The following is a 230,686-nucleotide window of genomic DNA, read 5'->3' on the forward strand; positions in this document are numbered from 1 at the left end:
AAAGAAAATACAACTTTTGTTGCCATTGACTGGAGCGGCAGCCGGGGCCAACGCCACCGGTCTATCGCGGTGGCCCGGTGTAGAGCAGGCACTACCGCACCAAATATTGTTTTGCCTGTGGAGAAGAGGGGCTGGTCCCGACGTGCCATTCTGGACTGGATTCTGGCGCTTGAAAAAGCAGGGGAAGAAGTTCTGATCGGTTTTGATTTTTCTTTCAGCCTGCCGTTTCTGGATTATGGGGCATATTTGCCCGGTCTGCGACAGGGGCCGGAGGATGTTGCGGCTTTGTGGCGATTTGTGGAGGAAATCTGCGCCGATGCCCTGGACTATTATGCCGGAAACATGGCAGCTCATCCTGTGCTGTGCACTTATTTTCATCGACCGGGACATCGAGGGGACCGGTATGAGCGGCGCCTGAGGCAGACGGAAATTGCGACCCTGGCTCAGGGAGCAGGCCGGGCGGAAAGCGTATTTCATCTGATCGGCCCCAGCCAGGTGGGGCTTGGCAGCTTTGCGGGCATGAGAATGTTACGCGCGCTAAAACGGCGTTGCCCGGAAATCGCTATTTGGCCATGGGACAAAAGACGTCGGCATGGGGTGACGCTGGTGGAAATCTACACCCGGGCCTTTTTAGCGCTGGCCGGGAGGGGGTCTCGTAAAATCCGGAACTGGAACGATCTGGATCAGGCCCTGGCCCGGCTGGGCAGTGGGCCGGTTTCGGAAAAGGTTCGGGCGATTGTGGCGAATGATCATCTGAGTGACGCCATCCTCAGCGCTGCGGGGTTGCGCCATATTGCTGAAAGCGTGGCCTATTGGAAGCCGCAAAGTGCTTCGCCCCGGGGCCTGAAATATGAAGGCTGGACCTTTGGGATCAGGTGACTTTTTACGCCTTATTCGTTTGCATAGGGGGTGGATTTATGGCATTTCCTAGACCTTATTCGGGTTAAGGCCTGGCAGCAGAAGAACGGGAGAACTGGTGATGAAAACGATCCTGGCGGCCGCAGCAGGCGGGGCGATCGGGGCAGCGGGCCGGTTTCTGGTCGGAAAGCTGATGTTGTCCCTGATGGGGCCTGGTTTTCCCTGGGGCACGTTGACGGTCAACATTCTGGGCTCATTTATCATGGGTGTGATTGTTCATATGCTGGCCGTCCGCTATCAATTACCGCATGTCTGGCAGGTATTTCTGGTCACCGGAATCATGGGCGGTTTCACAACCTTTTCAGCTTTTTCCCTGGAACTGGGCGGCATGGTGCAGCAGAATGAAATGAGTCTGGCCGGCCTGTACGGCCTGGGATCGGTTTTTCTGGGGGTCGCGTCGTTATATGCCGGCCTTCACGTAGGTAAGTTAGTGACAGTTTAGGAGCAGTTATGGTGGGTGTCAGCCATCAGAAAGTCCGGTCGCAGGAGAGCGACTGGCGGCTGGATAAATGGTTCAAACACTATTATCCGGGACTCAGCCATGGACGGCTGTGCAAATTGTTACGTACCGGCCAGATCCGTCTGGACGGTAAACGGGCCAAGGTCAGTACCCGTCTTGCAGCCGGGCAGGAGGTACGGATTCCGCCATTGGATGATGCGCGTAGCCCGTCGCCGACGCATCGGGCCAAAGTGTCCCGCACACCCGTCTTTTCTGAACAGGACAGGCGCATGATGCAGGAGATGGTCATTTATCAGGATGACAGCGTGATTGTGCTCAACAAACCGCCGGGGCTGGCGGTACAGGGCGGCAGCAAGACCACCCGGCATGTGGACGGCTATCTTGACCTGCTCAAGGGCAACAAGCCGGAACGGCCCCGGCTGGTGCATCGTCTGGACAAGGACACCAGCGGGGTTCTGGTGGTGGCGCGCACGGCTGTGGCGGCCAAAAAGCTGACCGAAGCCTTTCGGGCGCGGGAGACCAAAAAGATCTATTGGGCCCTGGTGGTGGGGCGACCGGATATGGCTGAAGGAACCATCAAGGCGCCACTGGACAAGGAACCCGGTTCCGGCGGCGAACGCATGCAGGTGTCGGAAAACGGCAAACGGGCCATTACTGACTTCTATGTGATGGATTATGCCCTGGACAAGGCGAGCTGGATTGCCTTCAAGCCGGTGACGGGGCGTACCCACCAGATCCGCGTCCATGCCACGCTGCTGGGCACGCCGATTGTGGGTGACGGTAAATATGGTGGCAAGGAAGCTTTCCTCGACGGGGCGGTAAGCCGGAAATTGCATCTTCACGCCCGCCATCTGGATATCCGGCATCCGGACGGGGGCACGCTGTCGGTTACTGCGGAACTGCCGCGTCATATGCGCGAAAGCTGGGACATGTTCGGGTTTGATGCCGATGACATGTCTGATCCTTTCGCCGAAGAAGTGTAGAGTGAATTGTATCCCTCTGTCGGTGTTTCAGTTCTGAATCTGGAAAAACAAATGAAGCTTGTGGTTTTCGATTGCGACGGCACCCTTGTGGACGGCCAGCACATGATCCTTGAAAGCATGCGCCATGCCTGCGCGACCTGTGAGGTCATCTATCCCGGTGATGAACCGGTGCGGCGTATTGTGGGGTTGTCTCTTTTGCAAGCCATTGAGGGCATTTTTCCCGATCTGGACCGGGACCGTCACCTTGCCATTCGGGAAGCCTTTGTCACATGTTTTCAACATCTGCGCCAGGAAGGGCGCACCCAGGAGCCGCTATATGAGGGGGTGGTTGAGATTCTTGACCACCTCCTGGTTGAGGGCTATCTTTTAGGTATTGCAACGGGGAAATCCCAGAGGGGGCTTAAAAAGACGTTGAGCAATCACGGGCTGGAGAAATATTTCCTGACCTTGAACACCGCCGATGACGGCCCCGGAAAACCGCATCCTTCCATGTTGCTGAATGCCATGCGGGAAACAGGGATGGACCCTGGAAATACGGTCATGGTGGGGGATACCACCTATGACATGGAAATGGCCCGGGCTGCCCGGGTCAGGGGGATTGGTGTAAGCTGGGGGTATCACGAGGACCGGGAACTGGTGAGCGCCGGAGCCAGTCATGTCATCCATCGCATGGGGGAGCTGCCGGACCTTCTGCTGTGAAGGCGACAAGAGTGTCTCTCAAGCATAATCAGAGGACAGGAGCATTTGTATGAAACGTTTTTATAAAACCGTCACCATCGCAGAAGAAGACGGGGGTTTTGTTGTAAAGCTGGATGATCACCGGCTCAAGACTCCGGAAAAGAAACCACTTATTATTCCCACCCGCGCCATGGCTGAGGTGGTCAAGGAAGAATGGGACAGTCAGGAAGATAGTATTGACCCGGCCCGCATGCCGATGACCAAGCTGCTGAATACCATGCTGGATCGGGTGGAAGCCCGGCGCGATGAAATTATCGAGGATCTGGTCAGATTCGGGGGCAATGACCAGCTTTGTTATCGGGCCAACTCTCCGGAAGACCTGGTGCATCGACAGGAAACTGTTTGGACCCCTTTGTTGAACTGGGTCAAGGACCATTATGACATTCATCTGAAAGTGACCAGCGGTGTCCTGCATATGGCCCAGGAACCTGACGAGTTGCTAAAAATTCGCAAAATACTTGAAGGCATGGACAGTTATGAACTCACGGCCTTGCATAATATTACAACGCTGACCGGATCTCTGACCATCGGACTTGGCCTACATGCTGGGAAGATTGACATGGAAGAGGCCTGGAAGGCCGGCCAATTGGATGAAACCTATCAGGCGGAAAAATGGGGCAAGGACGAGGAAGCAGAACAGCGTCGCCGGCAGATAAAAGCCGAACTGGGGGATGCGGTGCGTTTCCTGTCCCTGATGCGCTAGAGTGAATTGTGATGAGTGTGATGAGATAGCCTGAGTTCTGTTTCTCAGGCTATCTCCGGCGTGCCAGCGGCTTCGCGGCGTTTGGTGAAATACAGAACGGCGTAGCCGCACAGCGCGGAAAGCACGGACCCTATAATCACACCGATTCTGAGCTCGCTGCTGAAGTCCGGCCCCGTTTCAAAGGCCAGGGAGCCGATAAATAAGCTCATGGTAAACCCGATGCCGGTCAGCAGGCTGATGCCGTAAATCTGCGACCAGCTGCTGCCTTCCGGCAGGTGGGCCATGCCAAATTTCACGGCCAGCCAGGAGAAGCCCATAACCCCGATTTGCTTGCCCAGGAACAACCCAGCGGCAATGCCCAGGGACACCGGATGTAAAAGAGCCTCCAGGGTTAGGTCGGCAAGTGGCACGCCCGCATTGGCAAAGGCAAAAAACGGCAGGATCATATAGGCGACCCAGGGGTGCAGGTAATGTTCCAATGCCACAAGGGGGGAGTTGCCTTCTTCATTTTTGGCCCTGAGCGGAATGGCAAGGGCCACAACCACCCCGGCAAGCGTGGCGTGAATGCCAGATTTGAGCACAAAAATCCATAAAAGCACCCCCACCAGAATATAGGCGCCGGTATGGGTGACCCGCAGCCGGTTCAGGACCACTAGAACCGCGATGGTGCCGGCGGCCAGCCAGAGCGACAGCGCGGACAGGTTTGCGGTATAAAACAGGGCGATAATGAGAATGGCGCCAAGATCATCAATAATCGCCAGCGCGGTCAGGAAAACCTTTAATGACGTCGGAATACGCGGGCCCAGCAGGCTGAGAATCCCCAGTGCAAAAGCGATATCTGTGGCTGCTGGAATGGCCCAGCCATTCAGCCCCGGCGCAAAGTCTCGGTTGATCCCGTAATAAATGAGGGCAGGAATGATCATGCCGCCCAATGCCGCCATGGCCGGCAGACTGATCTGGTTCAGGCTGGACAGGTTACCTTCGATGACTTCGCGTTTGATTTCCAGCCCCACCAGCATAAAAAATATGGCCATAAGGCCGTCATTGATCCACAGCAGAAGAGGTTTGGACAGGCCGAATTCACCAATGCTGATGGAAATGGGCAGCCGTAGCAGACCTTCGTAATAGACCGTCAGCGGTGTGTTGTCGATGATGATGGCCAGTGTTGCGGCAATGATCAGAATAATTCCCGCTGACGCTTCCAGTCTGAGAAAGCGCCGGGTCCAGTCCATAACAGTCAAATGTAAAGTCACCTTTGTCCCCTATAATTGTTATGCAACAAATAGGCAGCCCCCCATCTTTTTCAAGTTTGAACACCGAAAATTCGTTTATGATTTTCTGCATGCTACAGATCGCTTCAGCTATGCCGGGCCGGATCATCATATCCCGGACGGGCCTCCGCGGCAGATTAACATTGACCTCTCGCCAGGGATAGGGTCTGATACCTTGTTTTGGGAGGCGCAATAATTAATGGGTCCTGGCCTAAATATGACGGGCCCTGGAAAAAAATGCTTGAAAAAGCCCGTGAGTTTCCATAATCAATGTTACTCATGAGTAGAAAAACAGGGTTTGGGTCACCCCGTCGGAGACAAGTGAGGACGTTATGCAGGAAATCTTGGATGAACTGGAACGTAAACGCGCTGCTGCTAGAGCAGGGGGCGGTGAACGCCGGGTTGCGGCACAACATGCCAAAGGCAAGCTGACGGCGCGGGAGCGCATTGAGCTGTTGCTGGATCCGGAAAGTTTTGAAGAATACGACATGTTTATGGAGCATCGCTGTATTGATTTCGGTATGGATCAGCAGCGCATAGCCGGTGATGGTGTGGTTGTGGGCTCCGGAACCATCAACGGGCGTCTGGTTTACGTGTTCAGTCAGGATTTCACGGTCTTTGGCGGCTCCCTGTCGGAAACCCACGCCGAAAAAATCTGTAAGATCATGGATATGGCCATGACCAATGGGGCGCCGGTGATTGGCCTCAATGATTCCGGGGGGGCGCGTATTCAGGAAGGGGTCGCGGCGCTAGCGGGCTATGCGGATGTGTTCCAGAAAAATATCATGGCATCTGGGGTGGTGCCGCAGATTTCCCTGATCATGGGACCGTGTGCGGGCGGCGCAGTATATTCCCCGGCCATGACCGACTTTATTTTTATGGTCAAGGACAGTTCCTATATGTTTGTGACGGGCCCGGATGTGGTGAAAACCGTAACCAATGAGGTGGTGACCCAGGAAGAACTGGGCGGGGCGATCACACATACCAGCAAATCCAGCGTTGCCGATCTTGCGCTGGAAAATGATCTGGAAGCCCTGATGCAGACGCGGCGCTTTTTTGACTTTCTGCCGCTGAATGCGAAGGAAAAGCCGCCGGTTCGGCCCAGCTATGATGATCCCGAACGCATTGAAATGTCGCTGGATACGCTGGTGCCCAATAATCCCAATAAACCTTATGACATGCATGAATTGATCAAAAAGGTTGTCGATGAAGGCGACTTTTTTGAAATTCAACCGTCTTTTGCCAAGAATATCCTGATCGGCTTTGGCCGCATGGAAGGACAGACCGTAGGCATTGTTGCCAATCAGCCGATGGTGCTGGCCGGATGTCTGGATATTGATGCCTCGCGTAAGGCGGCGCGGTTTGTGCGCTTCTGCGACTGCTTCAATATCCCCATCATCACCTTTGTGGATGTGCCGGGCTTCCTGCCGGGCACCAAACAGGAATATAACGGCATTATCAAACATGGGGCGAAGCTCTTGTTTGCCTATGGTGAGGCGACTGTCCCCAAGATCACGGTGATCACTCGCAAGGCTTATGGCGGGGCCTATGACGTGATGGCCTCCAAACATTTACGCGGGGATCTGAACTATGCCTGGCCGACTGCGGAAATTGCGGTGATGGGCGCCAAGGGGGCGGTGGAGATCATTTTCCGGGCAGATATGGATGATCCGCAAAAGATCGAACGCAAGACCAAGGAATATACAGACAAGTTTGCCAATCCTTTTGTGGCGGCCGGTCGCGGGTATATTGATGACGTGATTATGCCGCACGCCACAAGACGGCGCATCACCCGGGGGTTGAGGATGCTCAGAAACAAGGAACTGAGCAATCCCTGGAAAAAACATGACAATATACCCTTGTAAGGCGCGGGGAGGATATGAGCGATATGTTTAAGAAGATTTTGATTGCCAACCGTGGTGAAATTGCCTGCCGGGTTATCAAAACCGCCCGTCGGATGGGCATTCAGACCGTTGCTGTCTATTCCGACGCCGATATGGATGCCCTGCATGTACTGATGGCCGATGAAAAGGTGCATATTGGGGCGGCGCCGGCGGCGGAAAGTTATCTGCTGGCGGACCGCATTGTAGAGGCCGCCAAACAGACCGGGGCGGAAGCCATCCATCCCGGTTACGGCTTTCTGTCTGAAAATGCCGAATTCTGCACCCGCCTGAAAGAGGAAGGCATTGTCTTCATCGGTCCCGATGTGAAGGCCATTGCCGCCATGGGCGACAAGATCGAATCCAAAAAACTGGCGGCTGAAGCCGGGGTTAATACGGTGCCCGGATATATGGGCGTGATCAAGGATGCCGACGAGGCGGTGAAGATTGCCCAGGATATCGGCTATCCGGTGATGATCAAGGCGTCTGCCGGCGGTGGCGGCAAGGGTATGCGGGTGGCCTATAACGACACGGAAGCCCGGGAAGGGTTTATTTCCGCTACCAATGAAGCAAAATCCAGCTTTGCCGATGACCGGGTATTCCTGGAAAAGTTTATCGAGGAACCACGGCATATTGAGATTCAGGTCCTGGGCGATGCTTATGGCAATGTGATTTACTTGGGTGAGCGAGAATGTTCCATTCAGCGCCGTCACCAGAAAGTGATCGAGGAGGCCCCAAGCCCCTTCCTGGATGAAGACACCCGGCGCGCCATGGGAGAACAGGCCGTGGCGTTGGCCAAGGCGGTGGACTATCGCTCCGCGGGCACCGTGGAATTCATTGTGGATAAGGACCGCAATTTCTATTTCCTGGAAATGAACACCCGTTTGCAGGTGGAGCATCCGGTGACGGAAATGATTACCGGCATTGACCTGGTGGAACAGATGATCCGGGTGGCGGCGGGAGAAGAGCTTGGTCTGGCGCAGGAAGACGTACACTTGAATGGTTGGGCCTTGGAAAGTCGGGTTTATGCCGAAGACCCCTTGCGCGGTTTTCTGCCGTCCACGGGGCGCGTTACCCATTATCAACCGCCCGAGGAAAACGATAATGTACGTGTGGATACCGGGATTTATGAAGGTTCCGAAATCAGCATGTTCTATGATCCCATGATCGCCAAGCTGATTACCTATGGTGCAACCCGGGAGGAAGCCATTCAGCATATGCGTGGCGCGCTGGATCGGTATTATATTCGCGGGGTCGGTCATAACATTGCCTTCTTGAGTGACGTGATGAACGCTAAACGGTTTCAGGAAGGACGGCTCAGCACCAATTACATCGCCGAAGAATATCCGGACGGCTTCCAGGGCGGCACGCTGAGCGATAAGGCGCGCCTGAATATGGTGGCGGTGGCAATGGTGGTTCATGCTTTTGAATTTGACCGGCAACGGCAGATCTCAGGACGCATTAAGGATCAGTCCCCGGCCTTTTCCGATGAATGGGTGGTCTCTGTTGGGAAACATGACCATTCAGTCAGGTTTCAGGCGACCCAGGACGGCTGTATGGTGTATATCGGGGATGAGAATTTTGTGGTGATCACCGATTGGCATCCTGGAAAGTCGGTGTTTGTAGGCAATGTGAACGGCCGGGATATCAGCGTCGAGGTGGACCGGCTCAACACTGGCTATCGTCTGACCCATGACGGGGCCAGTGAGGTGGTCACCGTCTTTACGCCACGCGAGGCGGAACTGGCGGCGCTGATGCCGGAAAAACTGCCGCCGGATCTGTCGAAATATCTGCTGTGTCCCATGCCCGGGCTGGTGGTCAGTATTGAGGTGAAGGAAGGTCAAGAGGTCAAGGCTGGTCAGCCCCTGGCCGTGGTCGAAGCCATGAAAATGGAAAACATTCTGCGCGCCGAACGGGATGGTGTGGTGACGAAAGTGGCGGCTAAACCGGGCGACAGCCTGGCAGTGGACGAGGTGATCCTTGAATTTGCATAAAAGAGTGATTTTTCAGTAATCTGTTTTCGAACAAAGGCCGCATCTTGGATGCGGCCATTGGTTTTTAGGTATGATCCGAATGGCCAGAAGCTGCCGGATCATCGAAACTGGCTGATGATCAGAAGCTGAATGTGGCCTCGACCCCTATGGTTCTTTTGTCAGCGGGATGAATGAAAGAACCGCCGAATTCGGGGGCTGGAATGGCCTCTTCTAGATATTCTTCTTCGGTCAGATTGTCGGCAAAGACTGCGATGGACCAGTTATCTGTTTCTATCCCGGCACGCACATTCAGGAGATTGTAGCTGTCACGGCGGGTTAATGAATAGTCGGCCGGGACGCCAAAGCCGGTGGGGCGTTCCTGATCCTGAACGGTGTGGAACCAGGTTGGTCCAACCAGTCGCCAGTCCGCCCGGGCGACGAAATTATAACCGTCGGCAACGGGATGATCAAACTGCATACCGAGATTAAGCGTGTATTCGGCCGTATAGGGGGATTTGTTGCCCAGCGTGTCAGGGCGGACTGAATTTTTCTTGATCTCACTGTCGGTATAGTTGAACCCGCCATACAGCAGAAGTTCATCGACGATCCGGGCGTTGATCCCGAGTTCAAACCCGGTAATCTGCACTTCGTCGATGTTGGAAACGACACGCAAGAGGCCGAACGGTCCCACATAAAACTCGAAAAACTGCATGTCGTCCACTTCTGTGTAATACCCGGCTCCTTCAATATTCACGCGGCCGTTCCAGGCTTTGGCCTTGAAGCCCAGTTCAAAGGCGCTGGATTTTTCCTTTTTAAAGGTGTCCTCAACGCTTACGGCGGGGAAGGGGGCCCCAATTCCAGGAAGACTGTTGATAAAGGCGTCAATGGTGGCCTTGCTGCCTTGGTTATTAAACCCGCCGCTTTTGAACCCAATGCCCCAGCTGGCGAATAGGGTAACGTCATCAGAAGCATCCCATGTCAGGCTGATTTTGGGCTGGAGCTGTTCGAAAGTGCGGCTTTGATCGGTGATCCCGCCCGGATTCAGGGCAGGGTCCAGGCCCGGATTGAGTGGAGCGCCCCCGTCAAATGGGAACCCGTCAAAGTCAATGAATTGTGTGACTGCATCCGTCGGGACCAAATTCTTGACCTGTCGTTCCTCGCGGTCATAACGCAGGGCGAGAGAGGCTTCGATTTTTTCTGTGACATCATAGGCCAGTTGGCCAAAGACCGCATAGACCTGGCTGTCGAAGCGGTCATGCACCAGCTGCTCGGTCGGACTTGAGCTGTCAGGGCCGTTAAAGGGCCTACCGATGATCGGCTCCCCGGTGTCGATGCCTGTGGCCACCGCCACTTCCCGGTTCAGATCTAGAAAATAGGCGCCGGCGATCCAGCGCAGGTCCTGATCGGAGGGGGACGTCAGCCTGAGTTCAAGGCTAATATCATCCTGATTGCGCAACTGATACTGATAGCCGTCACAGGTGGTGGGGGTATAGGGACCGAAAACCGATCCGCCCGGGCCTACAACAAACAGTGAATCCGGCACAGTGCCCAGAACCTGTGGTGGCGGCAGTACGACGCCAGCGGCATTCAGGGCTGCGGTGGAAGCCCGGCAATTGGGTTCAGCATTGAAAAACCCAAAAGCGCCGCTGGTGCCATCGGCAATCAGGTCCTGGTCTATATCGCTGTACAGAAACCAGGCTGTCAGGGTGGCCCAGTTCATTTCGTGGTCAACTTTCACAGACAGTTCGAAGGCGTCCTGCTCGTTGATCGGCTCCACATTTCCCTGGAACACAAATTCATGATCATTGACGTCTTCAAACCATTCCGGAGAAAAGCCTGTGAAGGCCGGAAAGGCGAAGGCGGCGTTAAAGGTAATGGCCGAGGCTTCTACTTCTCCATAGCGGATTTTGGTATCAACAGTCGTGTTGTCCCCATTGTCCCAGACCAGCCGAGCAGTAATGTTGTAGTTTTCAAAGTCGTCAGTGTTTTTTCTGTTGACGAAAGTGTTTTTGTAAAATCCGTCCGTGGTTCTGAAATCGCCATGCAGGACAAACCCCAGCTTGTCTTCCAGCACCGGCCCACTCAGCGTGCCGGAGGCGTAATAACTGTTATTATTGGCGGCAGTGGCTTTGAAATTTCCAGCCAGTTCATCCCCAGGTTGACGTGTCGTCACTATGATCGCCCCGGCTGCGGCGTTGCGGCCATACAGGGCCCCTTGCGGGCCTTTCAGGATTTCGATCTGTTGCAGGTTGGCAAACTCCCGGTTCAGAGCGGCAGGGTTGGTCATTAAAATGCCATCCACAATAAAAGCAAAACTGTTTTCCGCATCCCGGGCGCCGTTAATGCCGCGGATGTTGACCTGGGTGTCGCCAACTTCCGCTGCGTCCACCAGCGTTACCCCGGGGGTGAGGCCAATAAAATCCTCCGCACGCTGGATACTGGCGCTTTGAATCACGTCTGAGGTGAGGGCGGTGATGCTGGCCGGGACATCCTGAAGACTTTCAGCACGTTGGCGGGCGGTGACAATGATTTCCTCGAGTACCAGTTTCGTCTCGTTTTCTTCGGCATATGTCACATGTGTTGACGTTGTCAACGCGGAAAGAAAAATCAGGCTATTGGTGGCAAGCAGCCTTTTGTTTCGTTTCATGGTGTTTTGTTCCTGGGCTCCCATGTGATCCTCCTCATTCCGATGCTTTGTGTATTATGTGTGGTTGGGATGATTTGATTGAATCACATAATATCATAATGATATATTTTTATAAAAACGATAAATGGAGAAAATTAGCTCCTCCTGAACTGTCTGAACTTGTTTTCAGGTCAAGTTCGGCTTAGGTTTTAAGTATGTTGGACGAAGGATACAAAGCGGTAAGGATGGTTATTCATGGCCGGGTACAGGGCGTGTGGTACCGTGCCTGGACTGTGGAACATGCCACGGCGCTGGGCCTGGATGGCTGGGTGCGGAACCGGGCTGACGGTACGGTAGAGGCACTTTTGGTAGGGCGTGAAGACAAGGTGGAGGAGATGATCCGCCGGTGTCATCTGGGGCCGGAACGGGCTGTGGTGGAAAAAATTGAACAATTTCCCGCCCGGGGAATCACGCCCAAGGGGTTTGTACAAAAACCCACCGTGGATGTGGATCAGCGGCGGTCCTGATCCCCCCAGGGTTTCTTTTGGGGACTGGATCAGGCGGGATAATGCGGGGACTCAGAAAATTTCGTTCCAGCTCCGGCGTAGGGCGGCGTCCACATCGTGCATGGTGACCGGCAGGCCAAGATCCACCAGGGACGTCACGCCATGTTCCGAAATCCCGCACGGCACGATGCCGCTGAAATGGTCCAGGTCGGGATCCACATTGAGCGAAATCCCGTGGAAGGTAATCCAGCGGCGCACGCGAACCCCGATGGCAGCGATTTTGTCTTCGCGCCCCTGGCCCCGATCCACCCAGACGCCCACCCGGCCCGGGCGGCGTTCCCCAGTTACATTGAATTCGGCCAGTGTGTTGATCACCCATTGTTCCAGATCATAGACGAATTTCCGCACGTCCCGGCCGCGTTTCCTAAGGTCCAGCATGACATAGGCAACCCGCTGTCCCGGGCCATGGTAGGTATACTGGCCACCGCGTCCAGCCGCGTAGACCGGAAACCGGTCCGGGTCGACCAGGTCGATCGGGTCGGCCGAGGTGCCCGCCGTATAAAGCGGCGGATGCTGCAGCAACCAGACCAGTTCCCGGGCTGTCCCGTCATGAATGTCCTGAACCCGCTGTTCCATGCGCTGAAGCGCCTCTTCATAGGGCACCAAATCGTCTGTAATGTCCCATTCAATATTGGAAGGATTGGCAATATTGGAGGGGCTGTCGGTCATTGATGATATTGGATTTGCCATTAATCAAAAAATAACTATGCTGTTCCATGATAACGTTCTCTTTAATCCTATATCCGGTCTTGAGGATAAAGTGAAGGGATAAGACAGGTCATGTCACAGGCCATCGAAGATGTCGAAATTGAACTGACCGTTGTGCTGGGGCAGACAATGATGCCCATTCGCCAGTTGTTGAAACTGGGGCGTGGCGCCGTGATTGATCTCGACGGGGATCAGGACCAGCCGGTGAAGATCTATGCCAATGGCGAATTGATTGCCAAGGGGGAGATCGTCGTGTCCGGGGACAATATCGCCATCAGCATTACCCGCAGCGTCAAAACTTATCAGATGTAAGCCGTCCTTGGCCGGCATTTCAGGGTGCTTTTCGGAGCCTAATAATAACATAAAAATAATGTTAATAAATTAAAAATACATAAAAACTTGAAATGTTCTTGTTAATCTCTTACATATGGCGTGTAGTATTGCGAATATGGTGGGCCTCGGGGGGAGCTGCCAAAAAAGTAACCGGAAAAGCAACCGGAAACACAGACGAGCAGATAGAGCAGAAAAGGACGATCCAATGGATGCCGCCGTCATCGAAAATGTTGAGCTGAAGAATAACGGGAATGCTGATTGGGAGAGCGATCGGGGGGAACGGGAAATTGATCGCCTGACCCGTTTATATGGCGACATGACGGAGGGGGATGACCTGCTTGATGCCATGATCAACAGGGAATTCAAGGACCGTATTGCCCTGGTGTCTTCTTTTGGCGCCGAATCTGTCATTCTGCTGGACATGGTGGCCCGGGTGAATCCTGCGACCCCTATTATTTTTCTGGATACCCGCAAGCTGTTTGGCGAAACCCTGCGCTATCGGGATCAGTTGACGGAAATTCTGGGGCTGACCAATGTGATTACGGTCAAGCCGGATGAGAAGGAAGTGGAGGCCGAAGACAAAAACGGCCTGCTCTGGACGCGCAATACGGATGCCTGCTGTAATTTGCGCAAGGTCCGGCCACTGGCGCGCGCCATGAATGGCTATGAGGCCTGGATCACGGGACGCAAGCGGTTTCAGGCTGCGACCCGGGCCAATATCCCGCTCATCGAACAGGATGGCCGCAAATTCAAGATCAATCCCCTGGCGTTCTGGACTGCGGAACAGGTAGATGCCCGAATCAAGGAACTGGGCCTGCCGGAGCACCCGCTGGTCTCGCAAGGATTCCCGTCCATTGGCTGCATGCCCTGCACCAGCCGGGTGGAACCGGGGCAGGACCGTCGCGCCGGCCGTTGGGCCGGGCAGGACAAAACCGAATGCGGCATTCATATCGGGGCCAATATCTGAGTCCCAATATTTGAGTCCTGAGGTTCGAGGTTCGCGCAGGGAGCCGGGGAGCCGGAAAGGATGTCCTTCTTTGGGGGGCGGCAATTTTTTCACTTTCCTGTTGCTTCTTTGTGTGCGGTTTGCTAATCCACTTCCACCAAGCCATTGCGATGCGGCCGTGGCGGAATTGGTAGACGCGCAGCGTTGAGGTCGCTGTGGGGTAACACCCGTGGAAGTTCGAGTCTTCTCGGCCGCACCAACACCTTTTTCCAAACATTCCCAAAACTTCCTAAGCTGCAAAAAAGCGCAGTTTTTTGCGATTGATGCTCTTCCATTTCTCCTTCATTTTCGATCTTATCCGAAAAAGATGCGCAAGGAGATAGGTGCGAAAATGGTTTCAGTGAGAAAACATGGAAAGAAGTGGTAAGCAGATGTAAGGCCCAAAGGTACTCGAAAAACCAAGTTGTTTAAAACCAGCCAAGTTGTTTAAAACCAGAATGGAAGCTCAGCGCTGGGCCCTGGAACAGGGTCAGGTCTGGTTCAGGAGCCAGGGGTTTGGCGCAGGCCATACTGGCGGTACGGCCCAGCCAAACCCCGCCGGAACTGGACCAGATCGGCCCGGCCCTTCGGGTTGGCGGCTTGGGGCCGCTCACCTTGTCAGACGCCTGGCCCGATGCCCCGCATCGCCCGGCGCCGTCTTCCGCGTGAGGCGAGCCACAATCCGCCAACAGAATTGAGCCAACCTATTCACAATTCACTCTAGTCCAAATGTGCTATTTACAGTTGTGATGAACTGTTTCACTTTGAAGGGGGATTGAGCATTGAGAAGATTACAGCGGGGGCGTTCATCATATGACAGACGGGGAAGCTACGGAAGTAGCGAAACCGGGTACTGACACTGCGGCAGTTTCCGACAGTTTACATCACACTACGGCGCAACGGAAAAAGACAGGAACAACAAAATCGGGACAGGCCGGTCAGGAACGAGACGATGGCGCGGGGCGGGCAGGTGCGCCTGCCGCCCTGGATACTGGGCTGTCCTGCCTGGTCACGTTGCTCAAATTTCTCGGTAAGGCGGCTTCGGGGGAGCAGATCCGGCATCAAAGCGGCAAAGGCGCGGCGCCGTTCGAGACGGCGGATATCCTTAGGGCCTGCAAAAGGATGGAGGTCAAGGCGCGGGCGGTGCGGGCCGACTGGACAAAACTTCTGAAACTGCCGCTGCCGGCGATCGGGCGCGACCGGGACGGGCGCTATTTCATCATTGGCAAGATTGCCCCGGTGGATGCGGGACAGGACGTATCGGCGGACAAGGTCCTGGTGCAGTCGCCACTTGCCCGCCAACCGCAAGTCCTGTCCCGGGCGGAGTTTGAACGGCTATGGTCGGGCGAGGTGATCCTGATGACCACCCGGGCCATGTTGGCGGGGGCGGCGCGCAGGTTCGACGTGACCTGGTTCATTCCGGCCTTGGTCAAATATCGCAAAATCCTATATGAGGTGCTGCTGGCGTCCTTTTTCCTGCAGCTTTTTGCGCTGGTGACGCCGATGTTTTTCCAGGTGGTGATTGATAAGGTGCTGGTGCATAAGGGCCTGACCACCCTGGAAGTGATGGTGGTGGCGCTTCTGGTGGTGTCCGGTTTTGAGGTGCTGGTGGGGGGCTTGCGCACCTATGTGTTTTCCCACACTACCAACCGGGTGGATGTGGAGCTTGGCGCCAAGCTGTTCCGGCATCTTCTGGCGCTTCCCTTGAGTTATTTTGAAAGCCGCCGGGTGGGGGACAGCGTGGCCCGGGTGCGGGAACTGGACACCATCCGGGAGTTTCTCACTTCCTCTTCCGTGACCCTGGTGATTGATCTGCTGTTCACTTTTGTGTTCCTGGCGGTGATGTACCTCTACAGCCCCGCGCTGCTGCTGATTGTGCTGATCTCCCTGCCGCTTTATGTGCTGGTCTCGGCGGTGATCACGCCGCTGTTGCGCAAAAGGTTGGAAGAAAAGTTCCAGCGCGGGGCCAGGAACCAGGCTTTCCTGGTGGAAAGCGTGACCGGAGTGCAGACCCTGAAGGCTATGGGCGTCGAGCCGCAGATGCAACGCAAGTGGGAGGAAAATCTCGCGGGTTATGTGCATAGCGGTTTCAAGGCGGCGATGCTGGGCAATATCGGGTCGCAATCGGTGCAGTTTATCAACAAGGTGACCACGGTGCTGATCCTGTTTGTGGGCGCCCGGCTGGTGATCGGGGGGGAGATCACGGTGGGCCAGCTGGTGGCCTTTAATATACTGGCGGGACGGGTGAGCGGGCCGGTGCTCAGGCTCGCCCAGTTATGGCAGGATTTTCAGCAGGCGCGCATCAGCCTCGAGCGCCTTGGCGACATTCTCAACAGCCCGGCGGAACCCAGCTACAACCCCAACCGCACCACCCTGCCACGGGTCGAGGGCCGGGTGGAGTTTGACGGAGTCACCTTCCGGTATCGCCCTGACGGCCCGGAAGTGCTCCGGCGCGTCTCGCTCACCATTCCGGCGGGACAGGTGATCGGCATTGTGGGGCCCTCGGGCTCGGGCAAAAGCACACTGACCAAACTGATCCAGCGGCTCTATGTGCCGGAAAGCGGCCGGGTGCTGGTGGACGGGGTGGACTTGGCGATGGTGGATCCGGCCTGGCTCAGGCGCCAGGTGGGGGTGGTGCTGCAGGAAAACCAGTTGTTTAACCGCACGGTAAGGGAGAATATCGCGCTCGCCGATCCGACGCTCGCCATGGAGCAGGTGATTGCAGCGGCCAAAATGGCCGGGGCCCATGACTTTATCCTGGAGCTTCCCGAAGGCTATGACACGGTCATTGACGAGCAGGGCGCCAACCTCTCGGGCGGCCAGCGCCAGCGCATCGCCATTGCCCGGGCCTTGATCACCGATCCGCGCATTCTGATCCTAGACGAAGCGACCAGCGCGCTGGACGCGGAAAGCGAGGAGATCATCCAGAATAATCTCAAACTCATGGCCCGGGGCCGCACGGTGATCATCATTGCCCACAGGCTTAGCGCCATTAAGCAGGCGCACCGCATCATCACTGTGGAGCGGGGCGAGATCACCGAAGACGGCACTCATGCAACCCTGATGCAGCAGGACGGACGCTACGCCCAGTTATACCGCAAACAGATGGCCGCCGTGAGCCTGGACGAGAAAGTGGGGGGAGCGCGCGAGCGCGGGGGGAGCTCAAATAGGAGCGTTAACGACGGTAGTTCCCCCCTTGATGATAAAGACAGGGGGTCCGGCCATGTTTGATAACACCCGCCGTCATCTGGCGGTCTGGAAGGAAGCCTGGCGACAGCAAAAGGCGCGCGAGCGGAAGAGCTTCAGGGTGGCGGAGGCGGATTTTCTGCCGGCGGCGCTGGAGATCCTGGAGCGGCCGGCCTCGCCGGCGGGGCGCATCATTATGATCAGCCTGATGGTTTTTTTCAGTCTGGCGCTGTTCTGGGCGATTTTTGGCCGGGTGGATGTGGTGGCCACGGCCCATGGCAAGATTGTCCCCCGGGGCAATATCAAGGTGATCCAGCCGGCGGAACTCGGTGTGGTTAAGGCGATCCATGTGGAAAATGGGCAGTGGGTTGAGGCCGGCGTACCGCTGATCGAGCTGGATAGCACCATCAGCCGCGCCGACGAGGAACGGGCCCGGCGGGAATTGCAGGTGGCCCGGGTCGCCAAGGCCCGCGCCGAGGCGTTGTTGAGGGGCCTCCGCCCCCAGGGCCCACCCGGAGCGTCCTGCACAAATGGTGGCCGGAGAGACGCATCCGGTGCGTGCGACAGGCGGCCGGGGGGCGGAAGATCAAGAGAGCCCCCAGGCCCACCCGGAGCGTCCTGCACAAATGGTGGCCGGAGAGACGCATCCGGTGCGTGCGACAGGCGGCCGGGGGGCGGAAGATCAAGAGAGCCCCCAGGCCCACCCGGAGCGTCCTGCACAAATGGTGGCCGAAGAGACGCATCCTGTGCGTGCGACAGGCGGCCGGGGGGCGGCCGATTCAAAGAATCCCGCCGACAAAACCTCAAGCTTCATTTTACCCCCAACCTTCATTTTGCCCGACGGGGTCAGCGCCGACATTGTGGCCACCCAGCAGCGGCTGATCGAGAGCCGGCTGGCGGAATATCATGCGGCGCTGCAGGCGGCGTGGGAACAGAAGCAGGAACGCCTGGCGGAAGCCCGGGTGGTGCGTCAGGAGATCGACAAACTCACCGAAACCATCCCGCTGCTGGAAGAACAGGTCGAGGCGCGGGCGGATTTGGTGGACAAGGGGCTGTCGCCGCGGTTTCAGTTCCTGGAATATCAGGAACGGCTGGTGAGCCAGAAAAAGGATCTGCAGATCCAGCGGGACCAGTTGAGCCGGGTTCAGGCGTCGATCCGGGCGGTGGAGCAACAGATGGATCAGATCCGCGAAGAGTTTCGCAAGACCGTGCTCATGGAACTGGCGGAGGCCGAGGACAAGGAGGCCGCGCTCCGTCAGGAACTGACCAAAAACCGTAAACGCCGGGAATTGCAGGTGCTGCGGGCGCCAGTGGACGGCCGGGTGCAGCAGCTTGCCGTCCATACCATTGGCGGGGTGGTTAATGCGGGCGATGCGCTGATGGTGGTGGTGCCGGATGGCAGCGCGCTGATGGTCGAGGCCCATGTACTGAACAAGGATATCGGCTTTGTGCGGGAGGGCCAGGCGGTCGAGGTCAAACTGGAAGCCTTTCCATTTACCAAATATGGCGTGATTCCCGGCCGGCTTGATCATCTGGCGCAGGATGCGGTGAATGATGAAAATCTGGGCCTAGTCTATCCGGCGCGGATCAGTATTGAAAGATCCACGATCCATGTGAATGGAAAGGAGGTGCCGCTTGGCCCCGGCATGGCGCTCACTGCCGAGATTAAGACCGGCCAGCGCCGCCTGATCGAATTCCTGCTCTCGCCGCTGCTCAGATATAAAGACGAAAGCCTCAGGGAACGGTAGAAAAATCGGGGAGGGAATATGTCACATTACTTGAAAATTTTGAAAAAATCTATTCAGGGTTGTATTCAAGGGGGAAACAAGGTTAATATTTAGTGAATGAGTCATTCATTTCCCATTCATGAAAATGGCCCCAGAGGGGGAGGGAAGTGGTCAAGACGATTGGGGGAACCAAAAACATTGGGGAATTTTCCGGTTTTATATCACGATACTGTGGCGCCGGCCCGGGTGGCGGGCCGTTTTTCCCTAGGCAGCTACAGGCCCTGAATTTACGATGCGAGTTTGATCATGACAGACAAAAAAAGAACCGAAACCCCCGCCGCAGCCGGGACGTCTGCACAGGCGGGACAAATCCCCGATTCTCTTCGACCTGGCGCCGAGACCGAGGCGACGCGGAAAATCAAGGCCTTGCGGGAAAATCACCAGGCCGCGCTAGCGCAGGCCCAAGAGACGGCCCAAAAGGCGGTGCAGCAGGCGGCGGCCGGCAAGATGACCGTCTCCCACATGCTGGGAGAGATTGTGTGGCTGCTGAGCCAGAGCCCGGCCCACAAGCATTTTGCGCTCAGTGACCTGGAATGGATGGTGATGCCGCCGCTTCTTCTGCAGCAATACCGGATTTTTAGAGCCAGCCCCTCTGCGGTGGCCGGGCAGCCGACAATGTCTCCTGCCGGACAGGGAGAGACAGCGCAAGCGACAGGTGGGAATGGGGCAACATCAAATATGACGGGTCAGCCGCTGGGCGTGGCGCTCTGGGCCTACCTCTCCCCCGAGACGGAAGAGAAACTAAAATTCGGCGGTCATCGCCTGCGCCCCGATGAATGGGCCGTGGGCTTGAGAATAGAGGGGGGAGGCCGCGAGGCCGGGGGGAGCTCAAGTAGTCCAACGGACGGTAGCTCCCCCCTTGATGATCAAGAGGGGGGAGGCCGCGAGCACCCTGATCATTCTGGGGAGGGGAGCTCAAGTAGCGAGGTTGGCGCTCAAGCAGCCGGAGGCGGTAACGCATCAAAAGAGAGCGGTAGTTCCCCCCTTCATATTACAAAACAAGAAGGCGGATCGCTGTGGCTGGTGGATCTGATCTGCCCGTTCCACACCCCGGACAACAAGCTCGCCGACAACATGCTCGCCGACCTGATCCAGGGCCCCTTTAAGGGCAAAAAGTTCAAGTTCCACCATACCGATCCCCAAACGGGCGCGCGCAAGGTTGTGGAGCTGGGCGGATGAGAAAAACTGTTTTATGGATTATGACTGTTGTGAGCGTTGGGTTACTGGCGGCCTGTGAGGAGGGGGACGGCAAAAATGGTGCGCCCTCTCAGAAAGTGGAAGAAATCGCCGATTCGTCGGGGTCTGCTAAGACGGAATATCAAATCGTCGATGAAACTTCCGTCGCACAGGGCGAGTTGTGGACGAATATAGATACCGGAGGACGTCCCCATAAAGAAATTATACGAATTCCAGTCGAAGTTCCACTTTATGATGCGTCTTTCGTGGTTTATTCGCAGGCTTTTGCGGCCCGTTATGGATATCCCCAAAGCCATGTGGTCGAGATGCCCGCCAAATTGCATCTGATGGAGTTCAAAATGATGACCGAGGGATTGGCGACCAGCTGTCTTCTTAACTTTCTGATTGATAAAGGGACGGGGCATTTTCTGGAAGGCCGGAAATCCTTTCACCGGTTTTTTGAGCTGGGGAGCCGGTCCGACCATGGCCGGCCGATACGCCTGCCCCGGCGCGTGGAAGGTTTTTGGGAATCGCAGGAAGACGTAGATTTCCGCATGAGTCACGGCAAATATGGCCCTGATGGCGAGGCCTATCTTGTGACGCAAACCATCTTCATCGCCGGTCAGGATCATACCCCGTCAAAATTCCGCGGGGGCAGTTATCTGACAGCCGTTTTGCAGGATTACCACGGATTCATATTTAAGGACCTTGACTATTTCTCGGTAAGTGTTGGCTGTCATCCACTACCATTAAATAATATAAAACAACCGACCTCTATGCTTTGGGTCAAGAAAAAAGGGGCCCCGGATTACGGGCGGCGCCTGGATGTCAAGGCCGAGAATTTCATCAAGGTGCCAATTCCGGATGAGATCCGGAACAAGATCATCAAATATGTTTCGGGAATAGGGTCGTTATACCCGCAGTGGGAAAAAGCCACCAAAGACTATTTTCACAAAAACCAGTAAGCCAGGTTTCTAAACAATGGGGGAACTTTCATGCCGACGACACCGCTGACCACATCGGAAATTCGCGCCTATCAGGGGGACTTTGCGATTCTGGCATATCAGGACGATCCCGTCCCGCCGCCGGGATTCAGGGTGGTGGCCACCTCCCTTGATATGAACAATCAGGCGGTGAACGATACCGGATATTTCGGGGTTGTTTTCGAGCATCTAGAGACCGGGACGCTCTTCATTTCCCATCGGGGCACGGAATGGACAGAAAGTGGTGACCTGGCCAATGACTGGAGCATCATGCGTGGCAAAGCCTTAAGCCAGTTTGGGGCCGTGGATCAATTTGAAAGCTGGCTGAGGCATCCAAATAACAAGATCAATGTGGAAATTAAAGATACTTATTCCTCCGGTCATTCTCTTGGCAAGGTTTTAAGCGATTATGCCTTGGTCAAACATGGCGCCTTGTCGTCGCAAGGCATATCGGGTCCTGGGTCCAGAGAAGTTTTGGAAGATGCGGGTCTGACGATCACGGCGGATCATGAAAGCAGAATTTTCAATTTTTATGAAAATGACGATCCCATCGCCAATTTCGGCCCCCAGATCGGCACCGTGGAAACCTGGGAAAATGGGGAGGAAATACATACGGAGCTCTCGAATTCTGCCATCTTAATGACGGCAACAAATTCTGCAGAGTATTCGGCTGCTGCACACATAGTAATGCTTCAATTTATTTTAAAGGCTCATAGTTCAGGAGAAAATGTGGCAACCTTTAAAAGGGGGCTTACTTCTGAAGTTGATCCTGTCACCGGGGAACAAACCATCGTCATAACCAACAAAAATGAAGCTGATGAAGTCATTTCTTACGAAACGTATACCCTCCCCAACATTGACGAGACCGGTCAGTATGTCAGCCCCATTGAATATTCAACCTTCAGTCGCGATGAAAACGGCGTTCCTCAAATTAACGGCATTTCGCTGGTTCCGGGGGCGGCCCCCGGGTCATTTGAAAATCTTGAATGGCGGATGACGGTCAATCCGCTTGCGACCAACCTTGATGAACTGATGAATGGCTATGAGGTCAAGGGGTATGAATATGACCAGAATGGAAGAATTGTCGTCGATGAGGTCACGGGACAACCGAAAGAGATAATATATGCCAGTTCGACCGACCTGATGTCGGCGGAGCTTCGGGCGGAGGTTCTGAAGGATCTTACACAAGCGGTCTTGTCCGGATATAAACACGGATGGACGACGCTGCCGGACGACATTAAAAACAATCCCAATTTTTCTGAAGCGATAGAAGGCGCGCCGGATTCCTTCCATGTGGTTCAATTTGACGATGGGACGGTTGGCATTCGCATGTCAGATACGGCTTCCGGAGCAAAGCGGCGGATGCAGATTGGTATAGACAGCGGCGGCAACCAGTTTATCACAGTGACGACAACCCAGGGGGGGCGCCGATGTAAAAAGAACCACATATGCCAACGGGGACAAAACCACGCGGGTCTTTTTCAAGAATACAGACCTTGACGCGGGGCAGATCGGTTCGATCTTTGGCTCGACCATCGGGCGGCAATTGTCGGATGATGCGCTGGGGTCCATCGCGCTTGGCACCATCTTGGGGGCGGCGGGGCAGAATCTGTTCGAGACGGTGACCCTGGCGGCCCTGGGGGGTGAGGATCTGGGCAAGGCCATTGAGGTGGCGCTGGAGGATTTCGGCAGCAATCTCGAGGGCGCGGCCAAGGGCGCGATCTCGTCTTTCCTGGTGGGGGAACTGCTCAGCCAGATCGGCCTGGAGGGCATTGCCGGGGAGGTGTTGCAGACCACGGCGGGCAGTACCTTGAGCACCATTGCGGGCAACATGCTGGACTCGACAAAAGCCTGGGACGCGGGCCTCAGCGGCGCCAACTTCGCCAATATTCTGGGCGGGTTCGTGGGTGCGAAGCTGGCGTCCGAGGTGGTGAATTTCGACACGATCGGCGGCCAGATCGGGGCGTCGGTGGGCGGCGCCGCCGGGGCCTATGCGGCGGGCAAGCTGCTGGGCGACACGCTGGGCAATTTCCTGGCGCCGGGGCTGGGGGCCTTTGTGGGCTTTATTGTCGGCGGGGTTGTGGGGTCGCTGTTTGGCGGCACGCCGCGCTCGGGGGCGGATGTGATCTTTGATCCCGCGACCGGCGAATTTGACGTAAATAACGTCTGGGCGAAGAAGGGTGGCTCCAAAGAGGCGGCGGAAGGGCTCGCCGCGGCGGCGGCGGAGGCGCTCAACGGCGTGCTCGGGCTGATCGGCGGCGCGGTCGCGAATGAGGGCCGCGTCTCCGGCGGCACCTACGGCCTGCGCAAGTCGGACTATACCTATCGCGTCGACGGCGGCGCCTTTGGTCCCGGCGATCCGGGCAAGCGGACCATCGCCCGCACCTTCGACGGCGATGAAGAGGACGCGGCGGCGCAGCTCATCGAGCACGGGGTGCTGAACGCCCTTGACGATCTGCGGATCGCCGGGGGCGACGTGTATCTGAAACGCGCGCTCTATAACTCGCTCGACAGCCTGCTTGCGGGCGATGACGTGCCCGCCGGCCTCGAAGGCGAGGCGCTGGGCGCGCTCTACGGCAACCTCGCCACCGCGGGCGACTATAAGACTTATGTGGAGAACGCGGCGGCCATCAATGCGATCATGGCGGCGGAGCCGGACAGCGCCTTTGCGGCGGGCTGGATCGTGACGTTGCAGCGGGTGTCGGAACTGGGGCTCAATAAACGGCATGCGGCCGACTGGCTCGGCGGCTGGGACGCCTGGGCGACAACCCACGGGGTGGAAAGCTACGGGCAACTGGATCTCGGGATCGCGCTCAACGGGGCGGGGCAGGCGGAACGGCTCTTGAGCGGCCTGGACGAAAACGGCATAGGGTTCCGCATCCTGGACACGGTGACGCAGGGCGGCCGGGACGTGATTGCGGGCACGGCCGGGGCGGATACGATCACCATTACCGGCGACATGCTGGCGGGCGATGCAAGCCTGAGCGTGAACGGCGTTGCGCAAGACGGCACGGACATGCGCATCGACACGGCGGCGACGGTGCATGGCGGCGCCGGGAATGACGTGATCATCGGCGGCGATCTCGGCAATGAGCTGTTCGGCGACGGCGGCGATGACCTGCTGCGCGGCGGCCTGAAGGACGACTGGCTGTTCGGCGGCGCGGGGGCGGACAGGCTCTATGCCGAAGGCGGCGACGGCAATTATCTTGACGGCGGCGCGGGCAATGACGAGCTTTACGGCGCGTTGGGCTCCGATTGGCTCGACGGCGGCGCGGGCGTGGATGTGCTCGACGGCAATGCGGGGGATGATATTCTCACCGGAGGGGCCGGCGATGGGGATCAGTTGCGCGGCGGGTCCGGCGACGACAGCTACATCCTGCGGCTGGGGGACGGCAAGGATGTGGTGAATGATGAGGCGACGGCCGCGCCGGCGCCGACCCGGTCTGTGAAAAACATCATTGAGGACCGCACCACGGGCCTTCTGGCCCAGAACTGGGCGGGGATTGACCGGCTGGTCGATGTGCAGGCCCCGGCGGTGGAGACGGGCAAGATTTCCGGCGGGCACGATACCCTGATCCTGGGGCAGGGGATTACGGTCGGAGACCTTTCGATCACAAGGTCGGGGACCGAGGCGGCGCCGGGCGATGACCTGATTGTCAAGCTGCGCATTGCCGGGGTGGACACCGGGGACCAGGTGACCTTAACCAACTGGTTCAATGATTACAACCGGATCGAGAAACTGCAATTTGCCGACGGCCAGACCATTGATATCGGCAATTTCGCCACCTTTACCATGGGCACGGACGGCGACGATTATATCATCGGCACTGCCGGCAGAAACTTTGCCCATGGCGGCAGCGGCAATGATGTGTTGCAGCTCCTTTGGGGCGATGATGTGGGCATCGGCGGCATGGGGAATGACATGGTCGCCGGGGATCAGGGGCAGGATATCGTCGTTGGCGGGGACCAGGATGACAATGTCACTGGTGGGTCCGGCAACGATATCGTCTCGGGCGGCCGTGATGATGACCAGCTTTATGGCGGCGCTGGTGCGGATATCCTGGCCGGGGACGAAGGCAACGATATGGTCATTGGAGGGAGCGGCGATGATGTGTTCCGCTTTGGCCGCGGTGATGGCCGGGATGTTCTCTTTGACCAATGGAGCGCCGAATTTGAAAATATTCTGACCAGTGATGGCTATCAGAATGGCTATTACCGGGATCCGGAGACTCTTGAGATCAAGGACGCGGCCGGGAATGTGGTGCTGGGTCCGGGACAATGGGCGATGAACATCGTGTATGACCGGGAAAACGGCATTCTCAAGAAGCATGTTGATGATTATCTGACCGATACCACGGATGCCGGCACTGATACGCTGGAGTTTGATGTCGGCATTGACATCAATGACCTTCAGATGGTGCGCGATGGCGACGACCTCATCCTGGGCATCGAAGGTTATGGCCAGGACCCGGAGACCTTTGCGGAGATTGCCGATCAGATCACGCTTAAGGAATGGAACCGGGACTGGGGGGCGGACGGCAAGCCCATCGAAACCTTCTCTTTCTTTAATACGGGACAACTGGATGCCACCGATATTGATGTCTGGGGCGGGGGCGGCACCGACGGCAATGATACGCTGATTGGCGGCTTGGACAAGGACTGGCTCACGGGCAATGGCGGCGATGACACGATTGATGGCCTGACCGGCGACGATATCCTCAACGGCAATGCCGGTCAGGATATTCTGATTGGCGGGGGCGGCGATGACGTGCTGCTTGGCGGGGCCGGCAACGATATTTTGCGCGGCGATCAGGGCAAGGATGTCCTTGTCGGGGGGGACGGCACAGACATCATATCTTACGAAGGCGCTCTCTCTGCGGTCAATGTGAGCCTTGACGGGTTTGTGGCGTCATCCGGCGACGCCGCGAATGATACATTTTACGGGATCGAGGGCGTTCGCGGTACGGATTATAATGATACGCTCGGCGGCGACCAGGATGCCAATATCCTTCAGGGGGGCAAGGGGGATGACATCCTGTACGGCCAGCTTGGCGATGACATCTATTTGTTCAACCGGGGGGACGGTTCTGACATCATTCATGAACAATCGCATGTTAAAGAAACGGTGGTGGATGTGGGGGGGAATCTTCAGACCCCCTATGAAGCGGACTGGCAGTTCCTCGGCATCGAAGACTTTTATTTCGGCAGCGATCCGCTTTTCAGCTACCGGCTGGTGATTACCGACGGCAGGACCAGAGAAACGGTTTACAGCCAGATCCTCACCTCGTCCAGTTACCAGACCGTCCCGGACCATCTTCCGGCGTCTGGCTGGATTAATGGTTATAGCCGCAGCAGTAACGGCCAGGAAGTGGTGCATACGGCCACCGGCACGCTGGATGGCGGCCAGGATGCGCTGGAATTTGGCGAAGGGATCAGCCTCAGCGACCTGGAGTTTTCGCAAAACGGCTTTGATCTGCAGATTTCTCTTAAGGGCACGACGGACAGCGTCACGATTCAGAAATTTGCGGCGAGTTATGCCCGCATCGAATCCCTGGAGCTGGCCGACGGACTGGCCGTCAATCTGGGCGGACTTGTCCTTGATGGCGTCGGCGCGGCGGGAGACGACTTTCTCGCGGGAACCGCCGGCGCGGACAGCCTGTCTGGTGGGGCCGGCCATGACGTGCTGTCCGGCGGGGATGGGGATGACACCCTGACGGCTGGCCTGGGTGATGATGTTCTGGAAGGCGGGGCCGGCGCGGACAGCCTTGATGGCGGCGCGGGCATGGATATGGTGCGCTATAATGGCTCCGTCTCCGGCGTCACGGTCGATCTGTCTTCGGCTATGGCCGCTTCGGGGGGCGACGCGGCCGGGGATACGTTCAGCGGGATTGAAAATGTCATGGGGTCTGCGTTCAATGACACTCTTTCCGGAGATGCCGCAGACAACCAGATCTTTGGGCGGGCGGGAAATGATACGTTGCGTGGTGCTGCCGGCGCCGATGTGCTGAAAGGCGATGAAGGCGACGATATCCTGTATGGGGAGGTCGGCGAAGATAATCTGTTTGGCGGTGCGGGCGGTGATACGCTCGAGGGCGGCACGGAGAAAGACAGTCTGTTTGGCGGAGAAGGCCATGATACGTTAAGGGGCGATGCTGGAGACGACAGCCTTTATGGAGAGGCCGGAAATGACACTCTTGAGGGGGGCGAAGGCAATGATGTCCTGTACGGCGGCAGGGGCGTTGATATGCTGCAGGGTGGCTTGGGCGACGATTCCTATCTCTTTGGCCGGAATGACGGTCAGAATACGATTATTGACGCATCGGGTGCCAATGAAATCGCCTTTGCGGCCAATGACGTCTCCTATGACCAGCTGTGGTTCAGCAGAAGCGGCGATGACCTGATTATCGAGGTTATTGATGGCGATACCAGGGTGACGCTGCGGAATTATTATGCCGCCGGTACGGCCTTGCGCAGAATTGTGACATCGTCCCATTCCCTGAGCGGCGATCAGATGGATGACCTGGTGGCGGCCATGGCCGGCACTGCGGTTGGCGCAGTATCGGACGCCATAACGGAAGCTCGCGCCGAGGTTTGGCAGGACAATCTGTTTTATCGTGACAGATACGTGATTAAGGGAGGGGCAACCCTTACCGCTGATGGCCGGCAAGGGGATTATATTTTTTATGCCGGGAACTCTTACACCAACACGATCACCGGGGCTGAGGGCAACGACACAATCTATCTGGGGTCAGGTACTTTTTACACTATGTATGGCGAGGCCGGGGATGATACTTTCCGGGTTACTGAGGGCAAAAACGGCCGCATAAATAAATATTATGGCGGCGAAGGGTTCGACAGAATCCTCGGAGATGGCTCCGACAATGAGATACGTATAAAAGTTATTGACGGCATTGAAGAGATTGACGGTGGGGCAGGCTCAAATAGCTTAAAGCTTTATACCGGAAGTTCCAGTAACACATTGGATCTGCGGGGGCTCACTCTGAAAAATATCCATAAAATTGTGGGAACCACTTACACGGATACTATTTACGGAACTGCCGGGGACGAAGTCATTGAAGGAGGGGAGTACGGTGATTTCCTTTACGGTGAAGGCGGCAATGATATCTTTGTTGTCAATGGTGATTCCGGCTATGATAAAATATATGGCGGTTCAGGATATGATACGGTTTTGGGCGGTGATGGTGACGATGTTTTTAGATTGCTGGACATGGATAGTATCGAGCAGATTGACGGGGGACTTGGATATAATGTCATTAAAACCGGGGGGTATAATAGTTATGAAACTGTCGATCTTCGAGGGGTAGATGTAACGAATATTCAAAGGCTGGAGGGGGACAGCTTTTATGATACCTTTTATGGCTCTGCCAATGGTGACATCATTGATGGTAAAGGGAGAGATGATAATCTTTATGGCGAGGGCGGTGACGATATTCTAATTGGCGGTGCCGGAAAAGATAAATTATATGGAGGTGAGGGCAACGATACGGTGGATATGTCCTCCGAAGATGCAACCTATACCGCAGATGTTGATTTGTCTTTGGGCCAAATTATCTGGTCCGACGGAACCAAGGATACATTGAACAGCATTGAAAATATCATTGGCAGTGTAAATGGCGATGCAATTACCGGGGATGCGGGGGACAATATTCTGGATGGCCATGCGGGTGATGACGAGATCTGGGGCGGCGCCGGAGATGATACGCTGATCGGCGGGAATGGCCAGGATATTTTCCATGGCGGGGACGGGGTTGATACTCTTGATTACAGCGCCTTTTCTCTTGGATTGAATATTGACCTGGCCGCCGGCATGGCAGTGAGTTCTGTCGTCTCGGAAACTTTTGATGGTATTGAAAATATTATTGGGGGCTCTACTGACGACAATCTGAAAGGAAACGAAGGAAATAACGTCCTTCATGGTGGGCAGGGCGATGATATTCTGGACGGGCGCAACGGCAATGACACGGCGGTCTTCACGGGGAACAAAGAGGATTATGTTATAGAGACGGATGCGGCGACAGGGCATGTCGTCGTGACCGATAATAATCTTGCAGACGGGGATGACGGCCAAGATCTTCTGAAAAATATCCAGATGATCCAATTTGCGGATCAAACGGTTGACCTTTCCGGTCAGAATCAAGCGCCAGTTTTGAATGTCCCTTTGGCGGATCGCGTGGCGACGGAAGACAGTCCGTTCAGTTTTGTGGTGCCGGAGAATGCATTTCAGGATGCCGACGGGAATATTCTGACCTATAGCGCGACTTTTGCCGACGGATCAGCCATTCCTCTTGAATATTGGCTGCAATTTGATCCCTTGGCGCGAACCTTTACCGGAACGCCGGTGAACAGTGATGTGGGGTCTGTTTCCGTCAAAGTCACGGTGAGCGATGGTCAATATTCTACGGAAGATATTTTTGATGTTACGGTCGCCAATGTCAATGATGCGCCCCATGCATTGACTTTCTCCGGAACAATTGACGAAAACTCTGTGGCGGGCGCTGTAGTCGGGACGGCCATTGTTGGGGATGTGGATGTTAGCGACAGTCATACATATAGCCTTATCGATCCAAGTGGTTTCTTTGAAATTGATGACGCCACGGGAGCGGTGCGGGTAAAACCGGGAGCGGCGCTTGACTTTGAGGCCAGCAACCAACATGCCATCAGTATTATCGTAACGGATGCTGCGGGGGCTTCGCTTGAGCGGGGGTTTGCCATTAATGTGACAAATGTGAATGAAACCCCCACCGATATTCAGTTTACCGGATCGTTGGAGGTTAATGAAAATACCGCCGGCCATATCCTGGGATCTCTTGAGGTGATTGACCCTGACAGTCATCTGGAGCCTTTTGGACAGCACGCCTTAAAGGTCTTTGAAGTTATTGGCGGAATGCAGCAGGCAACTGAATCCACCCGCTTTGAGATTTCCGGGGGCCAGTTGAAGCTGAAAGACGGCGTTGCGCTAAATTATGAAAGCGGTGAAACGTCCATTGTGCTGGCGGTCGAAGCGACGGATGAAAATGGCGCGGGAGGCGCTGTCACAAAAGAATTTACCGTGACGGTCCGTGATCAGGACGACTATCTCTATGGGACAGACAATGATGATCCAGGCCTGAGCGGGGAACAGGGCACGGATTATATTTATGGTTTGGCGGGGAATGACACTCTGCTGGGCCATGACGGCAATGATTTCCTGTATGGGGAAGCCGGGATTGACACGCTTTATGGTGGCGGCGGTCTGGATCGCCTGGAGGGGGGCACAGGAAGTGACACGCTTTATGGGGGCGCTGATGCCGACAATCTGTTTGGCGGGTTCGATAATGATGCTCTCTATGGTGAAGAAGGTAACGACACGCTGCAAGGCGATGAGGGGCAGGATATGCTCTATGGCGGGGCGGGTGACGATACGCTCTATGGCGGGGCGGACAATGATACCCTTCATGGCGGTGAGGGTATTAACCAGTTGAACGGCAATGAGGGAGATGATCTCTTTGTTGCGGGTGTGGGCGCGGATGCCTTTGACGGGGGCACCGGCCTGGATACGGTGGATTATTCGGCTTCTGCGGCAATTAATGTGGATATGCTGACCAATGTTTCAAGCGGCGGGCATGCGGCAGGAGATACTTTTACAGCTATTGAGACAGTTATCGGTACAGCCGAACAGGATGTTATCAAAGGCGACAATGCCGCAAATATCCTCTACGGCGGTGCCATGGCGGATCAGCTCTATGGCAATGGTGGCGATGATACCCTCTATGGGGACGACGGGAATGACACCATCTACGGCGGTGCTGGCATTGACACCATCTACGGTGGCGCTGGGGACGATGTCCTCTATGGGGAAGGCGACAGCGATACCCTCTTTGGCGGCGCTGGACAAGACCATCTTTATGGCGGGAACTCCAGTGATACCCTCTATGGGGGCGATGATAACGATATCCTGGAAGCCGGAGATGCTGGCGACCATCTGTATGGCGAAGGGGGTGACGATTTGCTCATGGGCGGTGACGGGAATGATACCTATCACTTTACCCGCACCTCGGGCAGTGACACCATTGACAACTATGATGCAGATCTCGGGTTTGACCAGATCGGCTTTTCGGCGGATATCGGAAAGGAAAACCTCTGGTTCGAAAAAGAGGGTCGTGATGTCATCATCAAGGTATTGGGGACCTCATCTCAAATAAGGGTGTTGAACTGGTATGATGCCGGCGGAAACCCGCATCAGGACTTTGTCATCAACCTAATTGTGGCCGCAGAAGACTTGTCCTATCCCATCGATGTGGACAGCATGATTTCCCTCATGAGGACCTATATGGACGACAATCCGGGATTTGATCCGGCAAGCGCGAACCCTGAAATTCCGGCCTCAATCCAGTCCTCCATCTACGGGCTGTGGGCCGGCAATACGGCACCCTTGGTGACCAATCTTGATCCTTTGGTAACTGTGGATGAGGATTCCGGTCAGGTGACAGTGACTTTCAACGTCTCTGATGCTGAATCGGCTGCGAGCGCACTGACTTTGGAAAATATCACCTCCAGTAACGATGCTCTTATCGAAGACGGAAGTCTCTCTTATACCAATACAAATGGTTTGATTGAACTCAAGTTTACACCGCTGGCGGATGCAAATGGCGAGGCGGATATTCGATTTGAGGTATCGGATTCCGGTCTTATCACGCCCAAAACCTTCCATGTCGTGGTGACCGCAGTTGCCGATACACCGGATCTGACGGTTACGGATGTATCTGGAAATGAGGGCACAGCGATTGCTCTAGATATTGCAGCGCAACTGACCGACCCTGATGAAACCCTGGAAATTGATGTTGCGGGTGTGCCCGATACGGCCACACTCAATCAGGGGATAAATCTGGGAGGCGGCGTATGGCGTTTGACCAAAACACAACTATCCGGCCTGACCATTACACCGGCGGCTGATGGGTCCGGCACTGATATTACCTTGACCGTGACGGCAAGGTCGGTGGAAGACAATGGGGATACGGCGGAAAATCCGAAACAGGTTTTGGTCGAGGTGAACGGTGCTCCAACTATTGGAGATCACACCCTCAATATCGATGAAAATAACCCTGTCCCGACTACTGTAGGTACTGTGGCCGGATATGATCCGGATCCTTCAGGGGGCGCGCATGGTCAGAAACGTTATTATTTTGCCGGTGGACTGACGACAACGGCGGATGGCTTGTTTACCATTGATAGCGCGACCGGCGTGGTCGAGACGGCCGGTCAGATAGATTATGAGGCCCTGGCCGGGCAGGCCCATCAATATCAATATGATATCGAGATCCGGGACAAGGCGGGAATTGACCAGGTTGATGGAGATTATCTCAGTGATACGGCAAGTTTGACCATCACGGTGAATAACGTCAATGAAGCGCCCGTGTTGAATGTGTCTTATGATCCCGAAATGACGGCGATCAATGAAGATGTCATCTCCCCCACCGGAACGTCGATTGCAACACTGGTGGCCAATGGCTCCATCACTGATCCTGATGGGGCGGAGGTGGAAGCGATCGCTTTGACCGGCCTTAATTCAACGAATGGCGTCTGGGAATATCGCATCGGGGCGGGGAACTGGCAGGCCGTGGGCAGTGTTTCGGTCAGCAATGCGCTGCTTCTTGATGCCGGAGATAGTCTGCGGTTTAAACCGAATGCCCATTATCACGGCGTGCTCTCTGACGCGGCGAGTTTCAAGGCGTGGGACAAATCCTTTGGGACGGCAGGAAGCCGCATTAACGCCTCAGCCGGGGGTGGCGCTTCTGCTTTCTCTGAAGCTGTCGAACAGGCGGCCTTGACGGTTCATGCGGTTAATGACGCGCCGGTTCTGGATAGTAATCCAGTATCTCTGATGAACAGCATTACAGAAGATATCGGGACCGGTGACGGAGGCACAACCATTGCTCAATTGGTGGCGAATGGCGCCATTACAGATGTGGACGGCAATGCCGTCGAAGCGATTGCCCTAACTTACACCGATAACAGCAATGGCTATTGGCAATATAAAGTTGGCGCCGGGAGCTGGACGAATGTGGGTTCTGTCTCTACAACCCATGCCTTGCTGTTGGGGCCGGCGGACAGACTGAGATTCCGGCCCAAGGCCAATTATCATGGCTCCACGGGGAACACCATCAACTACAGGGCCTGGGATCAATCTTCGGGTTCGGCGGGGACCTTTGTCGATGCCTCTGGGGCGGGGGGATCTTCAGCCTTTTCAACGGTGGTTGAAGATGCCAAAATCACGGTGACGCCGGTGAATGATGCGCCCAATACGCCAACACATAGTTATCTCGCGGGAAGTTTCTTGGAGAATACGGCGACGCATGTGGCGACCCTGACGCGCGTCGATGTGGATGGAAACGCCCCCACCCTCGAAATCACCTCGGGCAGCGCCTATTTTGAAATCAGAAATGGCAATCAGCTCTGGTCTCTGGATACGGTAAATTATGAAGCGATCCAGAATATCAATGTATCTGTGCGGGCCAGGGATACGGACAACGGCTATGCTCACGTCACCTCAGGAACCTGGTCCCATAACTTTACGGTGACGGATCAGAATGAAGGATTTATCCTGGTTGTGCCTTCCGTCACTTCCATAAGTGAGCTTTCTGACTTTAATGCGCCGACCGTGGCCACTGTCTCGACAATAGAAGATCCGGATGGTGGCGCATATGGCACCCACGTCTATTCCTTTGTCGGGGGAAGCAATGGAGAAAGTCCCGATGGAAAATTCATTATAAATCCGACAAACGGTCAAATTAAGGTCAATGTGGCGTCAGGGGGATTGGATTATGAAGCCCAAACGGGTGGTTATTGGGATGCTTCGAAGCATCACTTTACTTATACCGTTCAAGCTCAGGACAATAATGGTGCTGGAAATGTTCGAACCGGGGATATTGTCATTCCCTTATTACCAGTGAATGAACCACCGACAATTAATAATGTGTATACCGGAAATGGTTATGCCAATGCTGGGGAAACAGCTACTTTTGGGTATTTTGATGTATATGACCCGGAAGGCAGCGTCAATGTTAGCGTAACGAAAGTTTCGGAAAATTTTTCAAAATTATTTGGAAACCTTTCGCCAACATTTTGGACCGTAAAGTCATCAACGTCAGATCCAACAATATCGCGCTTTACAATAATGGGCTATGTGGCGCGTACTAAAGTTGATCAGCGCGGCAGTGGTTCCATCACATTCCGGCCATATGATGGCCAGTACTATGGGGTTGATGTTCCTGTCACCAATATCAATTACCATTTTAATGGGGTTTGGGATAATGGTGTTCCCGTACCCGTTGCTCTGGACCTTGATGGAGATGGGATCGAATTGATCAGTGTGTATGAGTCCAATGTCAGCATGAATGTGGATGAGGATGCCGCTTTGGAGCGGATCGGCTGGATCGGGGCGGATGATGCCTGGCTGGCGCTGGACAAGGACGGCAGCGGGACCATTGATCATTTCAATGAAATCTCTTTTGTGGCAGATACTTTTGGAGCCAATACCGATCTTGAAGGCTTGGCCGTTTACGATACTAATCTGAATGGCCTACTGGATGAACAGGATGCGCGTTACGATGAGTTCCAACTCTGGCAGGATTCCAACAGCAATGGCCTTGCCGAGGAGGGGGAACTTGTCACGCTTCAACAGGCAGGTATTCGGGCCATAGAGCTTGAACCAACTCCTACGAGGGATACGGCCTCAGGAGCAACCGATAATGTGATCACCGGCACGTCCCGTTACCTTACCGCTGACGGTTCTTTCGGCATTGTCGGGGATGTTGGCGTTGGTTATATCGACGATGATGATCAGGAAGGTAATCTGGCGGATGACGGGGAAGAGGGAAATGACGTTCTGACGCCGGTCGTCTTTGATCTGAAAGGGGATGGCCTGACTCTTTATAACCATTGGCAAAGCGCTGTCTATTTTGATGTGGATCATGACGGAGATCGGGAGAAGACCGGCTGGGTCGGTTCTGATGATGCGATGCTGGCTCTTGATCGCAATCATAATGGCGTTATTGACAATGGTTCGGAAATTTCCTTCTCGGACGATCTGCCGGGTGCCATGACCGACCTTGAGGGCCTTGCCGCCTATGACAGCAATAGTGACGGCATTTTAAACGCCCTGGATGTACAATATTCGGATTTTCTTGTCTGGCAGGATGAAAATCAGAACGGTATATCCGAGCAAAATGAATTGAAGACCCTGCTGGAAATGGATATTGCGTCCATTAATCTAGAACCCTCCACGACCGGCAGCTCTCTTCGGGACTCTGTCGGCAACGTTGTGTTCAATTCCTCCGAATATAGCCGCGCCAATGGCTCGACCGCGACGATAGGGGATGTAGGGCTCCGCTATAATGATGATGATTATATCGAGGGCGTGGCCCCCGTAACTCAGAATATTCATCCGAGGGAGCCGGTGAAAAGGTTCTTCGTTGTTGATTGTCAACATATGAGATCAGAAGTTGAGTTTTTTGAGCGTGAGCTTAGAAATGCCAGAAAAGATTTTTGGCAATCTGGTCTGAACAGAAAAGCAGGATTGGCCAGCGAAACCTTCAGAACGTTCCGGTCAAATGTATCTGCCCTGCAAAAGCAGGAGAATGACGGTCTCCTGTCGTTTCAGGAACTCTTTCGTGACAGATATTTTGGGCGTGGATATTCATCGTTCGACAAACGTCGGTTGGTATCGCAATTTCCCCTGAACCAGTTGGAAGGGGATGATCTGAAACAGGTTAAGGCACAGAAGTCCGCTTCAAAATCGGTGAATGATTTTGTTGAGAGCGGCATGAACGTGCATAGCCTGGTTCAGGCGATGAATAGTTTTGATATTCCTGGCGCGGCTGAGATGAACCGGAATATATGGGAAAATATGGATCGGGAGGGCCCGCGAATATTGGCTTTCTCAAGTCATTAGGAGCTCAAAAAGAGGAGAGGGGAGGCGCAGTGCTTCTCAGGCTGTTACGGCTGAAGCACTGTGTTTCTTGATGAATTAAACGGTGACTTTGGGGGGGCGAGCCGCTATCATGCAGGTACTGATTCTGTAGTGCCGGGCCTCCGCAACCACTTTTGTAGACTCCACGGAAAAGTCGCTCTCTTTGAGCGGCTTTTCCGTTTGTGCGGAAAGGCTTATGACCTGAGACCGAATTTTCTACCAGTTAGGCATAGAGTCCTTTGTTAAAGTTTTGATCGTTTTCGGTTTGGTTTGCAACCCGATATGATCGAAAAGCCTGCAACTTCCTCGCCTTCACCCTCCTCGCCGCATCAATGATATGGATGCGATGAATGTCAATTCAGCCTAGGGGATGAAAACTGTTCCTTCTTTCATGACAAAAACGACGTTTCCCAAGGCGTTTATGTTTTCCAGTGGATTGCCGTCTACCGCGATCAAGTCGGCTATTTTTCCAATTTCAAGGGTGCCCAGCCTGTCTTCCAGGCCAATCAGGGCCGCAGCATGAACGGTAGCGGTTTTAAGGGCTTCCATTTCGCTCATGCCAATTTTCACATACCATTGCAATTCGCGGGCATTTTGGCCATGTAGCGTAACACCTGCGTCACTACCGGCTGCGATTTTGACCCCTTGTTGGAATGCTTCATAGGTTCTGACAGGATGATTACGCATGAAGTCTTCCATTACGTGTTTCATCTCTTTTGTGGCGGTCTGATAATCTCTTTGAATATTGTCTTGCACGGACAGAGTGGGCACCAGAAACGCTTTTTGTTTTTTGAATAGTTTGTGAGATGTGGCGTCGTTATATGAGCCATGTTCAATGGATTTTACGCCGGCGCGCAGTGCGGCATTAATACCATCAGTACCATGGGCGTGGGCGGTGACCGGAATATTTCGGGTGCGCGCGGTTTCTACGATGGCGTAGAATTCGTCTTCTAAAAACAGTGGTGATGCATCCTGTCGGCCACAGGGCTGGCTCCCGCTGCATGTGGCATAAATCTTGATAACATCAGCTCCCATTTCGATCTGGGAACGTACCGCCTTGCGGCAGCTTTCCACATTGTAACAGGCTCCGGGATATGTTTCGTCGGTTGTAACAAACAGGGTATGTCCGGCGGCTAGTATTCTCGGCCCGGGGAAATCCCCACGATTAATGGCATCGCGTAGGGCAAAGATGGCATAGCCATGCGATCCAACATTACGCACAGTGGTAAAGCCGGCTTGAAGCGTTTTTTGGGCATTTTTCAGCCCTTCAAGAAGCTGATAGGCGTCGGCGCCAGCCTTGCCAGATCCGGGGCGCTCTAGATCGGTCATGGTGAGATGAACATGCATATCCATCAGACCCGGCAGGACGAATTTATCTCTCAGATCGATCAGCCGGGCCGACTTGTGTCCCAGCTCTTCGGGAGAGACAAAACCGTTTCGAATGTCCTTTATCATGGCGTTTTTGATGAGGAGAGTTTGTTTTTCCAGCGGGTCCTGACCGGGCACGGCCAGCAGACGGCCGACATGAATAACCTGATAGGCATTTTCAACAGTACCGGTTTCCGACGCCAAGCTCACCTGGGGGCCTGAAATACATAAATTCGATAGGACGAGAGGAAGAAGGAGCAGGGTTTTCTGGATTTTCGTTTTCATTTTCACCTCCTGTCAATTCCGATTTCCGGCGATATCCCCATGAAAAGGGGGTGTTTTTCTGACCGGCAGGACTTTAAGTTCTTCAAGCAATACCTGCACAGCCTTGTTCAGTTGCATATCCCGCCCCCGATAAAGTTTCGCTGGATCATTGATGATCTGAATATCTGCCGGAACACCGTTATTGTTATCGGCCCAATGGCCATCAATGCTATATACCCGTTGTGGAGGGACGGAAATGGCACCACCATTGATAAAAGGCAGAGGCAGGTTGGGACCGATCAGTCCGCCCCAGGTTCGACCACCAATCAATGGCCCAATTCCTGCTGCTCTGAAAAGATAAGGAAAACCATCACCGCCGGAATAACTCCAGCCGTTAATCAGGAGCGCCTTGGGGCCGGTATGGCCAATGGTTGGTAACGGATAATCACGAGCATTGCGATAACTGAAATAATTAAGAGCCGGCCGGTTCAGAAGTTCCACCAAGCGGTCTCCAAGGGCGCCCCCCATATTAAACCGTTCGTCTATTATCAGCCCGGGCAGGTGATGCTGAGCCCTGAACTGGCGCATCAGATCGTTTTGTCCATTCAGAGAGGTATCGGGGACATATATGTATCCCAATCTGCCCTGGCTGGCCTCCGTTACTTTTCGGCGGTTTTCTGCCACCCACTCCAACTCGCGCAACTTTTGTTCCGAAACCAGCGTTCGTACATAGACTTCACGACTGTTGCGAAAATCGGGTGTGGAACTTATCGTAAGCTTGACCACTTTTTCGACGTGGCCTTCCAAGGCCGCCCATGGGGTGCTTTTGGAGTCCAGTACGAGATCGTTAATGGCCAGGAGATAATCTCCAGCAGCGATTGCAAGTGATGGATCAGCCAAGGGCGAGCGCGGTGCGCCGACGTAGGTTTCTCCTGGATAGATTTTTGTGATCTGGTATCTGTTATTTTGCCATTGAAAGTCTATCCCCAAAAGCCCGACAGAAGTATTTTTCCGATTGCGACGCGGATCTTTGGCCGTGGCCCAGATATGCCCCCCGGAAAGCTCCCCGGCCAATTCCCGCAACAATACCGTCATGTCTTCCTCACTGGTCACGAATTGCAGAAGTTTTTTATATTTTTTGGCTACTGCATTGAGTTCCAGACCATGCAAACCGGGATCGTAGAAAAAATCCCGCATATAACGCAACGCTTCTTTCAGCATCTGAGCATGTTCAGCAGAGCGGTTGACCCGCATGAGCAAACCGGAAGTATCCAAAGCGGTCGGTTCGGCGTTGGCTGTGGCTTTAACCAGGCTGTAGCGGCCGTTCTGTCGAAGAACTATGACATCCGCATAGGGCAGGATAAAAACCTGTTCGGTGTTTTCGGCGATCTGAATGCCCTGGAGTGGGTTTTCCAGATTGAGATATTTGAGGTTCGGCTTTTTTGTTTCTCCCGGCAGGTTCGGCGCAATTTCACGGTAGACAATTTTATCGCTAACCACGGACAGGTTGTCATAAATGCCCGGCCCTGGCATTAAGGTCACAAGCCGACGTTCCATGCCATCCAGATCAATGGAAACTTTTTTACGTGGTTGAGGTGTTATCCAGTAAATGGTGGTGGGAGTGGGGATGTCCCGGGTGAGCGGAATCACTGAAATCACCGTGGAATGGGCATAGGTCCAAGTTGGGTCGATATCGCCAAAAACTGGCGAGAATTGCCTGTGGGACAACATATAAAGGTAATTACCGTCAGGACCGAAAATGGGATTGAAGTCATTATAGGTCCCGGAAGTGACCTGTGTTAGTTTGTTGTTTTGAGTATCATACAGGAAAATTGCCTGATTGAGATTGACCAGGTGCCTGGAGAAGGCCAGCCAGCGGCTGTCCGGGGACCAAGACACAACAACCTCCTGCAATTCATGATGGCCTCGCCACTCTCCCTTGTCGATGATGCGGTGTTGGCCATTGTGGGTGTCCACAATATGCAGGACTTGTTCATTATCGATAAAGACGATGTGACGCCCGTCAGGAGACCATTGTGGCTTGTAGCGATACCCTTTGGAGAACCGGGTCAAAGCCTGTGTCTTGTGGGAGTTCAGGTCGCGTATATAGAGTTGATATTCCCCGGTCTCGTCTGAAAAATAAGCCAGTTTTTTGTGGTCCGGGGACGGAACGGGATATCGTTCTGCAATGCCGGGGCTACGGGTCAGATTCACGGTGACGCCTTCTGGCTGTGTCATTCGGAAAATTTCGCCACGGGCTTCAAAATAGATATTGCGCGCCTGCTGATCGGCAGAAATGTGCACGATGTTTTTTTCAACGGAAATCTGTTGGACAGCCAATTGCTTCTGGGTAATTACCAGGTCAACCTGAATCTGGATGAGGTTTCCGGTTTTCAGTTCAAAAAGATATAAATGCCCGCCATTTTGGAAAATGATATGCTTCGGTCCGAGGGAGGGGTGTCTGACATCATATTCCGTAAAATGGGTAAGTTGTTTTTCCTGTTGATTGTTTAGATCAAGAACCCAGATATTGCTGCGTCGTTCCGATCCCTGTTCCGACAGGTAATAAACCAGAGAGCCGCGCCTCATGGGCTGGGACTGTGAACCGGGGAAATGGGTCAGCCGTTTGGACTCGCCAGTTGTTGTGTCCAGAAACCATAGGTTGGGTGCCCGGCCTCCTTGGTATTTTTTCCAGGATTCTTCCTGAAAATCTTTTTTGGCGGTGTAGATCAGTTGTGTTTTATCAGCGGAGAGGCTGACGCTTTCACCATAGGCCACCGGAAGCTGTTCCGGCAACCCGCCATCCCGGGAAACAAGAAAGAGTTTGTTATAGCGAGGCCGTTCACTATACATGGTTGAAGCAAAAAGAAGTGCCGTACCATCTTCTGTCCAATCGAGCAGTTTATCCGGTGCCGGGTGATGGGTAATTCGCCGGGGAATGCCGCCTTCCTGTGGAATGATATAAAGGTCCCGGTTATTGTTATATGTGGCGCTATAGGCGATTTCTGTCCCATCGGGAGAAAATTTTCCGCGTTTTTCCTCACCACCGTCGGCGGTCAACCGTACAGCCCGGCCCCCTTTGATCGAAACCAGCCATAAATCGCTGTCATAAGTAAACAGGATTTTATCCCGGGAGACATCCGGATATCGCATCATACGCGCGTCTATGGCTCCCCATGTCAGGCCCGGTATGGCGCAAACCAGGATAACCGCACAAAACCGCATGAACATTGTCATTTCCGGAATCTCCCCTTCAAATTTAACTATTGGTCGTGTTTGCGAATACTAGAGTGAATTGCGAATAGGTTGGTTCAATTCACTCTAGAGGCTTCCTGTGATCTGGAGGAAATGATAATTCCTCATTATGGCATTAATTATTTTTACATGCGCCTCTAAAAAGCCAATGGTTACAGGGCCTAACCTGCATATTAGTTTTTCTTATCTCAATATGAGAAACAATCAGTTGTTTCTTTCCTTTGTGCGGATTTTTAATGATGCGCACAGGCAACGGGTTCTTCGTCTGGGATAAGGGATTGAGGAAATGTTGCGGCCTGAGTGAAGAAGAACAAGATCCGTTTAGGGAGAAACATTGTGAAAAAGTTACTTTTATGTGCAACGGCGGCCATGGCGGTGCTTCCCTATCATGTCTCTGCTACAGAAACAGAAGAAGACAGTGCCAAACAGGAGAGTATCAAGTTTGATGAGATCGTGGTGACGGCTCAGAGACGGGCCCAGTCCTATCTTGATGTGCCTGCCAGTGTGAGTGTGATCGATAGCACCACTCTCCAGCAGAACAATGTGAACGGGGCGGCCGATTATTTAACGTTGACGCCGAATGTTTCCTTTCGGGAAGGGGGGCGCGGCGGCTCCAGAAATATTCAAATCGCCATCCGCGGCATCAGTGATCTGAGGTCGGGGGAGCGGGTTTCCGCCAATACGGCCTTTGGTATTTACTGGGATGAGTTCAGTGTGGCAACGGCCGCCAGTGGGACGGCCAATCCGCCGATTTATGATGTTGAGGCGGTAGAGGTGCTGCGGGGTCCCCAAGGTACTTATTTCGGTCGTAACGCTGAAGGCGGAGCGCTGAATATTCGTACTAAAAAACCGACCGAAGAGTTTTATGGTCAGATTGACCTAGGGGTCGGTAGTAACAACACCTATGAAACAAGTGGCGTACTGAACCTCCCTGTTACCGGTGGCATGTATCTTAGAACTGTGGTCAATCATGAAAGAAGCGACGGTCCGGTCAAGAATGTTCATCCCACCGGCGGTAATGGTGGTTATGAGCTGATTAGCACCCGTTCCACTTTGCGTGTAATGCCAACAGAAAACACCACTATTGACGCGCAGGTCGCCTATACTCGTGAAGAACAGGATTATCAACCGATGGTGCCAACCTGTGTAAACCCGACATTTGGTTTCGATCCTTCCGACCCGGCGGTGCTCGGGGGTATTGGCTGTCACCCGGATCATGATGGGAATATGCCGGAAGGTTTTGAAAATGCCCCTGTGAACCGGGACAAGATTTATGTCAATACACCGGCTTTTGCCGATAATGTCACCAAACTTTATCTTTTGAATGCAACTCATCAATGGGATGGGGTGGCGGCGACTAGCGTTACGGGCTATCTTGATACGGAAATGGATCAGTTGATGGATCTGGACCATTCCGGTGTCGACAGCGTGGACCGGAAATATGATTATACGACCAGTTCCTTCAGCCAGGAGTTCCGGCTGGCCTCCACCGGAGATAATGTTGTGGACTGGACAGTGGGGGGGTTGTATTACAAGGACAAGCTTAAGGCGCATAACGAGATTCTCATCAAGGGATTTCTTGGTCCTTGGCTCAGGGGGGATAAAGCCAACGAAAATACCATTAATATCGAACGGGAAGGTTGGGCCGTGTTCGCAGATGCTGCCTGGCATGTGACAGATGACCTGACAGTAACTCTGGGCGGTAGATATTCTGATGATAAGGATGATCAATGGTGGGAGGATGTTTTTGCCGCCTGTGGTCGCCGCGCTCCGGGAGACCCGCTGGCGGAAGGGTGCCAGTTATCTCCGGAACAGGCTTCTGGAGCGCTGCCTATTTTCACTGACGACAATGGTAATCAGGCGATTACAGGTGGAAGAAGTCCGCAGACACAGGGAACAAGTGCGGGTAATTCCAGCGATGATTTCTCCTTCCGGGCAGCAGTGAACTATCATCTGAATGATAATGTAACAGCGTATGCTGTGGTTTCTCAGGGATATAAAGCGGCTACGGCTCGCGTTAATCCGGACTCCGGCGGCAATAACACTACCTTTGCCAACAAGGAAAAGCTGACCAATTATGAAGTCGGTTTTAAAGGGACGCTCTTTGACAATTCTGTGCGTTTTGAACTGGCAGCCTTCCTTATGAAATGGCGTGACATGCAGATCGACATCCGTGAAAGTCTGTGTGAATTGCCCAATGGATCATTGGTACCCAATGACGGCAGTGTTCCCGCTGAAGACTGCAAAATCGTTCCCCGGGATAGCATCGCCAATGCTCCCAAAGCCGAGGCCAAAGGACTTGAGCTTTCTGTGCAGTCCTATCTTACCGATAATTTTCTGATTGGCGGTACGTTGGGGCTTCTGGATGCCAAATATGTGGAATTCGAACCGGTTGGTATTGCCTTGTCCAGTGACGATCTATCCGGGCAGCGGCTACCGGGCGCACCGGACTATACCGCCACCTTTATGGCGCAGTATAATTACCATGCTTTTCAGGGTGACGGATATATCCGCGGGGAATGGTATTTCCGTGGCGGACAGGCTTCAAATCTGACCGAACTGCAAACCGGATTCCCGGCGGATTTCGAAGGATACAATGTCTTGAACCTGCGTACGGGTCTGGACTGGCAAAATGTCAGCCTGTCTCTTAATGTGGAAAACGTTCTGAAAAATAGCTATCACACCGCTACGGATGGATTTAGTTATGGCGGTACGTTGATTGATGTTCATCCCCGCACGGTTTTCCTGCGTCTGACATTAATATCCGAATAACTCTTCACTTCTCAATAAACGACTTCAGAATGGAAACTTGGTCCTGCATCGGTATTTCGGTGCAGGGCTCTTTTTTTGCAAATATTAGAGTGAATTTGCTCAATGGTTTCAAAAGACCTTGTATACACGAAAGACAGGCTTAACAGTGAACGACACTGCCGATCCTGTTTGACGAGGCAGAAGGGGGTGGAGGCGGCCTGAAAGCGACGGAGGTGTTTGGGATAATGCGTTCTAGAAAGTTAATGCAGCAGGGCCGTCACCGTCACGCCAATAAAATTGGCAATCACATATCCAAATATGCCGCACATGATCCCGGGGGTAATCAGTGTGGTCCAGCCGCGGGAAATGGCAATGGCAGCGGTGGGGACCGGGCCGACAAGAGCTGCACCCGACCCGGTCAGGGCCTCGGCCAGATCCACCCGGAACAGTTTAGCCAAGATCAGGACAACCATAAAATGGATGACGATGATCAGCACGGAATAAACAAAAAGATGGACGGCAGAGTCCAAAAAGGCGGTGACGTTTGTGCCTAATCCAATGGCGGCAAAAAACACATACATGATCAGCATCCCCATTTCAAACTCCCCCTCAAGTTTGCTCATGGTTCGGGGGGCGATATTGGCCACCAGAATAGCAAGAGCGGTCACGAACAGAATCCTGAAATTGCCAAGTTCCAATATATCTGCCAGGGTGTAGGAAAGGGCACAGATCACAAAACTCAAGGCCAGGGCGCCACTGATATGGGTTAGATGCATCTGTGTATTTTCTTTGGTCCGGGGGTTTTTCTGTTCGGTTTTTTGAGCCTCTTCCATGATCTGGGATGGCAACAGACGGCGGACCAGTGCAATGGACGGCAGCGTGACCAGTGTCATCAGGGCCATCACGCTGACAATGCTATTGGCGCCGATGGCAACGCTGAACTCTGCTGGTGTCATGTTCACGGCTTTGGAAACTGCCACAAAGTTGATGGTGCCACCAATAAACCCGCCGGTATAGACCCCGGCAACCTTCGGGCCGATCTCCCCTAGATCAAGAAGAAAGAACCCAATGATCGCCCCGGCGATGGTGCCCAGCGCGGCGAAGGAAAAGGTGATCATGATTCGGCCGCTTTCCTTGAAAATCTTGCGTAAATCCGCCTTGAACAGCAATAGGGGAATGCCCAGTGATACCAAATATTCGCCCACGAAGTCCGTGACCGGCGAGCGGAAGGGGGTAACCTGAAAATTGGATAACAGAATGCCCCCGATAATCACCCATAGCGCGCCCGAAGTGGCTTTTCCGATCTTGTTGGTATCGGCCCAGAAACCGAACCAGGCAAGACAGAACAGAATGGCCGAAAGAAGAAGAACATTGTCTTGGGCAATCAGGGGCATATGCAGAATTTCCTTGTTAGTTCCTGGGGTTGTTCTTGGGATATTTGTGGCGCGGGGCCATTGTGCTGTCAAACCACCAGCCAAGACCGGAGACCTCGCGAATAATTTGCTGACGGACCTCGCTGTTTGCAGTGCTCACCCGGGTCATAATTTCTTGGGCCTGTGTCCCGACGGGGTAAAACAGGGGCGGGTTGGACCGTTCACAGACGGTAGCGATTTCTTCGGCCAGACGGGTTGGCGACAGGCCAGAGGCAGATGGGCGCAGGGTGTGATAAAGGGGCGCATATGGTGTCGGGCTGTTCGGGATCTCATCCATATGTTTGCGGTTCAGGTTGGTGACTACGGACCCGGGGATCACTACCGTCACGAAAATGCCGAATGGGGCGACTTCATAGGCGAGACTTTCACTGGCACGGTTGAGTGCGGCCTTGCTCGCCGCATAGGCCCCATCCAAGGGCAGGCCAATTTCGGCCGACAGCGAGGATATCATGAGAATGCGCCCCTTTTCCTGCCGTCGCATCAGGGGCAGGATTTTGCGGCATAGGGTCATGGGGCCATGAAAATTGATGGCAAAGATCTTGCGCCAGTGTTCCTGTGTATACACCTCTATGGGGCCCGGAATGTTGATGCCGGCATTATTGATTAGATGGGACAGTTCATGCCCTTCGTTGCCAATAAGACTGACGCATTGGTCAATATCGCTGAGCTGTGTCACATCAAGGGGCAGGGGGCTAATTTGCGCATGATCCAGCTCAGGGGGGATGTTTTGCGGATTTTTTAGTCCAGCATACACCCTGTAGCCTCTGTTGGCGAGGGTTAAGGCTGTGCTCAGGCCGATTCCGCTTCCCGCGCCGGTTATCAGAACTGCCGTCATATCAGTAAGTTACCTGCTCGTTCTCTAAAACTTTCAAAATTATAAGCTAAGTTATTGAAACAACAGCATTGATAATTCTAATGCGGTGATGAGAATCTATCATTTGTTGGGGGCTGCCGCTTCAGATATCCAGAAATAAGTTGAGTGAAAGGTAGGATATCTGGATGAAGGATTTTGATGTTGTTATCGCAGGGGGCGGCGTAAATGGTCTGGCCTGCGCCAGCCTGCTGACCAAATATAATCTTTCGGTTTGTGTGCTTGAAAGAAACCCTTGGGTCGGAGGCGGGGCGGTGACTCGCGAAGTGACATTGCCGGGATTTAAACATGATATGTTTGGCTCGTCCCATGTATGGATTCATTGTAATCCCGATTTTCAGGAAATCAAAAGCGAACTGGAACAATATGGTCTGAAATATATCTGGTCCGAGGATCAGATTACCGGCCATCCCGACAAATCCGGCGGACCAGGTATTGTCATCTATAAAAGCATCGACAAGACCGTCGAAAGCATTGCTCAATATTCTGAAAAAGACGCTGTCCGCTACCGGGAAATTTACGATGATTTCGAACTGGTGCGTGACGGCTTCCTTAAAGCCTTTTTTTCACCGCCTTCACCGCCCAGCTACATGGCGCAGGCGATGGAAACCAGTAAAGAAGGCTTGAAACGCCTGCGGGAATTTTCCTTAAGCGCCCGGGCCTGGGTAGATCAGAACTTCGAGAATGAGTTTGTTAAAGGGGTTATGCTGAACTGGGCTATGGCGCCGCAGATCCTGCCCGAACAGGAAGGGGCGGGACAATCCTGTTACATTATGATTCCCGCAATCCACATGTTCGGACAGTCCATTCCCAAAGGCGGCAGCATGATGCTGCCCATTGCCATGCAGAATTATATCAATGACCATGGCGGACAGGTGTTGACTGAAGCGGCAATCAGGGAATTTATTGTCGAAAATGGAGAGGCCAGGGGATGTATCCTGGAGGACGGTAGGGAAATCCGTGCCCGCAAGGCGGTGGTCAGCGCCCTGGAACCGAAACAAACATTTCGCAAATTTGTAAGACCTAGGGTCCTGGACGATGATTTTCTGCAAATGGTGGATCGCTATTCCTTCGGCAAGATAACCATTTGCCGGGTGCACCTGGCACTGACCGAGGCACCCCGCTTCACCAATGGCGAACTGATGAGCAGTTGCCCGTTCCACCGGATTGTGGATTCCGAACCGCAACTGATCAGGCAGTATGCGGAAATTGCGCAGGGTATTCCACCCTCTGACCCGTTCCTGTGGAGCGCCTGTTGGACCCTGATGGACCCCAGCCGTGCGCCAGAAGGGAAACATACGCTGATTTTTGACACTTTTGTCTCCAACTGGCTGGCCGACGGGCGAACCTGGGAAGAGATCAAGCAAGATTATGCCCATAATGTATTGCTGAAAAAACTCCAGCAATATGCGCCGAATATCAATGAACAGACGATTTTGGGAGAATATATCGAAACGCGCGAAAGCCTTGAAGCAGCGAACCCCTGTTTTGTGGACGGAATCACCACTGGCGGGGAGCGGATCCAGGCGCAGCTCGGCTACTTCCGGCCATTTCCCGGATATGCCCATTACCGCTCCCCTATACGCAATCTGTATATGACGGGCCCGCATTGCCACCCGGGCGGGGCCATTTCTGCCATGGGAACCATTACCGCCAATGTAATGCTGGAAGATATGGGGCTGAAACAAAACGATTATTAGGGTCCGCCGTAATTGCGGAGCCGTGGCGGCGCGTCTCCTCCCGTACCCCATAGGGTAACCTTGTATGCGCCGCCATCTCTTTTTTTGACAGTCAGATGAGGATAAAATGACCAGTAAAAAAATCGAAAAATATACCGCGCTTGTGATCCAGCCCCAGGTCACCATTTCTGACGATGACTCGGCTGTGAAGAAAAATCTGGATCGGGTTTGCAAGATGATTGATTTCAGTGTGGGGTATCACTGGGAACTGCCAGCCCGGCTGGTGGTATTGCCGGAATATTTTCTTCAGGGGGTGACCACGCCGGGCAAGGGCGAAGACGGTCTGAATGAGTTCATGAAAAAGGCGGTGACATTTGACGGGCCTGAAATCGCCCGTCTTTGCGACAAAGCCAAAGAATATAATATCTTTATCTCTGGTGGTGGTGTGATCGAGCGGCTACCGGAATTCCCGGACCGCTGGTTTAATACCGCTTTCATCATCGGGCCTACTGGTGAGGTAATCTTGAAATATCACAAATGGCATATCAATGTCTCGCTTGGCCTCGGCACAAGTCCCCATGACATGCTGGACGAATACACGGCGGCCTTCGGCGGCGACATCAAAAACCTGTTCCCGGTGGTCGATACCGAGATCGGCAAGTTGGGGACCATGACCTGCCATGATGGCTGCACGCCGGAAGTTTCCCGCGCATTGGGGTATAATGGGGTGGAGGTGATCTGCCATCCAGGCGCCATCCAGGAAGTGGAAGGGGTGAACGAACCCTGGGATTTCTGGGTTTTTACCCGCCGGACAAGGGCCCATGACAATATGTGTTATCTCTTGGGTTCCAACTGGGGCACGGTGGATCATGAATATTATCCGCGCGCCTTTTGCCCCGGCCACAGCTTCATCATTGACTATACCGGCATGGTGCTGCGTCGGGCCGATTATCCGGAAGAACAGGTCATCAGTTGTCCCATTGACATCGAAGCCTTGCGTGAACACCGCTCGCGCTGCAACCACAATACCTGGGTGGATCTCAGGACCGAAGGTTTCCGGCAAATCTATGAAAAACCGATTTACCCGCCGAACCAGTTCCCCTCCGGCCGTCCGCCGCGCAATCTGGCGGATAAGATGAAACCCTTGCGGGAAGTGTATCTGGATATTTACGGCCGTGGTCAGTTTACCCCGCCGGCAGGCATGACGGTGGAGGATATGGCGGACTTGCATGAAAAGCGCATCCGTGCCGCACAGAAAATCGGCCTGCTCAGAGAAGATTAAGTAGAGGACTGATCATGAAGGTTGTCAGCAAACTTGCCAACATGACCCTGACGGTGGGTCGGATGTATCGGGATGGTAACCGGCTGGTCATCACCAACGAAGGGGGCGAGGGCATTCCCACAAAGGTTTATGTCCACCCCAAAGATGTGACAGGTGCACTCAAAGCCCTGTTTTCCAGTCTGTCGGCCTTGGGGTTTGTGATCCTGTTCCCTTATTTTTATTTCAGGGCAGGAGATGAGAAGGATGAACAGGTCACGCCCAAATCCATGAATAATCCTTGGGTATGATGATGCGGACGCTGGCGGAAAAACTGGAGACATTCGGGGTCATTCCTGTCGTCACAATCGAGGAGACCGCCTTGGGCGTTCCTCTCGCACAGGCCCTGACAGATGGTGGCCTGCCGGTGGTGGAAGTGACCTTTCGGACCGCTATGGCCGCTGACGCCATCCGGGAGATTAAAATGGCCTTTCCGGATATGCTGATCGGGGCGGGAACTATTCTGCAACCCGGCCAAGTGGATCAGGCGATAGCGGTGGGAGCCGATTTCCTTGTGGCGCCAGGATGTAATCCGGCCGTCATCAGACATGCTCTGGCCCAGAAGGCATCTTTGATCCCCGGCTGCGTCACGCCGAGCGACATTGAAACCGCTCGTCGGGAAGGACTTCGTCTGGTGAAGTTCTTTCCCGCCGAGGCCTGTCGGGCACGGGATGTGATCCCGGCGCTGAACGGTCCCTATCCGGACATGCGTTATATGCCCACGGGGGGGATCCGCCTTAAAAGTTTGGAAGATTATTTGACAATCCCTAATGTGATGGTCTGCGGTGGCAGTTGGATTGCCCCTGGTGCGTTAATGGCAAACGGGGACTGGGAAACCATTTCTATGAATGCCCGACAGGCTGTTGAGCAGGTTAATCTGATCCGGGAAGAAACGATAAAATGAGTTTTACAACAAAATTTCCGCTTTCTCCCGTTGTCATTGGTTTCGGAGAGATCATGCTTCGGCTAAAATCCCCGGCCTATGAACGTCTGTTTCAATCACCGCTTCTGGAAACCAGCTTCGGCGGATCGGAATTTAATGTGCTGGCGTCGCTGGCGCGTTTTGGTATTCCAGCAGAGTTCGTGACCGCCTTGCCGGATCATGATATCGGCCGGGCCTGTCTTGCCGAAATGCGGGCACACAATGTGGGCACCGACGCTGTCCGGTTCAGGGCCGGTCGTATGGGGCAATATTTTCTGGAGGCCGGCGCAAATCACCGACCGACCAATATCCTTTATGACCGACAGGGGGCGGCTTTTGCCGGATTGGACAAAAGAGATATGGACTGGAAAGCCGTTTTACAGGGCAAACACTGGCTCCATTTGTCGGGTATTACCCCGGCTCTTGGGGAAGGGTTGGCGGAAATGTCCCTGGAGGCCGTGCAGGTGGCGCGAGACTTGGGGCTTACGGTTTCCTTTGATGTGAATTATCGGCAAAAACTCTGGCGGGATAATAGCCTTGATGCGCCGGATATTTTAAGTCGGATCGTCCGTCATGTGGACGTGTTATTTGCCAGCGAAGAAGATTGTCGACTGAATTTGGGGATTGAAGGAGATGGCAATACTTCTGATCTTCAGGGACGAAATTACAGCCTGTCGGAGAAAATGTTTGCCGCTTATCCCAACCTTCAGGTCATGAGCACCACATTCCGCGAAAGTCTTTCTGCCGACCATAACAATCTGAGCGCGGGGCTGCGGGATCGTACGGGATATTTTGTCAGTCGATCTTACGAAATGCGCCGCATCATTGATCGTATTGGCGGGGGAGATGCCTTTGCCGCTGGGCTGATTTATGCGCTGATCAGGAATGAAGGCGGTCAGCGCGCACTGGATTTCGCGACAGCGGCGGCCTGTCTGAAACACAGCATTTACGGTGATGTGAATCGTGTCAGCGTTGCAGATGTCGAGGCCCTGCTCCAGGGAAGTTCCGGAGGGCAGGTCAGCCGTTGAGGCCGACCTGCCAGTGAAGCCTACCAGTTCCACATGGTGCCGTCCTGAAGACGGTTGATCGGCAGATAGGCACGCTGATAGGGATATTTCGCGGCCAGCTTTTCGTCGATATCGACCCCAAGGCCCGGTTTGTTGCCCGGATGCAGATACCCGTCCTTGAAGCTGTACTCATGGGGAAATACGGCGTCGGTTTCGGGGGTGTGGCGCATATATTCCTGAATGCCGAAATTGGGCACCCACAGGTTGAAGTTCAGTGCCGCGCCCATACAGACCGGTGACAGGTCCGTTGCCCCGTGACAGCCGGTACGCACATGGTGCAACGCGGCGAACCCCGCAATTTGACGTAGATGGGTGATGCCACCGGCATGCACGACGGTGGCACGGATATAGTCGATCAACTGTTCTTCGATCAGGGTCTTGCAGTTCCAGATGCTGTTGAAAATCTCGCCGATGGCAAGTGGAGTGACCGTATGCTCACGTACCCGGCGCAAGCCTTCCTGGTTGTCCGCCGCTACGCAGTCCTCCATCCAGAACAGCCGATAAGGTTCCAGCAACTTGCCAAGGCGTGCGGCCTCGATAGGAGTCAGGCGGTGGTGCACATCATGCAGAAGATGCGGTTCGTCGCCGTAAGTTTCGCGCAAGCGTTCAAACAGCTTTGGCGCATGAGTGAGATATTTTTCCGTGGACCACACATTTTCGCTCGGCAGGGCACCGTTAGCGGGCTCGTAAAACATCTTGTCGCCGGACACGCCGTAGGTGGAGGGCAGGCCGGGAATGCCAGTCTGGGCGCGAATGGCCTTATACCCCATGTCGATATATTTACCGACTTCCTCGACGGTCTCTTCAAGGGTCTCGCCATTGGCGTGACCATAGACCATCACCCCGTCGCGGCTGGCGCCGCCGAGCAGCTGATAGACCGGCATGCCCGCGGCCTTGCCCTTGATGTCCCACAGTGCCATGTCTACTGCCGAAATGGCGGTCATGGTGACCGGTCCCCGTCGCCAATAGCAGCCCCGATAGAGATATTGCCAGATATCTTCAATCCGGTCCGCCTGCATGCCGATAAGACAGGGAATGACATGTTCCTCAAGATAGGCGACAACGGCTTTCTCCCGCCCGTTCAGGGTAGCGTCGCCAATACCGTAAAGATCCTCGTCCGTGTAAATTTTCAAAGTGACGAAATTTCTGCCAGGGCAGGTCACTATGACCTTGGCGTCGGTAATTTTCATGATGTCCTGTTCCAGTTGTCTGTTGAGTTAATTAAAGGAAAAATATGGCCTTTGCCTCTTGCGGGCAAACGAGTCTTTGTCATACTCTGGATTAGTTTTGTTTATGCGTTGTTAGCGACAGGATCAGGATTATGGGCAGAAGACTACCACCGTTAAATTCCTTGCGGGTTTTTGAAGCGGCGGGGCGGCATTTGAGTTTCACTCAGGCCGGTGAGGAATTGCATGTGACCCAAGCGGCAGTCAGTCATCAGATCAGGGTGCTGGAAGAATGGCTTGGCGTGCTGCTGTTTCAGCGCCTGAAGAACGGCTTGAAGCTGACCGAAGAAGGCAAGGCCTATCTGGAGCCTCTGACAGAGGTTTTTGATAAAATGGCGGAGGCCACCGATCAGTTGATCAATCGGGAAGAGGTCAAGACCCTGAACATCTCGACTCTGAGTTCCTTTGCCTCAATCTGGCTGGTGCCGCGGCTTAAATCGTTCCGGGATCAATATCCGGACCTGGATGTACGTGTTGTGACCATTGACCAGGAAGAGGATCTGTTGAGCCAGGGCACCGTGGATGTGGATATTCGCTATGGCGACGGGAGATGGCAACATGTGCACGCCCGGAAGTTTCTGACAGAGAATATTTACCCGGTCTGTAGTCCTGCCCTTCTAGAAGGGAGTAATCCCTTGAAGAAGTTGGAAGACCTGAAACATCACACGCTCTTGCATGATGTGGGGGTGATGGGCTGGAAGGAATGGCTGGAAGAGGCGGGGGTGGAGGGTATCGATCCCAGCCGAGGGCCTGGTTTTACCCATTCTCATCTGGTTATCCAAGCCGCCATTAATGGTGAAGGGGTAGCACTCGGACGCGGGGCGCTGGTCGCTGATGCTCTGGCACGAGGGGATCTTGTTGCGCCTTTCGGGGTAAAGATCCCCTGTAGCTACAGTTATTATGTCGTCAGCAATAAAAATGCCTCGGATCAGCCGAAAATCCGGGCTTTTGCCCACTGGTTGTTGAATGAAGCTGAAAAATTCATTTCCATGAAAGGCCGCATGGGATCCTGAACCTTTCCTGCGCGGGGTGCCTTACAGAGCGGCAATGACAGATTTCAGTTCCGTATAATGTTCTAGGCCTTCAAGACCGGCCTCCCGGCCCCAACCGGATTGTTTAGTGCCGCCGAACGGCATGGCCATGTCTGGGATGCCATGACAATTGATCCAGAAAATACCCGCCTGAATTTCAGCGGCGATTTTGTGAGCCTTGCTTATATCCCGGGTCCAGACGCTGCCCGCCAGGCCATAGTCGGAGCTGTTGGCCAGAGCAATCACTTTCGCCATATCATCCACCTTCATCACCGAGAGCACCGGACCGAAAATTTCCTCTTTCATGACCCGCATGCCCGGGCGCACCCCGGTCAGGATGGTTGGCTGCATGAAATATCCCTTTCTGTTGAGTTTTTTGCCGCCGGTCACAAGACTGGCGCCTTCCTGTAGGGCGCTGTCCACATAATTCCGTACGCTGTTCAGCTGCTGATCAGAGATCAATGGTCCCATTTCCGTAGCTGGATCCAGGCCGGGACCGATCACAAGATTTTCGGCATAATTGATCAGACCGCCAAGAAGGTCATCGTAAATACCGGCTTCTACAAATACCCTAGATCCTGCGACGCAGACCTGTCCAGAATTGGAAAATATACCTTGGGCAACACCGGAAATGGTTTTTTCCAGATCGGCATCGTTATAAACGATGACCGGTGACTTGCCGCCCAGTTCAAGGGTCAGCTTCTTCAGATTTCCTGTTGCGGCTTGCACGAGTTTTTTGCCGGTCGCTGTCGATCCGGTGAATGAAACCTTGTTCACCTGCGGATGCTGAACCAGCGCAGCTCCCACGGCGGCGCCGTTTCCTGGCAAAATATTGACTACGCCGTCCGGAAGGCCTGCCTCGATCAGGAGTTCTCCCAGATAGAGGGTGCTCAGGCAGGTCACTTCGGCAGGTTTGATAATCACGGAACAGCCAGCTGCCAACGCCGGGGCGATTTTCCAGGCCGCCATAACAAGAGGGCCATTCCACGGAGTAATCAGGCCCACCACGCCCACAGGCTCACGCCTTGTATAGGCGTGAAAATCGCCGGGGATGGAAATGTCCGTGGTACGCCCGCCTAACTTTGTGCACCAGCCGGCATAATACCGAAAGCTTTCGGCCGCGGCGGGAATCTCGCCTTGCCGGGCGGCTGTCAAGGGTTTCCCGCCGTCCAACGTTTCCAAGAAAGCGAGTGTGTCTGCATGCTGTTCGATAAGATCGCCGACCCGCCACAGAATACGGGCTTTTTCCGCCGGGGTCTTGGCCCGCCAGCGTTTATCGGTGAAACTATGGCGGGCCGCAGTCACGGCCGCTTCCACTTGATCGCCCCCCGCTGCATAGACAGTACCAATGCGCTCTGCTGTCGCCGGATCAATACAGTCTATCAGCGCGGCATTTTCCGGACTATGCCAGACACCGTTGATCAGCATGGGCCGGGGGCTCGCAAGATAGTTTTTGACGGAAGTCGGGAGGGCAGAGGGATTGGGCACGGTGTTATACTCCTGTCATAAAGTCCTGTAATGCATCCAGCACGGCCCGGTTTTCATGGTCCAGTCCAATAGTAATTCTGAGGCAGTTTTCAGGCCCCCCGGCGCCCACCGGTCGGGGGATTATGCCTCTGGATAATAAGAATTTCCAGGCGGCTCCGGCGTTATGGCTGTCCGTTTCCGGGAACCGCATCAGGATGAAGTTGGCGACGCTGGGTACTACTTCGAGACCCATTTCGGTCAGCCGCTCGCTCATCAGGGCGAGCCATTTGTTATTGGCTTGCCGCACCTTGTTTTCATGATCCCGGTCTAGGACGGCCGCGCAGGCGGCCGCCATCGCTGGCGCATTGGTGTTAAAGGGGGTGCGGATGCGCTGCATCATGCCGATGATCTCGGCGCTGGCATAGGCCCAGCCGATCCGTAGCGCGGACAAGCCATAAAGTTTGGAGAATGTGCGGGTCATCACTACATTGTCCGTCGTTTCGGCCAGCGTTTGACCCGGATCATAATCTTCTTTTTCCACATAATCCGCATAGGCGCTGTCCACCAGCAGTATGATATCACCGGGCAGGTTGTCATGCAGCCGTTGTAACTCGCTCGCCGGCAGATACCGGCCCGCCGGATTATTGGGGGTAGCAATGGCCACCAGGCGCGTTTTATCGGAAACTTTGGCCAAAATCTGATCTACGTTCGGAACCAGTTCCGGTTCAGGCGCAGTAATAACTTCCGCGCCTTGGGCCAAGGCATGAATGCGGCACATGGCAAAGGCATATTCGCTGAGAATTACTTCGTCCCCGCGGGCGACATAGGCCCGGATCAACATCTGGATCAACTCATCCGAACCGTTCCCGCAGATGACCTTGTCCGCATCCAGATCAAAACGTTCCGCCAACGCCTCCCGCAATGCAGTTTGGGACCCGTCGGGATAACGATATAGTGTGTTTGCTGCCTCCATATATGCTTTGATGGCGGCGGGGCTGGGGCCCAAGGGGGATTCGTTGGAGGACAGCTTGATCGGATTCTGAATACCGTCCAGCTGGCTTTGTCCCTGGACATAAGGGGAAATTTTTAAAAGGCCCGGATTGGGAGAAGGTTTTGTCATGGAATACCTTTTCTTCTTTGTTGATATTAGCCACGCACCGGGGGCGTGAGAATAAATTCCCAAGGCGTCGCCATATCCTCTTCAACGTGCACCTCGATCAAGGTCGGACCGTTATGGTCAAGCCCCTTGCGGATAAACTCCCGTAGCCCTTCCGGCGAATTGGTGCGATAGGCGGCGGCGCCGAAGCTTTCGGCGAATTTGACAAAGTCCGGATTATGCAAGTCCGAGGCGATCAGCCGACCGCCGAACCATTCTTTCTGCTGGCGTTGCACATTACCGAATTTATTGTTGTTAAAGACAATGGTGACCAGCCCGATATTATATTGCACCGCTGTTGCCATTTCGTTGGCGGTGAACAGAAAACCACCGTCGCCGGCCACGGAAATCACCGGCTTGTCCGGGTGGGCGATTTTGACCCCGAGCGCTGTGGCATAACCATAGCCAAGTGTGCCCTGATAGCCGCAGGTAATTAGCTGCCGGGGCTTGTATACAGGAAAACCGTACCAAGAGGTGAAACCGACCTGGGTAATCTCGTCGCAGAAAATGCCGTCTTCGGGCAGTTCCTGGCGAATGACCTCCAGATAGGACATTTGCGGCTGGACCTTTTGGATCCGTCTCCAATAGTCCCGCTTCAGGGCGTCAAGCTCGTCCTTGCGGCTGGAGCGGTTAATATTTTCCTTTTCCAGCATGGGGATCAGCGCCCTGAGCGCCCTGCGGGCGTCGGCAACAATGCCTACTTCGGGCACATTGATGCGGTCGATCTCCACAGGGTCGATATCAATGCGGATGATTTTCAGGTTCTCATCTACGCCCCAGAATTGCTGCTGCAACTGAAGGCGGGTGCCGATCCCCACCACAACGTCCGCCTCGGCCCAGAGCCGATGCCCGGTGGGATAATTGACGCCGAGATAATGATCGTCGCTGATGATGCCTCGACCGCTGCGGAAGGAAGAAACCGGCGCCTGCAGCATTTCGGCCAGTTCCTGAACCTCGGGGGCGGCATGGGTTGCTCCGCCACCAACGATGATCAGGGGGCTCTTGGCGCTGCCGAGCAATTTTGCAGCAGCCTTGATCTGTTCGGGATCCGGTTCCGTTGGGGTATCGACAAACGCGTTCAGAAGTTTCACATCGCTTTGTAATCCCATAATATCCATAGGCATTTCGAGGGAAACAGGCCGGGGGCGTCCGGATTTCAGCGCCCTGAACGCTTCGTTCACAATGGCCGGAGCTTGTGAGGGATGGTTGATGCGCTCAGCGTATTTGGTCAGGGATTTCATGGTCGCCAGCTGATCCGGAAGCTCATGAAGCTCTCCATATCCCTTGCCGATGGAGCGGGAGGGAATCTGCCCGGTGAGGCACAGAACCGGCGTATTGGTGGCGTAGGCGGAACACAGCGCGGCGGTGGAATTGAGCACACCGGGGCCGGGCACTACCGTATAGACGCCGACCTTTCCGGTGGAGCGGGCATAACCGTACGCCATATAGGCCGCGCCCTGTTCATGGCGACTACAGATTGTTCTAACTTTATCGGAAGACTGATACATGGCGTCAAAAAAATGATCCAGCTGCCCTCCGGGCAGGCCAAAAATCGTATCCACCCCGTTTTGAATCATGGACTGCAGGATTGCGTCCGCACCGGACAAATGTGTCATTGACTTCTTTACTCCTGAGTTTTTGCTTACTCCTGAGTGTTAAAGAAAGAGGGGAACATCGCCAAATGATCCTTTTTCATTGCAGCATAAGGAAAAATAATCCTCATCGCCTTACGCTGGCACGAAAGGACAAAGGCCTTCGAAAAATATCAGGCTTCCTGATGGGGCTCATAGGGGGGATTGGGGTCGTGTGCAGGGAGAAGCCGCACGATCATATGTAACAAAATGATCAGGATACTGGCGGGCATAACGGAAACAATGGCAACATTCGGTATTTCTAGAGCTTCGCTGGCTCGTTGGCTTTGCAGGATCAGAAATTGAGGCATGGCCAGCAAAACGGGAATCCAGAAGAGGAAAACTGCCCCGGCTTCAAACCAGAGGGCTGACTTTCTCAGCCAGGGCCTAACAAGTTTATTCGCACTGAAAAGGGCCGGATCCGCGCGGCCCTTAAAGGCGACGGTCGCTCCCGTAAAACCGGCCCAGATCATGGCATAACGGGCCAGTTCCTCAGTCCAGGCGGGAGGTTCATTAAAAATATAGCGGGCCATGACCTGAAACAGGATACAGACCAGCATCACCACAATTCCTGTTGAGGCAATGGTTTTGCAGATTCGGTTCAGGGCTTCGGACAAGAGGGAGAGATAGAGGAAAAGCCGTGTCATGATGATGTCTCTGCAGTTTCAGCGACCCATTTGTTATACAGGGCGGTTTTTGCCGGTATTTCCCATCTGTTGGGCGGTATCTTTGCACAGGCATCTATCCATTCGGCGCGTTCGTCATCCGTCAAGGAAATCCATTGAATGCCAGACTGCTCCAGACGTTCACGGTCGCGTTTGATGACTTTTCGAGTCCAGAGGCGGTTGGCTTTGCGCCCTGCGGTGGCGGCCTTCTCGAAAGCGCTGTACTCTGTCCTGGTCAGGCGGGTCAACCATTTGGTGGAGGCCAGCAAGAGCCGGAAGGCTGGCCCCATTCTCAGATCCGTGAAATAATCAAGAACCGCCCCATGTCCAAACATGGGGGCGATATTCGGCGGGTTGAGATAGGCGTCGACCATACCTGTCTGAAGGGCTTGCGCCACCTCTTCCCAAGCGACCTGCACACCGCGCACATTCCAGGCGCGCAACAGGTCCATGTCGGCGGCGCTCAAAACCCGCAAACGCAGTTTTCTGAGATCCTCAAGACGACGCACAGCTTTTCCCCGGGTGAAAAGCCCCACCATTGAACCGGTATAGATAAAATCTATGATCTTCAGGCCATAAGGAGCGAGTTCTGCGGAAATAATGTCCAGATAAGGTGTCTGGGTCAGAAGCCGGTCCATATGCTCATAGGTTTTAATGAGGAAAGGGCGGGCACCGGCATATGTCATGGGCGACCAGCGACCAATGGAATCACCGCTGGTGACTGTCATTTCCATCAGGCCAAGCTGTGTCTGGTAGAGCCGTTCCATTTCGCCGCCAAGGCTGCTATTGGGGTACATGCGCACTCCAAAGCCCTGGCTTTCAAGTACCTCTGCGCAGGCATGAAGCCAAACATAGACACCGTTATTGTCAAGGTTGGCGGGGCTTGAAAAGCCGAATTTCACATCTTCGTCCAGCGAGACGGCCTTTCCGCCCACTGTTCCGGCAAGCGAGGCTGCCGGGACAGATACCGCATATTTCAAAAAAGTGCGCCGTTTCATAGCAGCCCCAATTTTCGAGGAAGATAGAGGGACAGTTCCGGCACCAGGGCAATCAGGGTTAGGATAACCAGTTCTGCTACGACAAAGGGCAACACACGCTTACACAGGGACCAGTAGCCTTGTCCGGTAATGGTGGAGACCATCATGACGGCGCCGCCAAGGGGAGGCGTAATAAGGCCAATGGCCAGGTTAAGGCAAATGAGCACCCCTAGCATAACAGGGTGAAATCCCTGGGCCACAGCGACAGGGACCAGCAGGGGAGCCACAACCGTCAGGGCCAGCATAAAGTCAAACCCCATGCCCAGGATGAGAAAGGTCAGGGTGATGAGGAGGAGGTAACCTGTTCCCTCCAGATGAGCGGAGCTTACCAGTTCAGCGATCATCACCGGGACCTGGTGTAGAGCAATAAGGTAGCTCAGCACAGAAGCGGCGGCCATGATCGTGAAGATGGAGCCCGTCAAAAGGGCGGTTTTTTCAATCCCCCTTTTCATGGAGGCAAATGTCATTTCCTTGAAGGCAAACCCTAGGAGTGCACCGGCAAGGCAGGCAAGGGCGCCGGCTTCTATCGGAGTCATGATTCCAAAGACAATCCCCCCTAAGATAACCACGGGCAAGAGGAGTGCGGGCAGGGCGCGCTTCATGGTGGGCCACAAAGGGGGAATATCCTCTTGCGTACCGCCGGGGTGGTTTTCCCGTCTGGCCATAATATAGTTTGTTGCAAAAAGCGCGAGCGCCAGCAAAAACCCCGGTATGATGCCGGCCGCAAACAGGGCCGCCACATCCGTGGACATAATAGCTCCGTATAAAATCAGGATAATTGAGGGCGGTATGATCGGACCAATCACAGAAGAGGCTGCGGTAATGGCGCCGGCATATTCGCGATCATAACCGCGTTTTTCCATCTGTGGAACAAAAGTGTTGGAGAGGGCGGCAACATCCGCCACGGCTGATCCACTGATGCCGGCAAAGAAGAAAGATGTCATGATGTTGACATGCCCAAGTCCGCCGCGCAGGCGGCCAAGTAGCAGCAGCGAAAAATCAATCAGCGAGCGGGTAATACCTGCCCGGTTCATAAATTCTCCGGCCAGGATGAAAAGGGGCATGGCCATAAAGGTAAAGACATCGACCTGTGAGAAAATACGTTGCGGAACGGTTAGAAGGAAGCGGGTACTGTCGGACAGATAATAGCTGATGATCGCGCCGGCACCTATGGCATAAGCAAGCGCGACACCGGATCCGGCCAGCAATATGATGATGGCAATGGTGACAACCGCTTGCATGAAATGTTCTTCCTTCCTTCCGGGTGATATTTGTACCAAACTCAGGACACTTCATGCCCGGCAGCAGCCCGATAATCTTATCTTATCATTAGTGAAAATAATTTCAAATAGGAAAACTCTACATTTATTTTTTGCTGGAGGTGAACTGCCTAGAGTGAATTGTGAATAGGGTGACTCAATTCACTCTAATGCGGCATAGGCCTGCGATTTGTTTAGGGCAAAACGAACCTCAGGGACGGTCTTGAGGCAGGGGAAATGCTCCTTAGGCAGGAGGTCATTGAGGAAGGCTGTCGCCAGTTCAGTTTGGCAGGCGGTATATCCGCTCAGGGTTGAATGTCCGTAATTTCTGATGCGGACGATACTGCTGTTGGGCATATGGCGGGCGATCTGGGTGGCGTAAATGTCCGGTGTCATGGGGTCATAATATCCGCTCAGTAACAGGGTCGGTATGTTGCGGCTCACCGGTACGGGGGCAGGGCGCTTTCCATAAGGCAAGTTTGGGGCGCTGCAAACGGCCGTCATGAAACTTGTAATGGCAAAATTCTCAAGGCTGTTTTGCAGGTCACTTGCCGAAGGCGGCAAGGGCAGCGGATTGCGGTGGGTATATTGGTCCTTACAGACAACGGCAAAGAAAGTGCCGGCGGCGCTCTGGTCGTGTTGTGCAGGGGCGGGAAATACGGTGTTCATCAAAAGGGTTATCAACTCATAGTCCCCTTGCAGGGTGTCGTGAACAAGCAAGGGAACAAGCGGTAGCGTCCTCGCGTTATAGAGCATCCAATGCACGAGGTTCAGAAAATCATGCCAGTTAACCACCATTTCGAGGGGGCCGTTTGTGCCCTTAAGGCAGAGGATAAGGGGGGACGCTTTCAATTTGGATATCAGTTTTTTTAGATCGGTGGCGAGAGACGGGAAAACAGCGTGGCAAGCGGGTTGGGCCCTGCATGCATTAACCAGGCGCGTGAGTCCGAGGGTGAAGTTGCGCGTGGCTTCGGACATGAACAGATCGCTTTCCATGGAAACTGGCGAATCCAGAACCATGCTCCGGATAGCGTTGTCCTCCAGACGCGCGGCTTCCTGGGCGATATATGTGCCGTAGGAAACAGCCAGCAGGTTCCATTGGTCAATATCCAACGCGCGTCGCAAGTCCCGCAAGTCATGGGCATTTTGTATGGCGCTGTAGCCCCGCAGATCACGTCCGGCGTTTTGCAGGCTTCTTAGACAATGCTGTGCCCGCCGGGCGATCTCTGCATCCCGTTCGTCAAGGCTGTGGTCGGCGAGATAAATCCTGCGCCGCGCCTGCTCAAGAGCAGGGCAAATCAGAGCAGGTTCGCTCATGAATCCCCCGCGCTGGGTAAAGAGGATGATGTCGCGCTCCTGCCCAAAGGGGTGGCTGGCGAACAGGGCGAAATAGTGGGGGCTGCTGATGGCGGAGGCGCCGGGCCCGCCAGTAAGAAAAACAACAGGGTCTGATTTTGGCTGTGCTGCCGTAGTTTTTATGATGGCGACAGGTAATTTCAGTTCTGCGGAAGCTGGGTTGTCCCTGTTTTCTGGAACGCGAATATAACCGCAGACCAGCCTGCTGTTCGGCACCTCTTGTGCGGCGGGAAAAGGGCAGGGACTGATTTCCTGAAACCGTGCCTCTGCATTCACTACTGTGGTCAGCCCAAAACAGCATGCGCAAAGAACTGTCAGATCTCTTGGTGTCGAGAGGCTGTTTAAGAACCCCTTTTTCCATCCAGGCCAGACTTTATATACGTTTTTTTCAAATATAATATTTTTACAATTTTGGAGAATCGGTCGAAAATTTTTCATGATCATCTGATACTCCTTTCCGATTTTTTGATATTCTGCATTTCTCAATTCTCGTTTTCCGGATCGTTGGGGGGGTTATAATTGTAGGTTTTAAAAGGAAAAATAAGCAGTCTTGTTTCAATAAAACGCTTGGTAAGAATTGTAGGATACTTTAAGTCTTGCACAAAGTTTCAATTTATGAAAATATTTTCATTATTGAAACTTTTGAGTCTGACTAGATCAACATACAACCAGAAAACAGACGTTTGGCCAGAAAACAGACGTCTGGCTAGAAAATATAGGTATGGCTAGAAAACATAGGTATGGGAGGAATATATGACATCAGAGAGAGGCGGGATTTTCTTGGTCGGGGGGGCGTGGGTTGTGCTTGGGGTTTTGCTGGCCCCGGCAAGCTATGCGCAAAACACGGTGGCGCAGGAGACCGGGGATGAAGGCGACGTGTTTGAGGAAATTACGGTTACCGCGTCGCGGCGGGCCATCGGTCTGCAAGACACGGCCCTGTCGGTAACAGCTATTAAGCCTGAGGAATTGAGCATTAGCGGTCTGAACAAGCTCAGGGATGTTATTGAATTTTCGCCGGGGGTTCATTATGCGGGCGGAAGTGCGCCTGTCGGCAACACGATTACCATGCGGGGGGTGGCCCAGGCGGGGCGGGCGTCAACCGTCGGGCTGTATATTGATGATGTGCCCCTGGGATCCAGCAACTCTTTTGCGGCGGGGCCCACCCTGCATTTTGATGCCGTTTCCGGCGATATAGAGCGGGTCGAGCTGATCAAGGGGCCGCAAGGCACACTTTATGGAAGTTCCTCCATGGGCGGTGTTGTTCGCTATATCACTAAAGATCTTTCCCGGAGTGATTTTGAAGGGGATGTGAAGGCGGATCTCTCCTCAACCAAGGAAGGCGGGTTTAACCAGCTGGTCAGTGGTCGTATCAGCAGTCCTCTGGTCAGGGACAGGCTGGGCATTAGTGTAGCCGGGTATTATGAACATTTTGACGGATTTATTGACCGCATAGAGGAGTCGCCGACAGGGGCGGCAGAAGATGTCGACAGTTTTGACCGCTGGGGGGTTTACGCCAAGATGGCGGTAAACCCGACGGAAAACCTGTCTGCAAATTTCCTTTTTGTCCATACGGACGTGGAATCCTCCGGCGGGAACACAGTGGTGCTTGAAGGCCCGCCCTTTGTTCCTGCCCACGGCCCCTTTTCTACCGATGAGGGCGAGAATGACCTGAATGACGAATTCACCCTGTATGCTGGTACGTTGAATTATGACTTTGAATGGGGGACATTTATTTCCTCAACCAGCTATCAGGACCGCCTCAACTCAAATTCCGCGGATCTTGTAGCCACATTTGGTTCTCTTATTGAGTTGCTGTCAGGACAGCCCCCTGGCTCTGTCACATCGGCTCCTTTTACCGGCCTCATCAAGACGGAAAGGTTTGTTCAGGAAGTTAGGCTGACTTCAAAAGAAAACCAGTCCCTTGAATGGTCGATTGGAGGCATATATTCCGATGAAAACAGCAGCAATATTCAACGACTTGAAGGATTTCCCGGCGGCTTTTTGGCCCTTGATGTTGATCTTGGCAGTGGGGTCGAAGAGCTGGCCCTTTTTGGTAACCTGACCTATTATCTTGCCCAGAATTTTGATGTAACAGCTGGTGCGCGGATTGCCTGGATTGATTCTGCGGTGGCCCTGACAGACGGCCCCGGTCTTATTGTGGCTGACCTGCCCGAAACCACAAGCAGCGATACGGTGGACACCTACAGCTTTACCGCCCGTTACCGTCCGACCCCTGACCTGTCGCTTTATATGCGCATTGCCAGCGGTTATCGTCCGGAAAACGCCAACCTGCCGCTTCTGGATGCAATGGGGAACAATGCGGCCCCCGCGATCATAGCCACAGACACGCTCTGGAGTTATGAACTGGGAGCGAAGGGCTCTCTGGCGGATAACAAGGTCAATTATGATCTTGCGCTGTGGTATATCGACTGGACCAATTTGCAGGTTGTGACCTTTGTGAACGGGGCGTCCACGGGGGGCAACGCCAATAGTGACGTTACGGCTTATGGCTTCGAGGCAAGTCTCACGACACGACTCAGTGACGGGTTTCGCCTGATATCCACCCTGTCCTTTTCACACAGCACGCTGGATGATGACGAGACAGCAGGCTTTGGCGCTCTGGCCGGGGAGAACCTGCATCTGTTGCCCAAGTGGTCCGGCTCTGTCCGCGGAATATACGATTTCCCCATTACCCACAATTTGGATGGTTTCGTAAATGCCGGCATCAAATATGTTGGCTCGAAAGATACAGGGTATGAAGGGGGCATCGGGGCGGATGGCAGCATCATAACACCGCTTATTGCCAATTTTACCTTAGACGACTATGTGGCCGTCAATCTGAGCGTCGGTATCCGCTTTGATAACATCGCGGCGTCTGTTTATGCCCGTAACCTCTTCAACGAATATGCTTTTACTGGCGGTAGCGCCCGACCGCTTGTCGGCTTTACGCGAGCTACGGCAAATGTGTTGCAGCCGCGCACAGTTGGTGTTGTACTGAAGGTTGATTTCTAGAGTAAATTGTGACCGGTTTTAAGGGGGAGGGAGTATAACGCCTGTGGTATGAATTTGCTGCAGGCGTTTTCATGAACATTAGTAAGGCAAGGGGAAGGGTGATGTCTGTGGGGAAGTTTCTGGCCATTATCAGTATCTGTTTATGGGCGGTGTGGTCTGAAGGGGTGACAGACCCCCTAAATGTGCCGGAAGACCAGATTGAAAGCTGGGCGGATACCACCTTTGAAGGGCTTGTTTCAGCAGGGCGCATATCCGGCGCGGTTGTCAGTGTGGTAAAGGACGGGCGGATTCTTCTTGAAAAAGGTTATGGACTGGGGGATGTGGTGGCGGGCACGGCAGCCGATCCATATCTCACACGGGCGCGGATTGGCTCCACCACCAAAACCTTTACCGCCACAATTATTGCGCAGCTCACGGCCGAGGGCAAAATTGCCTCCCTTCACGACCCGGCAAATACATATCTTGCGCGCTATAAACTGCCTGAGAACAGGGGCGTGCCGATCACCTTGAAACATTTGCTGACCCATACTGCGGGCTTTGAAGACAAATTCTTCTTTATCAGCAGCGACAGGCCAGTGTCCGTGCCGGTGGAGGCAGAGCTTTATGACCAACTGAGGCCGGCTTTTGTGCGGCCTGCGGGGGAAAAGGTGGTGTATTCCAATTTCGGTGTGGCCACACTGGGCCTTGTGATAGAAGATATCATGGGCCTGTCCATTAACAAGGCAATGCAGGCGCGTATTTTCGGTCCTCTTGGCATGGCCTCAACCGACCTTGTCGTCACCATAGACGAACCCGAGGGGGTGGCGGTTCCGGGGCGGATTTCAGCGCAAGGAATCACAGGCCGGACCCCGTTTGCGGCGATCAATCCGGCAGTGGCCCAAACAGGAGCCATAGTTTCGACAGCCCATGACATGGCGCTGTATATGATGGCCCATATGGAAGGCTGGCCCGGATATGGTCGTGACCTTCAGGACCGGCTTTTTACGCGTCTTGCGGGCAACCACCCGGATATCGGGGGAGTGGGTATGGTTTTTTTTGTAGATGAATGGGCCGGTCGTAAAACGGTTTCCCATGGGGGGAACTGGGCCGGGTTTCATACATGGATGACCATGGTGCCGGAAGAACGTCTCGGTTTTTATGTGACCCTTTTCAGTGATGCTGTCCCCACAGGGGTTGTTGAGCGGTTCTTGTCGGCTGTTGCGCCTTCACAAGGTGTGCCGCCATCTCCCGCCATGCTTTCCGCCTCTTCCCTGCATACCGCTTTTTTACAGCATTTCCTAGGGGATAAACGCCCTATGCTTTCCGTCGTTGAGGAGCCGTTGAAGAACTACGAAGGAATATACCGATCGGATCGACGCCCGTTTCATTCGGTTGAAGCGCTTTCGGCTGTCGTCTATTTTGGCGCAGATATTCTGCGGGTAACCTCCAAGGAAGACGGCCTTTATATCAGAGGCAACGGGCCGTTCAAACCCGTTGGTGCGGGCCGCTTCATGATGGATGCGCCGGGGCGGCCGATGATGACGTTCGCCAGAAATGAAAGGACAGGCGAACTTACCCTCAATCATGACCTGGGCATCTATACCTTCACAAAAATACCTCCTTATGCCCATTCAAAATGGCACGCTGTGGCCTTGCACCTGGTGTTGCCACTAGCGGCTCTGGGGATGTTGTGTCCTTTGGTTTTTAGGCGACAGAACGCTGCCTGGCCGTCATTTTCGATGGGCGTCTCGGCGTTTGTCATGGTATTGGCCGCGACGGTGGGGCTTGACGAGGGGCAGAGTTTGATGACGGGCTATTACGCAGGATATACGGGCCGTCTGGCTGTTTTTGTTACGGCTTTTCACGGGCTTCTTATCTCAACCATTGGGGCTGCTTTTTTCGTCTTGAAAGCGAAAAGTCGGGCATCACGCCTTGCGATTGGCGTTTTAACTGCAGTGGGGGCTGTAAGTGTTGTTTTGCTTCTGCCGTATAATGTGTTGGGCTGGCGGATTATCTAGAGTGAATTGAGCCAACCTTTGCACAATTCATTCTAAATAATCTCAGATATGATTATATCAGTTTCAATGTGGATTCCGGCAGGTTCGCCATACGTTCATGAATAGAAGGAATTGGCGGCAGGGGGGCGCTGGGCACCGGTTCATACCAGAACGTCGTCACGGACCAGTCATCTTCGCGTTCATAGAGTTCAGCCTTATAATCCTCAATTTCCCGAGCACTGCCCGTGGGGTTGTGGCCAATTTGCTGAATGGTCGCCCTAAAGGCTGTTTCCCAGGTGATGGGGTCCAGCAGATGCCAGCGATACATGGACACAAGCCCCGTATCGGATACGCTGTTTTTTTCGCGCCAGTTCGCGCCATGATAACGAAAGGCATTTTGTTGAATGCCCCAGGAAAGTCCCACATAATCTTCTGCACCCGTGCCGACAATGGTTGGGAAATCAGTATCCCCGTCGATATACGCCTTAAACTCACCTTCCCCCCACCATAATTTGTCAAGGGGCCGGACACCAAAAACGGCTCCGATATACCGCCCTGGTCCGCTGCGGCGGTTCAGAATTTCCAGGTCGTGGGTTTTTTGGGTCGGGTTTTCACGCCTGAAGGAGACATGCAGCCGGCCTGTCCTTGTGCTGATTTTATCTCCCAGAGTATAATCAATCTGGAAAAAAAGTGGCATCCTCGTTTCGGATTCGTTGACAATTTCTACCCGAGCCCGTGTCAGGAACGGCATGGGCAGCCAGATATTCATGCCGTTTTTTTCGCCTACGGAATGGACGGCGGTTTCAAACGGCGGGGTTTGCCCGTGGGCGAAACCGAAAAAGTCACCTATCGGCGCCTCAATCGAAGGGTGCTTTTGGCCGTCCCAGTAGAACCGCAGGAGAACACCACGCAGCAATGCCAGTTTGGGATGTGTGGTCAGCCAGATATGGCGGATGATGCCCGGTCCTTCTATATCCGCCAAAATCAGGCTTTCCCCCGGATCCAGATGCCTTGCTGGACTCCCCTTGCGGCCCGGGCCAAGCGGACTGGCGGCTTTGGCACCGCTTCCAGGCACGCCTGTCGGGTTTTCGAAACTGATGGAGCGCGATACTGTACCGGGGGTTACATCATAAAGGTCTTTCAGGCTGAACATGCGGATTATTCTCCAAGGTTTATTGTGCGGCTGACGATGGAATGATCTCCAAAATGCATCGGGGCGGTATTTGCAGGGCGAAGGGCATGCAGTGTTGCTGCTTCTCCTGTTATGGAAAGGGGCGTCATGTCAAATATGCGGAATTCGACTGCCGTCCCCGCCTCAACGGTGAGGCGCATGGGAAGTCCTTCCGGATCGCTGCCCATAAAGAGTGCGTGTGGCGCAGCGCTGTTCGGCGCTTCCAGGACCCGCTGGCCGGAAACTTCCAGGGTGTGTAATTTCATTTCCGGGGGAAAGCCGATGCCTGACAGCATGGCATTGCGACCATAGTGCAGTGTTGCGGTTATTATACGGATCTTTCCTTCGGTTGTATCAGAGATTAGGGTAAAACCAGGCGCTTCAAGTTTAAGGTCGGGAGCCGGTTTTAAGTATCCTGTGCGCGGTTTATATCCAAAATCATGATAGGGAAATTTCTCGTCCGGGAAATCTGCTTTCTGTAAATAGTGTCGATCGTCCGGACCATAGGTGAAAAGCTGCCATTGATATGTGCCACTGCTTACATCCGCGCGGTAGATAATATTGGTGCTGCGCGGCCGTTCCGGTGTGTAGGCAGGCATCATGCTTGCAGCCAGGGTGGCCAGGGCGGCAACAAGCCCGGTTCCAACCAGCAGGCCGTGGTCTGAGCCGGCCTGCCGCCAGGTCAACATAAGGGGTAAGGCGGCTAGAGACAAAAGCAGGAGCGGGATCACTTTGAGGTGGCTCATATGAAAATTGACTACAACATCCAGCAACATGAAATGGTAAAAAGCCATATAGGCCGCAAGGGCGCTTCCTACGTAGCACGCCACCTTTACCTTTAAAGAGGATTGCGGTTGGCGGAAGGAGAGAACCACAGCAGCCAATACCGCGCCAAGCAGGGGGATGATGAAAATATAGGACGCGCCGCTGAGGGTCAGGCTGCATAAAACAGCCGCAATGGCGTATATTCCCCAGACAACCTGAAACAGGGCCTTTTCGTCCAGCTTGCGCGCAAGCAGCCGCAGGACAAGGGCGGGCAAGAAAAGTCCCGTGGCGATCAGGGCAATTCGCTCGGGCCAGGGGTAAGGGTGGTCAAGCGGGTGACTGTCGCCCCAGTTTCCAAGGGGAAAGGAAAGAATCCAGCCCGTGGCTACTGTTGCGGCGCTAATCAGGATTACCGCGAGCAGGGCCAGAGGATTTTGATGGGGGCGGGTTTCTGTCGAATGGCGACAAATATCAGACCTGCAAGGGCGGCGCCTGCGATCCAGATGCTGAGATGCGCGGGCCACATGATCAGAAAATAGCCGAAAAAATCAATGTAAGTGGCATCGCTATCGCTGTGCAGAGACTCCAGATCCGTATTGCCGAAATGGCGGATGGCTGCAAGCATATTGTCGCCGTGATGCTGGAGGCTGGATTTGCTGAGATTTTCGATTGTATCATGGGGGGAGTGATAGAGGGAGACCCCGCGGGAAAAAGCGAAGTTCAGGGCCGGCAAGCCGCGTTCGGCATAGGCCATCAGATCTGTGCCATTTGGCATGCGCTTATAGATTTCCACAAGCAAGCTGGTGCTCACAGGGCGTGGCGTGCTGTTGGCAAATCCCTGGACTTGCCGGTAATTTCGGGGGCCGGTTTCAAACATGAGGCTGGGGCCACTGACGCCACGAGCTTCCATATTTAGAATCATTCCCACACGGTCCATGAGGGGATGTTTTTTATTAAACGCCATGGCGCCTCTAAGGCCACTTTCTTCCGCATCGGAAAAAAGAAAAATAACGTCATTTTCCAAAGGGTCGGATGCCTTGAGGTTGGTGATAATTTCAAGAAGAGCGGCGATACCCGCCCCGTCATCGGCGGCGCCGCCCGCGGCCGGGGCGCTGTCATAATGAGCTGTTGCCATCAGGGCTTTTCTACTGGGGTTTGATCCCGGCAAGATGGCGATGACATTTTCAAGATATGAACACCCGGGGGCCAGGGGGGCGCAGTGAAAGTCCTGCTGTAGTTCAGGGCTGAGGCCTAGAGCAGAAAGTTTTTTCACCAAGCGTTCGCGAAGCAGTTTATTAGGGGCGCTGCCCGCCGGATGTGCGCCGATGCCCTCCAACAGTTCTCCCAAGAGGTCGTAAGCCCGATCGGCAGAAAAATGGCCTGCCGGAAGGGATGCAGGCTTTGGTGGGGGGCCTTCTGTTAAAATTCTGAGACCTGCGAGCATCAGAACCAGCACCAAGGCGGTCATGACAGACTCTTTTGTAAAAAAATTCCATATCATGGGACTGCTCTAAAGTTCTACTGGGTCAAGAGGCCAGATGGGCCGAGTAATGTGTTTGTAAGGTCGCGTTGTCGCATCCCCGTTAAGTGTGCCAGGGGAATCCACAAACAGAACTTCTGCCGCCTTGTCGGCAAACCCCGCATAAAAATGGAAGGAGGATTTCACTACAACCACGCGCTTGGACCAGGGGTCCGCCCCGGCAGCAATGAAGGCTTCCGGTCGGAAAGGCTGTTGACGTATTTCATTCAATACGATTTCGATTCCATGTGTTTCGAGAATTGCGGTCCGGCCAAGGTTGCACCAGGTGCCATCAGAAATATGGGGCTGACCGGCCTGTGAGCGGAGTTCCTTGACGGTGACCTCAAGGTCCAGGGGCGGCCCCGAAAAAGGGCCGATTTTGCCGCCTATGCGCATGGGAAGGGTTGCCCCTTTGCCGGCGGCAAAAGCAATATTGAGCCCCACCGGATCCCATAAAAAACCGATCAGTGCATTTTTAATACCACCCCTGATCAACGCATCCAGGATAAAGGTGGAATCAGAACCTGCCCCGCCCCCGGGATTGTCTGCCATGTCGGCAATAACAACCGTACCGTCTTTGACGTTTTTCAGAGCGGGAATGAGTTCTTGTGGTGTCAGAGTATGAGGAACAGCCTGCTCCTTAAGAGCAAAAAATTCCCGCCCCAGTTTTTCGGCGATCTTGTCCCCTTTGTCTTTCTGGTTGTCTGTTATAACCATCATGCAAGCCCCCGTGTCCTTGAAGTCCGCCCAGGGGAAGCCGTGGGCAAGGCTGACAGACAGGATGCCTTCTTCCTGCTCCTGGGCCATCATGGTATCGACAAATTCCCGCATGGGGGAGTGGGTGGTATGAAACAAACCCAGGGCAGGGATGCGGAAAAAACTGATCACTGGTGAAATGCTGCCTTTTGCCGCCTGTTCGATGAGGTCATAGAGTTCTTTGGCCCTGTCGGCAAAATCCGTATGCGGATATTCCTTGCAGGGGATGAGTGCTGTGGCGTTCCTGATCATGGCTTCGGTGATGTTGCCGTGGAGGTCAAGAAGCACGCCAACGGGTATATCGGGACCCAGAATCTGACGTACGCGGGCCAGCATATCCCCCTCGCAATCGTCATACCCCTGCGCCATCATTGCCCCATGCATCATGAGGAAAACCATATCAACGGGGGCTGCCGCCTTTAGCTCAGAAAGAATGGTATCCCGCAAATATTCATAGTCTTTCCGGCGGCACGGAGCACTTGGTTGCGCCAGGGCGCAGGTGCCAACAATGGCGGTATGACCGCGTTTCTGCGCTTCCCTATAAAAATCTATGGCTCCTTTGAGCAGCGGAAGATGATCCGCAGGGTCACCCATGGCTGGTTTGTAAAGTCCGATTTCCTCAAAACTGCTTAAATCCGTCGGGATGGGCGAAAAGCTGTTTGATTCATGCGCAAAAAAAGCAATGAAACAACGCATGGAACAATATCTCCCTTACAACTCTGTTTTTCTAGCCCGGGCACTACTGGCAAAAGACTCGTTTGGCAAAAGACTCGTTTTTTGCGCCTTGAAGCAGTTTAGCGGGTGTGTTTTGCTATCGTTCCTGGAACCGTAGCATGTTTCAAATAATTTTCAAATATGATAATTATTTTAGTTAGAGAAAAAACATCGAAAATTTATACTGGATCTGCTGGCGAAAGGTAAAACAGGGGCATCTTGATGAAGATTATTATTATTGGCGGGGGAGTTATAGGGGTTTCATCAGCGTATGAGCTGCAAAAAGCCGGGCATCAAGTTCTGCTCCTTGAAGCCGGGGAAGATGTTGGTCGGGCCACAAGCTTTGCCAATGGGGGCCTTCTGACCCCCAGTATGTCTGACCCGTGGAACGCCCCGGGGGTATGGCGTGATTTGCTGCGGTATCTCGGACAACCGGCGGCGCCGATGCTGGTGCGTGTCGGGGCTTTGCCTTCGCTGGCTGTTTGGGGCACGCGCTTTTTGTATTATTCGGCAGAGGCGCGGTTCCACAAAGCGTTGCGAACGAATACGGAGCTGTCCCTCGTCAGCATGGAGGTTATGAGGGAGGTTTGCGCCAAAGAAAGACTGGAATTTGACGATAACAAAGGCGGCGTCCTGAAAATATACCGGGATCCGATTGCCCTGCGGAAGGGGGTTGAAAAAATGAACCGGGTGGCGGACCTTGGCGTCGTTACCTGCCTGCTTTCAAAAGAAGAAACGCTCCAGAAAGAACCGGCGTTGGTGCCTATTGGAAAACAGCTTGCCGGGGCGCTGTATTTTCCACAGGACTGGTCCGGCGATGCTGCCGCTTTTACCAAGTTGTTGGCGGCTCGTATTCAGGCGCGGGACGGTAAGATTCTTTGCGGGGAGACGGTTCGGAAAATTCACGTTGAAGAGGGGCGGGTCAGGGAGGTGATCACAGAAAACGTGTCCTTTACGGCAGAGGCGGTTGTCATAGCGGCAGGAAGCTGGTCAGGGCGACTCCTGAAGCCATTCTGGCGGGGATTGCCTGTCCGGCCTGTCAAGGGATACTCCCTGACCTTTGAGGGGGATCGGGGCGTCGGAGCCGGTTTGCCGCGTATCCCGGTGGTTGACGATGATCTGCATGCGGCGGTTACCCCGCTGGGAAATCGTCTCCGGGTGGCTGGAACGGCAGAATTTGCGGGGTTTGATCCGCGGCTGAGACAGGACCGGTTGAATAATCTGAAAACCTTGCTGAAGGGGGTTCTTCCCGCCGTTGCGCATGACCTGCTTGCGGGACCGGTTGGGGCGTGGTGCGGGTTCCGCCCGGTGAGTGCCGACGGCATGCCTTTTATCGGGGAAACACCCATAGACGGTCTGTATTTAAACACGGGGCACGGACCTTTCGGCTGGACCATGGCGATGGGGTCTGCACGTTTGTTGACCCAGCTCATAAGCGGCATGCCCCCGGCGATGGGGATGGCGGCGATCAGTCCGCTTAGGCACTGGCAGAAAAGAGCCGATTAGAGAGAATAGTGATAAGGGGGTCTCAATGCGCGTTAAGTCCACATCAGGGGTGGTGTGAGGGGATGCTGGTCATCACATTCAATATCCGGGCGGGTTTGCCCCCGATCGCACGCACATTGTGGCCCATTGTGGAATCAATATAGATGCTCTCTCCGGCTTCCAGCCGGGTCGGCTCATAAAATTCCGTCAGTACTTCAATCGTGCCTTCCAGCACATAGATATATTCTTCCCCCTGATGGCGCAACAATTCGGGATTAAGATTGGCCTGAACCGTTATCACAGTGGGGACAAGTTTTCTATTTAGAAAATCCCAGGCATGATGTTCATAGATAGTCTGTTGGGTTTTTACCACATGGGCCTGCCCGGTTTTTGTGATGCTGCGCCGGCCTGTGATAACTGGGCCTTTGGGCATCGTCGGTTCGGATGGCGTGACCAGCTGCATGACATCAAGCCCCAGCGCATGGCTGACTTTCATCAGTTTCTGAATATTCAGGGACATCAAGCCGTTTTCCACCTTTGAGAGGGTAGAGACGGGGATGTCGGACATCTGGCTGAGTTTTTTCAGGGTCAGTTTGGCTTGTTTGCGTTTTTTACGAATACGGCTGCCCAAGCTTTCCGCCGAGGTGTCTGAAGGCCGTGTCGTTTCAGGAATTTTTGAAGCTGTGTCAGTCACTGGAATTCTCTAGCCGCGTTTCATTTCCACTGGTGTTAACATATTTCACTCAGAAAAAAAATCATATATGAAAATTTTTGGCTTTTGTCGTCTTTCTTTTACTGTTTTTGCCGCCCCGGATAGCTCACAACGGCACATGAGGTTTCATCGCGATATCCTTATGGTGGAGGGGGGCGCCTGCCGTCCAGTGTTGCAGCTGGACCTCAATTTCCGAAATGCTATGATCGTGATGATTAGTGGACTTGCGGAGATATGGTTGCAGCTGGACCTCAATTTCTGAAATGCTATGATATTATCCAGGGGGTCGAGTTTGATCGTCACGTTGCAGCTGGACCTCAATTTCTGAAATGCTATGATAGCCTCGAAATTCTTCAATGAGATGGTTGAGTTGCAGCTGGACCTCAATTTCTGAAATGCTATGATTGCGCGCCGACTGGGTCACCTTGGCGATGCGTTGCAGCTGGACCTCAATTTCTGAAATGCTATGATCTGAAGCCCGCAGGAACGGGCAGTTGTACTGTTGCAGCTGGACCTCAATTTCTGAAATGCTATGATTTCAGGCCGGGAATGCTTCTGCGTCTTTGCGTTGCAGCTGGACCTCAATTTCTGAAATGCTATGATGGACTCTGCCGGTTGGCGTGAACTCCTTGAGTTGCAGCTGGACCTCAATTTCTGAAATGCTATGATCTCGCACTTTGTTTCAATTCATAGTCTATCGTTGCAGCTGGACCTCAATTTCTGAAATGCTATGATCGTAAGCTGAAGTCGGGGTCGGGTCCCAGAGTTGCAGCTGGACCTCAATTTCTGAAATGCTATGATCCGCGCACAGGGTGTGGGTACAACCACTGCGTTGCAGCTGGACCTCAATTTCTGAAATGCTATGATTAGATAACGCCTCAGAAATCGCCTGGGTAGGTTGCAGCTGGACCTCAATTTCTGAAATGCTATGATCCGCGCACAGGGTGTGGGTACAACCACTGCGTTGCAGCTGGACCTCAATTTCTGAAATGCTATGATCCGCGCACAGGGTGTGGGTACAACCACTGCGTTGCAGCTGGACCTCAATTTCTGAAATGCTATGATCTCGTAATTGTCCTTCGTTCTGTTTAGTGGTTGCAGCTGGACCTCAATTTCTGAAATGCTATGATGTGTATGTATTTCAAAAGTGTCTTCATGCTGTTGCAGCTGGACCTCAATTTCTGAAATGCTATGATATTTCCCACACCGAGGCCGGCAGCGGTTCTGTTGCAGCTGGACCTCAATTTCTGAAATGCTATGATCCAGGGTGTCAGGATCACCAGAACATGCGGGTTGCAGCTGGACCTCAATTTCTGAAATGCTATGATCAGATAAGCCAGCATTAACAAGGAATGCTCGTTGCAGCTGGACCTCAATTTCTGAAATGCTATGATCGCAAGGAAAACAGTTTGGGCGGAGGCCCTGTTGCAGCTGGACCTCAATTTCTGAAATGCTATGATGGGTTCGAATGTGTCTCACTGTACCATAGGTTGCAGCTGGACCTCAATTTCTGAAATGCTATGATGGGGTGGGGCTCACACACATGTTTATCTGGTTGCAGCTGGACCTCAATTTCTGAAATGCTATGATCGGCGCAACCACAGAAACATTCACCACCGTGTTGCAGCTGGACCTCAATTTCTGAAATGCTATGATCAACCACAAGCCTTATGGTTTGAGGCTTGCGTTGCAGCTGGACCTCAATTTCTGAAATGCTATGATATTTTATGAACAGTCTCAGCAACCGCCACCGTTGCAGCTGGACCTCAATTTCTGAAATGCTATGATGTCTGTTGGGATCAGGTGCGGTCACGTTCCGTTGCAGCTGGACCTCAATTTCTGAAATGCTATGATGGAGGATAAGATGAATTATTATGATAGCGCGTTGCAGCTGGACCTCAATTTCTGAAATGCTATGATATCCAGATCTACATTAAGAAGGATTTTATGGTTGCAGCTGGACCTCAATTTCTGAAATGCTATGATATAGCCCCCATGCCAGAACCGCTGCCCAGAGTTGCAGCTGGACCTCAATTTCTGAAATGCTATGATACTTCGGCCTATGGTGAGTCAAGCCTATGTGTTGCAGCTGGACCTCAATTTCTGAAATGCTATGATAATTGACCGTGTCGGGATCACGGAGCTGAGGTTGCAGCTGGACCTCAATTTCTGAAATGCTATGATTGCCGGCAATGTTGCGAGCATACAGGTTTCGTTGCAGCTGGACCTCAATTTCTGAAATGCTATGATGCGTTCCGTAATTGACCACACACAAGCCGAGTTGCAGCTGGACCTCAATTTCTGAAATGCTATGATATTAAACGTAAACCATATTTTAATCCTGAAGTTGCAGCTGGACCTCAATTTCTGAAATGCTATGATCAAACATATTGCCAAGCAGGTTGCCGCCCTGTTGCAGCTGGACCTCAATTTCTGAAATGCTATGATCCCAAGTTCCTTGATATGCTTTATACCGCCGTTGCAGCTGGACCTCAATTTCTGAAATGCTATGATACGATGGTGGGAAACCTCTGAGAAATCAGAGGTTTTCTGCTGTTTGGCCTGATGAAAACAGCGCCGTTCGGTTTAAAACAGGATAAGCTGATCGGGATTTTTAAAGGCCGGATTCTGTTTTTTGCCTGTAAAGCTGATGATGTTTTCATACTGTTTATCCGTAAATGTCAGAATATTCACTTTACCATATTCCGGCAGATTTTGCTGTATTTTGCGGCAGTAGGTTTCAACTTTTTCCTTACTGCTGCAAAACCTTAAATATACGGAAAATTGGGACATCTCGAATCCCATATCCAAAAGAAAGTTCCGAAATTTACTGGCGGCTTTGCGCTGAGATATGGACATCACCGGCAGATCAAACATGACAGCCATCCACATGATACGGTACCCACTCAACTCCATTTTATCACCTCACCCCTTGATCCAGCGGCAAGGGAGCGCCCGGCAGAACCAACTGGTCTTTACCGTCCGCCAGAGATTGGGCCAGAGAGGAGGCAAGGCGCTCGACACAAACGGCAAGCGGGCTGACGCCAAGATCTGTTGTCATGTCCTGGCGGCCAATCCTGGCGAGATAGGCCTTGGTATCTTTATCCAGAACGATCTGATCATTGATCATTAAACGCCGAACCCGCAGATCGACAAGCGGCCGGAACGGCTCCATCAAATCATCCACCAGAGCCATCGCATTGTATTTATTGTGATGATGTAGGCCTATGGAAGGATGCAGCCCGGTGGCAGTTATCGCCCGGGCTGCCATGGCTCTCAGCACTGTATAGCCATAATTTAACAAGCTGTTGAGGCCCTCGGCGGACCGATCCCGTCTAAAATCCTTGCCGAAGAGCTGCAAAAAATACCGCCGGGCGGCCTGGGCTTCGATATTGTCCGGGTCGCCGGACCTGACGGATTTTTTGAGATTTCTGAGGCCGTCTGATTTAAGGTTCATGATGTCCAGGATATTGGCCTGATGATCAATCTTGCTTCGGACCAGGGTTTGCCATAACCGCTTTTGCAACGGTCTTCCGGCTTCGATTTGATGGCGAACGCGCCCACCCTGCTGATGATGTCCCTCCATCGGCCAGAGCCAGGCTTTCGGCATATGATTGGGGCCACAGATGACCATAATGGCTTTGCGATCGGACAGCGCGGTGACCAGGTTATTGGTATAGGTCAGGCCATGGGCGTTGATAATCAGGGCAGAAATGTCATCCAGCGCCACCCGGCCCACCTCTTCACCATGACATTCCACCCGAAGAAAGCCGCGCAGGGCGCTCAGGTGACGATCGTCTTCGGCGATTTCAACAATATGTCCCACCATGTCACGCGCCGTCTTTCGGATATCCAACCAGCCCTAGCTCATCGAGCCAGGCCTTGCGAATCCCATATTTTTGCAACGTTTCAGCCCCCATTTCTGTCATTTTAAAGGGGTCATCTTTATTGCGATGCCGTTGATCCACATTGCTTTCGTGATGTTCGGCCATGATCAGGGCACCTTTTGAGAACTTAATCACCTGCATCACTTTCCAGCCATTTTTCTCCTTTAACAGAACCATATCTTTTTTAAACAGACGCATGATTTTCCGGGCGGTGGGATGCTGCCGTTTCAGGGGGGAAATAAAATTGCCCTGGTTGGCGTCAAAAGTGGAAATAACCTCAGCTTTCCATTTGCCGTTGGGCAATTCATAGATGTCGTAACAGGCATTGGAATCGCCCTTATAACCTTTATAGGGAATGCCGTTTTTGTTCTTGATGGGTATGACGCGAAGTTTTTCCACAACCCGGACCCTGCGACAGCCGGTGTCTTTTGAATACCTGGCCAGCTCTGCGGAAAATTCCTTGTCCGAAAGCCCGTAAAGGCGGGTGAGGAGTTGTTCACGGATGACACGATCGCGGATGGTTTCAATTTTTCCTAACGACTTAAGCGACATTAGCGGTACCCGATGCACCACTTCCCGCACGCCTTTGGGATCAGGATCGCTGGCCAGGCCGTAAGCCGTATCATTATGCAGCGCCCCCTTCACATTGTGATCGGGGCGGTGGGAGACGATGACTTGGTCAAGCGCCGCCTTCAGGTCATCCCGAAAGGTGGGCCAGGGAACTGGCATGTCCACTACCAGTCGTTCAAGATCCTCTATTTCCGCCTGTCCGGCCTGGCGAGAGATGCTGTTCAGCATGCTGCGGTCCGTCACCCCGACTACGGCAGCGTCTATGGCGTGATGGCGATGATCGGTGCGGTCCTTCAAATTATGATCGCTCAGCAGATCGTTCAACCCCCACTTGCCGCGGAGCAGGGCGGTCAAGCGACCCGGGATCACCCAGACCTGATCACAGACATGGGTTAGATATTCCCGGGTCAGGCGGGACAGGTATTGTGTATCGGTCAAGGCCCGATCCAGAAAATCGCGCTCTTCATTCTCAAACCGCTCCATGGCATCAGGCCCGAAGCGCCAGCGTTTGTTATGGGGCAGGGCGGCTGCCCGCTCCAGAATGTCCGGCCAGTCCGGGCGATGCCCAAAGGCCTCATGGGGACTTTGATTGCCCTTGTTCCGGTTGGCGTCTCTGAAGGACAGAGTTTTATTCGCGATGCTGTTATCCAGGGTGCGGGAGAAGGGCAGGATATGTTCAATTTCCACCTGATCCGAGAACAGATTTTTTATGTTGATCCTTTTACCGCTGTAGGTGCAGCAGCGGTTAAAAGGGTCGTTCCGGTTCAGTTCTTCCCATAGTTTCAAGCGCAGGCGGTTTTCGCCGGTGTTGGGGAAGCCCTCCTTTGACAACAGGTCTTCATATCGTTCATTGCGCTCCCGGTTGAACTTCTGTTCTTTATTAATTTTATCTTTCTGTTTTTTATTGAGTTTTAATTCCCGCGCCAGTTCCACAATAATTTGCCGGGGTGGGCCGTATTTCTTGCAAATTTTGTTGACCAGATGGCGCAACTGATTCAGGCCGATATGGACGGTCGGATTGGGCACTCGGCCATACCGGACCTCATCCGGATCATCCGGGTTGCCGCTGCCGAACCCAACGTGGCGTTCCATCAGTTTGCCGTAATACTCCAGTTCAGGTTTGATTTCATGGGCGTCAAAGGAAGAATGGTCATATCCCAAGGAACGGGCGGCTTGGGCATAGGTAATGACTTGTTTTTTCATCACCTCGACAATATCCCGCATGGCGGTGGGGCCGAGGCTGGCGTGACCGTCCGGCAGGAATGCCCGGCTTGTCTTTTCCGCCTGTTCCGCGTCAAGGCCGCAGTCCCGAACCAGCCAGTCGATCATGACGGCTTCATTCTGTTCCGTCAGCAGCTTGTCGACAATCTCGCTTTGGCGATCAAAGGGGAGGGCGGCCCACTTGTCGCCAAAACGGTCTTTTTTACGCAATATCTCGGCGGTTTCATCGCCTTTCAGGTATTTACGGTTGTCTTGTTCCAGATTAAATTCACAGTCCGGCGTCAGCTTCAACGCTTTTCTGATCTGGGTGAAGGTCATTTTGGCTTTTGTCTTCAACGCATAAGCCAAAAGATCCCGTTGCTCCAAGGTCAGTTCATGCTGCGTCGGGTCATGGCCGACGGTATATTTCAAATTGTTCAGTTCCTGATAGATTCGGAATTCTTGCGCCAGCGGCATGGCCCGGGCGACTCTTTCCTCCCAACTGTTGAAGACGCAGCGGCCGGGCTGGACGGGCTTTAGATAGCGCTGGAAAAAGATCACGTCCTTGAGTCGGGCGTAATTTTCATCCGTCAGCAGGGCGGGATGATATTTTTTCTGCGCCCGCCATAAGGCGTCGAACTCGGCCTCATACATGGCGCGGGACGGGTAAAAGTCATAGAGTTCCTTTTCCTTGCCGTCGATGACATGCGTGGTCCGGCGCACCCGCACGGATTGCTGCTTTTTATGGCGCTGATAGAGCCATTCGCCCAGGGTGCGCGGCTTTTCCTCGGGGGAGGGGGCATCCGGATCACCAAGCTGTTGTTTAAGGCTTTTTACGCCCTGATTGATGAGGCCGCTGTCACTGTCCTTGCTGTCTGTTTTGCGATTGCTTTGAAAGCCGCGCCGCTGGTTGAGATGAAACAGCGCCCGGCCCAGATGATGGGGATGAAGCTCTTCGTCCAGCCCCCGGGCGCGCAAGGCGTAAGGGTCGAGCTGTTCTAGGTCGCGGCGGCTACGCCAGTCCGGGGGAAACAGCCCGGCTTCGGTCAGGGCCCGCATGACTTTCTGGCGGCGGCGCAGATATCGGTCCCGGCGGCGTCGGGCTGACCGGGCGAGGCGGCGGTCCACGGCCAGGGAGGCTTTGCCCTTGTTGGGTCGGCGGCCGTCGGAAAAGATCCGCACCCCCGCCCGGAGAATGCCGACGGGTCTGTTATTCTCATTCAGTTCATAAAGACACCAACCGATAGAGGTGGTGCCGATGTCCAATCCCAGGCGCGTTGGTTTATATGTCATTGTCATATCCCCCAAATTATTATCGATGTGCCAAATTTATATACAAAGAGTACATAATTTCAGCTTATGGCTGCAAGAGTAAAAAAAGAATGGCGAAATGTTCAAGAAGCCACCACCAAGCCGGACTTGTAAAAAGGAGCTGGATCTGGGCGAATATGTTTGAGGGGGCATTGGAGCAGTTGTCATTGGCGCCTTGGCGAGGCCGGCGTTGGGTCAGGGGGACAGTTTTCTGAAATTTCTCACCTCCCGATCCAATTGTATGGATGTCAAGCTCAACAGATAGATGAAAAGAAAAGGCTTTCATGTCATATCGCCTTCATTAGGAGAGGCAAAAAAGCACTCCCCATATATATCTCCCCATATATATTATACGCCAAACATATCATGCTATAATATGAGTGTCCATAAAATTACCTTCTTAAACAACACAGCCTTGACTAAAAATTTTTTACGCAGTACTCTTCTAACACAAACAATGTTGACATTTTGAAGGTGTCTGTGTTGTTTAGTTGCAGCCGGGCCTCAATTTCTGAAGTCTGCGAATTGGGTCGGGGCCACAGAGCCAAACCCGACATATGGCGTTTCTGCCTTGACAATATATTGGCGAGTTGGTTACAGTTCTCTCACTTAATAGTATTTCAGAAATTGAGGTCTGGATGTTAACAAGCTTCTGTTTGTAACAGAAAGACAGCACAAGATTAAAAGGCGGGCTCCGGCCTGCCTTTTTTATGGCCTTTTATATCAGAATGACATACCAGCCAGATCAAATTTACGGGGAGATTGGCGCACCCGAGAGGATTCGAACCTCTGGCCTCTGCCTTCGGAGGGCAGCGCTCTATCCAGCTGAGCTACGGGTGCTTCGTCGTTATCCGGGGCCGCTGTTGGGTCCCGTTCGGACAGGATGGGCGGAGACTACTTAAAAATATTCCCGAGTGCAACGGTAAATTTACCGGAGGGAATAAATTTATGCGCCGGAGGCCTTTCCCGCTCTGCGTTTCCTATATCCCGCCCTATCTCCGCCTTATAATATCCAAGTATCTCAGGGGGAAGGGAGCTTTGGTTTCTCCATAAAAAAACGGCCCCCCTGCGTGGGAGGCCGCCTGAAATGATCTGAAATGGTCTCAGAACTGGCTGGAAATTTTCCCCCAGTCCGCGACGATGTTATTCCCGATTGCCGAGGAAACGCAACAGGAACAGGAACATGTTGATGAAGTCGAGATAGAGCGCCAGAGCGCCCATGATGGCCTTTTTCTTTGCCGTTTCCTCATGATCATCTTCCAGATACATCAGTTTGATTTTCTGGGTGTCATAAGCGGTCAGTCCCGCGAAAATCAGCACCCCGGCCACGGAAATCACAAATTCCATAGCGGAAGACTGCATGAAGATATTCACGATTGAGGCGATGATCAGCCCAAACAGCCCCATAATCAGGAAAGAGCCCATCCCGCTGAGATTCTTTTTCGTGGTGTAGCCGAACAGGCTGAGTGCGCCGAAGGCGGCGGCAGTCACGAAAAAGGTGCGGGCGATACTGGCGCCTGTATACATCAGCAGCACCGACGACAGGGACATGCCCAGAAGTCCGGCATAGACCCAGAAGATCGCCTGCGCGGTGGAAGCCTGCAGATGATTGATGCGGAAGCTCAGAAAAAACACCAGCGCCAGCGGCGCAAAGACAATAATCAGACCCGGCAGGCTATAGCCGATCTCGCCGGCGGGACCCGTGGCATACATCAGGTTGAACAAGGCCGGGACGTGGGCGGTTACATAGGCGGCAAGCCCGGTCAGCACCAGCGCCGAAGCCATATAATTGTACACAGTCAGCATATAGCTGCGCAAACCCTCGTCAACTTCGGCCGCGGTACGCGCCCCGGTGGTTGGAGAATAGCGAGTGTTATAGTCTACCATTGAGTCTATCCCTAGTCAGTTTAATCAGTTGTTTGGCCCAAATCAGTTGTTTGGTTGTGAGTTCCATACTTTGTCGTGATCATATATTGGCATAAGCCGTATGAATTTCAAGAGAAAGCGGTGCGCCGGTGGCGAAAGAGTGATGTTCTGAAAAAAGCGGACCTCTGCGGGGTTACAACCCATGGGTGCGGCGGAGGTGATTTAACAGGCCACGTGCCCCGCGGTCCACGATGTCGAAAACCCGCTCGAAACCTTCCGGGCCGCCAAAATAGGGGTCCGGGACTTCGGTAATGCCGGGGCAGTCTTCAGCAAAACTCATGAACAGGTGGAGCTTGTCGTGATAGCGGCTGTGGCTCATGCGTTTGAGGTGTTTGAGGTTTTCCCGGTCCATGGCCAGAAGATAGTCAAAATCCGCAAAATCCTGCATCGAGACCTGGCGCGCGCGCAAGTCGCGCAGGTCCACCCCGTAGTGCAGGGCAATCTTCGTGGCGCGCGGGTCGGGGCGTTCGCCCACATGATATCCGCTGGTGCCCGCCGAATCGATGTACAGGTGATGCAAAAGTCCGTCTTGGATGCCCGCCTCATTGACATGTTTGCGAAACACACCCTCGGCAGTGGGGGAACGACAGATATTGCCCATACATACAAATAGGACTTTCAGCATCGGTAAAAATATCCTTCAAAGATGGCCCTAACTGGCCCATAGTTATATAGAGATTGGTGGGCAAAGCTCAAGATACAACACTGTTTTTTGATCTGGTTCCAGAAAAGGGAAGTCACGCCGGGATGACGGATATATTGAGGACACATACAAAAGTGCCGAAAAATAGAAAATGGAACGTTAGGCGCATCGTAATCCTGACCGGATCGGGCATTTCTGCGGAATCCGGCCTGCATACCTTTCGCGACAAGGGGGGGCTGTGGGAAAAATACGACCTGATGGAACTGGCGACGCCGGAGGCTTTTGCGCGCAACCCGGCGCGGGTGCATGAATTCTATAATCTGCGCCGGGCCGGACTGAGGGAGGTGAGTCCCAATGCCGCCCATGAGGCGCTGGTGCGCCTCGAACGAGAGTTTCCCGGGGACGTGTTCCTGATTACCCAGAATGTGGATGACCTGCATGAACGGGCAGGCAGCCGCACCCTGTATCATATGCATGGCGAACTATGCAAAATTCGCTGTACAGTTTGTGGCGTGGTGAAAAACTGGTCCCGGGAGTTGACAGTGACAACGCCGTGCCCGGCCTGCGACACCAGCGGAACATTGCGTCCCCATATTGTCTGGTTCGGGGAGGTGCCATTTTATATGACGGAAATTGAGGCTTTGCTCAGGGAATGCGACCTGTTTTTATCCATTGGTACCTCGGGGACGGTGTATCCGGCTGCGGGGTTTGCGGCCCGGGCAAAGGCGGGCGGGGCCCGCACGGTGGAACTGAATCTGGAGCCGTCCCAAGGGCAGGGAACGGAGCGGGAGGTGGATCAGGGAGAGCTGTTTGATGAAGGATATTATGGTCCGGCGACACGGGTTGTCCCGGCCTTTGTGGATGAATTGTTGAAGGAGACGACGGAATGAAACTGACGGATGCGGAAATTAGGGAAGCGCTGGCGGAACTGCCGGGCTGGAGCCTTGCCGGGGCCCGCGAAGCGATCAGCCGGACCTATAAGTTTGAGGACTTCAATCAGGCCTTCGGTTTTATGGCCCATGTGGCGCTCAAGGCGGAACGGATGAATCACCATCCTGAATGGTTTAATGTCTATAACCGAGTGGACGTGACGCTTACCACACATGACGCCGGCGGACTGACCCTGAATGACATCAAGTTGGCGCGTTATATGAACCATGCGGCCAGCCGGTATTTGAGGGAATAAAAAATAACCCGAATAAAAATGGCCCCAAAAAGGGGCCAGAATTTTACAGAATTTCACAGAATTTCACAGGGGGGCGGCTTATTTGGGCGCCATACGCAGGGCTCCGTCAAGGCGAATAGTCTCCCCATTCAGCATGCGGTTTTCGATAATATGCCGGGCGAGAGCGGCATATTCTTCGGGTTTGCCCAGACGGCTGGGGAACGGCACGCTGGCACCGAGGGAATCCTGCACTTCCTGCGGCAGGCCGAGCAACATGGGCGTGCCGAAAATGCCGGGGGCGATGGTGCAGATGCGGATGCCCAGCTTGGACAGGTCCCGGGCAATGGGCAGGGTCATACCGGCAATGGCGGCCTTGGATGAGGCATAGGCCACCTGGCCGATCTGGCCGTCAAAGGCGGCAATGGAGGCGGTGTTGACAATCACGCCGCGTTCGCCGTCTTCCAGGGCCTTGAGCCCGGCCATGCGGGCGGCAGCCAAGCGCAGTGTGTTGAAACTGCCAATCAGATTGACTTCAATGACTTTTTTATACAGCGCCAGGTCATGGGGGACATTGTCCCGGCCGACAGTTTTCTGGGCAGGGGCAATGCCGGCACAGTTGACCAGGATGCGCGCCTCGCCGTGCGCTGCGGCGGCCTGATCCAGGGCGGCGATGACGCTGTCTTCCGACGCGACATCCACCTCGAAAAACTTGCCCCCGATATCTTTGGCGACCTGTTCGCCACCTTCCCGGTTCAGATCGAAAACGGAAACCTTTGCGCCGCGGGCCGCAAGATCCCGGGCGACGGCTTCGCCAAGCCCGGAGGCGGCCCCGGTAACGATGGCGGCCATATCTTTAATATCCATGTTATCCCTCTTTCAAGATCTACTGTTGCAGCTGATATGTTACTCGTTGGTAACCCGTATAACTCATCATGATGAAATTGTCGAGCTATAGTTTTGGCCGTTTATTGCAACGGGTCAGGAGGAGTGCGCGGGGGCAATTGGGTGCGGGAAAGCCGGCTCTGCCGCCAGGCAATAAACAGGGTGGACAGGATAATCACTGCCGTGCCGGCCCAGGTGTAAGAATCCGGAACTTCGCCGAACGCCACATACCCAACCAAGGCGACAAATACGATGCGCAGATAATCAAACGGGGCGACAAGGGTGGCTTCCCCGTAGTGGTAGGCCCGTATAATGCAGTATTGGGTGAATCCTGAGGTGGCGGCCAGTCCCAGAAGCCATAATAGATTTTCCCCGGTTGGCGTAATCCAGTTCAGCAGGGCAAAGGGCAGGCACACTATAACCAGCGCCATATTGCCATAGATCATCATGGTGCCCACCCGGTCGGTCTTGGTCAGCTTCTTGGTAATGATGGCATTGACGGAGGAGGCGATGGTTGCCGCCAGCAGAAACATCATGGCTGGGTGGGTTCCGCTGCCGGGTCTGAGGATGATCAAAATACCCAAAAACCCGGCAAACGTGGCCAGCGTGCGGGGCAAGCGCACTGCTTCCCCAAGAAACAGGGCGGCCAGCACCACCAGAAACAGCGGGCGTGTAAACTGCATGGCGGTCACCTGGACCAGTGGCAGATACATGATGGCGGTGAAATTGGCCATTACAATCACACACATCAGCAAACTGCGGGTGGCAATCAGCCCGGGCCGGGCAGGTTTCAGAAGGGCGGGGCTGAATTGTCGGGACAGCAGCACGGCCAACAGAACAATGACCGCAGAGCGCAAGAACACAACTTCGAAAATGCCAAGGGATTGACCCGTCTTGCGGATGAATATTGTGCCTGCCGCCATGTTGACACCGGCCAGTATCATAAAAAGAATGCCAGTCAGATTATGGCGTGCGGTTTGGTCCTGTATCCCGTTCACAGCCTTTCTCCCGGGGTTCGGGCGCAGATTCCCTCGCAGACTTCCCCGCTGATTTCCCTGCTGTGTGGCCTTGTCTTGTCTGTGGCCTTGTCGGGGGCGGCGGAAGCCTTGTTCCGCAGACGTTCGCGATGGGCCGCATACAGGGCGCTGCCGGCAATAAGGGAGGCCCCGATCCAAGTATAGATATCGGTTGCTTCATCAAAAAACAAATAGCCGATCAGAGCCGAAAAAATCAGTCGGGAGAAATCAAAGGGCATCAGCGCGCTGGCTTCGGCTTCGCTAAAGGCTTTGCTCATGCAGATCTGGGCAATACTGGCCAAGCCGCCGATCAGAACCAGGACCATCAGCTGCCCGGGACCAGGCCAGGTCCAGACCGGCAAGGCAAACACAAATGTAACAGGCAGCGCACAAAGCAGGGCATAGGCAGTGATCACATGGGGTTTTTCGGTGCGGGCCAGAAACCGCACACAAATGGTGGTAACGGCAATGGTGATGGCTGACAGCAGCGCAGCGACGGTGCCGCTGTTGATGGCCATCTGGCCCGGCCGCAGCAGCACCAGCATGCCGATGAACCCAAATAGAATGGCAAAAATACGTGGCAGGCGGATTTTTTCCCCAAGCACCAGCACGGCACCTATGGTGGCAAAAATCGGGGCCGCAAAGCTGTAGGACATGACGTCTGCGAGCGGGATCACGGTCACAGCGTAAAAGGTGCATATAATGGTGAATGAAGAAGCCAGTCCCCGCAGCAAGTGGATGCCAGGTTTTCGGGTTTTCAGGCCCTCTCTCAGCCCGGTTGTGCGGAAAAATGGCAGCATGATCAGCAAGGCGATCACAGTGCGATAAAAAGCGGTTAAAAAAGGATGTACATCATCGGACACATAACGGATCAGCCCGCCCATGACGGAAAAACTCAGGCAGCTGATCAGCATGTATAGGGTGCCGAGCGGAACATTGTTTTTTTGCGGCGGGATGATGGTCATGCGGGATACAATCCGGGGTTTGGCTTCTGGTGGCCGGTTTCGGGGCGCGGGAATTTAACCCTACTGTTTGTCCCGTATTTTGTCAAAATCACAATTTGCTTTGATTGGCCTGATGCCTTTTGCGATTTTCCCGGTACACCACATAGACGGAACTGCCCAGAATGATCAGGCCGCCCAGATAGGTCAGACCGTCCAGCGCATCTGTGAATAAGAAATATCCTATCAGGGAAGCAAAGATCAGTCGGGTGAAATCCACGGGCAACAACGCCGTCATGTCGGCTTTGGATAAGGCGCCGGCTAGGCAGAAATGCGCCAGACCGGAACATAATCCCATAAACAGCAGCAAAGGTATCTGATCCCAGCGGGGCCATTGCCAGTAAAACAGCGCGATGAAAAAACTGATGGGCAGCCCGAACAAATATCCGTAAAGAGTCACGATGCCCGGATGGTCCCGGCGGGTGAGAATCTTGATGGTAATCAATGTCCCGGCAAAGGCGGCCGCGGAAGCCAGTGCCGCCAGCATGCCGGCATTGATGTCCTGAAATCCGGGACGCAGCAGAATCAGCACACCTGTGAAACCGCAGGCCACGCCAAGCAGGCGCGGCAGGCGGATGGCCTCGCCCAGGAATATGGCGGCGAGAAGAGTTGCAAACAAGGGAGCGGCGTAACTGTAGGCGACGGCGTCGGCGAGCGGGATATGACTCACAGCGTAGAAGGCGCCAAAAACCGAAGTAATATTTAAAACCGCCCGGAGCAGATAGAGGGGGCGGGGGGCGGCCCGGATGGTGCCAAGATCCAATTTGCAGAGACTTGGGAGAATAAATAACAACCCAAACAAGGTGCGATAAAAAACCAGCACAAAGGGGTGCAGATCCATTGACAACTGCCGAACAGAAACCCACAGTAGAGCATAAAAGAGGGCATAGCCGAGCATCAAAGTCAGGGCAACGCCATAGGCGCGTTTTGGGGGAGCAAGCGGCGACATGACCGTAACAGAACCTGTTGTTGGTGCGGGATCAGGATGAGATCCCTACTATCCGTTTTTTTGTCAAAAAGTCAAAAACTCAAAGAAACTAAAGAGTATACATGATGTATTGAGTATATATAAATCATGTTATAATCGTATAATACTAATATTATACTCATAAAATATTGACTTTTTAGGGGTTCTCTTATATATTGTGTTCGTTAGGCGCTTCTGTCACAATTGCGTGTGGGTGGCATAAAGGAAAACAGGAATGCCCGACGCGGACGAGGAACAGCCCAACCCTTTTGGGGGGTGGAGGGAGTTTGAAGGCCCGGACCGGCCTTTGGACGGGATGACGCGAGAGCCTGAGGAAGTGTCGGCGGAGGGTCCATCCGATTCTGTAACTAAAGAAATTCTGCGAATTCTTTTTGGAAGAGCTCCCCGCGCACAAAACGCAAGACGGCAAAAGGCGGGCTACAGATTGGGACGGGAGATACGACGAGTGCTGTTCGATGATTGGATATGAGGTGTTTTGCCAATGAAGCGATATCAGATTGACATGACGCCGGCGGGGGTGAAGCGGCTTGAGGAACTGAAAGCGGCAATTGACGCCACTTCCAACAAGGATTTGTTTGATGAGGCGCTGACCCTTCTGGATTGGGCGGTCACCCAGGTGCAGAACGGGCGCATTATTGCGTCCATTGATGAAAAGAAGAACAGTTTTCGCGAATTGTCCATGCCGGGACTGGAAAAGGCCCGGCGTATGGCGCGCGAAACGGGAACAGAAGCCGAAACCTCCGCAACGGCGGTGGCGGAACGCTGACCGGAACGGGAAGCCGGCTTGAGATATAATTTTTTTCGGCATGTAATTTTATCTTTCCCCTCTAGGGGGCATCAGGGGAGGGTGCCATAAAGGCGACGACGCAAACGGAAGAAGCCTCGAAAATCAGACGAGAGCCGGAGACGGATGTGCCTTCGGGGCAGTGGCGGCATCATCTCTACCATGTGGGGGTGTCCTATGCCCCGCTGGCGATACTTCTGGCCTTGTGGATGGGGGTAAGCCTGTTTGTCTTTCTGCTGGCGCTGGGAAGCGGCGCGCTCACAGGGCTGTGGTTGTTCTTCGTTCCGCTAATCATTGCCACGCTGGTTGTTTTGCTTTTTCGCCGACGCACGGTCAGCCGCATTCTCATTGGGGCGGGCTGTGCGCTGCTGCTGGCCCCGTCCGTCGGGTCTGTGGCGGTGCCGTTTGCGATTTTTGAAATCCAGTGGGGACAGGTGATCTTTCGCCTCGGCAATACGGAGGTTTCCTGGGGCTGGTCCATGATGCTGCTTGATCTGCTGGTCACGATAACCTTGTATTTTTTTGTTGTCAGACACATGTTTGCCTTTGCTTCGGGTTGGCGTCGCGAACATGAGTCCAATTTTCCTGAGAAAGCCTCATAACCTAAAAACATTATAAAAGGACATCGGGATATGCGTTGACATCTCCCTTTTTGTTATTGGCCTCCCTTTTTGTTATGAGCAATGAGTGGCGCGTTGTTATGAGCACCATATTTTCCCGGGGCACGCGGCAAGTCAGTTTCGCAAACGAAAACATCCCTCCCGAAAACCGGAAGGGATGTTTTTGTATGAAGTCTTGAATGCCTTTACAGGGCCTTGACTACATGGCCTTGACGATATCCTCGACCATTTTTTTGGCGTCGGCAAAAAGCATCATGGTATTGTCCCGGAAAAACAGCTCGTTTTCCACGCCCGCATAACCGGAGCCGAGAGAGCGTTTGACGAACAGGACCGTTCCGGCACTTTCCACATCCAGCACCGGCATGCCGAAAATGGGGCTGGACGGATCGGTCTTGGCGGCCGGGTTGGTCACGTCGTTGGCGCCGATGACAAAGGCCACGTCGGTCTGACTGAACTGGCTGTTGATATCTTCTAGCTCAAATACTTCGTCATAAGGGACATCCGCCTCGGCCAGCAGCACGTTCATATGTCCTGGCATGCGCCCGGCGACCGGATGGATGGCGTAGGAGACCTTAACCCCTTCTTCCTTCAGAATATCAGCCATTTCCTTCAGCGCATGCTGCGCCTTGGCTACGGCCATGCCGTATCCCGGCACGATAATGACGGAGCCGGCATTTTTCAGAATGAAGGCGGCATCTTCGGCGCTGCCCTGCTTGACCGGGCGCTCTTCGCTGCCGCCGGTCCCGGCGGGGCCGCTTTCGCCGCCAAAACCGCCCAGGATTACGCTGAGAAACGCCCGGTTCATGCCTTTACACATGATGTAGCTCAGGATTGCGCCGGAGGATCCGACCAGCGCCCCGGTAACGATCAGCGCATTGTTGCCAAGTGTAAACCCGATTCCTGCCGCGGCCCAGCCGGAATAGCTGTTGAGCATGCTGACCACCACCGGCATGTCGGCACCGCCAATGGGAATGATGATCAGGAAACCGATGATGAAGCTCAGTGCCATGACATACCATAACAGATGCCCACCGCCGCTGGCTGCGCCTTCACTGAGCGCGAACGCCACAATGAGGCCGATAATCGCCAGACCGAGGGCGCCATTGATCACATGCCGCCCCGGCAGAATGATTGGTTTGCCGGACATGTTGCCATTCAGCTTGGCGAAGGCAATGACAGAACCGGAAAAGGTGATCGCCCCAATGGCCGCGCCAAGCGCCATTTCGATGCGGCTGGCCATATAGATGTTGCCGGCAAAATCGGTGATCCCGAAACTGTGTGGTTCGCTGAAGGCGGCGCCGGCCACCAGCACGGCAGCCAGTCCCACCAGGGAGTGAAAGGCGGCCACCAGCTGCGGCATGGCGGTCATGGGGATACGCCGGGCAATCACCAGGCCAACAGCCCCGCCCGCAATGAGGGCAATGATAATCCAGTTATAGCTGACAATTTCCGGATGAAGCACGGTGGTGATGATGGCGATGGCCATGCCGAGCATGCCATAGGTGTTGCCCTTGCGGGAAGTTTCCGGGGAGGACAGCCCCCTGAGTGAGAGGATAAACAAAACCCCGGCTACCAGATAAGCGAGAGCGGTCAGGTCCGCAACCATTTGTTCAGACATTCTTTAAAACTCCCTCTATTTTTTCTGCCCGACCGCATCATCGGAAGCGGGTTTTTCTTTTTTCTTATACATGGCCAGCATGCGCTGGGTGACAGCAAAACCGCCAAAAATATTGACGGCTGCCAGCGCAACGGCGATCGTGCCCAGAATTTTGGCCAGACTTATTTCTTCGGGTCCGGCGGCAATTAATGCTCCCACGATAATGACGGAGGAAATGGCGTTGGTCACTGACATAAGAGGGGTATGCAGGGCGGGGGTCACACTCCACACCACATAATATCCCACAAAAATCGCCAGCACGAACAAGGAAAGCTGGGACAGAAACGGGCTGGCATGGGCCGTTTGGGTGGCGAGGTCCGCCATTTGCTGTAACTTTTCCATTAGTTCCCTCCTTTTGTGATATTTGCCGAAAGGTCAGCCGAAAAGTCAGGGTGGACAATCTGGCCCTCTCTGGTCAGAAGGATGCCGGTGATAATTTCATCCTCCCAGTTGATGTTGAGAGTTTTGCTGTCCTTATCAACCAAGGGAGTGATGAAGTTCAGCAGGTTTTTGGCAAACAGGGCGCTGGCGTCTGCTGCCAGCCGGCTGGGCATGTTTAGGTGGCCGACAATCTTTACCCCGTTCACCTCGATGATTTCGCCGGGTTTGCTGAGAGCGCAGTTGCCGCCCTGTTCCACCGCCAGGTCCACAATCACGCTTCCCGGTTTCATGCTGTGCACCATCTCTTCGGTGATCAGCAGAGGCGCCGGTCGGCCCGGGATCAGGGCCGTGGTGATGGCGATATCCTGCTTTTTCAGGGTTTCGGCAATGAGTTTCGCCTGTTTCTGTTTATAGGCGTCGCTCATTTCCTTGGCATAACCGCCGGTGGTCTCTGCCTCGCGGGCTTCTTCGTCATCGACCATGACAAATTTCCCGCCCAGGCTTTCCACCTGTTCCTTGGCGGCTAGGCGCACATCCGTGGCCGAAATAATGGCGCCCAGGCGCTTGGCGGTGGCTATGGCCTGTAGACCGGCCACGCCGGCCCCCATCACCATCACCTTGGCCGGCGCCACAGTCCCCGCGGCGGTCATCATCATGGGAAAGGCCCGACCATATTCATACGCCGCGTCGATTACTGCGCGGTAACCGGCCAGATTGGACTGACTGGACAGGATATCCATGCTCTGGGCCCGGGTGATGCGCGGCATCAATTCCATCGCATAGGCGTCGATCCGGCCCTTGGCATAAAGTTCAAGGCTGTCTTTGGCGGTATAGGGGGAAAGAGAGGCCACCAGCATGGCCCCCGGTTTAATCAGCGCGACTTCATCCAGATCGCCCTCGCCGGGGCCAAGCGGGCGTTGTACCTTGAAAATGACATCTGCGTCCCTGTAGGTCTGTTCCGCATCCACGGCAATGCTGGCTCCGGCCGCCTCATAAGCCGCATCAGGAATGCTGCTGCCGTCTCCGGCGCCTTTCTCGACAGTCACCGTAAAGCCAAGCTCGATGAGTTTTTTTACGGTATCAGGGGTTGCTGCCACGCGTCGTTCCCGGGCGCGTCTTTCCTTTGGTACTGCTAGTTTCATGCCGACGTTCCTGTGTTTTTAGTGGTTGTTTTTATCCGTTGAATTTCCGGACTCCTGAAACAAGGGCGGGCTTCCCCAATGTCAGGTCATGTCGGATTCCCTCCCAAGGGCCGTTCCTGGTGTGCATCTCATCGAGTCAATCTCATTGCAATTCACTCTCACTGGCCACTATGTGTCATAGCGTATTTTTTTGTTTTTGTTTTTCACGTTGTTTCAAGTTTTGTTGACCGCTCGGGCTTTTCTAACAAAACAGCCAAAAAAACCAGCGGCCCGGTCCCCAAAGATGGTTTCTAGAGTGAATTTTGAAGAGGTTGGCTTAATTCTGTTGGCGGATTGCGGCCCGCCTCACGCGGAAGACGCTGCCGGGCGATGCGGGGCATCGGGCCAGGCGTCTGACCCAGGCGTCTGACAAAGTGAGCGGCCCCAAGCCGCCAACCCAAAGGGCCGGGGCGGTCTGGCCCAGTTCCTGCGGGATTTGGCTGGGCCGTACCGCCAGTATGACCTGCACCAAATCCCTAGCTCCTGAACCAGACCTGACCGGCAGAACGGGTCAACCTCTTCAAAATTCACTCTAGTGTAGTCGAAAATTTTAATGCTGCAACGCAAAATGTAAATTATTTTCAATTTTTTGCATCGCAGCATTAGATTATTGCAGCTGGTCAATATAGTCCGAGATCATATTCAGCCCCGTGGACCAGAATGCCGGGTCAGAGGCATCAAGCCCGAAAGGCGCCAGCAATTCGCGATGATGTTTCGAGCCACCGGCTTTGAGCATGTCGATATATTTTGCTTCGAACCCTTCGGGGTGTTCCAGGTAGGTGGCATAAAGCGAATTCACCAGGCAGTCGCCAAAAGCATAGGCATAGACATAGAAGGGAGAGTGGATGAAATGGGGGATATAACACCAGAAATGCCGGTAGGCGTCATCAAAATGAAAAACCTCGCCCAGGCTTTCCTTTTGCACAGCCATCCAGATTTCACTCAAATCATCGGCGGAAAGTTCTTTGTCCTTGCGGGCGGTATGGACCCGGATCTCAAAGTCATAGAAGGCAATCTGGCGGATGACCGTATTGAGCATGTCTTCCACCTTGCCGGCCATCAAACGTTTGCGGCGTTTGTCGTCCTGTTCCTGATCAAGCAGCGACTGGAAGGTCAGCATCTCGCCAAAGACGCTGGCGGTTTCTGCAAGAGTAAGCGGGGTGGCGGCCAGCAGTTCGCCCTGCTGGGCGGCGAGGACCTGATGCACCCCGTGGCCGAGTTCATGAGCCAGTGTCATGACGTCCCGGCTTTTGCCCAGATAGTTCAGCAGCAGATACGGGTGAACGGCAGGTACGGTGGGGTGGGCGAAGGCGCCGGGGGCCTTCCCGGGCCGGACGGGGGCGTCAATCCAGGCATTGTCAAAGAAAGTGCGGCCGATTTCCGCAAGCTGTGGAGAGAATCGTCCATAGGCATCAAGCACGATGGTTGTGGCCTCATCCCACTGGTACAGCTTGTCATCGTCCCCGGGCAGCGGGGCATTACGGTCCCACCAGTCCAGCTTGTCCCGGCCGAACCATTGGGCTTTCAGCGCGTAATAGCGATGGGACAGTTTGGGGTAGGCGTCTTTCACGGCGTGGACCAAGGCGTCCACCACTTCCTGTTCCACCCGATTGGACAGGTGCCGTTCGGTGGCTGGAGTCTCATAGTTCCGCCAGCGGTCTTCAATTTCCTTGTCCTTGGCCAGCGTGTTGGTGATCAGGGTGAACAGGCGGATGTTTTGATCAAAGGTCGTATGCAGCGCCTCGGCGGCCGCCTTGCGGGCCGCACCGTCACGGCTGCTTAGATGATCCAGGCACGCCTCAAGGCCCAACTGTTGGACCACGCCGCTTTCCGGATCTTTGAAGTCGAACTGAAGCGCCGCCATCGTCTCATCAAACAGGCGGTTCCAGGCAGCCCGCCCGGTAACGGATTTTTCGTGCAGCAGCTGTTCCAGGTCATCACTTAGCTGATAGGGACGATATTGGCGGATGGTCTCAAACCAGGGCTTGTAACGGGCCAGCGCCGTGGACTCTTGAAACCAGTTTTCGAGGGTATCATCTGCCAGGCGATTGATTTCGAGGGTAAAGAACAATATCGTCGTGCCTATCCGGTTCAGTTTTTCCTGCGTCGTCTGATAGAACTGGCTGATTTTGCCGTCTGTCATATCTTGCGCATGCAGCAAACCGGCATAACTATAGATCCGGCCTATCAGTTCCTGCATCCGTTCATAGGTTTTGACGGCCTCCAGCATGGTGGAGGCCTTCAGTTCCGCCACCCGGCCTTTATAATGCTCGGCGAACTCTTTCGATATGTCTTCCAGCATGGCGTAATCCTGATGCAGTTTTTCGCTGTCCATGGCCGGATAAAGATCCTTAAGATCCCACCGGGGAAGAAGCTCGGTATTCAGTGTTTGTGAAGATGAAGGCATGCTTTATTTCCGCTTTTTTTCTCGTAAAAGGTGTAAATTTTCCGGACTTTTGAGATTTTTTAACCTTTGTCCCGTATTGGGACATAGAGAGGCTTTTTCAAACTACAAGTATGCGCAAAGGGGAAACGCGCGCAATGACAAAAACGGTTCTGATTGTCGATGACGAGGATACCCAGCGTCAAATGCTGAAGATCGCTCTGCAGAAGGCAGGGTATCAGGCCCTGCTTGCCAAAAGCGGACGGGAGGCTCTGGCGATGGTTGGTGCCGAGGCTGTGGGGATGCCGGATCTGATCCTTCTGGATTTGGTTCTGGGTGATATTGATGGCATGGAGGTTCTGGAGAAAATCTGCGGACAGGATCCGGGCCGTCGTCCGCCAGTGATCGTGCTTACCGCCCATAGCAGTGTGGATAAGGCGGTCAAGGCCATGAAGGCAGGAGCCGTGGATTTTATCGCCAAGCCCGCTGGCGTGGACCGGTTGCGGGTCTCGATTGAAAATGCGTTAAAACTTCATCAGCTTTCCGGGGAACTTTCCCGGCTGAGCCGCAGGTGGGATGGGAGTCTGGGATTTGAGGACCTTCTGGGGGACAGCCCCGTCATGCGCCGGGCCCTTGAACTGGCCCGCAAGGGGGCACAAACCAATGTGCCTGTGCTTCTGGAAGGAGAAAGTGGGGTCGGCAAAGAGGTTTTTGCCCGCGCCATTCAGGGAAGCAGCGATCGGGCCGGCAAGGCTTTTGTGGTCGTGAATTGTGGGGCCATTCCCGCCAATCTTGTGGAATCCATTCTGTTCGGTCATGAAAAGGGCGCCTTTACCGGGGCCACGGAAAAACATGACGGGAAATTTGTTGAAGCCGATGGCGGAACGATTTTTCTGGATGAAATCGGGGAACTGCCCCTTGACCTGCAGGCCAAGCTGCTCAGGGTTCTTCAGGAGGGCGAGGTGGACCCGGTAGGGGCCCGGGAACCGGTCAAAATTGATGTCCGGGTGATTTCCGCCACCAACCGAAACCTCAAAGAGTTGGTGGAAGCCGGCCGGTTTCGCGAAGATCTGTATTATCGGTTGAATGTATTTCCCATCCTGTTGCCGCCGTTGCGCGACAGGACCGGCGATATCGAAACACTGGCCGTTCATTTTGTTGAAAAAATCAGCCTGTCCGAAGGGCGGGTTTGTAAACCCCTGTCGCCAGAGGCGCTGAAACTGCTGACCGGGTATTATTGGCCGGGGAATGTGAGGCAGTTGGAAAACGCCATTTTCCGGGCGGTGATCCTATCGGAAGGAAATGAAATCGGTATTGAAGATTTCCCGCAATTGCTTTCGGCGCGTCAACAAGACCGGTCGGCGGCAGAGAGCCTCTCGGGGAATGTAAATGGATTCTGTCTTGATGAGGGAGAGGCGGTGGAAAGCTTCTCCAGTATCCGGATACTGGATGACCAAGGGGAGATTCGCCCGATCAGTGAGGTGGAAAACGATATCATTCGTTTCGCCCTTCGGAAATACGGATATAAAATGTCGGAAGTGGCGCGCCGGCTGGGCATTGGCCGGTCAACGCTGTACCGGAAGGTAGGGGAACTGGATCCGGATCGGGAACCAGGCCAGGGGGGCGAACGGTCTGCGCGCCGTGACCAGAAGGGGGAGGGCACAGAGAGCGGCACATAGGGGGGTGTAGGTCAGGGGACGTGACGATCCCTCCTCCGGTATCCGGACTTGCATTTTTTTTTCAAACCGTCCTATAGTTCTGCCATAATCCTTTTTTCGGATACGACCATTTACAGGAAAATATATGATTTATGTTCTTGCGTTTCTTATTCCGCCGCTGGCGTTGTTATTTCAGGGCAAGATCTTTCAGGCCATCTTTAATGCTTTGATCTGGGGGGTGGGGCTGTTTTTTGTCTTGCTGGGGGGATGGATCCTCTGGGCCATTGCCGTGGGGCATGCCATTTTTGTCGTTCACGGCGCTCGTGCCGATGCCCGAACCCAGAAAATCGTCGATGCCATCAAGTCGGGAAAATAAAAAGGGCGGTTTTCACCGCCCTTGGAACATGGGGAAAACCCCATAAATCCCCCAGAATAAAGGATTATACGCCCCGGGTCATACCCAGCGCCGAGGCATAGAGGTCAATCAGGGCTTCCTGTTCCTGGCGTTCATGATCCTCCATTTTGCGCATTTTGATGATCTGACGCATGATCTTTACATCAAAGCCGTTGGCCTTGGCTTCGGCATAAACGTCTTTGATATCTTCGGCCAGATTTTTCTTTTCTTCTTCCAGTCTTTCGATGCGCTCAATAAAGGACCTCAGCGCATCAACGGCAATGCCGCCTACGTCACTCATCTTTGTCCGCTCCTGATTTTTAATCCTGATGTAATACTGTTGAAGGGGGCACCTTATCGGCCCCGCTCCGATGAGGCAACCTGAAAAAACCGGGAAGCCGGCGTTCTGTTACATTTGCTTGTTTTTTTTCACACTTTCATCCATGCGGCGCAACTGTTCCTCGGTGGCTTCGGTCTGGTGGAGGTTGACCCACTCCCCATAAGGCATGCCATAGATGATTTTACGGGCTTCCATTTTATCCAGGGTCACTCCTTTTTCCTCGGCGGCTTCCTGATACCAGGTGGCCAGACAGTTGCGGCAAAATCCTGCAAGGCCCATCAAGTCGATATTCTGTACATCCGTACGTTTTCTAAGGTGAGCAACCAGCCGGCGGAAGGCGGCGGCTTCGACTTCGGTTCTGGTTTTGTCGTCCATTACACTATCCTTTCCATTTCTTTATCCTGTTTATTCCCTTGACAAAGGGGATCAGCCCTACGCCCGATCAGCGGGCGGCTCAATAATGTTGAATTTTTTTCAGATCCGGCTGCTGCTGCAATTCGGCAAGCTCCTGATAGAGAATTTCGCTCCAGCGTCTTTGTCCGCTTTCGTCCAGGATTTCATCCTGGCGGATTTCAATGGTGACTTGGGGGAAACCGTGATCCGCGCCATGGCGATTCATAGTATGGAACAGGTCCTGACCGGAATAGGGTTTGTTGTCGCCGACCATCAGGCCGTGCTTATGTTGCAGCCGGTGAATGAGTTCCCGCGCCAGACGCGGATCTCGGTTCCATAACATACCGGCATGCCAAGGCCGACGTACGCCATTCATGACAGGTGTGAAACTGTGCATACCGCAGACCAGCGGCACATGCCCGGCCCCTTTGCGGTGCCGCACCAGGCGTTCGGCCCGCTCGTGAAATGGCCGGTAAAAACGGTTCAGGCGTTGCTCGCGCTCCGCTGGGGTAAGGGCCTGATTGCCGGGGATCGTGATGCCGTCGCTGATTTCCGGGATCAGGGTCTTATGATCGGGCTCCCGGTTGGGGTCAATCAATAAACGGGAAAAGCGGGCCAGAAGCGCCGGGGCGTTCAGTCGTGCTGATAGCGTGCGGGTAATTGCCGCCATGCCGATGTCCCAGGCGATATGCAGCTCAAGATGGGACGGGTCAAGGCCAAGACGATCAAATTCATCAGGAATATGATTGCTCGCATGTTCACAGATCAACACCACATCCGCCCGGCCATAAGGATTGAGCAGTTCATAGGATTCGGTAATTTCTGTGGCCTCAGTAATTTCGCTGTCAGGCGTTTTTTGTAACATGGTAATCTCTTACTCCGTCTTGAGGGCCTTTTCGGGGTCCCCTTTTCCTGAAATTTTATTCCCTAACTGTATCTGCCCCAATATAATTTGCCGTCAATTTTTATTGATCCCCAAATTTTGTTGGCCCTAGAGTGAATTGAGCCAACCTATTCACAATTCACTCTAAAACGGATTTAAGCAGTCCTTGCCCAAAATCAACGTCTGTTGTGCATCATCATGGACAAGTTGCCGTATTAACCGGATAACAGTTAATTGCAGTATTCTTTGAGATTCCCCTTTTTTCATCAGTATGTTATTAATTCCAGTATATATTTTATCTTTACATTAAGGAAACCTTATGCATCGCCAGCGTTGTACCCGTATCATTGCCACTTTGGGCCCGGCCAGTTCTTCCGTGGACATTATTCGCAAGCTTTCTGATGCCGGGGCGGATGTGTTCCGTCTCAATATGAGTCACGGGGATCATAAATCCATCGCCGCGTTGCATGCCATGATCCGTGAGGTAGAAGTCCAGACGGGACGCCCCATTGGCATTCTGGCGGATCTTCAGGGGCCGAAACTGCGAATCGGAAAATTTCAGAACGACAGAATTACCCTGGCAGCCGGGCAGAAATTCATTCTTGATATGGACAAGGCGCCGGGGTCCGACAAACGGGTTGAACTGCCGCATCCGGAAATTTTCGAAGCGGTGGAGAAGGGGACCGAACTGCTGTTGGATGACGGCAAGATCCGTTTACATATCGAACAGGTGGAAAAAGACAAGATCCACACCAAAGTCGTGGTGGGCGGTGAACTGTCCAACCGTAAAGGGGTCAACGTGCCCAATGCCATTCTGCCGCTGGCGGCGCTCACGGAAAAAGACCGCAACGATCTGGACTTTGTGCTCAATCTGGGTGTGGACTGGGTGGGGTTGTCCTTTGTGCAGCGTCCGGAAGACATGCGCGAAGCGCGTGAGATCATAGGCGAACGGGCATGGCTGTTGGCCAAACTGGAAAAACCTTCGGCGCTTTATGCCCTGGATGAGATTATTGCCTTGTCGGATGCGGTGATGGTGGCGCGCGGGGACATGGGGGTGGAACTGCCTATGGAAGAGGTGCCCGGCAAACAGAAAAAAATTATCCGCCATGCCCGGCGGGCCGGAAAAAGTGTGGTTGTCGCGACGCAAATGCTGGAAACTATGGTGCATAGCCCGGTGCCCACCCGAGCCGAGGTTTCTGACGTGGCCAATGCGGTTTTTGACGGCGCCGACGCTATCATGTTGTCGGCGGAATCGGCGACCGGGGCCTATCCCGTGGAAGCGGTTAGCGTGATGGACCGGATTGCCCGAAAGGTGGAAAGTGAACCCAGTTACCGCAAAGCGCTCAACCGGGACAAGACCCCGCCGGAAGCCACTTCTGCCGATGCCATCAGCGCCGCCGCCAACCAGGTGGCAGCTACCATCCGAGCCAAAACCATAGTTACCTACACGGGATCGGGGTCCACGGCGCTCAGGGCCTCGCGGGAACGACCGGAAACCCCGCTTCTGGTGTTAACGCCCAATCTGTCCACGGCGCGTCGGTTATGTCTGTGCTGGGGCCTGAATTGTGTGCATACGGCGGATGCGGTGAATTTTCAGGATATGATCGACAAGGCCTGTCATATGTGCCTGACCCACAATTTTGCCCGGGTCAATGATCATATTGTGATCATGGCCGGTATGCCGTTCGGGACACCGGGCAAAACCAATGTGCTGCGTATTGCGCGGGTGCAGAGTTATCACAAGAAAGGCTGATCTCACCGGAACTTCACAGGATTTGCCGCCTTGGCTCGCGGTGACATTGTTTTTTCGTCATGGCGCGCACGAGAGGCGTCACAATTTCCCCTCAATCAGGCCAAGGCGGGTCAACCGGTCGCGCAGGCCCGCCGCTCCTTGGAACAGGTGAGCGTGAAAGCCCAACGCCTGTGCGGTTTCCACATTGTCTTTTCGGTCGTCAATAAACAGGGTGTTTCCGGGGGCTTGCCCGGTACGTTCAAGCAGACGTTGATACAAGGTGGGATCCGGTTTGATAATGCCTTCCGCCCCGGAAATGATCACCTCCCGAAACAGGGAAAGAAACCCGTATTTCTCCCGGAAGGCGGGGAATTTCTCGGCCGGAAAGTTGCTCAGCGCGTAAAGGGCATATTGTTTGCGGTGAAGTTCTTTCAGGATTTCCACCGTTTCCTCTATACTGCCGGCGAACATATCATCCCAATGGCTGTCATAGGCGGCAATCATATCGGCATAGTCTGGGTGATGTTTTTGCAAGTCCCGGATCGCCTGCTCAAAGGGTTCACCTGCGTCCAGGCGGTTATGCCAGTCCATATTGCAGACATGGTTGAGAAAATGATCCAGATCGCGCCTGTCTCCCTCAAACAGGGGGGCAAAGGCGTGACGGGGGTTCCAACGCACCAGCACATTGCCCAGATCGAATACGAAACAGTGAATATCGCTCATGACCATTCACTCCGAATCTTATCTGGCCGAATCTTATCTGGCCGAATCTTATCTGGGGCACTCTGAACCCTATCGGGGGTAAGTATACGCAATTTTGTTGTCCCAAAATGAAGAAGACCGTGCCCTTGGGGGGGAGGCACGGTCTCCTATTTACTGTCGGCATTGCACCAACAGCGAATCTTCGTCAATGTCACTAACCCTGGCGCGCCTTAAAGCGGCGGTTGGTTTTGTTGATTACATAGGTGCGTCCACGGCGGCGGATTACACGGCAATCACGGTGACGGTTTTTTAATGACTTTAATGAATTTACTACTTTCATTTTTCTATCCGTCTCAAATTCTTTGTTAAGCGCCTTATCGGCAGCGCCTGAACTTGCGGCGGAAAGTAATGTGTGTCTTGCGAAATGTCAACTCCCGAAAAACGGCTTTTTCAAAAAAAAGCGACACTCCCACATCCACAGTCACAAGCTACTGCAAAATCAACCAAATCTTTATCAATCATTAACGGAAGTCTGTTTATATTACAACATCCGGGTAAAATTACAATGTGAAAAGCATGACATCGTTTCTGAATGAAAAACAAAGTGAAAAACTGAACCGCCTTGCCCTTGAAATGTCTAGGGAAATTGGGTTTGTCACCGAAGTCAGCGGCAGCGGCGCGGTGGCGTTGTGCAGTGTCAAAGCCCTCAACCGGTCCCTGCAAAAAGACGATTCGACCCTGCCAGCCGGTCAGATCGGTGCCACCGTCAAGATAAAGGTGAATAAAGGTTTTGTGTATGCGACTGTTCGGGAAGTCAAACGCCAGGAAAGTTCCACGGGGCCTGTAGAGCATATTATCATGTATCTCGATTATCTCGGGCACGGGCTCAAGGCTCCGTACCTGCCTACCGGGGTGCTGTTTGACCGGGGCATTTCGGATTTCCCCATTCCCGGACAGATGGTTTATGAAACCAATGAGGAAGATATCGAAGCCATATTCGGGGTTACTGATTCCACCCATTTTAATGTCGGCACGGTGTTTCCCCAGCATGTCACCCCGGCCAGCATCATTACGGATAATATGCTGGGCAAACACTTTGCCGTATTGGGCAGCACAGGGACCGGGAAGTCGTGTACCGTCGCATTGCTGATCCACCGGCTGGTGGAACGTATGCCGAATGCCCATATCATCATTCTGGACCCGCATAATGAATATGAGGCGGCATTTGAAAGCTGCGGGGAGCCCTTTGACATCAATAACCTGCGCCTGCCGTACTGGCTGATGAATTTTGAGGAACATATTGAATTGTTCATCGGTCTCAGGCGGACGCTGGAGCGGGAAGTGGAAATTGACATTCTGCGTCGCTGTCTGCATGCGGCCCGCGTGGATGCCGCGGACGGTTTGAGCCGGGAAAAAATCACGGTGGATACGCCGATTCCCTATAAGCTGTCTTTTATGATGAAATATCTGGAAGATGAGATGGGCCGGCTGGACAATCCCGACACGCTGACCCCTTATCTGCGTCTGAAACACAAGATCGAGGAATTGCGTCGCGATACCCGGTTCAGCTTCATGTTTTCCGGACTTCTGGCCCATGACAATCTGTCCGAGGTTATCGGCCGGCTGCTGCGTTTTCCCGTCAACAATAAACCCGTTTCCACCATTGACCTGTCCGGGGTGCCGGCAGAGATCGTGAATGTGGTGGTTTCCATGATCAGTCGCCTGGTGTTTGATTTTGCCGTGTGGAGCCGGGGCCGGGACGTGCGGCCCATTTTGCTGATTTGTGAGGAGGCCCACCGTTATGTGCCGACCGAGGATCACACCATTTTCGCGTCCACCCGCAAGGCGATCGAACGTATTGCCAAGGAAGGGCGGAAATATGGCGTCTCTCTGGGGCTGGTCTCCCAACGTCCGGCGGACGTGTCAGAATCCGCCCTGTCCCAGTGCGGCACCATTTTCGCCATGCGCATGAATAACGAACGGGATCAGAAATTTGTAGAGCATGTCATGCCCGAAGGGGCCAAGGGGGGACTGGCGTCCCTGTCGTCCCTGCAAAACCGGGAGGCGCTGGTGGTGGGGGAGGGCGTGCGGGCCCCGATGCGGGTGCAGTTTGACAGCCTTGATGAAAATAAACGGCCTTCCAGCCATAATCCCAAGTTTTCCCAGGACTGGCAGCAGGACATAGAAAGCAACGCGTTTATCCAGGAAACCATCAAAAACTGGCGCGGGCAGGGTCGGTGATTTGCCGCAGGCCCTGTGCTTGCGGGAAACCGCGGACCCTGCCCGGAAATGCCTTCCGAAGTCCTCTTCTCTGTTAACGATATCTTTAAGGTTAATAAGCTATAACCGACTATGAAGGGAGAGGTTTCCTGCATATATACAAGCAGTTGGGGGCTCCCCGCTAGGATTCATTAGTTGAAATGGCTTGGTGAGAAAAAGCATGAGTGACAAGAAAATATTTGGCTTCAGCTCGGGAAAAGTAGAAAACTTTTTCACAATCAGAAACTCTTTGTTTAGTGTTGTCGGGATACTGGTTTTATCCGTTGTAACCTTCAGCACCCTTTCGGCATTGAATGCCGCCAATGAGAAAGCTGAAGCAGAGAGAATCGTGACCGTCAATGAAACGTCCGATTATCTGCTGAAAGGCGAACACTATTTTTCCACAGAGCGCGGGGTGATGAACACGGCCCTGGGAAACGCGAGTGCAGGAACTTCGGATAAATGGGACATTATTCAAAAATCCCGCAAGGATGCCGAAACAGCTTATAAAAAAGCCTTGGTTTCAGTGAAAAACGGCTATGATTTTGCCGGAAAGCAGGATCTGATTGCTGAGGTGGAGAAGGCCTATAAAAAATATCTTGAGGCGCGCGCCGGTGCGGATCAGGCATTCCGTCTTTCTGCGGAAAACCGGGAAAGACGTGTGGCCCGGAATTTCAGCCGGGCGGCGACCGGCCTGATCGAATCCATGAGCCGGCTTCGGCTGGCCCAGGAACTTGAAGCCGGTATTTCCAGCGCCAAGATCATGATGTATCAGCAGCTCAAACATGCGCTGTCTGTGATGAGTGAATATGCGGATCAGGAATGGGCCGTAATCGGTTCCGAGATCGCCCAGGGAGAACCGCTGTCTGAACTGCGTATGCAAATCCTTTCCGGTTATAGTGGCCAGATCGAATCCAACTGGCGGCTGGTTCAGGAATATATCGGCAAGAGTTTTATGGATCCGCGTCTGAAGGAACTGGGTACCAAGGTCGGCAAAGAGTTTTTCCAGGATTATCAAGCCATTCGGGAAAGCGTTTATGCGGCCTCTCAGGCAGAGGAGCCTTATCCGGTCTCCACGGATGAATGGATAGAGGCGGCAACCTCTGCCACCAAAACCATTCTGGATCTGAGCCAGGCGGCCGGCGAGATCACCAAAGGGTATGCTGAGGAGATCTCGGCCGAGGCGACGAGCAGCATGGTGGTTGCTCTGCTGGTGCTTCTGGCGACATTTATTGTCGCGGCAATGGCTGTCTGGCTGGTGGTCTACCGGGTGGTCCGGCCCCTCAACAGGCTGGGCAAAGTCATGTCGGTCATTGCCGAAGGGGATCTTGAAGCCGAGGTTCCCGATGTAAACCGGGGCGATGAAATCGGAATCATGGCCCGGGCATTGCAGGTCTTTAAGGATGCGGCCATTGAAAAAATCCATAATGATGAAGCCCAGCGTCTGAAAGAAGAAGAACTGCGCCGGCAAAAGGAAGCCGAAGAAGAAGCCCGCCGCAAGGCTGAGGAAGAGGCCCGTCTGCGGGAAGAAGAACGGGATCGTCAGGCCCGTGAAGAGCGGCGCAAGGAAATGCTGGCCCTGGCCGAGGAGTTTGAAGCGTCTGTGATGGAAATTGTCAACGGGCTGTCTACGGCATCCGGCGAAATGGAGGTGGCGGCGCAGAGCATGTCTGCGGTAGCTGAGGAAACCACGCGCCAGTCCCAGGCGGTGACCTCTGCGTCCGAACAGGCCAGCGCCAACATCCAGATGGTGGCCAGCGCCGCAGAACAGCTTTCCAAGTCCGTGAAAGAGATCAGCGGACAGGTTGCTCAGTCCAGCAGTTATTCCCGTAATGCGGTGAATGAAACCGAACGGGCGACTGAGGAAATCCGGGGTCTTGTCTCCGCAGCCCAGAAAATCGGGGATGTTATCAATCTGATTAACGACATTGCCAATCAGACCAACCTGCTGGCGTTGAATGCGACGATCGAGGCAGCCCGTGCCGGTGAGGCCGGCAAAGGCTTTGCTGTTGTGGCCTCCGAGGTGAAAAACCTTGCCAGCCAGACGGCAACGGCCACGGAAGAGATTACCAGCCAGGTCAGCGGTATGCAGGCGGCGACTGAAAAAGCCGTATCCGCCATTGCCGGCATTGAAAATGTGATCAAGCAGATTGACGAAACCTCTGTCACCATTGCGTCGGCGGTGGAAGAACAGGATGCGTCAACCCATGAAATTGCCCGCAATGTGTCAGAAGTGTCCGCCGGCACGCAGGAAGTGACCAGTAACATTCACGTGGTGAATGAAGGGGCGAAAAGCACGGGCGAGGCAGCTAATGCGGTTCTGGCGTCGGCCCAGCGTCTTTCCAGCCAGTCCTCCGAACTGCGTCAGCAGCTGGAGCGGTTCCTGAGCCAGATCCGCGCCGCCTGAGGTAAAAGTACTGGAAAAAAACAGCCTCTTATCCCATATAAGCCTCTTATCCCATATAAAAGCGCCCCGGATCAATCCGGGGCGCTTAGTTTGTTGACCCAATTCTCTGCTCTCAGTCCCACATCCACCCCGGGCTTGATCCGGGGTTCATTTCTATATCGATAGGATTCACAGAAGATACTGAAGATAAAGCGGGGGGCTCTATATCGGTAAAAATCGGAACTTATACGGTCAGGATGATTTTTCCCATATGTTCGCCGCGCTCCAGCCAAGCATGGGCAGCGGCAGCCTCTTCCAACAGAAAGGTTTTGTTGATGATGGGGGTGACTGTTCCCTTTTCCAGAAGCGGCCAGACATGCTTGTGCAGGTTTTCAGCGATGGCCTGTTTGAATTCCGGTTCCCGTGCCCTTAAGGTAGAACCGGTGAAAGTCAGGCGTTTCAACATGATGGGTAGGACATTGATATCTGTTTTCGGCCCTTTTTGTACGGCGATCAGCACCAGCCGTCCTTCCGGGGCCAGACAGGACAGGTTTTTGTTGACATAATCGCCAGCCACCATGTCAAGAATAACATCCACCCCGCGCCCCTTGGTAAAATTCTTGACGGCTTCTACAAAATCCTCAGTTTTGTAATTGACGGCCAGATCGGCCCCCAGGTCGCGGCAGAAGGCGCATTTTTCCTCTGTGCCAGCGGTGGTGAGGACTGTGGCGCCAAAGGCTTTGGCCAGTTGGATGGCGGTGGTGCCAATGCCTGAGCTGCCGCCATGGACCAGAAAAACCTCTCCCCGTTTCAGCGCGCCCCGGTCGAATACATTGGACCAGACAGTGAAAAAGGTTTCCGGAAGACCTGCGGCCTGGACGGGAGAAAGGCCCTGAGGGAGGGGAAGGCAGTGCCCGGCATGGGCCACACAATATTCTGCATATCCGCCCCCGGAAACCAGCGCACACACCTGATCGCCAATGGTCCAGTTTTCCACCCTTTCACCCAAGGCGACAATCTCTCCGGCAACTTCCAGACCAGGAATGTCGGAGGCCCCGGGGGGTGGCGGATACATTCCTTTGCGCTGCATGATATCCGGACGGTTAACGCCCGCGGCTAGAACCCGGATCAATACCTCGTCCGCACCGGGCGTGGGACAGTTGCGTTGGGCGGGGCGGAGTTTTTCCGCTTCTCCGGGTTCGGAAATTTCAATAACACGTATTTTTTCAGGCAGGGAGGCGGGCATGTATTTTTCCTTCGGTGGCCAAAAAACAGACGACATAAAAATCGGGTGATATAAGATGATATGATATGTAAGATGCCCCTAACCCTCAAAAATTTCAAGGGAGGCCCGTATGGAAGAAGAAGATTTGCCGCGCCCGAAATCCTTGTTGGCCGAACTTTGCCAGGAGGATCTCACGCCTTATTCGGTGGCGGCGCTTGAGAACCGCGTTCGGCTGTTGCAGGCAGAGCTCGACAGGACCCGTGCGGCGATAGGCGATAAAAAGGGGGCGCGTTCCGCTGCCGAAAATATTTTCAAGAAAACATGAACGGATTAACGCGTCAGGAGAAACGCGCCCGCGATGACACAATTCACTCTAAACAACATGCCCCCTGTTTTGGTGGGCAGGGGGCATATAACGTATGAAACAGCTTCGGAAGGATTGCCAAAGGGCAATGCCTTTGACCTTAGGCGGCCTTATCTGAAATCGTTTTGACTTTTTTTCCGGTTTTGTTGATTTCAATCTTGCGCGGTTTCAGATGTTCGGGCACCTCGCGCTCCAGGTCAATTACCAGAAGCCCGTTTTCAAAGGTGGCGCCAAGCACGCGAATGGTGTCAGCCAGTTTGAAACGGCGCTCAAAGGCCCGTTTGGCAATGCCGCGGTAAAGATAACGCTCGGCAGCCTCTTCATCCTCTTCGCCGCTCTTGCCGGAAATGACAAGCACACCTTCCTGAATGGAGACATCCAGCTCATCTTCCGTAAAACCGGCCAGCGCCATAGTGATGCGATAGGCATCCTCGCTGACTTTTTCAATGTCATACGGAGGATAGGTGACTTCCTTGTTGAGGTTGTTGAGGTTTTCAAACATGCGGTTAATGTGATCAAAACCGATTGTTGACCGCATTAAAGGGGTAAGATCTGGTGTACGCATTTTCATATCCTTTCATATCCTTGTCTAAGCGATATTTTCGATATCCCGCCAACAGGCCGGGAAAATTGCCTCAGGCCCGATATCGGCGCCTGATACTTCATAGATAAGTTGTGTTTTCGCCTAATCAAGCCCCCTCTTATTTCTTTCTAGAGTGAATTGTGATGAGAGAGCCTCGTCATGGCGAGGCGCGCAATAACGCGGTCATCCATTCGCAAAACATTCTGTTTTTTTCACGGCGTTTTTTTTCGGTAAGACCCCATTAAGAAACGTCTTCTATGATAGAATAAGAAAGGGTAGACAGGAGAATATCATGACCAGCCGTCTGATGACCGGCGACGGTCGTCCGGAACCGAAATTTGTTGAAAAGTCTTACCGGGAAGCCTTGAATTTGACCATCTCTGTGGCCGGTTATCTGGCGCAGTCTTACTCGGCCGCTGCTGAACGGCCGTTTACCGCTGAACAGCAGATTGTCTATGCCCGGGAAAGCACGCGTATGACCTGTTGTCTGATGCAAGTGGTTTCGTGGCTGATGATTCAAAAAGGCGTGATTGCCGGGGAAATCACCCCCGAAGAAGCGTCAACCCCCAAATACCGCCTGGGGAATAGGGACGTTTGCCTGCTTCAGGCGGGGCGGGATCTGCGTCTTATGCCGGATGAATTTTGCGACTATCTGAAAAAGGCCCAGCGCCTCTATCGTCAGGTAGAGCGTTTGGAGCATATGCTGTATGAGCAGCAGAATGAGGGGCAAAATCCGGTTCACGAAATGTTTGACAGACTACACCGGCCGGATTGAGAAGAATATTACATAAAAGCAAGGGCGCCCGGTGGAGCGCCCTGCATCATCAATCCATCGTGGGGGAGGAGGGATTGACGTAAATTTATTTCTTGAGCTTGAAGCTGCCGAAACGTTTGTTAAAGGCGGCGACCCGTCCTTTTTCCGCAACTTTCTGGCTACCGCCAACCCATGCCGGATGAGACTTGGGATCGACTTCCAGAGTCAGGGTGTCGCCTTCGTTGCCCCATGTGGAGCGTGTCTGATAGCTTGTGCCGTCCGTCATAACCACATTGATCATGTGATAATCTGGGTGAATATCTTTTTTCATCGCTACTCATCTCCGCGAAAATAATTTGCGCCTGTATACCCAAGTCATCCCGCCAAGGCAACCCCGAATAAGGCAAGTTTTTCGAAAATTTGTGAATATTGCATATATTCTGGGCGCCAGACATTGCTGTCCTGCATGAGGGCTGCTATATGCATGTCAGTTTTACAACTGACAAGGTAATACAGGCATTATGGCAAGAGGGCAGGAAAAACATACGCCGTCGGCTGACGCGTTTGAGCCGGAAAAGAAGAACGTAAAGGAAATCAGACTATTATGGATTTTCTTGTCCAAATACCGGCTCACTATTTTTTTGGCTTTTGTGGCGCTGGTGGTGGCCGCTGGTGCGACACTGGCGATTCCACAGGCGGTGCGGCGGATCATTGATCTGGGATTTTCCAGCGATAATCTTGCCTTGATTGATGTTTATTTTCTGGCTCTGCTTGGAGTCGCCTTTGTGCTCGCCTTTGCGACTTTCTCCCGCTATTATCTGGTGACCTGGCTGGGCGAACGAGTCGTGGCGGATATCCGTAAGGCGGTTTTCAACCGGGTGATTTCCCTGGGGCCCACTTTTTTTGAACAAAACCGTTCGGGGGACATTGTGTCCCGGCTGACCACGGATACGACGGTGATTCAATCGGTGGTCGGTTCATCGGCGTCCGTGGCTTTGCGGAACATTCTCACCCTGCTGGGCGGTTTGGGGTTTATGCTTTATACCAGTCTCAAGCTGATGAGTGTTGTGCTCATTGCCGTTCCGCTTGTTGTTGTGCCGATCATTTTTCTGGGCCGTAAAGTCAAGCGGCTTTCCAAACAGTCCCAGGACCGTATCGCCGAGGCCAGCGCCATCGCCAATGAGACGGTGGGCGCGGTGCAGACGGTGCAGTCTTATACGCGTGAGGCTTATGAACGACGCCGTTTTGCCGACTATGTGGAGAACGCCTTTTCTACGGCGGTCAAACGGATCAATGTACGGGCCTGGATGACGGCGGTGGTGATTCTGCTGGTTTTCGGGGCGGTGGACCTGATTCTCTGGGTCGGGGCCTCGGATGTGGCCACCGGAAAAATGACCGGCGGGGAATTGACGGCCTTTCTGATTTATGCCGTGCTTGTGGCCGGGGCCGTAGGATCACTGTCTGAAGTTTATGGGGAATTACAACGAGCGGCGGGAGCGGCAAGCCGTTGTTTGGAACTGATCGCCATGGAACCCGAGGTCAAGGTTCCGGAAAACCCCATTCCCTTGCCCCGACCTGTAAAAGGTTTGATCGAGTTCCGCGAGGTGAGTTTTGCCTATCCTTCCCGTCCCGGGGAAAAAATTCTTGATGGATTTTCGCTCACGGTCCGGGAAGGGGAGACCGTCGCTATTGTGGGGCCATCAGGTGCCGGAAAATCAACAGTTTTCCAGCTTTTACAGCGCTTTTACGATCCCACCAGCGGCCAGGTGCTGATTGACGGGGTGCCTCTTGAGCAAGCGGACCCGTCCGACATCAGGGCACAGATGTCTGTTGTGCATCAGGAAAGTGTGATTTTTGCCGCCACGGTGGAGGAAAATATCCGCTATGGCAATACGGAAGCGACGGATGAGATGCTGCAAAATGCCGCGGAAGCCGCCCAGGCCAATGAATTTATCACCCGGCTGCCGGAGGGGATGAAGACCTGGCTTGGGGAGCGGGGTACCCGTTTGTCCGGAGGGCAGAAACAACGTATTGCCATTGCCCGGGCCATTTTGCGGGATGCGCCGATACTTCTTTTGGATGAGGCGACATCGGCGCTGGATGCGGAAAGTGAAAAACTGGTTCAGGCCGCACTTGACAAACTCATGCAGGGCCGCACCACGCTGGTGATTGCCCATCGGTTAGCGACGGTATTGCAGGCCGACCGGATTGTCGTGATGGATCGCGGGAAAATTGTTGATATCGGCAGCCACCAGGAATTGCTGCAAAAAGGCGGTCTTTATGCCCGGCTGGCCGAATTACAGTTCACGGATGGCAATAACGGAACATAACCTTCAAAGGATCTCTGGAACTCCCGTTATGAGCTATACCCGGATATTCCTTAAGGGGTATATCCTGCCATACTCTTTTAAGGATTTCGGGCTATTCACTTGCATATCAATGTAAATCCCCTTATTCTTTTCCGTAGCCTTTTGAATCAATAACTTAACGCTATGGGCTTGGGGAGGAAGTATGAGTACCAGAATGTTGGGGGGAACTGATTTGCGGTTTGCTCAGGTTGAGTTCCAGCAATTCTGGGAATTTTGGAAAAGCATGCGCCATAAAAAGGTCGTCCCGTCGAAAAAAGACTTCCGACCTGAAAAAATTCCTCATCTCATTAAATACATGACGCTTTGTAGTTGGGATGAGGGGGGGCGTCTGCGGCTCAGGGTCATGGCCCGGAATATGGCGGAGAAAACCGGCATATGGGATCCGGGTGAAGACTTGCTGAAAAAAATGCATCCTGATGTGCGCAACGGGTTCGGAAAACATTTAAAGTCGATTTTTAATCATCCCGCCGGCTTAATTCATATCAGCCAGATCAGGGCTTTATGCGGGCAGATTTTCCAGTTTCAGCATTTGATTTTGCCGCTGAGCTGTGAGCCACAAGAGGATAATTTCATGCTGGTGTGCAGCTTGGCGCATGAAGGTGCTCAGGCGGAATATGATGGGGATCACCCGGATCATATCATGCTGGGGGTTAAAGACATTCGGCTTTTGGATATTGGCGCAGGACTGCCCCATATCACCTTCCCAAAGAACTTATCCTGCAAAAACACTTCCCTCTAGAGTGAAGTGTGAATAGGTTGACCCATTCTGCCGTCCTGCGTTTGGGTCGCCATGCTCCTTTGGGGGAGGCGTCATTTCTGGGTCAGGCGCATTTCGATCCGTCGGTTCTGTTCATAGGCTTCGGGGGTATCAGCTGGATTAATCGGGTGATATTGGCCAAATCCTGTCGCCGCCAACCTTTCCGGCGGAATGCCCTGATTGATCAGAAATTTCACCACCGACAAGGCCCGGGCCGTAGACAAATCCCAGTTGGAGGGGAAGCGTTCCGTGCGGATGGGCAGCTTATCGGTGTGGCCATCAACCCGAAGCACCCAGTTGATTTCAGGGGGGATGGTGGCGGCAATTTCTTTCAGGGTTTGGGCCAGTTTGGCCATTTCCTGCCGTCCTTCGGGGCCGAGTGTAGCAGAGCCGGATGCAAACAACACGGAAGAGGGAAAAATAAATCGGTCCCCCTCAATGCGAATATCGGAGCGTTGGGCCAGGACCTGTTTGAGGCGGCCGAAAAATTCCGAACGGTACTGGCTGAGTTCCTGGACCTTGGAGGCCAGGGCCGCATTCAGCCGTGCACTCAGATTTTTGATCGTGGCGCGTTGTTCACGATCCCGGGCTTCGGAAGCGTCGAGCGCGTCCTGCAACGCCGCAAGCTGTTGTCTCAGGGCCGCAAGCTGGCGGTTGAGAAGGTCCACCTGTCGCCGGGCTTCCTGGCTGAGTTCCTTTTCCTTGGCGAGGGCTGCCGTGCTTTCCCGATAACGGTTCTGGATGTCTTCTAGCATACGGAGTTGTTCGTCATTGGATTTACGGGCCTGCTGGGCCTGTTCCAGGTCTGCTTCCAGCTCACTGATGCGCGCTTGCAGCTCTTCGCGGGACTGATTGGCCGATTGCAAGGTGGCGGATATTTCATAGAATTCCGCTTTCAGGTCATCATGTTGCTGGCGTTCCAGAGCCAGGCTGCTTTCCAGGTCTGCAATTTGCTGACGCAGCTTTTCCAGGGCCTGGTCACGTCCGGACAGGGCCTGGCCCAGGAAAAACTGGGCAAGCATAAACACCGATAATAGAAAGATGATGACCAGAAGTAGGGTGCTTAGCGCATCCACAAAACCCGGCCAGGTGTTTTCGCTGCTGCCGCCAGGACGTCTGCGAGACCGGAGAAGCGCCATCAGTCGTCATCCCTTTTCGCGCGCAGAGGGCGGGGCGTGATGATGGGTTTCTTGTCCGCTTTGGGCTTGGGCTCGGGCATCTCATAGTCCATCTCGGCAGGCTTCTTGGCCGGACGGGGGGCCGGTTCGGAAGGTTCCGGCGTTGCGGGATGAGGCCGGCCGTCCAGTATGGCGCCGAGGGTGCGGGCGAGGAGTTTGAATTCGGCGCGAAGATCATCTGTTAATTGAGTGTTGCCCCGCACGGTTTCTTCCAGAAGATGTTTCATCTGAACATCGATATTGCGCAGATGGGTGGCCGTGGTTTTGTCTTTGTCCTCGTCTTTTTGGGGCGTGAGAACATCGACCAGCCGGTGCAGGACGGCGGTATTTTCATTCTGGCTGTCCGTCATGGCGGAAATTTGTCCGGACAGGTTGATCAGCGCCGTGTTGACTTCCGCGCGTTTTTCCTCACTGCGGCTGATGACTTTATGCAGATTGTCCAAACTGTCAGCGGTTTGTTCCAGCAGCGCGCTGACATAGGCCGGAACGGCTGCTGCGTCCGCTTCACCTTCCAGGGTGATGCCGCCTCCACGGGACAGTTTGGTAATGCCGGACAGCCAGTCTTCCAGGTCGTTAAAGAAACGGCTCTGGGCTTGCCCTGTCTGCAAATCCACAAAACCCAGAATCACGGATCCCGCCAGACCAAACAGGGAGGAGCTGAAGGCCGTGCCCATACCGCCAAGGGGGGCGGACAACCCCTGTTTCAGGTCTTCAAACAAATGGGTAATGTCGCCGCTGCCGACGGTCAGGCTGTCGATGGTTTCGCGAATGGAACTGATAGTGCCCAGAAGTCCCCAGAATGTTCCCAGAAGCCCCAGAAAGATCAACAGACCGATCAGATACCGGGTTATTTCGCGGCTTTCATCCATGCGGGCGGCAATGCCGTCAAGAATGGTGCGCATGGAAACAGCGGAAAGGGACTTGCGCCGGTTATCTTCGCCCATCATGGCCGCCATGGGCGAGAGAAGCGATGGCGGAGTACCCAGCGGTTCCATCTGGTCTTCCTTTTGGAATTCCCTGATCCATTTTACTGCCGGGGAGAGCATCATGACCTGGCGAATGGAAAAGACAATGCCGATCAGCAAAACCGTCGCGATCACCCCGTTTAAGGCGATATTGGTCACGAACGCCTGCTGCATACCGGGAAACAGGAGAACCAGTACGATAATTACGGCTGTAAGAAATAAAATAATCCGGTTCAAATATTTTGTCGGGCGGGTCATGTCCGGCCTAGTCCTTTTCGTTTCTTCCCTATACATCTTGTCAATGTCATGCGTTCTCGCATGGGTAACGGGTTTTCCGCTTCGGGCAATGTTATCAGGGCTTTATTCCAGAGTCTAAGGTTTAGTTGGGCAAGAATATGACCACGTAAACGGGGTCATTTCCTACGGATTGTGATTTCCAGTTTGTCCTGGGTAGCATAATCGGCGGCGCCGATGGCGTGCAGGATGATACGCTTTTCGCTGACCCCCGCCGTTTCCAGCAGCGCTTTGACATGCCGGGCGCGCTTGAAGGCCACTCTTACGGCGTCATGACGAGCGGCCTGTTCCGTAAGATTGCGCCGCATGCGCGGCAGGCCGGCGTAGCTGTAGACATGGACCGGCAGGGAATATTCTGCAATCTTGTGGGCCCAGGCTTGTATGATGGCACGGGTATTGTCGCCAATTCTGATTTCGCCTTTGTGAAAGGGGATTTCAAGGGGCGTATGTCCGGTAAGGGTAGGGGCGTTGAGGAACAGTCGTTCCGGGCTGTCTTGGGCAGGCTCTGCCCGCCCCCCGGCTGACGCCAGGAGAGACAGAAAAACAACGGTGGAAAGCAGCAGGTTCACCATTTTCTGTCTCTCCTATTTTGTCAGGCCATCAGATCGGGTGCCTCTTGTTGCAAGACGCGTTCAGGCATTTTCTGCACGAGTTTTCTTGAGGGCAGTTGCCAGAAGACGGGTGAGCGGGCCGTGCAGTTTCCCGTTTGTCGCCATGATCTGGCCGGTGTCAAGAACATCTGCCTTGCCGTCAAAGGTGGTGACCTGTCCGCCGGCCTCACGGACCAGCAAGATCCCTGCGGCAATATCCCAGGGTTTCAGATCGGTTTCCCAGAACCCGTCAAAGCGTCCTGCGGCAACATAGGCCAGGTCGAGAGCAGCCGATCCGAACCGCCGAATGCCGGATACTTCCGGCATGATGGTTTCGAGGCTGTTGAGAAAAAAGGCATGGTTGGGCCGGCCCAGAAACGGAATACCGGTCGCCAGAAGACTTTCCGGTAATTTGCGCCGGGCCGAGACCCGCAGCCGCCGGTTATTCAGATAAGCGCCATGCCCCTTTTCCGCCCAGAAAAGATTGTCGCTCAGGGGTTCATAAATTAGTGCGGCCGTTATTTCCCCGTTTTGTTCAAGAGCGATGGAAATGCAGAAGTGGGGAATGCCATGCAGGAAATTGGTGGTCCCGTCCAGCGGGTCCACAATCCAGCGACAGTGTTTGTTTCGACCTTCAATTTCTCCGTTCTCTTCCAGGAGAAAACCGAATTCCGGGCGGGCTTTGCTCAGTTCCTCGCGAATGACCTGCTCGGCACGGGTATCGGCGGCCGAAACAAAATCGGCAGGGCCTTTTTTGGAAACCTGAAGATGCTCCACTTCCCCGAAATCGCGGGCCAGCTTACGCCCGGCCTTTTCGGCGGCCCGTTGCATGACGGTAATGGTGGCTGACTTAAGCGCCATGGAAATGTCCTTTTTCTTTGTCTTGCTTCATGCAGGGCGGTTGGAAGCCTTATTTGGCGCGTTCCACATATGTGCTGTCTTCGGTATTTACAATGATGCGATCGCCGGTATTGATAAAGGGCGGCACCATGACGCGCACCCCGTTCTCCAGAATGGCCGGTTTGTTGGAGGAGGCGGCCGTCTGGCCTTTGACCACCGGTTCTGTTTCGGTCACTTCCAGTTCCACGGTCTGTGGCAGTTGTACGCTGAGGGGGCTGTCTTCGTAACTTTCTACAATGACTTCCATTCCATCCTGAAGATAGACCGCCTTTTCGCCGACCAGGTCGCCGTCGATTTCCACCTGATCATAGGTTTCCGCATCCATGAAAGTATATTTGCCGTCGCTTTCAAACAGATAGGTATATTCCTTCTGTTCAAGGCGTACCCGTTCCACTTTTTCCGAGGAACGGAAGCGTTCATTGAGCTTGCGACCGTCCTTCAGGTTTTTCAGTTCCACCTGCAGGTAGGCTCCGCCTTTGCCCGGCTGGGTATGCTGGATCTTTACGGCGACCCACAGTCCCCCCTGATGTTCAATAACGTTCCCCGGACGAATTGCATTTCCGTCAATCTTCATGACTTTAGACCTTTTAAAGAACAGTGGTTGCAGTTGGCGCGCAAATTAACAGGTTGCGCCGTGGCATGCAAGCCAATCAAAGGCTCCGGAAAAGAAAACCCCCGTCTAGAGTGAATTGTGAAGAGGTTGCCCCATTCTGCCGGTCAGGTCTGGCCCTGTTCCTGCGGGGGGGGCTGGGCCGTACCGCATGGCGGAACGTTTCAGTATTGAACCTGCCGGTCCACGAGATGTTTTAGGGAAGAGCCCTGTTTCAGGGCGTTAAAACTTTGCACAACATAATCCGCCAGATCCTCAGGGTCGGTGACGCTGGCGATATGGGGGGTAATCAGGATACGGGGATGACGCCAGAGCGGGCTTACAGAGGGCAGCGGTTCTTCGCTGAACACATCCAGACAGGCACCGCCGAGATGGCCCTGATACAGGGCGTCCAGCAGGTCGTTTTCGTTCAGGTGGTCGCCCCGACCCACATTGATCAGATAAGCGCCTTTTTTCATAGCTGAAAACAGGGTGCCGTTAAGGATACCCCGGGTCTCCTCCGTTAGCGGCAACAGGCAGACCACGTAATCCGCTTCGCAGACAGCTTCCGTTAACATATCCTGGCCGTGACAGGTATGGCAATAGTCCAGTGTTTTTGCGGTCCGGCTCCAGCCGGTTACATCAAATCTCAGGGTGTTCAGTTGCCGGGCCGTGGCCTGCCCCAATTGCCCCAGCCCCAAAATGGTCACCTTGTTACCCCGACGCGGCATCCAGGGATGCCAGTTGCCAGCGGCCTGGTGCTCCCGATAATCAATCAGGCGCAGCCGATGATTCAGGATAACCCCGCTCACATAATCAGCCATTTGCCGGGACAGACTATCAGCGAAAAAACGACAAATAGGCACATCCACAGGCAGGTCGGGATCGTTAAAGATATGATCGACCCCAGCGCCATAGGAAAGGATCAGTTTGAGATTGGGCAGATTTTTCAGGGCGCCGTGGGGGTGTGCCCACACAACAGCCACATCAATCTCTTCCGGACGGCCGGTTTCCGGCCAGATGCGAATATCTTCGCCTGGCAGCTTTTTGTTTAATAGACCGGCGAGCTGTTCGGCTTTGGTGTCCGGCAGAAGCAGCAGAATGGCCATGTTCAGTCCTTGTAGTCTTTGTCAAAAATAAATTCCGGGGCGGCAAAGGCCTTGAATTCCAGATAATTTCCACTGGGGTCCTGAAGAAACATGGTGGCCTGTTCGCCGATTTCCCCTTCGTAACGGATATAGGGTGGAATGATGAAGTCCACATTATGCCGGCGCAGCCGGTCGGCTAACTGATCCCATTCCTTGCGTGCCAGAATGACACCAAAATGCCGGGCCGGCACCTGTCGGCCGTCCACCGGATTCAGCGGAACCTCATCCATCTCTGAGACCAGATGCGCCGTGACCTGATGACCATACAGATTAAAATCAATCCAGCGCGGGGCTTCGCGCCCGGTGGTGCATCCCAGCAGACCGACATAAAATTCTCTGGCCTGTTCCAGATCCGTGACCGGAAAGGCCAGATGGAAAGGGTAAGAAGACATTTTATCCCGTTTATTCCGCGTTTTGTGTTGTTTTCATTTTCAAATAATCCAGCGCCAGTGTGGACAGCGCCTGGACACCGGTTTTAAGGGCTGCCTCATCGACGTAAAAATACGGGGAATGGTTCGGGGCTGCGTCCTCTGGTGCTATGCCGGGTTTGCGCACGCCAAGAGAGAAATAAAATCCCGGGATTTCCCGTTGATAGTAGGCAAAGTCTTCGGCGCCCATGACCCGGTCGCTGACGCTGACTTTATCTTCTCCGACCACCTTTTTCAGAGATGGAACCATCATTTCCGTCAGGGCCGGATCGTTATAGGTGACCGGGGCGTAAGGTTTGATCCGGACGTCTGCCTTGGCACCGGCGCTCTGGGCGATATGGGTAACGGTTCTTTCCAGGTGATCAAGAAGCTGTTGGCGGATGCCGGTATCAAAGGTCCGGATCGTGCCCTGCATTTCGACGACTTCCGGAATAATATTGCCGCGGACACCGCCGTTGACGCTGCCGATGGTGATGACAGACGGTGCTTTGGTGATGTCGAGCTGGCGGCTGGGAATGGTTTGAAGTGCGGTCATGATTTGGGCTGAAATGATGATCGGATCAATTCCCCGCCAGGGCATGGAGCCGTGTGTCTGGGCTCCTTTGACGGTGATATACAGTTCATCGGAAGCCGCCAGGAACCCTTCAGGGCGGTATTTGATGCTGTTCAGCTCTTCGGGAAAAACATGTAAACCGAAAATGGCTTCCGGTTTGTATTTACCCCCAAGCACGCCTTCCTTGATCATCAGTTTAGCGCCGCCTTCTTCTCCCGCAGGGGCGCCTTCCTCGGCCGGCTGGAAAATAAATTTAATTGTACCTGGAATATCCTCACGAATCTCCGAAAGGAGCTTGGCAACCCCCATCAGAATGGCCGTATGGGCATCATGTCCACAGGCATGCATGACACCGACTTCCTTGTTCTGATAGGTGGTGGTGACTTTGGAGGCAAAGGGCAGGTCCACCTTTTCCGTCACCGGCAGCGCATCCATATCCGCTCGCAATGCGACCACGGGGCCCGGTTTGCCGCCTTTGAGAATCCCCACCACACCTGTATGGGCAATCCCTGTCTGCACCTCCAGGCCAAGGCTTTCAAGGTGTTGGGCAACGAGTTTGGCGGTGCGGAATTCCCGGTTGGACAATTCCGGGTGCTGATGAATATCGCGCCGCCAGGCAATCACCTGCGGTTCCAGCTCAAGGCTTTTCTGGTGGATCAGAGCGTCGATGGAGCCGTCCGCAAAAACGGGCCCCCCAAGCAGGAAAGCACTTATCACTGCGGGCAAGGCACAGAAAACCGGTTTGTTTTTGATCATGTAATTATATCCCCTTTTGTCATGTCAAAGGAGATATTAATCGCCCCCCAAGAAATATAAAGCTTAAAAGTTATAAAGTTTTTTGGCGTAGTGGTTGGGCAACTTTATCCCGGATAATGCAGGACCTCGGCAGTTTGATGGTGACGCTTGTACCTTCATGAAGCTGACTTTCCAGCTCCAGGGTGCCATCATGGGCTTCTGTAAGTTTTTTGGATAGAACCAGTCCCAGCCCGGCTCCGTGATGTTTGCGGTGGTAGGAGCTTTCTTCCTGAGTGAACGGTTCGAAAATCTTTTCCATGGCTTCGGGCGCAATGCCAATACCTTCATCTCGAATGCGAATACAAAGCTCCTGATCGGTTTCAAATGTGGTCAGCCTGACCGTATCGTCTGCGAGGGAAAATTTGTAGGCATTGCTCAACAGGTTGTAAATCACCTGTTTCAGGCGCGGCACGTCCACGTGGATCGACAGATCCGGGTCATGGATTTGTGTTTCCAGTATAATATTATGATCTTGATAATTTTCCTTAACTAGGCTGATGGAACTGTGGATCAGCTCCTCCAGCCGGACGTTGTCTTTGACCAAAGGAAAGTTTCCGGCTTCCAGTTGGGAAATATCCAGGATTTCGGCGATCATGCTCATCAGGTTCTGGCCGCTGTGGTGAATGTCTTTCAGATAAGCTTTATACTGGTCATTGCCTATGGGGCCCAGAAGTTCCTGCTGCATGATTTCCGTGAAGCCCAGAATGGCATTCAGCGGCGTGCGCAGCTCATGGCTCATATTGGCCAGGAATTCTGTTTTGGCTTTGTTGGCACTGATGGCTTCTTCCGTGAGATCACGCAGTTGCTGTTCTTCTTTTTTCTGCTGTGTTACATCCGACAGGCCGACCAGAATAAAACGCATATTATTGATGTGGACGGAGATCATGCAGGTTTCAGCGATCCTGATATTATTTTCCGAGGCGGCAATCCGGAGCGTATCCCTGACATATCCTTCTTCTCGGTTGGTTTTTAGCAAACAGTCGAGAAATCTGTCGGCTTCTTTGATCCGGCTGAGAAAATCAGGGTTCTGCTGATTGTTTTCCGGAATATTGAATAGTTCGTAAAATGCCTTGTTTGCGGTAATAAGGTCGGTTGTTCCCGCCTTGATCAGGCCCAAGGGATACATGGAAGCCCGGAACAGCGACCGGAACAATTCTTCATTCTGACGGCTGGTTTCTTCGGCTTTCTTGCGCTGGCTCAACTCTTCGGCCAGTTTTTTGTTCAGGGCCTTCTCCCGGTGCAGACTCAAAAAAGACCCCCGGGTCAAGACACTGGTGTTGTGCATTTGCCAGTAGCCAAAAATATTCGCGGAAAACAGCATGGCGCTTTGCAGGAAAAAATGTTCCACGTCAGGCGAAAAACGGGTGAGATTGACAATCTGCAATCCGATGGCCGTGGCGGTGCCAAAAATGATTTTGTGAAGATTGGTCATGGGGTAGACCGTATATCCAATCGTAATCAGCACGAAGGCCGCCGCAAAATTCACCCAGTTGTCGCTGACAAACAGTCCGATGGACAGCAGGAAAATTCCCGTTGCGTTGAGTATGCATAGAAACGAAAGCAGCAGGAATCGTTCCGGCTTTCTCCTGTTCATAAACAGGGCCATGACAATGAATAGCGGAATGAAGCTTAAGGTGCGGGCGCCAATGTTGAAATAGGTTTGAAAATTATAGGCGTCTTTTTTCAGCAGGCTGAACAGGATGGCCAGCACAAATATGCCTGTCAGGGTATAGGTGAAATATTTAAAATTCTTGACAAGGCGCGGCCACTGGTAATCGAGGAATTCCTTTTCCAAAACGGGTGAGAGGAATTCTCCCAATCGGTTAATATCTTTATCTTTTTCTGGTTCCGCAGCAGCTTTTAACATCAGGGACGTCTTCAAAAACCCAAACTCTTGATCAGGACAGAATACAACTCTACCTATTAAATATATATTAAAGATGAAACCCCGATATACACGAATTACTTTTCAGAAGATATATATATTTTGAGATGAAAATCTCCCTCGGCGACAGGGCATAAAATGACCCGCCGTCGGGCAGGCGGCGGGCCAGAAAGTTTACCGGAGATTATTGTTATTGTTGTCTCTTGGGTCACGGGGACTTCAGAGGGATTTATTCAATGAAGTTCCTGGCGGACCTGTTGTCGGAGAATGTCAATGGGCACCAGCTTTTCCTTAACCTGCAAATGCCAGAAGGTCCAGCCGTTGCAGGAGGGGGCGCCCTGAACGTGGGCGCCAACCTGATGGATGGAGCCTTTGGTATTTTCGCTGATCAGCGTACCGTCCGCGCGCACTTTTGCCACAGGCTGCTTGCCGCCGGCGCCCTTGGGGCCGTAGAGCAGGGTGCCGGGCTGGATCATGCCGCGTTCCACCAGCGTGCCGAAGGGCACGCGAGGTTGGGCGCGCTTGGCCGGGGTCACTTCCAGAACATCGTCTTCCAGCCGGTCGATGGCGGCCAGGCGATCCTGGGCCAGACGGATATATTTTTCCTCTTTTTCCAGGCCGATAAAGTGGCGGCCCATCTTTTTGGCCACGGCGCCGGTGGTGCCGGATCCGAAAAATGGATCAAGAACCACATCTCCCTTGTTGGTGGAAGACAGCAGAACCCGGTACAGAAGCGCTTCGGGTTTCTGGGTAGAGTGCCCCTTGTGGCCGTTCACTTTCAGGCGTTCCTTGCCGGAACAGATGGGTAGGGTCCAGTCTGAACGCATCTGTATATCGTCATTAAGCGCCTTCATGGCGTCATAATTGAAGGTGTATTTGGTGTATTTTTCGCCCTTATTACACCACAACAGGGTTTCATGGGCGTTGGTGAAACGGGTGCCACGGAAATTGGGCATGGGGTTGGTTTTACGCCAGACAATGTCGTTCAGGATCCAATAGCCCAGATCCTGTAACGTGGCGCCAACACGATAAATGTTATGATAACTGCCGATTACCCAAAGGGTACCGGTATCTTTCAGAACCCGGCGGGCGGCCGTCAGCCAGGCGCGGGAAAACTCGTCATAACTTTTGAAGTTATCGAACTTGTCCCACTCGTCGTGAACGCCGTCCACATGGGAATTGTCCGGACGGTGCAATTCCCCCCTGAGTTGCATATTATAGGGGGGATCGGCGAAAATCATGTCAACGGACTTTTCCGGCAGCCGGTTCATCAGATCAATACAGTCTCCCTGAAGGACCTGATCCAGGGCCTGATCCAGGGAAAGGCTCTTAAAGTTATCCTCTTGCGTCCCCGCAGTCGTCGCCAGGGAAGGGGTTGGGGATATTTTTTTCTGTGTTGTTCTCTTGCTCATGAAGCGCAGTTTGAGTCAAACCGCGAATCACGTCAAGAACTTTTTTTTATTTGAATCAGTCAGTTATGTAAGAGTTTTGAGTCATTAGGTTACAAATTGGGGCGAAGCTTTTACGGTGAAAACGACTCGGACCCACAAGCTTTAGTGCTTCCAGATGCTGCCGGGTACCATATCCTGAGTTTCGTTCCCAGCCATATTCGGGGTGTTTTTGGGCCAGATTTTTCATCAAAAAATCTCGTTCGACCTTGGCGATGATGGAGGCGGCGGCGATGGAAAATGACCGACTGTCTCCTTTGACGAGGCACGACGCAGGGCAAATCAGGTCCGGGGCATGGGTGCCGTCTATAAGCGCGTGACCGGGAACGCAGGGCAGATTTTCGACGGCGCGGCGCATGGCCAGAAGAGTGGCGCGCAGGATATTCATCTGGTCAATTTCCTCCACGCTGGCTTGCCCGATCCCCACTTGGGCGGTTTCCTTGATCGCATGGTAAAGTTGTTCGCGCCTTTTGGGGCTGAGCTTTTTGGAGTCATTGAGCCCAGCCGGGATATTGTTTGCATCCAGAACAACCGCCGCCGCAATGACCGGGCCAGCCAAAGGACCACGTCCTGCTTCGTCCACACCACAAACGATACCGCCGATTTTTTGTTCTGGTTCATAACTGGGGCCTGAAGGCGCCAGATCAAACAGGGTTGCCTGCCCGCGCATAGCTTGATCCCCTCCCTTTAATTTCTGGGGTGTGACCGTATTTGATGGTGCCGGGCAGTGTATCGGCTGATGAGGAAAATCAAAAGCCCCTAAAACAGGCTCATTTGTTTTCCGTCATCAAGTGGGACCCTGAACAGGTCAAGCCGTAATCGGTCGTCGCGTTTCTGGGGGTTGAGGCCGAGCCGACGACAGGCTTTTCTGAAGCGTTGAGCAATAAGTTCGGCATAGGGGCCTGCACCCTTCATCCGGTGGCCGAATTGGGCCTTATAGTCCTTGCCGCCATGCATGCTCTGCAACAGATGCAGAATACGGTCCGCCCGGTTCGGGGCTTCTTCCTCCAGCCATTCCCGGAACAGCTGTTTGATTTCATGGGGCAGGCGCAGCATCACATAACCGGCGCTTCTCGCGCCGGCTTCCTGTGCGGCGGCCAGGATATTTTCCATTTCGTGATCGGTGAGTGAGGGGATGACGGGCGCTACCATGACGCCGGTGGGAATACCGGCTTCTGTCAGTTTGCGGATCGCCAGAAGCCGACGTTCCGGGGTGCTGGCCCGGGGCTCCATACGCCGGGCCAGGCGGTGATTCAGCGTGGTGATGGAAAGAAACACCCGCACCAGATTCCGGCTGGCCATTTCCCCTAACAGGTCGATGTCACGGGTGACCAGAAAGGATTTGGTCACCACCCCGAACGGATGATTGAATTTTTTCAGAACCTCAATGATCTGGCGGGTAATTTTCAGGTCCCGTTCGATGGGTTGATAAATATCCGTATTGCCGCCAAGCGCAATAACGGCCGGGTGGTACCGGCGGTGACGCAATTCTTCTTCCAATCGTTCTGCTGCGTCATATTTGACCATCAGCCGGGTTTCAAAATCGAGGCCAGCGGAAAACCCCAGATAACAGTGGGTAGGACGGGCATAACAATAGATGCAACCATGTTCGCACCCCCGATATGGGTTGACTGTCTGGTCGAAGGGGATATCCGGCGAGGTGTTATGGGCAATCACCTTTTTGCTTTTATCAGCCATAAGAAAAGTTTTGACCGGTTCCGGGTCCTGATCCAAGCTGTCCCAGCCGTCGTCCAGCGGAATACGCTGTTCCTTTTCGAAACGGCCGGTATCGGCGCTGCGCGCGCCACGGCCGCGTCGGGCTTCTGGGCGCACCCAGTTGTTTTCCGTATGGGGGGCGAGTGTCTCTTTCTCCATAAGGAGTTTATAATGCAAAAAGAACAAAAAGTGAACAGATAAATTTTTTTTGATCTCGGATCAGTCATTTTTGTCTTGGCATGACGGCCTGTGCCGGGGCATGATCGCCGCTATGATCACGGTGGTTATTCCAACTTTGAATGCGGCGGAGGATCTGACGCGGCTGTTGTCGAGGCTCACCGATGCTCTGGTGGAGGAGGTCATTGTTGCCGATGGCGGATCCCTGGATGAGACGGTGGAGATTGCCCGAAAGCATGGCGCACGAGTGGTTGTCACTGCGCCGGGCAGGGGCGGGCAGATGGCTGGCGGGGCGGCGGTCGCACGAGGAGACTGGCTGTTGTTTCTCCATGCGGACAGTCTTCTGGTGCCGGGCTGGCAGGCGGTGGTACGGGCGCACCAACAGGCGGCTCCCGATCGGGCGCTTGTTTTCCGGCTGGGATTTGATGACCAGAGCTGGAAGGCGCGTTTTCTGGAGCTGGTGGTGCGCTGGCGTTGCCGGTTTCTGGCTTTGCCGTATGGTGATCAGGGCCTGCTGATTTCCCGCCGGCTTTATCAGGCACTAGGGGGATTTAAGGATATGGTGTTGATGGAGGATGTAGACATAGCGCGGCGACTGGGTCGGAAAAGGCTGGTCTTTTCGCCCCACCCGCTTATGACTTCCGCCCGGCGTTATCAGACGGCGGGATACGGGCGGCGCATCCTCAGGAATCTTTTTTGCCTCAGCCTCTATTTTCTGGGTGTCTCCCCGCAGCGCATCAGGAAGATTTATTCATGAGGCGACAGAATCATCTGGTGATTTTCCTCAAGGCCCCGCGCGTGGGGCAGGTGAAAACCCGGCTGGCCCGTGACCTGGGGCCGGTACGGGCCTGGATGATGTATCGCCGCCTGTGCGGGACCTTGATCCGGCGGCTGGGCTGTAGCGCGGTCTGGCGGACCTGGCTGTATGTCAGCCCGGACATTTATGCGAAAAAGGGCGGTTTCTGGCCTCTCAACCTGCCGCGCCATCCCCAGGGACGGGGGGATCTGGGGGGCAGGATGCAACGGGCTTTCGATGGTTTGCCGCCCGGTCCCGTGGTAATTGTGGGCGGTGATATTCCCGACATTTGCCGGGCTGATATTCGGGCGGCTTTTGACAGGCTTTGCACTCACGATATGGTATTTGGCCCGGCCGAGGATGGCGGATATTGGCTGGTGGGTATGCGTCGTGCGCCCCGGATTTTGCGCCCGTTCACGGGCGTGCGCTGGTCAACGGCCCAGGCGCTGCGCGATACGCTGGCCAACCTGCCCGCGGAGCGACAAATTGCTTTCCTGCGGACCTTGAACGATATTGACGAGAGCCGCGATCTGCGCCGCCGGGAATGGCCGCTGACCTGGTAAGGGGGGTGTTCCCCGATTATCTTTCCTTGAGCCGGGGCAGAATTCCGACAAAATTGCAGGGGCCGTGACGGCTGTCGAGCTGTTCTTTCAGAATATTGTCCCAGCCGTCCTTGCAGGCACCGGTGGAGCCGGGCAGGGCAAACATATAGGTGCCATTGGCAATGCCACCCGTTGCTCGGGATTGCAGCGTCGAGGTGCCGATGAATTTATAGCTGATCATGCGGAACAGTTCTCCGAAACCGGGAATGGGTTTGTCATACAGGGATTCGAAGACCTCGGGTGTGTTGTCGCGGCCGGTCAGTCCGGTCCCGCCGGTGGAGATGATGACCTGAATTTCGTCATTGTCTATCCAAGATTTGAGCCGGGTGGTCAACGCGTCCTTGTCGTCTGAAACCAAATCTCGTGCGACCAGATTGTGGCCGGCTTCCTGAATCCGATCGGCCAGAAGCTGTCCGGATGTGTCGGTTTCCGGGGTCCGGCTGTCGGAAATGGTGAGGATAGCGATATTCAGGGGAATAAACTCGTCAACGTTGGGCATGTCTCTGTCTCTTGGTTTTGTGATTTTCCTGGGCATGGTACAGGGGCCAGTCGCCGGACGCAACCTGATCCAGAGACGGCACGGCCTGTCCCAGCCGCAAGCGGTAAATCCAGTAATTGCTGATCACCTTTTCAATATAGTTGCGGGTTTCGCGTACGGGAATGCTTTCAATAAACAGCAAGGGGTCATCCTGAAATTCGGCCCTGCGCAGCCATTTCTTCAGATTCCCCGGACCCGCATTATAAGCGGTGAGCAGTTTAAAAAGGTTCCGGTCCGCATAGTCCGGGCTCATCATGGCTTCCAGATATTTCTGACCCAACGCCATGTTATAACGCGGATTGTCCAGCTTGATGCGGCTGCCATAGCGTAAGGAGCGGTCGCGGGCAATATAACTCGCAGTACGCGGCATCACCTGCATCAGGCCGCGTGCGCCAACGGTGCTGCGGGCCCAACTGTTGAATTCGGATTCCTGGCGCATGATGGCAAAGAGCAGCGCCCGGTCCAGGGTGAAACCGCCCTCGGGTTCCGCGTCCGGCAAGGGATAAAGGGTGCTGTCAAGGGCCGTGAGCTGTTTTTGTTCTTCGATCTTGCCGATTTTGAGCTGGGTGCCGGGCAATCCCAGTTTTGCAGCAAGCCCCAGAAGGGCAGCATGTTTATCTCCTCTGGTCCGGCGCCAGGCATCGGACAACTCCATATCCGCCGTCATGGTCCGGCCAATCTGCGCCAGGGCAATGGCCCGCTTGACGCTGCCGATGTTTTTGATGCTCTCATAATGATGGGGGGTGAATTCCGGCTGCTGCCAGTTGAGCAGAGGGGCCTGCCCCAGTTGCCGTGCGGCAATCAGGCCATAGAAGGTGCGATGGAAACTGGCGGCATGGCTGAGAAGCGTGCGCACCTTTTCCGGTTGACGGCAGACCAGATTGGCGCGGGCGGCCCAATATGCCCCGGCCGAAGCTGCCCAGTCCCCGGCCACTTGTGAATAGGCGACCTTTTCAAAATGTTCCGCGGCACGCAGGCAGTCTCCCAAACGCCAGGCGGCCAAGCCTGCGATCCAATCAGCTTGGGAGGCTTTTTCACGCAGATTTTGAGAGGCGATACGTGCCAGGGCATAGGCTTTTTCATCCTGATTGCTGAAATAATAACCGCTGGCAACATCGGTCATCAGGTCGTGAAATTCTTCGGATGTCAGAAGATTCATCCTCTCGAACGCCCAGAGCCGTTTTTCCGCGTGTCCCGGTTTGTGGCTGCGCAGATAACGCCGGATGCGTTTTTTCAGATTGCTGATTTCAACCCGTTCCGCCCGGGTTCTGAAAGATGAGGGCTGGTCAGCCACAGGGTCAAGGTAAGTTTTTGCCGTGGCCGTGGCCGTAGTTGTGATCACGGCCCTGTCCAGGGAGGGCTTATCCGCCGGGAAACTTTTTGCCAACAGGGGGACAGGTTTATGCAGACGACTTTTATTGCCCCCATTCTTTCGGGTTGCCAGCGCATAAATCCGCTGGGCGCCGGGCAAGTCGGGATATTTCAGCATCCAGTCCGCCAGTTCCCGATAGGTGGAACGATAGGCTGTCGGGTGCATGTAACGCTGATACAGGACATGCCCCATCAGGACCCGGTTTTCGAGTTTTTTAATCAGCCGGTCTGCCCGGGACCAGTGTCCGTCTTCCTGCAAGGCAAAAATCTTCTGATACAGCTCCACATCCTTGTCAGATAAAGGGGACAAGTTGATGGGGGGCTCTTGTGCGGGAGCCGTCTCAAGCGATGAGACGGGGGAAGTATCATGGTGGACGCTCCAGTCCCGTTCTGTCTGGGGCTCGCCTGTGAGGACTTGGTGTTTATCGTCCTGGACAAGGGGGATTGTGGCCTGTTGATCGTCTGCGGCAAAACCAAACGATGAAAAAAGGCCCGGCAGCACCAGAAGCGGGCATAAGGCCAGAAGCGGGCATAAGGAATGGATCAGGATACGGTACTTTCTGATCATTCATGTCCTCCTTGCATGGTCGTGTGGTTCAGGCTTCCCAGTTTATCGCGAATTTCCAGAAGATCAGCCCAGGCATCTCCCTTGATTTGGGGCTGACGCAACAGGTATGCCGGGTGATAAGTGGGCAAAACCGGAATATTCCGCCCGGCAATTTCCAGATTCTGCCAGCGGCCCCTGAGTTTCGTGATCCCGGCACTGACATTCAGCAAAGTTGAGGCTGCGGTTCCGCCCAGAAGGACGATCACCTTTGGGGCGGCCAGTTCGATATGGCGTCGGATGAAGGGCAGGCAGATCATGGTTTCCGCATCGCTGGGTTTGCGATTGCCCGGGGGGCGCCAGGGTAGAATATTGGAAATGTAAAGATTTTCCTGGCGACTCATATCGATGGCGGCAAACATCTTGTCCAGAAGCTGGCCGCTGGCCCCGACGAAAGGTTTCCCCTGACGGTCTTCCTCCACGCCCGGCGCCTCGCCAATCAGCATCAGGTCACTGCCAGGAACGCCATCAGCAAAAACCGTATGGGTAGCGGTTTTTTTCAGTCCGCATCCCTCAAAGCCTTCGATGGCCAGGCGCAATTCCTCCAAAGTGGTGCAGGCTGCGGCGAGATCCTGTGCGGCGCTGTGATGTTGTTGCACGGCGGCCAGCGGAGAGATCTGGGGTGTTGCCTGCGCCCGGGTTATAGGGGGTCGGGGAGTGGGGGAACGCGATACCTGGTATGTCGTTTCGCCTGCCATGCCGGAAGGAGCAGTCCCGGCGTTGTTTGCCAGGGGAGCTTTGCCCATCGCTTTTTGAGCGGTTTCAGCAGACACGGCAAACCAGTCCGTGGTGGTCTCAAGGATACATTCATCCACGCCGTTTTCCAGATACCACTGTAAAAGCGCCAAAGGGGTCTGGTTATGGGATGATTCGCTCTTAATATTCATATGGGAAGTGTGGCTCAAACTCGTTAATATTGCCTTATCCGATCAGTGGTGCAGATCTTAACTTTATTTAAGACTTTATCTAACCACGGCCGGACCGAAAACTCAATATGACTTATGTTCAGGGGAAAGATAAGGGTGCTCCAGAATCAGATTAAAACGTTTGTTTGAAAAAATCTGTAAGATAGATTATGCATATTACATTGACCCGCCGGTAACATAGAGGCATAAAAATGGCAGTTTCTGGATGGGTAATCGTCAAAATTACCAATAACGCGATGAAAAAGCGGGAGAATGGATGTCATGGAACGCGAATTTATGGAATATGACGTCGTCATTATCGGCGGCGGTCCTGCCGGCCTGAGTGCCGCCATACGTTTGAAACAGCTCGGCGCAGAAAAGGGGCAGGATCTGTCCGTTTGTGTCCTGGAAAAGGGGTCCGAAATCGGCGCGCATATTCTGTCCGGGGCAGTGATTGATCCTATTGCCTTGAATGAACTTATCCCTGACTGGAAGGATAAAGGCGCCCCGCTTTTAACGCCGGTGACTGATAATCAGCATTGGATTTTGAAGGAAAACAGCAAAATTTCCATGCCGCATTCCCTTTTGCCGCCGCTGATGAGCAACAAGGGCAATTATATTGTCAGCCTTGGCAATGTCTGCCGCTGGCTGGCGCAACAGGCTGAAGAACTCGGCGTGGAAATTTTCCCTGGCTTTGCAGGGGCCGAAGTGCTCTATCATGAAGATGGTTCTGTCAAAGGGGTGGCTACCGGCGATATGGGGGTGGCCAAAGACGGCAGCCACAAAGACAGCTATATGCCCGGTATGGAACTGCATGCCAAATATACCCTGATCGCGGAAGGCGTCAGAGGGTCTCTGGCAAAGGGGCTGATTGAGAAATTCAATCTTCGTGAGGGGGTCGAGCCGCAGACTTACGGCATCGGCATCAAGGAATTGTGGGAAATCAAGCCGGAAAACCATAAACCCGGCCTGGTTATTCACACCCAGGGCTGGCCGCTGGACTCCAAAACGGTGGGGGGCGGTTTTATCTATCATCTCGAAGACAATCAGGTGGCTATCGGGTTTGTGGTGGGCCTGGATTACGAAAACCCCTATCTGTCTCCGTTTGATGAAATGCAGCGTTATAAGACCCATCCGGCCATCGCCCCCATGTTTGAGGGGGGACGGCGCATTTCCTATGGCGCGCGCGCAATTAATGAAGGTGGGTTTCAGTCGATACCCAAGCTGACGTTCCCGGGTGGCGCGCTGATCGGGTGTTCTGCTGGGTTTGTGAATGTGCCCCGCATCAAAGGCAGCCATAACGCCATGAAAACCGGTATGCTGGCGGCAGAGGCGGCGTTTGAGGCGCTGGCCGAAGGCCGCGAGGGGCGGGACGAGCTTGTGACCTATACGGAAAAATTCAAATCCAGCTGGGTGTACAAGGATCTTTACCGTGTGCGCAATGCCAAGCCGGCCATCCACAAATTCGGCGCGTTCTGGGGCACGTTGTATGGTGGGCTGGATATGTGGTTGCATAATCTGGGGCTGGGTTTTCTTATTCCCTGGACTTTCGGGCATGACGAAGATCACAAATGCCTCAAACCGGCCAGCGAATGCCCCCCGATTAACTATCCGAAACCGGATGGGGTTTTGACCTTTGACAAACTCTCTTCGGTGTTTCTGTCGAATACAAACCATGAAGAGGATCAGCCCTGTCATTTGACGTTGAAAGATCCGGAAGTGCCGGTCAAAATCAATTATGAAATCTATGCCGGCCCGGAACAGCGTTTCTGTCCTGCCGGTGTTTATGAATTCATTACCGAAGATGATGGATCAAATCCCAGATTGCAGATCAATGCCCAGAATTGTGTTCACTGCAAGACCTGTGATATCAAAGACCCGACACAGAATATCAACTGGGTTGTGCCCGAAGGCGGGGGAGGCCCGAATTACCCCAATATGTAGGAGACGAACTTGTTTATCGGTAACGACGTTGTCTGTCAGAACAAATCTAAGTCACGCGTCTTCCTGTTACAGACTGTCGTACTGATCACGTTTCTTGCAGGCTGCGCCACATCGCAAAAGCCGGTCAATGAACCTGCAACACCCCCGGAGCAACCCTTCGGGGAGTATCTTGCAGGTCAGCATGCCCAGGCTAATATGGATATCGGGGCAGCAGCGGAATATCATCAAAAAGCGCTCGAGCTGGACCCGGATAATCTGTCTTTGCTTGGGCGGACTTTTTCCCTGTGTATTGCTGATGGCCGGTACGACTGCGCGGTGCGTGCCGCCAATCGTCTGCGGCAAAACGGGCGGGCAGACAGTCTGGTGCATCTTTTCCTGTTTCTGGAAAAGGTGGAAGCCGGTGCCAATGAAAAGGCTTTGGGGCTGCTGGAACAGGTTGGCGATGCCGGGGTTTACGGGCTGTTCAAACCTTTGTTGAGAGCCTGGATTGCGGCGGAACAGGGGCGCAGGGAAGACGTTGAATTGTATCTCAATCAACTGTTCGACAATGATTCCTTTGAAAATTTCAAAAAATATCATGCGGGCTTGATCTATGAATATATTGGGGAATATGAAACGGCTGAGCGGCTTTATGCCGAAGCATTGGTCAATGTGGGGGGCATTACCCTCAGGAATATCGAAGCCTATGGCCGGCTTTTGCAGAAGCTGGGTCGTGAGGCGGATGCCCGACAGCTCTATGTGAATTATCTTGAAAAGGCCCCGGATAATGAAACTCTTGAAGCGGGTTTGAAACGGCTGAAGCAGGGGCTGGCGCCCGGACGTGAGATAAGGAATTACCGGGACGGCCTGGCCGAGATCTTTTATACCTCAGCCAGCTTTTTAATGCAGGACAATATTCGCACACCGGCAACCCTGTATCTGCGTCTGGCGAAATATCTCAAGCCGGACTTTTATCATGCGGACTTTTTGTTGGGGCAAATTTTTGAAATTGACGACTATTATGAGGGTGCTCTGAACTGTCTTGCCAATATTCCCCCGGAAAGCCCGTTTCATTACCGGGCCCGGTTGCAGCAGGCATGGATTTTGGAAAAAACGGGGCGAATCGAAGAGGCTGTGGCGGCAATGAAGGCTTTGATTGCGGAATATCCGGAAAAAATCGAGACCTATGGGGCGCTGGGTGATTTGTATCGCATTCACAGTCGTTTTGCCGAAGCGGGGGAGGCCTATACAAAACTGATTGAGAGGCTGGACAAGCCAGAGCAGAAGCACTGGACCATCTTCTATACCCGGGGTATTGTTCTGGAGCGGCAACAAAGATGGCATGAGGCCGAGAAAGACTTTTTCCGGGCGCTTGAATTACAGCCGGATCAGCCGCAAGTACTCAACTATCTCGCCTATAGCTGGGTCGAGCGCGGAGAAAATCTGGAACAAGCCAGGCGCATGCTGGAAAAAGCGGCTGAACTGCGCCCTCATGACGGATATATTATAGACAGTCTTGGGTGGGCGTTGTTTAAAATGGGGTATAAGGAAAAAGCCCTGGAAATTCTGGAAAAAGCGGTTCTGTTGCAATCTGATGACTGGGCGATCAACGACCATCTCGGGGATGTATATTGGGCCGTAGGCAGAAAAAATGAAGCCCGGTTTCAATGGCGACATGCCTTGTCTCTTAATCCCGATGCAGACAAGATACCTGTGATCAGGCGGAAACTGAAGCATGGATACACGCCCGAATAAACCGCCGTTTTTGTCAAAAGGCACCTCTTTTTCGGAACACGCGCCGGCCAAAATCAATCTGGATCTGCATGTGGTCGGACGCCGTGCCGATGGTTATCATTTGCTGGACAGCCTGGTGGTTTTTGCCGACTATGGCGACCGGCTTGATTTTGTTCCTGGGGATGAGTTGTCTCTCATAATCCACGGCCCTTATGGGCAGGATCTGACGGTTGAAGAAGACAATCTTGTACTCAGGGCGGCGCGGGCGTTTATGGACCGAAGCGGCAGGAAGCTTACGGGGTGCTTTAGGCTGATTAAAAACCTTCCGGTTGCTTCCGGCATTGGCGGGGGGTCAGCGGATGCCGCCGCCGTGCTCAGAATCGCAGAAAAATGTTATCCCGGGGCCCTGTCCCTGGAGGCCATGCGGGAACTTGCTTTGAAGTTGGGGGCGGATGTGCCGGCCTGTCTGATGGGGCGGTGCCTGCGTATGGAAGGAATCGGTGAAAGGATCACGCCGCTTCCCCTGTCCTTTCCCCTGTATCTGGTGTTAGTCAATCCGGGCCGCGCCGTCTCCACCGCGGAAATTTTTCAAGAACGCGCCCGCAAACGGTTGGCCTTTTCTGCGGCGCGTGACGTGCCGCTGGGTTTTTCCGATTTTGAACAGTTATGGAAAGTGGTGCAAAACAGCCATAATGATCTACAGCCGGGGGCCTCGGAACTGGAGCCGGCCATTCCGGCATTGCTGGACGCATTGCAGGCTGTGCAAGGCTGCCTACTGGCGCGTATGTCAGGAAGCGGGGCAACCTGTTTTGGTCTGTTCGAAACGCTGGAGCATGCCGATGCTGCGGCACGAAAAATCCGTGACCTGTATCCTGCTTATTGGATAAAAACCATCACGGCCCGGTAACAGGGTACAGTTAAGGTTGCGCCTGTTTTTTTCTGTGTTAGAGTGCGCGGCTATATAAAGAGGATTCAGAACAAAATTCAGAATAAAATTCCGAATAAAATTCCGGGGCATATTGAAGTGGGATTGAGTCACGTGGAATTGGGGTCGAAGAAAATATGACTATGCGTTTTAAACTGCTCACGAACCGCCTGATTGGCACTCTGGTCAAAACTGTGGCTGGATATGTGTCTAAACCTCAGAGGAACCGCCTCAGCATAACAGGCGCGTTGGGCCTGCTGCTGTTGATGGTTGCGGGAGTTCAGAACGCCGCGGCACAGACTTTTGATCCCTCTTTGTTGGAAGACCTGCGTCGTAAATCCATGAGCGGCACGCCCCGTACAATTACGTCGCCTGTAGACCGGGGCCGTGAAATGACCCTGTCGGAACAGGCCCGGCAGGAGTTGATCCTACGGCAAAAGAAACGGTATCAGAAACCGTCCCGTCTTGAGGAAGATTATCGGAACAGGGTTGACCAGGAAGAGTTGTCCCAGTTCGGGTATAGTTTGTTTGAAAATCTTCCTTACGAGCGGGAAGTGATTACCGGAACGGTTTCCGATAACTATATCCTGGGGGTGGGGGATGAGCTGGTCATTACCTTCCAGGGGTCGAAGACCGAGACCCTGGTGATCAAGGTGGATCGGGAAGGCCGGGTGACATTACCGGAAATCCGGCCGATCACGGTTGTCGGAAGAACGCTGGGGGATTTTAAGAAGACCTTGTCCGAACAAGTGGCCGAAACCCTGATCGGGACGGAAGCCTATGTGTCGTTATCATCTTTTCGTATGATTTCCGTTATCGTTGCCGGAGAAGTCTTTGATCCCGGCATTGTGCGCACCACGAGTTTGTCTTCGGCGCTGGAGGTGCTGATGATGGCGGGCGGGGTGAAGAAATCCGGCAGTCTGAGGAATATTAAAATCCTCAGGGGAAATGATGTTTTTAAGGTGGATCTTTATGATCTGCTTCTGGGACATGGCGCGGGAAGCGTGCCGCTGCTGGATGGTGACAGAATCGTGGTGCCGGTGGTTGGCCCGACGGTTGCGGTAACAGGGGATGTGGTCCGGCCGGGAATTTATGAATTAAAGAATCCGGCCGGCATTTCCGTTGACAATGCCCTGAAATTGGCCGGGGGAACAATTCGGCCGACAGGCTATAGCTTTAGCCATGTCCGGCTGGACGCGGAAGGAAAACAGGCCTTTTCCAAAGTTTCCAGCAAGGACCTTCTGAAAGGCTCAGAAGCCCTGATCGCCACCATGCGTGAAAACAGTCAAACCGGTAAGATCGAGCTGGTGGGCCATGTCAAGATTCCCGGAGTGCGCTCGCTTGCAACGGCCTCAACAATCCGTGAACTTGTAGGGCGGGTCGAAAATCTTGACGATGACCCCTATATGCTGTTCGGCGTGATCGAGCGGGTTGACGGCAAAACCAGAAACCGCAAGCTGATTGAATTCAGCCCGGAAAAGATCTTTTTTGGCGGACAGGATATCCCCCTTCAGGACCAGGACCGCATTGTCTTTTTCGGCAGGGATGACATCGCCTATCTGACGTCCCAGGAGGTCAGAGAGGTCATTATGAGTGGCGAATATCTGGTCAAGAAAACGCTTGATAACAGGACGCTGAACAAAAACTATTGTGCACCTTTGGATAATCTGGCGCGGATTATCAAGGACACCCAGTCGGAACGCTTCGCTACGGCGGTGAGGGCCGTGTTTGTGCGAAAGGAAACGGAAGAGGAACGTATCCGCGACCGGGAGGAACTGGCCGGGGAGGATCTGGATAAACTGCGCGAGGACATGGAACGCAGGGCGCTACTTTCCCGGCAGCAGAAAGAGGCCTCCTTCAGCCCACGACCGGCTAATGTGGAAGTTGACACAGAAGATGGGGAAGCCAGTCGGAAAATGCAACTGACTTTCTGCCCGGCGATCTATTCCGAGGTGGAATATCTGCTGCCGTTCACTTTGGAATATGTGGTGTCTGTGGATGGGGCTGTAAGGCAGCCGGGGGTATATCCCATCACCCCAGAGACGTCTGTAGCTTCTCTGTTGAGCGTTAGCGGCGGTACATCCCATGATGCTAATTTGGCGCGCATCGAGGTGGCCAATTTTGAAAATGGTGGCGGAGCGGCTCATCGTATCATGAATTGGGAATATGTGGATGCGATGTCTGCTTCCCTGGAAAACGTGACGCTTAATCCTGGGGGTAGCGTCCGGATCGGTTCCGTCCATACCAATTTTGAGCCCGGCGCGGTGTTGCTGTCAGGTGAATTCAAACAACCCGGTGTTTATACCATTCGCAAAGGCGAAAAACTGTCTGAACTGATCCTCAGGGCCGGGGGATTTACGGAACAGGCGTATCCTTATGGCGCCATCTTTACCCGCAAGAGGGTGAAGGAATTACAGGAAGCGGAATTGCGACGCACGGCGGAACGCTTGCGTTCAGCAATGGTTTCCGCATCAGTGAAGAAAAGTGTGGAGGCGGATTCCCTCATGGCCGCCCGGCAATTGACAGAACAGGTTGCTTCCACGGAAATGATGGGGCGCGTCGTTATCGAGGCCGATCCGGTGAAGCTGGCGCTTGATCCGGCTAAGGATATTGTCCTGGAAGCGGGAGATGCGCTTTTTGTCCCCAAACGTCCCAATTTTATCGTGGCCATCGGCGATGTGCTGAACCCGGGAGCGCTGCAATTTGTGCCTGGCAAAACGGTGAAGGAATATCTTGAAGAAGTGGGAGGATTTAGCCGTTCTGCGGATGAGGACCGGGTGTTCGTGGTCTACCCCAACGGGGTGGCCCGGCCAGTGCAACTGTCCTCTTGGGGCGGGGACAGGAATTTGTCCCTGCCGCCGGGGTCAGCCGTGGTGGTGCCCACGGATCTCAGTCCTTATGACAGTCTGACTCTGATTAAAGAGATTGGATCAATCGTTCAAAGTCTGGCGGTTTCCGCGGCGTCATTGGCCGTAATCTTCACAAATTGATGTTCCTGATGAACAGGCTGAGGCCGCATAAAAGTCGCAAAGCCTGGGGCATATTGCTGTGTTGTGTTGCGGGCTTTCCGGCCTTGGCGTGTGGGGCCGAGTATACACCTTATGACAATTCCCCGGGAAGTTTTGGCGGGGTGGGGCTTCTGGAAATGCCCACGGCGCGTTTTGCCCGCGATGGGGAACTGTCGTTCGGTGTCCATTATCAGGATCAGGTTACCCGGCTTTTTAGCGTCTGGCAGGCAACGCCGTGGCTTGAAGCGGGCCTGAGTTATACTGATGAAGCCAATGGCGTGGTTGACCGGTCTTTGGACATCAAAATCCGTCTGTGGGCGGAAGCCGATTATCGTCCGGCGCTGGCCATCGGCTTGCGTGACCTGTTGGGCAGTGGGCGGTATGGCAGCGAATATATTGTTGCCAGTAAACGTTATTACGATTTCGATTTCACGGCGGGGGTTGGCTGGGGCCTTCTGGCCAGCCGTAATGGCGTGTATAACGTGTTCCGGCTTTTCGGTGATGATTTTGAACGTCGGGACGCCCCCGGCGCACAAAGCGGGAAAATCCGCTTGGGTAATTATTTCGCCGGTCTTGACATGGCGTTTTTCGGCGGCGTGGAATATCGCACACCTGTGAAGGGGCTCACGGCCAAACTGGAATACAGCAGCATAGATACGTCCCGGGTTCCGGAATTTTCCCATTTGGAAGATCGCTCGGCATTTAACGTGGGGCTGAATTATAAACCTTTTCCCTGGCTGGATCTGGCTGTGGGATATGAACATGGAGACCGCCTGACTTTTCGTTTTGTCCTGAGCCAGAACCTGCATAAGGTCAAGCCGGCCGGGTGGGCCAAAGGACGGGAGCCTGTCCCGGTGCGTCTGCGCGAACCAGGAGAGGAAGCCCTGGCGGAGCCACGCGTCCCGACGCAGACAGATCAGCCCCCCCAAGACAGTGATCGGCTTTTTGTGCGTCTCAAGGGGCTGGGGTATCACATTGTTGAGGTATCAGGCCGGGGGCGGGGCATCCGGCTGACCCTTCAGAGGGCCGAACAGTCAGGCAGCCATGAAAACTTGTCGGCTCTTGGCGCCGTTCTGGAAGACTATGAACAGGCCGAACTCATCATCAGAAACGCGGGCACAGAAGACGACAGGCTTGCGGCCCGGCGAGAGGATGGACTTGGTCGCATGGCGCAGGAACGATTCCGGCAATCGGCTGTTTACCTGCGTGAACAAGCCTCTGGCAACCTTTATGCCGCCGGACCGCTAAAACGACTGGCGGAAATTTCCGTCAATCGGCTTGAGGAGGAAGGATTAAAACCAAGGGAGTTGTCCCTGAGCGGTGTCGTGGCGGAACTGCATCACGAAAATGGCCCTTATTCGCAAATTCCCAAGAATGTGGGTCGGGCTGCCCGGGTATTGAGTCAGGAAATGCCAAATCATGTGGAAGCATTCAGGATTGTTCCTCAACATCAGGGCGTGGAACTTGCCGACATTACTGTTTTGCGCAAGGAATTTGAAAAAGCCCATGATTATCGGGGCAGCCCCGAAGAAATCCTGAGCACGGCTCTGATTCGGGCGCCGCAGGCCGGGCATCGGGAAATGCATCGGGAGCAGATAGATAAAACCGATGAGGGGAAAGAGGTTAAGATACACAATGCCCCGCCGCGTTATGAATGGGATCTCTATCCGGAACTGCTGACCCATTTTGGGAGCGACAGGACCGGGAAGTTCCGCGCCGATCTGTATGTCACGGCCCGCGGCGAAATGAATGTGACCCGCGGCGTTGAACTGATTGGGGAGCTCAGGCAGCGTCTCGTCGGAGATCTGGATGGTCTGCCGGTTCAGGACACGCCGCCGGTTCCCGCCGTGCGCAGTGACATTGCACGTTATGCCGAAGAGGGAGCAACCGCCCTGAAACGTTTGCAGATGACCCATGTTCACACGCTTTCTTCTGAGCTCTATACCCGCATTTCCGCCGGTTATCTGGAGTCCATGTTTGCTGGTCTGGATGGTGAGGTGCTGTATAAGGCTTACGATAGAAACTGGGCGGTGGGCATGAATGTCAACTGGGTCAAACAGCGGGATTTTGATCAGCTCTTTTCATTCAGGGATTATGACACCATTAGCGGTCATGTGAACTTTTACCACGAAAATACAAAATACAATATTTCCACAGTGGTGCGGGCTGGACGGTATCTGGCGGGTGACTGGGGGGGGACACTTGACATTTCCCGACGTTTCGACAATGGCATTCGGGTCGGGGTGTGGGCGACTTTTACGGATATGTCGAGCCGCGAGTTCGGAGAAGGGACATTTGACAAGGGAATTTATATGAAAATTCCCTTTGGAATGTTCTGGCACAAGCCAACGCCGCGGGATTTCCGGCTTACCTTCCAGACCTTGGGTAAAAATGGTGGGCAGCGACTGGAGACGGATATGGAATTGTATGACCTTTTGTCGGTGGGCAACAGGGACCGTTTATATCAGGACTGGCGTCACATTCTTGACTAATGAGGAAGAATATAGTCTCGTGTGTTCTGATATCTCAGCCGACTTTCAATCAGGTATCCTTTTTTTAAGGAAATTGGGGTATGGATAAGGAAAATTTGCAAACCTAAAATTTTGATCAACGAAGATAGTCGTTTATGGCATATCACAATAAAAACAGAGAACAGTATGACAAACCTCTCTTTTACTAAAGATTCCCGTATTGTAGTTGTTGGTCTGGGATATGTGGGCCTACCGTTGGCTATTGCACTGGCAAAAAAATTTAATGTCACAGGATTTGATATCAGTCAGGACCGGATCCGGGAGCTACAGGATGGTTTTGACCGCACTGAAGAAGTGACAGAGCAGGATCTTAAGGCCAGCACGATTTCCTATACCCATAAGGCGGATGATATTCGCGGTGCCGCTGTTTATATCGTTACCGTGCCCACGCCGGTGGATGACGACAACAAACCGGACCTGGGGCCAGTGCGTGCCTCCTGTGAAACCTTGGGGCCTGTGATCTCCAAAGGTGCGATTGTGGTGTTTGAAAGCACCGTCTATCCGGGGGTCACCGAAGAATTGTGCGGGCCGGTGCTGGAAGAAACTTCCGGCCTGAAATGCGGGGAGGATTTTTTCCTGGGGTATTCGCCGGAGCGCATCAATCCCGGGGACAAGGAACACACCGTCGATAAAATTACCAAGGTCATCGCCGGACAGACACCGGAAGTGACCGAGGTGCTTGCCAACCTTTATGGCGCGGTCACCAGTGGCGGGGTTTTCCGCGCTGCCAGCATTCGTGTGGCTGAGGCGGCCAAGGTTATTGAAAATGCTCAGCGCGACATCAACATCGCCTTTATAAATGAAATTGCCATGATCTTTCAGAAACTGGGCATTTCTGTTTACGATGTTCTGGACGCGGCGGGCACCAAGTGGAATTTCCTGAAATTCTCTCCCGGTCTTGTGGGGGGGCATTGTATCGGTGTTGACCCCTTTTATCTGGCGGAACGGGCACGCCAGATCAATCACGACCCACGTATTATCCTGTCCGGTCGCGCCATCAATGACAGCATGGCGGATTTTATTGCCGAACGCATTGCGGCCCAGTTGTCCGGACCGGGCAAGATTCTGATGCTGGGGCTGACATTCAAGGAAAATTGCCCGGATCTGCGCAACACAAAAGTCATTGATCTTATTCAGGGACTACGCCGGCGGGGGTTCACGGTGGATGTGCACGATGCGGCGGCTTATCCGGAAGAGGCTGAGAAATACTTCAAGATCAAGTTGTTATCCTCCCTGGACAACATTGCGGACGGTGAATATATGGCGGTAGTGGGCGCTGTACCGCACCGTGAATATACAGAGCTCGGGCCGGACTTCTTCAAACGCGTGCTGGAACCGGGCGGTCTGATTGCCGATATCAAGGCCATCTGGCGCCATATGAAGAAGCCGGAACACATTCGGAAATGGCAGCTTTGATGTGTCTCTGCATCTATGATGTCTTTTCCCAAAGCCCCGAATGCCGGGGCTTTTTTTATGTTTTTCCTGACATAAGACCGGGAAGTTCTTCGTTTAATTTTTGGGCAAGTTCCGTAAACATCGTCTGGATCCGGATAAAGCCGTCATGGGGCATCAGGGTTTTTTCATCAATATAAAGTTTACGGTTGATTTCGATCTGAATGGCATATTCTTTGCGGTGGGGGTTGCCGTAATGAACCGTATTATACCCCCCCGCATAAGGATTATTGAAGGCGACCGTAAGGCCATGTTCTGAAAAATGTTTCTCGATAAAGGCAGAAATCTTGTGCTGACAGCTTTTGCCGTGATAATTGCCCAGCACCACGTCCGGCTGGGTATGGGCCGGCAATCGTGAGCCGATGAATGGATAGGACGGCATGGAATGGCAATCCACCAGAAGATAATAACCGGCTTGTTGTTTGACCTCCTGCAACAGGTCAGATAAAGCCTGGTGGATGGGGTGATAAATATGGGTCAGTCTGTGTCTGGCACAGTCAAAGGGCAGGGGAGCAGCGTAAATCGGGGTGCCGTCATAGGCCCGCCTGGGGATAACCCCAAAACCGCGCATAACTTTCTCACTTTTGAAAAATTTGGTTTTCGGGGGAATATCCGTGAACATGGCCGGGTCTATTTCATTGGGGGCCCGGTTGGTGTCCACATAGCTGCGGGCATAATGATTGATAAAAATCTGTGAGCCATGCCGGTCAACCTGTCGGATCAACTGGTCCACCAAGGTATCCCCGGAACTTTCCAAAAGTTTTTTTTCGACAATAATATTTTCCAAAAAATGTTCAGGAAAATAGGTGCCGCTGTGAGGGCTGTTATACACAACGCCGTTGGTCGTTCGCAGTGAATGTGTGATGGTATACGGTTTCATGCTGAGGGAAAACCCCCGACCCTGAATATGGTTATATTTTGTTTATGGGAAGATAAACAAAATGGCATTAGAGGTCCAAATATTTATAGAAAAATTTAAATTTGACCGTTAGGTTATGGAAATCTTCATGTTCTGGGGGTATGAAGAGGGTATTTATTAAAGAAAAATCAAAAAAGGTTGTGGTGTGGCTAAAATATTATTGGCCGAAGACGATGATACCTTGCGTGTTTTCCTGGGGCGTTCGCTGGAAAAAGCCGGCTATAAGGTTATCTCTGTGGCGCAGGGCACGGATGCGTTGCCGCTTCTGGCAGGGGGCGGTTTTGATTTATTGCTGACGGATATTGTCATGCCCGGGATGGACGGTATTGAGCTGGCACGCCGGGCTACAAAAATGCAACCGGATCTTCAGGTTATGTTCATTACGGGGTTTGCGGCAGTGGCGATGGACAAGGCCCGGGACCGTCCCGCCAATTCCAAGGTTCTGCAAAAACCCTTCCATCTGCGTGAACTGGTAAACGAAGTGGATCGCCTTTTTATGGGCTGACACATTCCTGACGAGTTCAACCTATCCAGTCTTGTGCACCAAGGGGTTACGCCTTAATATAACAGGGTATTTTCTTTTGAACCCGGGAAACAAGGCAGGTTGCTGGTGGCCAATCCGACTATATTGCTCGTCGAAGATACCCTACCTCTCGCCTCCATATATATGGAATATCTGAATCAGGAAAATGTGGAGATTGTCCATGTGACACTGGCGACGGAGGCACTGGACTATCTTGCGAAAAACTGCCCGGACGTCATTCTTCTGGACATGCAGCTCCCTGACAGAGACGGCATGGACATATTACGGTATGTGGCTGATCAGGGGCTGGAAACCAGCGTGGTGGTCATTACGGCACACGGGTCCATATCGCAGGCCGTGGATGCCATGCGCCTGGGAGCGTTTGAGTTTTTGCTGAAGCCGTTTGACAGCAGCCGGTTGGTTTACACGGTGCGTAATGCGCTGGAACGGGTTCATCTTAAAAGAACCGTGCATACTTATCAGAACCAGTTCCAGGAGCGCCGGGAGTTTTGCGGTATGCTGGGCAGTTCTCTGCCCATGCAATCCGTATATAAGACCATTGAAAATGTCGCCTCCAGCAAGGCAACAGTGTTGATTACCGGGGAAAGTGGGACGGGCAAAGAACTTTGCGCCCAGGCCATTCACATGTTGAGTGCCCGCAGGGATCGGGAATTTGTTGTGCTGAATTGTGGTGCCATTCCTAAAGATTTGATGGAAAGCGAAATATTTGGCCATGTAAAAGGCGCCTTCACCGGGGCTATTGAAACGCGGAACGGAGCGGCGTTCAAGGCTGATGGGGGGACGCTTTTCCTTGATGAGGTTGGCGAACTGGAACTGGAACTTCAGGCCAAACTGTTGCGCTTTATTCAGTCCGGTACGTTTCAGAGAGTGGGCAGCACCGAAACGGTCAAGGCGGATATCCGTTTTGTATGTGCGACCAACCGGGATCCCCTGAAAATGGTGGAACAGGGGCAATTCCGCGAAGATTTGTATTATCGGTTGAACGTCATTCCCATACATATGCCCCCGCTCAGAGAACGGGGTGGGGACAAGCTGGAAATTGCCTACGCTCTTCTGGAAAAATGTGCGCTCGAAGAAGGCAAAGCGTTTAAAAGATTTTCTTCGGAGGTAGAGAGGATTTTTCTGCGTCATCAATGGCCGGGGAATGTGCGACAGATGCAAAATATCATTCGCAACATTGTGGTTCTGAACAAAGGAAGCGTGGTGACCCGTGATATGTTGCCGCCACCCCTTAACCGTTTCAAGATCGGCGATTCTGCGGCAGAAGAGATGGAACGAGGGGCAAATGCAACGTTTAATGTGGTGGCCATGCCGCGGTCTTCCCCGCGTAGTATTCGGCCGCTGGCGGAGCGGGAACGCGAAATTATCGAAGAAGCCATTCGGTTGTGCGATGGCAATATTGTCAAGGCTGCCGGTTATCTGGAAATCAACCCGTCCACCATATATCGGAAGATGAAGGCCTGGAAAGGCTCCTTGCTGCCCTGAGCAAAATTCTCCTGACTTTGTGATTATGAAATCCATGATCTTGTGATTATGATGGCCGGAAAGATTCTGGAGCATAATTCACTCTGGATAAACCATGAACAGGACCCTTATGAAAAGGCTGATTGAAACATGAGTGACGAAATTTCCAAAACGGTGCGGGACCGTTATGCGAGCGGCGCCCGCCAACGTGAGGCGGAACTGTGTTGCCCGGTGGAGTATGACCGCAAATATCTGGACATCATTCCTGAGGAGGTCATTGAAAGGGATTATGGTTGTGGGGATCCGTCCCGCTATATCCGTAAAGGTGATGTGGTTCTTGACTTGGGCTCCGGCGGCGGCAAGATCTGTTTTATCGCTTCGCAGGTGACGGGCCCCGAAGGCCGGGTTATCGGTGTGGATATGACCGATGAAATGCTTGATCTGGCCCGGCGCAACGCGCCGATCGTGGCCGAACGCCTTGGTTATGCCAATGTGGAGTTTCGCAAGGGCCTGATCCAGGATATGAAAACGGACATGGATAAGCTGCAGGCCTATTTGAAAGATCATCCGGTGTCTGATGCGGCGGGATATGTCCACTTGCAGGAGGAAATCGCCCGCTTGCGGCGGGAGGCGCCACTTATTGAGGACAATTCCGTTGACATTATTGTCAGTAATTGTGTGCTCAATCTGGTGTCGGATGATCAGAAACGGCAGTTGTTCAGGGAAATGTACCGGGTGTTGAAAAAAGGCGGACGCATTGCCATTTCAGACATTGTCTCTGATGAGGCTTCTCCCGAGCATCTGAAGAATGATCCGGAACTTTGGAGTGGATGCATTTCCGGGGCGCTTCAGGAACATGAATTTATCCGTCTTTTGGAAGAGACGGGTTTTTACGGGGTCACCATCGACAAGTTGGAAGACCAACCCTGGCAGGTGGTTGAGGGCATTGAATACCGCTCCATGACCGTGCTCGCCTGGAAAGGCAAGGAAGGTCCTTGTTATGACAAAAACCATGCGGTGATTTACAAAGGGCCTTGGAAAGTGGTCCAGGATGATGATGGGCATACCTTCTATCGGGGGCAACGTATGGCGGTGTGCGAAAAAACCTTTAATATCATGACGGGGGAACCGTATAAGGATCATATCATTGCGGTGCCGCCCAGGCAGAATGTGACGGAAGAGGTCCCGTTTTCCTGTGAGGGTGCGCGGGTCCGCTCTCCCCGAGAAACCAAAGCCGGCATTGCCCCGGTGACCACGGATCCCGGTCCGTCGGGATGTTGCTGAATTTGATTGGGCGATCGGGTGAAAATGACTGAGACGTTGCAAAAAGGAGTATTGTATGGCTGACGTGGTGCAGGCCTCTAAGGTGCCGCAAACCAAATATCTCAAGGATTATCGCAAGCCGGATTTCACCATCGACACTGTGGATCTGATCTTTGATCTCAGGGACGAGGTAACCCATGTCACGTCCCGTCTTGTGGTCCGACGTCAGGGTAAGGCGATGGCGCCCCTTGTTCTGGACGGCAGTCATTTGACCCTGGTTTCGATCGCTCTGGATGGTGAGAACCTGACCGAGGACCGCTATAGGGTGGATGAGGATCACCTCACCATATCCGATGTGCCCGATGAATTCGAACTGACGATTCAGAATGATATTGACCCGGCGAATAATACGGCGCTTGAAGGGCTTTATATTTCCAAAGGCATGTATTGCACCCAATGTGAAGCCGAAGGGTTCCGCCGGATCACCTATTTTCTGGACCGGCCAGATGTCATGGCGACCTATCGGGTGCGGATCGAGGCGGATCAGAAACGTTATCCTGTTCTGTTGTCCAATGGTAACGAAATTGAGCGTGGCAAGCTGGGCGGGGGGCGGCATTTTGCGGTCTGGGAAGACCCCTTTCCAAAACCCAGCTACCTGTTTGCTCTGGTGGCCGGGGATCTGGTGCATTTGGAAGACCATTATAGAACGGTCTCGGGCAAGGACGTGACCCTGCGCCTGTTTGTGGCACCGCAGGATCTGGACAAATGCCGCCATGCCATGGACAGCCTGAAACGGGCCATGAAATGGGATGAAGAGGTCTATGGGTTGGAATACGACCTGAATGTCTTCAACATCGTCGCCGTCAGCCATTTCAATATGGGGGCGATGGAAAATAAAAGCCTGAATATTTTCAACACCAAATGCGTGCTGGCCAATCCGGAAACGGCAACGGACAGTGATTTTGCGGCAGTGGAATCCGTGGTGGCCCATGAATATTTCCATAATTGGACCGGCAACCGCGTCACCTGTCGCGACTGGTTCCAGCTCAGCCTTAAAGAGGGGCTGACCGTGTTTCGCGATCAGGAGTTTTCCGCCGATATGGGCTCGCGCGCCGTGAAACGGATTGAGGATGTGCGGATGCTGCGCCAGCATCAGTTCGCCGAGGACGCAGGGCCTATGGCGCATCCTGTACGTCCCGACAATTATATGGAAATCAACAATTTCTATACGGTCACGGTCTATGAGAAGGGTGCAGAGGTCATCCGTATGTATCATACACTCTTGGGCCCGGAAAACTACCGCAAGGGTATTGACCTGTATTTTGAACGGCATGATGGGGAAGCGGTCACCTGCGATGATTTTCTGGCCGCCATGCAGGATGCTTCGGGTCGGGATCTCGGCCAGTTCAGCCTGTGGTATTCCCAGGCGGGCACACCGGAAGTCACCGTGACGTCCCGATATGACGCCGAGGCCAAAACCTTTGAACTTACGCTCAGTCAGTTTATCCCCGATACGCCAGGCCAGACCGGCAAGAAGCCCATGCATATTCCGGTGGCGGTCGGGTTGGTGGGGCCGGACGGGACGGATCTGCCCTTGCGGCTGGAAGGAGAAAATGCCCCCGTTGCCGGGACCGGCACCCGTGTTCTGGAACTGAAGGAAGCGTCGCAGACTTTTCGCTTTGTCGATGTCCCGGAACGGCCGGTACCCTCCGTTCTGCGCGGCTTTTCCGCGCCGGTGCGCCTGAAAACCGATCTTTCGGAAGAGGAATATCTGTTTCTTCTGGCCCATGACAACGATCCTTTCAATCGTTGGGAGGCGGCCCAGACTGTGGCCTCCAACCAGATCCTGAAACTGGCGGAGGATTTGCGCGAGAAGCGCTCTCTTACGCTGGAACGTAAAATTGTCAATGCCTTTGGCAAGGTTCTGGACAATGACGCCTTGGACAACAGCTTCAAGGCGGAAATCATGACCTTGCCATCTGAGGGCATGTTGTCGCAGTTACGCACTCCGGTGGATGTGGACGGGCTTCATGTGGCCCGGGAGTTCATGCGTGGGCAGCTGGCCCATGCGCTGGAAGATGAGCTGATGACACTCTATCGGCGGGGTGAGGATCACGGCCCTTATGAATTCAGCCCTGAGGCTGTGGGACGGCGGCGTCTGAAAAATACTGCCTTGGGTTATCTTATGGAACTCGGCGAGGACGAAGTCGCTAAAATGGCGGTTAAGCAGTTTATGAACGCCGATAATATGACCGATGAAATTGCTGCCCTCAGTATGCTGACCAACAGCGACTGCGCTGCGCGCGAAGGCGCGTTGCAACATTTTTATGACAAATGGAAACATGAGCCTCTGGTTCTAGATAAATGGTTTGCGGTACAGGCCGCCTGTCGCCGGCGTGATACATTGGATGTGGTTCGCAAACTGACGAAACACCCGGACTTTGACCTGAAAACGCCCAATCGGGTTCGCGCGCTGGTCAGTGCCTTCTGTGCGCAAAATCCGGTAAATTTTCATGACCGGTCAGGCAGGGGATATGAGTTTTTGGCGGATATCCTGGAACAGTTGGATCCCATCAATCCCCAGATTTCCGCTGGACTGGTGCGGCCACTGACCCGCTGGAAAGTCTATGATGCCGAACGCCAGGACTTGATGCGACAGACCCTTGAACGCATCCTGAGTTTCAAAGATCTTTCCCCCGATGTGTATGAAATCGTGTCCAAAAGTTTGAGATAGACCCTACACTCCGCTCCTTACGGAATGGGGGTTAGAGTGAATTGCGAATAGGTTGGCTCAATTCACTCTAGAAATGCAGCAGCAGTCGCAGTACCGGGCCGGAGCCGCCGAGGCTGGTTCCCGCGAGGCGGAAGCGGTACCCGGCGATGAGTTCCGCATGGCTTCGGAAAGCTTCATACCGGGTGTCGTTAAAATAATATTTCAGGGCAAGACCGGGCCCTGCCTCGATAAGGTCCGCGGTGCGAAAACGATCCCGTTGCCAGGTGGCGTGGACCAGAAGCTGAGGGCGCAGCACAACAGGGGCGGAAAGTTTATAATTATAGCCGCCATATCCCTGGAGGGTCAGGAAAATATCCGGATCTTGCGGGCGGATAAGGGCGGCATCGAGATAAAGACTGCCGGTCCACCAGCCCCTTCCTTCCCGCCAGTCGGTGCCATGATCCAGGCTGTATCCGGCTCGCAGCATCCAGTCGTCGCGGGCGAAATCGCCCACGGCCACGAGCCGCTCCGCGGACAGGACCAAATTATGCTCCCGAAGCGGTTTGAAGCGCAGGCCAATGCCGGCCTGGTAACTGTCTTTGATAATGTCAATCCGCCGATCTTCCAGCGCCCATAACAGCCGACCATAAATATGCAATTTCCGGCCATTCCGAACCCCGATCTGCGGGGGGTGCCAGGCGAGTTCTGCACCGCCTTGTGACTGAACCAGATTGGCACCGGTCAGCGGTCCGAAAGGATCGTTCTGGTCCCGATAAATCAGATAGCCGCCGCCGCTCCAGCGGTTGGACAGCTCTTCTACTTCCCGGCGCAGATAGAACGGCGCTGCGGTGTTATGATCCTCTATGGCGGCTTTGAACCATATCAGCGCATGTTCATTTTGACCAAGATGTTTGTAGCTATAGGCCAGCTGGGTTTTCAGCTCCGTGTGGCGGGGATTGACCCGTAACGCCCGATTGAAGGCCTGGGCTGCGGCGGTGTAATCCCCCCGACGATAAGCTGCATATCCGCGTTCGGCCTCCTTATGGAAGATAGCCTGTGGGGAGAGGTTCGATCTTGAAACTGGTGCTGATGGCGGGACCGTTATTTCGGCTAGGGAAGGAGAAAGGGAGGTGGCGGAGCCATGAGATGAGTTGTCTTGGGAGCGTTGTTGGGTAAGTTCGGGGTCAGCTGTTCCGGTTGTCTTGACCGTTGAGGAGGGAGCCGACGAGGAGGGGGGCAACGAGGTGGGGGCGAGCGGGGCAGAAGTGGAAGAAGACGACGGGATGGAGGGAGAAACAGGGAAAGTCGTGAGCGCGGATGTTGAGGGTGAAGGGGACGACTGACGCGAGAGAGCAGGACCAGGCAGGGCATCGGGCGTGGTTTCAGGAGGACGCGGTATATGCTTGGTTGGTTTTTGGTAGGGGTAGGCCCGATACCAGGCCAGCTCCCTGCGTCCCCATTCGGACATCCAGATCGTCTGGAGGATGGCGCCCGATCCCCCCGTTACAATGACCAACAGCAGAATATACTTATATCTGGAGCGCATGAGGTAGCTGGTTTTGTTGTTCCTGTAAGGCGGATTCGAGATCTTCTTTGTGAATCAGGTTCTGCCGAAGCAGAATCTGCCCAAGCGGCAAGGGGGAATTGTCCTGTTGGGCAAGGGCATGATGCAGTTGTTTGAGCGTGATCAGTTCCTTTTCGAGAAGGATCAGGCCGAGTCGTTTTCTCAACGGTTTCAATTCATGTTCACTGGGAAAATCGTGATAGGTTTTATCCCAGGTGATGGTCCGGCCGGTCAGCAAATGTCCGCTATAGATCCAAAAGGCGCGCAGCCCGGCAAGAAAATTAAGAATATTGGCCCAGATCTGGCGGGGCAGGGACATCAGGGCCGCGGTGCCGCCATAGATCCGGTAACAGTACCAGCTTCTTTGCAATACTCTGTTCAGCAGCAGGGCCGCTGTGATCCACAGCATATACTCAAGGGGTTCTCCCCGGCGCACCAGAGGGGGGAAAGAAAATTTATCCGGAATGGCGGCCGCGATAATCCAAAAAAGAACCATATTCAGCAGCAGGAAATAGGCCAGCATGGCCAGATGTGCGGTGAAAAAACCCCGCCTGTCACGATACAGGGCATAACATAAAGACAGCGAGGCCGGCCATTTCCGATTGCGCCACCCTTGAAAGACGATCCCCATAATCCAGCGGGATTTCTGTCGGATAACGTCACCGAGCCGATCGGGAAAATATTCCCGGGTGGCGATAATATCATGCACACACCGCCGGCCATTATCGACTCGTCGATAGATGGGGAAACGGACAAAAACTTCACTCATGCCCAGATCTTTCAGGCGCAGGGCCAGGTCATAATCCTCGGTCAGATTATCTGTTGTGAAAACTTCCCCCCGCTGCTGCAAGGCTTCGACGGCCCGGCGGCTGAGGGCGCACCCAACCCCGGCTGAGGGAACCTGACCGCTGAGCGCTTCGCGTACAACAAGTTCCTTGGTGTGGTTCTCGGCAAATTCATCCATATAATGGCCGCCTGTCAGATCATACCAGGGACGTTCCAGGGGAATGACCGGAATCTGGATCATGTCTTTGCGCGGCAACAGGTAATTATACAGGTGCAATTCCAGGGGATGAACAATGTCTTCCGCATCATGCAGGACAAAACCGTCAAAATTCACCCGGTGTTCTTTTTCAAAAAGAAAAATGTCCTTCAGAATGTGGTTCAGGCAGTCCGCCTTGCAGGTCGGCCCAGCATGGGGCAGGATACAAAGATGGATCTGGGGATATTTACGGTTCAGCCGCCTGATTTCTTCGATAGTCTCCGGGTCGTTGGGGTAAGCCCCGACAAAAACATGGAAATTAGTGTAATCATAGGTGAGCACCGTATTTTCCAGCATCCTGCCGATGACCCCGGCTTCCTGCCAGGCCGGAATCATGATCGCCAGAGGGGAGAGGGGATAAGACCTTAAGCGGTCTTCGGTCATGCGGGGATAGCGACGGTAGATAACATAACGGCGCCACAGGCAGCGGCCCATATAATACAGATCAATAAAAAGATCATCCAGTCCGCAAATCAGGATGAGGCCCGCCGTGATATATAACAACACCTTCAGGGCAAAAAGATACGCCGAGAAACTAACCCAAAAATCTTCCATGGCCTTTTCCCAGTTCTTTCCCCCTCACACGCTGCTTGCCCAAAGAAACGTTAAAAAACGTTGTTGTACGAACTTTAAGAGGCGCAATGATACCTGAGCAGTACGTGTCTTCTTACTTTTTCCGGTTTGTAATCCGGCATGGTTTTTTCACTGGTGTAATAGAGCGTCAGTTTTTGCAACTGTTCCCTGTGCTGGCGATTCCACCTGCTACATAAATACCGGCCGTAATATTTCCGGTAAGAAGCATATTTCTTCAGCCATATTCTGGAGAAATATTTTCTCCAGCGGTAATCCTCATAATCCCACGCGCCATATACGGGTTTGACAAATTCCGGTTCCTGGTGGCGATCATGATAGACATCCACTAGCCGGCCGTTCCTCAACTCTCCCTTTATGGTGACCCAGCCATCGGTCATGAGGGGACGAGGCGCGAACATATCCCATTTTTGATACATATTGGTGGCGGACAGGGACAGTCTGATCCCTTCCGGCATGTGCAACCCCAAACCCTTCAGGTGGAAAAGATTAACATAAAACGTCATCAGAATGAAGATCAGAACGATCCCCTGGTCGAGCGGGGAAAGGGAGAGCCGAATGGGGCGATAGGGCAGCCATGTGGTGGTCAGGTCGCCCAGTGTGGTGCGATTTCGGGCAATCAGACCGTAACATCTGTCGCCCAAAAGGCGCAGGGGCTTAAGGCTGAGCAGTCGGCCGAAAACCCCAAAAACCGGTGATTGGCGGAGCACAAAAATGACCGCGTCCCAGCGCAGATGGGGCGTGTCTTTGTGGTCCATCACCACCCAGCTGTTATGTTGCTCCATGAGCGCGTATATTTCCGCCACCGACTGGGCGGGGGTAATGGTGATCTCCCGGGGCAGACAAAATTCCCTGAGAAGCAAGCAGGTTTTTTTGCAGAAACTGCACCCTTCATCGTAATAGATGCGGATTTTCCGTTGCTCAGTCTTGATAAGGGAATTGCTCAGTCGGTCCCAGACCCAACCCGGGGTAAAGGCCAGGAGAGAGGTAATGCTGATAAAGGCAAACAGGCCGATATTTAGAAAAGTAATAAAGCCGATATGCATACAAATCAGCAGAAACAGGGTGACAAGTCGCACCGGCAGATGAAAAATCGGGCAGAACAGCAGCAGTGGTGTCAGCAGTTCAATCCACCAGACAAAATAGGTCAGCCATTTCATGATCAGCGGATAATCCCGCAGCCAGTGGGCCAGAGGGGAAGCCATGCTGTCCAGGTGTAGGGCATAATAGACCGCGTCCCCGTCCGGCATCCAGACTGGTGAGGTCTTGAGTAGGGCGCCGAAAACATAAACATAACTGGCCTGCAACAGAAGCCCCAGCGTGGCAAAAGAAAAATACCGGTTTTCCCGGATTTGGGGGCCTGAGTTGAGGGCGCTGTCTATGGCAAAACGGGCGTTCAGCGGCAGAAACATGGCCCAGAACAGCAAGGCGCCCAGCAATATATCTCCACCCTGAATAATCAGCGTGTTGCGGTTGACCAAGGAAATATAGAACACCCAGGATAATATTGTCACCAATCGGGTTCGATAGCCGATGATCAGGGCGAGAGCCAGTATGGCCTGCCCTGTAAAAAGCAGCGCCTGATAGGTGACGGTGCCATTAAACAGATGAAAACTGAATTTTTGCGGAGGCAGGCGATCCATCGCCGCGTCTCGCGGCAGGATTCCCTGATCCGAATAAAAGGCATCCAGATAAGGGAACAGGTTTAACAGATCACACAGCAGTACAAGACCAAGAGCGATCCTGAACAGAGCCAGGGTTCTGAGGTCTATGCCAAACAGCGTCGTGATCCAACTTCGCAGTCCGGAAGAAATCATCTACCCCTCGTGTTTATGCCGGCCCCGCGTCGAACGCTGGGACGTCAGCCCCGTTCACCCTCTGAGCGAGAGGAGGAATTATGGCGGTTCAGGGATTTACGCCTGGTTCTCAATATCCATAAGCCGCCCAATGCCGCCAATGACAGGGATGCTGGGGCAGAGATGATATAAAGGGTCATGTAATCCGTTGCCACAAGGGTCTGGCCATTGCTGAATATGACACCCTCATGCGTGAAAGGCCCTCCGGAATACTGGATAATCAGATCAATAATATAGGTTCCGGGCCCTGTAAAAAGATCGGGATAGAGCAGAATAAGGTTACTTAGCTGAAGTTCGTCATCTGTGCCGATGAGTTCATCACCGTCTACGAGCCAGGTGATATCAAAAAGGGAATCGAAAACCTCATCGCCTAAGGAATATTCAATTTCACACAGGGAAACGCCTCCTAGATTTGAACCATCCGGGCCACAGCCGTCCAGATTGAAATCCTCTAGGCCCCACTGAATGGTTTGGTCTGGCCCTGCTTCAGCAATCAAGACCAGTGGATCACCGCCCGTATCACCGCCCGTATCACCGCCCGTATCACCACCCGTGTCTCCGCCGGTATCTCCGCCGGTATCGCCGCCAGTATCACCGCCCGTGTCGCCGCCAGTATCGCCACCGGTATCACCGCCAGTATCGCCACCCGTATCACCTCCGGTATCGCCACCGGTATCACCGCCGGTGTCACCCCCCGTATCACCACCCGTGTCGCCGCCCGTATCACCACCGGTATCGCCACCGGTATCACCGCCGGTATCACCGCCGGTGTCTCCACCCGTATCACCCCCCGTATCGCCGCCCGTATCGCCACCCGTATCGCCACCGGTATCACCGCCGGTGTCACCCCCCGTATCACCACCCGTGTCACCACCCGTATCGCCGCCGGTATCGCCACCGGTATCACCGCCGGTGTCACCCCCCGTATCACCACCCGTGTCGCCGCCCGTATCACCGCCGGTGTCACCCCCCGTATCTCCGCCGGTATCTCCGCCGGTGTCACCCCCCGTGTCGCCGCCCGTATCACCGCCGGTATCGCCACCGGTATCTCCGCCGGTATCTCCGCCGGTGTCTCCACCGGTATCACCGCCGGTGTCTCCACCCGTATCACCGCCGGTGTCTCCACCCGTATCACCGCCAGTATCGCCACCGGTATCACCGCCGGTGTCGCCGCCCGTATCACCGCCAGTATCGCCACCGGTGTCACCCCCCGTGTCGCCGCCCGTATCACCGCCCGTGTCGCCGCCAGTATCGCCGCCCGTATCACCGCCAGTATCACCACCTGTGTCTCCACCGGTATCACCGCCCGTGTCGCCGCCAGTATCGCCACCCGTATCACCTCCGGTATCTCCGCCGGTATCGCCGCCAGTATCACCGCCCGTGTCGCCGCCGGTATCACCACCCGTGTTGCCCCCGGTATCACCACCCGTATCTCCGCCCGTATCGCCACCCGTGTCTCCACCGGTGTCGCCGCCCGTATCGCCGCCTGTGCCGAGCGAAGCCACATCAAAGGCATCTACAGGGGAGGCATTCGGGCCAAGACCTGATCGGGTATTGGGGTTCGTGAAAAATTCGTTGAAGATGCGCGCCGTAAAGTCCTTATTGAAAGGTCCGCTGGCCACTTCGCCGCCTGCAGGGGCAATGTTGTTCAGAAACGCCAGAAGTTTTTCATTCAACTCGTTTTCCAGGCTTTCGATATCAACGGGGCTGAGAATGATGCCGACCACATAGGTTTCTTCATTCCCCAGTTTTTCAAAAGCAAAACGCAACGGGTCACCGGAAGTTTTGATCAGGGTTGTCAGAATCCAGCCTGCTGGTTCTGTCTTGTTGTCGTCGTCGGACCGGATGCGCATAAACGCCGCGGATGCAGCATCGTTGGCCTCACTGCCGGAAAGGGTAATGCCGGAAGAGGTCAACAGGGCATAACGTTGCTGATCGCTTTCGCTGGCTTTAACCATGCGCAGCTCATTGCCGTTAAAACCGAATTTGCGGCCGAATGGATATGCCAGAGCGCTGCCGGAGGGCAAGGGCGCCGTGACGATAAAAACACGGAAGCTGCCTTCCCCCATTTCGGGCACACCGAATCTTTCCACATTGAGGATACCGTCTTTCAGAAAAATATTTTCCTTACCCGCTTCCAGGGCCACAAGACCTTTGCCATCCACCAAGCGGCTTTTGGGGCCTATCCGCATAAATCCGCGATGGGGAATTTTGCCGTCAGGGCCGAAGTCCCAGGCGATATCCTCCCGGTTGAGGGCAAAATCGGACAGAGTCTGATATGGCATGACATAGGCCGAGGAGGCCGCCCGGGCCGCAGCGTCCACAATTCTTTTTGCGGCTTCTTCCAGGGCGCCGCCGCTTCCTTCCAGGGGTAGGGCGCCGAGCGCTTCAAGAAGAGCGGAGACCCGTTTGCTGATCTCTTCCGGGAGTCCTGATGTAGCATCAAAATAGTTCTGAAGCAGGCGCAGTGAGTCTTCCGATCCGTCCAGTGCGGCGGCAAGTGCTTCTTCAAGGGTCACATGGCGAGGGGTAATCTGTTCGGGGATGGCTGGCGCCTGGTTGGGAGCAGGTTTTGCAAAGAGTGGCCCCTGTGGGGTGAGCGAGGATTTCTTGACGGGCCGGGTTTGTCCTTCGGAGACGATGGGAGCCACAGGCTCGGCGTCCTGTCCCGTGACTTCTTTTTCCAAGGTATCGACGGTATTTTCGAATGTCTGGTCTTCAACAATGATAAAGGGGGTCGTCTGCTCCTCAAGAGTTTTACGGATGGGGTCGGTGTCAATAAAATCCGTATAGAGCCAGGTGCCCAGGGCAACTGTACCAACCACAGCCAGTAACTTTAATTTCAACTCCATAATGACCTCAACCCCTATTCATACTTTTTATAATTTTTACAAATTACCTGGGTTTGGTTAAAATCCTGATAAAATCTACGGTAAAAAAAACGTTTAAGACAAACACACCATCATACCTGTTCTTGCCCATAGAATAAAGAGATTGAACGCTTTGCATGACCACCGGGCCCGGGCATGACCGGCTTTGCCTGTTGTCAATTGCGCCCATAATTGTCCTCAAAACGGACAATATCATCTTCACCGAGATAGGATCCTGATTGCACCTCGATAATATGCAGCGGTATTTTGCCCGGATTGGACAGCCTGTGAACGGCGCCAATGGGAATATAGGTGGATTCATTTTCATTCAGCATCTGCACCTTGTCGTCAATGGTGACTTCTGCCCGGCCCTGTACGACAATCCAGTGTTCAGCCCGGTGATGGTGTTTTTGCAGGGACAGGGTCTGTCCCGGTTTGACGACCAGGCGCTTGACTTGAAAGCGATGCCCGTAATCCGATGTTTCATAGGACCCCCAGGGGCGATAGACCACGGTATGGGCAATGTGTTCCTCTCGCCCGTCTTTGGCGAGACGGTTCACGACATTCTTGACATTCTGGCTATGGTCCTTGTGGCTGATCAGCACAGCGTCCTTGGTGGCGACCGCGATAATGTCCTTCAGTCCCAACGCCGCAATGGCCGGTCCTTCGGAGGCAAGGTAACAGTCGTGACTGTCCAGGCTGATCACGTCGCCGCGGATGACATTACCGGCCTCATCCTTGTCCTGCACGTCCCACAGCGCGGACCAGGATCCAATATCATTCCAGCCCATATCCACAGGTACGACGCAGGCCATATCGGTTTTTTCCATGACGGCATAATCTATGGAGTTAGCCGGGCACTTCAGAAAAGCTTCCTTATCGGGTCGCAGAAAACATAAATCCTTCTGAACATTGCTCATGGCTTTCTGGCAGGCCGCAAGGATGTCCGGTTCGAATTTTTCAAGCATGTCAAGATAAGTCTGGGCTGGAAACAGGAAAATGCCGCTGTTCCAGTAATAGTTTCCATCGGCAAGATATTGTTCTGCTGTTTCCCGGTCCGGTTTTTCCACGAAACGCGCCACCTTGAAACATCCGGTACGGCCCGGGAGCTTGGCGCCCTTGTGGATATAGCCATATCCCGTCTCCGGCGCAGTGGGGATAATACCGAATGTCGCAAGGTTTTCCTTACGGCTCACGGCGTCAAGCGCCTGTTGGAGGGCGGTCGTAAAGGCGTCACGGTTTTTGACAATATGATCTGACGGCATGATCAGCATAATGGCATCTGGATCGCATTTGACCAGATACAGGGCCGCCAGCGCCGCGGCGGGGGCCGTATTGCGGCCTTCCGGTTCCAGGAGAATTTCGGGGTCTTCCTCGCCGATCTGGCGCAACTGTTCCGCCACAATGAAGCGGTGTTCTTCATTGGCAATAATCAGTGGCTGCTGGAATAGGTCGCGATCGGCCACTCGGTCCACGGTTTCCTGAATCATGGTCTTGTCCGTCACCAGCGGCAATAACTGTTTGGGATACAGGGCCCGGGACAGGGGCCACAGCCGGGTTCCTGAACCGCCAGAAAGGATGACCGGGCTGATTTTCAGCGCTGACATGAATGAAATCTCCGGTAGTTTATGTCTGTGTCAGATTATTGTAGGCCAGGTTTATAGCACATCTCGGTATAATGCATAGGGCTGGTATAATGCAAAAGGAGTGAAAAAATCGTGAAAAACCGGTGGTCACGGCTTTTTTATTTTAAATCTGTGGAAATCTCTTTGCAGGAACGACTATATATAGTCCTATGGAACTCACTGCTTACATGAACCGCCTGCCGGTGCTGGACAAAGGCTGGGTGTGGCTGGCCGGCGCGGGTCCCGGAGATCCAGGGCTCATTTCCCTACTGACCCTGAGGGGGCTACAGCAGGCGGACGTGATCGTCTATGATGCGCTGGTGAGCCAGGAAATTCTGGATATGGCGCATGAGGCGGCTGTGTTGGAATATGCCGGGAAACGCGGCGGCAGACCCTCGGCCAAGCAATCTGACATTTCCGAAAGGCTGGTTGAACTGGCCCGTGCGGGGAAAAAGGTGCTGCGGCTGAAAGGCGGGGACCCGCTGGTTTTCGGCCGGGGGGGGGAAGAGGCCCGCTATCTCGTCTCGCATGGCATTCCGTTTCGCATCATTCCCGGTATTACCGCCGGCGTTGGGGGGTTGGCTTATGCTGGGATTCCGCTTACCGACCGCCATACCAATTCAGCGGTAACCTTCCTGACCGGGCATGGCGCCGATGGCGGACTGGCCAAAGATATTGACTGGGATGCCTTGGCCAAGGCATCGCCGGTGGTAGTCATCTATATGGCGCTGAGTCGGGTGGGTCTCATCGCGCAGCAGTTTCTGAAATCCGGCCGGCCGGCGGAAGAACCCGTTGCCGTGATCAGCCGGGCAACCACGTCTGATCAGGTGGTTCTGGAGACCACACTGGGGCGTTGCGAGGACGATCTGAAAAAAGCGAAAATTGAAGCCCCGGCCATGATTGTGGTCGGGGAAGTGGTGAAATTGCGGGCGGGACTGGACTGGCTCGGGGCTTTGGGGGGCAAAAAACTGTCGGCCGATGTCTCGTCGGTACGACCCCAGGGCGAACGCAAGATGGATTTCGACCATGAAGGATGATCCGCGTCAGCTCGGCAATCTGCTTCAGGACATCAGGAACTGTCGGCATTGCGCGCCAATAATGCCCCACGCCCCCAGGCCGGTGTTACAGGTTTCCGAGCGGGCAAAAATCTTTGTCTGCGCCCAGGCGCCGGGTATTAAGGTGCATGAAACGGGACTGCCCTTTAACGATGCCAGCGGCGACCGGCTTCGGGACTGGATGGGAGTCTCCCGTGAGGTTTTTTATGATCCGTTCCGGATCAACATTGTTCCCATGGGGTTCTGTTTTCCAGGATATGGGCCAAAAGGCGGTGACTTGCCGCCGATCCGGGACTGTTCCCGGTTATGGCATGACAAGCTATTCGCCCGTTTGCCGGAACCGGCCCTGAAGCTGGTGATCGGTCAATATGCCCAGGCTTATCATCTTGGCGAAAGGCGCAAGGGGACCCTTACGGAAACAGTTCGCCACTGGCGGGACTATGGACCTGCAATCATTCCCTTGCCGCATCCTTCCCCCCGCAACAATATCTGGCTCAGAAAAAATCCCTGGTTTGAGGCTGAGGTCATTCCTTCACTGCAACGGCGCGTTCAGGAAATATTGACGGCCTGAGCAGGGGGAAAGGGGGCTCCTGTTTCCCGTTCCGCTTAAATGTATTTGCTAATTACATAGTGGATCAGCAGGTAACAGACCACCACCAGGGACAAGAGCAGGGTGCCAATGGACTTGATATTATCCAGAAATTGCTGAACCAGTGAGCGGGAAGGGATTTTGGCGGAAATGGCCGACCTGCCGGTATCCTCTGGGATAAGCCCGAGACTGTCGGAATTGTCGATATAGGCCAGCGGGTCGAGGGCGGCCGGGTCCTGCTCCATTTCTCCCAGTGCATTGATGATGGTGTGGCGGAAACTGAATTGTAATTGCAGGGAGTTGAAATAAATTGTTCGCAGGGAAGAGGAATCGTTCATGCTGTCAAGAAAGGTGTTAAAATTCTGCTCCAGAAATTCCCCGCTTCTGACCATATGCGGCAACAGATGGGTTGTCATCATGTTTTGAAATGCTTCTGAAGATGGCTGGGGCGGTGAATCTGACGGCGCTGGTCCGATTGTGGTGCCGCCGAACAGGGGCGAGGCGCTGGGACCCATGGTGCGGCTCAAGTCAAAAAAACCGCTGTCAATGAGTTCTGCGCTCAATTCGCCAGAGGCCGGAACGGGGGGAGGAGATGTCTGGGCAAAGGACGGCGCATAGTGGGAAATTATGGCTGGCGGATTCTGATGGTCATAGCCGGGCGGTTTTTTCTGGTTTCTGAGTACTACGGCTTCTGCGGAAAGATTTTCCAGCACCAGCATGCAGAATGCCGACAACAACAAGAAGACTATGTGCGCGAGGGAGCTGTCTGCCATAATCCTGTATGCCTGTTATATTTTTATCTTTATCTTGATCATAGCGTTAAAGGCAAGCCATATCCATTTTATTTCCATATCTATTTTATTTAATGTCCAATTTTAGCCCCCAGTGATAATAGTTTCACCATTCAGCTAAAAAATACTTAAAATTGTGACAAAATTTGTCCATTATTGATGCAGTTAATCGCCTATAAACTATTTGACGTCATCATACACTTTATGAAAATCTAATAAAAAAACTCTTCAACAATGCAGGATGGGTAAGGTCATGAAATCCCCCGCCGACGCGGCCCACACAGAAAGCTCTTCGCAAAATCAGGAAAAAAACTCAGATTCACGTCTGGTGGAAGTTTATCGGGAGCTTTTCGATGTGGTTCCGGCGGATACTCCTGAGCTCTTGGAAGAAAGTTACCGTTTGCGCTATCAGGTTTATTGCCTGGAAACCGGTTTTGAAAACAAGGATGATTTTCCGGACGGGCTGGAAATTGATCCTTATGATGGTCAGTCTGTAGCCAGTCTTTTAATTCATAAAAAATCGTCCATCGTGGCGGGAACGGTGCGGCTGGTGCTGCCGAAAAAAGGTGGTGCGGAAATTCCAGCCCTTACCGTTTCCGAAGATTTGCGGGCTTTGGAATCCAAGGCCCTGCCTGTTGAAACGACCGCAGAAATATCCCGATTTACCGTATCGAAAAAATTCCGTCAGCGTCATTATGACACCCATATCGCCGGGCTCGAAGAAAATCTTCCGGATGAAAAAAATCAACGTGTGATCCCCCATATCACGCTAGGCCTGATGACGGCGATTGTCAGGATGAGTGTGGAAAATGGCATCACCCACTGGGCTGTGATTACGGAGCCGGCATTGCAGCGCCTGCTGAGAAAACTGGGGATTAAATTCAAGCCTGTGGGGCCGCTTATTGATTATCACGGCAAACGGCGCGCCCATTACAGTGATATTGAAAGCCTTTTGAACGGCATTTATGAGGAACATCCGGACATCTGGAATGTCATTACAGAGTGCGGCAAACTCTATCCTTATACCGGCCAACATACTGGACAACGTCAAAATTAACGGCTTTGCAATAACTTTCTGCCATATTAGTATGAAAATATATTCATACAAAAACTTCCATCCGCGTCGGGCAAACCGGGGAGGTCCGGACTGTTCTGTGTGCGCAACTTTGGGACGAGGGGAAATATGTTAGGAACTGTCTCTTATAAAAAGAATACTCATACCGGTCTGATCAAAAAATTTCTCTGTGGTACGGCTCTCTCCCTGACTTTATTGGTTTCCGCCTGTGACAATGCTGCGGACCTGACATTGGATGAGCGGTTACAGCGGGCGGTGGAACAGCAGTCCGAAGGCAACCTGGAAGCGGCAATCATTGAACTGAAAAATGCGGTGAATGATTATCCGGACAGCGTGGATGCCCGTTTTTTGCTGGGGCAGATTTTTCTGGAACTGGAAAATCCGGATGCGGCCGAAATTGAATTTGAAAAAGCCCGCGAAAATGGCAAGGATCCGGAGGCGTTGAGAATCCCCATGGCCAAGGTTTGGGTCCTGCAAGGAAATTATCAGAGAGTTCTGCAAGAGATCCAGGTGGAAGAAACGGATTCCCTACTGACAAAGGTCAATAAATACATTGTTCTGGGGAAGGCGCATTTTGGTCTGCGGCATATGGTCAAGGCCGAAGAATATCTGGAACAGGCGCTGCAACTTGCGCCTAATAATGTGGAAGCGTTGGTCAGCCGGGCGGAATTTCATTACGCCCAGAAAGAAAATGACAAAATTGCAGCCCTTGTGGCCCGGGCTGAGGCTCTGGTGCCTGGTGATCGCAAGTTACGGGAATTAAAAGGGCATTATGTCTGGGCGGAAGGCGACCATGAACAGGCCGAAAAGATTTTCGCCGAACTATCGCGGGATTTTCCCCATTTCGGCATTAATAAACTCTATCTCGCCTGGCTTCAGATTATTAATGGAAAGCTGGAACGGGCCAGCAGCGCCTTGGCGGAACTGAGAGCGGAATATACCAATAATCCACTGGTGAATTATGTCAGCAGCTTGCTGTTCCTGACGGATAAAAAATATAACGAGGCCAAGATATATGCCAGTAAGGCCCTGGAATACAATCCGGAGGATGTAAGAGCGTTATATATCGCCGGTCTTGCCACATTTGCGCTCAAGGAATATGAACAGAGTTATTCTTACATTTCCAAATACAGCACGCGCCTGCCGCAGGATCGTCGGGCCAAGAAAATGTTGGCGCAGATTCTATTCAACCTCAATAGAAGTGAAGAAGCCATAGCCACACTTGAACCTCTTGTTGAGGACAGGGCAGATGACGTTCAATTGCTGAATATGCTGGCTGAACTGGAACTGAGAAAAGGGAAGCTGGATCAATCACGGATTTATCTGGAACGTTCTCTGGAGGTAGACAAGAATCAGCCGGCGCAGCAACAGCGGCTGGGACAGCTCAGAATTGCCACGGGAGATGTGGACAGGGGGCTTCAGGATCTTGAAGCCGCTGTAGCAAACGCTAGCGAAAGTTATAAGGCCAAGATCAACCTGGTCCGGGGGTATATCGTTTCGGGACGGTATGAGGAGGCCATCACCGTCTGTCGCGCTTTGCAGCAGGAGGAGCCGGAAAATGTTAACGGCTTTCTGTGTGAGGGAGTGACCTATTTAAAACAGGGAAACCTGGGACAGGCGGAAACCATGTTGAAGAGCGTCCTGGACAAGGATCCGAAGAACCTGACTTCGGCAACCCTGCTGGTGGAGATTTTTTCATCTCAGAGAAAAAATGATGAAGCCGAACGCTATGTGGACCTGATTCTGAAACATTATCCGGACAATACGCTGGCGCTTTTCAGCAAATATATTGCCCTGAAGCTAAAGGGACAAAATGATGATGCTTTGTCTTATCTGGAGCAAGCTGCCCGGACAGATCCCACCGCATACCAGGTTAATCTTATTCTGGCGCGAACTTATCTGAAACAGAACCGCCCGCGGGATGCTCAGGTGATCATGAAAAATCTTCTGCCGCTCTATCCGGCCAATACGGGACTGCTGGAGGTGGACGGCATTGCCAGGATGCAGTTGGGCGATTATCTGGGAGCGGCGGCGGCTTTTGAAAAACTGGTGAGCAATGCCCCTGAAAATATCAAGGCCCATCTTTACCTTGCTGGCGCCTATAACCGAAGTGGCAACTGGACAGGGTTGCAGGAGACCGCCCGGAAAATTCTGGCGCTGGCGCCGGACCATGACATCGGCAAGGCTCATTTGGCTAAGGCCTATTTCCAGCAAAACAAATGGGCCGAGGCAGATCAGGTTTTATCCTCGGTTTCTTCCGATGAATTGTATGTGAATGAAGTGCAGGGCCAGTTGAATCTGGCTTTGCGGAATTATGATAAGGCCGTCAAGAATTATCAGGTGATTTTTGAGACCGTCCCAGATAACGCCAGTCTGTTTAACCTGGCCCGGGCTTATAACCTGGCGGGGCAGTCGGACAAAGCCGTCGCGCTTTTGACACGCTGGCAGGAACAACATCCTGATGATCTGCTGGCGTCATCTGTGTTGGGGGACCTGTATCTTTCGAGGGAAAATTACAGTCTGGCGATCGCGCAATATAACCGGGTTTTGAAACACAAACCGGATCAGCCGGCAATTTTGAACAATCTGGCCTGGACTCTCTATAAACAGGGGAATATAGATCGGGCTCTGGAACGAATCCGGCGGGCGCGGGATATTGCACCCGGGGCTGCTTATCTTCTGGATACGGAAGCCATGATCCTTCAGGCCAAGGGATACCATAAGGAAGCGGTGCGTCAGCTTCGAAAAGCTGTGGATCTGGAACCGCGAAATCTGGAATACCGGTTTCATCTGGCTCAGGCCATTTACCGGGACGGAAAGATTGAGGAAGCCTTGCCCATTCTTGAAGAAATTCAGCGGGACGGGCGGGTGTTTCCGGGGCATACGGAAGCGATGCAGCTTCTGGAATCCATTCAGCGAGACAGCTTTCAATAGATACAGAGGGATCTTATGACCCACCGGTTCAATTATGAAGAAGCCTTTTCCCGCACTTTGGGGTGGATTACGGAACGGGAACGGGAGCTGTTGCGCCATAAAAAAGTGGCCGTAGCCGGTATGGGCGGGGTTGGCGGGGCCCATGTCCTGACACTGGCGCGCATGGGGATTACCCGGTTCCATATTTCCGACATGGATGTTTTTGATCTGGTGAATTTCAACCGTCAGGCCGGCGCCTTCATGCACAGTCTGGGCCGGCCCAAGGTGGAGGTGATGGCGGAAATGATCCATGCCATCAACCCGGAATCGGAAGTCATCCAGTTTCCTGAAGGTGTGACCGTGGAAAATGTGGATGATTTCTTGGAAGGGGTGGATTTGTTTGTGGACGGGTTTGACTTTTTTGTCATGGATATCCGATGCGAGGTTTTTCGTCGTTGCCACGAACGGGGCATTCCCGCATTGACGGCCGCGCCGGTAGGGATGGGCACATCTTTATTAGCTTTTCTGCCGGGGAAAATGAGTTTCGAGGACTATTTCCGGCTTGATGAAGAAAAAAAACGGGAAGACAAATATGTCAAATTCCTGATCGGTCTGACGCCACGGGCTTTGCATCCACCCTATCTGGTGGACCCGGGGCAGGCCAATCTGAAGGAACAGCGCGCGCCATCCACGCCGGTGGGCATACAGTTGGCTTCGGGGTATCTGGTGGCCGAAGCGGTCAAGATCCTCCTGGGCCGCGATGGCGTAAGGGCGGCGCCCCATTATCAGCAGTTTGATGCCTATCGCCATAAAATGGTGAAAGGGTATCTGCCATTCGGCAATGCCAATCCGTTGCAGAAGATCAAATTTGCCATTGGAAAGAAGATATTTGCCCGGATCGCCCGGACATCGGTCGAAACCCAGGAGGCGGGCTCCCCGGCCACGGCGATGGAACGTATTCTGGATCTGGCGCGCTGGGCGCCAAGCGGGGACAATTGTCAGCCTTGGCGATTTGAAAGGATCACTGACAGAAAAGTCAGGGTGTATATTCCGCCGATTGAGGCGGACAATCCTTATGAATATCATTTCGGTCAACCCACCTATCTTTCCGTGGGCATGATGCTGGAGACTATGCGCCAGGCTGCGGGACAGGAAAAGTTGTCCATGAGTTGGAAACTAGCGGACGGGACCACATTGGACGGGACGGGAAAAATGATCGACGTCACCTTCCGGGCGCGTAAGACGGCGCCAGAAGGCCTGGTCCCTTTTATCCGCCTGCGTTCGGTGGATCGCCGGATCTATCGCCGCCAGCCCCTGTCGGAAATACAGAAAAAAACACTGGCGACCGAACTTGGCGACAGTCTGAGGATTATCTGGCTGGAAGACGACCGGGAAAAGTGGAGGTTCGCAAAGGTCAATGCAATGGCAACCGATATTCGTCTGCGGCTTCAAAAGTGTTTTCGGGTGCATCGGAAAATCATCGACTGGCATGGGAAGGACAGTCCCGAGGGCATTCCCGCGGAAGCCACAGGCATGGATGCCTTGAGCATCAAGATTATGAAATGGGCCATGCGGGACTGGCGGCGCATGGATTTCATGAATAAATATCTTGGTGGGACGCTGTTGGCACAACTACAGATGGACCTGTTGCCGGGATATTTCTGTGGCGCCCATTTTCTGATTTATCCTGAGACGCAGGAAAATTCGGAGTCTTCGACGGAGGCGGCCGTTGCCAGTGTGGAAGACTATCTCAAGATGGGGGAAAAGCTTCAGAAATTTTGGTTGCGGGCGACGGAACTGGGGCTGGTGATGCAGCCGTCATTGGCGCCGTTGTGTTTTTCCTATTATGCGGTGGAAAAGATCCCCTTTGCCGAGGGGGATGAGCGGCTTCAGGATAAGGCGGTGCGACTGCATAACAAACTGATGGAGATTTCCGCCCGATCCGATGGCAGACTGCCGGTTTTTGCCGGGCGGATCGGTTTTCCCGGCAAGGCCCGGAAAATCCCGCGCTCCAGTCGCAAACCACTTTCCGAGCTCTTGTTGCAGGATTCTAGAGTGCATTGTGAATAGGTTGGCTCAATTCTGTTGGCGGATTGTGGCCCGCCTCACGCGGAAGACGGTGCAGGGCGATGCGGGGCATCGGGCCAGGCGTCTGACAACGTGAGCGGCCCCAAGCCGCCAACCCGAAGGGCCGGGCCGATCTGGTCCAGTTCCGGCGGGGTTTGGCTTGGCCGTACCGCCAGTATGGCCTGCGCCAAACCCCTGGCTCCTGAACCAGACCTGACCGGCAGAATGGGTCAACCTATTCACAATTCACTCTAGAGTGAATTGAGCCAACCTATTCACAAAACCCTCCGGAAAATTCCCCGAAAATCCAAAATGCGAACCGCACAAAAAAACGGCCCCCTTTCATAAAGGGGGCCGCATGGTTTGAAAATTTTTCCGGTGTTTGGCTTAGCCTTTACGCCGCCGTGCCACGGCAGCCATGCCAATCAGACCCAGTCCCAGAAGACCCAAGGCGGCAGGTTCGGACACAATGGTGCCACGCAGATTACCCGTTCCGGAAATCGGGAAACCAGGACCTGCTTCTCCACCGCTCGGGCCGAAGGAGGAGGTGAACAGGAAGTCAGCAAGACCGCCCAGATTGTCGGCTACACCATCGGTGTTAAAGTTACCGGCAGCCATACCCCCAGTAACATCAAACAGCGCCAGACCGGAGTTGCCTGTGTCTGTACCGGTGCCAAAGTTGGACACGTCGTCAGAGAACAGGGTGCCCAGAACACCATTGTGCAGATCTGTATGCCCTGCCAGGGACAGCCAGAGAGCCCCGTCAGTAGCCTGTGCCAGAGACGGCGCTACCGGATTCCAGTCGGCATTGTAATCAATGTAGAAGTTTACCCAGCCGCCGGTGAAGGCGAGGTCAACACGGCCCACCAAATCGGGGGCGGAAATGTTTGCCAGTGTGAAACCGCCGAATTCAAATGTCAGCTCGCACCCGGCGCAAATACCGGAAATGGCAGAGGTGTTGGTGTTGACAATACCAAAACCGCTCAGCACGTCGCCAAGATTCTGCACGGCTGTTTCATAAAGTGTAGAGGTCACAAGCCTGTTCTGACCAGGATTGATGTCTACCCCCCCGATATTGACGGGAGCTGCACTGGCGGCAGAGGTGCCAAGACCCAGAGCCATCGCTGCGGTAATCAAAAACTTTTTCATTTCTACTGTCCTTCCTTACTGGAAAAATTCTCAAATCAATTACGCTTTACATACGCTTTACAACGTCGCTTATTCGGGAACTCTTATGCTTTTTTATTCCGCCAAAGCTCTTCGCTGGGTATCTATGCATGCTCTGTGCCATTTTCGATAAAAACTAATGATTTCAATAGCGTAAGATGATTGCGGGGGCGCAAATCGGGAAAAAATCATAGGAAGAACATGGATGTGTAAAAAAACTCGACACCTGATTTCAGAGGCCGTTTTTTTCTGTTTTTGTCCATAAATAGAGAATATCAAAGGGGAATGAAAAAATTATTTTAAAGTCAATGTGTTAGAGGCTTTTGGGAGGTGGTCTGCGGAGATTTTTAAGGGTGTAAAAAAAACCGACACATGGCGTCTGGCCCTGATCTGGCGGCTGTGTTAGCTTTGGGATTATGACCTTGGGCAAAGGTGGACGAATGAAGGCAATGAATGAGTGGGGGCAAAGCGTAAAGAATTGAATAAGAATTTGGCAATCTTTTCTTCATAAATACCTATTATTGTTTAACAATCCTGAGCGTGACAAGAAAAGTTTCAGGGGTTTCAGTATCGGGCGCAGGGCGCAGGGCAGAAATACGGCCGACTGAATCGCGAAATTCTTGCCATATATTCGACCATATATTCGGGTAGAAAACTAAAAAAGAACAGATAATGATCAGAATTTTTAAGCATTATATTCCAAAACCCCTGTTGTATCTGGGCATGATAGAGTGCCTGATTTTATTTGCAGCAATCTGGGCCGGGATGCATATCCGGTTTTCCCAGGTGGGGATGAATTACGTGGGAATTTCCGGCTATGCTGTGGAAATGGGGTCCTTTGTGGTCATCGTCTATGTGGTGATGGTGGCGACGGGATTATACCAGCTGGACACCTGTCGGGATATGAGGCTATCGTTGCTGCGTCTGGTGACCGGGCTTTTCCTGGCTCTGGTGGCGATGTCTGTGATCATATATCTGTTCCCAGATATTGACCTCTGGCGGAGTGTGATGTTTTACGCCTTTGTCTTTTCCGGCGGGGCGCTCACCGTCAGCCGCTTTATTTTCCAGCGCGTTGCGGACATGGAGCAGTTTAAGAAAAATGTGCTCGTGCTGGGGGCCGGAGACAGGGCACTGGAGGTAAAAAAAAGCGGTCAGGGGCGTTCGTCCCATGTAAAATTCTCCGGCTTTTTACGGATGGATGACAATGAAAATGCCATTCCCGAAGCCATCCCCTATGAATCCCTTCCCTCCCTTCAGGACTTTGTACACCAGAATCATGTACAGGAAATTGTTGTCGCCATTCAGGAACGACGAGGGACCTTGCCGGTGGATGCGCTTCTGGATTGTCGCATGGACGGGTGTGAAGTCACGGATTCCTCGTCTTTTATCGAACAGCAGACCGGCACGCTCAATCTGGATACCATCAGCCCGGGCTGGCTGATCTTTGCCGATGGTTTCGGGGGAGGGAAAAAATTCGATCTGGCCCTCAAACGCCTTTTCGATATTTCTGCCAGTTTACTCGTATTGCTCAGCACCATGCCCATTCTTATCCTTACGGCGATTCTGGTGAAAACCACCAGCCGCGGCCCGATCTTTTACCGTCAGCAGCGGGTGGGATTGAATGGTAAATATTTTGACGTGATGAAGTTTCGCAGCATGACGATGGATGCGGAGAAGGATGGCATACCTCAATGGGCGGGGAAAAATGACAGCCGGGTTACCGCAGTAGGCCGCGTTATTCGGACCACCCGAATAGATGAGATACCGCAGGTTTTTAATGTTCTGAGAGGCGATATGAGTTTTGTCGGTCCGCGCCCGGAACGGCCTTATTTTGTTGAGAAACTGGGCAAAAAGATCCCCTATTACCATGAACGCCACCGGGTTAAGCCGGGAATTACCGGCTGGGCGCAATTGAATTATCCTTATGGGGCGTCGGAGGAAGATGCGCGCAGAAAACTGGAATATGACCTGTATTATATTAAAAACTATTCAGTTTTTCTGGACTTTCTGATTCTGATTCAGACGGTGCGGGTGGTATTGTGGCCTGATGGGGTGAGGTAGGCCCGATGGAAGAGATTTTCAACGCAACAGGCTTTTATACCTATGCGGCTGCTGCGGTGGCCTATTTGGGGTTGGCGATTTTTCTGCTGAGTGTTCATGGAGAAAGCAAAGCCCGCAGGAATCTGGCCTGTGTTCTGCTGGTCAGTGTAATTTGGGCGCTTACCCATTGTTATGCTTATTGGCAAGGCGGGCGGGCATTTGTTTTCCTTTCCCTGGTGGAATATTTAAGAAACAGCGCCTGGATATTCCTGTTTCTGTATATGCTGTCCGCCCTGGCCCTGGCGCAACAGGCCGTTAAATTCTCCCGCCTGGCTGCCATTGTCTTTTCCGTCTTTTTCGGTCTTCTGTTGATCGTGGAGCTGGTGCATCTGGGATATGCTTTCGGCTATGTGGAGATGACGCTGGGGGTTACCTTTTTCCAGTATGAGAAGCTGATACAGGCCATTCTTGTGGTGTTGATGGTGGAAAACCTTTATCGCAGCACCCTGCCGGAAAACCGCTGGAGCATCCGGTATTTGTGCCTGGCGGTTGTCGCGCTCTATGTCTATGACTTTCTGCTGTATGCGGATAATATCCTGTTTACCGCCATTGGACCAGTGCTGTATGAGGCCAGAGGGCTGATCAACCTGCTACTGATTCCACTGATCGGCGTGTCCGCTCTCAGAATGACAGACAAGACACCAAAATTTCAAATCTCCCGCAAGCTGGCGTTTCATACCATTACCCTGATCGGCAGCGGCGCCTATCTGATCGGCATGTCGGCTGCCGGATATTTTCTTCGGGAATATGGGGGGCGGTGGGGCAACCTGCTTCAGGCGACGGTTCTGGTGCTGGCCGCCTTGGGGCTTGTGGTGATTCTGGCGTCCGGAAAGTTTCGCGCCTGGCTCAGGGTGGTGATGAGCAAGCACCTGTTTCGCTACAAATATGACTATCGGGAAGAATGGTTGCGGTTTATCCGGACCATTTCGTCTTCCGATCATCATTATGGGTTGCGGGAAAGAACTATTCAGGCGGTGGCGGATATTATGGACAGCCCCGGTGGTGCTCTGTGGCTTAAGGAGCGCCCAGACAGCTTTGTCCTGTCGGCCAAATGGAACATGCACCCCAGACAGGACAATGAGCTTCCGGTGAGCGCCCCTTTTATTGAGTTCATGGAACGGGAAGAGTGGATTGTCGATCTGGAAGAAGTGGACGATGGAAAAATCAGTGGCACCAACTGCCCTATCCCGGACTGTATACTGACTGAACCGGGGGTCTGGTTGGTGTTGCCGTTGATACACCATGACCGTATGGTTGGGTTTATGGTGCTACAGGAACCCCGGGTTGCCCGGGATCTGAACTGGGAAAGCAAGGATTTGCTGAAGATTGTCGGGCGGCAGGTGGCCAGTTATCTGGCGGAACAGATTGCCGAGAAGGCGTTGGCCGAAGCTCGCGAGTTTGAAGGGTTCAACAAAAGATTTGCTTTTGTGATCCATGACATCAAAAATCTGGCTAGTCAGTTGTCCTTGCTGGTCAAGAATGCCGAAAAACATGCCGACAATCCGGAATTTCAGCGGGATATGCTGCTGACCGTTCAGGACAGCGCCCGCAAGATGAATGATCTACTGTCCCGGATCACCGTGGTGCAGGAACCGTCTAAGGAAAAAAGACGGGAAGTGCATGATTTGGTGATAACCCTTGAGGCCCTGTTGCACCGATATCGTCAGAGCGGCACGGAAATTCGTTTTGAGAACGGTTATGACGAGATGAAGGTCCTTGGGGACCCGGAAAGCCTGGAAACCATTTTTATGCATCTGATTCAAAATGGCATCGACGCCTGTGATGAACAGCGCTGTGAAGTTCAGGTCAGTTTGTCAGCGGAAGAGGACTATGCCATTATCAGGGTCAAGGACAATGGTAAAGGCATGGACGAGGCATTCATACGGGACGAGCTGTTTCGGCCCTTCCGTTCTACCAAGGAAAAGGGCTATGGCATCGGCGCCTATGAAAGTCGCGAAATGATCCGGCGGATGGGGGGGCGTCTGGATGTCAAAAGCACCCCTGGCAAGGGGACCGTTATGACGGTTTATCTGAAAAAGGCCGATGAGTTAGAGTTAAATGAAGGAAGGTAAGACAAGAGCATGCCTGAGAATAAAAAAAGAAAACTGCTGGTCGTAGAAGATGACCCAGGACTGCAACGGCAGTATAAGTGGAATTTTGAAAAATATGAGGTGCTCATTGCGTCTGACCGTGAGGAGGCGATGAAAATTGTCACCCGGGATAATCCGGCTGTGGTCACCTTGGACCTGGGGCTGCCGCCGGACCCGGACGGGGTGTCAGAGGGAATGGCCTGTCTTGAAGAAATTCTGGGCCATGCGCCCTATACCAAGGTCATTATCGCTTCCGGGCACGGCGCCCGGGAAAGCGCCTTGAATACCATCTCTCTGGGAGCGTATGATTTTTATCAGAAACCGGTTGATCCCGATGAGCTTGGCCTGATTGTGGACCGGGCGTTCCGATTGTATGACCTGGAAGAAGAAAACCGGAAGCTTGCCGCCTCCCAGCAAACGGCGCGCCTGGGGAAAATCATCACGGGCAGCGAAAGCATGGAAAAGGTCTGCAGTATTATTGAGCGGGTGGCGCCGACCAATGTGACAGTTATGCTGCTGGGGGCGAGCGGCACCGGTAAAGAGCTTCTGGCCCGGGGCCTGCATGATCTGAGCGATCGGAAAGACAAACCCTTTGTGGCGATTAACTGTGCGGCGATCCCTGAAAACCTCCTGGAAAGTGAACTGTTTGGATATGAAAAGGGAGCATTTACCGGCGCGGTGAAACAGACGCCGGGAAAGATTGAAGTGGCCAATGGTGGCACCCTGTTTCTGGATGAAATCGGGGACCTGCCGTTTCAGCTTCAGGTCAAGTTGCTGCGGTTTCTGCAGGAACGGGTCATTGAACGGATTGGCGGGCGCAAGGAAATCCCGGTGGATGTTCGTGTGGTCTGCGCCACGCATCAGGATCTCGAATCGCATATTGCCGAAGGATTGTTCCGGGAGGATTTATTCTATCGCCTTAGCGAAATCGTTGTAAATATCCCACCGCTTGCCGAACGGGACGGGGATGCGGTGCTTTTGGCCCATAACTTTTTGAATAAATTCAACAAAGAGTTGAAAAGAAATATCCGCGGATATACCAAAGAGGCAATTTCTGTAATTTCTTCCTACAATTGGCCAGGAAATGTGCGAGAATTGGAAAATCGCATCAAGCGGGCCGTAATCATGTGTGATGGCAAAAAAATCGACGTTGGTGACCTGGAAATGAAAATAGAGGACAGCGAAGAAGAGATCCTCAACCTGAAGCAGGTGCGTGAGGCCGCTGATATCAAGGCAATCCGCAAGGCGCTGGCCTGTGCCAACGGGAATGTCAGCCATGCCGCGAAACTTCTGGGCGTCAGCCGTCCGACGTTTTATGGTCTGATCAAACAATATAATTTGTCAGTGTAACGGCAGATCGTTTCCAGGCGAGTGGCCGGCACGGACAAACAGAATAGGGGAAAGACAATGAAAAATTTAATGATTGCCACGTCCGTTGCCGCCATACTGGCAACAGCAGTCCCTGTATGTGCCGCGGTGGGGAATGGCCCGGGGGCCGAATATATCGAAGAGGCGCAGGAATATCTTAAGAAAGGGGATCTGGAAGCTGCCATCATCCAGATGAAGAATGCCGTGCGGGCAGACCCCGACAATGCCAGCATCCGACAGGATCTGGGCAATCTCTATATCCGCCGCGGCGATGCCTTGTCTGCTGAAAAGGAATTGAGCCGAGCGCTCAAACTGGGTGGAGCCAATGACGCTCTAGTGCTGGACCTTGCCAAAGCCTATCTGATGCAGCGCAAATATGATGAGGTTCTCTCTCTGGTCAAGCTTGACGAGATCGGCGAGAGGTATCAGGGAGATGCCCATCTGATTATCGGCAATGCCTATCAGGGGCTCAATGATCTGGAGAGCGCGCTGCGTTATTATGAAAAAGGGGAAGAAATCAAAGGACGCAATGACCAAATTGCCGTTGGCATTGCCCAGATTTATAACATCCAGAAGGAATATGAAAAGGCCGAGGCCAAGGTGGACCAGGCGCTGGAGCTTAACCCGAAAAACGTGCAGGCGCTGCTGCTTAAAGGGGAACTGATTCATCGGTTGCAGGGGCCACAACATTCCCTGGAATATTTTGAGAATGCCCTCCAATACGCGCCCAACAATGTTACAGCCCAGATCAAGAAAGCTGGCGTTCTTTTTGATCTGAAACGGGATGAGGAGGCGCTGGGACAGCTGGATGAGACGCTGAAGCTTTCTCCGCGGCATCCGCTGGCGAATTATCTGGCCGCCATTATTTATGCCCGCAGGAACAGCCCCGACAAGGCCACGGAATTTCTGGACAGAGGCGGGAGCACTCTGGACAAATTTCCGCCGGCGCTAATGCTGCGCGGGGTGATTAACTATTCTGGCGGAAATTACGCCCAAGCCATTTATTATCTCAATCGTCTGATTGATATGCGGCCTGGGCATATCATGGGACGGCGCCTTTTGGGCGCGGCCCTGATCCGGCAAAATGATCCGGAACAGGGCATCAAGATTCTTGAACCGCTGGTGGACGCGAACAAGGCGGATTCAGTGGCCTATGCCCTGCTGGGAAGCGCCTATATGAAACTAGGGCAATATGAGGAGGGAACCCGTTATTATGAAAAGGCGGTGGAGGCCAAACCCGGCGAAAGCCGTCTGCAGACCCAGTTGGCGCTCAGCCGCCTGGCGGTAGGAGACACTTCATCGGCGGAAGCACAGCTTAATGAGATTCTGGCCAATGATCCCGAAGCTTCGCAGGCGGCGGTTTTCTTGGTGCTGATCGCGCTGAGGGAAGGGAATTATGCCAAGGCTCTGGAAGATGCAAAACGCCTCTCCCGACAACGACCGGAAAATCCCGTGGGATATAATCTTCAGGGCACGGCGCTTGCCGGTCTGGGAAAAATCGAAGACGCCAAAAAAATGTTCAATAAGGCTTTGGAGATCAAACCGGATTATCATTCGGCCAATCTCAACCTGGCCCAGCTTTATATTAATGAGGGCAAACGGGACCAGGCCCGGGAAATTTATGAAAACGTTCGGGAGATGGACAAGAAAAACCTGGGGGCCATTTTGGGGTTGGTACGCCTGGCGGCCCTGGACGGCAATGTCAAGGGCCAGGAAACCCTGCTTCAGGAAGCTGTGAATGTGGCGCCTGATAATCTTTCTGTCCGGGTTCAGCTCTCCGAACTTTATCTGAAAGAAAAGGAACTGGAAAAAGCGAAGGCCGTGGCGCATGAAATGACCCAGGATTTTCCGGCAAGCGGCGCGGGATATGAGGCATCGGGGAAACTGGATCTTCTGATGGGGGATACCGCTTCCGCTGTCGGCAACTTTCAGAAAATGGTTGGGCTGATTGGCAAGAACCAGGATGCTTATCAACTCCTGGCACGGGCCCAGCGGGCAAATGGAGATTTCAGCAGCGCCCGGCGCACCTATAAGGAAGCTCTTGAATTTGCCGAAAACAAACCGCCTTTGCTGGTGGATCTGATACAGTTGGAAAAATCCCAAAACAACTTTACGGCGGCCCATGCGCATCTGGAAACATTGGAAGAACTGGATGACGGGGCCCTGACCTATATCCTGAAAGGACAGGTTCTTGAGGCAGAAAAACGCATGGAGGAAGCCATACAGGCGTATCAGACGGCCGAAAGCAAGGGGGCGGGAGGCACTAAATTTGTGATCGACTATGCGGACGCCTACCGGGAATATGGCGATACGGGCAAAGCCGAGGAAATTCTTCTCGCGCATCTTCAGAAACACGACACTGATGCCGCGGTGCGGCACGCATTGGCAAGCATGTATTTGACAGATAACCGGCTGGATGAGGCCATCCGGGAATACGAGCTCCTGCTTCAATATAATGACCAGGATGCGCTAACGCTGAATAACCTGGCCTGGCTGTATTCTCGGAAAAACAGTATGGATAAGGCGCTGCAACTGGCGCGGAAGGCCTATGAGGTGATCCCGGACAATCCGTCTGTGACCGATACCTATGCCTGGATTCTGGTCCAGAACGGCGACAATGAAAAAGGGCTCGAACTGTTACAGAAGGCGGTGGCGAAAATGCCGGAAAACATGGAAATCCGTTATCATCTGGCGGTGGCTCTGAAAAATCTAGGGCGCCATGAATCGGCCCGTCGGGAGCTTGAAAAAGTCGTGACCTCGGGCGTGCGGTTTAACGGTGTGGAAGAGGCCCGGCAAATGCTGATGAATCTGTCCAACTGAGGAAAAAGGCTGGCGTTTCTTATGGTGGTTCGTGGCGCTGCGGGCTGGCGGACCTGTGAAAAAGTTCCATGATAAAGATAGACAAAGGCAGAGTGAGGTCGCGTGAATATTTTATTTGTCAGCCACAGATTTCCTTATCCTCCCACAAGAGGCGACAAGATCCGTTCCTTTAATATGGTCCGCCATCTACATGCACAGGGCCACAAGGTCACGGTGGCGTCTCTGGCGCGTTCGGGGGATGAGGCGCAGGAGGCCAGGGGCATAGAGGCGTATTGTGAAAAATTTATCTGCGTGCGGGTCAGGGAAAGCGTGCAGAAACTGCGCATGGTGGGCTGCCTTGCGGGACGTGTTCCGTCTTCCATGGGGTATTTTTATGCGCCACAGTTGAAGCAGCGGATTGAGCAGGAGCTGGCACAAAAATCCTATGATCTGATTATTGTTTTCAGCTCCTCGGCAGCGCAATATGTGGAAAATGTTCGCCATATCCCCAAAATTCTGGATTTTTGCGATATGGACAGCCAAAAATGGCTGGCTTATGCTAAATTCAAACGGTTTCCGCTTAATCTGGGATATTGGCTGGAAGGCCAGAAACTTCAGGCTGAGGAGAAGAGACTGGCCCGCCGGTTCGATCTGTGTAGCTGTGCAACCGGCTTCGAGGTGGAAACGCTGGAAAATTATGGCACGGGGGTTGCCACGGGTGTTTTCCCCAATGGGGTGGACAGTACGTTTTTCCAGCCTGCCAGTGAAGGCTTCCGCAAGCACCATATCAGTTTTGTCGGCCGCATGGATTATTATCCCAATGAGGCTGCTGTAATCTTTTTTGCCCGTGAGGTCCTGCCGCAATTGCGGGACAGATATCCGGATGTAACTTTTACCATCATTGGTGCAGAACCGCCGCGGGTGGTGCAGGATCTGGCCCAACTGCCCGGCGTGACAGTGACCGGTACGGTGGATGATGTGCGCCGTTATATTCTGGAAAGCGAGGTCATGGTGGCACCGCTGGCTATTGCACGGGGCACACAAAATAAAATTCTTGAGGGCATGGCGTTGGGGGTGCCGGTCATCAGCAGCGCCCTTGCTGCGCGCGGGGTGGATGCCATCCCCGGCGAACACCTTCTGACAGCAACCACTGCGGAAGATTACGTCAAGCAGGTCAGCCGTCTGTTCGACGACCCCGTGGCCCGGGAAAGGATGGCGCTTGCCGGACGCGAGCGGGTGCTCAGCCACCATAACTGGGACCGGGCCATGCGCATGTTCGATGCCCTCATTGATCGTTGCATGACGCAGGGGGCAAAAGCGGCCTGATGAAAGTGAATGCCACAGATGGAAATCGGGCGAATATAACAACAAGGTTCACGGATAATGCACATATTGCACGTATTTGATCATTCCATCCCCTTGCATAGCGGCTATACCTTTCGCAGCTACCAGATTTTGAAAGAGCAACGCAGATTGGGGTATGAGACATTGCAGGTCACCGGTCTGAAGCAGCATAGTGGGGGCCAGCAGGGGGAGGGCTCCAGAGAGAGGGTCGAAGACCTGGAATTTTTCCGCACCACCCGTTACAACGCCGTCCTCAATGGACTGCCGGTACTGGGGCAGATGGAAGTTGTCCGCAGCCTGAAAAAAAGGCTCCTGGAAATCCTTGATCAGAATCCGGTGGATGTCATTCATGCCCATTCGCCGGCCCTGAATGGTCTTGCGGCGCTTGCGGCGGGGCGGGCCAGGGGCATTCCTGTGGTTTATGAAATCCGGGCCTTCTGGGAAGATGCTGCCGTCAGTCACGGCACCTGCCGAGAGGGAGATTTGCGGTATCGTCTGAGTCGCTGGCTGGAAACCCGCGTGGCGCGCCAGGCTGATGCCGTGACCTGTATTTGTAACGGGTTGAAACAGGATCTTGTGGCGCGCGGCATATCTTCGGATAAGATTACAATTATCCCCAATGCCGTGGATATTGCCAGCTTTTCCGGTCCCCGCGCCCCCGATCCGGATTTGCAGGATCGGCTGGGTCTGCGTGATGCCGTGACCCTGGGGTTTATCGGTTCCTTTTACGACTATGAGGGACTGGATATTCTGTTGGACAGCCTGCCGCTGATCTATCAGGAAATCCCGCAGGTGCGTCTGCTGCTGGTGGGCGGCGGGGAGAAAGCCGAAAGCCTCAGGCATCAGGCCCGCACACTGGGCCTGGAAGACCGCGTGATTTTCACCGGGCGGGTGCCCTATGACCAGGTGCAGACTTATTATAATCTGGTGGATATATTTGTGTATCCGCGCAAGAAGATGCGTCTGACCGATCTGGTCACCCCGCTAAAGCCATTGGAAGCCATGGCCCAGCATAAACTGGTGGCCGCTTCGGATATTGGCGGGCATCACGAACTGATTACCGATGGCGTAACGGGCACATTGTTTCGCCCTGACGATCCCCGGGATCTGGCACGGTGTCTGGTGGATTTGCTGCATCGTCGGGATGATTGGCCGGCCATGCAGGCGGCCGGGCGGCGATACGTGGAGCAGGAACGGAATTGGGCACGCAGCGTGGCCAATTATCCCGCAATTTATGCACGGCTCGCTCAGCCAGCAGCGACGTCTAGAGTGAATTGTGCATAGGTTGACTCAGTTCACTCTAGGTCCAGGCCCCAGATCTCCGCATAGGCCTTGTACATCACAGACTGGTCATAGGTCTGGCGCACATGGATTTGGTTGGCGGCCCCTACCTTGTGCCTGATTTTCTGGTTCAGCGCCAGAGCCTCCAAGGCATGCGTAAAACTGTCTTCATCATCCCGGGGAGCAATAAATGGTTTATTGGCGTCCGAAACCATCGGAAGCACATCGCCCACGGCGAGACCGGCTACCGGCAGACCCGCGGCCATGGCCTGATTGACCGCATTAGGCATCTGCTCTGTGTCCGAAGAAATGGCGTAAATGTCAAACCAGCCAAGCGCTTGGGCGGGGGTGTCGATATGGCCGGGTAAGAGAACCGCTGTCTCAAGCCCCAGTTGGGCAATCAGCTGTTCGAGTCTGGCGCGTTCGCCACCCTCGCCCAGAATAACTAGCCGTAGTGGAAGCCGGGGATGTTTTTGTCTTAACGTGTGGAAACAGCGAATCAGGCGGGGCAGATTCTTTTCCGGGCGCAGAGGTGTCATAGTGCCAATGACAATATCCTGCTTCTCTCGGTTCAGGCCGGGAATGATATTGTCTGCCGGCGCTGCACCATATTTGTCGCAATCTACGCCGTTGGGAATGTGATGGATCTTGGCATCGGGGATATGCCATCTCGTGCGGCAGATTTCCACTAGCGTGAAAGACGGCACTACAATGCCCTTGATGCGCCGCAACGCCAGCCGTCGGTACAGGTCCCTTTTGAATAAGGTCTGGCGGGCTTCTTCGGGACCAAAGCCGCTTTCCAGATGATATTGCGGACACAGGTTGAAACAACTGTTGGCCAGGGCCCAGTCCATGGCCCCCCAGTTATAGGTCAGCAGCAAGTCTGGTTGCAGGCGTTTCAACATATCCCGATAGGCCAGGATTTTAAGCGGCAGGCTGCCTTTTGCCCGATGAGGGAGCGACGGCACGTTAAATTCAACGTCCTGACGCAGCCGGGTCCGGCAGTCATATCGGCCGTCCATGGCAATCAGACTGTGACGCGCTCGGTTGCCGAAATGATTGATCAGATAACAGATCCGGATCGGCACACCGCCATGGGCAAAACTGGGGATAATGTGCAGGATGTGTTTTGAACGGGTTTGGTGCATAGGGGAGACTGGCCTGAACGCATAAAGAAGATTTGGTCTTTGTTAGTCTTTTGTTTCCATAAAAACAGTAATACTACTGACTTGGGAATAAAATAACTATAATATCCGTAAATTAATATTAACATATCCGGGATCCTTATCAGGTTGGAATGATCCCGAAGCTTAGGATCCGGGCCTTGCGCAGAACATGCCGGGATCGGGGGCATTAATTGCGAGGGTGGGTAACGTGCCGAGAAGACTTTATTTCTTAGTGACACTGGTGATTTCCGCAACAGTGACGTATTTTGCTGTGCCGTTCCTCCCGTCATGGCTGGCCGTTTTGTCACCGCAAGCCCTGCCCCGGGAGGTGATCCAGACCCTTCAGAACAGTCAAATCGTTGGCTTCGCCGCCTTTGTGTCGCTTTTTTCTCTTGTGATGTATGTACTGGCGTTCCTGCCGCTGGTTTTTCACGCCTGGCTGAATATGTCACGGGCGCGGGCGCGGCTTGCGCAACTGCCGCTGGCGTGTGACAAAATTCATCAGACCAGTAAAAAAGCCTTTCTTAAATGTCTAGAAGGGCTGGATTTCATTTATGAGCTGGCCATCATTTACAGCACCTATCTGGTGCAGCTCCCGGCCCGGGAGGTGTCGCCTGATATCCTGAAGAAAATCAAAACCAACCGGTTGCTGGCCAAAAAGAAAAATGAGGAAAAGGTTCTTGTGGAACCGGTCAGGGCAAAAGCGTCCGCCGCGGTGGTCTTTTCGCCGGATATCCTTGTGGATTATCGGGTGTTTTTGTGGTTTTTTGGCCCTTTGCCCAAGGCGCTGCTGGGGATTGGCAGTGTTTTGCTGGTGGTCAGTCTGATAAGCGTTTCGGTTCTGTCACCGGTACAGTATACAGAGCTTCTGGAGCGTTCGGGTATGATCGGTCTTGTACAGCCGGGACTGATTGCCTTGGGGTATTGTGTGTTTGCTGCTGTTCTGATGGGGATTGTGACGACAATTTCCATTGCCCTGTTGCAACAGTACGCCCGGGAATTGTCACAGATGATTGATCATCTTTTCCATCATGAGGGATGGCAGGAAGAAGTGCAAATAATGGCGGCCAATACCTCGTCCTCAACACTGGCAGGGGATCTTGAAAAAGCCCTGAACCGTCCCATGACAGCGCTCAGCAAAGCGGCCAGGGCGCTTGCGGAGGATCAGAAAGGGAGTGTGGACGAGTTGCTGAAGGAAACTCTGGTATCCTTCCGCAAGGAAATGGACAAAAGCAGTGGAAAACAGATTGCGGCCCTGTCGTCCTCTCTGGACAAAGCCCAGAAAACAGCCGATATCATGCAAAAGACATTTGCCGAGTCGTCAGCAGAGTTTTCCCGTCAACTTGCCACGCAGGCCAAGGCCTTGGCCTCTCAGCTCAAGGAGATGAACAAACAGGTTCAGGAAAGCGAGAAAAAAGCTCAGGAAAGCCTGTTGCACAAGGCTGAAACCCTGATTGAACTGCTGAAAGAGGAAATGGGGGAAAATTACCGCAATTATGGCGAATTTATCGGGGGACATATCGGTCGGATCGAAACGGCCCAGGATAACTTGCTCGGCGCCTTAAAGGACAAGGATTCGATCATTCAGGGGTTGCACAAGACCAGCCGGGATCTGAGCATGATTTCTGAAGCTTCGGGCAAATTGGTCGATAAATTCGGAAAATTATCCCGGGAACTGGACCAGCTTCTGAAACAGGCGAAGACTTTACCCGCTGCGGGTCACGCTGGGGTGGGGGATAATACGGAACTTATCAAGGCGCTGGAAAATCTGAAAGCCCAGACGGACCGCAAAATATCGGCGCTTCCCGATCTTTAGAGTGAATTGTGCATAGGTTGCCCCATTCTGCCGGTCAGGTCTGGTTCAGGAGCCAGGGGGTTGGCGCAGGCCATACTGACGGTACGGCCCAGCCAACCCTCGCAGGAATTGGGCCAGACCGGCCCGGCCCTTCGGGTTGGCGGCTTGGGGCCGCTCACTTTGTCAGACGCCTGGCCCGATGCCCCGCATCGCCCGGCGCCGTCTTCCGCGTGAGGCGGCCGCAATCCGCCAACAGAATTGTATCAACCTCTGCACAATTCACTCTAGAGTGAATTGTGATGACGCCGTTTTCGTTATTACGAGATGCATAAGGAGCTATTCCTTGCCGGTTAGATATTCCACCAGATAATATTGATATCCTTTATGAGGGCCGGAGGCCTGCCAGCGCGGCGGGTAGCCTTTTTCGATGACATAGGCTACGGGCATGTACCCCTTATCGGCACATCTGACTTGGGTATTGGCCCAATCTGTATGCCAGGCAGAAAATTTGGCTTTGCTGGCGTCACTATTATCTACCCATTTGAGTTGTTTGCTGCGGCAGAAATATTGCAAACCGATCCAGGTCGGCCCGGGCAGGCGGAAACGGCTGATAATAAACTGGTGGATTTCCGGACGGTCGATAATGGCAAGTCGGCCTTGTGCACCTTTATAATACAGATCCTGGCTTTCTATCTGGGCCTTCTGCCATTCTCCCCAAGAATATCTGAGTTCAAAATAACTTTTGGTGTCCGGGTTATAGACAGGCCCCTGCATACTGCCGGTATATTGATAGTCTTCATTCACGGGAAGGCGTTGCCCATAGGCTGGCAGAATCAGACTGCATGGTATGAGAACAAGACACAGGGTGCGCATGAAGTTCTTGAACATGTGTCCGTTATTCTTTCCTGATCGGGCCATATATGACATATCCTTATACCTGAGTGTGGTCAAATGATGTACCAGAAATTGATGAACAACTCTTAAAATAAAGCTGGAGAGGGGGCTTGTCTAGGGCCGGGCCTAGTCTTCTGACTCTGAAATTCGTATCATATGTGTAGCAGACTATTTGAATTTCAGAGTCAACAAGAAGACTGGTTAATTATTTGACTCTAGTGTGGTTTCTGAATTTGAAGTTCCTAAGTCGTATGACATAATCAATAACAGGAACTTCAAATTCACCACACTAGGCTGTGTGGAGAGCAAGCGGGGGAAATTTTTCCTTAAGGTCCCGGGGAGTAAGGCCTCCGGCGCGCATCTGGCGAAGGGTCAAGGCTTTGTGGCGTTTGGAAAGACGTTTCCCTTTTTCATCCAGAAGAAGGGGATGATGGGCATACACTGGGGTGGGCAGTCCCAATAAATGCTGTAGCAGCCGGTGCAAATGCGTGGCGTAAAACAAATCCTCCCCACGGATGACATGACTGATTTTTTGCAGTGCGTCGTCGATCACCACGGACAGATGATAGCTGGTGGGAATGTCCTTGCGGGCCAGAACAACATCGCCGAGGGTTTCCGGACGTGCTTTTTGGGGACCTGCCAGAAGATCATGCCAATATAGCGACCGCTCCAGCCGGGCCAGTGCCCGTTGCATGTCCAATCTCAGGGCAAAGGGTTTTTCTTGAGAAAGTCTTGTTTCAATCTCTTGCGGGGATAAATGTCGGCACAGGCCGGGATAGAGCATGCCTTCCAGGCCGTGGGGGGCATAGCCGCTGCGTTCGATTTCCGCCTGGATTTCCCTGCGGGTACAAAAGCAGGGATACAGCAGGTCCTGGGCGCGCAACCGGTCGAGTGCGGCCTGGTAGTCCTCCATATGCCGTGACTGGCGGCGAATGGGGCCGTCCCAGTCAAGCCCCAGCCATTTGAGATCCTCCTGAATGGCCACATCAAACTCCGGCCGACATCGTGTCCGGTCAATGTCTTCCATACGCAGCAGGAATTCTCCCCCGTGGCGACGCGCGAAATCATGGGCGTAGCTGGCAGAACAGGCGTGCCCCAGATGCAGATAGCCGGTCGGGCTCGGGGCAAAACGGGTTCTGATGACAGACAGGGGATATGGTGATGATTGATCCATGAACGGTATTGATGTTATGAAAGATGCCGAAATTGATTTTGTCTCTTATATATATCTTTTCATCATTTGTGGAGTTTCCATGTCAAATTTGCCGAATCTTTCAGGCCCCAGGGTCGAACCGCCACAGGATATCAAACCGGAAAAACTGGTGATTCTGTCCCATGGGTACGGCTCCAACGGATATGACCTCATCAGTCTCGTGCCGCATCTGCAGCGGGTACTGCCACGGGCGGTTTTTCTTTCTCCCAATGCGCCGGAGCCCTGTCCGGGCGCGCCCATGGGCTATCAGTGGTTTCCGCTTTCCACTCTCAGCCACGAAGAAAGACTGAACGGCACCCTGAAGGCCGCGCCTGTCCTGCATCAGTTTATTGATCAGGAACTTGCGCGTTATGGCCTTGAGGATCAGGACCTGATTCTTGTGGGATTTTCCCAGGGCACAATGATGTCTCTCCATGTGGGGCTACGCCGTAAAACCACGATTTGCGGCATTCTCGGCTTTTCCGGTGCCATGACCTTGTCAGAAGGCTGGCAGGAGGAGATAACCAGCAAACCGCCCGTCCTTCTGGTGCATGGGGCGCAGGATGACGTGGTGCCGGTCCAGATGATGTATAACGCCAAAGAGGCCCTTGAATCTGTTGGGGTTCGGGTAGACAGTCATGTGTCGCAGGGCATTGCGCACAGTATCGGCCCCGATGGCCTGCAAAAGGCGATGGAATTTCTGCGCGGGATTGCCGGCTAATCCTTGTTTGCTAAAAGTGTCTTATGGGTGCTGTCAAACAGGCTTCCGTACAGGGCGCAAACGCGGTATAATGGCGCGCGCGTCATAAGGCTGTCATAAAATCAGGTTTATTATGCGCCAGAGACGAGGATTTCATATGCATATGAATGAAATCTGATCGAATCTGTTCAGGAAGGAGATTGACTGTGCCTTTAACAGGCCATGGCCCATCGCCGATCAAACCGGAACATTATCCGGCCCTTGTGCTGAATGCCGATTTTCAGCCGCTGAGTTATTTTCCCTTATCGCTCTGGCCCTGGCAGACCGCCGTCAAGGCGGTCTATTTGGATCGGGTGCAGGTTGTGGATGAATATGAACGGGTGATCCGTTCTCCCTCCAGCGAAATCCGTTTGCCCAGTGTGATTTCGCTTAGGGAATATGTCAGCCCCGGCCAGCATCCGGCGTTCACCCGTTTTAACGTGTTTCTGAGAGACAAGTTCACCTGTCAGTATTGCGGGTATTATGCGGGACAGGGGCGGGACCTGACGTTTGATCATGTTATTCCCCGTCGGGCCGGCGGACGCACCACTTGGGAAAATATCACGACGGCCTGCCCGTCCTGCAACATGAAAAAAGGTGGCAGGACGCCGGAACAGGCTCATATGAGGCTGAGGAGCAGGCCCATAAGGCCCACGGTCTACCACCTGCAGAATAACGGTCGCTGTTTCCCGCCAAACTATCTTCACGAAAGTTGGCGGGATTTTTTATATTGGGACAGCGAACTGGAAAGCTGAAGGGAGGCAGGCTCCGGTGTTGGCGAACGGATAGGGTTTATACCCGCTCGGCAATTTTGATGGCGGTGCGGCACCCAAATTTGATCATGCGCGACAGCAGGCTATATCCCGGCGCCGACCGCGCACCGTGTTCAACGGCTGTATCGTGGTGTTCCCGTTCTTCCTGGCGGAATTTTTCCAGCTCCTGCGCCAGGTCCTTTTCATCTTCGCCCAGTTGTTCAATCTGGTCCGCATAATGTTTGTCGATCACTTCTTCCACGGCTTCGGTGCACGCCATGGCCGCTTTTTCCCCAAGAAGCGCGGTGCCGGCCCCCAGCGCAAATCCCGCCATATGCCATAACGGGGTCAAGGCGGTCGGGCGTACCCCACGCTGGACAATCATGTCATTGAAACGCCGCAGATGGATGTCTTCCTGGTCTTTCATATGACGGATCAGGGCGCTTTTGGGGTGATTGTCGCCAAGCACCGCCAGTTGCCCCTGATAAATACGTACGGCGCCGTATTCTCCGGCATGGTCAACCCGCAGAAAGCGGTCGATGAGCTGTTTTTTCGTCATATCCCCCGGCAACCGGTCTTCCGCAGTCCGGGAAGAGGGGTGTTGGGAGGGGGCGGTTTTTTCAGGCATCTTTGTTTCCTTTGACACTTCCCCATAATAACAGAGCCATACCGAATGAGAGAAGAAAATTATACCCGGCCATGGAAATGCCGAACAGGTGCCAGGGAATGTCGCCACAGCTTATCAGCGGGGCGTTCATCAGGTTATTCAGCAACTGATCTGTAGAGAAACTGCCGATTTCGGACGAAGCAGAACAGGCGCTTGGCCCTTCCCACCATTTGTATTCGACCCCGGCATGGTAGCCGGCAATGCCCGCGCTTCCCAGAAGCGCCAGCGACAACAGACCGCCCCGCAGCTGCGCGCTGACCTGCCAGATTGGCCGGGAAAGCCCCAATAAGACACCAAGGGCAACAACTCCCATATGGGCATATCGCTGGGTCCAGCATAGATCGCAAGGCACATAACCGCCGAGATATTCAAACCCGTACGCGGTGGCCAGCATGGCGACGGAAAACCCCGCTGCTGCAACTTCCGGCGCGCTGCGGACAAATCTGATTATTCCACAAAAAAGTTTTTTCATTGATGGTAATAAATATATCCTGTTATTCCTGTGTGTCGACAGAATAGAGCCCAGGACAAAATGTGCAATAAGAAACGGGACAGGCGAATGGACAATATTGTTGAAAACTGGATGAATGAGTCTTTGCCGCTAAAAGTTTTGCAGGAAGAGCTGCGGCAAAAAACCAGGATCGCCATTCCGGATTTTTTGAAAACCTCCATTGCGGATCGTCTGTATGACTGTCTTGACAGGGAAGTCCCTTGGGAAGCCGCCTTCAGGGAGGGCGAGCAGTCCCGATCCATTCCCCTTGCCGAAATCAAATCCTGGCCGCCGGCGCGACAACAGAAACTGATGACCGACATTATCGGGCAGGCCCGGACTGATTATCAGTTCTTTTACAATCGGTATCCGATAGTCGAGGCGTATATTGCGGGCCGGGATCCGCATCTGATTTTGCATCGTTTTATCGAATTCTGGAATAGTGCCCATATCCTGAATTTCATCCGGGAGCTGACCGGGGATCATGAAATCCGCAAGGGGGAGGCACAGGCCACGGCCTATCTGCCGGGGCATTTTCTGATGTATCACTCGGATAAGGGAGCGGATGTTCAGACGGATGACCGGCGTTATGCCTTTGTCTATAATCTGACCCGGGAGTGGCAATCCCATTGGGGGGGACTGTTGCAATTTGTCCAAGACGGCAGGGTCACGGAAACCTTTGTGCCGGGATACAATACCTTATCCCTGTTCAAGGTGCCCCAGGGCCATCAGGTTTCCTATGTAACCCCCTTTGCCACCCGGCCGCGTTATGGCATTACCGGCTGGTTCCGGGCAGACTAAGACAGGCTGAGGCTGGCTGAATTCAAAGATATTTCAGTGCCACGAAACCGCCAAACAGACAGATAAAAAAGATCAGCGTGAGCAGTCCCAGGCGTTTTTCGATAAACTCGCGGATGGGGGCGCCATACTTCCGCAACAGGGCGGCAATCAGAAAAAAACGCACCCCGCGGGAGAGCACGCTGGCCACTATAAAGGTCGGTAGGGACAGCTGCGTGACGCCACTGGCGATGGTGATCACCTTATAAGGAAACGGGGTGAGACCAAACAACGCCACGATCCAGGCCCCCCATTCATTATATTTGCCCTGGAAGGCCAGGAATTTTTCTTCATACCCGTAAAAATTCACCAGCGGCTGTCCCACCATATCAAACAACGCATAACCGATATAATACCCGAACAATCCGCCAAGCACTGAACTTACTGTACATACCAAGGCGATTTTCCAGGCCCGCGTCGGCGCGGCCAACACCATAGGAATCAACAGGATATCGGGGGGAATCGGGAAAAAACTGCTTTCAATAAAGGAAATCACGGCGAGCGAAAAAAGCGCATGCCGGTGTTCCGCTAATTCCAGGGTTTTGGTGTAAAGTTTGTTCAGCATAGATCTGTTCATCTGTGATGTAGTGAGTTAGCTACTTAGAATGACTTGTGAATAGGTTGGCTCAATTCACTAGTCTTCTGACTCTGAAATTCGTATCATATTTGTAGCAGGCTATTCGAATTTCAGAGTCAACAAGAAGACTAGTTAATTATTTGACTCTAGTGTGGTTTCTGAATTTGAAGTTCCTAAGTCATATGACATAATCAATAACAGGAACTTCAAATTCACCACACTAGGGTCAGGACCCTAAAACAAAATCTTTGCCAAAACATTATTTTTTTGCATTTGTTCGCCGTTTCCTTGTTGACCGTCGCCGTCTCATGAGTAATATGCGGGAAGTTTCTTCGCCTCAGAGCCCCTGTGGTGGAATTGGTAGACACGCTGGATTCAAAATCCAGTGGCTTCACGGCCGTGAGGGTTCGAGTCCCTCTGGGGGCACCACTTTTCCAGTTAGAGTGAATTATTGGCAGAGCCAAAACTGGTGTTGATACAAGCAGATAAAGTTTGGCTGTAACTTCCCGTTTTTTCTTATACTTTTCATGAAATTCTCCTTGAAATATGGGCCGGGCTTGCCCACAATTTGCATCTGCATTTTGGTGTTGTGATTTTTACACATATTGGAGGCGGAAGATGACGGAACAAAAACTTGTGGGGCATACGGTTTTCGGGTCCGGGCCGGAAAAGGTGATCGTGCTGCATGGTTGGTGGGGGGATCATTCTGCCTATGCCAACATTTTTCCTTATCTGGACACGGACACATTTTCTTACGTGTTTATGGATTACCGCGGCTATGGAAAATCCCGTTCCATGACGGGCGAACACAGCATAAAGGAGATTGCTCAGGATGTGCTGGCGCTGGCCGATCATCTGGGGTGGCCGAAATTCCATGTCATGGGGCATTCCATGGGCGGCATGGTGGTGCAGCGGCTGATGGCGGATGCGCCGACGCGGCTCAAAAGCGCCGTGGCGGTCACCCCGGTACCGGCGTGTGGCGCGCCGCTGGATGATGAGGGGAAAGAATTGTTTCACAATGCCGCGTCACAGGATGAAAACCGGCTGGCCATTCTTAACTTTCTGACTTCGGGCAGGCTTTCTGAAAGCTGGTATCGATATATGGTCCGCCGGTCGCGCGAGACCACAACGGAGGCGGCTTTTCATAAATATATGCTGGCTTGGACGGAAACCGATTTTGCGGAAGACGCGCGTGGGGCCGAAGTGCCGCTTCTGTGTCTGGTGGGTGAATATGACCAGGCCATTACCGCCGATGCCATGCGGCAGACCTGTCTGGAATGGTACCCGAAGGCCACGTTGGACGTGATGGCGAACAGCGGTCATTTTCCCATGATGGAAACGCCGGTGCAATTGATCACCATGGCCGAAACCTATATGAAAAAACATTGCTGAACGCTGGGGGCTGAGCCTTAATTTCAATTCGGGACTGTAAAAAACCGGTGAAAGTTTGGTCGTGAGCTTCAGAAGCAGGCATGACCTGACACCAGGATGGCCCGCAGGCAGGGTAACATAGGATGAGCGAACCAGAGATCGCGGACGACGTCAGAAAAACAAAAAAGAAAAAAAAGAAAAAAATGAAAAAGCTGAAACAGATGTTGTTTCAGCATTCGCCCGAACTCGTTCGCGAGGTTCTGCATGCCCTGGAAAGCGGGGATGAAGAGCAGCTGGATTATCTGCTGAGTTCCCTGCATTCGGCGGACCTGGCCGACCTGATTGAACAGCTAGGCAGCACCGACCGCCAGGCGTTGATCGCCTATCTCGGCCGGGATCTGGACCCGGATGTGCTGACGGAACTGGATGAAAGCGCCCGGGATCATGTGATTACCCAAATGGATGACAAGGATGTGGTCGCGGCCATGACGCGCCTGGAATCCGATGACGTCATCCATGTGTTGGAGGACCTTGACGAAGAGGACCGCCAGCGGATTATTGATGCCTTGCCGAAAGATAACCGGCTGGCGGTGGAACAGGGGCTGTCTTATCCCGAAGACAGCGCCGGGCGGCTTCTTCAGCGCAAGCTGATTGCGGTACCGGGCCTATGGTCGGTGGGACAGGTGATCGACTATCTGCGGGAAGAAACGGACCTGCCCGAAGAGTTTTATGAAATTTTCGTCACGGATCCGCTGCATCACCCGATCGGCACCGTGCGGCTCAGTCATCTGTTGAGAACCAAGCGGGATGTGAAGATCAGTGAAATCATGGATCCGGACCCCAAAGTGGTGCCTGTGGACATGGACCAGGAAGAGGTGGCGTTTTTGTTTCGCCAATATGACCTCACGTCCATGGGGGTGGTGGACAAGGCCGGCCGGCTACTGGGGATGATCACCGTGGATGACGTGGTTGACGTGATTGACGAAGAGGTCGAGGAGGACATCCTGCGCATGGCCGGGGTGCAGGATTCGGATATTTCCGAAAGTGTGTTTGAAGCATCCCGAAATCGCATCATCTGGTTGCTGATCAATCTGGGTACTGCGCTTCTGGCCTCTGTGGTGATTGCTCAGTTTGATGCGACCATCGAGCAGATGGTGGCGTTGGCCATTTTGATGCCGATTGTGGCGTCCCTTGGGGGCAATGCGGGTAATCAAACCATGACGGTGGCAGTGCGGTCTCTCGCCACGCGGGAACTCACCTCGTCCAATGCCCGGCGGGTGGTCAGCCGTGAATTGCTTATTGCCCTGCTCAATGGGGCCGCGCTGGCGGTGCTGATTGGTATTCTGGCAGCGTTATGGTTTAACAATCCGGCCCTGGGCGGTGTGATTTCGCTGGCCATGATCGTCAATATGATCTTTGCCGGATTGGCCGGAATTGTGATTCCGATTACCCTGCAACGATTGAAAATCGATCCGGCGCTGGCGAGCACGGTGCTGGTGACGGCGGTGACTGATGTTATCGGGTTTTTCGCGTTTCTGGGCCTTGCCGCCCTGTTATTGCTGTAGCAGGGGGACGGAATGACGGTGCACCTGCTGAAATTATGCGTCGGCGTGGATAGCGTGGAGCATCTTGTGGAATTGCGCCAGGGCCGCCCATTGCACCGGGCAGCGGATGGCACGCCGTGCAACAGTCATGTCACCCGTTTTATGCCGAAACGTGCCGAAGAGCTGCTGGATGGTGGTTCGTTATACTGGGTGATCAAGGGATTTATTCAGGTGCGCCAGAAAATTATCGGGTTTGAGCCGGTGAAAACCGATCAGGGAATTAAATGCCGCATCCTTCTCGATCCGCAATTGGTGCGGACCGAAAGCCAGCCGCGCCGCCCGCATCAGGGCTGGCGGTATCTGGAGCCCAAAGATGCCCCCCGGGATCTGCCGCATGGCGCGCAGGGGGCGGACCTGCCGGCAGAACTGCGTTCTGAGCTTCAGGAGCTGGGGCTGATCTGAGACACTGGCAAAACCGCCGGGGTCTTTGGAGCTGACCTTATCCGTTGAGCAGATCAAGAACCTGGGTATGAAGCCGCGTGTCACCGCAGGCGACGACCTGTCCCCCCTGATCCGCCGGCCCGCCCTCCCAGGTGGTGACGACCCCCCCCGCATTTTCCACAATCGGGATCAACGCCTGAATGTCATAGGCTTCAAGACCGCTTTCGATGACGATGTCGATGAAACCGCAGGCCAACATGGCATAGGCATAACAGTCATACCCGTTGCGCATCATGGTGGCCCGGGCGGCCACCCGCTCGAACGCGGCGCGATCTTCCTCGGTGGCGAAAAGCTGGATCGGATCGGTGGTGGAAATGGTGGCAGCACCAATATCGGGGCAGGCCCGGGTATGGATAGGCGTGCCGTTGAGCATGCTGCCTTCCGGCGTGCCAATAAAACGTTCCTTGAGGTAAGGTTGGTCCAGCATGCCGATCACCGGTTGCTGCCCGTCGTTGAGGGCAATGAGCGTGCCCCAGAGCGGAATGCCGGTGATAAAGGCCCGCGTGCCGTCGATCGGATCAATGATCCAGGACCATCTTTCGACCCAGCCTTCGGCGCCGAAATGTTCGCGGCCGAGTTCTTCCCCCACCAAATCATGTTCTGGGTATCGTTGATGGATCAGGGTCCGGATCACCTGTTCCGCTTCCTTGTCTGCTTCTGTTATTGGATCAAAATCAGTGTTGAGTTTCCGCCCTTTGTTGGCCACATCAAGCGGCTGGCGAAAGGATTTCAGGGTCACTTTTGCCGAGGCTTCGGCGAGCGTATCCAGAAAATTTATATATTCCCTGATTTTGTCGGATGTCAGAGTTTCGGACATGGAACACGTTTCCCTGAATTGTCACGAAGTGTTGCGATGAATGATTTGAATTATCTGATTATTTGAATTATCAGGGCGGAGCCTATATCTATGTTCGGGATAAGTAAAGTTTTGTCAAGTAAAGCCGGAACCGGCGTCATGATCCCTTACGGGACGAGGCGGTGCTTTCTGGAAAACGGTATCACGTATGAAAAGCTGTGATTTTCTCATTATCGGCGGGGGCATTGCCGGGGCGTCGGCGGGGTATTTCCTGAGCCCCCACGGCAAGGTTCTTGTGCTGGAAAAAGAACAGGTGCCCGGGTATCACACCACCGGGCGTTCTGCGGCTTTTTTTGCTGAAACCTATGGTAATGAGGTGGTTCAGAAGCTGACCCGAGCTTCCCGAAGCTTTTTCGAGACCCCCCCGGAAGGATTTTCCGATACACCGCTGCTGTCCGATCGCGGCGCGCTTTATGTAGCGCGGCCGGAACAGGAAGAGGCGCTGATCCGGGACTATAGGTATAAAAAAAAGGTCAGTCCTGATCTGGAGTTTTTGTCCGCAGCGGAAATCGAGGCGATGGTGCCTTGTCTGAAAAAGAACTATGCGGTGAGCGGGTATCGGGAGCCGGGATGCAAGGATATTGATGTGCATGCCCTGCATCAGGGATATCTTAGGGGTCTGAAGAAACAGGGCGGCGAAATATTATGCCAGACCGAAGTCTGCCAGATGGAAAAAACACGTGAGGGAGCCTGGCACGTATTGACGGGGACCCACGAGATAATGAGCCCGGTGGTGATCAATGCGGCCGGGGCTTGGGGAGATGTGGTGGCTCGGCTGGCGGGGGTGCGGCCGGTGAGGCTTCAGCCCAAACGCCGAACGGTGTTGACACTGGCGCTGAACGGGACCCCTTACGAGACCATTGTGCCGGCCGATATGCCCCTGACCCTGGATGCAGAGGATGACTTTTATTTCAAGCCGGAAAGTGGCGGTTTGCTGCTCAGCCCCTGTGACGAAACGGATTGTCCGCCCTGCGACGTGCAGCCGGATGAAATGGATATCGCCTATGCCATGAATCGCCTGGAGCAGGCCACACATATTCGCCTTAGGCATATCGAACGCAAATGGGCGGGATTGCGCACCTTTGCGGCCGACCGGGCGCCGGTGATCGGATATGACCCGACACGGGAAAATTATTTCTGGTGTGTGGGGCAGGGCGGTTTCGGGATACAGACCTCGCCCGCGCTTGGGCGTCTGGTCAGGGATCTGGTGTTGCGCCGCAATGTTGCGGGCCATTTGCAGCTGATGGATCTGAAACTGACGGAACTTACTGTTGAAAGACTGAGAGGTTAACCCTTTTTGCCAATCCGCGGCCGGTCGGCCGAGTGTGGCCCGAAACTTCTTTCAAGGGTTTGCGAGCTGTCTTCAGCAATGGAAATAGCCTCACTCAACAGTCCCAGAATGGTAATATTGTTGTTGAGCACGTGACGCGCTTCGGGCCGGTCGTCATCTGTGATCAGCGTGGCGCGTTTGATAATATCCTTGCGGATGATATGCAGAATATCCTCCAGCTTGTACCCTTCTGGGTTTTCTGCCGTTTTCAGAAAATGCGTCATAACCAGATCCCTCATAGATGATCCCCCTATTTCGGGGACCACTACACTCTACGGGAAAGCCGTTAAGGTTCGGTAAATTCAGGGACAACTTGCTGGAGTGGGGTAAGGGATGTTCCTTTTGCAGAACATCCCCCTGAAATTCCGGAGGCGGCTTCTTAACTGGCTGCTCGGGCGGCTTTTTTGCGCTCATGCGGGTCAAGATATCGTTTGCGCAGTCGGATATTGTTTGGGGTCACCTCCACCAGTTCATCATCATTGATATAGGCGATGGCTTCTTCCAGCGTGAGTTTGCGCGGCGGTGTGAGCTTGATGGCGTCATCCTTGCCGGCCGCGCGAATGTTGGTGAGTTGCTTTCCTTTGATGGGATTGACTTCCAGATCATTATCCCGGCTGTGTTCCCCGATGATCATCCCTTCATACAGTTCTTCCTGTGGATGAACCATGATGATGCCGCGCTCCTCAAGGTTAAACAGGGCATAGGCCACCGCCTTCCCGGCGCTGTTGGAGATGAGGACACCTTGGCGCCGTCCGGGGATACTGCCTTTATAGGGGCCGTAGCTGTGGAAAACCCGGTTCATTATGCCGGTGCCGCGGGTATCAGTGAGAAACTCTCCATGATAGCCGATCAGGCCGCGCGAGGGGGCGAGGAAGGTGATCCGGGTTTTGCCGCTGCCGGAGGGGCGCATATCGGTCATTTCCGCCTTGCGCAGGCTCATTTTTTCCACCACAACACCGGAATAGTCATCATCCACATCCACGACCACTTCTTCATAGGGTTCCAGACGCTGGCCGGTTTCGGGGTCCGTTTTGTAGAGCACCTGCGGACGGGAAATGCTGAGTTCAAATCCCTCGCGGCGCATAGTCTCGATCAGCACGCCAAGCTGTAATTCGCCGCGCCCGGCAACTTCAAAGCTGTCCTTGTCTTCACTTTCGATAACCCGGATCGCCACATTGCCTTCTGCTTCACGCAACAGGCGGTCGCGGATCAGGCGGCTGGTGACTTTTTTGCCATCGCGCCCGGCCAGCGGACTATCATTGACCGAGAAACGCATGCTCAGCGTTGGCGGGTCAATGGGCTGGGCCTTAAGTGGTTCGCTGACCTCGGGGGCACAGATGGTATCCGCGACGGTGCCTATGGACAGGCCGGCCAAGGCAATGATGTCGCCGGCTCTGGCTTCTTCCACCGGCACGCGTTCCAATCCGTGAAAGGACATCAGCTTACTGGCGCGGCCCTGTTCAATGACCTCACCTTTGGCGTTCAGAACCTTGATGGGGTCATTGACTTTAATGGTGCCGCTCTGCACCCGACCGGTCAGCACCCGTCCCATGAAATTATCCCGGTCGAGCATGGTGGCCAGCATGGTAAAGGGTTTGCGAATATTTTCTTCGCTGGCGACGGCCGGCACATCGAAATGCTCCAGAATGGTTTCAAACAGGGCATCGAGATTTTCGCGGGGGCCATCCAGATCCCGGTCCGCCCAGCCAGCGCGGCCGGAGGCGAACAGGGTTGGAAAGTCCAGTTGTTCCTCATTGGCGTCAAGCGCCACAAACAGGTCAAATACCTCGTCATGGACGTCATCCGGGCGGCCGTCGGGTTTATCCACCTTGTTGATCACCACGATGGGTTTCAGGCCCAGCGCCAGTGCCTTTGAAGTGACGAACTTGGTCTGCGGCATAGGGCCTTCTGCGGCATCCACCAGCAGGATCACCCCGTCCACCATGCTCAGGATCCGTTCCACCTCGCCCCCGAAATCGGCGTGGCCTGGCGTATCGACAATATTGATGCGGGTACCTTTCCAGTCCACGGCTGTACATTTGGCCAGGATGGTAATGCCGCGCTCTTTTTCCAGGTCGTTACTGTCCATGGCGCGTTCCTCAACGCGCTGGTTGTCCCGGAACATACCGCTTTGACGGAACATACTATCCACAAGAGTAGTTTTGCCATGATCAACATGGGCGATGATGGCGATATTGCGTAAAGACATATTTTCACTCGTCACATTTGAAACTATTGATCTGCCTTAAAAACTGTTGATCAATAGGCTGTCAGGGCCTATTTATATCGCAGTGCAAAACGGCATAAAATTCGGCGCAGTATAGTCATCTTTGTCTGTTTGTCCACGTGAATCTCCGGGAATAGGGGAGGATGAATTTCACAAGCGGATGGCGGAAGAGGCAAAGGGGCGGCCAGTATGGGACCATAAATTCAGCGTCCCATAAATTCTGCACCGCATAAATTCTGCACCCAAGGAAAAGGAAAGCTGCCATGAAAGCCATGATTGTTCGGGAATGTGGACCTCTGGAAAACCTGAAGCTGGAAGAGGTTCCCGATCCGCTTGCAGAGCCCGGGAAAGTTGTGATTGACATCAAGGCCTGCGGTGTCAACTTTGCTGACAGCCTGATGGTGGGCGGGACCTATCAGGTCAAGCCACCCTTGCCCTTTAGCCCCGGCCTGGAGGTGGCGGGATACATTGCGGAGGTTGGCCCCGGCGTCGAAGGCTGGCAGGTGGGGGACAGGGTCCAGGCCCTGACCAACTGGGGCGGATTTGCGGAAAAGGTGGCTGTGCCCGCCGAGGTGCTGATCCGGATCCCGGAAAACATGTCTTTTGAAGATGCAGCGAGTTTTGTGGTGGCCTATGGGACAAGTCATGTGGCGCTGGATTACCGGGCGCGGTTAAAGGCCGGAGAATGGCTGGTGGTAACCGGTGCTGGCGGCGGCGTGGGGTTAACAGCCGTGGAAATCGGCCATTTGATGGGCGCGAGGGTGATAGCACTTGCCGGGGATGATGAAAAACTGGCCGTCGCCCGGTCCAAGGGAGCAGAATTCACGGTCAATTACAAACATGAAGATGTTCGTGATCGTGTTAAGGAAATCACGGAAGGCGCTGGCGCCAATGTGGTGTATGATGCGGTGGGCGGGGATATTTTCCGGGCCTGTTTTCGGGCCATGGCGCCTGAGGGCCGCATGATGATCATTGGTTTTGCCAGCGGCGATGTGCCGCAGGTGCCTGCCAATCATCTTCTGGTGAAAAATATTGAACTGATCGGGTTTTACTGGGGCGCTTATAAGGAATTCAAACACCAGGTTCTGCTGGACAGCGCCACCGACCTGTTCCGTTGGTATGCCGAGGGGAAAATCAAACCGCATATTAGCAAGACCTTTCCGTTGGAGCAAGCCGTGGAGGCGATCCGCAGCCTCAAGGAACGGAAGTCTTCAGGTAAGGTGGTTGTCACCATGTAAAATGAGAGGGGCCAGAGGCCGCTCCGGAAGTCAAAGAACCTGCGCGCGCAGTAGCCGACAGGCTCTTGCCCCTTCCGCGGCGGCAGGGCCCCAGTGTTGATTGCCCCGCAATTCCGAATGCCCGATGGCGATTCGTCCGTGACGTTTTCGGATAATGTCGGGCGGGGCAGGCATGTCGTCACGCCCGGTATAAAATCCCGGTTCGGGAAGAACATAGGCATGTCCCCACCGGTTCAGGATGATGCCGGCGATGTCTCGCTGGTCATCAAAACCATGCGCGGCAAAAAGTTTTGTCATCAGCCGGCGTATTTTTTTCTCATATGTGGAAAAACTGGTGGATAAGAGCTCTGTGCGTCCCATCAGGCTTTGTTCCCGGGCCGAATGGCCGGGGTAATAGAACGGGATGTAAAAGGACAACACAGCCGGCGTGTCCGGTCGGAACGGTGGACGATAATCGCCCACATACATGGGGCGTTTCACAAGGGCGGCGAAGCCAAGATCACCGGTCCAGCGAAACCCCGAAATACCGAGTTTTTCAAGGAATTGCCAATGACGGACGGCCACATTCGCCACCAGCATAGGGGTATGGATAAAATGGGAATAAGCCGCGTGATGGGACGCAGGCAGGTCCTTGATGATGTATTTGTTGATCCAGCCCCCCGTGGCCATCACCACGGCACGGGCCCGGATTTTGAACAGGCGGCGGTCCTTGACATAGGTGATGGTGACATATTCCGCGTTCTCGGGGGCGCCTTCGTGCTGGACATTGGTGACGGTCGCTGACAGCCGCAGGCGTACTGGATTGTCTTTTTTATCCAGTTCCGAAAAACGGACCGAAGCCGTGATAATTTCTTCAAAAGAATCGCCGCCGGATAAGGCGTTGGGCAAAATTGCTTTCATGAAGCAGCGGGCAAAACCGTCATTGCCACCTGGAAAGGAATGCCGTTCCCCCAACGCAAAACCGTCTTCATAGAATGTATTGACCCCGGGCATGCCGATGGCATAGGCGGAATAGGCCGACAAAACATCCGAACCGCCGCCTGCGGCACTGGCCAAAATGGGATCCGCAAACTGCAACACGCCGGCATCAAGCCCCATAACATCTACAACAAATTGCCGGTAGGTCATGCTGTCCAGCCATTGCGCCAGATTTGCCGGGGCCTGGGGGCGTGTGGTCCAGTTTCGCCACCGCAGCGCCGCCTCACGCAGCTTTTGCGGCAGCGGTGTGTCCTCAAGATTGTTCTGCCAGGGATTTTTTACCCACACAGCTGCGCTATCATGGGGTGTTTGATCAAAAAAATATCCAATATCAATGTCATTTTCCAACCAGTACAGGAATCCGTAATCATCCTGGCCGAAGCGAATATCCTGTATGGACCGCGAAGCGGGGGGATAGTGGAAGGCGCGCGGAATATTCAGTTTGGCATAATAATACGCGTCGCCGGCTGCAAAGCTTTTTTCAGCTCGTTCAGGTATGGAAAACCCGTTTGCCCCTTGCGGCGCAATCAGGCGGACCCCATCGACCAGAAATTCGTTCCTTTTTGACTCTCCGCCAAATACGGGATGGTTTTCCAGGAGAAGCGCCTTTTCACCGCTTTTCCGGTTTTCGACAAACTCCAGCGCGGCGCCCAGACCGGCCATGCCGCCCCCCACAATAACAAGATCATAGATCTCGCCGGTGTCTATGGCGTGGCGCTCCAGTTCCGCCCGACCGTCACGAATGCTGTGGGCGCGAAAGACGACTTCCGGCGTATTGCCGTGAGAGTGCCGATAATCGCCGACTCCGCCATATCCGTACCACTCATCCCCAAGGTCACTGGCCGGGAGAAGGTCTTCGCTGGCCTGTGCGCCTTGCAGCAGGTCTAGTGGTGAGATGTCTGCACAAAGTACCGTTCCCATGCCAAGAAGTGAGGCGTTTAAAAAGTCGCGGCGGGTGATCATGGGGCTGTCCTTTTGATGGTCTGGTTGTCCATAAAAAGCCAGATAAGGTCTGGACGTGATCTTCCGGCTTGAGACCCATTATAATGACACTCCCCGCAAATAGAGAAGCCCTGTTTCTCCTGGCGCCATCAGCACATTATGACTTGGGCCGGATCGGCATATTATCAATCAGGCGGGTATTGCCGACAATCGCGGCCACCAGCACCCGACATGGACGACTGAGATCATGGACTTCCTGCAGAGTTTCGTCGTCTCGCACCTCAAGATACTGCACTTCCTTGCAGCCGGCAGCGATCAGGTGGTTGCGGCCCTGTTTGACGGCAGCGGCGATGGAGGTACGCCCTTGTTCCAGGTCATGGGCAATCTTGGCGAGGGTTTTGGGAATTTCTAGCGCGATTTTGCGTTCCTCCGGCGTGAGATAAACGTTGCGCGAAGAGGTCGCAAGGCCGTCTTCATCCCGTACAAGTCTGCCGGCCACGACTCGCACCGGGATATCCAGGTCCCGGACCAGACGCTTCAACACGGTAAGCTGCTGATAATCCTTTTCCCCGAAAATGACCACGTCGGGCTGACACTGGAGCAGCAGCTTGGTGACCACTGTGGTCACCCCGTCGAAATGGCCGGGTCGCATGGCGCCACACATATAGTCCGTAAGCTTGTCAATGGATACGGTGGTCAGGAACCCCGGAGGGTACATATCTTCCACGCTGGGCGCATAAAGCAGCTCAACCCCCGCTTCATCCAGTTTGGCGGCGTCCTGGGCTTCTTGCCTGGGATATTTGTCAAGATCTTCGCTAGGGCCAAACTGCATGGGATTGACAAAAATGCTAACCACGACCCGGTCACATTCCGCCTGCAATTGCTTGACAATGGAGATATGACCATGATGCAACGCGCCCATGGTTGGTACCAGGCCCACAGTCAGACCGGCTGTTTTCCACTCCTGCACCTGCTGGCGCAGATCGGGAACGGTCCTGACAATTTGGAGGTTTTTGAGCTTGCCTGCTGGCGACGGGGTTTCGGCGGACGGAACGTTTTTCGGTGGCATATATGAATCCTGTGGCTTTTTGGAATTTAAACTTAAACTTTATTGTGGTTTTAGTGAGACCCGGTCGAAATCCTGTAGTCTGTTCACCCGGATTATAGTTTTCAGGGTTTCCACATAGTCTCTGCCGCGTTCGGAATATTTGTCCAGGGTTTCCACCAGCGGCATGACCCTGATGTGCCCATTTTGCGCCTCACGAGCCCGGACTTCGCGGAATCTTGCGTAGGCGGGATGGGTGTTCAGATTTCTCATATACCCCTGAACGGCCTGAATAAGATAGGGAAAACGTTTGATTTTGTGATTTTTGCCGTCCTCCCTTCTCCGGGGCACCATGCCGTCATCATTGCCAAAGGTCCACTGGCCGTAAAGGGCGTTGCCCTTCTGGGCAAAGCGCGAGGTCCCCCAGCCGCTTTCAATAGCGGCCTGGGTCAGGGCAAGGGAAGGAGGAATCGCGTTCATGCGACAAAGCAGCCGGTACAGGTTTTCTTCTTTCATACGGTACTGTTTCAGCTTGCGCCGAATCCAGAACCATTCGCTCATGCGCAAATCGAGCCCGCTTTCCATTCTGCGGATCAGGCTGATAAGTTTTTTGCGATCCGCCAGAATCTGCTCGTTCGCCTTCAGAATCAACGGCAACATGGTGGCAATGAAGAGCTTTTTGCGTTCATCAATGTCCTGCATTCGGGGCAGTTCACGAGGCAGGCGGTCCAGATATAATCGCGGCACATCCGCCAAGCCTCTGCGAATGCTGGACAGATCATATCCGTATACGGCAAAATATTTTATGGCGCTGGTATTTTCAGGCAGCTTTAAGTGATGAACCAAAGAGGCTGGTGCAAAAAGAGTTCTGCTTTTTTCCACCTGATCAATGGCCACATATAATGGCAGCAGGAAAAAAAACACTATTGCAAAGGCCGGCGGAATAGTGTTTCTGATAAGGCGGTTATGGCGTTGTATCATATTCCGGGGCATAGGGATCTGGCATGTTTTACTTAACGAACTGTTGTCAGCGGTACAAATATATACGCATAAGTATTCCTGAATGCCAGACCCTTGATGCATAAAGCGCCATCGAGTGGGATTGGTTATTGAAGAACTATGAGACTACGGGTGTAAAGGGGATAGGGAATGACTGAAACGACATTGCCCAGAAAAATGTCCAAAACTCATGTGATTGTTGTCGGCAATGAAAAGGGGGGATCGGGCAAGTCCACCACCGCCATGCATATTGTTGTCAGTCTGTTGAAAAGAGACTTTCGGGTGGCGGTCATTGATCTGGATGCCCGCCAGAAATCCCTGGCTCGGTATCTGGAAAACCGCGAAAATTATGCCCGGGCCCATAAACTCAAACTGACTATGCCGGATGTTCATGTGCTTCCAAAAGCCACAGAAGGCACCCGCGAAGACATGGAGCGGGATGAAAAAAACCGGTTTGATACGTTGCTACAGCAGTTGCGCCGGGATTATGACTTTGTTCTGATTGACTGTCCCGGAAGTGACGTTCATCTGTCCCGCCTGGCTCATGCGGTGGCGGATACTCTGATTACGCCGATTAACGACAGTTTTGTGGATCTTGATCTTCTGGCGCAGGTCAATGCGGATAATTACAAGGTGGAACGGTTAAGCCTGTATAGCGAAATGGTCTGGAATGCACGCAAGCAGCGGGCGGTGGCGGACCGCGGTCAGATTGACTGGGTGGTGATGCGCAACCGGACGTCGGCCCTGGATGCGAAAAACAAACGGCGGGTGCATGATGCGCTCAAACAGTTGGAAAAACGTGTCGCATTTCGTTATGTAGCGGGGCTTGGTGAACGGGTGATTTACCGGGAACTGTTTCCCAAGGGGCTCACTCTTGTGGATTTTCGTGATAGTGGCCAGGATAAAATGACCATGTCCCATGTTGCTGCGCGCCAAGAAATTCGCCGTCTGATGGAAGATCTGAAACTTCCCGGTTGGACCGAAGCGGCCGTGGCAGCAGAATAGGGGATAAAGCGGAAAAATCATGCCTTATCTCCTTATCCTGATCGGTCTTCTTTTTTTGCTTTATGTGGCGTTCAAATATCTGCAGCAGGCGGATGCGGCTCGTCGGTCGAAACTGGGGCGATATGTCTTGGCCTTGTTGCTTGGCGGGTTGTCTCTGTTTGTCCTGCTCAGGGGCAATATTCCTGTTGCTATTGTTCTGGCCACCGGCGCCGTATTGGCCTGGCAGGGCGTTCTGGGTAAATATCTCGCCGCCCGGGCCGGGGTGGGAGGGAAGGACGGTTCTGGTCAGAAGACAGAACCGAAGAAAAGCTATATGAGCCAGGAGGAGGCCCTGGAAATTCTTGGCCTTCAGCCCAACCCCACCGCTGCTGAAATCAAGGAAGCCTATCACCGGCTGATGCTGAAAATTCATCCGGATCAAGGCGGGTCCGACTATCTGGCCTCAAAGATCAATCAGGCCAAGGACGTTCTGCTACAGGAACACAATAGACGAAACAGAGGATAACATGGCCCATACATTTAATCCTACGGTTCTTAGAGAGTATGACATTCGAGGTATCGTTGGCAAAACGCTTGGAACAGGTGATGCCCGGGCATTGGGACAGGCGTTCGGCTCCATGGTCCGCCGTCAGGGCGGCAAGACGATCTGTGTCGGTTATGACGGGCGGCTGAGCTCTCCGGATCTGGAGCAGGCGCTGGTTGAAGGAGTATGTGCCGCAGGAGTGGATGTGATCCGGGTGGGGCGCGGCCCCACGCCCATGCTGTACTTTTCGGTTTACGAACTGGATACCGATGGCGGAATCATGATTACCGGATCCCACAATCCGCCGCATTATAACGGGTTCAAGATGATGATCGGCAAGGCTTCCTGTTTTGGAGAAAAAATTGCCGAACTGGGCCGGATGAGCGCGGCAGGGGATCTGGAACAGGGAACAGGCACAGTACGGGATGAAAATATCCTGGAGCGTTATGTGAAGCGGCTTTTGCAGGATGTGGACTTGCCGGCATTGGAAAAAGCCGGCCTGAAAGTGGCATGGGATACCGGTCATGGGGCGGCGGGCGAGGTGGTGAGCGCCCTAATCAGGGAACTTCCGGGGTACCATGTCCTACTGAACGGTGAAATTGACGGTACCTTTCCGGCGCATCATCCCGATCCCACGGTTGAAGAAAACCTGGTCCAGATCCAGGACTGCGTGGCACAGGAAGAGTGTGATCTGGGCCTGGCCTTTGATGGCGACGGAGACAGAATCGGGGCCATTGATGGCGCCGGCCGTGTGGTTTGGGGCGACCAGCTTCTGGCCATTCTCTCGCGGGAGGTGCTTGAGGATCTGCCCGGCGCGACGATTATTGCAGACGTGAAGGCCAGCCAGGTCCTGTTTGATCATATTGCCGAACTTGGCGGACGCCCGCTGATGTGGAAAACCGGTCATTCGCTGATCAAAAGCAAAATGGTGGAAACCGCGGCACCGCTTGCGGGAGAGATGAGCGGTCATATTTTTTTCAAACATAAATTCTACGGTTTTGATGACGCCATTTATGTGGCGCTGCGTCTGTTGAATGAAGTGGCCCGGACCCCGGGCGGGCTGAAGGCGTTGAAAGATAGTTTGCCAAAGGTGGTTAATACGCCTGAACTGCGTTTTCCTTGTGAAGAGGAACGAAAATTCCATATCGTACCCGAGGTTCACCGGCGTCTTAAGGCGGCAGGTGCTGATGTGGATGCAACAGATGGGGTAAGAGTGAAAACCGCGGACGGATGGTGGTTGTTGCGCCCTTCCAATACCCAGGATGTACTGGTAGCGCGTTGTGAGGCCGCGGATGAGGAGGGGCTCGCGCGGCTGAAGGCTATTCTCGCCGAACAGCTCAAAGCCAGTGGTATCGAACCCCCGCCCATGTGAAACTTCCGGGGTGAATTGAGCCAATCGATGCACAATTCACTCTAAGGCCCCCGTGAATGGCGGAACCGTTTTATTGCGGAGTCGCCTTTTGATGTGATCGTGTTTCAGGAATGTGAAAATATTATTGCACCGCACAAAATTATCTTGACAAAAGTCAGCCAGGATATATATAAATATCCATGTTGCAGCGCACAAATCCCAGTAAGGTCGTTGTTCTGGACTGGTTCAGAGTACCCGGATGATGTGTGCGAAAGTTGGTAAAAAAATCTTGGGAACTTATTCGGTGAGGTGAAGAACATGACCACTACTACGACGAAGAAAACGGCATCTTCTACGAAAAAAGATGATATGAAGACAGCTGAGAGCATCAAGGCCGCGCAGGAAAACCTGCAAAAAGCCGTTGAAGCTGGTAAAGAAAACCTGGAGAAAGCGGTAAAAGCCAGCACGGAAACCGTTCAGAAAAATCTTGAGAAGTCTGTAGAAATGTCCAAAAAACAATTTGAAGAAATCTCCAAAGGCTATGATGAAGCCGTGGCGTTCAACAAAGAAAATTATGAAGCGGCCGTGGCCGCCGGAACTGCAGCTGTAAAGGCCTTTGAAACCTTGAACGGCGAATGGCTCGCGGCCTCTAAAAAGGCTGTGGAAAGCAATGTTGAAGCAATGAAAAATCTTTTTTCCGCTAAAACACCGGCAGAATTTTTTGAAATCCAGTCCGGTCTGATGAAAGAACGTTATGACGAAATCGTGGCGGAAAGCACACGGCTGAATGAAGTGGTGACAAAGGCCGGCAAAGAAGTGGCTGAGCCGCTGAAGGCGCGTTATGAAGCCATTGCGGAAAAATTCAACCTGCCGCTGGCCAGCTAATTGATCCGGCTTGTTGGCCAGGTAAGTTTTACGGTCAAAAATATTTTCGAGAAGGCCCGGATTTACCGGGCCTTTTTGTGTTTTCCAAACACGTGATACGGATAAAAATTGCAGGGCGATCCGCCTTTTGTTAACCTGAAGTTAAGGCAATAAATCATACCATTAGAGTGAATTGTGATGAGGTTGACGCAACTCACTCTAAGACCGGTAAGATGCTGTTTTTCCGCCGGGTATTCTTTACAAAGCCGTTCTGCATTCTAACTATGTGAAGAGAGCATTCTAGCGAAGATGGTGTAGCAGCAATGAGTGAAGAACATAAAAACGGACAGGGTGATCTTGAAACCGGTATCTTGACCCAGACCAAGCCCAAAACGAAAAAGCCCTCGTTATACAAGGTCTTGATGCTGAATGATGACTACACACCAATGGATTTTGTTGTCCATGTTCTTCAGAATTTTTTCGGCAAGCCCGAACCCGAAGCCGTACAGATCATGCTTCAGGTACATCAGAAGGGGGTAGGCGTGTGCGGTGTATACAGTTTCGAAGTGGCGGAGACCAAGGTGGCTCAGGTCATAGATTACGCCCGCAAGCATCAGCATCCTTTGCAATGCACCCTGGAAAAGGAATAGGGGTAACGGACAAATAGCCTCTAAGGACATGAGATAAAAAAACATGGAATAAAATAATCAGGCAGACCGGGATATGGAAAAGTTGAATATGGAAAGAATATAGGAAGACGAACGTGCCAACATTTTCACCTAATCTTGAACATACCCTTCACCGCGCTATTGGTGAGGCCAATAAAAGACAGCATGAATTTGCCACGCTGGAGCATCTGCTGTTGGGACTTCTGGATGATCAGGATGCGGTGGCTGTGTTGCGCGCCTGTGACGTGAATATTCCCCAGCTCCGCGCCGAAATCAAAGCTTATCTGGATGTAGAGCTGCAAAACATCAAAACCGACAGAGGGGTGGAAGCTTCGCCGACGGCCGGTTTCCAGCGCGTTATCCAGCGCGCCATTTTGCATGTGCAAAGTTCGGGCCGGGAAGAGGTCACAGGCGCCAATGTGCTGGTTGGCTTGTTTTCCGAACGGGAAAGCCACGCGGTCTATTTTCTGCAACAGCATGACATGACCCGCCTGGATGCGGTTAGCTATATTTCGCACGGGTTGGCCAAATCGGCTGCCTATAGTGATCCCCGATCGCCTCACGGTCAGGAAGAGGTTGAGGAAACGGAAGAACAGGGAGATACGGCCCTGGACAAATATTGTGTCAACCTTAACCACAAGGCCCGGCAAGGGCGGATTGACCCGCTGATCGGTCGGGAAAATGAAATCAACCGGACGATCCAGGTTCTGTGCCGGCGCTCCAAGAATAACCCGCTTTATGTGGGGGATCCGGGGGTGGGCAAAACCGCTATTGCCGAGGGGCTGGCCCGGCGGATTGTGGAAAAGGATGTGCCGGAGGTATTGCAGGATTCCACCATTTTTTGTCTGGATATGGGTGCGCTTTTGGCCGGGACCCGCTATCGGGGAGATTTTGAAGAGCGCCTGAAAACCGTCATGCGGGAGATCGAAGAATATGACGGCGCAATTCTGTTTATTGATGAAATTCATACCATCATCGGTGCTGGCGCTACCAGCGGCGGGGCAATGGATGCGTCAAATCTGCTGAAACCCGCCTTGGCCAGCGGCGCGATCCGGTGCATTGGGTCCACGACTTACAAGGAATTCCGGTCCTATTTTGAAAAAGACCGGGCCTTGCTGCGGCGGTTTCAGAAAATCGACGTGGTGGAACCGACTGTCACCGAAACCAAGGAAATTCTCAAAGGCCTGCGTAAATATTTTGAGGAACATCACGACGTCAAATATAGCGACGAGGTGATTGAGGCGGCGGTGGACCTTTCCGCCCGGTATATCAATGAACGCAAAATGCCGGACAAGGCCATTGATGTGATTGACGAGGTAGGCGCCAGCCAGAAGCTTCTCCCTGCGGCCAAACGTAAAAAAACGGTTACGGTCGCGGATGTGGAAAATGTCGTCTCGAAAATGGCGCGCATTCCGCCGAAATCGGTTTCCAAGGATGATAAAGCCATTCTCAAGACCCTGGAGACGGATCTCAAGCGGGTTGTGTTTGGACAGGACAAGGCCATCGAGGTGCTGTCGGATGCCATCAAGCTGAGCCGGGCCGGTCTGCGCGAGGATGACAAGCCGATCGGCTGCTATCTGTTCAGCGGGCCGACCGGGGTCGGCAAGACGGAGGTTTCCAAGCAACTGGCCAGCCTTCTGGGGGTGGACCTGCATCGGTTCGACATGTCGGAATATATGGAACGGCATTCCGTCTCCCGCCTGATCGGTGCGCCGCCGGGATATGTGGGATATGATCAGGGCGGTTTGCTGACCGATGCCGTAGACCAGACACCGCATTGCGTGTTGTTGCTGGATGAAATCGAAAAAGCCCACCCGGATCTGTTCAACATCCTGTTGCAGGTGATGGACCATGGTAAACTTACGGACAGCAATGGCAAGAAAGTGGATTTCCGTAATGTCATTCTGATTATGACCACCAATGCGGGGGCTACGGAAATGAGTAAGGAAGCCATTGGGTTCGGGTCTTCCGTACGTGAAGGCGAAGATGAGGAAGCCATCAAGCGTCTGTTTACGCCGGAATTCCGCAACCGCCTGGATGCCGTTGTTCCGTTCAGCAACCTGTCGCCAGAGGTTATTAATCAGGTGGTGGACAAGTTCATCCTCGAACTGGAAATGCAGCTTGAGGACCGGCATGTTCATATTGAACTCACACCGGCGGCCCGCAGCTGGCTGGCGGACAAAGGGTATGACCGCCATTATGGCGCCCGGCCACTGAAGCGGGTGATCCAGGAACATATCAAAAAGCCATTGGCCAACGAACTGCTGTTTGGCAAACTCCTTGGCGGTGGAGAAGTGACGATCCGGGTCAAGGACGGCGAATTGCAGTTTGATATTGTGCCGGGGAACTATCTGCCCAAACCCACTGGCGGCGGACAGGATAAGGAAGAACTGGTTAAATAACGGTTTTACCTGCCGGTTTTCTGAAAAGGCGGGGTTAGGTGTTGACTTAACCCCGCCTTTTTTGGCGATAGGTTGACCAGGCCTTATCCGGTTTATTCAGCTATTGTTCAGCCTGCCTGTAGTATTCTATACTTCATCCAAGCGGTTAACGGCGAAGGAAAGCGATATGAAAAAGGTATCCGTAAAGATGTTCGTTCTGGCTGGTCTCCTGGGTCTGTTGGCGAGTGCTGCCAGCGGCGCGGCAGAAGACAGCACGGAGTCTGACGATCCGTTGAAGGAACTGGATAAATTCACCCGAACGGGAAAATATGAAAACTGTGTGACCTTGACACAAATCGACTCAACCAAGGTTCTGGATGACCAGCATATCCTGTTTGAGATGAAAGGGCGGAAATATTATCTCAACAAGCTGCCGCACAAATGCAGCCGGTTAGGGTTTGAGAAATCCTTTACCTATCGGTTGTCCATCAACCGGCTTTGTAACGTGGATATTATTACTGTGATTGACACAACATCCGGAATTGTCGGTCCCAGCTGCGGCCTTGGGAAATTTGAACTTCTGGAGATGAAAAAAGACACGGCACAGAAAGAGAAATAAACCGTTTATGGTGTCTTTTTAAAAGGAGTGAAGTCCCAAAGATATTCCATATCTTCGCGGAGTGCGGCTCTTTCCCGTTGCAGATATGCGGCCACGGCCTGCCGGAAGGCAGGATTAGCAATCCAGTGAGCGCTGTAGGTTTCTATGGGGACATAGCCGCGGGCGAGTTTGTGTTCGCCCTGGGCCCCGGCTTCCACCTTCTTCAGGCCGGTCTGAATCGCATAGTCAATGGCCTGATAATAACAGACTTCAAAATGCAGATAGCGGTGGTCTTCGATACAGCCCCAGTAACGGCCATAGAGCGTTTCATCCCCCAGAAGGTTCAAAGCCCCGGCGATATACCGCCTGTTGCGGCGGCACAGGATCAGTATGACCCGGTCCGCCAGGGCGGCGCCAAGATGTGAAAAGAACTCACGGTTAAGGTAAGGCCTACCCCATTTGCGGTTGGCCGTGTCCATGTAAAAAGTGAAATAACTGTCCCAGTGGCTTTCGGTGATATCGGAACCGGTCAGTATTTCCACGCTAATCCCGTCCGCCAGCGCCTCCCGCCGCTCCTTGCGAATGTTTTTGCGTTTGCGGGAGGAGAGAGAGCCCAGAAAATCCTCAAAACTGTTATATCCCTGATTGATCCAGTGAAACTGCTGATCCTGTCGTTTAAGCAGACCACAGCGGGCCATCAGGTCCCATTCCGGCTTTTCGGCAAAGGTGACATGCAGGGAGGATACCTGCCGGGCTTCGGCAAGCGCTAGGGCGGCATTGATCAGGCGTTTGCGCATTTGGGAGGGGTCCTGATCAGGATGGACCAGAAGTCGCGGGCCGGTTACCGGGCTGAAGGGCACGGAGGCCTGAAGTTTGGGGTAATAGTGCCCACCGGCTCTATGGTAGGCGTCAGCCCAGCCATGATCAAACACATATTCGCCATAAGAATGGGATTTAAGATACAGCGGCATGATGCCCAGCGCTATTCCCGCGTCATTTTCCAGAACAATATGTTGGCCCAGCCATCCGGTTTCGGCGGTGGCGCAGCCGCTGTCTTCCAGCGCTTTCAGAAACTCGTGGGAAACAAAGGGGTTATGGCCGCTGTCAGGATGCAAGGCACAGCGATTCCACGTCGCGCGGTCGATGGCGGACAGGGAGGTCAAAACGCGCATGTTCAGAGGTGAAGTGGTGGTCATGGCCGAAGTGTAGCGTTATGTGCCATAGATTTCCCAGAGATTTCTATGTCGGCAATTCAAAAATTTTTGCATCGCAGAAGGTTTCTGCCCGTTTGTGCTGCGCAGGTGTTCTGACGGTCCAGGTCAGCACGGGGATCTTGTGATCCCGGCAATAGGCGGTGGCATCATTTGGCAGGCTGCAAATATCATAGGCGAGAAAATCCGCGTCAAGTCTCTCTATAAGTTCAATATGCCGGGCCGGAGAATAGGCATCCGCGTTTCGTCGTCGTGAACACAGGGGTTTTTGGGTAGTTGCGACCAGTCCACGGCGGATCTGTGGCGCGTGGTCGCGAAACCAGGCCACGATTTTCTCCTCAAAAGACATGATGGCCGCAGGACCGGTATAGGACCCTATGGCCGCACAAGTGGCGGCAGCAATTTCCCCTGGGCATTCCTGGTCCCCCTTGATTTCGATCAGTACGGGCACCCGCCCTGCGGTGTGGTCAAGGACGCTTGTAAGCAAAGGAATGGTATCGGGACCGCCCAGAAGTTTAAACCGCTGCAGCTCGGCGGTATCGTAATCATCAATATTTCCCTTTTGCCCGGTCAGGCGCGACAGGTGACGGTCATGAAACACCACCGGGGAGCGGTCTTTGCTCAACAGCACATCCAGTTCAAAACCATATCCTTTCTGGATGGCGGCCCGGAAGGCGGAGAAGGAATTTTCCACAAAGCCAGTTGCCGGGCCATGGAGCCCCCGGTGGGCGTAATTCCATGTTGTCAGCCAGTCGCTCACTGTATTGAGCCAGGGTCAGGAAATTTCGATTAGGGCGTCGATTTCCACCGGCACATTGAGCGGCAGGGCATTGACGCCGACGGCAGAGCGGGAGTGTCTGCCCTTCTCGCCAAATATTTCAACCATCAGATCGGAAGCTCCGTTAATGATCGCGGGTTGCCCCTCAAAACCATCTGTGCAATTGACAAACGCGCCGAGCTTGACAATGCGGCGGATGCGGTTGAGGTCGCCGTCACAGGCGGCCTTGGCCTGGGCGATAATGTTTATGGCGCAAAGTCGGGCTGCTTCGCGGGCCGTCTCTTCATCCAGATCCTGGCCGACCTTTCCCTGAAAGGCAAGACGCCCGTCTGCACTCAAGGGAATCTGGCCCGAAATGGAAATCAGATTGTTCGTGACCACATAAGGCACATAATTGGCCACCGGCTTTGCAGGTTCCGGTAGGGTAAGGCCCAGTGCCGCCAGTTTTTCCTCAACAGGACTTGTCATGTTCTTCTTCCGTTTTGTAGGGTTGAACTTCCGTATATTGCAAAGGAGATTACCCTTTTCGCTAGCGGAAGGGAAGGAAGATCAGGCCCTGATGCGGGACTTTTGTGGTTGGCCTTTTTTGTGGCGATACATGTCCCGGTCGGCGTGGTTGAGGATCGCGTCAATGGTACTGTCCGAAGCAATTTTCGCGGAGCCAAAGCTGGCGCTGGCCCATAATTTTTGGCCCTTGAACAGGCAGGGGGTGTTTTCCAGAGACTGCAGGATATGCCTGATTCTGGCGGCCGCCTGTTCAGGGATACAACGGCTTAAAAGCAGCCCGAATTCGTCTCCTCCCAGCCGGGCGGCATAATCCGTTGAACGCAGGGAACTTTTCAAGCATTGGGCGACATGCTGAAGCAAGGCATCGCCCGCTGCATGGCCATAAGTGTCATTCACACTTTTGAAATCATTCAGGTCGATATAGACAAAAAGACCTTGATCCCCATAGCGTTGGGAAGCAGCCAAGGCATGCTGTAATTCCATTTCAAGGCCGCGGCGGTTCAGCAGGCCAGTGAGCGCATCGCTGGCAGCCAGAGACTCCAGCTCTTCAATGCGTTTCTTTTGTTCGGCTATAGTTTGTTCCGCTTCTGCGGCGAAATGCAGTATTTGGGTCAGCAGTGATTTGTTCTGCCTGGAATGGGTTTCTTTGGAAAAATCGAATTTGTGGACCAGTTCCCCCGCGAGCTGGTCTAAGACAGATGCATGATTAACGGCCTTGTGTCGCGATGGCATAGTGAGCTGGTTCATAGGCATTTCCTTGCTGTTACTCTCCAAATACATTTACAGGATCCGTTATTAGCAATGCCCGTGCCAAAATTTAATTTGTTGATATTTAAGGAAAAATATCAATGTGGGGAAATGTCATGGAAAATATTGCCGTTCGTGCTGGGAAAAAAGTCCCCAAATATGGTTAACAAAATTAACCATAAGGCACAGATTTTCAGCGACACTTTTACTTATATTTTAGCTGCTGAGTGGGCTGCCGATGGACCAGGAATGTCCAAAAGGATCTTTTAAACGGCCATAACGCGCGCCCCAGAACTGGTTATCAATCGGCATTTCAATTTCGGCCCCGGCTTCCACAGCGCGTTGCCACCATTTGTCGGCATCGTCCACTTCCAAATGCAATGTTACCCCGGTTGGAGGCACGGGGGTCATCCCAAATTCGGGAAAAATATCATGCATCATAAGATCACAGCCATTGATGCGTAAATGGGCATGCAACAGACGTTCGCCGTCTTCGGCTGCATGGCGCTCAACTTCCGTGGCGCCAAAAGCTTTTTTATAAAAGTCGATGGCGGCTTTGGCGCCGTCAACGGCAAGATGAGGAATAAGTCCGTCATGGAGAGGCATATTGGGGGTCCTTTTCTGGCAAGAAACGGCCTTGACTGGTGGTATGCACGGGCCTTGGGACAATATAAAAGTACAACTATAAAGGTTATTTCTGAAGCCGGCAAGGTACAGGTACAACGGGCTGAGCGGTTCCGTTAAGACAGGGTGCGGCCCTTTTTGATAATATCCGTTCCAAACTTATGACGCAATTTGTCGATTGTACGTTCCGTGCGGATTTTCCGGGACATGCCGTCATTCAGCAGCCCGGGCTGATCGGCGTCTTCCGCCGGACACAGATTGGACACACCGATTCCGATCAAGCGGTATTCAAGCCCCTGACATTCGGGGCGCAGCAGATAAAGCCCGTACTGGAATAAACTTTCCGCCATTTGTGTGGGGCTGTCCGGAGTGACGGAACGGCTCACCTGGCGGAAATTGGCGGTTTTGAGTTTCAGGGTAATGGTGCGTCCAGCGATTCCCTGTTTTTTGAGCCGGGCGGAAACCTTTTCACACAAGGGCCAGAGCAGTCTGCGTAATTCCTCAAAATCCGAGACGTCCTTATCCAGGGTGATTTCATTGGAAATGCTTTTGATATCTCCTTCGGGGCTGATGGTGCGACTGTCTTCCCCGCGGGAAAAATGATACAGGCGTTCTCCCAGGCGACCATATTTTTTCATCAGGGCAGCTTTATCCATATGTTGTAACTGCCCGATCCGGATGATGCCGTCCCGTTTCATCTTTTGTTGGGTGACCTTGCCGACGCCCCACATTTTACTGATCGGTTGTTGGGCAAGGAAACCCAGGGTCTCGGCTTTGCCAATCACGGAAAACCCCCGTGGTTTGTTCAGGTCCGAAGCCATCTTGGCGAGAAACTTGTTATGGCTGAGCCCGACGGAAACGGTGATGCCGATCTCCTGTTCAATTTGCCGGACGACACGGCACAGGGTCACGGCCGGGCAGGCCCCATGCAATCTTTCTGTGCCCCGAAGGTCCAGAAATGCTTCATCAATGGACAACGGTTCCACGTCGGGCGTAACGGCATCAAAAATGGCGCGGATTTCCCGGCTCACCTGTTTGTATTTTGCCATGTCAGGGGGCATCACGACGGCCTCTGGACATAATTTCAGCGCCTGATACATCGGCATGGCGGAATGTACGCCGAATCCGCGCGCCAGATAACAGGCGGTGGACACCACCCCTCTTTTGCCACCGCCGATAATCAACGGCCTGGAGAGCAAGCTTGGATCATCGCGTTTTTCAATACTGGCATAAAAGGCGTCACAATCAATATGGCTGATGCCAAGCTGGTCCAGTTCATCATGCAGGATCAGTCGGGGGCTGCCGCAGACCGGGCAGGTCTCAGAGGTCTCAGGCCACTTGGTTCCGGCCGATATGGCCTGAGCCGTTTCATAAAACAGGCAGTCACGGCACAACAGCATCATCAGTTTCCTTCCGCCTGGGCTGCCGGCCAGAGCCAGGCGGCGCCCCGAACGCCACTGGAAGGGCCAAAACGGGCTCTGACCAGCCGGGTTGTTACCACGTCGGAGAAAACGTAGTCCTGCCACAGCTTAGGCACAATCTGATACAGGCTGTCAGTTTCCGACATGCCGCCGCCCAGAACAATCACCTCCGGATCAAGGATGTTGATGACCAAGGCCAGGGCTTTGGCCAGTCTGACCTGGTAGTGGTACAGCAGGGTATGACACAGGTCACAGCCCTCAGTGGCCCGTTTTACAATATCCTGCGGGGACAGCCCGTCTGGATGGGTGGCGGTCAAAGCCGGACCGGAGAGAAAGGTCTCAATGCATCCTTGCCGGCCACAGTAACAGGCCGGTCCGGGCCATTCCCCCCATGAGGGGTTCGGCCAGGGCAGGGGGTTGTGCCCCCATTCTCCGCCTATGGCATTACTGCCCACAACACATTTGCCGTCAATGACAATGCCGCCACCGACCCCGGTGCCGAGAATGACGCCAAAAACGTTATGATAGCCTGCCGCGGCTCCATCTGTGGCTTCGGACAGGGCAAAACAATTGGCGTCGTTATCAACCCGAACCGGTCGTTGAAGGAGCTGTTCCAGGTCCTCTTTCAGAGGGCGATCGTTGAGCCAGGTGGAGTTGGCATTTTTGACCCGCCCGGTTTTCCGGGACAGGGCACCGGGAATGCCAATTCCGAGACTGCCGGGCCGGTGCAGGTGCTGTTCGGCCTCGCGAACCAGCCGGGCGATGGTCTGCACGGTACCGTTATAATCGTTGCGCGGCGTGGGACAGCGTTTGCGCCAGATTTCCTGCCCCCCGGCATCCAGCGCAATAATCTCAGTCTTGGTTCCGCCAAGGTCAACGCCAAGTCGCATCCTGCCAGTTCCTTACCCCAGTCAGTTCCTTACCCCAGTCAGTTCCTAAACCCCGTCCGTTTCTTAACTTTGCCCGTTTCTTAACGTTGTGTGCGGATTTGACACGACATCCTTTAGGCAGATTGTTCCTGAATATGCTGTTCCACATGGTGGCGGATTTCATCCCAATGGTCACAGCGATGATGGCTGTCCGGGGCGGGATCAGCTATCCGCCGGAGCCCTTCATGGGCAATGAAATGCAGGCGTAGGGAATGCGGCACATGTTCTGCCACCGAAGTGATATGCCGGGCAATGTCGTCGATGAAAATCACCGGCTTACGGGTAGGGGCGGCAATCTCCCGGGCCACGGGACCTTTCAGGCCGCTGCTAGAGACAAGTGGGTAGTCCAGGCCGTGTTTTTTCATCAAATCCCGCCGTCGTTCCGCGAAGGCATGGGGAATATTGGTCAGGATCACCACTTCACAATTTTCCGACAACCGGTCCAGATTTTCACGGGCTCCGTCCACGAGATGTTGCCGGTCCACGGAATAATCAAAAAAGTCATCCAGCAGTCGTTCAAGTTCCGCAACGGGAAAGGCAACATCGCTGTCCAGATAACGGATATTTCCGGCCAGTTTGTAGCTTTCCAGACGGAGATACATCCCCCGTTTGCGCAGAAAGTTATCCAGCAGCTCTGTAAAATGCAGCAATACTTCATCGGCGTCGCTGATAATCAGGGCGCGTTCGGGGTCAAGGTTTATTTGTTTGATTTGTTCCAGGGCGATCTGCATAGTAACCTTTAATTAACCATGAGTTATGTATTCTGAATCGGGGAAGGCTGTCCTGGCCTGGCGCGGCAGTGCGGGGCTGATACCGTGAATTGAACAGAAATGCATCAGACGTTTTTCATCCTGCAAGATAAAATCAAGAATGCTCGCCAGCGTCGCTGGTTCGCCAGCCGTTTGAGAGAGAGTTTCCGGGGTCATGCCGCTCAAACGCAAAAACGCCGTCAGGGCATCGCCGTCTTCGGCCAGGTAAGTAAGAACCCGAAGGGCCAGAACTTCTGCGTGTTCCCTATGCATGACTGAGGACCCAATTTAATTGGTAAAGATGGAAAAAACTGGAAAAATAAAATGTTAACCGCTTTTTCATATCATCTTATTATACATGCTGATATGTAACAAGGGAATGATTTGTGGCCGGTATATGTTAGGGCGCATTATACATAACGAGACAAAGTATGCCTAAAAAGATTCTTGTCGTGGAAGATAACGAACTTAACATGAAGTTATTTTGTGACCTTCTTGAGGCGCATGGGTATGAAACCATACAGACTCAGGAAGGCATGAAGGCCCTGGAACTGGCACGAACGGAAAATCCTGACCTGATTCTCATGGATATCCAGTTGCCCGAAGTTTCCGGTCTGGAAGTCACCAAATGGATCAAGGAGGATGACGAGCTTAACGCCATTCCGGTCATTGCTGTGACGGCATTTGCCATGAAGGGAGATGAGGAAAAAATCCGCGACGGGGGGTGTGAAGCCTATATTGCCAAACCAATTTCCGTCAGCCAGTTTATTGAAACCGTTAAAAAGTTTGTAGGATAAACCCAAAGGATGACGGCCCGAGTATTAGTCGTAGATGACGTAATCCAGAATGTGAAGTTGCTGGAAGCCAAATTGTCCAGCGAATATTTCGATGTGCTGACAGCCATGAACGGGGAAGAGGCGCTGGCCGTCATCGAAAAGGAACAACCGGATCTTGTTCTGCTTGATGTCATGATGCCCGGCATGGACGGTTTTGAGGTTTGCCGGCGCATTCGTCAAAACCCGGCGTCCTCGCATATTCCCGTCGTGATGGTAACGGCCCTGGATCAGCCGAAAGACCGCGTGGCGGGGCTGGAAGCCGGGGCCGATGATTTTCTGACCAAACCGGTGCAGGATTTGCCGCTTTTTGCCCGGGTGCGCTCGCTGGTGCGGTTGAAGGTTCTAATGGATGAACTGCGCATGCGTGAGACCACCGGCATGAATTTCGGTCTCCACATCGCCAATGATGCCGGGAAAAATATCAATCTGTCCAATGCCCGAACGTTACTGGTGGAAGATTATGCCCGGGTGGCGGAGCGCATCAAACGCTATCTTGACGGGCTGACCCGGGTGGATATAGATGCTGTCGAAAATGGTGAGATCACCACGGAAGGTTTGGAAAAGTATGACCTGTTTATTGTCAGTCTCAGCCTTGCCAATGCTGACGGGCTGAGACTGTGTTCCCATTTGCGTTCAATGGAGAGAACCCGGCATACCCCGATTCTGGTGCTGGTGGATGAGGGGGATGATGCCCAGATGGTGCGGGCGATGGATATGGGGGTGAACGACTACATTACCCGTCCTGTCGACAGCAATGAACTTGTGGCGCGGGTAAAATCACAAATTCGCCAGAAACGTTATGCCAACCGGTTGCGGCGCAATATGAAGAAAAGCATGGAAATGGCTATGACCGATGCCGTGACCGGCCTTTACAATCGGCACTTTCTGTCTTCTCACCTGGATAACCTGATGTCGCCGGAAAATGACAAACGGCGTACGGTGTCCGTATTAATGATGGATATAGATCACTTTAAACCGATTAACGACAAATACGGTCATGCTTCGGGAGATGAAGTGCTATATGAATTTGCCCAGCGTATTTCCGATAATATCCGCAGTATTGACTTGGCGGCACGATTCGGGGGGGAAGAATTTGTTGTGGTGATGCCGGAAACCGATCTGGAATTTGCTTATTTTGTGGCGGAACGCTTGCGCAAGAGCATATGCAATGAACCGTTTGAAATTTCGGGATCTGATGAACCGATCAACGTTACCGTCAGCATTGGTGTCGCCATTTCGGGAGACAAGAATCTCAGCAGTTCGAAACTTCTCGTTGCGGCAGACAAGGCGCTATATCAGGCCAAAGAGACAGGCCGTAACCGGGTTTGCGGTTATGAGCAATAATCATCCTGTCTTCAACCCCTGTCCGGGTTAATATATACAATTCTGTGCCCTCTGGGGTCCGATACGGGAAAACCTGTTCGGCATGGTGGATGCCGCCAGTGACGCAAAACGGCGGAAATGGCTAGAAAAGGTCGAGGGTCTGGGCCGGAAAGGGGGCTGAAACTGAAACCGGCCGGTAAAAATTACCAGCCGGATCAACAAACCTGGGTCATGGAACAGAAGGCCTTATTTGATTTTGGCTTCCTTGAATTCCACATGTTTACGCGCAATGGGATCATATTTCCGCATCACCATTTTTTCGGTGATGTTGCGCGGATTTTTCTTGGTTACATAAAAATAACCTGTGCCAGCCGTGCTGACGAGTTTGATTTTTACACTAGCGGGTTTGGCCATTTTTGTGGCTCCGATCTTTATGTTCAAAAAATACGTGAGCGGAAAATACAGCTATTGCCCGTGAAGTCAAGTCCTCTCGTGGGAAATGAACAAAAAACTTGCTCCAGAGCATCGCTGGATCCTAGAGTGAATTGTGAATAGGTTGGCTCAATTCACTCTAGTCAGAAGGATCACTTCCGGGAACGCCGTTTTCTGGATTTCGCCGGGCGATCTTTTTTGGCTTTTTTGGGGGCGCGTTTGCGTCCCCGGGCCTGGAGAAGTTCCTCGTCCAGAAGTTCAAGCATCAGGCCGCCGGTGATCGGATTGGCCTCCCGCAGGCGCACCATAACCTTGTCCCCCAGTTGGTAGACAATATTGGTGTATTCCCCTTCCAGGAGATGCAGATCCGCATCGTAAATGAAATAGTCGCCCACAAGGGAAGACATGGGGACAAAACCGTCCCCGCCGCTCTCATCAAGGGTGATGAACAGGCCCGCCCGGCTGACCCCGGAAATCTTGCCCTCGAAGATGTCTCCCACATGAGCAGCCATATAGGCGGCCACATAACGGTCGGTGGATTCCCGTTCAGCCAGCATGGCCCGTCTTTCCGTGTCGCTGATATGTTCCGCAGTATCCTGAAACAGCTCACGGTCCTGTTTGCTCAGGCCATCATCGCCCAGTTTCAGCGCCCCGATCAGCGCCCGGTGTACCATAATATCCGCATAACGGCGAATGGGTGAGGTGAAATGAGCATATTGGCTCAGCGACAAGCCGAAATGCCCCAGATTTTCAGGGGAATAGATGGCTTGGGACTGACTGCGCAACACCATGGTATTGACCAGTTCATCATGGGGAGTGCCATCGACCTGGCGCAGGATATTGTTAAACACCTTGGGCAGCATGACCTGTCCGCGCGCCAGTTCGATATTCAGGCTTTTGAGAAACTCCCTGAGCGATTCCAGTTTTTCCAGAGACGGCGGTTCATGCACCCGGTACATGCAGGGCCAGCCCTTCATGGACAGTTCCTGCGCTGCCGAGACATTGGCCTGAATCATATATTCTTCCACCAGCTTGTGGGCCGGCAGACTGATGCGCGGCTGGATCGAGAGAATATGACCTTCTTCGTCCAAAGTGATTTTGCGTTCGGGCACTTCAAGATCAAGGGGTTCGCGCTTGTTGCGTCCGATCATCATGCATTCGAAAGCCCCGAACAGCGGCCGGATCACCTCCTCAAGCAAGGGGGCAGCCCTGTCGCTGACTTGACCCTCCATGGCGCGTTGGACTTCCTCATAAGACAGGCCGCCGGCAGACCGCATCAGGCCACGGACAAATTTGTGGCGCAGTTTCTTACCGTGCTGATTGAACCACATATGGACAGCAAAACAATATCTGTCTTCCCCTTCTTTCAGCGAGCACAGGCCGTTGGACAGGCGTTCGGGCAGCATGGGCACAACCCGATCAGGGAAATATACACTGTTGCCACGCGTGCGGGCCTCCCGATCCAGGGCGGAGCCGGGGCGGACATAATGGGCCACATCGGCAATGGCGACGATGACGTGCCAGCCGCCTTCATTCTTGGGATCCGGATCTGGTTCCGCCCAGATGGCGTCATCGTGATCGCGTGCATCCTGTGGATCAATGGTGATCAGGGGAATGTCCCTGAGATCTATCCGATCGCCCAGGACCGGCGGTTCCGAACGATCGGCTTCCGCCAGGGCTTCGTCACTGAAATCAAGGGGGATGCCATGCGCATGGATGGCGATCAGACTGATGGAGCGGGGTTCATCCATGGTGCCTAGACACTGTTTGACCCGGGCCGGGCGAGGGCCTGCACGGCGCCGGCCGGCACGCTGGATTTCCGCCAGTACCAATTCGCCGTCTTCGGCCCCGTTCCAATCCGCCTTGCCGATGACATAAACATCCCGGTTCTTTTTGTCTGTGGGATGCACCATGGCAATGTTTTCATCCATGCGGCGGAAAAACCCCATAACGAGACCGCGGCTGCTTTCCAGTTTCCGGATGATGCTGGCGACATACCCTTCTCGGGCTTCCCGGTGACGGCTGAGGCGTACCAGCGCCCGGTCGCCAATGCCGAGCGTGGCCTTCTTGTCATGCGCAAACAAGGTGATAGGCGGGGGCGGGCCGCTTTCGTCCCAGTTTGTAGGGCGGGCCACCAGATCACCCATCCTATCGACGCCGGTAATTTCGATTACGGTGATCGGCGGCAGCTCCCCGCCCACATGCACCTGCTTCTTATGCCCCCGGTCAAGAAGACCTTCTTCGGTCATTTCCTTGAGAAGTTTTTTCAAACGAATGCGGTCGTCCCCGCGAATATGAAATGCCTTGGCAATTTCTCTTTTGGAGACCTTGCCAGGGCTTTGTTTCAAAAAGTCGAGAATGTCGTCCTTTGTGGGAAAGGAAATATGTTTTTTGGGACTCATCTGGGCCGTTCTCTATCGGTCAGGCCGTTTTCTTACGGGACCGTTTGGTTTTGCCCCTGGCAGCGCGGGCCTTCAGAAGTTCCAGGGCCTCTTCCATGGTGATTTCCTTAGGATCCTTGTCCTTGGGAATGGTCGCATTGGTTCGTTTATGCTTGACATAGGGACCGTATCGACCGTCCAGAACCTGGACAGGTTCGCCGTCTTCAGGATGCGCCCCCAGTTCCTTGATCGTGGCGGCCCCGCCTTTTTTCTTTTTCCGGCCTTCTTCAATCAGTTCGACAGCTCGGTTGATCCCGAGGGTAAAGACCTCTTCGGGATCCTTGAGACTGACAAAAACGCCATTATGGGCGACATAGGGGCCATAGCGGCCAATGGCGGTCGTGATCGGCCCGCCGTCTTCGGGGTGTTTGCCCACTTCCCGGGGCAGGGACAGCAGTTTCAGCGCCCGTTCAAGATCCACGCTGTCCACGGACATGCCTTTCGGAATCGAGGCCCGTTTGGGTTTTTCTTTTTTGTCCACCGGTTCGCCTAACTGGACATAGGGACCAAACCGACCACTGCGCAGGGTCACTTCCATGCCGCTTCCGGGATCAATCCCCAAAAGCTTGACCCCGTCTTCAAGCGGCTCTTCCGCCCCGTTCTGTTCGCCGTTTTTCATATGCCGGGTGTAATTACAGTCGGGATAGTTGGAGCAGCCGATAAAGGCACCGAATTTTCCGGTTTTGAGGCTCAGACGACCATCCGTGCATTTGGGACAGGCCCGCGGGTCCTTACCGTCTTCGGTTTCCGGGAAAATATAGGGAGCCAGCACATTGTTCAGAGTTTCCAGAACATCTGCGACGCGCAGTTCCTTGGTCTCGTCCACAGCTTTGCTGAATTCCGCCCAGAAGTCATTCAGAACTTTTTTCCAAGGGATTTGTCCTTCGGAAATCTGGTCCAGAAGTTCTTCCATGCCGGCGGTAAAGTCATATTCGACATATTTGCCAAAATAGTTTTCCAGAAAGGCGATCACCAGCCGCCCTTTGTCCTCGGGGACAAAGCGGTTCTTGTCCATGATCACATAGTTGCGGTCCCGCAGGACGGACAGGATCGAGGCGTAGGTGGACGGCCGGCCAATGCCCAGTTCTTCCATTTTCTTGACAAGACTTGCTTCTGTATAACGCGGCGGCGGCTCGGTAAAATGCTGATTGGCCTCGACCTTTTCCTGATTGACCGGATCCCCCTTGTCCAGTTTTGGAAGACGGCCACCATTTTCCTCGTCGTCCTCATCATCCTTGCCTTCCTGATACAACGTCAGGAAACCATCGAAGATCTGCACCGTGCCGGTGGCGCGCAGGCCCTGTTGGCGATCCTCGGAGATCAGGTCCACCGTTGTGCGTTCCAGTTGGGCCTCACTCATCTGCGAGGCGATGGTCCGTTTCCAGATCAGTTCATACAGCCGCCGCTGGTCCTCGTCCAGGTAACGCGCCATATCCTTGGGCAGGCGAGACAGATCCGTCGGGCGGATGGCTTCATGGGCTTCCTGCGCATTTTTCGCCTTTGACTTGTAGACCCGTGGGGATTGGGGCAGATATTTTTCGCCAAAATCACGGGAAATAACACTACGTGCCCCCTGAATGGCTTCCTGGGCAAGGGTAACGCCATCGGTTCGCATATAGGTGATCAGACCGACGGTTTCGCCACCAAGATCGACACCTTCATAAAGTTTCTGGGCCACACGCATGGTGCGGGTGGCATTGAATCCCAGTTTGCGGGCCGCTTCCTGTTGCAGGGTCGAGGTGGTAAAGGGCGGGGCGGGATAGCGTTTTGTCGGTTTGCTTTCCACGGAAGCCACCGAAAAAGCCGCCTGTTCGATCTTCGCCTTGGCGGCCAGGGCGTCCGTTTCATTGGTCAGAGTGAATTTCTGAACCTTGGCCCCGTCAAGCAGGCTAAGGCGGGCCTCAAAGGCCGCGCCGGCTCCGGTTTTCATTTTGGCAAGAATGGACCAGTATTCACGGGGCTTGAATTGCTCAATCTCCAACTCCCGGTCACAAATCAGCCGCAAGGCCACTGACTGCACCCGCCCGGCAGAACGTGAGCCCGGCAGTTTGCGCCACAGCACCGGGGAGAGGGTAAAACCAACCAGATAATCCAGCGCGCGTCGGGCCAGGTAGGCTTCCACCAGTTTGTCGTCGATATTGCGCGGTTCTTCCATGGCCTTGAGAATGGCATTTTTGGTGATTTCGTTGAACACCACACGCTTTATGGCTTGGTCCTTAATCACACCACGGCGCTTTTTCAGCAATTCCAGCACATGCCAGCTGATGGCTTCCCCTTCGCGGTCCGGGTCGGTGGCCAGAATGATCTCGTCGGATTTTTTGGCGGCCTCAGCAATTTCCTTGATGCGTTTTTTACTGTCATTGTCCACCTGCCATTCCATAGCGAAATCTTCGTCAGGTTTGACGGAACCGTCCTTAGACGGCAAATCACGCACATGGCCAAAACTGGCCAGAACCTGATAGTCCTTGCCCAGATATTTATTGATAGTTTTGGCCTTGGCCGGAGATTCAACAACAACCGTTTTCATGTATTTGACTTTTAGTTCTATCCGTTATTTCCATCCGCAGCGGGAACACCGCGACATATAAAGTTCTAAACAAGAGTCTGTGGCTTATAATGGGCTCTAGCACAATTTGTCAGCAAAAAGCTACCCTGTTTCCGGGATGACGCACGATTTCTCCCGCCAGTTCCAGTTCCAGAAGCACCGTATGCAGCACGGCCGGGGGGAGGGCGGTTTGCCGGATCAGTTCGTCTATCTGGACAGGCGTATGGCTCAGTTTTTCCCGAATTACAAGCCGTGCATTGTGCAGATCTTTTTCCTCTGGGTCGGACCAGAGCGGGGGGGTGAAGTGATCCATATCGGGTTCTCCGATAATTCTGTCCTGCTGAAGGTGCAGAACGTCAAGAATATCGTCGGCCGTTTCGGTCAGGACGGCGCCTTGGCGAATCAGACTGTTTGGTCCCTTGGCGCGCGGATCCAGCGGTGAGCCGGGAATGGCGAAAACCTCACGCCCCTGTTCTAGCGCCAGCCGGGCGGTAATCAGGGATCCGGATTTGTGGGTGGCTTCCACCACCAGAAGCCCCAACGAAAGACCGGAAATAATCCGGTTACGGCGGGGAAAATGCCGGGCCTGGGGCTGGATGCCGAGCGGCATTTCCGACAGCAGCAGGCCAGTTTCCCTGATTTGATGATAAAGAGGCTCATTTTCTCTGGGATACGGCACATCGACACCGCCGGCCAGCACAGCAACAGTCCCGCTGGACAGGGCCCCCTCATGGACGGCGGCGTCAATACCGCGGGCCATGCCGGAGATGAGCACATATCCTGCCTGCCCCAGCGCCTGCGCCATATGGCGGGCCAGGCGCAGGCCGACAGCGGAAGCGTTACGGGCACCGACAATGGCAAAACACGGTTTTTCGAGGAGGGAGCGGTGCCCAAGGGCAAAAAGCACCGGTGGGGCGTCTTCTGTCGCGGCGAGTGCGCGGGGATAGGATACATCCCCGAAAACAATTATCTCCCCTTCAAGGCGTTTCAGCGCGGCAAGTTCTGCCCGCGCTGCCTTTTCGGCATAGGCGATGAGCGGCTTGCGCCGACCCCCGCGCCGGGAAAGTTCAGGCAGCATTTTAAGGGCTTGTCTGGCGCTGCCATAGCGGGCGAGAAGGTGGCGGAAAGTCACCGGCCCGACATTTTCGGTGCGGATCAATCGCAGACGGGACAGCTTTTCTTCGGCTGTCAAAGGCGTTGGCGCAGCATCTTTGTGTCCATTCATTTATTCCCCCAATCGTGTGTTCCCCCAATCATGTAGCTCCCCCCAAAAAAAAGCGTGGTCAGCCTTTTTTGCCGATCCGGGGTTCTGTGCCATCCAGCAGGCGTTTGATATTATCCTTATGACGGATAAAGATTAGACTACACAATATACCGCTTAAAATTGCAAGCCCTATATTGTCAATATAATAAGAGTAGAGTGGGGAAAGTGCTGCTGCAACAAGCGCGGAAAGCGACGAAATTCTGAACAGCAGCGCCGTGATAAGCCAGGTCAGACATGCGGCGAGGCCCACCGGCCAGCCTAGCGCCAGAAGAGTGCCAAGGAATGTGGCAACCCCTTTCCCACCTTTAAATTTCAGCCAGACGGGATAGATATGTCCGACAAACGCGGCGCCTCCGGCATACAGTCCCAGTCCCGGCAGATACGTTTCGGCCAGCAGGGCCGCAGCGGCTCCCTTACCGCCATCCAGCAGGAGGGTGAGAAGGGCCAGGGCTTTATTACCGGTGCGCAGGACATTGGTTGCCCCGATATTGCCTGACCCGATTTTCCGGATATCCCCCAGCCCTGCCAGACGGGTGAGCAGTAGACCGAAAGGAATGGCGCCCAACGCATAGCCGGCCAGGATGGCCAAAAGGATGGTTTGGTAAGCTAGGGGCTCGCTCATGCATTATCCCCGTTTATGCGGCGTTATAATCAAACACCGTTTGTCCGCCGACAACGGTTCGCAAGACGCGGCCCTGGACCGGGCGACCATCAAAAGGGGTATTTTTGGTAATGCTGATCAGGTTGTCTGCGTCAATTTTGTATGGGGTGTCGGGATCGAACAGACACAGATCTGCCGGCGCGCCTTCTGCGAGCACTCCCGTTTCCAGCCCCAGGATTCTGGCTGGATTACAGGTCATCTTGGCGAGCACCTCCAGCAGGCTGAGATGGCCATTGTGATAAAGCTCCAATGCCACGGGCAGCATGGTTTCCAGTCCGATAACGCCGGCTTCGGCCTGCTCAAAGGGTACACGTTTGTTTTCCGGGTCCTCCGGGTCATGACCGCTGACGATCACATCGATGATGCCGTCTTTCAGGGCCTCTACCACAGCGACCCTATCGTCCTCGCTCCTGAGCGGCGGGGAGACTTTGGCGAAGGTGCGATAATCTTCGATGGCAAATTCGTTGAGGGCAAAATGCGGCACTGCCACCCCGGCGGTAATGCGCAAGCCGCTTACCTTGGCGGCTCTCATGACTTCAATGCTGTCCTGGCAGGTGATCTGGGAAGCATGATACCGGGTGCCGATTTTTTTCAGCAAGCGGATATCCCGTTCCAGCATGATGGTTTCGGCTTCTGTGGGGATGCCGGGCAGACCGAGGCGCGTGGCCAATTCCCCGTCGTTCATACAGCCATTTGCCGACAGGCTGGGTTCGGCAAGATGCTGGATCACCAGCCCGTCAAAATAGGACATGTATTTCAGGATACGCCGCATGAGTGTGGCGTCGGGGATGCTGACATTCCCGTCGGTGAAAGCTTTAATCCCCGCCCGGCTCATCAATCCGATTTCGGTCATTTCCTTGCCCTTGAGCTGTTTGGTCAATGCCGGGAAGGTCAGAAAGCGGACTTTGGCCTGACGGGTGCGGCTCATCACATATTCCACTCGCGCCAGGTCATCAATAATAGGCGAGGTGACAGGTTGGACGCAGACTGTGGTGACCCCCCCGAAAGCCGCCGCATCGCCGGTGTTCTGGATAGTATCGCGATAATCTGCCCCCGGAATGCCAATAAAGACGCGCATGTCAATCAGGCCGGGGGCCAGGCATTTGCCCTGACAGTCGATGATGGTGATGTCGTCCTTGGGAACGGTGAGTTTTTCGCCGATGGCGGCAATGATTTTACTGTCGACCAGAAGTTGTCCCAGCCGGTCCAGGCCGCTGGCCGGATCAAGAAGGCGGGCGTTGTCATATAGCGTGTAACGGGTCATTTGCCGGCCTCCTGAACCTGGTTGCGTTTTTCCCGGGTCAGAAGGTCGAGACAGGCCATACGTACAGCAACCCCCATTTCCACCTGTTCCTGGATCACACTACGCGTGAGATCGTCGGCCACGGCGGCGTCAATCTCCACTCCCCGGTTCATGGGGCCCGGATGCATGATCAGGGCATCGTCCTTGGCCACGGACAGTTTGTCATAGTCCAGCCCGTACAGGGTAAAAAATTCACTGATGGACGGAAAATAACCGCCCTGCATGCGTTCGGTCTGTACCCGCAACATCATGATGATGTCACAATCCTTGAGTCCTTCCTTCATGTCGTAGAAAACTTCTACACCAAGCCGCTCCACTCTGGCCGGAATCAGGGTCGGCGGGCCGATCAGGCGCACCCGCGCGCCCATGGTGGTCAGCAGGTAAATGTTGGAGCGGGCCACCCGGCTGTGGGCGATATCTCCGCAGATGGCGACCGTCAGGCGTGCCAGACGTCCCTTCCGCCGGCGGATGGTGAGCGCGTCCAGCAGGGCCTGTGTCGGATGTTCATGCCGCCCGTCGCCGGCATTGAGCACGGCGCAGCTTACTTTTTGCGACAACAGATTGACGGCTCCGGACTGACCGTGCCGGACCACCAGAAGATCCGGTTTCATGGCATTGAGGGTGAGGGCTGTGTCCAGCAGGGTTTCCCCCTTTTTCAGGGAAGAGGTGGAGGTGGACATATTGATTACATCCGCGCCAAGCCGTTTTCCCGCCAGCTCAAAAGACATGCGGGTGCGGGTGGAGTTTTCAAAAAACAGATTGATCTGGGTGAGACCCTGGAGGATGTTTTTCTTTTTATTGGTCTGCCGGTTTTGTTCCACATACATATCGGCGACATCCAGAATCTGGGTAATCTCCCGTTCCTTGAGCCCCTCTATCCCCAAAAGGTGCCGGTGTGGGAACGGCAGATTATTCGTCGCCAGAGAAGACGATGGCGCGGCGTGTGACATGCTTCAGTCCTTGTTATGGGTAGTTCTTACTGAAGAGCTATTTTATAGAGGGCGGGGGCATTCAGGGCAAGAGGAGATTATAATTGCGCGAGATTGTCCAGTGCGCCCTGTAAAATAAAGGCGGCGGCCATTTTATCCACCAGTTCCCGACGTCTTTTGCGGCTGGCATCGGCTTCTAGCAGCGTGCGGGTGACAGCCATTGTCGACAGACGCTCATCCCACAAAACAAAAGGAATGTCAGTTTTTTTCATCATATTGGCGGCGAACTGACGCGTGGACTGGCACCGGGGGCCTTCTGTGCCGTCCATATTGATTGGCAGACCCAGAATGATCCCGCCCACATTTTGTTCTTTAATGATTTGCAACAGCCGCTCGGCATCTTTGGTGAATTTTGTACGTCGGAGAGTTTCCATGGGACTGGCAATAGAGCATTGTATATCTGACAAGGCAATGCCAATGGTTTTGCTCCCCAAATCCAGCCCGAGCAGGCGTTGGCCCTTTTTAAGGCGGGATTTCAGGTCTTTCATCTCAATAATCATGGAACCTACATAGCTCATTGGATGTTATTTGCAATATTTTCTTGAAATACCCCCCGGATATAATATTAATGGACATAATATATATTCCTAGGGGTGCCATGCGGCTGAGAGGCAGTTTTCCTGTCGACCCTTAGAACCTGATCCGGTTGATACCGGCGTAGGGAAGGGATAGCGTGAAATCAACTCTTCACTTTTTCCTTTGTCGTTGCCGTTGCCGGATCTTTGCACAAATGTTTTCTACAGGAGATCCAGATGAATATCGCCACCGATCCGGAAAAGATGCCCCCAAAAATGGAAGTTACCACCGGACCGCTTCCGGCATCGCGGAAAATATATGTGGAAGGAACGGTTGCGCCGGATATCCGGGTGCCTATGCGGGAGATCGACCTGTCTCCTTCCGCCAATGAAAAGCCGGTGCGGGTGTATGACACGTCGGGACCCTACAGCGACCCCAATGTGAAGATTGATATTTACAAGGGATTGGCGCGTATCCGTGAAAAATGGATCATGGACCGGGGCGATGTGGAGGCCTATGAAGGGCGGGAAGTCAAGCCAGAAGATAACGGGAATGCCACCGGTAAATATCTGGCTCAGGAGTTTCCGATCAAACACAAACCCTTGCGGTCCAGGAATGGGCAGGCTGTGACACAATTGGCCTATGCCCGGCGCGGCATCATCACGCCGGAAATGGAATATATCGCCATTCGGGAAAATATGGCCAGAGCTCAGTTGGGGGCGGAACTGGCCGAAAATTACACCCCGGATGAATATGCCGAAAGCTTTGGCGCCAGCATTCCGGAACAGATCACGGCGGAATTCGTGCGTGATGAAGTGGCCCGCGGGCGCGCCATCATTCCGGCTAACATCAATCATCCTGAACTTGAACCCATGATCATCGGCCGTAATTTCCTGGTCAAGATCAATGCCAATATCGGCAACAGCGCCGTGGCATCATCCGTGGCTGAGGAAGTGGAAAAAATGGTCTGGGCAACCCGGTGGGGGGCGGATACGGTGATGGACCTGTCCACCGGTCGCAATATTCACAACACCCGGGAATGGATCATCCGCAATTCACCTGTTCCGATTGGGACGGTACCGATCTATCAGGCGCTTGAGAAAGTCGGCGGGGTGGCCGAGGATCTGACTTGGGAGGTGTTTCGGGATACCTTGATCGAGCAGGCCGAGCAGGGAGTGGACTATTTCACCATACATGCCGGTGTTCTGCTGCGTTATGTGCCAATGACGGCCAAACGGGTGACGGGGATTGTCAGCCGCGGCGGGTCAATCATGGCGAAATGGTGTCTGGCCCATCATAAGGAGAACTTCCTCTATACCCATTTTGAGGAAATCTGCGAGATCATGAAGGCCTATGATGTCAGCTTTTCCCTGGGGGATGGTCTGCGGCCGGGCTCCATTGCGGACGCCAATGACGAAGCGCAGTTTGCTGAGCTGGAAACCCTGGGTGAGTTGACCAAGATTGCCTGGAAGCATGATGTGCAGGTCATGATCGAGGGGCCGGGCCACGTGCCTATGCACAAGATCAAGATCAATATGGACAAGCAGCTTAAGGAATGCCACGAGGCACCGTTCTATACGCTGGGCCCGCTCACCACTGATATTGCCCCGGGGTATGATCACATTACCAGCGGGATCGGGGCGGCCATGATCGGCTGGTTCGGCTGTGCCATGCTGTGTTATGTGACGCCGAAGGAGCATCTGGGCCTGCCCAACCGGGACGATGTTAAAACCGGCGTGATCACCTATAAGATTGCGGCCCATGCCGCCGACCTTGCCAAGGGGCATCCGGGGGCGCAGCTTCGGGATGATGCGTTGAGCCGGGCGCGGTTTGAGTTCCGTTGGGAGGATCAGTTTAATCTGTCGCTCGATCCGGAAAAGGCCCGGGAATATCATGATGAGACCCTGCCAAAAGAAGCCCATAAAGTGGCGCATTTCTGTTCTATGTGCGGGCCGAAATTCTGTTCCATGAAAATCACGCAGGAAGTTCGGGACTATGCGGCCGCGCAGGAAGCGGAAAAGGGTATGCAGGAAATGTCAGAAAAATTCCGCGAACGCGGCAGCAAAATTTATCAGACCGTGGAAGCCAACCGGGAGGCCAACAAGGCCTTGTAACTATTTGAAATCAATGTGAATTAGGGTGCGGTTCTGGTGTGAGACATTGGTGCCGCGCTCTTTTTTTGTCTTTTGTGAGCCTTCGCTTCATGAGCATTGTTACTGTGTTTAAGCACGTATAAAATTTAAATAATGCATCTATTTTCTGTAAAAAAGAATGATTTTTTCATTTTTGATAGAATTATCAACGGCAGTATGGTAGTAAATAAATGGTATGTGTGAAAACGGGGAGCTTTATGCTTTTTCGTCACTTGCGTAAGACGCAGAACAGCCATTTCTTAAGTTTGGGACTTTTGGGGCTGTGTTTTTCTTCGCGGGGGTAGTTACCACAGATCCTTGATAGCTATTCACCCACACAGGAATAGCTATCCTCCGTAGGAGAACTGGCTGCCGTCTTTTGACGGCAGCCTTTTTTACTTCGGGTGTTCATGTTCGCCGATCCGTTGAGTATTGAATGGCCCATAAAATATTAAGACCCTTAAGATCGATAAATCCGCCAGTAGACAATTATTTTTTTTGAATTTACCTTTTGCCTTGATTTTCTGCAGTTTTCTGTGGGAAAGGCCATTGTGATTTTACTGAGAAACACAGGGTAAAAGGCTATAAATCTTTTTACGGAGGAAGCCGGAGATTTGCGGGACGTAAGTTCTGTACATCCGTAATTTCTGGCACATAGAGATGAAAGATAACAATAAAAATCTCCAACATAACAACAGCCTTGTGGAAGGGCTGTACAGGGAACACAGCCAGTCCCTGAAAGGGTATGTGTATAACTTCCTGCAATCTGAAAATGAGGCAGAGGAGCTGACACAGGAAGCTTTTTTAAAGTTCCATAATGCAAAAAATCCGGAAGCAATCCGGTCTCCGAAGGCGTTTTTATTTCGGATCGGGCACAATTTGGCCATGAAGGCGCTGCGCCGGAAAAAAATCGTAAAATTTGAAAATGGCCTGGATCTTGATCAAATGACATTAGAAAGCAGGGAGCCTTTGGCCGATCAGCGTCTTAGCTCAAAACAGGAATATCGGCTGTTTTGTGAGGCGGTGCTGAGCTTGCCGCCCAAATGTCGGCAGGCGTTTACACTCAGAATGATTTACCGGATGTCTTATAAAGATATTT

General features: G+C 53.6%; 181 protein-coding genes, 3 tRNA genes, 1 CRISPR repeat array and 1 riboswitch (2 of these 186 cut by a window edge). Of the genes, 87 read left to right on the top strand and 97 right to left on the bottom strand.

Annotated features, from left to right (window positions below; translation table 11 throughout):
* From FE788_RS04555 to FE788_RS04575, 5 genes are all read left to right on the top strand, one after another.
* A protein-coding gene (locus tag FE788_RS04555) for a hypothetical protein (protein WP_138379529.1) crosses the window boundary here: on the top strand, nucleotides 1–879 show its 3' portion. Its footprint begins 36 nt before the window's first position; only the last 879 of its 915 coding nucleotides appear in the window; its start codon lies off the left edge, out of view; the stop codon is at nucleotides 877–879.
* Between the two features lie 100 nt (nucleotides 880–979).
* Nucleotides 980–1,360, top strand: a complete 381-nt coding sequence (crcB, locus tag FE788_RS04560) for a fluoride efflux transporter CrcB (protein ID WP_168190445.1) — start codon at nucleotides 980–982, stop codon at nucleotides 1,358–1,360.
* A gap of 8 nt (nucleotides 1,361–1,368) precedes the next feature.
* Complete coding sequence (locus tag FE788_RS04565; protein ID WP_138379531.1) at nucleotides 1,369–2,361, top strand: RluA family pseudouridine synthase; 993 nt, start codon at nucleotides 1,369–1,371, stop codon at nucleotides 2,359–2,361.
* Between the two features lie 51 nt (nucleotides 2,362–2,412).
* The gene (locus tag FE788_RS04570; protein WP_138379532.1) at nucleotides 2,413–3,060 is read left to right on the top strand and encodes an HAD-IA family hydrolase; all 648 of its coding nucleotides are present in this window, start codon (nucleotides 2,413–2,415) and stop codon (nucleotides 3,058–3,060) included.
* A gap of 49 nt (nucleotides 3,061–3,109) precedes the next feature.
* Complete coding sequence (locus tag FE788_RS04575) at nucleotides 3,110–3,802, top strand: ATP12 family chaperone protein (protein WP_138379533.1); 693 nt, start codon at nucleotides 3,110–3,112, stop codon at nucleotides 3,800–3,802.
* 44 nt (nucleotides 3,803–3,846) lie between these two features.
* Here the strand turns inward: FE788_RS04575 and nhaA are convergent, their stop codons facing one another.
* The gene (gene nhaA, locus FE788_RS04580) at nucleotides 3,847–5,034 is read right to left on the bottom strand and encodes a Na+/H+ antiporter NhaA (protein WP_138381287.1); all 1,188 of its coding nucleotides are present in this window, start codon (nucleotides 5,032–5,034) and stop codon (nucleotides 3,847–3,849) included.
* Nucleotides 5,035–5,405: 371 nt separating this feature from the next.
* On the opposite strand from nhaA, the gene FE788_RS04585 reads away from it, so the two are divergent.
* Complete coding sequence (locus tag FE788_RS04585; protein ID WP_138379534.1) at nucleotides 5,406–6,938, top strand: acyl-CoA carboxylase subunit beta; 1,533 nt, start codon at nucleotides 5,406–5,408, stop codon at nucleotides 6,936–6,938.
* Nucleotides 6,939–6,961: 23 nt separating this feature from the next.
* On the top strand, nucleotides 6,962–8,947 hold the full coding sequence (locus tag FE788_RS04590; RefSeq protein WP_138379535.1) for an acetyl-CoA carboxylase biotin carboxylase subunit: 1,986 nt from the start codon (nucleotides 6,962–6,964) through the stop codon (nucleotides 8,945–8,947).
* Between the two features lie 118 nt (nucleotides 8,948–9,065).
* Here FE788_RS04590 and FE788_RS04595 read toward each other — a convergent pair whose 3' ends face one another.
* Complete coding sequence (locus FE788_RS04595) at nucleotides 9,066–11,573, bottom strand: TonB-dependent receptor (RefSeq protein ID WP_138379536.1); 2,508 nt, start codon at nucleotides 11,571–11,573, stop codon at nucleotides 9,066–9,068.
* A 194-nt stretch (nucleotides 11,574–11,767) separates the two neighbouring features.
* Here FE788_RS04595 and FE788_RS04600 point away from each other — a divergent pair, with 194 nt between their 5' ends.
* Nucleotides 11,768–12,079, top strand: a complete 312-nt coding sequence (locus FE788_RS04600; RefSeq protein ID WP_138379537.1) for an acylphosphatase — start codon at nucleotides 11,768–11,770, stop codon at nucleotides 12,077–12,079.
* Nucleotides 12,080–12,130: 51 nt separating this feature from the next.
* On the opposite strand, the gene lipB is transcribed toward FE788_RS04600, so the two are convergent.
* Entirely contained in the window at nucleotides 12,131–12,787 is a 657-nt protein-coding gene (gene lipB / locus FE788_RS04605; RefSeq protein WP_210414135.1) for a lipoyl(octanoyl) transferase LipB, read from the bottom strand.
* Nucleotides 12,788–12,898: 111 nt separating this feature from the next.
* On the opposite strand from lipB, the gene FE788_RS04610 reads away from it, so the two are divergent.
* The 5 genes from FE788_RS04610 to FE788_RS04625 all read left to right on the top strand — a co-directional run bounded on the left by FE788_RS04610 (nucleotide 12,899) and on the right by FE788_RS04625 (nucleotide 17,375).
* Nucleotides 12,899–13,138: a FliM/FliN family flagellar motor switch protein gene (locus tag FE788_RS04610; protein ID WP_138379539.1), complete on the top strand. Its 240-nt coding sequence runs from the start codon at nucleotides 12,899–12,901 to the stop codon at nucleotides 13,136–13,138.
* 226 nt (nucleotides 13,139–13,364) lie between these two features.
* Complete coding sequence (locus FE788_RS04615) at nucleotides 13,365–14,126, top strand: phosphoadenylyl-sulfate reductase (protein WP_138379540.1); 762 nt, start codon at nucleotides 13,365–13,367, stop codon at nucleotides 14,124–14,126.
* Between the two features lie 151 nt (nucleotides 14,127–14,277).
* Nucleotides 14,278–14,364 (top strand) — tRNA-Leu (locus tag FE788_RS04620).
* A 296-nt stretch (nucleotides 14,365–14,660) separates the two neighbouring features.
* The gene (locus tag FE788_RS14015) at nucleotides 14,661–14,813 is read left to right on the top strand and encodes a hypothetical protein (RefSeq protein WP_168190261.1); all 153 of its coding nucleotides are present in this window, start codon (nucleotides 14,661–14,663) and stop codon (nucleotides 14,811–14,813) included.
* Nucleotides 14,814–14,957: 144 nt separating this feature from the next.
* Entirely contained in the window at nucleotides 14,958–17,375 is a 2,418-nt protein-coding gene (locus tag FE788_RS04625; protein WP_138379541.1) for a type I secretion system permease/ATPase, read from the top strand.
* 12 nt (nucleotides 17,376–17,387) lie between these two features.
* On the opposite strand, the gene FE788_RS04630 is transcribed toward FE788_RS04625, so the two are convergent.
* On the bottom strand, nucleotides 17,388–17,858 hold the full coding sequence (locus tag FE788_RS04630; RefSeq protein WP_138379542.1) for a hypothetical protein: 471 nt from the start codon (nucleotides 17,856–17,858) through the stop codon (nucleotides 17,388–17,390).
* Between the two features lie 2 nt (nucleotides 17,859–17,860).
* Between FE788_RS04630 and FE788_RS04635 the strand changes: the two genes are divergently transcribed.
* The 5 genes from FE788_RS04635 to FE788_RS04655 all read left to right on the top strand — a co-directional run bounded on the left by FE788_RS04635 (nucleotide 17,861) and on the right by FE788_RS04655 (nucleotide 36,226).
* Entirely contained in the window at nucleotides 17,861–19,078 is a 1,218-nt protein-coding gene (locus FE788_RS04635) for an HlyD family type I secretion periplasmic adaptor subunit (protein WP_138379543.1), read from the top strand.
* A 285-nt stretch (nucleotides 19,079–19,363) separates the two neighbouring features.
* Nucleotides 19,364–20,296: a toxin-activating lysine-acyltransferase gene (locus FE788_RS04640; RefSeq protein ID WP_138379544.1), complete on the top strand. Its 933-nt coding sequence runs from the start codon at nucleotides 19,364–19,366 to the stop codon at nucleotides 20,294–20,296.
* Nucleotides 20,293–21,258 (top strand): hypothetical protein, encoded by a 966-nt coding sequence (locus FE788_RS04645; RefSeq protein WP_138379545.1) that lies wholly within the window; start codon nucleotides 20,293–20,295, stop codon nucleotides 21,256–21,258. The genes FE788_RS04640 and FE788_RS04645 overlap by 4 nt, the downstream gene beginning before the upstream one ends.
* Nucleotides 21,259–21,393: 135 nt before the next feature.
* Nucleotides 21,394–22,776, top strand: coding sequence for a hypothetical protein (locus FE788_RS04650; protein ID WP_138379546.1), 1,383 nt, complete (start codon nucleotides 21,394–21,396; stop codon nucleotides 22,774–22,776).
* A gap of 46 nt (nucleotides 22,777–22,822) precedes the next feature.
* Entirely contained in the window at nucleotides 22,823–36,226 is a 13,404-nt protein-coding gene (locus FE788_RS04655; protein WP_138379547.1) for a cadherin domain-containing protein, read from the top strand.
* A gap of 381 nt (nucleotides 36,227–36,607) precedes the next feature.
* Here the strand turns inward: FE788_RS04655 and FE788_RS04660 are convergent, their stop codons facing one another.
* Together FE788_RS04660 and FE788_RS04665 are read right to left on the bottom strand one after the other, a co-directional pair.
* On the bottom strand, nucleotides 36,608–37,897 hold the full coding sequence (locus FE788_RS04660) for a metal-dependent hydrolase family protein (protein WP_138379548.1): 1,290 nt from the start codon (nucleotides 37,895–37,897) through the stop codon (nucleotides 36,608–36,610).
* 12 nt (nucleotides 37,898–37,909) lie between these two features.
* Nucleotides 37,910–41,113, bottom strand: coding sequence for a S41 family peptidase (locus tag FE788_RS04665; protein WP_138379549.1), 3,204 nt, complete (start codon nucleotides 41,111–41,113; stop codon nucleotides 37,910–37,912).
* 354 nt (nucleotides 41,114–41,467) lie between these two features.
* Here FE788_RS04665 and FE788_RS04670 point away from each other — a divergent pair, with 354 nt between their 5' ends.
* Nucleotides 41,468–43,903 (top strand): TonB-dependent receptor, encoded by a 2,436-nt coding sequence (locus FE788_RS04670; RefSeq protein ID WP_138379550.1) that lies wholly within the window; start codon nucleotides 41,468–41,470, stop codon nucleotides 43,901–43,903.
* Between the two features lie 239 nt (nucleotides 43,904–44,142).
* Here the strand turns inward: FE788_RS04670 and FE788_RS04675 are convergent, their stop codons facing one another.
* Nucleotides 44,143–45,276, bottom strand: coding sequence for a DUF819 family protein (locus tag FE788_RS04675; RefSeq protein WP_138379551.1), 1,134 nt, complete (start codon nucleotides 45,274–45,276; stop codon nucleotides 44,143–44,145).
* A 16-nt stretch (nucleotides 45,277–45,292) separates the two neighbouring features.
* Nucleotides 45,293–46,150, bottom strand: a complete 858-nt coding sequence (locus FE788_RS04680) for an SDR family oxidoreductase (RefSeq protein ID WP_138379552.1) — start codon at nucleotides 46,148–46,150, stop codon at nucleotides 45,293–45,295.
* A 164-nt stretch (nucleotides 46,151–46,314) separates the two neighbouring features.
* On the opposite strand from FE788_RS04680, the gene FE788_RS04685 reads away from it, so the two are divergent.
* The 5 genes from FE788_RS04685 to FE788_RS04705 all read left to right on the top strand — a co-directional run bounded on the left by FE788_RS04685 (nucleotide 46,315) and on the right by FE788_RS04705 (nucleotide 51,133).
* Nucleotides 46,315–47,886, top strand: a complete 1,572-nt coding sequence (locus FE788_RS04685) for a phytoene desaturase family protein (RefSeq protein ID WP_138379553.1) — start codon at nucleotides 46,315–46,317, stop codon at nucleotides 47,884–47,886.
* A 106-nt stretch (nucleotides 47,887–47,992) separates the two neighbouring features.
* Complete coding sequence (locus tag FE788_RS04690; protein WP_138379554.1) at nucleotides 47,993–49,147, top strand: nitrilase-related carbon-nitrogen hydrolase; 1,155 nt, start codon at nucleotides 47,993–47,995, stop codon at nucleotides 49,145–49,147.
* 14 nt (nucleotides 49,148–49,161) lie between these two features.
* A complete protein-coding gene (locus FE788_RS04695; protein WP_138379555.1) occupies nucleotides 49,162–49,434 on the top strand; it encodes a hypothetical protein in 273 nt (90 codons plus the stop codon).
* Nucleotides 49,431–50,087, top strand: coding sequence for a bifunctional 4-hydroxy-2-oxoglutarate aldolase/2-dehydro-3-deoxy-phosphogluconate aldolase (eda, locus tag FE788_RS04700; RefSeq protein WP_138379556.1), 657 nt, complete (start codon nucleotides 49,431–49,433; stop codon nucleotides 50,085–50,087). Before FE788_RS04695 ends, eda begins: the two co-directional genes overlap by 4 nt.
* Complete coding sequence (locus tag FE788_RS04705; RefSeq protein WP_138379557.1) at nucleotides 50,084–51,133, top strand: sugar kinase; 1,050 nt, start codon at nucleotides 50,084–50,086, stop codon at nucleotides 51,131–51,133. The genes eda and FE788_RS04705 overlap by 4 nt, the downstream gene beginning before the upstream one ends.
* Before the next feature lie 20 nt (nucleotides 51,134–51,153).
* On the opposite strand, the gene manD is transcribed toward FE788_RS04705, so the two are convergent.
* Complete coding sequence (gene manD, locus FE788_RS04710; protein WP_138379558.1) at nucleotides 51,154–52,365, bottom strand: D-mannonate dehydratase ManD; 1,212 nt, start codon at nucleotides 52,363–52,365, stop codon at nucleotides 51,154–51,156.
* Between the two features lie 128 nt (nucleotides 52,366–52,493).
* On the opposite strand from manD, the gene FE788_RS04715 reads away from it, so the two are divergent.
* Nucleotides 52,494–53,411 (top strand): transcriptional regulator GcvA, encoded by a 918-nt coding sequence (locus tag FE788_RS04715; RefSeq protein WP_138379559.1) that lies wholly within the window; start codon nucleotides 52,494–52,496, stop codon nucleotides 53,409–53,411.
* A 21-nt stretch (nucleotides 53,412–53,432) separates the two neighbouring features.
* Here the strand turns inward: FE788_RS04715 and FE788_RS04720 are convergent, their stop codons facing one another.
* From FE788_RS04720 to FE788_RS04750, 7 genes are all read right to left on the bottom strand, one after another.
* Complete coding sequence (locus tag FE788_RS04720) at nucleotides 53,433–54,917, bottom strand: aldehyde dehydrogenase family protein (protein WP_210414136.1); 1,485 nt, start codon at nucleotides 54,915–54,917, stop codon at nucleotides 53,433–53,435.
* Nucleotides 54,918–54,921: 4 nt separating this feature from the next.
* Entirely contained in the window at nucleotides 54,922–56,016 is a 1,095-nt protein-coding gene (gene hisC / locus FE788_RS04725; protein ID WP_138379560.1) for a histidinol-phosphate transaminase, read from the bottom strand.
* A gap of 26 nt (nucleotides 56,017–56,042) precedes the next feature.
* Nucleotides 56,043–57,668 (bottom strand): thiamine pyrophosphate-dependent enzyme, encoded by a 1,626-nt coding sequence (locus FE788_RS04730; RefSeq protein WP_138379561.1) that lies wholly within the window; start codon nucleotides 57,666–57,668, stop codon nucleotides 56,043–56,045.
* Between the two features lie 149 nt (nucleotides 57,669–57,817).
* A complete protein-coding gene (locus FE788_RS04735; protein WP_138379562.1) occupies nucleotides 57,818–58,330 on the bottom strand; it encodes a TRAP transporter small permease in 513 nt (170 codons plus the stop codon).
* Nucleotides 58,327–59,346 carry a TRAP transporter substrate-binding protein gene (locus FE788_RS04740; protein WP_138379563.1) on the bottom strand — a complete coding sequence of 340 codons (1,020 nt, stop codon included), beginning with the start codon at nucleotides 59,344–59,346 and terminating at the stop codon, nucleotides 58,327–58,329. Before FE788_RS04740 ends, FE788_RS04735 begins: the two co-directional genes overlap by 4 nt.
* Entirely contained in the window at nucleotides 59,343–60,626 is a 1,284-nt protein-coding gene (locus FE788_RS04745; RefSeq protein WP_138379564.1) for a TRAP transporter large permease, read from the bottom strand. Before FE788_RS04745 ends, FE788_RS04740 begins: the two co-directional genes overlap by 4 nt.
* Nucleotides 60,627–60,806: 180 nt before the next feature.
* On the bottom strand, nucleotides 60,807–62,276 hold the full coding sequence (locus FE788_RS04750) for an alpha/beta fold hydrolase (protein WP_168190266.1): 1,470 nt from the start codon (nucleotides 62,274–62,276) through the stop codon (nucleotides 60,807–60,809).
* Between the two features lie 464 nt (nucleotides 62,277–62,740).
* Between FE788_RS04750 and FE788_RS14415 the strand changes: the two genes are divergently transcribed.
* From FE788_RS14415 to FE788_RS04760, 3 genes are all read left to right on the top strand, one after another.
* Nucleotides 62,741–62,869 (top strand): twin-arginine translocation signal domain-containing protein, encoded by a 129-nt coding sequence (locus tag FE788_RS14415; protein WP_168190267.1) that lies wholly within the window; start codon nucleotides 62,741–62,743, stop codon nucleotides 62,867–62,869.
* Between the two features lie 7 nt (nucleotides 62,870–62,876).
* Entirely contained in the window at nucleotides 62,877–65,012 is a 2,136-nt protein-coding gene (locus FE788_RS04755; protein WP_425462977.1) for a TonB-dependent receptor, read from the top strand.
* Between the two features lie 101 nt (nucleotides 65,013–65,113).
* Nucleotides 65,114–67,009, top strand: coding sequence for a serine hydrolase domain-containing protein (locus FE788_RS04760; RefSeq protein ID WP_168190269.1), 1,896 nt, complete (start codon nucleotides 65,114–65,116; stop codon nucleotides 67,007–67,009).
* 52 nt (nucleotides 67,010–67,061) lie between these two features.
* Here the strand turns inward: FE788_RS04760 and FE788_RS04765 are convergent, their stop codons facing one another.
* The 4 genes from FE788_RS04765 to FE788_RS04780 form a co-directional block, all read right to left on the bottom strand.
* On the bottom strand, nucleotides 67,062–68,141 hold the full coding sequence (locus FE788_RS04765) for a glycoside hydrolase family 172 protein (RefSeq protein WP_138379568.1): 1,080 nt from the start codon (nucleotides 68,139–68,141) through the stop codon (nucleotides 67,062–67,064).
* A 5-nt stretch (nucleotides 68,142–68,146) separates the two neighbouring features.
* Nucleotides 68,147–69,199: a hypothetical protein gene (locus FE788_RS04770; protein WP_138379569.1), complete on the bottom strand. Its 1,053-nt coding sequence runs from the start codon at nucleotides 69,197–69,199 to the stop codon at nucleotides 68,147–68,149.
* A gap of 134 nt (nucleotides 69,200–69,333) precedes the next feature.
* Nucleotides 69,334–70,392, bottom strand: coding sequence for a M20/M25/M40 family metallo-hydrolase (locus tag FE788_RS04775; RefSeq protein WP_168190270.1), 1,059 nt, complete (start codon nucleotides 70,390–70,392; stop codon nucleotides 69,334–69,336).
* 42 nt (nucleotides 70,393–70,434) lie between these two features.
* Entirely contained in the window at nucleotides 70,435–71,895 is a 1,461-nt protein-coding gene (locus tag FE788_RS04780; protein ID WP_138379571.1) for a M81 family metallopeptidase, read from the bottom strand.
* A gap of 240 nt (nucleotides 71,896–72,135) precedes the next feature.
* On the opposite strand from FE788_RS04780, the gene FE788_RS04785 reads away from it, so the two are divergent.
* A complete protein-coding gene (locus FE788_RS04785; RefSeq protein WP_138379572.1) occupies nucleotides 72,136–73,419 on the top strand; it encodes an FAD-dependent oxidoreductase in 1,284 nt (427 codons plus the stop codon).
* A 43-nt stretch (nucleotides 73,420–73,462) separates the two neighbouring features.
* Here the strand turns inward: FE788_RS04785 and FE788_RS04790 are convergent, their stop codons facing one another.
* From FE788_RS04790 to FE788_RS04820, 7 genes are all read right to left on the bottom strand, one after another.
* Nucleotides 73,463–74,092, bottom strand: a complete 630-nt coding sequence (locus tag FE788_RS04790) for a helix-turn-helix domain-containing protein (RefSeq protein WP_138379573.1) — start codon at nucleotides 74,090–74,092, stop codon at nucleotides 73,463–73,465.
* Between the two features lie 189 nt (nucleotides 74,093–74,281).
* A CRISPR array of direct repeats spans nucleotides 74,282–76,624; the repeat unit is 36 nt; unit sequence GTTGCAGCTGGACCTCAATTTCTGAAATGCTATGAT.
* 72 nt (nucleotides 76,625–76,696) lie between these two features.
* A complete protein-coding gene (gene cas2 / locus FE788_RS04795; RefSeq protein WP_210414138.1) occupies nucleotides 76,697–77,026 on the bottom strand; it encodes a CRISPR-associated endonuclease Cas2 in 330 nt (109 codons plus the stop codon).
* Nucleotides 77,027–77,030: 4 nt separating this feature from the next.
* Nucleotides 77,031–77,939, bottom strand: coding sequence for a type II CRISPR-associated endonuclease Cas1 (gene cas1, locus FE788_RS04800; protein WP_138379574.1), 909 nt, complete (start codon nucleotides 77,937–77,939; stop codon nucleotides 77,031–77,033).
* Nucleotide 77,940: 1 nt separating this feature from the next.
* Nucleotides 77,941–81,060 carry a type II CRISPR RNA-guided endonuclease Cas9 gene (gene cas9, locus FE788_RS04805; RefSeq protein ID WP_168190271.1) on the bottom strand — a complete coding sequence of 1,040 codons (3,120 nt, stop codon included), beginning with the start codon at nucleotides 81,058–81,060 and terminating at the stop codon, nucleotides 77,941–77,943.
* 781 nt (nucleotides 81,061–81,841) lie between these two features.
* Nucleotides 81,842–81,918: transfer RNA gene (locus tag FE788_RS04810), tRNA-Arg, on the bottom strand.
* Between the two features lie 303 nt (nucleotides 81,919–82,221).
* On the bottom strand, nucleotides 82,222–82,965 hold the full coding sequence (locus tag FE788_RS04815) for a Bax inhibitor-1/YccA family protein (RefSeq protein ID WP_168190272.1): 744 nt from the start codon (nucleotides 82,963–82,965) through the stop codon (nucleotides 82,222–82,224).
* Between the two features lie 172 nt (nucleotides 82,966–83,137).
* Nucleotides 83,138–83,629 carry a low molecular weight protein-tyrosine-phosphatase gene (locus FE788_RS04820; protein WP_138379577.1) on the bottom strand — a complete coding sequence of 164 codons (492 nt, stop codon included), beginning with the start codon at nucleotides 83,627–83,629 and terminating at the stop codon, nucleotides 83,138–83,140.
* A gap of 152 nt (nucleotides 83,630–83,781) precedes the next feature.
* On the opposite strand from FE788_RS04820, the gene FE788_RS04825 reads away from it, so the two are divergent.
* Together FE788_RS04825 and FE788_RS04830 are read left to right on the top strand one after the other, a co-directional pair.
* Nucleotides 83,782–84,537, top strand: coding sequence for an NAD-dependent deacylase (locus tag FE788_RS04825; protein ID WP_246057973.1), 756 nt, complete (start codon nucleotides 83,782–83,784; stop codon nucleotides 84,535–84,537).
* Nucleotides 84,534–84,833 carry a 4a-hydroxytetrahydrobiopterin dehydratase gene (locus FE788_RS04830; RefSeq protein WP_138379579.1) on the top strand — a complete coding sequence of 100 codons (300 nt, stop codon included), beginning with the start codon at nucleotides 84,534–84,536 and terminating at the stop codon, nucleotides 84,831–84,833. The genes FE788_RS04825 and FE788_RS04830 overlap by 4 nt, the downstream gene beginning before the upstream one ends.
* Before the next feature lie 78 nt (nucleotides 84,834–84,911).
* Here FE788_RS04830 and FE788_RS04835 read toward each other — a convergent pair whose 3' ends face one another.
* The 4 genes from FE788_RS04835 to FE788_RS04850 all read right to left on the bottom strand — a co-directional run bounded on the left by FE788_RS04835 (nucleotide 84,912) and on the right by FE788_RS04850 (nucleotide 88,660).
* A complete protein-coding gene (locus tag FE788_RS04835) occupies nucleotides 84,912–85,676 on the bottom strand; it encodes a 3-hydroxyacyl-CoA dehydrogenase (RefSeq protein WP_138379580.1) in 765 nt (254 codons plus the stop codon).
* A 101-nt stretch (nucleotides 85,677–85,777) separates the two neighbouring features.
* The gene (locus FE788_RS04840) at nucleotides 85,778–86,692 is read right to left on the bottom strand and encodes a DMT family transporter (protein ID WP_138379581.1); all 915 of its coding nucleotides are present in this window, start codon (nucleotides 86,690–86,692) and stop codon (nucleotides 85,778–85,780) included.
* Nucleotides 86,689–87,675, bottom strand: coding sequence for a DMT family transporter (locus tag FE788_RS04845; protein ID WP_138379582.1), 987 nt, complete (start codon nucleotides 87,673–87,675; stop codon nucleotides 86,689–86,691). The genes FE788_RS04840 and FE788_RS04845 overlap by 4 nt, the downstream gene beginning before the upstream one ends.
* 88 nt (nucleotides 87,676–87,763) lie before the next feature.
* The gene (locus tag FE788_RS04850) at nucleotides 87,764–88,660 is read right to left on the bottom strand and encodes a DMT family transporter (protein WP_138379583.1); all 897 of its coding nucleotides are present in this window, start codon (nucleotides 88,658–88,660) and stop codon (nucleotides 87,764–87,766) included.
* A gap of 520 nt (nucleotides 88,661–89,180) precedes the next feature.
* Between FE788_RS04850 and FE788_RS04855 the strand changes: the two genes are divergently transcribed.
* Nucleotides 89,181–89,465: a hypothetical protein gene (locus FE788_RS04855; protein WP_138379584.1), complete on the top strand. Its 285-nt coding sequence runs from the start codon at nucleotides 89,181–89,183 to the stop codon at nucleotides 89,463–89,465.
* Between the two features lie 146 nt (nucleotides 89,466–89,611).
* Nucleotides 89,612–90,085, top strand: coding sequence for a hypothetical protein (locus tag FE788_RS04860; RefSeq protein WP_138379585.1), 474 nt, complete (start codon nucleotides 89,612–89,614; stop codon nucleotides 90,083–90,085).
* 217 nt (nucleotides 90,086–90,302) lie between these two features.
* On the opposite strand, the gene FE788_RS04865 is transcribed toward FE788_RS04860, so the two are convergent.
* The 5 genes from FE788_RS04865 to FE788_RS04885 all read right to left on the bottom strand — a co-directional run bounded on the left by FE788_RS04865 (nucleotide 90,303) and on the right by FE788_RS04885 (nucleotide 95,729).
* Complete coding sequence (locus tag FE788_RS04865) at nucleotides 90,303–91,709, bottom strand: NAD(P)(+) transhydrogenase (Re/Si-specific) subunit beta (protein WP_138381290.1); 1,407 nt, start codon at nucleotides 91,707–91,709, stop codon at nucleotides 90,303–90,305.
* Nucleotides 91,710–91,736: 27 nt separating this feature from the next.
* Nucleotides 91,737–92,102 carry an NAD(P) transhydrogenase subunit alpha part 2 gene (locus FE788_RS04870; RefSeq protein WP_246057975.1) on the bottom strand — a complete coding sequence of 122 codons (366 nt, stop codon included), beginning with the start codon at nucleotides 92,100–92,102 and terminating at the stop codon, nucleotides 91,737–91,739.
* A complete protein-coding gene (locus tag FE788_RS04875) occupies nucleotides 92,102–93,283 on the bottom strand; it encodes a Re/Si-specific NAD(P)(+) transhydrogenase subunit alpha (RefSeq protein ID WP_138379586.1) in 1,182 nt (393 codons plus the stop codon). The genes FE788_RS04870 and FE788_RS04875 overlap by 1 nt, the downstream gene beginning before the upstream one ends.
* 316 nt (nucleotides 93,284–93,599) lie before the next feature.
* The gene (locus FE788_RS04880) at nucleotides 93,600–93,791 is read right to left on the bottom strand and encodes a hypothetical protein (protein WP_138379587.1); all 192 of its coding nucleotides are present in this window, start codon (nucleotides 93,789–93,791) and stop codon (nucleotides 93,600–93,602) included.
* 138 nt (nucleotides 93,792–93,929) lie between these two features.
* On the bottom strand, nucleotides 93,930–95,729 hold the full coding sequence (locus FE788_RS04885) for a M3 family oligoendopeptidase (RefSeq protein ID WP_138379588.1): 1,800 nt from the start codon (nucleotides 95,727–95,729) through the stop codon (nucleotides 93,930–93,932).
* Nucleotides 95,730–95,863: 134 nt separating this feature from the next.
* On the opposite strand from FE788_RS04885, the gene FE788_RS04890 reads away from it, so the two are divergent.
* On the top strand, nucleotides 95,864–97,384 hold the full coding sequence (locus FE788_RS04890) for a sigma-54-dependent transcriptional regulator (protein WP_138379589.1): 1,521 nt from the start codon (nucleotides 95,864–95,866) through the stop codon (nucleotides 97,382–97,384).
* 124 nt (nucleotides 97,385–97,508) lie between these two features.
* Complete coding sequence (locus FE788_RS04895) at nucleotides 97,509–97,739, top strand: YqaE/Pmp3 family membrane protein (protein ID WP_138379590.1); 231 nt, start codon at nucleotides 97,509–97,511, stop codon at nucleotides 97,737–97,739.
* Between the two features lie 64 nt (nucleotides 97,740–97,803).
* Here the strand turns inward: FE788_RS04895 and FE788_RS04900 are convergent, their stop codons facing one another.
* The 3 genes from FE788_RS04900 to FE788_RS04910 all read right to left on the bottom strand — a co-directional run bounded on the left by FE788_RS04900 (nucleotide 97,804) and on the right by FE788_RS04910 (nucleotide 99,355).
* Entirely contained in the window at nucleotides 97,804–98,058 is a 255-nt protein-coding gene (locus FE788_RS04900) for a DUF2312 domain-containing protein (protein ID WP_138379591.1), read from the bottom strand.
* A 108-nt stretch (nucleotides 98,059–98,166) separates the two neighbouring features.
* Nucleotides 98,167–98,472, bottom strand: a complete 306-nt coding sequence (locus tag FE788_RS04905; RefSeq protein ID WP_138379592.1) for a DUF1244 domain-containing protein — start codon at nucleotides 98,470–98,472, stop codon at nucleotides 98,167–98,169.
* 79 nt (nucleotides 98,473–98,551) lie between these two features.
* Nucleotides 98,552–99,355, bottom strand: coding sequence for an N-formylglutamate amidohydrolase (locus FE788_RS04910; RefSeq protein ID WP_138379593.1), 804 nt, complete (start codon nucleotides 99,353–99,355; stop codon nucleotides 98,552–98,554).
* Between the two features lie 337 nt (nucleotides 99,356–99,692).
* Here FE788_RS04910 and pyk point away from each other — a divergent pair, with 337 nt between their 5' ends.
* Nucleotides 99,693–101,126 carry a pyruvate kinase gene (pyk, locus tag FE788_RS04915; protein WP_138379594.1) on the top strand — a complete coding sequence of 478 codons (1,434 nt, stop codon included), beginning with the start codon at nucleotides 99,693–99,695 and terminating at the stop codon, nucleotides 101,124–101,126.
* A gap of 78 nt (nucleotides 101,127–101,204) precedes the next feature.
* On the opposite strand, the gene FE788_RS04920 is transcribed toward pyk, so the two are convergent.
* Nucleotides 101,205–101,828 carry an HAD family hydrolase gene (locus FE788_RS04920; RefSeq protein WP_168190273.1) on the bottom strand — a complete coding sequence of 208 codons (624 nt, stop codon included), beginning with the start codon at nucleotides 101,826–101,828 and terminating at the stop codon, nucleotides 101,205–101,207.
* A gap of 193 nt (nucleotides 101,829–102,021) precedes the next feature.
* Entirely contained in the window at nucleotides 102,022–102,147 is a 126-nt protein-coding gene (gene ykgO, locus FE788_RS04925; protein ID WP_099471772.1) for a type B 50S ribosomal protein L36, read from the bottom strand.
* A 236-nt stretch (nucleotides 102,148–102,383) separates the two neighbouring features.
* On the opposite strand from ykgO, the gene FE788_RS04930 reads away from it, so the two are divergent.
* Together FE788_RS04930 and FE788_RS04935 are read left to right on the top strand one after the other, a co-directional pair.
* Nucleotides 102,384–104,048: an ATP-binding protein gene (locus tag FE788_RS04930; RefSeq protein WP_138379596.1), complete on the top strand. Its 1,665-nt coding sequence runs from the start codon at nucleotides 102,384–102,386 to the stop codon at nucleotides 104,046–104,048.
* Between the two features lie 268 nt (nucleotides 104,049–104,316).
* Entirely contained in the window at nucleotides 104,317–106,473 is a 2,157-nt protein-coding gene (locus FE788_RS04935) for a methyl-accepting chemotaxis protein (RefSeq protein WP_210414140.1), read from the top strand.
* Between the two features lie 223 nt (nucleotides 106,474–106,696).
* Here FE788_RS04935 and FE788_RS04940 read toward each other — a convergent pair whose 3' ends face one another.
* On the bottom strand, nucleotides 106,697–107,698 hold the full coding sequence (locus FE788_RS04940) for an NAD(P)H-quinone oxidoreductase (protein ID WP_138379598.1): 1,002 nt from the start codon (nucleotides 107,696–107,698) through the stop codon (nucleotides 106,697–106,699).
* A 109-nt stretch (nucleotides 107,699–107,807) separates the two neighbouring features.
* On the opposite strand from FE788_RS04940, the gene FE788_RS04945 reads away from it, so the two are divergent.
* Nucleotides 107,808–108,002, top strand: coding sequence for a DUF1192 domain-containing protein (locus tag FE788_RS04945; protein ID WP_138379599.1), 195 nt, complete (start codon nucleotides 107,808–107,810; stop codon nucleotides 108,000–108,002).
* A gap of 139 nt (nucleotides 108,003–108,141) precedes the next feature.
* On the opposite strand, the gene FE788_RS04950 is transcribed toward FE788_RS04945, so the two are convergent.
* A complete protein-coding gene (locus FE788_RS04950) occupies nucleotides 108,142–108,606 on the bottom strand; it encodes an Hsp20 family protein (RefSeq protein ID WP_138379600.1) in 465 nt (154 codons plus the stop codon).
* A 310-nt stretch (nucleotides 108,607–108,916) separates the two neighbouring features.
* Here FE788_RS04950 and FE788_RS04955 point away from each other — a divergent pair, with 310 nt between their 5' ends.
* The gene (locus FE788_RS04955) at nucleotides 108,917–109,399 is read left to right on the top strand and encodes a DUF1465 family protein (RefSeq protein WP_138379601.1); all 483 of its coding nucleotides are present in this window, start codon (nucleotides 108,917–108,919) and stop codon (nucleotides 109,397–109,399) included.
* Between the two features lie 85 nt (nucleotides 109,400–109,484).
* Here FE788_RS04955 and rpmE read toward each other — a convergent pair whose 3' ends face one another.
* Nucleotides 109,485–109,709 (bottom strand): 50S ribosomal protein L31, encoded by a 225-nt coding sequence (rpmE, locus tag FE788_RS04960; RefSeq protein WP_138379602.1) that lies wholly within the window; start codon nucleotides 109,707–109,709, stop codon nucleotides 109,485–109,487.
* Nucleotides 109,710–109,899: 190 nt separating this feature from the next.
* Here rpmE and FE788_RS04965 point away from each other — a divergent pair, with 190 nt between their 5' ends.
* Together FE788_RS04965 and FE788_RS04970 are read left to right on the top strand one after the other, a co-directional pair.
* Nucleotides 109,900–111,708: an ABC transporter transmembrane domain-containing protein gene (locus FE788_RS04965; protein WP_138379603.1), complete on the top strand. Its 1,809-nt coding sequence runs from the start codon at nucleotides 109,900–109,902 to the stop codon at nucleotides 111,706–111,708.
* 181 nt (nucleotides 111,709–111,889) lie between these two features.
* Complete coding sequence (locus FE788_RS04970) at nucleotides 111,890–112,486, top strand: PAS domain-containing protein (RefSeq protein ID WP_138379604.1); 597 nt, start codon at nucleotides 111,890–111,892, stop codon at nucleotides 112,484–112,486.
* A gap of 71 nt (nucleotides 112,487–112,557) precedes the next feature.
* Here the strand turns inward: FE788_RS04970 and FE788_RS04975 are convergent, their stop codons facing one another.
* From FE788_RS04975 to FE788_RS05030, 12 genes are all read right to left on the bottom strand, one after another.
* Complete coding sequence (locus tag FE788_RS04975; protein WP_138379605.1) at nucleotides 112,558–113,643, bottom strand: peptidoglycan -binding protein; 1,086 nt, start codon at nucleotides 113,641–113,643, stop codon at nucleotides 112,558–112,560.
* A complete protein-coding gene (locus FE788_RS04980) occupies nucleotides 113,643–114,905 on the bottom strand; it encodes a hypothetical protein (protein WP_210414141.1) in 1,263 nt (420 codons plus the stop codon). Before FE788_RS04980 ends, FE788_RS04975 begins: the two co-directional genes overlap by 1 nt.
* 155 nt (nucleotides 114,906–115,060) lie before the next feature.
* The gene (locus FE788_RS04985) at nucleotides 115,061–115,513 is read right to left on the bottom strand and encodes an OmpA family protein (protein ID WP_138379606.1); all 453 of its coding nucleotides are present in this window, start codon (nucleotides 115,511–115,513) and stop codon (nucleotides 115,061–115,063) included.
* 60 nt (nucleotides 115,514–115,573) lie between these two features.
* The gene (locus FE788_RS04990) at nucleotides 115,574–116,392 is read right to left on the bottom strand and encodes an inositol monophosphatase family protein (protein WP_138379607.1); all 819 of its coding nucleotides are present in this window, start codon (nucleotides 116,390–116,392) and stop codon (nucleotides 115,574–115,576) included.
* 49 nt (nucleotides 116,393–116,441) lie between these two features.
* Nucleotides 116,442–117,005: an elongation factor P gene (gene efp / locus FE788_RS04995; RefSeq protein ID WP_138379608.1), complete on the bottom strand. Its 564-nt coding sequence runs from the start codon at nucleotides 117,003–117,005 to the stop codon at nucleotides 116,442–116,444.
* Nucleotides 117,006–117,205: 200 nt separating this feature from the next.
* Nucleotides 117,206–118,129 carry a 2-hydroxyacid dehydrogenase gene (locus FE788_RS05000; protein ID WP_138379609.1) on the bottom strand — a complete coding sequence of 308 codons (924 nt, stop codon included), beginning with the start codon at nucleotides 118,127–118,129 and terminating at the stop codon, nucleotides 117,206–117,208.
* Nucleotides 118,130–118,131: 2 nt separating this feature from the next.
* Nucleotides 118,132–118,560: a VOC family protein gene (locus tag FE788_RS05005; protein WP_138379610.1), complete on the bottom strand. Its 429-nt coding sequence runs from the start codon at nucleotides 118,558–118,560 to the stop codon at nucleotides 118,132–118,134.
* Between the two features lie 10 nt (nucleotides 118,561–118,570).
* Nucleotides 118,571–119,905: an amidohydrolase gene (locus FE788_RS05010; RefSeq protein ID WP_138379611.1), complete on the bottom strand. Its 1,335-nt coding sequence runs from the start codon at nucleotides 119,903–119,905 to the stop codon at nucleotides 118,571–118,573.
* Nucleotides 119,906–119,975: 70 nt separating this feature from the next.
* Nucleotides 119,976–121,811, bottom strand: coding sequence for an MFS domain-containing histidine kinase (locus FE788_RS05015; RefSeq protein WP_138379612.1), 1,836 nt, complete (start codon nucleotides 121,809–121,811; stop codon nucleotides 119,976–119,978).
* Between the two features lie 251 nt (nucleotides 121,812–122,062).
* Complete coding sequence (locus tag FE788_RS05020) at nucleotides 122,063–123,100, bottom strand: site-specific DNA-methyltransferase (RefSeq protein ID WP_246057988.1); 1,038 nt, start codon at nucleotides 123,098–123,100, stop codon at nucleotides 122,063–122,065.
* 196 nt (nucleotides 123,101–123,296) lie between these two features.
* Nucleotides 123,297–123,947 carry a ribonuclease HII gene (locus FE788_RS05025; RefSeq protein WP_138379614.1) on the bottom strand — a complete coding sequence of 217 codons (651 nt, stop codon included), beginning with the start codon at nucleotides 123,945–123,947 and terminating at the stop codon, nucleotides 123,297–123,299.
* A gap of 89 nt (nucleotides 123,948–124,036) precedes the next feature.
* Nucleotides 124,037–125,152 (bottom strand): PA0069 family radical SAM protein, encoded by a 1,116-nt coding sequence (locus FE788_RS05030; RefSeq protein ID WP_138379615.1) that lies wholly within the window; start codon nucleotides 125,150–125,152, stop codon nucleotides 124,037–124,039.
* A 70-nt stretch (nucleotides 125,153–125,222) separates the two neighbouring features.
* Between FE788_RS05030 and FE788_RS05035 the strand changes: the two genes are divergently transcribed.
* Both FE788_RS05035 and FE788_RS05040 read left to right on the top strand, forming a co-directional pair.
* Nucleotides 125,223–125,927: a TIGR04283 family arsenosugar biosynthesis glycosyltransferase gene (locus tag FE788_RS05035; protein ID WP_210414142.1), complete on the top strand. Its 705-nt coding sequence runs from the start codon at nucleotides 125,223–125,225 to the stop codon at nucleotides 125,925–125,927.
* Nucleotides 125,924–126,529, top strand: a complete 606-nt coding sequence (locus FE788_RS05040; RefSeq protein WP_138379616.1) for a TIGR04282 family arsenosugar biosynthesis glycosyltransferase — start codon at nucleotides 125,924–125,926, stop codon at nucleotides 126,527–126,529. The genes FE788_RS05035 and FE788_RS05040 overlap by 4 nt, the downstream gene beginning before the upstream one ends.
* A 16-nt stretch (nucleotides 126,530–126,545) precedes the next feature.
* On the opposite strand, the gene moaB is transcribed toward FE788_RS05040, so the two are convergent.
* Genes moaB through FE788_RS05055 form a run of 3 tightly spaced genes read right to left on the bottom strand, consistent with a single transcriptional unit; the run spans nucleotide 126,546 to nucleotide 129,986 of the window.
* Nucleotides 126,546–127,067, bottom strand: a complete 522-nt coding sequence (gene moaB, locus FE788_RS05045; protein ID WP_138379617.1) for a molybdenum cofactor biosynthesis protein B — start codon at nucleotides 127,065–127,067, stop codon at nucleotides 126,546–126,548.
* Complete coding sequence (locus tag FE788_RS05050) at nucleotides 127,054–129,045, bottom strand: lytic transglycosylase domain-containing protein (RefSeq protein ID WP_138379618.1); 1,992 nt, start codon at nucleotides 129,043–129,045, stop codon at nucleotides 127,054–127,056. The genes moaB and FE788_RS05050 overlap by 14 nt, the downstream gene beginning before the upstream one ends.
* Complete coding sequence (locus FE788_RS05055) at nucleotides 129,042–129,986, bottom strand: uracil-DNA glycosylase (RefSeq protein WP_210414143.1); 945 nt, start codon at nucleotides 129,984–129,986, stop codon at nucleotides 129,042–129,044. The genes FE788_RS05050 and FE788_RS05055 overlap by 4 nt, the downstream gene beginning before the upstream one ends.
* 282 nt (nucleotides 129,987–130,268) lie before the next feature.
* Between FE788_RS05055 and FE788_RS05060 the strand changes: the two genes are divergently transcribed.
* The 6 genes from FE788_RS05060 (at nucleotide 130,269) to FE788_RS05085 (ending at nucleotide 141,523) form a co-directional block, all read left to right on the top strand.
* Complete coding sequence (locus FE788_RS05060) at nucleotides 130,269–131,930, top strand: electron transfer flavoprotein-ubiquinone oxidoreductase (RefSeq protein WP_138379620.1); 1,662 nt, start codon at nucleotides 130,269–130,271, stop codon at nucleotides 131,928–131,930.
* Nucleotides 131,931–131,939: 9 nt separating this feature from the next.
* A complete protein-coding gene (locus tag FE788_RS05065; RefSeq protein WP_138379621.1) occupies nucleotides 131,940–133,664 on the top strand; it encodes a tetratricopeptide repeat protein in 1,725 nt (574 codons plus the stop codon).
* A complete protein-coding gene (locus tag FE788_RS05070) occupies nucleotides 133,645–134,550 on the top strand; it encodes a 4-(cytidine 5'-diphospho)-2-C-methyl-D-erythritol kinase (RefSeq protein ID WP_138379622.1) in 906 nt (301 codons plus the stop codon). The genes FE788_RS05065 and FE788_RS05070 overlap by 20 nt, the downstream gene beginning before the upstream one ends.
* Nucleotides 134,551–134,711: 161 nt before the next feature.
* Complete coding sequence (locus tag FE788_RS05075) at nucleotides 134,712–137,558, top strand: SLBB domain-containing protein (RefSeq protein ID WP_168190275.1); 2,847 nt, start codon at nucleotides 134,712–134,714, stop codon at nucleotides 137,556–137,558.
* A gap of 8 nt (nucleotides 137,559–137,566) precedes the next feature.
* Nucleotides 137,567–140,068: a YjbH domain-containing protein gene (locus FE788_RS05080; protein WP_168190276.1), complete on the top strand. Its 2,502-nt coding sequence runs from the start codon at nucleotides 137,567–137,569 to the stop codon at nucleotides 140,066–140,068.
* A gap of 165 nt (nucleotides 140,069–140,233) precedes the next feature.
* Nucleotides 140,234–141,523, top strand: a complete 1,290-nt coding sequence (locus tag FE788_RS05085; protein WP_138379625.1) for a nucleotide sugar dehydrogenase — start codon at nucleotides 140,234–140,236, stop codon at nucleotides 141,521–141,523.
* 55 nt (nucleotides 141,524–141,578) lie between these two features.
* Here the strand turns inward: FE788_RS05085 and FE788_RS05090 are convergent, their stop codons facing one another.
* Complete coding sequence (locus tag FE788_RS05090; protein WP_138379626.1) at nucleotides 141,579–142,439, bottom strand: N-formylglutamate amidohydrolase; 861 nt, start codon at nucleotides 142,437–142,439, stop codon at nucleotides 141,579–141,581.
* Between the two features lie 184 nt (nucleotides 142,440–142,623).
* On the opposite strand from FE788_RS05090, the gene FE788_RS05095 reads away from it, so the two are divergent.
* The 4 genes from FE788_RS05095 to pepN all read left to right on the top strand — a co-directional run bounded on the left by FE788_RS05095 (nucleotide 142,624) and on the right by pepN (nucleotide 148,483).
* Nucleotides 142,624–142,983: a response regulator gene (locus FE788_RS05095; RefSeq protein ID WP_138379627.1), complete on the top strand. Its 360-nt coding sequence runs from the start codon at nucleotides 142,624–142,626 to the stop codon at nucleotides 142,981–142,983.
* Nucleotides 142,984–143,082: 99 nt separating this feature from the next.
* Nucleotides 143,083–144,507 (top strand): sigma 54-interacting transcriptional regulator, encoded by a 1,425-nt coding sequence (locus FE788_RS05100; protein ID WP_138379628.1) that lies wholly within the window; start codon nucleotides 143,083–143,085, stop codon nucleotides 144,505–144,507.
* A 129-nt stretch (nucleotides 144,508–144,636) separates the two neighbouring features.
* Complete coding sequence (locus FE788_RS05105) at nucleotides 144,637–145,770, top strand: methyltransferase domain-containing protein (RefSeq protein WP_138379629.1); 1,134 nt, start codon at nucleotides 144,637–144,639, stop codon at nucleotides 145,768–145,770.
* A 55-nt stretch (nucleotides 145,771–145,825) separates the two neighbouring features.
* On the top strand, nucleotides 145,826–148,483 hold the full coding sequence (gene pepN / locus FE788_RS05110; protein ID WP_138379630.1) for an aminopeptidase N: 2,658 nt from the start codon (nucleotides 145,826–145,828) through the stop codon (nucleotides 148,481–148,483).
* Between the two features lie 67 nt (nucleotides 148,484–148,550).
* Here the strand turns inward: pepN and FE788_RS05115 are convergent, their stop codons facing one another.
* The 5 genes from FE788_RS05115 to FE788_RS05135 form a co-directional block, all read right to left on the bottom strand.
* Nucleotides 148,551–150,008, bottom strand: a complete 1,458-nt coding sequence (locus FE788_RS05115; RefSeq protein WP_138379631.1) for an NfrA family protein — start codon at nucleotides 150,006–150,008, stop codon at nucleotides 148,551–148,553.
* Nucleotides 149,992–151,623 (bottom strand): glycosyl transferase family protein, encoded by a 1,632-nt coding sequence (locus tag FE788_RS05120; RefSeq protein ID WP_138379632.1) that lies wholly within the window; start codon nucleotides 151,621–151,623, stop codon nucleotides 149,992–149,994. The genes FE788_RS05115 and FE788_RS05120 overlap by 17 nt, the downstream gene beginning before the upstream one ends.
* 74 nt (nucleotides 151,624–151,697) lie before the next feature.
* Nucleotides 151,698–153,476: an HTTM domain-containing protein gene (locus tag FE788_RS05125; protein ID WP_138379633.1), complete on the bottom strand. Its 1,779-nt coding sequence runs from the start codon at nucleotides 153,474–153,476 to the stop codon at nucleotides 151,698–151,700.
* Between the two features lie 44 nt (nucleotides 153,477–153,520).
* A complete protein-coding gene (locus tag FE788_RS14195; RefSeq protein WP_210414145.1) occupies nucleotides 153,521–156,367 on the bottom strand; it encodes a hypothetical protein in 2,847 nt (948 codons plus the stop codon).
* A gap of 194 nt (nucleotides 156,368–156,561) precedes the next feature.
* Nucleotides 156,562–157,992 (bottom strand): mannose-1-phosphate guanylyltransferase/mannose-6-phosphate isomerase, encoded by a 1,431-nt coding sequence (locus FE788_RS05135; RefSeq protein ID WP_138379634.1) that lies wholly within the window; start codon nucleotides 157,990–157,992, stop codon nucleotides 156,562–156,564.
* A gap of 206 nt (nucleotides 157,993–158,198) precedes the next feature.
* On the opposite strand from FE788_RS05135, the gene cobA reads away from it, so the two are divergent.
* Nucleotides 158,199–159,047, top strand: coding sequence for a uroporphyrinogen-III C-methyltransferase (cobA, locus tag FE788_RS05140; protein ID WP_210414146.1), 849 nt, complete (start codon nucleotides 158,199–158,201; stop codon nucleotides 159,045–159,047).
* On the top strand, nucleotides 159,037–159,636 hold the full coding sequence (locus FE788_RS05145) for a uracil-DNA glycosylase family protein (RefSeq protein WP_138379636.1): 600 nt from the start codon (nucleotides 159,037–159,039) through the stop codon (nucleotides 159,634–159,636). The genes cobA and FE788_RS05145 overlap by 11 nt, the downstream gene beginning before the upstream one ends.
* A 35-nt stretch (nucleotides 159,637–159,671) precedes the next feature.
* Here the strand turns inward: FE788_RS05145 and FE788_RS05150 are convergent, their stop codons facing one another.
* Complete coding sequence (locus FE788_RS05150) at nucleotides 159,672–160,427, bottom strand: hypothetical protein (protein ID WP_138379637.1); 756 nt, start codon at nucleotides 160,425–160,427, stop codon at nucleotides 159,672–159,674.
* A gap of 271 nt (nucleotides 160,428–160,698) precedes the next feature.
* Here FE788_RS05150 and FE788_RS05155 point away from each other — a divergent pair, with 271 nt between their 5' ends.
* The 3 genes from FE788_RS05155 (at nucleotide 160,699) to FE788_RS14025 (ending at nucleotide 166,503) form a co-directional block, all read left to right on the top strand.
* Nucleotides 160,699–161,502, top strand: a complete 804-nt coding sequence (locus FE788_RS05155) for a PEP-CTERM/exosortase system-associated acyltransferase (protein ID WP_168190277.1) — start codon at nucleotides 160,699–160,701, stop codon at nucleotides 161,500–161,502.
* 126 nt (nucleotides 161,503–161,628) lie between these two features.
* On the top strand, nucleotides 161,629–164,454 hold the full coding sequence (gene prsT, locus FE788_RS05160) for an XrtA/PEP-CTERM system TPR-repeat protein PrsT (protein WP_138379639.1): 2,826 nt from the start codon (nucleotides 161,629–161,631) through the stop codon (nucleotides 164,452–164,454).
* Nucleotides 164,455–164,469: 15 nt separating this feature from the next.
* Nucleotides 164,470–166,503, top strand: coding sequence for a ThiF family adenylyltransferase (locus tag FE788_RS14025; protein ID WP_168190278.1), 2,034 nt, complete (start codon nucleotides 164,470–164,472; stop codon nucleotides 166,501–166,503).
* Nucleotides 166,504–166,538: 35 nt separating this feature from the next.
* On the opposite strand, the gene FE788_RS14030 is transcribed toward FE788_RS14025, so the two are convergent.
* Together FE788_RS14030 and FE788_RS05170 are read right to left on the bottom strand one after the other, a co-directional pair.
* Nucleotides 166,539–166,691 (bottom strand): hypothetical protein, encoded by a 153-nt coding sequence (locus FE788_RS14030; protein WP_168190261.1) that lies wholly within the window; start codon nucleotides 166,689–166,691, stop codon nucleotides 166,539–166,541.
* A gap of 196 nt (nucleotides 166,692–166,887) precedes the next feature.
* The gene (locus tag FE788_RS05170; RefSeq protein ID WP_138379640.1) at nucleotides 166,888–167,649 is read right to left on the bottom strand and encodes a PEP-CTERM sorting domain-containing protein; all 762 of its coding nucleotides are present in this window, start codon (nucleotides 167,647–167,649) and stop codon (nucleotides 166,888–166,890) included.
* 690 nt (nucleotides 167,650–168,339) lie between these two features.
* On the opposite strand from FE788_RS05170, the gene FE788_RS05175 reads away from it, so the two are divergent.
* The 6 genes from FE788_RS05175 (at nucleotide 168,340) to FE788_RS05200 (ending at nucleotide 178,652) form a co-directional block, all read left to right on the top strand.
* Nucleotides 168,340–169,728, top strand: a complete 1,389-nt coding sequence (locus FE788_RS05175) for a TIGR03013 family XrtA/PEP-CTERM system glycosyltransferase (protein WP_138379641.1) — start codon at nucleotides 168,340–168,342, stop codon at nucleotides 169,726–169,728.
* 5 nt (nucleotides 169,729–169,733) lie between these two features.
* Nucleotides 169,734–171,839: an XrtA/PEP-CTERM system histidine kinase PrsK gene (gene prsK / locus FE788_RS05180; protein ID WP_138379642.1), complete on the top strand. Its 2,106-nt coding sequence runs from the start codon at nucleotides 169,734–169,736 to the stop codon at nucleotides 171,837–171,839.
* 9 nt (nucleotides 171,840–171,848) lie between these two features.
* A complete protein-coding gene (gene prsR, locus FE788_RS05185; RefSeq protein WP_138379643.1) occupies nucleotides 171,849–173,207 on the top strand; it encodes a PEP-CTERM-box response regulator transcription factor in 1,359 nt (452 codons plus the stop codon).
* A gap of 57 nt (nucleotides 173,208–173,264) precedes the next feature.
* A complete protein-coding gene (gene prsT, locus FE788_RS05190; RefSeq protein WP_138379644.1) occupies nucleotides 173,265–176,045 on the top strand; it encodes an XrtA/PEP-CTERM system TPR-repeat protein PrsT in 2,781 nt (926 codons plus the stop codon).
* A gap of 102 nt (nucleotides 176,046–176,147) precedes the next feature.
* Nucleotides 176,148–177,350 carry a TIGR03087 family PEP-CTERM/XrtA system glycosyltransferase gene (locus FE788_RS05195; protein ID WP_138379645.1) on the top strand — a complete coding sequence of 401 codons (1,203 nt, stop codon included), beginning with the start codon at nucleotides 176,148–176,150 and terminating at the stop codon, nucleotides 177,348–177,350.
* Nucleotides 177,351–177,407: 57 nt separating this feature from the next.
* Nucleotides 177,408–178,652: a TIGR04063 family PEP-CTERM/XrtA system glycosyltransferase gene (locus FE788_RS05200; protein WP_138379646.1), complete on the top strand. Its 1,245-nt coding sequence runs from the start codon at nucleotides 177,408–177,410 to the stop codon at nucleotides 178,650–178,652.
* 11 nt (nucleotides 178,653–178,663) lie between these two features.
* Here the strand turns inward: FE788_RS05200 and FE788_RS05205 are convergent, their stop codons facing one another.
* Complete coding sequence (locus FE788_RS05205) at nucleotides 178,664–179,797, bottom strand: glycosyltransferase family 4 protein (RefSeq protein ID WP_138379647.1); 1,134 nt, start codon at nucleotides 179,795–179,797, stop codon at nucleotides 178,664–178,666.
* Nucleotides 179,798–180,023: 226 nt separating this feature from the next.
* Here FE788_RS05205 and FE788_RS05210 point away from each other — a divergent pair, with 226 nt between their 5' ends.
* Both FE788_RS05210 and FE788_RS14035 read left to right on the top strand, forming a co-directional pair.
* Nucleotides 180,024–181,631, top strand: coding sequence for a hypothetical protein (locus tag FE788_RS05210; RefSeq protein WP_138379648.1), 1,608 nt, complete (start codon nucleotides 180,024–180,026; stop codon nucleotides 181,629–181,631).
* Between the two features lie 60 nt (nucleotides 181,632–181,691).
* Nucleotides 181,692–181,844, top strand: a complete 153-nt coding sequence (locus tag FE788_RS14035; RefSeq protein ID WP_168190279.1) for a hypothetical protein — start codon at nucleotides 181,692–181,694, stop codon at nucleotides 181,842–181,844.
* A gap of 102 nt (nucleotides 181,845–181,946) precedes the next feature.
* Here FE788_RS14035 and FE788_RS05215 read toward each other — a convergent pair whose 3' ends face one another.
* Together FE788_RS05215 and gluQRS are read right to left on the bottom strand one after the other, a co-directional pair.
* Nucleotides 181,947–182,528 carry a C-type lectin domain-containing protein gene (locus FE788_RS05215; protein ID WP_168190280.1) on the bottom strand — a complete coding sequence of 194 codons (582 nt, stop codon included), beginning with the start codon at nucleotides 182,526–182,528 and terminating at the stop codon, nucleotides 181,947–181,949.
* Nucleotides 182,529–182,793: 265 nt separating this feature from the next.
* On the bottom strand, nucleotides 182,794–183,678 hold the full coding sequence (gene gluQRS, locus FE788_RS05220; RefSeq protein ID WP_138379650.1) for a tRNA glutamyl-Q(34) synthetase GluQRS: 885 nt from the start codon (nucleotides 183,676–183,678) through the stop codon (nucleotides 182,794–182,796).
* A gap of 79 nt (nucleotides 183,679–183,757) precedes the next feature.
* Between gluQRS and FE788_RS05225 the strand changes: the two genes are divergently transcribed.
* Nucleotides 183,758–184,417, top strand: coding sequence for an alpha/beta hydrolase (locus FE788_RS05225; protein WP_138379651.1), 660 nt, complete (start codon nucleotides 183,758–183,760; stop codon nucleotides 184,415–184,417).
* A gap of 185 nt (nucleotides 184,418–184,602) precedes the next feature.
* Nucleotides 184,603–185,190 carry an HNH endonuclease gene (locus FE788_RS05230; RefSeq protein ID WP_246057978.1) on the top strand — a complete coding sequence of 196 codons (588 nt, stop codon included), beginning with the start codon at nucleotides 184,603–184,605 and terminating at the stop codon, nucleotides 185,188–185,190.
* Nucleotides 185,191–185,227: 37 nt separating this feature from the next.
* Here FE788_RS05230 and FE788_RS05235 read toward each other — a convergent pair whose 3' ends face one another.
* Both FE788_RS05235 and FE788_RS05240 read right to left on the bottom strand, forming a co-directional pair.
* Nucleotides 185,228–185,815 carry a demethoxyubiquinone hydroxylase family protein gene (locus FE788_RS05235; RefSeq protein ID WP_210414147.1) on the bottom strand — a complete coding sequence of 196 codons (588 nt, stop codon included), beginning with the start codon at nucleotides 185,813–185,815 and terminating at the stop codon, nucleotides 185,228–185,230.
* Nucleotides 185,808–186,326, bottom strand: a complete 519-nt coding sequence (locus FE788_RS05240; protein ID WP_138379653.1) for a disulfide bond formation protein B — start codon at nucleotides 186,324–186,326, stop codon at nucleotides 185,808–185,810. The genes FE788_RS05235 and FE788_RS05240 overlap by 8 nt, the downstream gene beginning before the upstream one ends.
* A gap of 87 nt (nucleotides 186,327–186,413) precedes the next feature.
* On the opposite strand from FE788_RS05240, the gene FE788_RS05245 reads away from it, so the two are divergent.
* Complete coding sequence (locus FE788_RS05245; RefSeq protein ID WP_168190281.1) at nucleotides 186,414–187,145, top strand: 2OG-Fe(II) oxygenase; 732 nt, start codon at nucleotides 186,414–186,416, stop codon at nucleotides 187,143–187,145.
* A gap of 22 nt (nucleotides 187,146–187,167) precedes the next feature.
* Here the strand turns inward: FE788_RS05245 and FE788_RS05250 are convergent, their stop codons facing one another.
* Nucleotides 187,168–187,746, bottom strand: coding sequence for a YqaA family protein (locus tag FE788_RS05250; protein ID WP_138379655.1), 579 nt, complete (start codon nucleotides 187,744–187,746; stop codon nucleotides 187,168–187,170).
* A 354-nt stretch (nucleotides 187,747–188,100) separates the two neighbouring features.
* Here FE788_RS05250 and FE788_RS05255 point away from each other — a divergent pair.
* The 4 genes from FE788_RS05255 (at nucleotide 188,101) to FE788_RS05270 (ending at nucleotide 191,135) form a co-directional block, all read left to right on the top strand.
* Nucleotides 188,101–188,187, top strand: a tRNA-Leu gene (locus FE788_RS05255).
* A gap of 189 nt (nucleotides 188,188–188,376) precedes the next feature.
* Nucleotides 188,377–189,150, top strand: coding sequence for an alpha/beta fold hydrolase (locus FE788_RS05260; RefSeq protein WP_138379656.1), 774 nt, complete (start codon nucleotides 188,377–188,379; stop codon nucleotides 189,148–189,150).
* Between the two features lie 122 nt (nucleotides 189,151–189,272).
* Nucleotides 189,273–190,694, top strand: a complete 1,422-nt coding sequence (gene mgtE / locus FE788_RS05265; protein WP_210414149.1) for a magnesium transporter — start codon at nucleotides 189,273–189,275, stop codon at nucleotides 190,692–190,694.
* Nucleotides 190,695–190,706: 12 nt separating this feature from the next.
* Nucleotides 190,707–191,135 (top strand): DUF1489 family protein, encoded by a 429-nt coding sequence (locus FE788_RS05270; protein WP_138379657.1) that lies wholly within the window; start codon nucleotides 190,707–190,709, stop codon nucleotides 191,133–191,135.
* A gap of 37 nt (nucleotides 191,136–191,172) precedes the next feature.
* Here the strand turns inward: FE788_RS05270 and hisN are convergent, their stop codons facing one another.
* Entirely contained in the window at nucleotides 191,173–191,991 is an 819-nt protein-coding gene (hisN, locus tag FE788_RS05275; protein WP_138379658.1) for a histidinol-phosphatase, read from the bottom strand.
* Nucleotides 191,992–192,178: 187 nt separating this feature from the next.
* Between hisN and FE788_RS05280 the strand changes: the two genes are divergently transcribed.
* Nucleotides 192,179–193,321 (top strand): NAD(P)/FAD-dependent oxidoreductase, encoded by a 1,143-nt coding sequence (locus FE788_RS05280; RefSeq protein ID WP_138379659.1) that lies wholly within the window; start codon nucleotides 192,179–192,181, stop codon nucleotides 193,319–193,321.
* Here the strand turns inward: FE788_RS05280 and FE788_RS05285 are convergent.
* A complete protein-coding gene (locus FE788_RS05285; RefSeq protein ID WP_138379660.1) occupies nucleotides 193,318–193,584 on the bottom strand; it encodes a histidine kinase in 267 nt (88 codons plus the stop codon). The two genes, FE788_RS05280 and FE788_RS05285, sit on opposite strands and share 4 nt — an antisense overlap.
* 155 nt (nucleotides 193,585–193,739) lie before the next feature.
* Nucleotides 193,740–195,569: a translational GTPase TypA gene (typA, locus tag FE788_RS05290; protein ID WP_138379661.1), complete on the bottom strand. Its 1,830-nt coding sequence runs from the start codon at nucleotides 195,567–195,569 to the stop codon at nucleotides 193,740–193,742.
* Between the two features lie 281 nt (nucleotides 195,570–195,850).
* On the opposite strand from typA, the gene FE788_RS05295 reads away from it, so the two are divergent.
* A complete protein-coding gene (locus FE788_RS05295) occupies nucleotides 195,851–196,825 on the top strand; it encodes an NADPH:quinone oxidoreductase family protein (RefSeq protein WP_138379662.1) in 975 nt (324 codons plus the stop codon).
* Between the two features lie 30 nt (nucleotides 196,826–196,855).
* Here the strand turns inward: FE788_RS05295 and FE788_RS05300 are convergent, their stop codons facing one another.
* The 3 genes from FE788_RS05300 to FE788_RS05310 all read right to left on the bottom strand — a co-directional run bounded on the left by FE788_RS05300 (nucleotide 196,856) and on the right by FE788_RS05310 (nucleotide 200,771).
* Nucleotides 196,856–198,766: an NAD(P)-binding protein gene (locus tag FE788_RS05300; RefSeq protein WP_138379663.1), complete on the bottom strand. Its 1,911-nt coding sequence runs from the start codon at nucleotides 198,764–198,766 to the stop codon at nucleotides 196,856–196,858.
* Between the two features lie 136 nt (nucleotides 198,767–198,902).
* On the bottom strand, nucleotides 198,903–199,814 hold the full coding sequence (gene panC, locus FE788_RS05305; protein WP_138379664.1) for a pantoate--beta-alanine ligase: 912 nt from the start codon (nucleotides 199,812–199,814) through the stop codon (nucleotides 198,903–198,905).
* Between the two features lie 39 nt (nucleotides 199,815–199,853).
* Complete coding sequence (locus FE788_RS05310; RefSeq protein ID WP_168190282.1) at nucleotides 199,854–200,771, bottom strand: glucosaminidase domain-containing protein; 918 nt, start codon at nucleotides 200,769–200,771, stop codon at nucleotides 199,854–199,856.
* 168 nt (nucleotides 200,772–200,939) lie between these two features.
* Between FE788_RS05310 and FE788_RS05315 the strand changes: the two genes are divergently transcribed.
* From FE788_RS05315 to FE788_RS05345, 7 genes are all read left to right on the top strand, one after another.
* Nucleotides 200,940–201,794 (top strand): division plane positioning ATPase MipZ, encoded by an 855-nt coding sequence (locus FE788_RS05315; RefSeq protein WP_246057980.1) that lies wholly within the window; start codon nucleotides 200,940–200,942, stop codon nucleotides 201,792–201,794.
* A 19-nt stretch (nucleotides 201,795–201,813) separates the two neighbouring features.
* Complete coding sequence (locus FE788_RS05320; protein ID WP_138379666.1) at nucleotides 201,814–202,299, top strand: DnaJ domain-containing protein; 486 nt, start codon at nucleotides 201,814–201,816, stop codon at nucleotides 202,297–202,299.
* A gap of 1 nt (nucleotide 202,300) precedes the next feature.
* Complete coding sequence (gene pgmG / locus FE788_RS05325) at nucleotides 202,301–203,689, top strand: phosphoglucomutase/phosphomannomutase PgmG (protein WP_138379667.1); 1,389 nt, start codon at nucleotides 202,301–202,303, stop codon at nucleotides 203,687–203,689.
* Between the two features lie 297 nt (nucleotides 203,690–203,986).
* The gene (locus tag FE788_RS05330; RefSeq protein WP_246057990.1) at nucleotides 203,987–204,553 is read left to right on the top strand and encodes a phasin family protein; all 567 of its coding nucleotides are present in this window, start codon (nucleotides 203,987–203,989) and stop codon (nucleotides 204,551–204,553) included.
* Nucleotides 204,554–204,855: 302 nt separating this feature from the next.
* Nucleotides 204,856–205,182 (top strand): ATP-dependent Clp protease adapter ClpS, encoded by a 327-nt coding sequence (clpS, locus tag FE788_RS05335; RefSeq protein ID WP_138379669.1) that lies wholly within the window; start codon nucleotides 204,856–204,858, stop codon nucleotides 205,180–205,182.
* A gap of 113 nt (nucleotides 205,183–205,295) precedes the next feature.
* The gene (clpA, locus tag FE788_RS05340; protein WP_138379670.1) at nucleotides 205,296–207,602 is read left to right on the top strand and encodes an ATP-dependent Clp protease ATP-binding subunit ClpA; all 2,307 of its coding nucleotides are present in this window, start codon (nucleotides 205,296–205,298) and stop codon (nucleotides 207,600–207,602) included.
* A 166-nt stretch (nucleotides 207,603–207,768) separates the two neighbouring features.
* Nucleotides 207,769–208,200 carry a hypothetical protein gene (locus FE788_RS05345; protein ID WP_138379671.1) on the top strand — a complete coding sequence of 144 codons (432 nt, stop codon included), beginning with the start codon at nucleotides 207,769–207,771 and terminating at the stop codon, nucleotides 208,198–208,200.
* A 5-nt stretch (nucleotides 208,201–208,205) separates the two neighbouring features.
* On the opposite strand, the gene FE788_RS05350 is transcribed toward FE788_RS05345, so the two are convergent.
* The 9 genes from FE788_RS05350 to FE788_RS05390 all read right to left on the bottom strand — a co-directional run bounded on the left by FE788_RS05350 (nucleotide 208,206) and on the right by FE788_RS05390 (nucleotide 215,418).
* On the bottom strand, nucleotides 208,206–209,351 hold the full coding sequence (locus FE788_RS05350) for a GNAT family N-acetyltransferase (RefSeq protein WP_210414150.1): 1,146 nt from the start codon (nucleotides 209,349–209,351) through the stop codon (nucleotides 208,206–208,208).
* A gap of 67 nt (nucleotides 209,352–209,418) precedes the next feature.
* Entirely contained in the window at nucleotides 209,419–210,150 is a 732-nt protein-coding gene (locus FE788_RS05355; RefSeq protein ID WP_138379673.1) for a glycerophosphodiester phosphodiesterase family protein, read from the bottom strand.
* 15 nt (nucleotides 210,151–210,165) lie between these two features.
* Nucleotides 210,166–210,636, bottom strand: coding sequence for a RidA family protein (locus FE788_RS05360; RefSeq protein ID WP_138379674.1), 471 nt, complete (start codon nucleotides 210,634–210,636; stop codon nucleotides 210,166–210,168).
* An 81-nt stretch (nucleotides 210,637–210,717) separates the two neighbouring features.
* Nucleotides 210,718–211,422: a GGDEF domain-containing protein gene (locus FE788_RS05365; RefSeq protein ID WP_168190283.1), complete on the bottom strand. Its 705-nt coding sequence runs from the start codon at nucleotides 211,420–211,422 to the stop codon at nucleotides 210,718–210,720.
* A gap of 216 nt (nucleotides 211,423–211,638) precedes the next feature.
* Nucleotides 211,639–212,028, bottom strand: a complete 390-nt coding sequence (locus FE788_RS05370; protein ID WP_138379676.1) for a VOC family protein — start codon at nucleotides 212,026–212,028, stop codon at nucleotides 211,639–211,641.
* Between the two features lie 134 nt (nucleotides 212,029–212,162).
* Entirely contained in the window at nucleotides 212,163–213,449 is a 1,287-nt protein-coding gene (locus FE788_RS05375) for a DNA polymerase IV (protein ID WP_138379677.1), read from the bottom strand.
* Complete coding sequence (locus tag FE788_RS05380; RefSeq protein ID WP_138379678.1) at nucleotides 213,449–214,357, bottom strand: ROK family protein; 909 nt, start codon at nucleotides 214,355–214,357, stop codon at nucleotides 213,449–213,451. The genes FE788_RS05375 and FE788_RS05380 overlap by 1 nt, the downstream gene beginning before the upstream one ends.
* A 113-nt stretch (nucleotides 214,358–214,470) precedes the next feature.
* Nucleotides 214,471–215,127 (bottom strand): hypothetical protein, encoded by a 657-nt coding sequence (locus tag FE788_RS05385; protein ID WP_138379679.1) that lies wholly within the window; start codon nucleotides 215,125–215,127, stop codon nucleotides 214,471–214,473.
* A gap of 12 nt (nucleotides 215,128–215,139) precedes the next feature.
* Complete coding sequence (locus tag FE788_RS05390) at nucleotides 215,140–215,418, bottom strand: DUF3572 domain-containing protein (RefSeq protein ID WP_138379680.1); 279 nt, start codon at nucleotides 215,416–215,418, stop codon at nucleotides 215,140–215,142.
* Between the two features lie 158 nt (nucleotides 215,419–215,576).
* On the opposite strand from FE788_RS05390, the gene FE788_RS05395 reads away from it, so the two are divergent.
* Together FE788_RS05395 and FE788_RS05400 are read left to right on the top strand one after the other, a co-directional pair.
* Nucleotides 215,577–215,942, top strand: a complete 366-nt coding sequence (locus tag FE788_RS05395) for a response regulator (protein ID WP_138379681.1) — start codon at nucleotides 215,577–215,579, stop codon at nucleotides 215,940–215,942.
* Between the two features lie 9 nt (nucleotides 215,943–215,951).
* A complete protein-coding gene (locus FE788_RS05400; protein ID WP_138379682.1) occupies nucleotides 215,952–217,325 on the top strand; it encodes a PleD family two-component system response regulator in 1,374 nt (457 codons plus the stop codon).
* A 225-nt stretch (nucleotides 217,326–217,550) separates the two neighbouring features.
* Here the strand turns inward: FE788_RS05400 and rpmG are convergent, their stop codons facing one another.
* From rpmG to ruvX, 8 genes are all read right to left on the bottom strand, one after another.
* Nucleotides 217,551–217,718: a 50S ribosomal protein L33 gene (gene rpmG, locus FE788_RS05405; protein ID WP_138379683.1), complete on the bottom strand. Its 168-nt coding sequence runs from the start codon at nucleotides 217,716–217,718 to the stop codon at nucleotides 217,551–217,553.
* 170 nt (nucleotides 217,719–217,888) lie between these two features.
* Nucleotides 217,889–220,138, bottom strand: coding sequence for a ribonuclease R (rnr, locus tag FE788_RS05410; protein WP_138379684.1), 2,250 nt, complete (start codon nucleotides 220,136–220,138; stop codon nucleotides 217,889–217,891).
* A 19-nt stretch (nucleotides 220,139–220,157) separates the two neighbouring features.
* Entirely contained in the window at nucleotides 220,158–222,704 is a 2,547-nt protein-coding gene (topA, locus tag FE788_RS05415; RefSeq protein ID WP_138379685.1) for a type I DNA topoisomerase, read from the bottom strand.
* A gap of 109 nt (nucleotides 222,705–222,813) precedes the next feature.
* The gene (dprA, locus tag FE788_RS05420) at nucleotides 222,814–223,947 is read right to left on the bottom strand and encodes a DNA-processing protein DprA (protein WP_138379686.1); all 1,134 of its coding nucleotides are present in this window, start codon (nucleotides 223,945–223,947) and stop codon (nucleotides 222,814–222,816) included.
* Nucleotides 223,948–224,005: 58 nt separating this feature from the next.
* Nucleotides 224,006–224,608 carry a glycerol-3-phosphate 1-O-acyltransferase PlsY gene (gene plsY, locus FE788_RS05425; protein WP_138379687.1) on the bottom strand — a complete coding sequence of 201 codons (603 nt, stop codon included), beginning with the start codon at nucleotides 224,606–224,608 and terminating at the stop codon, nucleotides 224,006–224,008.
* A 13-nt stretch (nucleotides 224,609–224,621) separates the two neighbouring features.
* Complete coding sequence (gene pyrC, locus FE788_RS05430) at nucleotides 224,622–225,911, bottom strand: dihydroorotase (protein ID WP_138379688.1); 1,290 nt, start codon at nucleotides 225,909–225,911, stop codon at nucleotides 224,622–224,624.
* The gene (locus tag FE788_RS05435; protein WP_138379689.1) at nucleotides 225,908–226,900 is read right to left on the bottom strand and encodes an aspartate carbamoyltransferase catalytic subunit; all 993 of its coding nucleotides are present in this window, start codon (nucleotides 226,898–226,900) and stop codon (nucleotides 225,908–225,910) included. The genes pyrC and FE788_RS05435 overlap by 4 nt, the downstream gene beginning before the upstream one ends.
* Before the next feature lie 77 nt (nucleotides 226,901–226,977).
* Entirely contained in the window at nucleotides 226,978–227,457 is a 480-nt protein-coding gene (gene ruvX, locus FE788_RS05440) for a Holliday junction resolvase RuvX (protein WP_168190284.1), read from the bottom strand.
* A gap of 61 nt (nucleotides 227,458–227,518) precedes the next feature.
* A riboswitch (TPP riboswitch) is annotated at nucleotides 227,519–227,620 on the top strand.
* A gap of 71 nt (nucleotides 227,621–227,691) precedes the next feature.
* On the opposite strand from ruvX, the gene thiC reads away from it, so the two are divergent.
* Both thiC and FE788_RS05450 read left to right on the top strand, forming a co-directional pair.
* Nucleotides 227,692–229,569: a phosphomethylpyrimidine synthase ThiC gene (gene thiC, locus FE788_RS05445; protein ID WP_138379690.1), complete on the top strand. Its 1,878-nt coding sequence runs from the start codon at nucleotides 227,692–227,694 to the stop codon at nucleotides 229,567–229,569.
* Nucleotides 229,570–230,247: 678 nt separating this feature from the next.
* Nucleotides 230,248–230,686, top strand: partial view of an RNA polymerase sigma factor gene (locus FE788_RS05450; RefSeq protein ID WP_138379691.1) — the 5' portion only. It continues 152 nt past the right edge of the window; only the first 439 of its 591 coding nucleotides appear in the window; its start codon is at nucleotides 230,248–230,250; its stop codon lies off the right edge, out of view.

This window comes from Luteithermobacter gelatinilyticus (assembly GCF_005849285.1).
GTDB classification, from domain to species: domain Bacteria; phylum Pseudomonadota; class Alphaproteobacteria; order Sphingomonadales; family Emcibacteraceae; genus Luteithermobacter; species Luteithermobacter gelatinilyticus.

Coding starts and splice junctions, on each gene's coding strand:
- FE788_RS04780 (WP_138379571.1), bottom strand. CDS start 71,895: ATGCGTTGTTTCATTGCTTTTTTTGCGCATGAATCAAACAGCTTTTCG.
- prsT (WP_138379644.1), top strand. CDS start 173,265: ATGAAAAATTTAATGATTGCCACGTCCGTTGCCGCCATACTGGCAACA.
- FE788_RS04745 (WP_138379564.1), bottom strand. CDS start 60,626: ATGCAAGCGGTTGTCACCATTGCCATCATCATATTGCTGGCCGGATCC.
- pyk (WP_138379594.1), top strand. CDS start 99,693: ATGCATCGCCAGCGTTGTACCCGTATCATTGCCACTTTGGGCCCGGCC.
- FE788_RS04715 (WP_138379559.1), top strand. CDS start 52,494: ATGGGCAGAAGACTACCACCGTTAAATTCCTTGCGGGTTTTTGAAGCG.
- FE788_RS05235 (WP_210414147.1), bottom strand. CDS start 185,815: ATGCCTGAAAAAACCGCCCCCTCCCAACACCCCTCTTCCCGGACTGCG.
- FE788_RS14025 (WP_168190278.1), top strand. CDS start 164,470: ATGACCCACCGGTTCAATTATGAAGAAGCCTTTTCCCGCACTTTGGGG.
- FE788_RS05170 (WP_138379640.1), bottom strand. CDS start 167,649: ATGAAAAAGTTTTTGATTACCGCAGCGATGGCTCTGGGTCTTGGCACC.
- FE788_RS05395 (WP_138379681.1), top strand. CDS start 215,577: ATGCCTAAAAAGATTCTTGTCGTGGAAGATAACGAACTTAACATGAAG.
- FE788_RS04920 (WP_168190273.1), bottom strand. CDS start 101,828: ATGAGCGATATTCACTGTTTCGTATTCGATCTGGGCAATGTGCTGGTG.
- FE788_RS04640 (WP_138379544.1), top strand. CDS start 19,364: ATGACAGACAAAAAAAGAACCGAAACCCCCGCCGCAGCCGGGACGTCT.
- FE788_RS04890 (WP_138379589.1), top strand. CDS start 95,864: ATGACAAAAACGGTTCTGATTGTCGATGACGAGGATACCCAGCGTCAA.
- FE788_RS04585 (WP_138379534.1), top strand. CDS start 5,406: ATGCAGGAAATCTTGGATGAACTGGAACGTAAACGCGCTGCTGCTAGA.
- FE788_RS04975 (WP_138379605.1), bottom strand. CDS start 113,643: ATGGCGCTTCTCCGGTCTCGCAGACGTCCTGGCGGCAGCAGCGAAAAC.
- FE788_RS04830 (WP_138379579.1), top strand. CDS start 84,534: ATGAAACTGACGGATGCGGAAATTAGGGAAGCGCTGGCGGAACTGCCG.
- FE788_RS05300 (WP_138379663.1), bottom strand. CDS start 198,766: ATGATCACCCGCCGCGACTTTTTAAACGCCTCACTTCTTGGCATGGGA.
- FE788_RS04680 (WP_138379552.1), bottom strand. CDS start 46,150: ATGACGGCAGTTCTGATAACCGGCGCGGGAAGCGGAATCGGCCTGAGC.
- dprA (WP_138379686.1), bottom strand. CDS start 223,947: ATGAATGGACACAAAGATGCTGCGCCAACGCCTTTGACAGCCGAAGAA.
- FE788_RS04695 (WP_138379555.1), top strand. CDS start 49,162: ATGAAGGTTGTCAGCAAACTTGCCAACATGACCCTGACGGTGGGTCGG.
- FE788_RS04775 (WP_168190270.1), bottom strand. CDS start 70,392: ATGACCGCCTTGGTGCTGGTTCTGATGCTCGCAGGTCTCAGAATTTTA.
- FE788_RS05295 (WP_138379662.1), top strand. CDS start 195,851: ATGAAAGCCATGATTGTTCGGGAATGTGGACCTCTGGAAAACCTGAAG.
- FE788_RS05360 (WP_138379674.1), bottom strand. CDS start 210,636: ATGACAAGTCCTGTTGAGGAAAAACTGGCGGCACTGGGCCTTACCCTA.
- FE788_RS05280 (WP_138379659.1), top strand. CDS start 192,179: ATGAAAAGCTGTGATTTTCTCATTATCGGCGGGGGCATTGCCGGGGCG.
- FE788_RS05350 (WP_210414150.1), bottom strand. CDS start 209,351: ATGCGCGTTTTGACCTCCCTGTCCGCCATCGACCGCGCGACGTGGAAT.
- FE788_RS04730 (WP_138379561.1), bottom strand. CDS start 57,668: ATGACACATTTGTCCGGTGCGGACGCAATCCTGCAGTCCATGATTCAA.
- prsR (WP_138379643.1), top strand. CDS start 171,849: ATGCCTGAGAATAAAAAAAGAAAACTGCTGGTCGTAGAAGATGACCCA.
- pgmG (WP_138379667.1), top strand. CDS start 202,301: ATGGCCCATACATTTAATCCTACGGTTCTTAGAGAGTATGACATTCGA.
- FE788_RS05050 (WP_138379618.1), bottom strand. CDS start 129,045: ATGATCAGAAAGTACCGTATCCTGATCCATTCCTTATGCCCGCTTCTG.
- FE788_RS05330 (WP_246057990.1), top strand. CDS start 203,987: ATGACCACTACTACGACGAAGAAAACGGCATCTTCTACGAAAAAAGAT.
- FE788_RS04870 (WP_246057975.1), bottom strand. CDS start 92,102: ATGGAAAAGTTACAGCAAATGGCGGACCTCGCCACCCAAACGGCCCAT.
- FE788_RS05200 (WP_138379646.1), top strand. CDS start 177,408: ATGCACATATTGCACGTATTTGATCATTCCATCCCCTTGCATAGCGGC.
- FE788_RS05225 (WP_138379651.1), top strand. CDS start 183,758: ATGTCAAATTTGCCGAATCTTTCAGGCCCCAGGGTCGAACCGCCACAG.
- FE788_RS05370 (WP_138379676.1), bottom strand. CDS start 212,028: ATGCCTCTCCATGACGGACTTATTCCTCATCTTGCCGTTGACGGCGCC.
- FE788_RS04900 (WP_138379591.1), bottom strand. CDS start 98,058: ATGAGTGACGTAGGCGGCATTGCCGTTGATGCGCTGAGGTCCTTTATT.
- FE788_RS05345 (WP_138379671.1), top strand. CDS start 207,769: ATGAAAAAGGTATCCGTAAAGATGTTCGTTCTGGCTGGTCTCCTGGGT.
- FE788_RS14415 (WP_168190267.1), top strand. CDS start 62,741: ATGGGAGGAATATATGACATCAGAGAGAGGCGGGATTTTCTTGGTCGG.
- FE788_RS04645 (WP_138379545.1), top strand. CDS start 20,293: ATGAGAAAAACTGTTTTATGGATTATGACTGTTGTGAGCGTTGGGTTA.
- FE788_RS04990 (WP_138379607.1), bottom strand. CDS start 116,392: ATGGCGCTTAAGTCAGCCACCATTACCGTCATGCAACGGGCCGCCGAA.
- FE788_RS04940 (WP_138379598.1), bottom strand. CDS start 107,698: ATGCCCGCCTCCCTGCCTGAAAAAATACGTGTTATTGAAATTTCCGAA.
- FE788_RS05105 (WP_138379629.1), top strand. CDS start 144,637: ATGAGTGACGAAATTTCCAAAACGGTGCGGGACCGTTATGCGAGCGGC.
- FE788_RS05075 (WP_168190275.1), top strand. CDS start 134,712: ATGCGTTTTAAACTGCTCACGAACCGCCTGATTGGCACTCTGGTCAAA.
- rpmE (WP_138379602.1), bottom strand. CDS start 109,709: ATGAAAAAAGATATTCACCCAGATTATCACATGATCAATGTGGTTATG.
- FE788_RS05040 (WP_138379616.1), top strand. CDS start 125,924: ATGAGGCGACAGAATCATCTGGTGATTTTCCTCAAGGCCCCGCGCGTG.
- topA (WP_138379685.1), bottom strand. CDS start 222,704: ATGAAAACGGTTGTTGTTGAATCTCCGGCCAAGGCCAAAACTATCAAT.
- FE788_RS04565 (WP_138379531.1), top strand. CDS start 1,369: ATGGTGGGTGTCAGCCATCAGAAAGTCCGGTCGCAGGAGAGCGACTGG.
- FE788_RS05375 (WP_138379677.1), bottom strand. CDS start 213,449: ATGATGCTGTTGTGCCGTGACTGCCTGTTTTATGAAACGGCTCAGGCC.
- thiC (WP_138379690.1), top strand. CDS start 227,692: ATGAATATCGCCACCGATCCGGAAAAGATGCCCCCAAAAATGGAAGTT.
- FE788_RS04815 (WP_168190272.1), bottom strand. CDS start 82,965: ATGGTAGACTATAACACTCGCTATTCTCCAACCACCGGGGCGCGTACC.
- crcB (WP_168190445.1), top strand. CDS start 980: ATGAAAACGATCCTGGCGGCCGCAGCAGGCGGGGCGATCGGGGCAGCG.
- pyrC (WP_138379688.1), bottom strand. CDS start 225,911: ATGACCCGTTACACGCTATATGACAACGCCCGCCTTCTTGATCCGGCC.
- FE788_RS05115 (WP_138379631.1), bottom strand. CDS start 150,008: ATGCGCTCCAGATATAAGTATATTCTGCTGTTGGTCATTGTAACGGGG.
- FE788_RS05435 (WP_138379689.1), bottom strand. CDS start 226,900: ATGTCACACGCCGCGCCATCGTCTTCTCTGGCGACGAATAATCTGCCG.
- FE788_RS05245 (WP_168190281.1), top strand. CDS start 186,414: ATGGACAATATTGTTGAAAACTGGATGAATGAGTCTTTGCCGCTAAAA.
- FE788_RS05390 (WP_138379680.1), bottom strand. CDS start 215,418: ATGCATAGGGAACACGCAGAAGTTCTGGCCCTTCGGGTTCTTACTTAC.
- FE788_RS04665 (WP_138379549.1), bottom strand. CDS start 41,113: ATGACAATGTTCATGCGGTTTTGTGCGGTTATCCTGGTTTGCGCCATA.
- eda (WP_138379556.1), top strand. CDS start 49,431: ATGATGATGCGGACGCTGGCGGAAAAACTGGAGACATTCGGGGTCATT.
- nhaA (WP_138381287.1), bottom strand. CDS start 5,034: ATGGACTGGACCCGGCGCTTTCTCAGACTGGAAGCGTCAGCGGGAATT.
- FE788_RS04635 (WP_138379543.1), top strand. CDS start 17,861: ATGGTGGCCGGAGAGACGCATCCGGTGCGTGCGACAGGCGGCCGGGGG.
- FE788_RS04690 (WP_138379554.1), top strand. CDS start 47,993: ATGACCAGTAAAAAAATCGAAAAATATACCGCGCTTGTGATCCAGCCC.
- FE788_RS04885 (WP_138379588.1), bottom strand. CDS start 95,729: ATGCCTTCATCTTCACAAACACTGAATACCGAGCTTCTTCCCCGGTGG.
- FE788_RS04615 (WP_138379540.1), top strand. CDS start 13,365: ATGGATGCCGCCGTCATCGAAAATGTTGAGCTGAAGAATAACGGGAAT.
- FE788_RS04660 (WP_138379548.1), bottom strand. CDS start 37,897: ATGAAAACGAAAATCCAGAAAACCCTGCTCCTTCTTCCTCTCGTCCTA.
- FE788_RS05125 (WP_138379633.1), bottom strand. CDS start 153,476: ATGATTTCTTCCGGACTGCGAAGTTGGATCACGACGCTGTTTGGCATA.
- FE788_RS04845 (WP_138379582.1), bottom strand. CDS start 87,675: ATGACCATCATCCCGCCGCAAAAAAACAATGTTCCGCTCGGCACCCTA.
- FE788_RS05400 (WP_138379682.1), top strand. CDS start 215,952: ATGACGGCCCGAGTATTAGTCGTAGATGACGTAATCCAGAATGTGAAG.
- mgtE (WP_210414149.1), top strand. CDS start 189,273: ATGAGCGAACCAGAGATCGCGGACGACGTCAGAAAAACAAAAAAGAAA.
- rnr (WP_138379684.1), bottom strand. CDS start 220,138: ATGAGTCCCAAAAAACATATTTCCTTTCCCACAAAGGACGACATTCTC.
- FE788_RS14195 (WP_210414145.1), bottom strand. CDS start 156,367: ATGGAGTTGAAATTAAAGTTACTGGCTGTGGTTGGTACAGTTGCCCTG.
- prsK (WP_138379642.1), top strand. CDS start 169,734: ATGGAAGAGATTTTCAACGCAACAGGCTTTTATACCTATGCGGCTGCT.
- FE788_RS05005 (WP_138379610.1), bottom strand. CDS start 118,560: ATGTCTTCTTACCCTTTCCATCTGGCCTTTCCGGTCACGGATCTGGAA.
- FE788_RS04875 (WP_138379586.1), bottom strand. CDS start 93,283: ATGAAACTAGCAGTACCAAAGGAAAGACGCGCCCGGGAACGACGCGTG.
- FE788_RS04850 (WP_138379583.1), bottom strand. CDS start 88,660: ATGTCGCCGCTTGCTCCCCCAAAACGCGCCTATGGCGTTGCCCTGACT.
- FE788_RS05070 (WP_138379622.1), top strand. CDS start 133,645: ATGGATACACGCCCGAATAAACCGCCGTTTTTGTCAAAAGGCACCTCT.
- FE788_RS04945 (WP_138379599.1), top strand. CDS start 107,808: ATGGAAGAAGAAGATTTGCCGCGCCCGAAATCCTTGTTGGCCGAACTT.
- FE788_RS04570 (WP_138379532.1), top strand. CDS start 2,413: ATGAAGCTTGTGGTTTTCGATTGCGACGGCACCCTTGTGGACGGCCAG.
- FE788_RS04970 (WP_138379604.1), top strand. CDS start 111,890: ATGAGTACCAGAATGTTGGGGGGAACTGATTTGCGGTTTGCTCAGGTT.
- cas9 (WP_168190271.1), bottom strand. CDS start 81,060: ATGACATATAAACCAACGCGCCTGGGATTGGACATCGGCACCACCTCT.
- FE788_RS05025 (WP_138379614.1), bottom strand. CDS start 123,947: ATGCGCGGGCAGGCAACCCTGTTTGATCTGGCGCCTTCAGGCCCCAGT.
- FE788_RS04760 (WP_168190269.1), top strand. CDS start 65,114: ATGTCTGTGGGGAAGTTTCTGGCCATTATCAGTATCTGTTTATGGGCG.
- FE788_RS05135 (WP_138379634.1), bottom strand. CDS start 157,992: ATGTCAGCGCTGAAAATCAGCCCGGTCATCCTTTCTGGCGGTTCAGGA.
- FE788_RS05270 (WP_138379657.1), top strand. CDS start 190,707: ATGACGGTGCACCTGCTGAAATTATGCGTCGGCGTGGATAGCGTGGAG.
- FE788_RS05250 (WP_138379655.1), bottom strand. CDS start 187,746: ATGCTGAACAAACTTTACACCAAAACCCTGGAATTAGCGGAACACCGG.
- plsY (WP_138379687.1), bottom strand. CDS start 224,608: ATGAGCGAGCCCCTAGCTTACCAAACCATCCTTTTGGCCATCCTGGCC.
- FE788_RS04735 (WP_138379562.1), bottom strand. CDS start 58,330: ATGACACGGCTTTTCCTCTATCTCTCCCTCTTGTCCGAAGCCCTGAAC.
- panC (WP_138379664.1), bottom strand. CDS start 199,814: ATGCCACCGAAAAACGTTCCGTCCGCCGAAACCCCGTCGCCAGCAGGC.
- FE788_RS05145 (WP_138379636.1), top strand. CDS start 159,037: ATGAAGGATGATCCGCGTCAGCTCGGCAATCTGCTTCAGGACATCAGG.
- FE788_RS04685 (WP_138379553.1), top strand. CDS start 46,315: ATGAAGGATTTTGATGTTGTTATCGCAGGGGGCGGCGTAAATGGTCTG.
- FE788_RS04895 (WP_138379590.1), top strand. CDS start 97,509: ATGATTTATGTTCTTGCGTTTCTTATTCCGCCGCTGGCGTTGTTATTT.
- FE788_RS04595 (WP_138379536.1), bottom strand. CDS start 11,573: ATGAAACGAAACAAAAGGCTGCTTGCCACCAATAGCCTGATTTTTCTT.
- FE788_RS05315 (WP_246057980.1), top strand. CDS start 200,940: ATGACTGAAACGACATTGCCCAGAAAAATGTCCAAAACTCATGTGATT.
- ruvX (WP_168190284.1), bottom strand. CDS start 227,457: ATGAGCTATGTAGGTTCCATGATTATTGAGATGAAAGACCTGAAATCC.
- FE788_RS05010 (WP_138379611.1), bottom strand. CDS start 119,905: ATGATCAAAAACAAACCGGTTTTCTGTGCCTTGCCCGCAGTGATAAGT.
- FE788_RS04675 (WP_138379551.1), bottom strand. CDS start 45,276: ATGCCCCTGATTGCCCAAGACAATGTTCTTCTTCTTTCGGCCATTCTG.
- FE788_RS04905 (WP_138379592.1), bottom strand. CDS start 98,472: ATGGACGACAAAACCAGAACCGAAGTCGAAGCCGCCGCCTTCCGCCGG.
- FE788_RS05320 (WP_138379666.1), top strand. CDS start 201,814: ATGCCTTATCTCCTTATCCTGATCGGTCTTCTTTTTTTGCTTTATGTG.
- FE788_RS05155 (WP_168190277.1), top strand. CDS start 160,699: ATGAAATCCCCCGCCGACGCGGCCCACACAGAAAGCTCTTCGCAAAAT.
- FE788_RS04610 (WP_138379539.1), top strand. CDS start 12,899: ATGTCACAGGCCATCGAAGATGTCGAAATTGAACTGACCGTTGTGCTG.
- FE788_RS04950 (WP_138379600.1), bottom strand. CDS start 108,606: ATGCGTACACCAGATCTTACCCCTTTAATGCGGTCAACAATCGGTTTT.
- FE788_RS04600 (WP_138379537.1), top strand. CDS start 11,768: ATGTTGGACGAAGGATACAAAGCGGTAAGGATGGTTATTCATGGCCGG.
- FE788_RS04765 (WP_138379568.1), bottom strand. CDS start 68,141: ATGTTCAGCCTGAAAGACCTTTATGATGTAACCCCCGGTACAGTATCG.
- cobA (WP_210414146.1), top strand. CDS start 158,199: ATGAACCGCCTGCCGGTGCTGGACAAAGGCTGGGTGTGGCTGGCCGGC.
- FE788_RS04980 (WP_210414141.1), bottom strand. CDS start 114,905: ATGACCCGCCCGACAAAATATTTGAACCGGATTATTTTATTTCTTACA.
- FE788_RS04955 (WP_138379601.1), top strand. CDS start 108,917: ATGACCAGCCGTCTGATGACCGGCGACGGTCGTCCGGAACCGAAATTT.
- FE788_RS04865 (WP_138381290.1), bottom strand. CDS start 91,709: ATGGTTGCGGACCTGACCGCTCTCGCTTATCTGGTAGCCGGGGTTTTG.
- ykgO (WP_099471772.1), bottom strand. CDS start 102,147: ATGAAAGTAGTAAATTCATTAAAGTCATTAAAAAACCGTCACCGTGAT.
- cas1 (WP_138379574.1), bottom strand. CDS start 77,939: ATGGTGGGACATATTGTTGAAATCGCCGAAGACGATCGTCACCTGAGC.
- hisC (WP_138379560.1), bottom strand. CDS start 56,016: ATGACAAAACCTTCTCCCAATCCGGGCCTTTTAAAAATTTCCCCTTAT.
- typA (WP_138379661.1), bottom strand. CDS start 195,569: ATGTCTTTACGCAATATCGCCATCATCGCCCATGTTGATCATGGCAAA.
- FE788_RS04575 (WP_138379533.1), top strand. CDS start 3,110: ATGAAACGTTTTTATAAAACCGTCACCATCGCAGAAGAAGACGGGGGT.
- FE788_RS05080 (WP_168190276.1), top strand. CDS start 137,567: ATGAACAGGCTGAGGCCGCATAAAAGTCGCAAAGCCTGGGGCATATTG.
- FE788_RS05380 (WP_138379678.1), bottom strand. CDS start 214,357: ATGCGACTTGGCGTTGACCTTGGCGGAACCAAGACTGAGATTATTGCG.
- FE788_RS05030 (WP_138379615.1), bottom strand. CDS start 125,152: ATGGAGAAAGAGACACTCGCCCCCCATACGGAAAACAACTGGGTGCGC.
- FE788_RS05215 (WP_168190280.1), bottom strand. CDS start 182,528: ATGGCCCGATCAGGAAAGAATAACGGACACATGTTCAAGAACTTCATG.
- prsT (WP_138379639.1), top strand. CDS start 161,629: ATGTTAGGAACTGTCTCTTATAAAAAGAATACTCATACCGGTCTGATC.
- FE788_RS05310 (WP_168190282.1), bottom strand. CDS start 200,771: ATGATACAACGCCATAACCGCCTTATCAGAAACACTATTCCGCCGGCC.
- FE788_RS04930 (WP_138379596.1), top strand. CDS start 102,384: ATGACATCGTTTCTGAATGAAAAACAAAGTGAAAAACTGAACCGCCTT.
- FE788_RS05120 (WP_138379632.1), bottom strand. CDS start 151,623: ATGGAAGATTTTTGGGTTAGTTTCTCGGCGTATCTTTTTGCCCTGAAG.
- FE788_RS05085 (WP_138379625.1), top strand. CDS start 140,234: ATGACAAACCTCTCTTTTACTAAAGATTCCCGTATTGTAGTTGTTGGT.
- moaB (WP_138379617.1), bottom strand. CDS start 127,067: ATGCCCAACGTTGACGAGTTTATTCCCCTGAATATCGCTATCCTCACC.
- FE788_RS04590 (WP_138379535.1), top strand. CDS start 6,962: ATGTTTAAGAAGATTTTGATTGCCAACCGTGGTGAAATTGCCTGCCGG.
- FE788_RS05090 (WP_138379626.1), bottom strand. CDS start 142,439: ATGAAACCGTATACCATCACACATTCACTGCGAACGACCAACGGCGTT.
- FE788_RS05020 (WP_246057988.1), bottom strand. CDS start 123,100: ATGAACCGGCTGCCGGAAAAGTCCGTTGACATGATTTTCGCCGATCCC.
- FE788_RS05015 (WP_138379612.1), bottom strand. CDS start 121,811: ATGTTAAAAGCTGCTGCGGAACCAGAAAAAGATAAAGATATTAACCGA.
- rpmG (WP_138379683.1), bottom strand. CDS start 217,718: ATGGCCAAACCCGCTAGTGTAAAAATCAAACTCGTCAGCACGGCTGGC.
- FE788_RS04855 (WP_138379584.1), top strand. CDS start 89,181: ATGAAGCGATATCAGATTGACATGACGCCGGCGGGGGTGAAGCGGCTT.
- FE788_RS04705 (WP_138379557.1), top strand. CDS start 50,084: ATGAGTTTTACAACAAAATTTCCGCTTTCTCCCGTTGTCATTGGTTTC.
- FE788_RS04625 (WP_138379541.1), top strand. CDS start 14,958: ATGACAGACGGGGAAGCTACGGAAGTAGCGAAACCGGGTACTGACACT.
- FE788_RS05260 (WP_138379656.1), top strand. CDS start 188,377: ATGACGGAACAAAAACTTGTGGGGCATACGGTTTTCGGGTCCGGGCCG.
- pepN (WP_138379630.1), top strand. CDS start 145,826: ATGGCTGACGTGGTGCAGGCCTCTAAGGTGCCGCAAACCAAATATCTC.
- cas2 (WP_210414138.1), bottom strand. CDS start 77,026: ATGGAGTTGAGTGGGTACCGTATCATGTGGATGGCTGTCATGTTTGAT.
- FE788_RS05205 (WP_138379647.1), bottom strand. CDS start 179,797: ATGCACCAAACCCGTTCAAAACACATCCTGCACATTATCCCCAGTTTT.
- lipB (WP_210414135.1), bottom strand. CDS start 12,787: ATGACCGACAGCCCCTCCAATATTGCCAATCCTTCCAATATTGAATGG.
- FE788_RS04820 (WP_138379577.1), bottom strand. CDS start 83,629: ATGCTGAAAGTCCTATTTGTATGTATGGGCAATATCTGTCGTTCCCCC.
- FE788_RS04965 (WP_138379603.1), top strand. CDS start 109,900: ATGGCAAGAGGGCAGGAAAAACATACGCCGTCGGCTGACGCGTTTGAG.
- FE788_RS05000 (WP_138379609.1), bottom strand. CDS start 118,129: ATGGCCATTCTGCTGCTTCTGCCGGACACCAAAGCCGAACAGCTCGCC.
- FE788_RS05365 (WP_168190283.1), bottom strand. CDS start 211,422: ATGAACCAGCTCACTATGCCATCGCGACACAAGGCCGTTAATCATGCA.
- FE788_RS05285 (WP_138379660.1), bottom strand. CDS start 193,584: ATGACGCATTTTCTGAAAACGGCAGAAAACCCAGAAGGGTACAAGCTG.
- FE788_RS04985 (WP_138379606.1), bottom strand. CDS start 115,513: ATGGTGAACCTGCTGCTTTCCACCGTTGTTTTTCTGTCTCTCCTGGCG.
- FE788_RS05060 (WP_138379620.1), top strand. CDS start 130,269: ATGGAACGCGAATTTATGGAATATGACGTCGTCATTATCGGCGGCGGT.
- FE788_RS04835 (WP_138379580.1), bottom strand. CDS start 85,676: ATGGATATTAAAGATATGGCCGCCATCGTTACCGGGGCCGCCTCCGGG.
- FE788_RS04740 (WP_138379563.1), bottom strand. CDS start 59,346: ATGAAACGGCGCACTTTTTTGAAATATGCGGTATCTGTCCCGGCAGCC.
- FE788_RS05150 (WP_138379637.1), bottom strand. CDS start 160,427: ATGGCAGACAGCTCCCTCGCGCACATAGTCTTCTTGTTGTTGTCGGCA.
- FE788_RS05175 (WP_138379641.1), top strand. CDS start 168,340: ATGATCAGAATTTTTAAGCATTATATTCCAAAACCCCTGTTGTATCTG.
- FE788_RS04910 (WP_138379593.1), bottom strand. CDS start 99,355: ATGTTACAAAAAACGCCTGACAGCGAAATTACTGAGGCCACAGAAATT.
- FE788_RS05240 (WP_138379653.1), bottom strand. CDS start 186,326: ATGAAAAAACTTTTTTGTGGAATAATCAGATTTGTCCGCAGCGCGCCG.
- hisN (WP_138379658.1), bottom strand. CDS start 191,991: ATGTCCGAAACTCTGACATCCGACAAAATCAGGGAATATATAAATTTT.
- FE788_RS05385 (WP_138379679.1), bottom strand. CDS start 215,127: ATGCAGATCGCCCTGGAACAAATCAAACAAATAAACCTTGACCCCGAA.
- efp (WP_138379608.1), bottom strand. CDS start 117,005: ATGAAGATTGACGGAAATGCAATTCGTCCGGGGAACGTTATTGAACAT.
- gluQRS (WP_138379650.1), bottom strand. CDS start 183,678: ATGGATCAATCATCACCATATCCCCTGTCTGTCATCAGAACCCGTTTT.
- FE788_RS04785 (WP_138379572.1), top strand. CDS start 72,136: ATGAAGATTATTATTATTGGCGGGGGAGTTATAGGGGTTTCATCAGCG.
- clpS (WP_138379669.1), top strand. CDS start 204,856: ATGAGTGAAGAACATAAAAACGGACAGGGTGATCTTGAAACCGGTATC.